This window comes from Roseateles cavernae (genome assembly GCF_040187885.1).
In the GTDB taxonomy this organism is placed as follows: domain Bacteria; phylum Pseudomonadota; class Gammaproteobacteria; order Burkholderiales; family Burkholderiaceae_C; genus Roseateles_E; species Roseateles_E cavernae.
Genome location: NZ_JBDPLH010000002.1, coordinates 56,627 through 279,840, shown reverse-complemented (window position 1 = coordinate 279,840; position 223,214 = coordinate 56,627). Strand labels below are relative to the sequence as shown.

The following is a 223,214-nucleotide window of genomic DNA, read 5'->3' as shown; positions in this document are numbered from 1 at the left end:
CGAAAGGCTGGCGCAGGCCTGGCTGGCCGCCGCGCCCGGCCACCGGGTCACGGTGCTGGCCACGGCGCTGGCTTTTGATGCGGAAATGAGCGCACGCATCGCGCGCCATCAACAAGACCGACCGGCGGGCTTCGACACCCTCGAGGCACCGCTGGCCATGGCTCAGGGACTCTCGAGCATCGCCGCCCCCGGGCGGCTGATCCTGGTCGACTGCCTGACCTTGTGGCTGACCAACTGGCTGATGCCTATGGACGACAAGCCCGATCTGACCGGCTGGGAGGCGGAGCGCCAGCGCCTGCTGGACCTGCTGCCGGCGCTGCCCTCGCCGGTGCTGTTCGTCTCCAACGAGGTCGGCTGGGGTGTGTCGCCGATGTCGAGTGCGGCGCGCTTTTATGTCGACGAGCTGGGGCGGCTGAACCAGGCCGTGGCCCGGCGCTGTCAAGACCTGACCCTGATGGTGGCCGGCCAGGCCTGGACCCGAGCGGTGGAGAAGGAAGAGCTATGAAACGTCTGTTGGCAAGCCTGCTGATGATGGCGCTGGCGGGGCTGGCCCAGGCCGCAGTCACCGTCAAGGACGACCGCGGCCACACCGTCACCCTGCCCGAGGTGCCCAGGCGCATCGTCAGCCTGCTGCCCTCGCTGACCGAGACGGTCTGCGAGCTGGGCGACTGCGCCCGCCTGGTCGGCACCGACCGCTTCTCCAACCACCCGGCCACCGCCCGCGCCCTGCCCAAGCTGGGCGGGCTGGACGACACCAGCATCGAGGCCCTGGTGGCGCTGAAGCCCGATGTCGTGCTCTTGGGCATGTCCTCGCGCCTGATGGACCGGCTGGAAGCGCTGGGCATCAAGGTCATCGCGCTGGAGACAAAGAGTCTGGGCGATGTGCGACGGGTGCTGGACAAGATCGCGCAGCTCTTGGGCAAGCCTGACGACGCGCGCCGCATCTGGAACCGCATCGACGGCGCCATCACCCACAGCGCGGCCAGCCTGCCGCCGGCCGCGCGCGGCCTGCGCATCTATTACGAGGTCGATGCCGCGCCCTATGCCGCCGGCACCGCCTCCTTCATGGGCGAGATCCTGAGCCGGCTGCACGGCCGCAACATCGTGCCGGCCGAGCTGGGGCCTTTCCCGAAACTGAATCCCGAGTTCGTCGTGCGCGCCGACCCGCAGGTCATCATGGTGGGCCAGCGCAGTGCGTCGGGCCTGCCACAACGTCCCGGCTGGGGCGCGATCCAGGCGGTCAGGAACAAGAAGATCTGCGTCTGGGTGCCGGCCGAATCGGATGTGCTGGTGCGCCCCGGCCCGCGCATGGACGAGGCCGCCGCGCTGATGGCCCGCTGCCTGCGCGAGGCCGCCGCCGGCCCGGTGGCCCTGCCCACCGTGCCCTTCAATGCGCCCCCAGGGGGGATGCGCTGATGAGTGCTCGCCATGGCCTGTGGCTCTTGATGCTGCTGCTCGGCAGCGCCGCGCTGCTGGCGCTGGGCCTGGCCATAGGCAGCACCGGCTGGAGCCCCTGGGTCGACAAGGACCCGGTGATGCAGCAAATCCTCTGGGACATCCGCGCGCCCCGCTCCTTGGGTGCCTGGCTGGCCGGCGCGCTGCTGGCGCTGGCCGGCGCGGTGGCCCAAGGCCTGTTCCGCAATCCGCTGGCCGACCCTTATCTGCTGGGCTGCTCGGCCGGCGCCTCGCTGGGCGTGGCTGTGCTGCTCTTCATGGTCGGCTTCTCGCCGGCCGCCACCGCGCTGGCGCTGCGGGTGGGCATGACGGGCGCGGCCTTTGTCGGCGCGGTGGGCGCGGTGCTGCTGACCCTGCTGCTGGCGCGCGGCGTCGAGCAGACGCTGAGGCTGCTGCTGGCCGGCGTTGTCGTCGGCGTGGTGCTGGGCTCGGGCTCGGCCCTCTTGACCCTGATGAACCCCGACATCATGCGGGCCATGCAGGCCTTCATGCTGGGCAGCACCGGCTTTGTCGGCTGGAACGCGGTGCTGATCATGGCCGCGACCCTGCTGGCCTGCCTGCTGGTCGCCCTGGGCTGCAGCCGCAGCCTGGACGCGCTGAGCCTGGGCGAGGCCACCGCCCATTCGCTGGGCGTGCGCCTGGCCCTGGTGCGGGTGCTGCTGATCGCGGTGCTGGCCCTGGCCACGGCGGCGGCCGTCGCGCAGTGCGGGCTGATCGCCTTTGTCGGCCTGGTCGCCCCCCATCTGGTGCGCAGCTGGGGGCCGGTCACGCATCGCAGCCTCTTGCTGCTGAGCCCGCTGGCCGGCGGCATGCTGCTGCTGGCGGCCGATATCGGCGCGCGCTGGGTGATCGCGCCGCAGGAGCTGCCGGTGGGCATCATCACCGCGCTGCTGGGCGGCAGCTACCTGCTGTACCTGATGCACCGGCGTTCCTCAGGCTTGGGGAGACGGTCATGAGCGCTGCGTCCTTGCTGAGCCTGGATCTGCGCTCGCTGAAGCTCGGCGGCAGCAGCATCTTGCAGCCTCTGCAGTTCGCGCCGCAGTCGCGCGCCTGGACCGCCGTGGTCGGCCCCAACGGCGCCGGCAAGTCGACCATGCTGCGCGCGCTGACCGGCCTGCTGCCCTTCGACGGCGCGCTGCAGCTGCAAGGCCAGCCCTGGCACAGCTGGCCGGCACGCGAACGCGCCCGCCAGGTCGCCTGGCTGGGCCAGAACGAGGCCAGCGCCGACGAGCTCAGCGCGCTGGACGTCGTGATGCTGGGCCGGTTGCCGCACCAGCCCTGGCTGGCGCCGGCCAGCAGCGCCGACCACGCGGCCGTCGAGCAGGCGATGCGCATGACCCAGAGCTGGGACTGGCGCGAGCGCCCGCTGGGCCAGCTCTCCGGCGGCGAGCGCCAGCGTGTGCTGCTGGCGCGTGCGCTGGCCGTGCGGGCGCAGGCCTTGCTGATGGACGAGCCGCTGGCCCATCTGGACCCGCCGCACCAGAGCGACTGGGTGCAGATCGTGCGCGGGCTCGTCGCCGAGGGCGTGACCGTGGTCTCGGTGCTGCATGAACTCAATATCGCCTTGCAGGCCGACAGCGTCGTCGTGATGGATGCCGGCCGCATCGTCCACCAGGGCCCGCCCGAGGCCGCCGCCACCCACGCCGCGCTGCAGCAGGTGTTCCACCAGCGCCTGCTGATACTGCAGGTGCAGGACCGCTGGCTGGCCTTGAACGCATGAAAAGAACGATGAACAGCTGCCCCGCCCTGATGATCAGTGCCCCGTCCTCCGGCTCGGGCAAGACCAGCGTCACCGCCGCGATCGCGCGCCATGCCCGCAATGCCGGCAAGCGAGTGCGCGTGTTCAAGACCGGCCCGGACTATCTGGACCCCATGGTGCTGGAGCGTGCCAGCGGCCACCCGGTCTATCAGCTGGACCTCTTCATGGGCGGGCTCGCGCACTGCCAGGGCCTGCTGGCCCAGGCCGCGGCGGAGTCCGACCTGATCCTGGTCGAGGGCGTGATGGGCCTGTTCGACGGCACGCCCAGCAGCGCCGACCTGGCCACGGCCTTCGGCCTGCCGGTGCTGGCGGTGATCGACGCCTCGGCGATGGCCCAGACCTTTGCGGCGCTGGCGGTCGGGCTGCAGACCTTCCGCCGCGATATCCGCCTGTGCGGCGTGGTCGCGAACCGGGTCGGCAGCCCGGCCCATGCCCGCATGGTGGCCGAAGGCCTGCCCGAGGACCTGCCCCTGGTCGCGGCGCTGCAGCGCAGGCAAGACCTGGCCCTGCCCGAGCGGCATCTGGGCCTGGTGCAGGCGCTGGAGCTGCCGGGGCTGGACGCGCAGCTGGACGACTGGGCGCGAGCCTGGGGCGAAGCCTCGAAGGGCTTCGAGTTCCAGCCGGTACGCTTCGATGTCGAGCCCGAGCCGGCCCTGCCGCCGCTGCTGAAGGGCCGGCGCATCGCGGTGGCCCAGGATGCCGCCTTCTCCTTCATCTACCCCGCCAATCTCGACTGCCTGCGCGCGCTGGGCGCCGAGGTCCTGATGTTCGCGCCGATCGAGGGTCAGGCCTTGCCGCCCTGCGACGCGCTGTGGCTGCCTGGCGGCTATCCCGAGCTGCATGCACCGGCGCTGCGCGCCCATGCGAGCTTTTTCGCCGATCTGGCCGCTCATCTTGCGGCCGGCAAACCGCTGCTGGCCGAGTGCGGCGGCATGCTGGCGCTGGCCGAGTGCCTGACGGACGCCGAGGGCGTGGACCATGCGATGGCCGGCTTGATGCCTGGCCGCGCCCGGATGCAACCACGCCTGGCCGCGCTGGGCATGCAGAAGATCGAGTGGCCCGAGGGTGAGCTGCGCGGCCACACCTTCCATTACTCCACCCTCAACACACCGCTGGTGCCGATCGCGCACGCCAGCAACCCGAATGCGGGCAAGGCCGCCGAAGCGCTCTACGCGCAAGGCTGCCTGCGCGCCAGCTACGTGCACCACTACTTCCCCTCCAACCCCGAGGCCATCGCCGCCTTCTTCTCCTCATGATGCTCGAACAAGGTTTTGCCCAGATCGCCCAGGCCCTGCTGTGGCCGGTTCTCGTGCTCGTCGGCCTCGGCTTCGTCTACGCGCTGTGGGTGGCCGGGGCCACGCTGATGGAGGCTGCGCAGCGCTGGCGCTCGCCGAACTACCGGACCCTGCACGCCCATGCCGGCAAGCCGCTGGAAGAGATCGAGCTGCAGGTGGTGCGCCAGCTGGAGCCGCTGCGCCTCTTGGGCCGCGTCAGCCCGCTCCTGGGCCTGATCGCGACGATGGTGCCGCTGGGCCCGGCGCTGCAGAGCGTGGCCGCCGGCCAGGGCCAGCAGGCGCTGGCGGTGTTCAGCGGTGCCTTCGCCGGCGTCGTGCTGGCGCTGGCGGCGGCAGCCGTCGGCCTGGTCGCGTACTCGGTGCGCCGTCGCTGGCTGATGAGTGAGCTGGTCGCCATCCGCACTTCGAGAGGCATGGCATGAAACACCTCTCCATCCTCGGCGAGGAAGACGATGACCCGATGCTGTCGGCCGTCAATCTGGTCGATGTGTTCCTGGTGCTGGTCGTTGCGCTGCTGACCGCGGTCGCGCTGCAGCAGCAGAAGGAAGCGAACGAGAACGTCACCATCATCAAGAAGCCCGGCGAGCCGGATATGGAGATCGTCGTGCGCGAGAACGGACGCGAGATCCGCTACAAGGGCAATGGCGGCAGCAGCGAGGGCCAGGGCGTGCGCGCCGGCGTGGCCTACAAGCTCAAGGACGGCAACATCATCTATGTGCCCGAGGGCGACAAGCCGTGATCCGAGCCTGCCTGGTCTTGATGCTGCTATCCCTGCTGCTGGCGCCCGCTTGGGGCCTCGGCGCCAAGCCGGGCCTGCTGCTGTGGATCACGCTGGACGTGACGCCCGCCGCGCGCAGCGCCCTGATCGAGCGGGAAGCGGCGGCCGCCGGCTTCACCGTCAAGGCGCTGGACTACCCGCTGCGCAGCACGGTGCTGGACGCCGCACAGGCGCGCGAGCTGGCGCAGGCGCTGAGCCAGGCCCAGCTGGTCTGGATCGATGCGCCCCATGCCAGTGTCGAGGCCAAGCTGCAAGCCATGCTGGGCGCGGCGCTGAAGCAGCAGGCCGCAGCAACCCCGGTCTGGATCACGGCCGGCGAGCCTGCGGCCGGCGAGCGCTCGCTGCGCGCCTATCTGCAGGCCGGCGGCGTCGCCAACACCCGTCACGCCTTCGCCCTGGTCAAGGCCCAGCTGGCCGGCCAGCCCGCCCCCGATATGCCGGCGCCGACCCTGCTGCCGCAGCGCGGCCTCTATCTGCCGGGCGCGCCTGGCCTGTTCGCGAGCGCCACCGACCTGGCACGCTGGGCCGAGGCCCAGGGCGACAAGCGTCCCGCCGTCGCGCTGCTGCTGCACCGCTACCATTTCGTGCAGGGCGCCACCGCCTGGGTCGACGACTGGCTGCGCCGCTTCGACCGCCAGGGCCTGCTGGCCTATGCCGTCTTCAGCTCGCATCTGGCGGGCGACTCTTTGGCCCCGTTGATGGAACTGCCGGGCGGCAAGCTGCACGCCTCGGTGATCGTCAACCACGCGCTGCTGCCCCAGGCCGGCGGCCTGCAGCCGCTGTTCGAGCGCTGGGGCGCGCCGCTGCTGCAGACCCTGCCCTACCGCGCCGGCGGCACGGCCGATTGGGAGGCCAGCGAGACCGGCCTCTCCATGAGCGATCTGCCCTTCTACTTCGCCCAGCCCGAGGGGGCCGGCGCGATCGACCCGCTGATGGTGGTCGCCCATGCGAACAAGGGCAGGGAACCGCAGCTGATCGCGCGCCAGGCCGAGGCCGTGATCGCCAAGGCCAAGCGCCTGATCGCGCTGCAGACCAAGCCCGCATCGGACAAGCGCCTGGTCGCCTTCGTCTACAACTACCCGCCGGGCGGCGACCATTTCGGCGCCAGTTTCCTGAACGTGCCGCGCAGCCTGGAGCGCGTCTCCATGGGCCTGCGCGAGGCCGGCTACGGCGTGCAGCCGCTGCCCGAGGCCGAGTGGATCACGCAGCTCAAGCCGCTGATCGCGGCCTACTATCCCAGCGCCGATCTGCAAGCCCTGCTGGCCCGCGACCAGGCCGCCGCGCTGCCGCTGGCCGACTACGAGGCCTGGTTCAAGACCTTGCCGGCGGCGCTGCAGCAGCGCATCAACGGACAGTGGGGCGAGCCGGCCCGCAGCCGCTATATCGTCAGCCATGAAGGCCGGCCGGTCTTCGTGATCCCGCGTCTGCAGCGCGGGGGCTTGAGCGTGCTGCCGCAGCCGCCGCGCGAGGAGACGCTGAAAAGGGGCCAGGACCCCTTCATGCACAAGAACAAGACCCCGATCTCGCACCACTACCTGGCCACTTATCTGTGGGCCCGCCAGGCCGATGCGCTGATCCACTTCGGCACCCACGGCACGCAGGAATGGGCGCCCGGCAAGCTGCGCGCGCTGGACATCCATGACGAGGCCCTGCTGCCGTTGGGCGATGTGCCGGTGATCTACCCCTATATCGTCGACAACCTCGGCGAGGGCCTGACGGCCAAGCGCCGCGGCCGCGCGCTGATGGTCAGCCACCGCACGCCCAGCTTCGCGCCGGCCGGCTTCAATGCCCGCATGGCCCATATGCACGAGCTGATGCACGAGTGGGAGACGGTGGACGCCGGGCCTACGCGGCAGGCGCTGGAACGCCAGATGGTCAGCGCCTTCGTCGAGCACCAGCTGCACCGCGACCTGGGCTGGAGCGCCCAGCAGATCGCCGCCGATTTCAGCGGCTTCCTGGAGCTGCTGCATCCCTGGCTGGACCGGCTGGCGCAAAGCTCCCAGCCCAAGGGCCTGGCGGTGTTCGGCCAGCTGCCGGACGAGAACGCCCGCCGCACGACGATTCTGCAGATGCTGCGCCAGCCGCTGATCGAGGCGCTGGGCGAGGACATCGACGAGGCCTTTCTGATCAATCACGAGGGCGTGGCGACATCGCGCCCGGCGCGCTGGCTCCATGTCGCGCTGAAGGACGCGCAGGCCGCCAGCATTCTTGATTTGAGACCGCCGGAACCCGAGGGCTATGTCCCGAACCGCGCCGCGCGCAAACCCATCGACACGCCGGCCTTGCTGCAGCTCGCCGAGCGTGCCCAGGAGCTGGAGCGCCGCCTGGCCACCGAGGGCGAGATGCCCGGCCTGCTGGCCGCGCTGCGGGGTCGCTTCCTGCCTGCGGCCTATGGCGGCGATCCGCTGCGCAATCCCGACAGCCTGCCCACCGGCCGCAACCTGACCGGACTGGACCCGAGCCGGCTGCCGACCAAGCAAGCCTACGAGGTGGCACGGCGCCTGTTCGAGAGCTGGTATGCCGAGCAGCTCAAGACCGGCAAGCCGCCGCAGCGGCTGGCGCTGAGTCTCTGGGCCGGCGAGACCTTGCGCCACCAGGGCCTGATGGAATCGCAGGCCTTGGCCGCTCTCGGCGTGCAGCCGATCTGGGACGACAGTGGCCGGCCCACCGGCGTCAGGCTGCTGCCGCTGGCCGAACTGAAGGGCAGACCACGGGTCGACGTGCTCTTGAGCATCACCGGCTCCTACCGCGACCAGTTCCCGGCGCTGATGCATCTGCTGGACCAGGCCGTCGCGGCCGCTGCCGCCGCCGAGCCCGGCAATATCGTCGCGCGCAACACCGCCAGCGTGGCCGCCGAGCTGCGCCGCCAGGGCCTGAGCAAGACCGAGGCCCAGGCCCTGGCCCAGGCGCGGGTGTTCGGCAACAACACCGGCGATTACGGCACCGGCATCTCGGAAGCGGCCCAGGACAATGGTCTGAAGGCCGACGACGCAAGGCTGGGCCAGCTCTTTCTGCAGCGCATGAGCCAGCCCTATGTCAACGGCGAGCCGCTGCGCCTGAGCCGGCCGGCCGTCGCAGCCCAGGCCCTGGGTGCACACCTGAAGCAGACCGATGCGGCCCTGATGTCGCGCAGCTCGCATCTGTACGCGATGCTCAGCTCGGACGACCCTTTTCAGTACCTCGGCGGCCTGTCCGCCGCCGCCAAGGCGGCCGGTCGCAAGCAAGGCTTGAGCCTGCATGTCAGCCAGCTGCAGGACGCCAACGAGCTGCATACCGAGAGTGCGGCCAGCAGCCTGGCGATGGAAATGCAGTCGCGCTATCTGCATCCCGGCTGGCTGAAGGCTCAGCAGGCCGAGGGCTGGGCCGGCACCTTGCAGGTGCTCAAGGCCGTGCAATACACCTTTGGCTGGCAGGCCATCGCACCGGGCACCGTGCGGCCCGACCATTGGCAAAGCCTGTACGACACCCTGGTGCGCGACAAGCAGCAGCTCGGCCTGCCCGAGTGGCTGAAGCAGAACAAGCAGGCTTATGCGCAGGCGCTGGAACGGATGATCCAGGCCCAGCGCCTGGGCTACTGGAAGCCCGATGCCGCGACCCGCGAGCAGCTGGCCGCCAGCTACCAGAGCCTGAGCCGCGAGGCCCCTCTGCACCAGGAGCTGGCGGCGGTGCGACAGTGGGCTGCCGACCAGCTGCACACGCCGGTTCTGCAGGCAGCAGCCCAGGTCGCCGCGCCGCCCGCTGCGCCGGCCGCAGCGGCAGCGCCGCCCCCCAGCACGCGCGGCCTGCTGCTGGAACAACAACAGCCGCAGCAAGACCTGGCCCCGCCCCGGCTGCAGAACCAGCTCTCGCAGGCGCTGGCCTGGATCGCGATGGCCCTGCTGATGAGTCTGGGCGCGGTCTGGCAGGCGCGCCGTCGCCCTACGGTCTTCTCGAGCAGCATCTGATGATGAATAGAACAGCAATCGCCCTTGTCTCGATGCTGGCCCCGGTGGCCTATGCCCAGCAAGCGACCCAGCAGCTCGACAGCGTCCAGGTCCACGGCCGCGCCGCGCTGGGCGCCGCCGACAGCGCTTCCGAGGGCGAGGTCAAGGCCGAGCGCCTGGCGCAGCGCCCGCTGCTGCGGCCGGCCGAGCTGCTGGAGGCCATGCCCGGCATGATCGTCACCCAGCACAGCGGCGACGGCAAGGCCAACCAGTACTTCCTGCGCGGCTTCAATCTGGACCATGGCAGCGACTTCGCGACCACGGTAATGGGCATGCCGGCCAATATGGCCAGCCATGCCCATGGCCAGGGCTATATGGATCTGAACTTTCTGATCCCCGAGCTGGTGTCCAGCCTGCAGTACCGCAAGGGCAGCTACGCGGCCGAGGACGGCGACTTCGTCACCACCGGCTCGGCCCGCATCGCCTACACACGCCAGATCGATGCGCCTTTCGTCGAGCTCACCGCCGGCCCGGACGACTATCGCCGCGGCCTGGTGGCCGGCAGCACCAAGCTGGGCGACAGCGGCTGGCAGCTGCTGGGTGCGCTGGAGAGCAGCCGCTACGACGGCCCCTGGGAACAGCCCGAGGCGCTGCGGCGCGGCAACGGCGTGCTGCGCCTCTCTAAGGGTGATGCCGACAACGGCATCGCGATCAGCGCACTGAGCTATAGCGCACGCTGGCACGCCAGCGAGCATGTGCCCGAGCGCGCGATCCGTAGCGGCGAGGTCGGTCGCTATGGCACTTTGCTGAGGAACGATGGCGGCATCACGCACCGCCACAGCCTCTCGGTCGAATGGGCGCGCAGCGAGCAAGCCCAGGACTGGCGCGCCAGCGCCTATGTGATAGATAACGCCTTGAACCTGTTCTCCGGCGCCTCGGGCTACATCAAGGGCCCCGACGGCGACCAGCACGAGCAGGCCGATCACCGCCGCATCTACGGCGGCCAGCTGCGCCACGGCTTCGCGATCCCGTCACTCGGCACCGACGCCAGCTGGGGCCTGCAATGGCGCCAGGACCGCATCTCCGAGCTGGGGCTTTACGACACGGTGGACCGCCAGCGCACGCACACGGTACGCGCCGACCAGGTCGAGCAAAACGCCGTCGGCCTGTTCGCCGAGGCGCGCACCCAGATCAACAGCTGGCTGCGCGGCAGCGCCGGCCTGCGCTGGGACCGGCTCTCGACCGAGAACCGCGCCATCGCCGGCGAGTTCAATCTCGACAACGGCGGCAGGGCCAGCAAGAAGCGCTGGAGCCCGAAGCTGGGCCTGGTGGCCCGCGTCGCGGCCGATACCGAGCTCTATGCCCAATGGGGCCGCGGTTTCCGCTCCAACGATGTACGCGGCGCCACCAGCGCGCTCAACCCCAACGACGGCAGCCCGCAGGACCTGCTGCCGCTGCTGGCGCGCACGCAAAGCCATGAGCTGGGCTTGCGCGTGCGCCCCGCCAAGGGCTGGAACAGCAGCCTGGTGCTGTGGCAGGCCAGGCTGGATTCGGAGCTGGTCTTTGTCGGCGACGAGGGTGTGACCGAGGCGCGCGGGGCCTCCAGGCGCAGCGGCCTGGAATGGTCCAATGATTTCGCGCCGACGAGCTGGCTGCTGATCGACGCCGATATGGCCTGGTCGCGGGCCCGTTTCGTGCACGCCGAGAACGGCGGCCGCCATGTGCCCAATGCGATCCCGGTGAATGCCTCGCTGTCGGCGACGGTGGTCCCGGCCGGCCCCTGGTTCGGCGGCCTGAAACTGCGCTATCTGGGCTCTTACGCGCTCGAGGAAACCGGCACCGAGAAATCGGCCACCAACTGGACCGCCAATCTGAAGCTGGGCTACCGCCTCAGCACCAGGACCCAGATCAGCCTCGATGTGCTGAACCTGTTCGACCGCCGCGCCAACGACATCGAATACTGGGGCGGCGCCTGCACCAGGGCCGAAGGCCCCGGCTGCGGCGGTGGCGAGGGCATCGATGGCCGACTGGTGCATCCGATGGAAGCGCGTACGCTGAGAGTCTCGCTGCGCAGCAGCTTCTGAGCACAGCCATGGACGCCCAGCACCGCTTCGACGAGGCCCAGCGCGACGCCATCTATCGCGTGATCGCGCTGCGCCGCGACACCCGGCATTTCAAGCCGGGCCAGCTGCTGCCGGAAGATCAGCTGCAGCGCCTGCTGCAGGCCATGCACCAGGCGCCCTCGGTCGGGCTGATGCAGCCCTGGCGGGTGCTGCGCATCCGCGATGCGGTGCTGCGCGCGCAGATCATCACCGTGGTCGAGGCCGAGCGCCAGGCCACGGCCGCGGCGCTGGGCGAGCGCAGCGACGAGTTTCTGAGACTCAAGGTCGAGGGCTTGCGCGAATGCGCCGAGCTGCTGGCCATCGTGCTGCCGCCGGATGACGGCACCGTCTTCGGCCGGCGCAGCATGCCACGCGAGATGGCGCTGTGCTCGGTCGGCGGCGCGGTGCAGAACCTCTGGCTGGCCGCCCGTGCCGAGAACCTGGGCCTGGGCTGGGTCTCGATGTTCGAGCCGCGCCAGCTGGCCGCGCTCCTGCGTCTGCCCGAGGGTGCGCAGCCGCTGGGCCTGCTGTGCCTGGGACCGGTCGACGGCTTCTACGAGGCACCGATGCTTGAGCTCGAGGGCTGGCGCCGGCGCCGGCCGCTGGACGAGTTGTTGATGAACGATTTTTGGAGTGCCCAAGATGGAAATTGAGAAGCCCCCGGTCGACCGCGAACGCATCATTCCCACGGCCGAGCGCCGCGGCCTGATCCTGGTCCACACCGGCCCCGGCAAGGGCAAGAGCACGGCCGCCTTCGGCCTGGCGCTGCGCGCCCATGGCCGCGGCAAGACGGTCAAGATCTACCAGTTCATGAAGGTGCCCAGCGCCCGCTTCGGCGAGCACCGGGTGTTCGAACAATTGGGCGTGCCCATCATCGGCCTGGGCGACGGCTTCTCGTGGAAGAGCAAGGACCTGGACCACAGCGCCGAGCTGGCCCGTCATGGCTGGGCGCAGGCCGAGGCGACGATACGCGCCGGCGAGACCTTTCTGGTCGTGCTCGACGAGATCATGTATCCGCTGCGCTATGGCTGGGTCGCGCTGGAGCCGGTGCTGCAGGCCTTGCGCGAGCGCCCCGCCCATGTGCATGTGGTGCTGACCGGGCGCGGCGCGCCGCAGGAGCTGATAGACCTGGCCGACACGGTCACCGAGATGGCCATGGTCAAGCATCACTTCAAGGCCGGCGTGCCGGCCCAGCGCGGTATCGAGGATTGATGACCGCGCTGCTGCTGCCGCTGGCCATGGGGGTCGCCTTGCTGGTGGACCGCCTGCTGGGCGAGCCACCGGCCTGGGCACATCCCGTGGTGGGCATCGGCCGCTATCTCAATGCCTTCGGCGCACGCTTGGCCGCGATGCCACCGGCCCGGGCCTTCACCGGCGGCGCGCTGGTCTGGCTGCTGGGCGCGCTGCTCGTCGCGGCGCTGGCGCTGGGGCTGGAGATCGCGCTGATGCAGGGGCTGCAGCCCTGGACCTCCTGGCCGGCCCTGCTGGGTGGCGCGCTGGTGCTGGGCCTGCTGCTGAAGCCGCTGCTGGCCTGGGCCATGCTGGTCGACGAGGTGCTGGCGGTGGAGCGCGCGCTGGGCGAATCGCTGCAGGCCGGGCGGGCCCAGCTGGCGCGCCTGGTCAGCCGCGACACCGCCGCGCTCGATGCGGCCGAGGTGCGCGAGGCCGCCATCGAGACCCTGGCCGAGAACCTCAACGACTCGGTCGTCGCGCCGCTGTTCTGGTTCGTGATCGCCGGCCTGCCCGGCGCTGCGGTCTACCGCTTTGCCAACACCGCCGATGCGATGTGGGGCTATCGCGATCATCGCGAATGGTCGGGCAAGTGGGCCGCGCGGGCCGACGATGTGCTGAGCTGGATACCGGCCCGCCTCACCGCCTGGGCCATCACCGGGATCAACCCGATGCTGCAGATGCGCTTGCTCACCGAGGCACGGCGCACGCCCTCGCCCAATAGCGGCTGGCCGATGGCGGCGATGGCGCTGCGCTTGAATCTGCGCCTGGCCAAGCCGGGCGTCTACAGCCTCAACGACGCTGGCGCCGCGCCGCAGGGCGCCGATCTGCGGCGCGCCGCCGGCCTGGCACGGCGCGCGATGCTGGGCTGTGCGCTCCTGCTTGCCTTCGCGGCCCTGAGCCTGAGGCTGCCGACATGACCCACGGTGGCAGTGACAGCGGCCCGACCCTGCTGCACGACTTCTCGACCAATGCGAACCCGCTGCCGGCACCGGCATCGCTGAGCGCGGCCTTGCAAGCTGCCGACCGGTGCCGCTACCCGGACCCGCACTACCTGGCGCTGCGCGAGCAGCTGGGGCTCGCCCATGGCGTACCGTCCGGGCGCATCCTGCCGGCCTCCGGCGGCGCCGAGGCGATACGCCGGCTGAGCCTGGCCGCGCTGCTGCAGGGGCTGCGCGAGGTCTGGGTGCCCTCGCCCGGCTTCGGCGACTATGCGGCGGCGGCCCAGGCACTGGGCCTGCGCGTGCGGCCCTATGCGGATGTCACGCAGTTGCTGAAAGATCTGGGTAGCGAGGCCATGGTCTGGATCTGCGAGCCCTGCAACCCGACAGGCGAGAGCCTGGCCAGCGCGCAGATCGCGGCCGTCGCCGCGCGCGCGGCGCTGACCGTGCTGGACCGCGCCTATGAACCGCTGCGCCTGGCCGGCATGGTGCCGGCGCTGCCATCGAACTGCTGGGCCTTGCACTGTCCCAACAAGGCCCTGGGCCACACCGGCGTGCGCGCCGCCTACCTGATTGCGCCCGACGAAGGCGCCCTGACGCAAAGCATGAGGCAGCTGGCGGCCAGCTGGGTGCTGTCGGCCGAGGGCCAGGTCTTGCTGATGCAGCTGCACCGGCCCGAGATCCAGGCCTGGCTGGCCGAATCGCGCGCCCAGCTGCGGCGCTGGAGCGTGCAGCAGCGCGAGATGCTGGCGCGCTTGAGCTGGCAGCAGCGCGAGAGCTGCACGCCCTTCTGGCTGGCCCGGCCGGCCGCGCCGCTGGACCACGAGGCCCTGCGCGCCCATGGCATCAAGCTGCGCGACGCCAGCTCCTTCGGCCTGCCGGGCTGGGTGCGCGTCGCGACCCTGCCGCCACAATCGCAGCTGGCATTGAAGAAAGTGATCACGCAATGACGGCCAAGGCTGTGATGGTTCTGGGCACGACCAGTGGCGCCGGCAAGAGCTGGCTGGCCACCGCGCTGTGCCGCTGGTATGCCCGCCAGGGGCTCAAGGTCGCGCCCTACAAGGCGCAGAACATGAGCAATAACGCCCGTGTGGTCCCCGGCTTGAATGGGGCCATGGGCGAGATCGGCAGCGCCCAGTACTTCCAGGCCCTGGCCGCGCGCCGCACGCCCGAGGTGCGGATGAACCCGGTGCTGCTGAAGCCCGAGGCCGATACCCGCAGCCAGGTGGTGCTGATGGGCGAGGTCAGCGCCGAGCTGGGCGCGATGCCCTGGCGCGGCCGCAGCGAGAAGATCTGGCCCACCGCACGAGCAGCGCTGCACGAATTGCTGGCCGAGAACGATGTGCTCGTGATCGAGGGCGCCGGCTCGCCGGCCGAGATCAATCTGCATGCCAGCGACTATGTGAATATGCGCACCGCGCTGGAGGCCAAGGCCGCCTGCCTGCTGGTCACCGACATCGACCGCGGCGGCGCCTTTGCCCATCTCTACGGCACCCACCAGCTGCTGCCCGCACACGAGCGCGCACTGATCAAGGGCTTTGTGCTGAACCGCTTCCGCGGCGACGCTACTCTGCTGGCGCCGGGGCCCGAGCAGCTGCAGGCGCTGACCGGCGTGCCCACCGTCGCGGTGCTGCCGATGTGGCGCGGCCATGGGCTGCCGGAAGAGGACGGCGTGTTCGACGACGCGCCCTCGGGCTCGGGTCTGAAGATTGCCGTCGTCGCCTATCCGCGCCTGTCCAACCTCGACGAGTTCCAGCCCCTGCGCAGCCTGCCCGGCGTGCGCCTGGTCTGGGCCCGAACGCCGGCCGAGCTGGACGGCGCCGACTGGATCATCCTGCCGGGATCGAAGGCCGTGGCCGCCGATCTGGCCTGGCTGCGCGCCCAGCAGCTCGATGCCCCCATCGCCCGCCATGCCGCAGCCGGCAAGCCGCTGCTGGGCATCTGCGGCGGCCTGCAGATGCTGGGCGAGGCCTTGATCGATCCGCACGGCCTGGACGGCAATGCGCCGGGCCTGGGCCTGCTGCCGCTGGTCACCCGCTTCGAGCGCGAGAAGCTGCTGCGCCCGGCCGAACTGCGCTTCGAGGCCGGCCTGGACGGCTGCTGGCAGGCCCTGGCCGGCATCCAGGCCAGCGGCTACGAGATCCACCACGGCCGCACGGCCCAGCATCCCTCGCTGCCCGCCGCACATGTGGCCGTCAGCAGCGACACCGGCGAGGCCATAGGCTGGCAGCAGGGCTCGGTGCTGGGCTGCTATGCCCACGGCCTGTTCGAGCAGCCGGCCGTGATGGCCGCGCTGTTCGGCCAGAACCTGCCGACCCTGGACAGCGTGTTCGAGGGCCTGGCCGACTACATCGATGAACATTTCCAGGCAGGCACCTTGATGGGCCTGATCAAGCCATGATTCCCCACATCCCCTCCCTGCAAGACCCCGAGCTGGCCCTGGCCCTGCAGCGCCGCATCGACGCCAAGACCAAGCCGCTGGGCGCCCTGGGCCGGCTGGAGACGCTGATGCTGCGCCTCGGCCTGATCCTGGGCAGCGAGACACCGCAATTGCGCGAGCCGCAGCTGATGGTGTTCGCCGGCGACCACGGCCTGGCGGCGCGCGGCGTGTCGGCCTACCCCAGCGATGTGAGCTGGCAGATGGTCGAGAACTTCCTGGCCGGCGGTGCGGCGGTCAGCGTGCTGGCGCGCCAGCACGGCCTGGCCCTGAGCGTGGTGGATGCCGGCGTGGCTCACGACTTCGCACCGCGCGAGGGCCTGATCATCGCCAAGATCGCGCCGGGCACGGCCGATGCGCTGCAGGGGCCGGCGATGAGCGCCGACCAGTGCGCCACCGCGATTGCCGCCGGCAAGAACCTGTTGCACAAGCAGCCGGGCAATGTGCTGCTGCTGGGCGAGATGGGCATAGGCAATACCTCGGCGGCGGCCCTGCTGCTGGCGCGGCTGCAAGGCCTGCCGATTGCCGACTGCACCGGCCGGGGGACAGGTCTTGACGATGCGCAGCTTCAGCACAAGACCGACATCCTGCGCCAGGTGCTGCAGCGCCATGGCGAGGCGGCCACGCCGCTGGCGGCGCTGGCGGCCTTCGGCGGTTTCGAGATCGCGATGATGGTGGGCGCGGTGCTGCAGGCGGCGCTGGAGCGGCGCGTGATCGTCGTCGACGGCTTCATCTGTGGCGCGGCGGTGCTGGTGGCGGCGAAACTGCAGCCGGCGGTGCTGGAGCGTTGCGTGTTCGCCCACGCCTCCCAGGAGGCCGGCCATCGGCTGATGCTCGAAGCGCTGGGCGCCGAGCCGCTGATCGATCTGGGCCTGCGCCTGGGCGAGGGCTCGGGCGCGGCGCTGGCCTGGCCGCTGCTGGAGTCCGCCTGCCGCATCCTGGCCGAGATGGCCAGCTTCGCATCGGCCGGCGTCAGCCAGAAGTCCTGAGCAGCAGGCGCTGCAGGTCGGCGCGGAAGCGCTGCAGCTGCAGCGGCTTGGTCCAGTAGTCCTCGGCTCCGGCCGCGAGCGCCCGCGCCACCTCCTCGGGCATCGCATTGGCCGACAGCGCGACCACGCGCAGCCCGGCACAGGCCGGGTCGGCACGCAGCCGGCGCAGCAGCTCGATGCCATCCATGTCCGGCAGGCGCATGTCCAGCAGCAGCAGGTCCGGTCGCAGCTCGGCCGCCAGCCGCAGGCCCTGGGCACCATCCTCGGCCATATGCAGGGACAGGCCCGGCCAGTCGGCCAGCATCTGCTGTACCAGCAGGCGGTTCACCGCCATGTCCTCGATATAGAGCAGCCGTCCCCTCGGCAGGGCGGCGGGCGCGGCCTCCGGGTTCGGGTCTTGCGGCAAGGCCGCCTGGCGAGCCAGCGGCAGGCGCAGATGGGCCACCGTCCCCTCGCCCTGCCGGCTCTCCAGCCTCAGCTGCGCCCCCATCAGGCCCAGCAGATAGCGGGTCAGCACCAGGCCGATGCCGGTGCCCTCGATCGCCTCGCGTTCCCGGCCCAGGCGGTTGAAGGGCTCGTAGAGATGAGCCAGCTGCTGCGCGCTCATGCCGATGCCGGTGTCGGCGATGTGCAGCGCCAGATGGTCGGCATGACGCTCGGCGGTGATGCTCAGCGTGCCACCCGGGCGGTTGTACTTGACCGCATTGCTGAGCAGGTTGACCAGGGCCTGGCGCAGCCGCACCGGATCGGCCTCCAGCAAGGGCAGCGCCGGGCCGGCGAGGTCCCGCTGCAACCGGATCCGCTGGGCGGCAATCTGCGGCGCCAGCAGTTCCAGCGACTCGTCGAGCAGCGGCTCGAGCGCCAGCGCCTGGGTCTGCAGCTGCAGCTGTCCGGCCTCGATGCGAGCCACATCCAGCACATCATTGATCAGGTCCAGCAGATGCCAGCCGGCCTGGGCGATGGCCTCGACCTGGGCGCGCTGGCGCTCGCGCAGCGCCGGCTCGGACGCGGTCAGCAGCAGCTGGGCGAAGCCCAGCACCGCGTTCAGCGGCGTGCGCAGCTCATGGCTCATGCGGGACAGGAATTCGGTCTTGGCCAGATTGGCCGCCGCCGCCGCCGCGGTTTCGGCGCGCGCGGCCTCGGCATCGCGCAGCAGACGTTGTCGCTCGGTAATGTCGCGGTAGATGAAAAGCATGCAGTCTTCGCCGTGCTGCCGGAGCAGACGCACCGACATCAGCCCGTCCAGCAGCCGGCCGTCGCGATGACGTACCTGCATTTCCATCGAGTCGACCAGCCCCTCGCGGCGAAAGGTCTCGATCAGCAAGGCTCGCTGCTGCGGCTCGGCCCAGACGCCCAGCTCGGTGCTGGTGCGTCCGAGCACCTCGTCGCGCGCATAGCCCGTCATCTGGACAAAGGCCTCGTTGACATCGAGATAGAGCCCGTCGGCGATGCGGGTGATGCCCATGGCATCGGGCGTGGTCTGGTAGATCTGCTGGAAGCGCTCATGCGACTCCAGCAGCGCGGCCTGCTGGCGCCGCAGCACATCGATGTCCAGATGACTGCCCACCATCAGCAGCGGCTCGCCCTGCTGTCCGCGCCGCACCACCCGGCCGCGCGACAGCAGCCAGCGCCATTCGCCGTCGGCGTCGCGCATCCGGTATTCGCTGACATAGGTGCCGGCCGGGCTGCGTGCGGCGGCCAGCGCGGTCGACACCGCGCGCTCGACGTCCTCGGGATGCAGCATCGCCCGCCATTGCGTGACCGTGGCCTCGAAGGCGCCGGGCTGATAACCCAGCTGGCGATAGAAGCGCTCGCTGAGCACCATCAGCTGTGCATCGATCTGCCACTCCCATTGCGCCGCGCCGCTGGCTTCCAAGGCCAGCTCCAGCTGGGCCTGGCTCAGCTCGCGCTCATGCAGGGCCTGGCGCAGCGCCAGCATCGTGCGCCGGTGGGCCAGCACCAGGTCCAGCAGCAGGCCCAGGCCCAGGCTGCCCAGCACAAAGGCCAGGCTCAGCGCCGGGCCGACGCTGCGCGCCAGCCGCGCCCCCAGATCGCCCGGCAACAGCTGTGCCATCGCCAGGCCCATCGCGGCCACGGCCAGGCCCAGGCTCATCAGCCACACAGGGCGCACCCAGCGCCGGCGATGGCCGGCCCACCAGGCGTTCCACCAGCGCGCCCACAGCCAGCCCAGCAGCACGGCCATGGCCATGCCGGCCGCACCCAGCCAGCCCAGCGGCTGTGTCATCAGCAGACGGAAGCCCGCGCTGAGAACCAGGGCCAGCAACGCGCTGGGCAGGGGCAGGTAGGCGCCGGCCAGAGCCAGCATCACCCCGCGGGCATCGGTCTTCAGCCCGCCCTCCAAGGTCAGCGGGGCCAGCTGGGCCAGCACGCCGGCCAGGCCGAAGGCCAGGCCCAGGGCCAGTTCCCGCCAGCCCCAGCGCCGCCCGTCCGGCTGCCGGGCCGGCGCCAGCAGTGCATAGGCCAGCACCAGCAGGCTCAGCAGGCCCAGATTGGTGCCGAGCTCGCGCAACAGATCGCCATGCTCATGAATCGCAGTCATCGCTGGATTGCCCTACTTTTCTGCTGCCCAAGCCACCCGGCCATGCTCATAATCTCCTGAACGCCGACTCTCAAAAGGCCATCCATGACGGACCTGGTATTTGCGGACGAAACGCCGGGCGCGCCCCAAGCCAGCCGCTCGCTGGACCCCTGGGTGGTGATGATTGTCGACGACGACCCCGCCGTCCATGAAGTCACCCAGCTGGTGATGGCCGATTTCGAGTTCGGCGGTCGACGCCTGCAGTTCCTCGATGCCTATAGCGGCGTCGAGGCGCGCGAGCTGCTGGCCCATCGCCAGGACATCGCGCTGATACTGCTCGACGTCGTGATGGAGAGCGAGCATGCCGGGCTGGATCTGGCCCGCCATATCCGCGAGGTGCAGCAGAACCACCATGTGCGCATCGTCTTGCGCACCGGCCAGCCGGGCCAGGCGCCCGAAGAGCATGTCATCAAGACTTATGACATCAATGACTACAAGGAAAAGACCGAGCTGACCAAGCGCAAGCTGATCACCGTCTTCTATTCGGCGCTGCGCAGCTACCGCGACATCATGATCATCGAGGCCTCGCGCCAGGCGCTGCGCCGCTCCATCGATGCGATCACCAAGGTCTACGACTCGCAGAACCTGCGCCGCTTCGCCTCGGCGGTGCTGGAGCAGGTCTCCCATCTGCTGGGCCTGGACGCCCAGGGCTTCAGCGCCAGCCGGGTGTCGGCCTATGCTGCCTCGCATGTCGAGGGCCGGCTCAAGGTGCTGGCGGCCACGGCCGAGTACTCACGCCTGCTGGTCGAGGAGGAGCTGGAAACCCTGCCCGCCGAGGTGCGCGAAGCGCTGAACCGGGCGCTGAGCTCGCAGCAAAGCCATTTCGACGACTACCACTTCGTCGGCTACTACCGCAGCAGCACCGGCAACGAGAGCCTGCTCTATATGGTGTTTTCCGAGCCGGTCGACGAGACGGCTCGCGAGCTGCTGGAGATCTTCTGCGCCAATGTCGCGATCACCTACGAGACCCTGCTGCTGCGCGAGGAGATCCAGGAAACCCAGCGCTCCACCGTCTTCATCCTGGGCGAGGCGGTCGAGAAGCGCTCCAAGGAAACCGGCTCGCATGTGCGCCGCGTCGCCGAGCTGTCGGCGCTGCTGGGCGATGCGGTGGGCCTGGCCGCTTCGGATGTGGAGTTTCTGCGCCAGGCCGCGCCGCTGCACGATGTCGGCAAGATCGGCATCCCGGACCGGGTGCTGAACAAGCCGGGCAAGCTCGACGAGGAGGAGTGGGAGGTCATGAAGACCCATGCCCGCATCGGCTACGAGCTGCTCAGCAAGAGCGACAAGCGCATCCTGCAGCTGGGCGCGACCATCGCCCACGAGCACCATGAGCGCTGGGACGGCCTGGGCTATCCACGCGGCCTGGCCGGCGAGCAGATCCATATCGTCGGCCGTATCGTCGCGCTGGCCGATGTGATGGACGCGCTGGTCAGCACCCGCTGCTACAAGCAGCGCTGGCCATTCGAGCAGGCCATCGACTATCTGCGCGCCGAGTCCGGCCGCCAGTTCGACCCCAAGCTGGTGAGCCTGCTGCTGGAGCGCCTGCCCGAGCTGCGCGACATCTACGAGCGTTACCCCGATGCCTGAAACGCCACTCTTCAACGAGATCGAGAAGCGCCGGCTGGCCGAGGCCGCGCTGCGCTCGATCACCTTGTCGACCTCGCGCGTGCAGGGCGAGGCCTTCTTCCGCGTGCTGGTCAAGGACCTGGCCGCCGCGCTGGACGTGGCCTATGTGATTGCCGGCCGGCTGATCCCCTTCGAGGGTGGCGAGGGCATCCAGACCCTGGCCGTCTGGGGCGGTGCCGACTGGCTGCCGAATATGAGCTACTCGCTGAAGGGCACGCCCTGCAGCAATGTGGCCGACCAGAGCATGTGCTTCTACCCCTGCGGGGTGCAGCAGGCCTATCCGGACGACCATCTGCTCGGCGAGATGGGCGCGCAAAGCTATGTGGGCATGCCCATGGTGGGCACGACGGGCGCCAGCCTGGGCATTCTGGTGGCGCTGGACAAACGTGAGATCGATGCCGACAAGCATCTGCTGGCCCTGTCCCTGCTGTCGATCTTTGCGGCCCGCGGCGCCGCCGAGCTGCAGCACCAGGACCGCGAAGCCGAGCTGGAAGGCCTGGTGCTGGCGCGCACCGAGGAGCTGCGCCATGCCACGGCCACGCTGGTGGAGCGCGAGAAGCTGGCCGCGCTGGGCGGCCTCGTGGCGGGGGTCGCGCACGAGGTCAACACGCCGATCGGCATCGCGGTGACGGCGGCCTCGGGCATGGAGGAGTTCGCGCGCGAGATGCTGGCCATGCTGGCCGGCGACAAGGTCAGCCGCAGCGAGCTGCAGGGCCTGGCGCGGCGCGTCGAAAGCGCGGCCGGCCTGGTGTGCAGCAATCTGGCCCGGGCCGCCACCCTGGTGGGCAATTTCAAGACCCTGGCGGTGGACCAGAGCAGCGAGCTGGCCCTGCCGCTGGACCTGGTCGACTATCTGCGCGCCATCATCCGCACCCATCAGCCGGTGCTGCGCAAGGCCCAGGTCGAGGTGCTGCTGGACGCGCCGGAACGGCTGCCGGTGCGCATGGCCGGCGGCATGCTGTCGCAAATCATCTCCAACCTACTGCTCAATGCCATCACCCATGCCTTCGAGGGCCGGTCCGAGCGCCGCATCGCGGTCGGGCTGCGCCAGCACGGCGAGGACTGGATTGAGCTGCGCCTGCGCGACAACGGCAACGGCGTGCCCGACGAGATCCGGCCGCGCCTGTTCGAGCCCTTCTTCAGCACCAAGCGCGGCGACGGCGGCTCGGGCCTGGGCCTGCACATCGTGCAGACCCTCAGCCAGCGCCTGGGCGGCTCGGTGCAGCTGGATACGGAACCCGGAGCGGGCCTGGGCTTTGTGATCAGGCTGCCGCGCAACAGCGTCTGAGCCCGGCCTCAGGCGTCCTTGGCCGGCACATTGCCCAGAATCATCGCCCGGCCGGCGAAGATGCCACCGACCGCCTCCAGCTCGAAGCGCTCGGTATCGCGCCGGCGCACCTCGGTCATCACCTCGTCGGCCTCGTCCGGCGTCGCGCCGCTGGCCAGCGCCGCCTCGCGGCCCAGCGCCATGGCCGACTCGAAGGTCTCGCGGATCTGGTAATCGACATCGGCCTTCAGCAGCTCGTGCGCATGCTCGCGGTCATAGGCCCGTACCAGCAGCTTGGCCTGGGCGCAGCTCATGCGCGCCTGCTCGACGATGCGGTTGACCGCGGCCTTGTCATTGATGCAGACCAGAATCACCCGCGCATGGTGGGCGCCGGCCGCATGCAGCACGTCGGCGCGGTCGCCGTCGCCGTAATAGACCTTGAAGCCGAACTCGGCGGCATCCCGTATCACCTCGGTGTCGTTGTCGATGATGGTGATCTGGGCACCGCGTGCCAGCACCGCCTGGCTGGCCACCTGGCCGAAGCGGCCGAAGCCGATGATCAGCACGCTGGCGGCCAGGTTCTCGGGCCGCTCGATGCCCTCCATCGAGGGCTTGATCTTGGGCGTCAGGCGGCGCAGCGCCAGCACGGTCAGCGGGGTCAGCGCCATCGACAGCACGACGATGGCCGTCATGTTCGCATTGACCTCGGCGTCGATGACACCGGCCGCCAGCGCCGCCGCATAGAGCACGAAGGCGAACTCGCCGCCCTGGGCCATCAGCACCGCGCGGTCGATCGCATCGGCGTGCGAGGCCCGCGCCAGGCGCGCCACCGCATAGATGCACAGGGTCTTGACCACCATCATCGCCAGCACGCCGGCGATGATCAGCTGCCAGTTCTGAGCCACCGCCGCCAGGTCCAGCGCCATGCCGACGCCGATGAAGAACAGCCCCAGCAGCAGACCGCGGAAGGGCTCGATATCGGCCTCCAGCTGATGGCGAAAGCTCGACTCCGACAGCAGCACCCCGGCCAGGAAGGCGCCCAGCGCCATCGACAGGCCGCCGAGCTGCATCAGCAGGGCCGCGCCCAGCACCACCAGCAGGGCCGCGGCCGTCATCACCTCGCGCGCCTTGGCGCGCGCCAGCACCCGGAACAGCGGGTTCAGCAGCCACAGGCCGACGGCCACCAGCGCCGCCAGCGCCCCCAGGCCCAGCAGCACCGCGCCCCAGCGCGAGCCGGCCGCCGCCGGCGCAGCGGCCGAGGCCGGTGCGATAAAGGCCACCAGGGCCAGCAGGGGCACGATCAGCAGGTCCTCGAACAGCAGGATGGCGACGATCTTCTGCCCGCGCGGCGCGGCGCTGTCACCGCGCTCGCCGAGCAGCTGCATCACGATGGCGGTCGAGGTCAGCACAAAGCCCATCGCGCTGACGAAGGACACGTCCAGCGGGAAACCAAAGGCCAGGCCGACCCCGGTCAGCAAGGCGCCGCAGACCACCACCTGCAGGCTGCCCAGGCCAAAGATGGCGCGGCGCAGGGCCCACAGATGCGAGGGCCGCATCTCCAGGCCGATGACGAACAGAAACATCACGACGCCCAGCTCGGCGATGTGCAGAATCGTCTGCGCATCGCTGAACAGGCCCAGGCCGAAGGGCCCGATGACCAGGCCGGCCGCCAGATAGCCCAGCACCGAACCCAGACCCAATCGCTTGAACAGCGGCACCGCCACCACCGCCGCCCCCAGCAGGGTCACGACCTTGATCAGGTCCCCTGCACTTCCCTCTGCCGCCATCTCTTCCCTTTCGCACGTCAAACCGTTCACGCCGGATCAGCGTGCGCATTCTCCCTGCAGTCGCGATGGCGGGATCTCAGTGCTTCGTCAGGCGCAAGCTCAGCAGCAAGGCCTGGATGTCGTCAAGCCGGGTCGCATCGCTGGTCTGAGCCAGCAGGGTCAGCCGGATCGGACCCATCGGCGTCACGCGCAGCTCCGGCAGGTGCAGGCCGATGAAATAGCGCTTCGAGTCTTGCTGCCGCCAGCGCACCAGCCGTGCCGGCCGGCCGTCCACCAGCACCGGCTTCTCCTCGTAGCCGCTGACGCCGTCGCGGTTCAGCAGGGGATCGCTGTACAGGCCAAGGTCGTAGTCGATCAGCAAGCCGTCGCCATGCAGCCGGCCTGCTTTCGAGTCGATGCCGCCCGCCTGCTGCGCCACGGTCGCCGGCAGCTGCAGCGAGAAACCGCCCAGATCGCGGCGCGGCAGCGGCTCAGCGGCGGCCAGGGTGACGCCCCACAGCAGCGACAGGCAACTCAGCCAGCGGGCCAGCCACATCAGGCCTGGCCCAGGCCGCGCCCGCGTGTCGCGCCGACCAGCAGCACACCGCCCAACAGCAGCATGGCCCAGCTGGCGGGCTCGGGCACCGGCGCGGTAGCCAGCACGGCGATCGGCTGGATCGTGATGAACTTGCCCTGCGCATCGCTTTGCACCAGGGCGCTGCCCAGGATGGTGGTGATCTGGGCGGCGGTCAGCGCAAAGCTGGTCGACAGCGTCGGGTTCATCAGATTGCTGCCATTGTTCGGCAGCACATGACCCAGCCCCAGGTTGTGGGCCAGTTCATGAGCGAGCAGATTGCCGCCGAGGCTCGCATGGGCCGCCCAGCTGGAGTCGAGCGCCATCAGGTTGCCGGGCGTGTCCGCGCAGCCCACGATATTGCTGCCCGGATCGCCGCACCAGCGCACCTTGTCGACAAAGAACATATTGACGACGGGCGCATCGAGGTTGACGGCCAGCCCGGCCATCTTGTTCCACTCGGCAAAGCTGTCGATCGAGGTCAGGCTGGCATCGATGATGCTTGTCTGGCTGTTGAAACGAATGTCTATCTTGTTGGCAGCCGCAAAACCGGCCTGCGAGAAGATCGCATCCAGCTTGGCCTCGTTGGTCGTCACATAACCGTCGGCGGCCCAGCTGGCGGCATGCGCCACAGCGAGTGCGGCGGCGGCCAGACGGAGGCTTGATTTGAGAATGGGCGGCTTCATAGGGTTCTCCGGCATGAGGATGCAGATGGACAGGGCTTGATCACGGCCGCCACCTTAGCCAAGAGCCCGGCCGGCATCAATCCCGAGAAACGAAGCCGCTGCGACTCGCCAGGCGCCCCGACGATAATCGGCCGGCCTCCCGCTCTCGCCCGCGCATGCGCCTCGTCCTCCACGAACTCCGTCTGTTCTTCATTGCCCTGCAATTCTTCACCCGGGTGCCGATTCCGCGCTGGGTGGGGTTCGAGCCGCTGTGGCTGCAGCATTGCGCGCGCCATTTCCCGCTGGTAGGCCTCCTGGTCGGTACTTTCAGCGCGCTGGTGCTGTGGGCCGCGCTATGGCTGTGGCCGGCCGGCGTGGCGGTGGGCCTGGCGATGGCGGCCGGCGTCTGGCTGACCGGCGGCTTCCACGAGGACGGCTGGGCCGATACCTGCGACGGCCTGGGCGGCGCGGTCAGCCGCGACAAGGCCTTGCTGATCATGAAGGACTCGCGCATCGGCAGCTATGGCGCGCTGGGGCTGATCCTGATGCTGGGGCTGAAGGCGGCCGTGCTGCTTGCTCTCGTGGAGCAGGACTGGCTGCTGGCGATGACGGCCCTGGTCTGGGCCCACTGTGCCTCGCGGGCCGCGCCGGTCTGGCTGATACGCGCCCTGCCCTATGCCGGCGATGAGGATCATGCCAAGGCCAAGCCGCTGGCCACCCAGGCCAGCATCGCGACGCTGCTCACCGCCTTGCTCTGGGTGCTGCTGCTGAGCCTGGGGATCGCCTGGCAACAGCCGCCGTGGCTGTCGCAGCTGGGCCTGGCCGTGCTGGCGGCCGCCGTCGCGACCCGGGCGATGCAGGCCTGGCTGAACCGACGCCTGGGCGGCTATACCGGCGACAACCTGGGCGCGACCCAGCAGGTGGTGGAGCTGGCCGCGCTGCTGGCCTGGCTGGCCCATGTCTGAAGACCAGAGCGTCTGGGCCTGGCGCCATCCGCGGCCCGAGGGGGCGGCCGGGCGCTGCATCGGCGCCGGCACCGATCTGCCAGTGCATTGGCGCCGCGCCAAGCGCCTGGCCCGCCGCATCCAGGCCACGGCCCGGCGCGAGCGCCTGCCGCATTGCATCCACAGCTCGCCGCTGCGGCGCTGCCGCGAGGTCGGCGCCTGGCTGCGGCGCTGGGGCTGGACCCATCGGATCGATGCAGCGCTGCTGGAACTGGACTTCGGCCGCTGGGAGGGCCAGCCCTGGCAGGCCATCGGCCGGGCCCAGGTCGATGCCTGGTGTGCGGACTTCGGCGCCCATGCGCCGGGCGGTGGCGAGGCGCTGAATGCACTGCTGGCCAGGGCCGGCGCGTGGCCGGCGCGGAAACCGGTGCTGGTGGTCAGCCACGGCGGCTGGATGCTGGCCAGGCGCTGGGTGTCGGAGGGCAGGCCGCCGCCGGCATCGGCCGCCGATTGGCCGGCCGCGCCGCGCTACGGCGAGCTCTGGCGGCTTGTCTGATCAGGCGGCCTGGGCCGTCAGCCGCAGATACTTCTGCATCAGGGTCTCGCGGCTTTCGACATGGGCCGGGTTGACCGGGATGCAGGCCACCGGGCACAGCGCCACGCACTGCGGCTCCTCATGATGGCCGACGCATTCGGTGCATTTGTCAGGGGCGATCTGGTAGAACTCCTCGCCCATCGAGATCGCCTGATTGGGGCACTCGGGCTCGCAGACATCGCAGTTGATGCATTCGTCCGTGATCATCAGCGCCATAAAACTACCACTCAACCTTTCTTGATGCGCTCTTCCAAACGCGCGCGCGCCGAGGGTGACACGAATTTGGAAACATCACCGCCCAAGGTGGCAATCTCGCGCACAAAGGTGCTGGAGATGAACTGGTAATGATCCGAGGGGGTCAGGAAGACGGTCTCGACATCGGGCATCAGCTGGCGGTTCATGCCGGCCATCTGGAATTCGTACTCGAAGTCGCTGACGGCGCGCAGGCCGCGCACCACCACCTTGCCGCCGTTCTCGATGACGAAGTCGCGCAGCAGGCCGCGGAAGGGGATCACCTCGATATTCGGGTACTTGGACGACAGCTCCTGGGCCATCGCCAGGCGCTCCTCGATCGTGAACATCGTGCGCTTGTGATGGCCGGCCGCCACCGCGATGATCAGCCGCTCGAACAAGCGGCTGGCACGGCGGATCAGATCCTCATGACCCAGCGTCATCGGATCGAAGGTGCCGGGATAGACGGCGGTGAGAACAGTCACAGAGGTCAAACGGCGCTCCTGGTTAGACGCCCGGATTATCCCCGCGCCGCAGCAACTGGTAGTGAACAGCCCCGGCCCGGCCCGATTTCCAGACTTCGAGCCCCAGTTCGGGTGGCGCCGCAATCGGTTCTGGCGCTTCCAGATAGATGAGGCCGCCGGACACCAGCAGCGGCGTGGCGGCGTGCAGGGCCGGTAGGAACAGTGCCTGGCCGAATGGCGGGTCGAGCAGCACCAGCTCGAAACGGGCCGGCGCAGAGCGGGCCATCCAGCCCAGGGCATCGGTGCACTCGACGCGCAGTTGCTCGGCCTTCAGCCGCAGGGCGCTGGCCTTCAGGCTGCGCGCCAGCTCGGCGTCGCGCTCCAGCAGCAGCACCTCGTCGGCACCGCGCGATGCCGCCTCGAAGCCCAGCGCGCCGCTGCCGGCAAAGGCATCGAGCACCCGCCAGCCGTCGAGATCCTGGCCCAGCCAGTTGAACAGGGTTTCGCGCACTCGGTCGGAGGTCGGGCGCAATCCCGGCTTGGTGGCCACTGGAAGCTTCGATCGCTTCCACTGGCCGCCAATGATGCGAACCTCACTCATTGACGAACAGGAATCCCACGCGCCGCCATCAAGGCCTTGGCCTCGCCGACCGTGTGCTGACCATAGTGAAAGATGCTGGCGGCCAGCACCGCATCGGCGCCGCCCTGCTGCACACCATCGGCCAGATCGTCGAGCGAGCCGACACCGCCGGAAGCGATCACCGGCACATTGATCGCGTCGCTGACGGCGCGGGTCAGCGCCAAGTCGAAGCCGCTCTTCGTGCCGTCACGGTCCATGCTGGTCAAGAGGATCTCGCCGGCGCCATGCTCGGCCATCTGCCTGGCCCAGCTCACGACATCCAGGCCGGTGTTCTTGCGGCCGCCGTGGCTGTAGACATCCCAGCCCTGGCCACGTGAATCACCATCAGCGCGACGCTTGGCATCGATCGCGACGACGATGCACTGGGCGCCGTACTTGTCGGACGCATCGCGGATGACTTGCGGGTTGGCGATCGCGGCCGAGTTGAAGCTGACCTTGTCGGCCCCGGCGTTCAGCAGGCGCCGCACATCGGCCACCTCGCGCACGCCGCCGCCCACGGTCAGCGGGATGAAGACCTGGCTGGCGACGGCCTCGATGATGTGCAGGATCAGGTCGCGGCCATCGCTGGTCGCGGTGATGTCCAGAAAGGTCAGCTCGTCGGCGCCCTGCTCGTTGTAGCGGGCGGCGATCTCGACCGGATCACCGGCGTCGCGCAGCTCCAGGAAGTTGATGCCCTTGACGACGCGACCGCCGGTCACGTCCAGGCAGGGGATGATGCGCTTGGCCAGCATCGCCCGCTCAGCCCCGGCTCAGCTCGTCGGCGCGCACCTGGGCGGCGGCCAGGTCGAGCGCGCCGGTGTAGATGGCGCGGCCGCAGATCACGCCCTCGACGCCCTCGTCCTCGACCGCGCACAGCGCCTCGATATCGGCCATATTCGACAGGCCGCCGGAAGCGATCACCGGGATGGTCAGCGCCCGCGCCAGCTTGACGGTGGCCTCGATATTGATGCCGGTCAGCATGCCGTCGCGGCCGATATCGGTGTAGATCACCCCCTCGATACCGTAGTCCTGGAACTTCTTGGCCAGATCGATCACCTCGTGGCCGGTCAGCTTGCTCCAGCCGTCGGTCGCGACCTTGCCGTCCTTGGCATCGAGGCCGACGATGATGTGGCCGCCGAAGGCGGTGGCCGCGTCCTGCAGAAAGCCGGGGTTCTTGACCGCGGCCGTGCCGATGATGATGTAGCTCAGGCCGTCGTCGAGATAGCGCTCGATGGTGTCGAGGTCGCGGATACCGCCCCCCAGCTGCACCGGGATCTCGCTGCCGACCTCGCGCAGGATGGCCTTGATGGCCGGTTCGTTGACCGGTTTGCCGGCGAAGGCGCCGTTGAGGTCCACCAGATGCAGGCGGCGCGCGCCGGCGTCCACCCATCTTCGGGCCATCGCGGCGGGGTCCTCGCCAAAGGTGGTGGAGACATTCATGTCGCCTTGTTCAAGGCGAACACACTTGCCGTCTTTCAGGTCAATCGCAGGGATCAGCAGCATGGCCGAGGCAGGGGTGGTGAGAAAGGGGAGAAGAGGGGTGAGACCAAGTGCAGGGGAAGAAGACGTGGATGTCCTCAAGGCTTCCAAAGCAGGAAGTTGCGGTACAGGGCAAGCCCGAGCGCGGCACTTTTCTCAGGGTGGAATTGGGTAGCAAAAATATTATCCCGGGCCACCGCACAGGTAAAGCGCAGGCCGTACTCGGTTTCCCCCGCGCTGTGGTGCGCATCTAACGGCTGCGCATAAAAACTGTGCACGAAATAAAACCAGGATTCGTCGGGCACGCCGGCCCAGATCGGGTGGGGCCGGCTCTGGCGCACACGGTTCCAGCCCATCTGCGGCACCTTGTAGCGGCTGCCATCGGGCTGGATCTGGCCTTCGAGCCGGAAACGCCTGACCTGGCCCGGGATCAGGCCCAGGCCCGGCGTGTCCTGTTCCTCGCTGTGGTCCAAGAGCATCTGCATGCCGACGCAGACACCCATCAGCGGCTTGTTCGCGGCGGCGTCGAGCACGGCCTCCTTCAGACCGGAGTCGGCCAGCTCGCGCATGCAGTCACGCATCGCGCCCTGGCCCGGCAGCACGACCCGCTCGGCGGCATAGACCTCCTCGGGTTTGGCGGTGATCACCACGTCCAGGCCCGAGTCCTGCGCCACATGCAGCACGGCCTGCGACACCGAGCGCAGATTGCCCATGCCGTAATCGACGACGGCGACGGTACGTCTCATGTCAGAGCGAGCCTTTGGTGGACGGGATGACGCCGGCGCTGCGCGGATCCAAGGTCATCGCCATCCGCAGCGCGCGGCCGAAGGCCTTGAACATGGTCTCGGCCTGGTGGTGGGCGTTATGGCCCTTCAGGTTGTCGACATGCAGGCTGACCAGCGCGTGATTGACGAAGCCCTGGAAGAACTCGAAGGTCAGCTGGGTGTCGAAAGCACCGATGCTGCCAGCGGTGAATTTGCAGTCCATCTGCAGGCCCGGGCGGCCGGAGAAATCGACCACCACGCGCGACAAGGCCTCGTCCAGCGGCACATAGCTGTGGCCGTAGCGGGTGATGCCCTTCTTGTCGCCGATGGCCTGGGCCACGGCCAGGCCCAAGGTGATGCCCACATCCTCGACCGTGTGGTGGCCATCGATGTGCAGGTCGCCCTTGGCCTCGATGTCCAGGTCGATCAGGCCGTGGCGGGCGATCTGGTCCAGCATATGGTCGAAGAAACCGATGCCGGTGTTGAGCTTGGCCTCGCCCGTGCCGTCCAGATTGACGCGTACCCTGATCTGGGTTTCCTTGGTGTTGCGGCTGACTTCGGCGATGCGCTCTGGCGTACTCATTGCAGACTCTCTGTGAGGGCGGCCAGCATGGCCGTGTTTTCATCCGGCGTGCCCACCGTGATGCGCAGGCAGTTGGCCAGCAGCGGGTGCATGGCCGAGACATTCTTGATCAGCACGCCACTGGCCTTCATCGCGTCGAAGCTGCGTGCCGCGTCGGCCACCCTGGCCAGAATCATATTGCCCTGGCTCGGAAAAGGCTGGATTCCGGGCATTTGCGCCAGCTCGGCCAGCAGGCGCTCGCGCTCGGCGCGCAGGATCTCGGCCTGCTGCGCATAGACCTCGGCATGCTCCAGCGCAAACAGCCCGGCCTCGGCATTGAGCACGCCGATATTGAAGGGCGGGCGGACCTTGTCAATTTCCTGGATCAGCGCCTGCTGGCCGATCAGATAGCCGATGCGCACGCCGGCCAGGCCGAACTTGCTCATCGTGCGCATCACCAGCACATGCGGATACCTGGCCAACAGGCCCATCGCATCGCGCTCGGCAAAGGGCTGGTAGGCCTCGTCCATCACCACCAGGCCTGGTGCCGCCTCGATGATGCGCTCGATAGCGCCGGCATCCCACAGATTGGCGGTCGGGTTGTTCGGATAGGCCAGATAGATCAGGGCCGGCTGCTGCTCCGCGATCGCGGCCAGCATCGCCGCCTCGTCGAGTTCGAAATCGGCCGTCAGCGGCACGCCGACAAAGCCCAGGCCCTGGTAGCGCGCCGAGATCTCGTACATCACGAAACTGGGCAGCGGCGACAGGATCTTCGCGCCGGGGCGGCTGATCGCCATCGCCAGCATCGTGATGATCTCGTCCGAGCCATTGCCCAGCGTGATGGCGCAGCCCGCCGGCATGCCGGCACGCGCGGCCAGCGCGGCGGCCAGCACGCCGGTGCGCGCCGCAGGGTAGCGGTTGATCGCGACCCGGCCCAGGCGCTCGCCCAGCTCGCGCTGCAGTGCCTCGGGCAGCCGGAACGGGTTCTCCATCGTGTCCAGCTTGATCAGGCCGGCGGCGCTTTGCACCGGATAGGCCTGGGTGGCGCGCACATCGTCGCGGATGCGGGCCAGGCTTTGTTGCGTCAGTCGGTCCATGCGGTCGGCTCGCTCTGCAAGGGATTGAGGATTCGCACGCTGTCGAGCTGCTGCTCGTGCGGCAGTTCCAGGCTCAAGAGCAGCTCGCAGCCCTGGGCCTTGGCGGCCGCGACGATCAGCGCGTCGGCATAGGCCAGGCCGAAGCGGCTCTCGATCGACCAGGCGCTCTCGACCGTCGCATGGTCGATCGCCCAGGGATTCCAGCGCTGGTAGCGCCGCACCTCGGCGCGCGCATCGCCATTGGGCATGGGCGGCTGGATGCGGGTCGTGACCAGGCGGTAGAAGTCGTTCAGCACCTGGGTCGAAACCCGGCCGGCGCGCTGCTGCCACAACAGCATCAGCCAGGCCAGAGCCTTGACCCGGGCCTCGGGATCGGCGCCGTCCTCGCTGAGGATCAGCACCGAGGTATCCACAAAGACCGGCTTCATGCCTCAGCGCTCCGCGCCGGATAGGCCGCGCCGTCCGAAACCCAGGAGCGCTCGCGGTGCAGCCAGTCCTGCAGCGCCCGCTGATAGGCGTCGTCATGCCGCATCTTCTCGGCCAGCATCTCGCCGACCAGGCGGGACACGCTGGTATTGCGCCGCGCGGCCTCCAGCCGGGCCCATTCGGCGACGCTGTCCTCCATGCTGACGGTCACGTTCTTCATGGCTCGAAATTTAACACGAAGTTCGTGCAACACGAAGTTCGTGTCAATTCGCCTCAGCTTTTCAAGCGCATCTCCGCCGCCCGCGCATGCCCTTGCAGGCCTTCGCCATAAGCCAGTTCGGCCGCAATCGGCCCCAGCTTCTGGGCGCCGGCCTCGCTGACCTCGATCAGGCTGCTGCGCTTCTGGAAGTCATACACCCCCAGCGGCGACGAGAAGCGCGCGGTGCCCGAGGTCGGCAGCACATGGTTGGGCCCGGCACAGTAGTCGCCCAACGATTCGCTGGTGTAGGCGCCCAGGAAGATCGCACCGGCGTGGCGCAGCAGCGGCTCCCAGCGATGCGGATCGGCGCTGGACACCTCCAGATGCTCCGGCGCGATGCGGTTGCTGATCTCGCAGGCTTCGTCCATCGAGCGGGTCTGTATCAGCGCGCCCCGCCCTTCAAGCGACGCTCGGATCACGTCCTGGCGCGGCATCGTCGGCAGCAGGCGCTCGATCGCCTCGCGGACCTTCTCGATATAGCCGGCATCGGGACAGAGCAGGATGCTCTGCGCCAGCTCGTCGTGCTCGGCCTGGCTGAACAGGTCCATCGCCACCCAGTCGGGCGGCGTCGTGCCATCGGCCAGCACCAGGATCTCGCTGGGGCCGGCAATCATGTCGATGCCGACCTGACCGAACACATGCTTCTTCGCACTGGCCACATAGGCATTGCCGGGGCCGGTGATCTTGTCGACGCGCGGCACCGTCGCCGTGCCATAGGCCAGCGCTGCGACGGCCTGGGCGCCGCCGACCGTGAAGGCCCGGTGCACGCCCGCCACATAGGCGGCGGCCAGCACCAGCGGGTTCTTGTCGCCCTTGGCGCCGTTTGAGGCGCCATCCCTGCGGGCTGGCGTGGGCACCACCATGATGATCTCGGGCACGCCGGCCACCTGGGCAGGAATCGCATTCATCAGCACGCTGCTCGGGTAGGCGGCCTTGCCACCGGGCACATAGATGCCGACACGGTCCAGCGGGGTCACTTTTTGCCCCAGCAGCGTGCCGTCCTCGTCGCGATAACTCCAGCTGAGGCCGCAGGCCTGCTTCTGGCGCTCGTGATAGCTGCGCACCCGCTCGGCAGCGGCCTGCAGCGCGCCGCGCTGGGCCGGGGTGATGGCCTCGAAGGCAGCCTTCAATTCCTCGCGCGTCAGTTCCAGCGAGGCCACCGTGTCGGCCTGCAGGCCGTCAAAGCGGGCCGTGTAATCCAGCACGGCCGCATCGCCGCGCGCGCGCACATCAGCCAGGATCTCGGCCACGCGGGTTTCGATGGCCGAATCTGTCTCGGCCGACCAGTGCAGCACACGCTGGAACTCGGCTTCGAAGTCGGGGCTGGCGGTATTCAGTTGGCGGAGCTTCAAGGACATCATGCGGCTCACTTCGGGATGGCGGAGGCGAAGGCGTCGATCAGGCGGCGCAGCGGTTCGCGCTTGAGCTTGAGCGCGGCCTGGTTGACGACCAGGCGGGCCGAGATGTCCATGATGAACTCGACCTCGCTCAGCTGATTGGCGCGCAGGGTGTTGCCGGTGGAGACCATATCGACGATGGCGTCGGCCAGACCCGTCAGCGGCGCCAGCTCCATCGAACCATAGAGCTTGATCAGGTCGACGTGCACGCCTTTCTCGGCGAAATGCTGGCGCGCGATCTCGGTGTACTTGGTGGCCACGCGAATGCGCGAGCCCTGCCTGACGGCGCCCGCGTAATCAAAGCCTTGGCGCACCGCCACGCTGACGCGGCACTTCGCGATGTTCAGGTCCAGCGGCTGGTAGAGGCCCGCGCCGCCATGCTCGATCAGGATGTCCTTGCCGGCCACGCCCAGATCGGCACCGCCATGCTGGACATAGGTGGGCACGTCGGAGGCACGCACCATCACGATGCGGACCTCGGGATTGCTGGTCGCCAGAATCAGCTTGCGCGAGGTCTCGGGGTCTTCCAGCACCTCGATGCCGGCGGCGCGCAGCAGCGGCAGGGTGTCGTCGAAGATGCGGCCTTTGGAGAGAGCCAGGGTGATCATGGTGCGTCTGTCGTCCTTGTGAATCGGGTTCAGCGGGACGGCAGCGGGTTCACCTAGCGGCGCCTCGCCGCCACCCGCTTGCAGAAAAGCGGATGGCGCTCAGGAATGATGGTGCTCGGCCGGGGAAGCAGCATGCTCGGCCGGCGTCAGTGTTTTCATGGAGAGCGCGTGGATCTGCTCGCGCATGCGGTCACCCAGGGCCTGGTACACGCGCTGATGGCGGCGCACACGGGACAGGCCTTCGAACTCGGTGGAGACGATGGTGGCGAAGAAATGCCGGCCGTCGCCCTCGACCTGCAGCGCTTGGCAGGGCAGGCCGTTGGCGATGAATTGCTGAACTTCTTGGGGAGTGGGATCGGCCATGGTGAGCAGGATTCTACTAAGAGCGGATCTTGTAGCCGCGGCGCAGCAGTTCCAGCGCCAGGGCGGCGAGCGCCAGGAAGCTCACGCCGACCAGGCCCAGGCTGATCCAGGGCGAGACATCGCTGACGCCAAAGAAGCCGCGCCGGAAGCCGTCGATCATGTAGAAGAAAGGGTTCAGATGGCTGACGCCCTGCCAGAACGGCGGCAGCGATTTGATCGAATAGAACACGCCGGACAGAAAGGTCATCGGCATGATGATGAAGTTCTGGAACGCAGCGATCTGGTCGAACTTCTCCGCCCACAGCCCCGCGATCAGGCCCAGGCTGCCCATGATGGCGGCGCCCAGCACGGCGAAGGTGACGATCCACAAGGGATTGGCCAGGCCCGGGGGCGCAAACCAGAAGGTCACGACGATCACGCCCAGCCCGACCACCAGGCCGCGCACGATGGACGCGCCGACATAGGCGACGAACCAGGCCCAGTGCGACAGCGGCGTCACCAGCAGGAAGACCAGATTGCCGGTGATCTTGCTCTGTATCAAGGACGAGGAGCTGTTGGCAAAGCTGTTCTGCAGCACGCTCATCATCACCAGGCCCGGGATCAGGAAGCTGGTGTAGCCGACCGAGTCGTAGACCTTCACATGATCCTCCAGCACATGGCCGAAGATCAGCAGATAGAGCACGGCGGTCAGCACCGGCGCGGCGACGGTCTGGAAGCTGACCTTCCAGAAGCGCAGCACTTCCTTGTAGAACAGCGTCCGAGCGCCTTGCAAACGGATGGCGCTCATTGATGGGCTCCTTGCATGATTTCCAGAAACACGTCTTCCAGATCGGCGCGGCCGATCTCCAGGTCTTCGACCGGGCAGCCCGCCGCGCGCAAGGTCGACAAAATGGTCTCGACCTCGGCCGCGTCATGGGCCTTGATCTGCACGATACGGCCGGTGACGCGCGACTGCTCGAGCAGCGCGGCCGGCAGCGCCGCATCGGTCTTGAAGCGCAGCATCGTCGAGGCCTTGCCCTTGAGCAGCTCGGAGGTGCTGTCCAGCGCGACGATGCGGCCCTGCTTGAGCATCGCGATGCGCTGGCACAGGGCCTCGGCTTCCTCCAGATAGTGCGTGGTCAGCAGCACCGTGTGGCCCTCGCGGTTCAGGCGCGCGATGAAGGCCCACAGCGTCTGGCGCAGCTCGACGTCGACGCCGGCGGTCGGCTCGTCCAGCACGATGACCGGCGGACGGTGCACCAGCGCCTGGGCCACCAGCACGCGGCGCTTCATACCGCCGCTGAGCTGGCGCATATTCGCATGGGCCTTGTCGGCCAGGCCGAGGTTCTCCAGCAGCTCGTCGATCCAGGCTTCGTTGCCCTTCACACCGAAATAGCCGCTCTGGATCTTCAGCGACTCCCGGACGCTGAAGAAGGGATCGAACACCAGCTCCTGCGGCACGATGCCCAGGGCCTTGCGCGCCGCCGCATAGTCGCTGACCACATCGTGGCCATGCACCTTGACCGCGCCGCCGCTGGCCTGCGACAGCCCGGCCAGGATGCTGATCAGGCTGGTCTTGCCGGCACCGTTGGGGCCCAGCAGACCGAAGAACTCGCCGGGCTGGATGTCGAAGGACACGCCATCAAGAGCCCGGACCTGCCCTCCCCGGTATGTTTTGCTGACGTTCTGGAAACTGATGGCGGGCTGGTCGGCCGGCAGGGGCTGGATAGGCATGGGCGGGCATTGTAGGGAGCGCCCACCAATCCCGCTCGGCAAAGGGTTTGCCCGGGGCAAGGCTGCGCAAAGCGCACAAGCCTTGATGCCAGAATCGGCGCCATGGTCACCAAGAAACCGCGCCGTACCGCGGAACGCATCCTCGAAGTCACGCTGGACTTGTTCAACCGCTTCGGCGAGCCCAATGTCTCGACCACGCTGATCTCGGCCGAGCTCAATATCAGCCCCGGCAATCTCTACTACCACTACCCGGCCAAGGACGAGCTGATCAACTCGCTGTTCGGCAACTACGAGCGCGAGCTCGGCGAGCTGCTGGGCGCGGCCGACAATGTGCGCCATGTCGAAGACGCCTGGCTGTTCTTCCATATGCTGATCGAGCTGATCTGGAAGCACCGCTTTCTTTATCGTGACCTGAACGATCTGCTGAGCAAGAATCGCAAGCTGGAGACGCATTTCCAGAGCGTGCTGGAGCGCAAGGCCCGGGCCATGCGCGCGGTGCTGGTGGGGCTGCAGTTCGGCGGCGCGCTGAAGATGGAGGCCCGCGAGGCCCCGCCGGTGGCCAACTCGATGGTGGTGCTGATGAGTTACTGGCTGAGCTACGAATATGTGCGCAACCCGCGCAACGCGCTGGAACCGGCCCAGGCCGGTGCGGCGCTGATGCGGGGCGCCTTCCATGTGCTGAGCCTGTTGCTGCCCTATCTGGAGAGCAACTCGCGCGAGCATCTGTTTGCCCTGGCGGGCAAGTATCAAGAGATGGATAGCTAGGAGCTGATGATGGCCAAGTGGACCGCCTTCCCCTATGACAACACCGCCTACCAGTACGACGCGGCGGCGCTGAAGAAGCACTGGGCCCGCCTGCATGCCGGCGACGCCGAGCCCTGGCCCAAGGAGGCGGCCGTGGTCCAGGCCTGGATCCACTTCCATGCCGGCGAATTCCAGAAGGCCTATGAAGCCGGGCTGGCCGCGGGCGCCGCCGGCACCACGGTCGCCAACAAGGCCCAGGCCATCTACGCCAACTACCTGGAGAAGAAGGAACAGACCAAGCTGGAGATGTTCCTGGAGGTGGCGGGCCGGGCCGAGGCCCAGCAGGCCGACGAACCCAAGAATCCCAACGCCTGGTACTGGCAGGCCTATGCGCTGGGTCGCTATGGCCAGGGCATCAGCGTCACCAAGGCCCTGGCCCAGGGCCTTGGCGGCAAGGTCAAGGGCGCGCTGGAGACCACCATCAAGCTCGCGCCCAAGCATGCCGATGCCCATATCGCCTTGGGCGCCTTCCATGCCGAGGTGATCGACAAGGTCGGCAAGCTGCTGGGCAAGACCCAGGGCGCCGATGCCGCGACCGGCCTGGCGATGTTCGCCCAGGCCGTCAAGCTCAATCCCAGCAGCGCGATCGCGATGATCGAGCGGGCCAACGGCCTGGTGATGCTGGAGGGCGACAAGCGCATGAAGGAGGCCGAGACGCTGTATGCCGACGCGGCGGCCTGCGAGCCGCTGGATGCGATGGAGTGTCTGGACGTGGAGCTGGCGCGGGAAGAGCTGGACGAGTGAAAACTCCGGGCTTTCCCGCCCCGCAAGCAGGGTGAGGCCGGCGCGAAAGCCTGACGCTAAGCTCCGCTCCGTCACCAACACCCCAACGCAAAATGAAGAACACCCTGCTCGCCCTGCTGCTGGCCCCGCTGGCCGTCACCGCATCCTGGGCCTCCTCCAGCCCAGAGATCCAGGCCTTGCGCGCCGACTGCGCCAGCAGCTATAGCGCCAAGCTCGGCACCCCGGCCGCCGACGAGCACCACTTCGTCTACGCCAAGGGCCAGTACAAGGGCGAGCACCGTGCCGGCCAGAGCCTGGCCTGCACCGAGTCGCAGTACGCCGCCTATCTGGACAAGGCCGACCCGGGCCGCGTGATGGCGGCCTACCCCAGCGCCGCCGGCCGACCCAAGGCCAAATAAGCCTCAGTCGCAGTCGCCCCAGGGCAGCATCAGCGCCAGCAGCAGCAGCTTGTTGAACTCGGGCGCAAAGCGCTCGACGATGGCCTCGGGATCGGGGCACAGGGTGCTGTCGGTGATCAGGCCGAACTGCACCTGGCCGGCATAGGTCAGGATGCTGACCCCCATGCCGACATCGCCGGACTGCGGCACCCAGAACATCACCCGCGTCACCGTGGAGCCGCAAAAGCTCAGAGCCTGGGCCGGCCCCGGCACATTGGTGACGACGGCCGTGGTCTTCTTCGCGAAGATGTTCAGCATCGCATGTTGGACCGGCTTGATCAGCAGCCCGGCGACCGACAGCAGGCCGAAGGCCAGCACCGGCTGGAAGCTGCCCTTGAGCTCCTGCATCCGCGCCTTCACCGCATACAGCCGCTCGACCGGATTGGCGATGCCGATCGGCAGCACCAGCGGCACCAGACCGAAGCGGTTGCCGAGCTGATAAGCCTTCTCCAGCGGCCGCAGATTGACCGGCACCATGGTGCGGATCTCCTTGCCCGCCGGATCCTCGCCGCGCTCGGCCAGATAGCTGCCGATTGCACCGGCCACGCAGGACAAGAGCACATCGTTGATCGAGGCATTCATCGCCTTGCCGACCGCCTTGACCGCGTCCAGCGGCAGGCCATCGGCCCAGGACACCCGCTTGGCACCGCCGGGCTTGCCCTTGAGCCGGGTCGGCGAATCGTCCGGCATCAGCGCAAAGGCCGCGATATCGCTGACGGCCTGATAGCCGATGCGCGCCATCTCCATCGAGCTGTCGACCGGGTGCGGCGGATCTATCCAGGCATCGACGCCCTTGGCCGCGCCGGCACCGGCCATGCGGATCGCCTTGATGCTCATATCGCTGAGCGGGCGCAGCAAGGTGTCGGTCAGCCAGTCCTGGTCGTCGCGCGGCTGCTGCTGGCGCTTGGGCGGCGCCTTGCCGCCATCGGTGATCGACAGCATCACCGCGATCAGCGCAATGCCATCGGCGATGCAGTGGTGGATGCGCGCCAGCAGCACGCTCTGCCCGTCCGCGAAATCCTCGATCAGCTGGAACTGCCACAGCGGCCGGACGGCGTCCAGGGGCGTGGCCGCCAGCTCGCCGACCCGGGCCTGCAGCGCGGCCTCGGCGCTCTGGCCGCGCAGCGGCAAGAGGATCTCGGCCTGCACATGGTTGGCGATGTCGAAGTCCTCATCCTCCACCCACTGGGCCCCGAGCGCGTCCTCGACCACCTTCTGGCGAAAGCGCGTGTACTGCAAGAGCCTGGCCTCGACCCGCTCGCGCAGCGCCGCCAGCGTGATGCCGGGCCGGATGTACCAGACGCCGACAATCATCATCAGATTGGCGTCGGTATCCATGCGCAGCCAGGCGGTGTCCACCCGCGACATGCGTTCATGCAGCTGTGCCAAGTCCGTCTCCTTGATGTTCTAGAGTTCTGTGCCCAGACAATGCTGGTTAACATCGCCAGCGTCCATCCCGATCAACACCAAGCAGGAGACATTCAAGATGAGCCTGAAAGACCAGTTCGAAGCCGCCGTGGCCGGATCCAAGAGCCTGCCCGAGCGCCCCGACAACATGACCCTGCTGAAGCTCTACGCGCTCTACAAGCAAGGCAGCAGCGGCGACGTCGAAGGCTCCCGCCCCGGCTTCACCGATATGGTCGGCCGCGCCAAGTGGGATGCCTGGAACGAGCTGAAGGGCACCGGCACCGACGAGGCTCAGCAGCAGTACATCGACCTGATCGAATCGCTGAAATAAGGCCCCGACCCGGGACCTCGATTGCCAAGCGACCGCTCAGGTCGCTTTTTTCTTTTTTGCTGCCGTCTTTGCCGCAGCGCCGGCGGCCAGCAGGCCGTCCAGCTCCTTCTGGATCTCACCCTCGATGGTGGACTTGAAGGCCCCCAGCAGCAGGCCCAGCTTGGCATGCAGATCGAAATGGTCGGCCGCGACAATCAACTCACCCTTGACGCCCGATCGCGTGAAGGTGACCGTGTCGCTGGTCTTGCCTTCCAGCACCGCGCACTCCATATCGAACTTGGCCTCGACCTGCTCGGCCCAGGCCCAGGCGATCTCGCGGGCCTTTTTCAGGCCCAGTTCATGATCGCGGTGGATGCGGATATCGGCCATCGGGGTCTCCTAGGGATTCATCAATAGTTGTTGGCGCCGCTGCGCCTTGGTCAAGTCTGCCAGACGTCGCACCTCGGCATGGAAAGCCGGCCAGTCGCGCCCCTGCCGTTCGAACAGCGCCTCGAAGGCCGGGCTCAGCTGGTGGTAGCTGGCCAGCAGGGCCAGGCTGGCGTTGTTGGCGCGCGCGAACCAAGCCTCGTAGCCGGGGGCTGGCGCGGCCCGCATCTGCTGCAGCAGCTCGGCCTTGGCGGCGCGCTTGGCCGCCTCGTCCAGCGGGCCGGCATACAGGGCCTCCAGCTTGCGCCGCCAGGCCATCGCTTCGGTCTGGAAGCGCCGGCGCCGCTCGTCGCCCTGCAGATACTGCTCGCGGGCCGCCGCCCGCCCGGGGCCGTCCAGCCAGGCCAGCACGCCCAGGCGCTCCACCGTGGTGGCGAAGGACTCGTTGAACTCGGTATCGTCGGCCGCATAAGCCACCTGATGCGCCAGCTCGTGAAAGATCATGCGTGCCAGCTCGCCCTCGGGATAGGCGATGAAGGTGCTCAGCAGCGGATCGCCGCCGAACAGCCGGCTCCAGCCCAGGGTCGAATAGGCCGGCACGCCATAGACCAGCACCTCCAGCCCTTCGTCGGCGCGCAGCCGCTGCGCATAGGCCTCGGCCTCGGCCCGGTCGAAAAAGCCGCGATAGCCGGCGCAGCCCATCACCGGGTAGCACCAGGTCTTCAGGCGCAGGCTCAGCTCCGGTGTCGCGACCACATTCCAGACCGCCGCGCCGCGCCGCAGATCGGCGTAGCGGCGGTAGCTCGCGTTATCGGGCAGGCCCAGCTCGCGGCTGGCGAAATCGCGGATGCGCTGGCTCAATGCCAGGCGCTCGCGCAGCGAAGCGTCGAGCGACGCGTCGGCCACCAGCTCGGCCACCGGCCTGGCGGCCCCGACCAGGCGCAGATGCCCGCCGACCGCCTGACCCAGATACCCGATCTGCGCGCAGCCGCTCAGCAGCGCCGCGGCCATCAAGCCCAGGCAGGCCGCCGCCCTCACCGCGCCGCTTCCACCTCGACCAGGCAGTCATAGAAGCTCGGCGCCCGGCCCAGATCGGTCAGGCGCTGGTGCGTGACTTCGTTGACATTGCTGCCGCGCAGGCCCAGCTTGCGCCACCAGACGCCCAGGCCATTGACGACACCGGGGCGTGCCCGCGTGCTGACGCGGGCGATGCAGTGGTAGCTGCCGCGCTCGTTGAACACTCGCACCTCGGCGCCGTCGGCCAGGCCGCGTGCGGCCGCATCGTCGGCATGGATCTCCAGCAGCGGCTCGCCCTCGATATCGCGCAGGCTCTTGACGTTGACGAAGCTGCTGTTGAGGAAGTTGCGCGCCGGCGGCGAGATCATCGCCAGCGGGAAGCGTGCAGCCAGCTCGGGTGTCGACGCCGCGCTCTCGTAATTGGGCAGGTAGTCGGCGCCGCCGGCCTGGGCGCGGCCGCTGGGGGTCAGGAACTGACCCTGCGCAAACGGCGCCTCGGCCACCGGCAGCGATTGCCAGCCCTGCGCGCGCAGGGCCTCGAAGTCGATCGCATCGGTGAAGGCCTGGCGGGCCAGGTCCTCGTCGCTGTCCCGGAAGCAGGCCTCGGTATAGCCCATCGCCGCCGCCAGCTCGCGGAAGATCTGCGTGTTCGGCTTGGCCTCGCCCAGCGGCGCGACGGCCGGCTCATTGATCAGCACATCGGTGTGGCCGTAACTGGTGTGCACATCCAGATGCTCGAGCTGGGTGGTGGCCGGCAAGACATAGTCGGCCAGATCGGCCGTGTCGGTCATGAAGTGCTCCAGCACCACGGTGAACAGATCGGCGCGCTGAAAACCCGCCACCACCTTGGGCGACTCGGGCGCCACCGCGACCGGATTGCTGTTGTAGACGATCAGGGCCCGGATCTTCGGGCCGAACTCGTCGGAGCCCTCGCGCAGCAGATCGTCGCCGATGGTGCTCATATTGATCAGCCGCGCCGGCGCGCTGCCGCGCAGCTCGGGGCATTCGAGCGCCGGGTTCTTGAAGGGCGCGAACCAGCCCGAGCTCGACAGCAGCAGGCCGCCGGCGCGGTGCCGCCAGGCCCCGGTCAGGCAGGGCAGCAAGGCGATCAGCCGCACCGCATTGCCACCGCCGCGCACCCGCTGCATGCCGTAGTTCAGCCGGATCGCGGCGGGCGCCTCGACCATATTCCGTTGCCCGTAGTCGCGTGCCAGGCCGCGCACCTCGTCGGCGCCGATGCCGCAGACCTCGGCCGTGCGCTCGGGCGGCCAGGCCAGGGCCTTGGCGCGCAACTCGTCCCAGCCCTCGACATGGGCACTCAGATAATCATGGTCCAGCCAGTCATGGGCGATCAGCTCATGCATCAGCCCCAGCGCCAGCGCACCGTCGGTGCCGGGCAGCAGCGCGATGTGCTGGTGGCATTTGTCGGCCGTCTCGGTCTTGCGCGGGTCGATGCAGATCAGCTTGGCGCCCTCGCGCTTGGCCTTCATCGCATAGGTCCAGAAATGCAGATTCGATGCGATCGAGTTGCTGCCCCAGATCAGGATCAGTCGGCTCTCGGCGAAATAGGGCAGGTGCATGCCCAGCTTGTGGCCATAGGTCGCGCTCAGCGCGGCCGCGCCGGCCGAGGCGCAGATGGTGCGGTCCAGACAGGAGGCGCCCAGCTTGTTGAAGAAGCGGCCCGCCATCGCCTCGCCCTGCAGCAGGCCCATGGTGCCGGCATAGCTATAGGGCAGCACGGCCTGCGGGGGCAGCGCTTGCAGCCGCGCGGCGATGTCGGTCAAGGCCTGACCCCACTCGACCGGCTCGAAGCGCGGCGCCTCGTGCTTGGCGCTGACCCGCTTCAGCGGCCGCAGCACGCGCTCGGCGTGGTAGGTGCGCTCCGGGTAGCGCGAGACCTTGGTGCACAGCGCGCCATGGGTGCTGGGATGGTCGGCCTGGCCCTGCACCTTGATGACGCGGCCGGCCTCGACCGTGATGCGCAGCGCGCAGGTGTCCGGGCAGTCGTGCGGACAGGCGCCCTTCACGGTAGTCGTATCTGATGGTGACAAGGCAGCGGCAATCGAGTTCATCCGCGAACTATTGCACAGAGCCGATAGCCCCATGGGCGCTACCCTTGAGCCCTGCCATTTTTGACCCCTTCATCCCCCTCAGGAGAGCCGATTTGCAACGACGTCACTGCCTCACCGGCCTGGCCGCACTGACCCTGCCGGCCTGGCTGCAAGCCCAGGAGCGCCGCCGCATCGTGCTCGGCCAGTCGGCCCCGCTGACCGGCCCCGCCGCCCAGCTGGGCCTGCAGATGCAGGCCGGCGCCAAGCTGCACTTCGACGCCGTCAATGCGGCCGGCGGCATCAACGGCCTGCCCATCGAGCTGCGCAGCCTGGACGACGGCTACGAGCCCGAGCGTTGCAAGGCCAATACCGAGAAATTCATCGCCGAGGACGTGTTCGCGCTGTTCGGCTATGTCGGCACGCCGACCTCGCTGGCGGCGCTGCCGCTGGTCAATCAGCACAAGATCCCCTTCTTCGCCCCCTTCACCGGTGCCGAGGCGCTGCGCGACCCGGCCAGCCGCTGGGTCTTCCATGTGCGCGCCTCCTATTTCGACGAGACCGCACTGATCGTCAAGCAGCTGACCCAGCTGAGCCTGAACAAGATCGCCGTGTTCCACCAGAACGATGCCTATGGCCGGGCCGGCCTGGAGGGCGTGCAGCGGGCGATGCAGTCGCGCTCGCTGAAGCCGCAGGCCGTCGGCACGGTGGAGCGCAACAGCGTCGATGTGGCCGCCGCCGTCAAGGCCCTGGTGCCGGGCGCGCCCGAGGCCATCGTGATGATCAGCGCCTACAAGAGCTGCGCCGCCTTCATCCGCGAGGCCCGCAAGGCCGGCTATGGCGGCGTGTTCTACAACGTCTCCTTCGTCGGCACCCAGTCGCTGTCCGACGAGCTGGGCAAGCAGGCGCTGGGCGTGGTCGTCAGCCAGGTCATGCCCTACCCCTTCGGCTCCGCCATCGGCATCGTCGAGGAATACCAGGAAGCGGTGCAACGCGCCGGGGGCGATCTGCGCCCCAACTACACCGGCATGGAGGGCTTTCTGGCCGCCAAGGTCTTCAGCGAAGGCCTGCGCCGCATGGGGCGGCCCAGCCGCGAGGGCCTGGTGGCCGCGCTGGAGGGCATGCAGAACTACAACGCCGGTGGCTTCACCGTGAAGTTCGGTCCCGGCAAGCATGTGGGATCCAGCTTTGTCGAGCTGTCGATGCTGACCGGGGACGGCAAGGTCAGGCGCTGAGCCCCCGCTGCAGACGGCGCCACCCCCGGGTAAACTGACCCGACACCGGCGCCGGCCTGCCGCCGCGCGCCTCCCATCCTACGGAGTGCCGCCATGAAGTTGATCGACTCAATCCTGGCCGATGCGCCAAGCATCGCGACCCTGCGACGAGATATTCACGCCCACCCAGAGCTCTGTTTCCAGGAAGAACGCACCGCCGATGTGATCGCGCGTGCGCTGACCGAATGGGGTATTCCCGTGCATCGCGGCCTGGGCAAGACCGGCGTCGTCGGCATCGTCAAGAACGGCACGAGCGACCGCGCGGTGGGCCTGCGCGCCGACATCGATGCGCTGCCGATGACCGAGCACAACCAGTTCGCCCATGCCAGCAAGCACCCCGGCAAGATGCACGCCTGCGGCCATGACGGCCACACCGCGATGCTGCTGGCCGCCGCCAAGCACCTGGCCAAGCACCGCAATTTCGATGGCACCGTCTACCTGGTCTTCCAGCCCGCCGAGGAAGGCGGCGGCGGCGCCCGCGAGATGATCAAGGACGGGCTGTTCGACAAGTTCCCGATGGAGGCCATGTTCGGCGCGCACAACTGGCCCGGCATGGCGGCCGGCCAGTTCGCCGTCAGGAGCGGCCCGGTGTTCGCGTCCAGCAATGAATTCAAGATCGTGATACGCGGCAAGGGCTCGCACGCCGCGCTGCCTCACAACGGCATCGACCCGGTGCCGGTGGCCTGCCAGATGGTGCAGGCCTTCCAGACCATCATCACCCGCAACAAGCGGCCGATCGATGCCGGCGTGATCTCGGTGACGATGATCCATACCGGCGAGGCCACCAATGTCGTGCCCGACAGCTGCGAGATCCAGGGCACGGTGCGCACCTTCACCCTGGAGGTGCTGGACCTGATCGAGCGCCGCATGAAGGCCATCGCCGAGGCGACCTGCCAGGCCTTCGAGGCGACTTGCGAATTCAGCTTCCACCGCAACTACCCGCCGACGATCAACCACGCAAAGGAAACCGACTTCGTGCGCGCGGTGCTGGGCGATGTGGTCGGCGCGCAGAACGTGCAGGAATTCGAGCCGACCATGGGCGCCGAGGACTTCAGCTTCTTCCTGCTCGAAAAACCCGGCTGCTATTTCCTGATCGGCAATGGCGACGGCACGCACCGCGAGGGCGGCCATGGCCTGGGCCCCTGCATGCTGCACAACCCCAGCTATGACTTCAATGACGAACTGATCCCGCTGGGCGGCTCGATGTGGGTGCGCATGGCCGAAACCTGGTTGAACTCGCCCAAGCCCTGATGAGCGCCGCCACTTTCTTTTCGCAGAGTTACGCCGAGGCGCGCGGCAAGTTCCTGGCTGCCGTCGAGGCCGCCGGGCTGGACAATGAGCCGCACTGGCATCCGCTGCTGGGTCGCGACGGTGAGCGCCTGGCGATGGATGTGGTGCGCCAGGGCCCGCGCGATGCGAAGCGGCTGCTGATCATCAGCAGCGCCTGCCACGGCGTCGAAGGCTTTTGCGGCTCGGGCGTGCAGACCGGCCTGCTGTCCGATCCGGACTGGCATGAAGCCGTCAAGACCAGCGGCGTGGCCGTGCTCTATGTCCACGCGCTGAACCCGCATGGCTTCTCCTGGTGGCGCCGCGTCACACAGGAGGGGGTGGACCTGAACCGCAACTTCCACGACTTCCACCAGCCGCTACCGCACAACGCCGGCTACGACGAGATCGCCGCCGCGCTGATCCCGGCGCACTGGCCGCCGACGCCGGCCGACGAGGCGCTGCTGTCCGACTATGCCGCCCGGCACGGCGAGCGCGGGCTGCAGACCGCCATCACCAGCGGCCAGTACGCCCACGAGCTGGGCCTGTTCTACGGTGGCCATGCGCCGACCTGGAGCAATGTCACCCTGCGCCATGTGCTCGAAGAACAGGGCCAGGCTGCCGAGGCGATCGCCTGGATTGATCTGCACACCGGCCTGGGCCCCAGCGGCCATGGCGAGCGCATCTTTGCCTGCAAGAACGATGCGGCGGCGCTGGCGCGCGCACGCGCCTGGTGGGGCTCCGAAGTGACCTCGATCTACGACGGCAGCTCCAGCTCGGCCCCGCTGGTGGGCCTGATGTGGACCGCCGTCGCCGATGCCTGCCCGGAGGCCGCCTACACCGGCATCGCGCTGGAATACGGCACTCTGCCGCTGGATCAGATGATTGGTGCGCTGCGCGCCGACCACTGGCTGGAAGCCCATCCCGAGGCGCCGGCCGAGCAGGCCGCCCAGATCAAGCGCCAGATCCGCGACGCCTTCTATATCGATAGCTACGAGTGGAAACAACAGATCCTGGACCAGGCCCAGCAAGCTGCCCGCCAGGCGATCCGGGGGCTGAGCGCATGACGACCGCCGCACAGATCGAAGCCGACACCCGCGCCTGGCTGGAGAAGGCCGTGATCGGCCTGAATCTCTGCCCCTTCGCCAAGAGCGTGCATGTCAACAATCGGCTGCGCTATGTGGTCAGCAGCGCGACGACGCCCGAGGAGTTGCTGAAGGAGCTCGCCAAGGAGCTGCTGCTGCTGCGCCGCAGCGACCCCGACGAGATCGAGACCACGCTGGTGATACACCCGCAGGTGCTGCAGGACTTCCTCGACTTCAACGACTTCATCGGCGCTGCCGATGCCCTGGTCGAGGACCTGGAGCTGGACGGCGAGCTGCAGATCGCCAGCTTCCATCCCCAGTACCAGTTTGAGGGCACCGCGCCGGACGACATCAGCAACTACAGCAACCGCGCGCCCTACCCCACCCTGCACATCCTGCGCGAGAGCAGCATCGAGCGTGCGGTGGACACCATGGCCGATACCGATGCGATCTACGAGGCCAATATGGCGACCTTGGAGAAGCTCGGCCTGGACGGCTGGAAGGCGCTTGGGCTGAAGCCCTGATCATGATGTCCTGATTTGACCGCAGGCGGTCCGGACCCGGCGCGACGCGGCCGGTCCGCGGCGGCAAGATCGAAGCACTCAAACCCATCGGAGTGCCCGTCATGAAAACCGCCCTGCTGCTGATCGACATCCAGGAATCCTTTCGCCACCGCCCCTATTGGAGCGGGGCCGATCTGCCCGACTTCCTGGCCGCCAACACCCGCCTGATAGCAGGCACGCAGGCCCTGGGCCTGCCCATCGTCCGCATCCTGCACAGCGACGGCCCGGAGCATGCCGACAATGCCTTCGCGCTGGCCTCGGGCCGGGTCATGCCGCTAGAGGAGCTGCCGCGCTACGAGGCCGCCGCCGAATTCATCAAGCACCGGCACAGCGCCCTGGTCGGCACCGGCCTGGCCATCTGGCTGCACCAGCAAGGCATCCAGCGCCTGATCATCACCGGCATCCGCAGCGAGCAATGCTGCGAGACCACCACCCGCCATGCCAGCGACGAGGGCTGGCAGGTCGACTATGTGAGCGAGGCGACGCTGACCTTCGCGATGACGCACGCCAGCGGCGCCACGCTCAGCGCGGCCGAGCTGAAGCTGCGCACCGAGACCGTGCTGCAGGACCGCTTCGCCCAGGTCTGCACGGCCGAGCAAGCGCTGCAACGGGCCCGGCAGGCGCTCGGGCGTTAAGCTGGCGGTCATGTCCGCAATTGATGTCTTGATGCTGGTGCAGCCGCGCGCGCTGCTGCTGGACCTGGCCGGGCCGGCCGAGGCCTTCCGGCTGGCCAACCAGGCCCTGGCCGGGCGCGGCCGGCCGCCGGCCTTTCGGCTGCGCTTCATCGCGGCACAGCCGCAATGCCTCAGCTCGGTAGGCCTCGCGGTCGCCGGGCTGGAGCCGCTGCCGGCTGCGCTGGCCAGCGACAGCTGGCTGGTGCTGGTCGGCTGCCGCAGCGAGCTGCCCGGCGAGCCGCCGCCCGACAGCGCCGCGCTGGCGGCCGAGCTCGCGGGCCTGCGCTGGCTCGCGCAGCAGGGTCAGGTCTTGCTGAGTGGCGGCGGGCGGCTGCTGACGGTCTGCTCCGGCGCGCTGCTGGCGGCCGAGGCCGGCCTGCTGGCCGGGCGGCGCTGCACCACCCATCACGAGCTGCTGGACGCGCTGCGCCAGGCCGAGCCACGCGCCCTGGTGGTGGACAACCGCGTCTTCGTGCTCGACGGTCCGCTGGCCAGCAGCGCCGGCATCACCGCCGGCATCGACCTGGCCCTGCACCTGATCGCCCAGCTGTGCGGCGCGGCGCTGGCCGCGACGGTGGCGCAGACCATGGTGGTCTATCTGCGCCGCGGTACGGCCGACCCCGAGTTGTCACCCATGCTGGCGCACCGCCACCATCTGCACCCGGCCCTGCACCGAGTGCAGGACGCGATCTGCACCGACCCGACCGAGGACTGGAGCCTGGCCCGCATGGCCGAGGCCGCCCATGTGACGCCGCGCCATCTGAGCCGGCTGTTCGCCGCCCATGCCGGCGTGACGCCGCTGCACTATCTGCAGGCGATACGGCTCGAACGTGCCCGCCAGGCGCAGGCCGGCGGCCTCGCGGCCAGCCAGGCGGCGCTGCAAGCCGGCTTCAGCTCGGACCAGCAGCTGCGCCGGGCCCGCCGCGCCGCCGCCCGCTGCTGAGCAGCCGGCAAAAGCCCTGAGCCCGACAAGGCGGTTGACGCGGCCGCTGCTTGCAGCCTAATATGACGGTCATCATATTTACCAGCAGAACCCCGTGACCGCCACCACGCCCAGCCGCAAGGAACTGACCCACGAGCGCATCCTCGAGACGGCGGCGCGCGAGATCCGGCGCGTCGGCTATGGCGGCATCGGCGTGGCCGATCTGATGAAGCAGGCCGGCCTGACCCATGGCGGCTTTTATGCCCACTTCTCCTCCCGCGACGCCATGCTGGCCGAGGCCATGGAATGGGCAGGCCGGGACAGTGAGCGCAGGCTCACTTCGCGTTTGGCCAAGGCCGAGCAGCACGGCAGCGACCCCTTCGTCGCGCTGGTCGAGGGCTATCTGTCGCCCGCCCATCTGGCCGGACCCGAGGCCGGCTGCCCGGTGGCGGCGCTGGCTTCGGAGATGCCGCGCCAGTCGGCCGAGGTGCTGGCGGCCGGGCGCAGCCGGGTGCAGGCCCTGATGACACGGGTGCAGCAGGTGCTGCCCACGGCCGATGCCGACCAGGCCCGCGTCATCGTCAGCAGCCTGGTCGGCGCGCTGCAACTGGCCCGCGCGCTGGGCGACAACGCCGACGGCCATGCGCTGCTGGCCGCCAATCGCGAAGCCTTGCTGGCCCGCCACGGGCAGAAGACCCGGTCCGCCCTCTCCCCTTAGGACCAGAGCAAGCCCCGGCATCAGAGACTTGCTTTTGCCTCAATTTATGACGATTGTCATATTTCTCCTCACCCCCTTGCCTGAAAGATCCACCATGAAGCTCGAAAACTCCGTCGTCCTGATCACCGGCGCCAATCGCGGCCTCGGTCTGGCCTTTGCCCGCGAAGCCCTGGCCCGCGGCGCGCGCAAGGTCTATGCAGCCGCCCGCGACCCGGACAGCATCAGCCTGCCCGGCGTCCTGCCGATACGGCTCGATGTCAGCAATGCCGAGAACATCGCGGCGGTCGCCGCGCAATGCGGCGATGTCAGCATCCTGATCAACAACGCCGGCATCGCCACGCTGGGCGGTTTCCTCGCGCCCGATGCGATCGAGGCCGCGCAGCGCCAGATGGACACCAACTACTTCGGCCCGCTGCGCATGGCCCGCGCCTTCGCGCCGGTGCTGGCCGCCAATGGCGGCGGCGCCTTGCTGAACGTGCTGTCGATCGCCAGCTGGATCAATGGCCCCCTGCTGGCCACCTATGGCGCGACCAAGTCGGCCGCCTGGGCGCTGACCAATGGCCTGCGCCAGGAACTCAGCGGCCAGGGCACGCTGGTGACCGGCCTGCATATGGGTTTTGTCGATACCGACCTGACCCAGGGCCTCGATGTACCCAAGACCACGCCCGAGGCCGTGGTGGCCCAGGCCTTCGACGGCCTGGCGGCCGGCGCCACCGAGGTACTGGCCGACGAGCTCACGCGCCAGGTCAAGCAGGGCCTGGCGGCCGGCGTCTATCTGCAGGCGCTGTCGCACTGAACGCGGCCCCACGCCATGAGCAGCCTCGCCGCCACCGCCACCCCGCCCGCTGACGCCGGCGGCACCCGCTCACCCTGGCCGGTGTTCTGGATTGCCAGCGTCGCCGTCTTCCTGGTCTCGCTGGACAGCACCTTGCTGTTCGCCGCTTTCGGCAGCCTGCGGGCCGCCTTTCCGGCGGCGACGGCGGCCGATATGTCCTGGGTGCTGAATGCCTACACGGTGGTCTATGCGGCGATGCTGATCCCGTCCGGCGGCCTGGCCGATGCGCACGGCCGCAAGCGCGTCTTCATGATCGGCGTCGTGCTGTTCCTGGCGGCCTCGGCCGCCTGCGGTCTGGCCGGCAGCGTCGGCTGGCTGATCGCGGCGCGGGTGCTGCAGGCCATCGGCGCGGCGCTGCTGACGCCCGCCTCGCTGTCGCTGGTGCTGGCGGCGTTCCCGGCCTCGCGGCGCGCGGTGGCGGTGAGCTTGTGGGGGGCGGTCGGCGCGCTGGCGGCGGCGGTCGGGCCCAGCCTCGGTTCGCTGGTGGTCGACAGCATCGGCTGGCCCTGGGCCTTCTATCTGAACCTGCCGCTGGGCGCGCTGTCGCTGTGGTTCGGCGCACGGCTGCTGGGCGAGGTGCGCCGGCCCGAGGCGCGGCGACCGCTGGACCTGGTGGGCATGAGCCTGCTGATCGTGGGGGTCGGCGCGGTCACGCTGGCCATCGTCCAGTCGGAATCGCCGAGCTGGCGGCGCGACGAGCTGCTGATGGCCGGCGCGCTGGGCCTGGTCGCGCTGATCGGTTTTGTGCTGTGGGCCCGCCATGCGCCGGCGCCGCTGCTGGACCTGGCGCTGTTCCGCAGCCGCACCTACCGCTATGTGAACCTGGCGACGCTGGCCTTCGGCACCGCGTTCGCGATGATGTTCTTCACCTTCTTCTTCTACATGGCGCAGATCTGGCACTACAGCCTGCCGCAGGCCGGCCTGGCCGTGACCCCGGGCCCGCTGCTGGTGATGCCCTCGGCCATCCTGACCGGCCGACTCGCGGCCCGGCATGGCCACCGGCCCTTCCTGGTCGGCGGTGCGCTGGTCTATGCCTGCAGCGGCCTGTGGTTTTTGCTGGTGCCGGGCGTCGAGCCGGCCTATCTGACGCAGTGGCTGCCGGGCCTGCTGCTCAGCGGCATCGGCGTCGGCATGGTGCTGCCCTCGCTGTCGGGTGCGGCGGTGATGGGGCTGCCGGCCCAGCACTACGCGGTCGGTAGCGCCGTCAACCAGGCCACCCGCCAGATCGGCGCGGTGCTGGGTGTGGCGCTGACCGTGCTGCTGCTCGGCCATGCGCAGCTGCAGCGTGCCGACTTCGACGCGGTCTACGCCCTGCATGTGGGCCTGGCCCTGCTGACCGGCCTGCTGTGCCTGGCGGTCAATACCAAACCGGCGGCGACGACCTGAGCAAGGCCTAGATCCGTCCCAGCAGCAGCAGGACGATCAGGATCACGACGACCAGACCCAGACCGCCGCTGGGGCCATAGCCCCAGTTGCGGCTGTGCGGCCAGGAGGGCAGCGCGCCGATCAGGAACAGGATGAGGACGATGAGCAGGATGGTGCTGAGTGCCATGAAGGTCTCCTTCTGAAGACCTCGACAGTAGGGCCGCCCCGGCCTACCGACGGTAGTCCGGACCCACCATCGGGCGTAGTCGGGCAACGGGTCGCGGCCGGGTTGGCGTCCTACACAGGCTGGAAACACCCTTCCCTGCCTCTTACGGCCGAGCCGGCGGCAGGCCACATGACGGATCCAAAGAAGGCGAAACTGGGGCATGGTCAGCCCACGGCAAACCAAGCTCGGCGCTGAACCTCATCGCCCCAAGGAGAACCCCATGTTCGGACTGACGACGCTCGGCTTCATCCACACCCTGATCAGCCTGGTGGCCCTGGCCGCTGCCCTGGTCGCCCTGCTGCGCGACAAGGCCATCCTGCCGGACCGGCCGGTCGGCAAGCTCTACATCTGGGCCACGGTGCTGACCTGCCTGACCGGCTTCGGCATCTTCGAGCACGGCGGCTTCGGCAAGCCCCATGTGCTGGGCATCGTGACCCTGCTGGTGCTAGGCCTGGCCACCGTGGCCGGCCGGAGCCGGCTGCTGGGCCACGCCGCGCCCTATGTGGAGACGGTCAGCTACTCGCTGACGGTGTTCTTCCACATGATCCCCGGCGTCACCGAGACCTTCACCCGCCTGCCCAGCGGCGCACCGCTGTTCAGCAGCCCGGAGGACCCGAAGCTCGAGAAGGTGGTCGGCGTGATCTTCCTGCTGTTCCTGATCGGCGCCACGCTGCAGGTGCGTCGGCTGCGAGCGGCGCGCCGCTCGGCCAGCCGGCCGATCAGCGTCTGAACGGTCGAAGCCGGCCGCCGGGCGCGAGCGCTCAGGTCCCAGTTGGGGGGACCGACGACCCGGCAAGCTTGAGCGCCGCCAGCGCCAGCGCATGCGCTTGCACCAATTCCGGCGCCGCATCGAAATGCCAGAGATAGCGCGTCGTGAAGAGCTCGCTGCTGTGCCGGTCCAGGCTCAGCAGCGCGCGGGCACGCTGGGCCACGGCCGCCGGGGCCGAGAGAGCGTCGCCGTCACCGTCCAGCGCTTCGTCCAGCATCACGATCAGACGGCTCAGCGGTTCAAGCCAACGCATCTCATCGGCATAGGCCATCACCTGCAGAAAGTCGCCGGACGATTGCCGGCCGTGCTGTTTCTCGTACTGGCGCCGCTCCAACTCAACCAGCACGCGATGCAGGTCGAGGAGCGCGATGCGCAGGGCTTGGCAAGGATCTTTTTGCATGGCTTGTGTCGGGAGGGTTTGCTCAATTTTCATATCCATCCATACTGGGCCTGTCGCGGAGCATGGATTTCCGAGGAGCTGGCATCATGAGTGGACGCAGACAGCAAGACTTTCCGCCCGGCCTGCAGGGCGGGCTCGAGCACGACAACGAAGACCATCGTCTCGGCGAGACGGGGCAGACTGGCCCAGAGGCGCCGGGCGACGTCAATCGCAGCCATCCGGAGCTGGGCAATACCGGGGCGGATGAGCCGGTCGCCAAGCCTGCCGCGCCGAAAAGCTAGCGGCACACGCCCCCGGCCCTCTGTTGTGGAGGCCGGGCGGGGCGCTATTTGATGTCAAGGATCTTCATCGCCTTGGCCAGTGTGTCGACCGACTCCTGGTGCTTGCCGGCCTTGTGCAAGGCTTCGCCGTCGGCGCGCAGCTTCTTCACATCACTCATCTGCTCGGCCGTGAGCTTGGGGCTCTTGGCCAAGGCCTCGTCGATCTTCTTCATGTCGGCGGGGCAGTGGAAGGCGAACGCCGCGCTCGACACCATCAAGGCCGCTGCAGCGAGGTAGGAAGGTAGCGTCATGCTGATCTCCAGTCGTTTGGGTGAGCGATGGAACAAGGGGCCAAGCCCACGACGAGTCTAGCCCCGGCGCCGGCCACTGTTTCGGCAGATTCATGCCCGCCCCTCTTGAAAGCCCTCGGCACAACCCTATAATCGGTCTGCTAGCACTCACCAAGATAGAGTGCTAACGATCCGAAACGGCTTCGCCACGACGGGTCTTCGCATGTGAATGGGTGCTCGATTCACAGTGCACCCATTGATCCAGCACCAATCTCAAGGAGATGAAATGAAACTGCGTCCTCTGCACGATCGTGTGATCGTCAAGCGTCTGGAACAAGAAACCAAGACCGCCTCTGGCATCGTCATCCCCGACAACGCCGCTGAGAAGCCCGACCAGGGCGAAGTCCTGGCCGTGGGCCCGGGCAAGCGCAATGAGAAGGGCGACTTCATCGCCCTGAACGTGGCCGTCGGCGACCGCGTTCTGTTCGGCAAGTACAGCGGCCAGACCGTCAAGGTCGACGGCGACGAACTGCTGGTGATGCGCGAAGAAGATCTGTTTGCAGTGGTCGCCAAGTAAGTCGGCGCCCCCAAGATCTGACACCTTAAAGAATTCGGAGAAATACAAATGGCAGCAAAAGACGTGATCTTTGGCGGCGAAGCTCGTGCTCGCATGGTTGAAGGCGTGAACATCCTGGCCAACGCGGTCAAGGTGACCCTGGGCCCCAAGGGCCGCAATGTGGTGCTCGAGCGCTCCTTCGGCGCCCCCACCGTGACCAAGGACGGTGTGTCCGTGGCCAAGGAAATCGAGCTGAAGGACAAGCTGCAGAACATGGGCGCCCAGATGGTCAAGGAAGTCGCTTCCAAGACTTCTGACAACGCCGGTGACGGCACCACCACCGCCACCGTGCTGGCCCAGGCCATCGTGCGCGAAGGCATGAAGTACGTGGCAGCCGGCATGAACCCGATGGACCTGAAGCGCGGTATCGACAAGGCCGTCACGGCCCTGGTCGCCCAGCTGAAGGCGGCCTCGAAGGCCACCACCACCTCCAAGGAAATCGCTCAGGTTGGCACGATCTCGGCCAATAGCGACGTGGAAGTGGGCCGCATCATCGCCGAAGCGATGGACAAGGTCGGCAAGGAAGGCGTCATCACCGTCGAAGACGGCAAGAGCCTGGACAGCGAGCTGGACGTCGTCGAAGGCATGCAGTTCGACCGCGGCTACCTGTCGCCCTACTTCATCAACAACCCCGAGAAGCAAGCCGCGCTGCTGGACAACCCGTTTGTCCTGCTGTTCGACAAGAAGATCTCGAACATCCGCGACCTGCTGCCCACGCTGGAGCAAGTGGCCAAGGCCGGCCGTCCGCTGCTGATCATCGCTGAAGAAGTCGAAGGCGAAGCGCTGGCGACCCTGGTGGTCAACACCATCCGCGGCATCCTGAAGGTTGTGGCCGTCAAGGCTCCGGGCTTCGGCGACCGTCGCAAGGCCATGCTGGAAGACATCGCCATCCTGACCGGCGGCAAGGTCATCGCCGAAGAAGTCGGCCTGACGCTGGAGAAGGTCACGCTGGCCGATCTGGGCCAGGCCAAGCGCGTCGAAGTGGGTAAGGAAAACACCACCATCATCGACGGTGCTGGCGCCGCTGCCGACATCGAGGCTCGTGTCAAGCAAGTGCGCATCCAGATCGAGGAAGCCACCAGCGACTACGACCGTGAGAAGCTGCAAGAGCGCGTGGCCAAGCTGGCCGGCGGTGTTGCCGTGATCAAGGTTGGCGCCGCCACCGAAGTCGAAATGAAGGAAAAGAAGGCCCGTGTCGAAGACGCGCTGCACGCGACCCGTGCCGCCGTTGAAGAAGGCATCGTGGCCGGTGGTGGCGTGGCCCTGCTGCGCGCCAAGCAAGCCGCTGGCGAGATCAAGGGCGACAACGCCGACCAAGACGCCGGCATCAAGCTGGTGCTGAAGGCCATCGAAGCCCCGCTGCGCGAGATCGTCTACAACGCCGGTGGCGAAGCCTCCGTCGTCGTGAACGCCGTGCTGGCCGGCAAGGGCAACTACGGCTTCAATGCCGCCAACGACACCTATGGCGACATGATCGAAATGGGCATCCTGGACCCAACCAAGGTGACGCGCACTGCCCTGCAGAACGCCGCATCGGTCGCTTCGCTGATGCTGACCACCGAAGCCATGGTGGCCGAGTCCCCGAAGGACGACGCTCCGGCCGGCGGCATGCCTGGCGGCATGGGCGGCATGGGCGGCATGGGCATGGACATGTAAGACCGCGCCGGGTGCCTGCGGCACCCGTGCAACAAGTCTGACCGTCTCGAAAGGGGCCGCGAATGCGGCCCCTTTTTTCGTCCGGGCCCAGCCGCATAATCCGGGCAAGAATCGGTCCGCCCTGTCCATGCCCGCACCCACCCTCGCCGCCCTCGTCCAAGACGCCCAAGCCCAGCTGGGCCTGCTCAGCCGCCATCTGCTGGACCGGATACCGGACGAGCTCGGTGGCCGCCCGCAACAGCATCTGCTGCTGGACGCCTGGCAGCGCCAGCGTCTGCGCTTCGCCGAGCGTTTCGAGCAGGCCCTGACCCCCTTGCTGGAGGCCGCCGCCCGAGGCGAAGACCCGCTGCACCGCAAGCCGGTCAGCCTCGACACGCTGAGCCTGGTGGACGAGCAGCAGGCGCTGCAGGACGTGGCCGTCGCCCATGTGATCCAGACGGTCGAAGACCACTGCCGCGCCGAGCTGCACCAGCTCGGCAATTTCTTTGCCGCGCTGCGCGGCACGGCCCGCCCGCGCAAAAACGACAATCCCCTGCGGCCCGCGCTGTTTGCCCAGGCTCTGCTGCAAGCCCTGCAGCCGGTGCCGCTCGATGCCGAAGGCCAGTACGCGCTGATGCGCGCGGCCGCCCAGCCGCTGGCCCAGGGCCTGGGCCGGCTGTACGGCCAGTTGTGCGCCCAGCTGCGCGCCGCCGAGCTGACTCCGCTGATCGCCGGCAGCACGGCGATGCAGCAAAGCGACCAGCAGCGCCTGCGCCACGCCGGCAGCATTTTTCAGGAGACCGTCGAGCCCGCAACGCTGGACAGCCTGGCGCGCCGCGTCGACGCCTACAACTCGCGACCGCAGCGCCTCGGCCCCGCCATGGCCGGCGCCGCCGGCAAGGACATGCTGTCGCGCCTGTACGACCAGATCCTGGCCGATCCGGAGCTGCTGCCCTCGGTCAAGGCCTTGCTGGCACGGCTGCAGGTCGCGGTGGCCCGGCTGGCGATGAGCGACATCAGCCTCCTGCGCCGCCAGGACCATCCGACCTGGCAGCTGCTGAACCGGGTCGCCGCCCATGGCGCGGCCTTCGAGCGCGCCGACGATGCCGGGCTGCAGCAGTTCCTGCAGTTCATGGATCAGCACATCACGCCGCTGCTGAACCAGGCCCAGCCCACGGCCGCGCAGTTTCTGCAGCTGCTCACCGAGGTGGACGCGCATATCGGCGCGCAGGCCCGTCGGCGCAGCGAGAGCAGCGCCAGCGCGCTGGCCTTGCTGGAACGCGAGCAGCAGCGCCAACCCTGGCTGGCCCTGCTGCGTGAGCAGGTCCAGGCCCAGCTCGACGAGGCACCGGACGCCCAGACCACGCCGCTGCTGCGCCAGTTCCTGCACAAGGTCTGGGCCCGCGTCATCGTCCAGGCCATGGTTGAGCATGGCCAGGACGCGCCTCAGGCCCATGCCCAGATCGCCTTGGTCGACCAGTTGCTGGACAGCCTGCGCCTGCCGGTCGACGAGGCCCAGCGCCTGCGCCGCCGCGCCGAGCTGCCGGCGCTGATCCAGAGCTTGCAGGCCGGCTGCGACAGCGTGGCGCTGCCGGCCCCACAGCGCCAGACCTTGTTCGACGAACTGATGCGCCTGCATGGCCGGCTGCTGCTGGGCCAGCAAGTGGCCGCGCCGCAGCCCGAGCAAGGACCGAAGCCCGACGCCGATCCCGAGGCGCGGCTGCGCCAGCTGCTCAGCGAGCGCGAATCGCAGATGCCTTCGCGCTGGGCCCATGAGGCGGTCGACCGCGGCCGCCTGCCCACCGTGCCGGTGACCTTGTACGACCAGCAGCTGGGTACCGATCCCAAGCTGGCCTTGCAGACCTGGATCGAGGGCCTGCGCATCGGCGCCTGGTACCACATGTTCGTGCAGAGCCAGTGGCTGACGGCCCAGCTGGCCTGGGTCAGCGACAGCCGCCAGTTCTTCCTCTTCGTCGGCCAGGACGCCGAGGACCGCCACTCGCTGACCCGCGGTGCGCTGGAGCAGCTGCTGGGTCATGGCCTGATCGCGGTGCTCGAAGAGGACGACCTGGTGCAGCGCGCCGTCGCCACCCTGATGCAAGACCTGGACGACAAGGCCTGATGAGAAGACCCGCCCTGACCCTGGCCCTGCTGCTGATCTGTGGCAGCAGCTGGGCGCAAGACCCGACCCCTGCAAGCCCCTCGACCACGGCCGCCCGCCCCAAGCTGGGCCTGGTGCTGTCGGGCGGCGGCGCCCGCGGCCTGGCCCATGTGGGCGTGCTCAAGGTGCTGGAGCGCGAGCGCATCCCGGTCGATCTGATCACCGGCACCTCGATGGGCGCCATCATCGGCGGGCTCTACGCCAGCGGCATGAGCGCCGCCGACCTGGAGCGCGAATTGTTGCCGCTGGCCTGGGACCGGGTGTTCGCCAGCCGGGTCGAGCGCCAGAACCTGTCGCAGCGCCGCAAGGAGGAGGATTTCGAGTTCTCCGCCGTGCTGGAGCTGGGCATGCGCGACGGCGAGTTCCGCGCGCCGCAGGGCACGCTGTCCAGCCGCGGCCTGGAGATCCTGCTGCGCCGCTACACCCAGCCGGTGCGCAATATCGAGCAGTTCGATGCGCTGCCGACCCCGTTCCGCGCCATCTCCACCGATATGGAAAGCGGCAGCCAGGTGGTGTCGGACCAGGGCGATCTGGCCCTGGCGATGCGCTCCAGCATGAGCGTGCCGGGCGTGTTCGCGCCGGTCGAAACCAAGGGTCGCATCCTCGGCGATGGCGGCCTGGTCAACAACCTGCCGGTCGACGTCGCGCGCCGCCAGGGCGCCGAGCGCCTGATCGCGGTCAATGTCGGCACGCCGCTGGCCGCGCGCGAGGCGCTGTCCTCGCTGGTCGGTGTGACCGCGCAGATGATCAACATCCTGACCGAGCAGAACGTGCAGCGCAGCATCGCCAGCCTGTGGGCCGAGGATGTGCTGATCACGCCCGAGCTGGGCAAGCTGGGCTCGGGCGACTTCGACCGCGCCCGCGATCTGATACAGCAGGGCGAGCGCGCCGCCGAAGCGATGCTGGCCCAGCTGCGGCCGCTGGCGGTCAGCCCCGAGGCTTATGCGCAATGGCGGCTGGCCCGCACGCCCGCGAGCACACCCAATGCGCGGCTCGCTGCCATCGAGTTCGAGGGCAGCGAGCGCAGCCATCCCGAGCGCTTTGCCGCCCAGCTGGCCAGCCAGCCCGGCCAGGCCTTCGACGCCGCGCGGGCCGAGCGCGATGCGCAGCTGCTCGCCTCCTCGGGCGACTACGAGCGGGTCGACTTCCATGTCGCGGCCCGCCCCGAGGGCGACGCGCTGGTGTTCGCGATGGAGGACAAATCCTGGGGGCCCAACTACTTCCGCATCGGCCTGGACCTCAGCACCGACTTCTCCGGCGAGAGCGCCTTCAATATCCGCATCAGCCACAACCGCCACTGGCTGACGCCCCAGGGCACCGAGTGGCGCAACCAGCTGACCCTGGGCCAGACGCCGCGCCTCTACAGCGAGCTCTACCACCCGCTGATCGCCAAGCTGGGCACCTCGAACGACTGGTTCGTCTCCGGCTGGGGTGAGCTGGAGCGGCGCTCGATCACCCTCTACGACGAGGACAGCGGCCAGGGGCGCGCCCGCCTGGGCCGGCGCAGCGCCACGCTGGGCCTGGACATCGGTCAGCCCTGGGGCCGGCTCGGCGAGCTGCGCCTGGGCCTGATGCAGCAGAACTGGCGCATCAGCCCCGACCTGTTGACGATCGATGTGCCCGACGGCATCCTGAACCAGACCTGGCGCGAACGCGGGCTGCGTGTGAAGGCGGTGGTCGACCAGCTGGACTTCGCCAACTTTCCGCAGAACGGCTACCGCCTGCTGGCCGAGCTGGCCGGCGGCCGTCAGTCGGGGCCGGATGTCAGGCGCGCCCACTTCCAGCGCCTGGAGCTGCAGGCCACCGGCGTCAAGAGCTGGGGCGCCCACACGCTGAACCTGCACACCCGCATCTTCGACGCCAAGCAGCGCGAAGACTCGACCCAGGGGCCTTATGCGCTGGGCGGTTTCCAGCAGCTCTCCGGCTACCAGCCCGATCAGCTGGTGGGCCAGAGTCTGGTGTTCGGCCGCGCTACCTACTACATGCGCCTGCGCGAGACCCCGCTGCTGACGCGGGGCTTCTTCGTCGGCGGCTCGCTGGAGCTAGGCAATGCCTGGGCCAGCCGCCACGAAGCCTCGCTGCGCGATCTGCGCAAGGCCATGAGCGTCTTCGTCGGTGCCGACACCGGCCTGGGCCCGCTCTACCTGGCCCTGGGCCATGCGCCGCGCGGCAGCACGGCCGTCTACCTCTTCATCGGCAGACCCTGAGGATGGCCTCGGCCAGCAACGCGGGCCGCTCGTGGACGATCCAGTGGCCGGCCCCGGCCACCCGCTGCAAGTCCAGCAGCGGCACGAACTGCGCCAGTCCGTCCAGCATGCCGGGCGGCAGCGCGCGGTCCTCCTCGCCCCAGATCACCAGGGTCGGCAGCCTGACGGTGACGAATTCGGGCGCAAAGCTCAGCGCCATCGCGCCGGGGTCCTCGGGCGTCGGCGGGCGCATCGGTGAGGCGCGGTAGTAGTTCAGCGGCCCGTTCAGGCCCTGGTCCCAGACCTCGCGGTAGCGCTGGCGCAGCGCATCGCTGAGCCAGGCCGCGCCGCCCATCTCGGTAAAAAACGGCCACATCCGCGCGTAGTCGTCCGCGGCCAGCAGCGCCTCGGCATCGGGCCGGCACAGCCAGTTCATATAGGCGCTGGCCTCGCGCTGCGCCGGATTGAGCTGCAGCTCGCGCAGAAAGGTGCCCGGATGCGGCGAATTGATGATGACCAGCTGGCGCATCAGCGCCGGCGCCTGCACCGCCAGATTCCAGGCCACCGCCCCGCCCCAGTCATGCGCGACCAGGGCCGCCAGCGGCTGCTCAGCGCCACCGGTGGCCGCGATCAAGGCCTTGATATCGGCCATCAGGTGCTTGGCCCGGTAGGCCTCGACCTCGGCCGGGCTGCTGGAGCGCTCGTAGCCGCGCAGATTCGGTGCGATGCAGCGAAAGCGCGGCGCGAGCATCTGCATCAGCTCGTCCCAGACAAAGGCCGCCTCGGGAAAGCCATGCAGGAACACCAGCCGCGGTGCGTCGATGGGCCCGCAGGCCCGGCACGACAGGGTGATGCCGTGCGGCAGCGGCAGCTCGAAGGTCTCGATCATCGGCGGGCGTCTCCTCAGCCGGTCAGTATCTGCCCGGCCGGCGACGCCGGCTTGTCATTCCGGCGACAGCGCCGCTTCGGGGTTTTCGCTGATCTTGGGCGCGGCCTGCACCCATTCGTAGAGGATGCGCGCCACATCGGCCACGCCCTGCTTCTTCAGCGCCGAGAACAGCGTCACCGCCACATCCGACTCCTCGGTGGCCAGCTCGCCCAGAAAGGCCTGGCAGGCGGCCAGTGCGGCGTTGGCTTCCTTGCGATTGAGCTTGTCGGACTTGGTCAGGAGCACCAGCAGCTTGACCTCGCCGTTGCCGACGCGCGGCGCAACGAACTCCAGCAGCTGCTTATCCAGATCGGTCAGGCCCAGGCGCGAGTCCACCATCAGCACGACGCCCGACAGGCTGCGCCGCACCTCCAGATAGTCGGCCATCACCTTCTGCCAGCGCAGCTTGGCCGAGCGGGCCACCGCCGCATAGCCATAGCCGGGCAGATCGGCGAACCAGGCATTGGCCGCGTCCTTGGGACCGAGCTCGAACAGATTGATGTGCTGTGTGCGCCCAGGCGTCTTGGACGCGAAAGCCAGCCGCTTCTGCTGGGCCAGCGTATTGATCGCGGTCGACTTGCCGGCATTGGAGCGGCCGACGAAGGCGATCTCCGGCAGCTCATTGGGCGGCAGGTGGACCAGCTCGCTGGCGGTGGTCAGAAAACGGGCGGTGTGGGTCCAGCCCAACACCATCTTGTCAGTGAGCAAACCCGCCTCGGCGGCGTCGGTTTGCGGTGGGTTCGGGGTGGTGTTGGTCATGAAGATACCGGGCTTGTTGGATTGCCATTGTAAAATCCCGCAGTTGCGCTTACCGAACCTCGATAAAACTCATGAAGACTGCCGCTATCCTGTTGTCTGGTTTGACGTTTGCTGCCGCAGCCTTTGCGAGCGGTGCCCCGGTGCAAGCCAAGCCTGATCTGGCCAAGGGTCAGGCCATCGCCACCCAGGTCTGTGCCGCCTGCCACACGGCCGACGGTTCGCGCGGCAGCCCCGCCAACCCCATCCTGCAGGGCCAGCACCCGGACTACCTGTCCAAGCAGCTGCTGGAGTTCAAGGAAGGCAAGCGCAATAACGCCATCATGAAGGGCTTCGCCGCCACCTTGAGCGACGCCGACATGAAGAATGTCGCCGCCTTCTACGCCAGCAAGCAGGCCAAGCCCGGCTTCGCGAAGAACAAGGAGCTGGTGAGCCTGGGCGAGAAGATCTATCGCGGCGGCATCGCCGACCGCCAGATCCCCGCCTGCGCCGGCTGTCACAGCCCCAACGGCGCCGGCATCCCGGCCCAATACCCGCGCCTCTCGGGCCAGCACAGCGACTACACCGAGCTGCAGCTGACCAACTTCCGCGTCAACACCCGCGCCAACAGCGCCCAGATGACGGCCATCGCGGCCAAGATGAACGACCGCGAGATCAAGGCCGTGTCCGACTACATCGCCGGCCTGCGCTGAACGCCCGGCGCCGCATCAGTTCCCCCGCTTCCTGAAAGCAAAGGCCGGCGCTCAGCTCCGGCCTTTTTTCATGGCGAGTCCCGCATCCGGGGTCAGCCGCCACAATGCCAGCCATGTCCGAGTCCACGCCTACCGCCCCCACGCCGAGTTCCCGCCTGGGTCGCGATCTCTTCGATCTGCTGTCCTCGATGCGTTTCGCGATCGCGCTGCTGACGGTGATCTGCATCGCCTCGGTGATAGGCACGGTGGTCAAGCAGCGCGAGCCGCTGACCAACTATGTCAACCAGTTCGGGCCCTTCTGGTCCGAGGTGTTTGCCAAGCTGGACATCTACACGGTCTACAGCGCCTGGTGGTTTCTGCTGATCCTGGCCTTTCTGGTGCTGTCGACCAGCCTGTGCATCGCCCGCAACACGCCCAAGATCATTGCCGACCTGCGCAGCTACAAGGAGCACATCCGCGAGCAGTCGCTGCAGGCCTTCCCGCACAAGGCCATCGGCAGCCTGCCGGTGCCGGCCGAGCAGGCCTATGCCCAGGTCTCGGCCCTGCTGGATGCCGAGGGCTGGAAGGCCCGCGCCCAGATCCGCGACAAGGGCACGATGGTGGCGGCGCGCAAGGGCGCGGCCAACAAGATCGGCTACCTCGCCGCGCACAGCGCCATCGTGCTGATCTGCCTGGGCGGCTTGTTCGACGGCGACCTGATCGTGCGGGCCATGATGTGGGCCCAGGGCAAGAGCATCTACCAGGGTGGCGGCCTGATCATGAATGTCGAGCCGCAGCACCGCCTGGCCAGCAGCAACCCGAGCTTTCGCGGCAATCTGATGGTGCCCGAGGGCGGCCGCGCCACCACGGCCATCCTGTCCATGCCCAATGGTGTGGTGCTGCAGGACCTGCCCTTCGACGTGGAGCTGAAGAAGTTCATCGTCGAGTACTACGCCACCGGCATGCCCAAGCTGTTCGCCAGCGAGATCACGATACGCGACCATGAGACCGGCGCCACTCACGAGGCCCTGGTCAAGGTCAACGAGCCGGCCTATCACCGTGGTGTGGCCATCTACCAGAGCAGCTTCGACGACGGGGGCTCGCACCTGACCCTGCGCGCCCAGCCGCTGAGCGGCGCGGCCGCCCCCTTCGAGATCGAAGGCACGGTGGGCAGCAGCACCTCGCTGAGCAATGGCGACGACAAGCTGGGGCTGGAGTTCAGCGGCCTGCGCGTCATCAATGTCGAGAACATGAGTGCGCCCAGCCAGGGCGGCACCGATGTGCGCAAGGTCGATCTGGTCAGCTCGGTCCAGGCCCATCTGGGCAGCGGCGCCAAGGTCAAGACCGAGAAGGCCCTGCAGAACGTCGGCCCCTCGTTCAGCTACAAGCTGCGCGACGCCGCCGGCCAGGCCCGCGAATACAACAACTACATGCTGCCGGTCGATCTGGACGGCCACAAGGTCTACCTGGCGGGCGTGCGCGACACGCCGGCCGAGGCCTTCCGCTATCTGCGCATCCCGGTCGACGAGCAGGGCGAGATGGCCGGCTGGCTGGCGCTGCGTCGCGGCCTGGCCGATGCGGGCCTGCGCGAGCGCGCCGCGCGCCGCTATGCCGAGGGCGCGACGCCCAATGACAAGCCGCAGATGACCCCGCAGCTGGAGGCCACCGCGCGGCGCGCGCTGGCGCTGTTTGCCGGCGCCGAGGGCATCAAGCCGGGCGCGGCGCCCGGCCCGGCGGTCGGCGGTCTGCCGGCGCTGTCGGCCTTCATCGACAGCGAGGTGCCCGAGGCCGAGCGCGGCCGCGTCTCCGAGGTGCTGCTGCGCATCCTCAACGGCAGCCTGTTCGAGCTCTACAAGATCGTCCGCAGCCAGGCCGGCCAGCCCACGCCCGAGGCCGGCGACAACACCCAGGCCTTCATGACGCAGGCGGTGCTGGCGCTGTCCGACAGCATGTTCTACCCGGCCCCGGTGCTGCTGCAGCTGGCCGACTTCAAGCAGGTGCAGGCCAGCGTGTTCCAGGTGGCGCGCGCGCCGGGCCAGAAGCTGGTCTATCTCGGCGCCATCCTGCTGATCATCGGTGTGTTTGCGATGCTCTACATCAAGGAACGCCGGCTTTGGATCTGGCTGGAGCCGGTTCAGAATGGCACGACGCGGGTGCGCATGGCCCTGTCCTGCACGCGCAACTCGCCCGATACCGATAGCGAATTTGAGGCCCTGAGACAGGCCTTGTTGAAGGAGCAAGCATGAATACCGCCAGCGCATCACTGTCCCTGGGACGACGCGGCCTGATCGCCAGGCGCGACTGGCAGGACTGGGTCTTCGCCCTGCTGGTACTGGCCGGCGGGGCCTTCGCCTTCCTGCGCTACGGCGCCTCGATGGATGGCTACGAGAAAGGCATCCTGGCCTTCGCGATCCCCTCGCTGATCGCGCTGGGCTGGTTCTGGAAGCCCTTGCGCCTGCTGTGCGTGCTGGTCGGCGCGGCCGCCCTGCTGGCGATCAGCCTCTACAACCGCACGCCCGACGGCTTCGGTGCCGACCTGGCCGCCGCCGAGCAGGTCTTCCTGCTGAAGTACATGCTGTCCAGCCAGAGCGCGATCCTGTGGATGAGCCTGCTGTTCTTCATGGCCACGCTGTTCTACTGGGGCGGCTTCTTCACGAAGAGCGGCCAGACCAGCGCCGCCGAGGCCATCGGCACCCGGCTGACCTGGGGCGCCGTCTTCATGGCCCTGGTCGGCACCATGGTGCGCTGGTTCGAGAGCCACCAGATCGCGCCGGACATCGGCCACATCCCGGTCAGCAATCTCTACGAAGTCTTCGTGCTGTTCTGCTGGATGACGGCGCTGTTCTATCTCTACTACGAGGCCCGCTTCAAGACCCGCGCGCTGGGCGCCTATGTGCTGCTGGTGATCAGCGCGGCGGTCAGCTTTCTGCTCTGGTACACGGTCAGCCGCGAGGCGCACGAGATCCAGCCGCTGGTGCCGGCGCTGCAGAGCTGGTGGATGAAGATCCATGTGCCGGCCAACTTCGTCGGCTACGGCACCTTCGCGCTGGCCGCGATGGTGGCCCTGGCCTATCTGCTGAAGACCGCCACCCAGCGCGCGCTGATCATCGGCCTGATCGGCGTGCCGGCCGCGCTGATCGCGCTGATACTGGCGGTGCGCTTCGGCGCCGCGCTGCCGGCCGAGACCATCAGCGGCCTGGACGGCTGGGCCCGCAAGATGGGCGGCGTGCTGGCCTTCTTCGTGGTCTGCGTGCTGCTGCGCGACAAGCTGACCGCCCGCCTGCCCTCGCTGACCCTGCTCGACGACCTGATGTACAAAGCCATCGCGCTGGGCTTTGCCTTCTTCACGATCGCCACCATTCTGGGCGCCTTCTGGGCCGCCGAGGCCTGGGGCGGCTACTGGAGCTGGGACCCGAAGGAGACCTGGGCCCTGATCGTCTGGCTCAACTACGCGGCCTGGCTGCATATGCGGCTGATGAAGGGCCTGCGCGGCGTGGTCGCCTCCTGGTGGGCGCTGGTGGGCCTGGTCGTCACGACCTTCGCCTTCCTGGGCGTCAATATGTTCCTGTCGGGCTTGCACTCCTACGGCGAGCTGTAATCCCCGGCGGCAGCGAAGAGATGGCGCACAGCGTAAGCTTTGCGCCATCTGTCCGACTGAAGGTGCATTCTCCGCACCGAAAGAGCCGCCATGCATTTCCATCCCAACCGCTTTGGGCGTATTGCGCCCGCCGAGATCACCCCGCAAGCCGTCTACGAGAGCCGGCGCGACTGGCTGCGCCTGATGGCCGGCGGCGCGGCCGGCGTGGCGCTGGCCGGCTGGGCCGGGCGTGAGGCATTGGCACAGAGCGCCGCCAAGCTGCCGGGCGCCAAGAGCGCCCTCCCCGGCGCGCTGACGATGGAGAAACCGACCAGCTTCAAGGACGCCAGCAGCTACAACAACTTCTACGAGTTCGGCACCGACAAGGCCGATCCGGCGCGCAGTGCCGGCACGCTGAAGACTCGGCCCTGGACAGTGGCGGTCGAGGGCGAGGTCGGCAAGCCCGGCCTGTTTGATCTCGACGCGCTGCTCAAGCTCAGCACCATGGAGGAGCGCATCTACCGGCTGCGCTGCGTCGAGGGCTGGTCCATGGTGATCCCCTGGGTCGGCTATTCGCTGGCCGAACTGATCAAGAAGGTCGAGCCCACCTCCAAGGCCAAGTACGTCGAGTTCGTCACCCTGGCCGACAAGGCCCAGATGCCGGGCCTGCGCTCGGGCGTGCTGGACTGGCCCTATACCGAGGGCCTGCGCATCGACGAGGCCATGCAGCCGCTGGCGATGCTGGCCTTCGGCATGTATGGCGAGGTCTTGCCGAACCAGAACGGCGCGCCGGTACGCCTGGTCGTGCCCTGGAAATACGGCTTCAAGTCGGCCAAGTCCATCGTCAAGATCCGCTTCGTCGAGAAGCAGCCGGTGTCCAGCTGGACCCGCGCGGCGGCCCAGGAGTACGGCTTTTTCTCGAACGTGAACCCCAAGGTCGACCACCCGCGCTGGAGCCAGGCCACCGAACGCCGCATCGGCGAGGACGGCCTGTTCGCGAAGAAGCGCCCGACGCTGATGTTCAACGGCTACGAGGCCCAGGTCGGCCAACTCTATGCGGGCATGGATCTGAAGAAGTTCTACTGACGTGGCGCGACGCTCCTGGTGGCTGCACCCTGCAGCCAAGCCCCTGCTGTTCCTGCTGTGCCTGCTGCCCTTCGCCGATTTGCTCTGGGGCGCCGTCGCCAACACCCTGGGCGCGAACCCGGCCGAGGCGGTGATACGCGGCCTGGGCGACTGGGCGCTGCGCTTCATCTGCATCACACTGGCGGTCACGCCGCTGCGGGTGATCAGCAACCAGCCGGCGCTGGCGCGCTTTCGGCGCCTGCTGGGCCTGTTCGCTTTCTTCTATGCCAGCCTGCATCTGCTGGCCTATGGCTGGCTGGACCAGGGCCTGGATCTCGGCGAGATCGCCCGCGACATCGCCAAGAGGCCTTTCATACTGCTGGGTTTCACGACCTGGCTGCTGATGCTGCCGCTGGCGCTGAGCTCGTTCAACCGCGCGATCAAGGCGCTGGGCGCCAAGCGCTGGCAGGCGCTGCACAAGGCCATCTACCTGCTGAGCCTGGTGGCGGTCGCGCACTTTCTGTGGCTGCGCGCCGGCAAGAACAATTTCACCGAACCGCTGATCTATCTGGCCGTGCTGAGCCTGCTGCTGGGCTGGCGGGCCTGGCGGCGCTGGCGCAGCTGAGATAATCGGCGGCTGGCCACTTTGGTCCGCTGTGTCTATGAGCACCTCCCCTGTCGTCCTGATCACCGGCGGCGCCCGCCGTCTCGGGCGCGCGATGGCCCTGGAACTGGCCGGCGCCGGCTATGGCGTGGCCGTGCACTACCGCAGCTCGGCCGAGGAGGCCATGGCCCTGGTGGGCGAGCTGCGCGGACGCGGCGTTCGGGCTCAGGCCTTTGCCGCCGACCTGGCCGTCGAGCCTGAATGCGAGGCCCTGCTGCCGGCCGTCGTCGCCCACTTCGGCCGGCTCGATGCCGTCGTCAACAACGCCTCGCTGTTCGAGTACGACGACGTCGAGAGCTTCGGCTATGCCCGCATGGACGCGCACTGGCGCGCCAATACCGCGCCGGCCATCGTGCTGGCGCGGGCCCTGCATCGTCAGGCCGGTCTGCAGCAAAGCCAGGCCTGCGTCGTCAATGTGCTGGACCAGAAGCTCTGGAACCCGAATCCGGACTATCTGTCCTACACCCTGTCCAAGGCCGCATTGGAGGCCTGCAACACCTTGCTGGCCCAGGCGCTGGCGCCGCGGCTGCGGGTCTGCGGCGTCGCGCCCGGCGTGACGCTGGCCTCGGGCCCGATGAACGAGGCCGAGTTCAGCGCCGCCCACCGGCTGACGCCGCTGCACTACTCCTCCACCCCCACCGACATCGCGCGCAGCGTGCGCTTTCTGCTGGAATCGCCGGCCATCACCGGCACCACCTTGCTGGTCGATGGCGGCCAGCATCTGGCGGCCCAGGCCCGCGACGTGATGTTCCTGACCCCCAAGACCGAACAAGGCCTTTGATATGCACAGCCCTCTTGCCCACCCGGCCCTGCTCGACTGCCGCCGCCTGTTCCTACGCGACTACGAGGTCTGGATCAATATCGGCGTGCACGACTTCGAGAAGAAGGGCGAACAGCGCGTGCTGATCAATGTCGACCTCTACATCCCGCTGGCCCAGTCGACACCGACCGCCGACGAGCTGCACGAGGTGGTCGACTATGACTTCATGCGCCGCACCATCGCCGAGCGCGTCGGCCGCGGCCATATCCATCTGCAGGAAACGCTGTGCGACGACATCCTGGCCCTGATGCTGGCGCATCCGCGCGTCAAGGCGGCCCGCGTGTCCACGGAAAAGCCGGATGTCTACCCCGACTGCGATGCGGTCGGCGTCGAGGTCTTCGGCCTCAAGCAATCGTAAGGAACAAGCCATGAGCGACACCCTGCTCGCCCCCGCCGAAGCATCGGCGGCCAACAGCGAGGCCGACAAGAAGGCCGCGCTGGAGATCAACAAGCTGTCCAAGCGACTGCACCGCCAGGTCGGCCAGGCCATCACCGACTTCAATATGATCGAAGACGGCGATAAGGTCATGGTCTGCGTATCGGGTGGCAAGGACAGCTATTCGCTGCTGGACATCCTGATCAACCTGAAACAGCGCGCGCCGATCAAGTTCGACATCGTCGCGGTCAACCTCGACCAGAAGCAGCCGGGCTTCCCGGAAGAGATCCTGCCGGCCTATCTGAAGAGCCGCGGCGTCGATTTCCACATCGAGGAGCAGGACACCTACTCCATCGTCAAGCGCCTGATCCCCGAGGGCAAGACCACCTGCAGCCTGTGCTCGCGGCTGCGCCGCGGCATCCTCTACCGCGTCGCCGAGGAGATCGGCGCGACCAAGATCGCGCTGGGCCACCACCGCGACGACATCGTCACGACCCTGTTCCTGAATATGTTCTTCGGCAGCCGCATGAAGGGCATGCCGCCCAAGCTGGTCAGCGATGACGGCAGGAACGTCGTGATACGCCCGCTGGCCTATGTGCGCGAGCCGGACCTGGTGCGCTGGGCCGAGCACCGCGAGTTCCCCATCATCCCGTGCAATCTCTGCGGCAGCCAGGAGAACCTGCAGCGCGTGCAGGTCAAGGCCATGCTCAACGACTGGGACCGCCGCTTCCCGGGCCGGGTCGAGAACATGTTCACCGCGATGAGCAATATCGTCCCCTCGCACATGATGGACCGCAAGCTCTTCCCCTTCGAAACCATCAAGGCCAGCGGCACACCCGAGCCCGACGGCGATATCGCCTTCGACGAGGACGAGGCCTGCGGCAGCCCGGCCACGCCGGCCTCGGTGATCAAGCTTCACCGCGACGAAGACTGAGCTTTACACGCAGCTAACAAGAGCGGTTCAGAATAGGCGCTTACCAAGGAGGCAAGAAATCATCATGCAAAGACGTCACCTCTTGTTGAGCGCTGTTGCGCTGGCGGCTCTGAGCGCCTGCAGCGGCCCCTACACGATACGCTCCGAGGTCACCAGCTTCGGCACCTGGCCGGCTGGCCGCGCGCCCGGCAGCTATGCCTTCGAGCGCCTGCCCTCGCAGCAGCAGGAAGGCTCGCGCCAGACCGAGCTTGAGGATGCCGCCCGCGTGGCGCTGGAGAAGGCCGGCTTCAGGCCCGCCGCCGATGCCAAGAGCGCCGATGTGCTGGTGGCACTGGGCGTGCGCGTCAGCACGCAGGAGCGCGCCCCCTGGGACGACCCGCTGTGGTGGCGCTGGCACGGCAATATCAATGCCTGGCGCTATGGTCGCATGGGTCGCTCCTACTACTACCCGCCGCACTATCCGGTGGACCGGCGCTATGACCGCGAGGTGGCCCTGCTGCTGCGCGACCGTGGCAGCAGCGAGCCGCTGTACGAGGCACGCGCCAGCAATGACGGCCTGACCCAGGGCGATGCCGATCTGATCAGCGCGATGTTCGAGGCCGCGCTGAGCGACTTCCCGAACACCCGCCCGGAGCCCCACGCGATCGCGGTGCAAAGAGTCCGGTAACAAGCGTCGTCGATAATCGCGGCTTCTCAAACCGCGCTGATCGCTATGACGTTGAACCTGGTCATCATGGCCGCGGGCAAGGGCACCCGCATGAAGTCCACCCTGCCCAAGGTCCTGCACAAGCTGGCGGGCCGCTCGCTGCTGCGGCATGTGCTGGACACCACGGCCGAGCTGGGCGCCGCCCAGCGCCTGGTGATCACCGGCCATGGCGCCGAGCAGGTCGAGGCGGCGGTGGCCGGCCCCGGCATCGCCTTTGTGCGCCAGATGCCCCAGCTCGGCACCGGCCATGCGATCCAGCAGGTCGTACCGCATCTGCCCGACAGCGGCAGCACCCTGATACTCAACGGCGACACGCCGCTGATCAGCGCCGCGACGACGCGCCAGCTGGTCGAGGCCTGCGGCGGCGAGAAGCTGGTGCTGCTGACCATCGAATACAGTGACCCGAGTGGCTATGGCCGTATCGTGCGCGAGGGAGAGCTCGTCAAAGCCATCGTCGAGCACAAGGACGCCACGCCCGAGCAACGCCAGATCCGCGAGTGCTACACCGGCATGATGGCCGCACCGACGGGGGCGCTGAAGCGCTGGGTCGCGGCCTTGAAAAACGACAACGTCCAGGGCGAGTACTACCTGACAGACATCGTCGCGATGGCCGTGGCCGAGGGCGTGCCGGTGGTCAGCGTCAAGACCGGCAGCGAGACCGAGGTGCTGGGCGTCAACAGCCCCTTGCAGCTGGCCGATCTGGAGCGCCGCTTCCAGCATCTGCAGGCCGGCGCGCTGCTGGAGGCCGGCGTGCGTCTGGCCGACCCGGCACGTTTCGATCTGCGCGGCACGCTGAGCTGTGGCCAGGATGTCGAGATCGACGTCAACTGCGTCTTCGAGGGTCAGGTCGTGCTGGGCGACGGCGTGCGCATCGGCGCCAACTGCGTGATCCGCAACGCCCGCATCGCGGCCGGCGCCCGCATCCATGAGTTCACCCATATCGACGGCGAGGCCCAGGGCGTCACGGTCGGCGAAGGCGCGCTGATCGGGCCGTTCGCGCGGCTGCGGCCCGGCGCCGAACTGGGCGCCGAGGTCCATATCGGCAACTTTGTCGAGGTCAAGAATTCGACCCTGGCCAAGGGCGCCAAGGCCAACCACCTGGCCTATCTGGGCGACGCCACGGTGGGTGAGCGGGTCAACTATGGCGCCGGCTCCATCACCGCCAATTACGACGGCGCCAACAAGCACCGCACCGTGATCGGCGCCGATGTGCATGTGGGCAGCAACTGCGTGCTGGTGGCCCCGGTCGAGATCGGCGCCGGCGCGACGATAGGCGGCGGCTCCACGATCACCAAGCCGGTGGCGGCCGGCGAGCTCGCTGTGGCACGCGGCAAACAGGCCGGCATCGCCGGCTGGACCCGCCCGAGCAAAAAGCGCTGAGCCGTGACAAATGCACGAGAATCCGGGGCCATGGCCGCCAATAACCCTCAACAACCATGAACAAGGGACAGCTGCGGAACAGCCCGATGCCTAGCATTGGCAGCAGTTTCTTCTTCAAGGCCTGCAGTCATGGCGATCCTTATCAAGCAGCGAGCTGGCGAATCCGTGCAGAGTGAACACGACTCCGCCTGGCAAGGCCTGGATGAGTGCCGGGCCGAGGTCGATGAGGAGGCGGCCGAGCGCAGCGCGGCGCTGCAGCAGCTGGCGCTGGAGCATGCCCGCTGCGACGACGCCGCCAGCGCCTGCTGGTATCTGTGCCGCAGCCTCGGCGCGGCGCGCCAGCTGGAGCCCGGCGGCGAGCCGGGCCTGGAACTGCTGTTCGAGCTGCTGGGCGCGCTGGCCGATCTGCCGGCGCTGGCCACCGTCGCGACGCCGGAAGCGGTGGCCGGCGAGGCCGATGGCCTGGGCGTGTTCGAGCTGTGTCAGCAGCTGCAGGCCGCCCGCGAGCAGACCCAGGAAGCCTGGCGCGAGCGCTCCGATCCGGACCGCCCCGCCTCACTGCTTCACTGAAGCATCCTCAGAAGCCCCGGACCGGCAGCTGCGGTCCGCGCTGCAGCCAGTTGCGTGGCGAATAGGCGCTGGCCGCATCGGTCACATGCAAGGTGTAGGCATGGCGTGAGTGCGCCGAGCGGTTCGGCGCGCTGTAATGAGGCAGCAGGCCATGGAAGATCACCAGCGCGCCGGCCTCAACCTCCAGCGGCTCGGCCAGCGCCTCGACCGAGGGCCAGGGCGTTTCGTCCAGCGTCTCCATCCAGGCCCGCCGGCCCTCGCGCACAAAGCGCTCGCGCAACACGCCACGAGGCCCGCGATGGCCCCCCGGCTCGGCCCACAGGCAGCCGTTGTCGCGCGTCGCATCCTCCAGCGCGAACCAGAAGGTCGTCACGGTGATGGGCTCGCTGTCGAAGAAGCTGGCGTCCTGGTGCCAGCGCACCTCGCCGCCTATGCCCGGCTGCTTGAAGATATACATGGACTGCCAGACCTGCGGCCGGCTCAGGCCCACATCGCGGGCCACGGCCGCCAGCTCGGGCCCGCTGGAGAACTCGCGGAATACCGGGTCCAGGTCATGCATCGCATGGCCGATCTTGTTGATCGACAAGGCCTTGGCCTGGCGCAGCCGGCCCTGGGCGTCGAAGGCCTCCTCCTCGAAGAAGCAGCGCATCTTGTCGTCGGAGTCGAGGAAGTAGTCGTCGACGTTGCGCTCCTGCTCCTGGGTCGTGAAGATGGCGCGCTGCTCGCCAGGATCGAAGGCCTCGACCAGGGCCTCGGCGCGCGCGCGCAGCGCGGCGATCTGGGCGGCGTTCTTGAAATGGGGCAGTATCAGGAAGCCCTGTTCGTCAAAGCTGGATTTCTGTTCTTGGCTCAGCATGCTTCACTCCTGGAGCGCGCAGTTTAGGGCCTGTCCCCATTGCGAGGGGCTGGGCACGGCGGCAAGCTGAGCGGCCTGGAGGTCACCATGAAATTGCTGAAGACACTTGCTGTGCTGCTGCTCGGTCTGGTCGCGGTGCTGCTGCTGGGCGGCCTGCTGCTGTCGTCCAAGTTCACCGTGACGCGCACGGCGCAGATCCAGGCCGCGCCCGACAAGGTCTATGCGCTGGTGGCCAACCCGCGCCACTGGAAGCAATGGTCGGTCTGGAACCAGCGCGACCCGGCGATGCAGATCGAGTACAGCGGCCCCGAGTCGGGCAGCGGCGCCGTCTGGGCCTGGAAGAGCAAGAGCGAGGGCGACGGCCGCATGACCTTCACCACCGCCGAGCCCGGCCAGCGCCTGGGCTACGAGCTGTTCTTCCCCGACTTCGGCACCACCTCGCAGGGCGAGCTGCGCCTGGAACCCAGCGGCCCGGGCACGAAGATCAGCTGGGTGATGAACGGCGATATGGGCGCGAACCCGCTGTTCCGCTGGCTGGCCCTGTTCGGCGACCGCATGGTCGGCCCCGACTTCGAGGCCGGCCTGGCCAATCTGAAGGCGCTGGCCGAGCAACCCTGACCTGCCTCATATTGCAGCAGGCCAAGCAATCCCCTTAGGAATCAATCACTTGGCGCCACTGTGGGCAGCTTGCCCACGAACTTGTCCACAGCGGGCGGGGACAGTTCAGTCAAGCTGCGTGCGCACATGGGCAGCCACCGCCGCCAGCGTCGCCGTCAGGCATTGCCGCAGCGGCTCGAAGCCGGCGTTGCGCTCGCGCGTGAGCTCGTCCATATAGAGCGGGCGGCGGATCTCGATCTGCAGGCTGTGGCGGCGCTCGGCCGGCCGGCCAATGCGGCCGATCAGGGCCACGCCCTTGTAGGGATCGTTGCGCGCGACGCTATAGCCATGGCCGCGCAGGCTGGCCTCGATCACGTCCAGCAGGGCCGGCTCGCAAGTCGTGCCGTCGCGGTCGCCCAGCACGAAATCGGCCAGCGCATCGCTGCGCGTCAGGCCCAGGCGCTCGAAGGCGTTGTTGGGCATCGAGTGCAGGTTCAGATGCCAGACCGCGCCGAAGCGGGCATGGGCGCGCTCGACCGCCGCGTCGAGCGCCGCGTGATAGGGCTTCCAGCAGTTGGCGATGCGGGCCTGCACCTCGGCCACCGAGAGTTTGCGCGCATAGATCGGCTGGTCCTTGGCCACCTGGCGCCAGATCAGGCCATAGCCCAGCCGGGTCTTCTCGCCGGGCGCCAGCGGCTCGGGCCAGGGCTCGGCCAGCAGTGCCGGATCGAGGTCGGCGAGCTCGCGGTTGGGGTCGATATAGCTGCGCGGGAAGCGCGCCGCCAGCAGCGTCGCACCCTGGGCCGGCGCGGCCTGCCAGAGCGCGTCCACATGGGTGTCCTCGCCGCGGCGCAGCGTCAGCGGCGGCAGGCAGCTGTCGAAGTCGTCCGGGTAGTCGACGCCGCTGTGCGGCGAGTCACAGACCAGGGGCAGGTCTTGCCCCCCAGGCAGCTGCAGGCGGAACGCGGTGTCGGGCGTGAAGCGCATCGTGATCAGTCCAGGCGGATCTTGGCCTTGGTGACGATACGCTGATACTTGTCCAGCGCGGCGCGGATCTGCAGGGCGAACTGCTCGGGGCTGTTGGCCATCGCGATGCCGGAGATGGACGCGGCCTTCTCCTTGAACTCCGGCGTCTGCATCGCCTTGTGGGCCGCCTCGTGCAGCTTCTTCAGCACCGCCGGCGGCGTGCCGGCCGGCGCGACCAGGCCGAACCAGCCGCCCTCGGCCATCTCGGCAAAGCCCAACTCCTTGTAGGTCGGCACCTCGGGCAGCACCGCCGCCCGCTGCGGCGCCAGCACGGCCAGCGCGCGCAGCTTGCCGGCCTTGATATGGGGCAGGGTCGAGGGCAGGTTGTCGGTCATCGCATTGACGACACCGGCCAGCGCATCGGTCGAGGCCTGGCCCGCGCCCTTGTAGGGGATGTGCAGCAACTCGATGCCGGCCAGGTCCATGAACTGCTCGATGTTCACATGACCCAGCGAGCCATTGCCCGGCGAGGCGAAGCTGTACTTGCCCGGCGCGGCCTTGGCCAGCGCAATGAATTCCTTCATGGTCTTGGCCGGCACGCTGGGGTGGACGACGAAGACGCTGGGCACGGCCAGCACATTGCTGATGGGCGCGAAGTCCTTCACCGCGTCATAGGGCAGCTTGGTGTAGACGGCCGGGTTGGCGCCATGGGTGCTTTGTGTCGCCATGCCTATGGTGTAGCCGTCCGGCGCGGCCTTGGCCACCGCATCGGTGCCCAGGGTGCCGCCGCCACCGCCGCGGTTCTCGACCACCACGGTCTTGCCCAGGAAGGGCCCCATCTTCTCGGCCAGCAGGCGCGCCACCATATCGGTGGAGCCACCCGCCGCGAAGGGCACGATCAGCTTGACCGGCTTGTCCGGATAGTCGGCCAGGGCCGATAACGGCAAGGCAAGCAGCAAGGCGGCGGCCAGCAGGGGGCGGCGGTGAAGGCGCATGGCAAGGGGCTCAGGTGTTGAACAGGATGGCGCGATTCTGTGACCTGCGCTCGGCGCATGAGTCGACAATTTCTCACGCAGGCATGCGCCGCGCTCATAGCAAAATCCGGCCATGCGCATCCGCTCTCCCTCTCTGCATGAACTGCATGCCTTTGCCGCGACCGCCCGGCTGGGCAGTTTCTCGAAGGCGGCCGAGCTGCTGTGCGTGACCCAGGGTGCGGTCAGCCGCGCCGTCGCCCGGCTCGAGGAGCATCTGGGGCAAAGCCTGCTGCTGCGCCAGCCGCGCGGCAACGAGCTGACCCCGGTGGGCCGCAGCTATCTGGAGCTGATCGAGCCGGCGCTGCAGACGCTGGAGTCGGCCGCAGTGGCGCAGCGCACGGCCGAGGGGCCGACGCGGCTGCGCATCTCGGTGGCCCCCACGCTGGCGACCAAATGGCTGATCCCGCGCCTGCCCGACTGGCAGGCCCTGCATCCGCAGATCGCCTTGAGCCTGGCGCCCTACCGGCGCGACGAGGACTTCGGCGACCCCGAGGTCGACGCCTGGCTGCGCCCCGGCGAGGACCTGTGGCCGGCCGGCATCACGGCCGACTACATCGTCGGCCGCGACATCGTGCCGATCTGCCGCCCGCAGGAGCTGCGCGGCCGCCAGGCGCTGCGCGAGCCGGCCGATCTGCTGAGCCGGCCCCTGCTCTATCACAGCCACTATCCGGACAACTGGCGGCAATGGCTGGAGGCGGTCGGCGTGCACGACGCTCAGCTCAAGCCCAGCGCCGATTTCGAGCAGGTCGCGATGCTGGTGCAGGCCGTCGTCTCCGGCCTGGGCGTGGCCGTCGTGCAGCGCTGCCTGATCGCCGACGAGCTGGCCGCCGGCCGCATCGTCATCCCGTTTGGGCAGCCGGTGCAGATCAGCCGCGGCTATATGCTGTGCACCCGCCGCGCCAGCCAGACGCAGCGGGCGCTGCGCAGCCTGCGCCAATGGCTGCTCGCGCAAGGCAGCTAGCCCAGGCTAATCCAGCCCGAACAGCGCCGCACCATTGCCCCAGGCGATCTTGCGCGCGGCCTCGCTCGGCAGCTCGCCCAGCCATTGGCGGGCCTCGCTCATCAGGGCTTCGTAATACTGCCAGCGCTGGTTGACCCAGGTGTCCGAGCCGATCAGGAAGCGCTCGGGCTGCTCGCTCAGCAGGGCCTGCCAGTCCGCGCTGAGGCGGCCGTTCTCGGTCAGGCCGGGCCGGTAGGACAGCTCGCCCAGCAGGCTCGGGTAATGCTTCAGCAGCTCGCGCACCCGCGTGATCGGCACGCCGCCGATGCCGGTATGAGCCCAGATCAGCCGCGCCTTCGGTGCGTGGGCCATCAGCTTGTCAATCGCCACATCGTCGACATGGGCCAGCACCACCAAACCCCGTTCGGCGGCCAGCTGCATCAGCTGGCGCGCCACCGGGCCATCGGCATTGGCGCTGTCGTAGAGATGGAACTCGCCCAGGCCGCGATAGGGGCCGGCCGGCGTGCCGCGCTTGAGCTCGTCCAGCACCATCTGATAGATGGTCGGGTCGGCGAACCAGCCGCTGTAGTCGGCGCGATTGCGGTACAGGCGCACAAAGGGCACGACCCGCAGGCCGGCCGCGCGCGTCGCCTCGCCAGCGCCGGCCAGGCTCAGCGTGCCGGCGTTGGGCCGGCTGTTCGCGACGATGGCGCGCACGCCGCTGCGCTGCATCCGGCCCAGCACATCGGGCAGCGGATGCGGGCCCTGGGCCTCGTCGTTGTAGTGCAGATGGGCATCGAACAGCGGGCCTTCGTAAGGCGCGGCCTGCACGGCCCAGGCCCCAAAGGCCAGCAGGACCAGCACCCAGGCGCGGTAGCGCGAAGACCTCAAGACAGGCTCACGCTGCACTGAGGCTGCGCTCGTGGCCGGCGATCAGCCGGCTGATGCGCGAGACCGACAGACCCAGCTCGCCGGCCAGCACCGTCATCGACAGGCCGCCCTCGGTATGGGCGCGGTACAGGGCCTGCTCGCGCGAGGCGCTGTCGCGCCGCCACTGGGCAAAGGCCTTGGGCGCCGCAGCCTTGCGCGGCGACCTGGCCACCCGGCCCGTGCCGCCGCCGGCCTGGGCCAGCATGCGCTGGGCAAAGGCCTCGTCGCCCAGAAATATCTGGTGGCGCAGATGGCCCCAGATGTCCAGCCCGGGCTCGGCCGCCAGCAGCTTGGCGTAGCGCTCGGCGGCCCGCTTGCGGTCGGCCGCGCCCCGGGCCTCGCGGCCCAGCACATGGCTGAACAGGCCTTGCACATCGAGCCAGTCCGGCGCCGGCTGCTGGCCCAGGTGCGCGCCCAGGCTGTGCCAGGGCCAGTCAGCCCCGCGCCGCGCCAGCCCCTGGCGCTCGGCGCTCAGATCGACATAGCGGCAGGCATCGAGCAGCAGCCGCTCCCGGTCCACCAGCACCGCCTTGAAGCGGCCCTGGAACAAGGGGCCGGTGCCGCCGTGGCGGCGGTTGAAGCTCTGCGTATAGACGCCGTTGAGATGGCGCATCAGGCGCGAGAGATTGGCCTGGCGGGTGTAGATCAGCAGCTGGTAGGCATCGTCCGCAAAGCTGTAGGCCAGCACCTGCGCGTCGAAGCGCTGGGCCGCCTGGGCGATCACGGCCAGCAAGGTGGCGCGGTCGGCGTCGTCGCGAAAGATCGCCGCGCCCTGCTCGCCATGCGAGCTCAGCAGGTAGACGGCGCCGGCGAATTCGATGCGTGGGGGTCTGGCCATGAGGGAACTTAGGCCATCGAATCCCAAAAGGCAAGGCCTGACCCCGCCGGCACGGCCCGCCGCCGGCCGGCGCGTCCGTTGTTTGAGGTACAAACTCGGCCTGACCACCACGACCGACCCTAGCTATGGCCTCCAGTCTGCTTGCCCTGCTCGATGACATCACCACGGTGCTCGACGATGTGGCCGTGCTCAGCAAGCTCGCCGCCAAGAAGACCAGCGGCGTGCTGGGCGACGATCTGGCGCTGAATGCCCAGCAGGTGACAGGTGTTGCCGCCGAGCGCGAGTTGCCGGTGGTCTGGGCCGTCGCCAAGGGCAGCTTTGTCAACAAGCTGATCCTGGTGCCGGCGGCGCTGGCCATCAGCGCCTGGGCGCCCTGGGCCGTGACGCCGCTCTTGATGCTGGGCGGCGCCTTTCTGTGCTTCGAAGGGGTCGAGAAACTGGCCCAAAAATTCCTGCACAGCGCCGAGGATGCCGCCCACGAGCAGGCACTCAGCGAGGCCGTCAAGAACCCGGCCATCGATCTGGTGGCGCTGGAGCGCGACAAGATCAAGGGGGCCGTGCGCACCGACTTCATCCTGTCGGCCGAAATCATCGCGATCACGCTGGGCACGGTCGCCGCCAGCGACTTCACGACCCGGCTGCTGGTGCTCAGCAGCATCGCGGTGATCATGACGGTGGGCGTCTACGGCCTGGTGGCCGGCATCGTCAAGCTCGATGACGCCGGGCTCTATCTGAGCCGCCAGGCCGGTGCCTTGCAGCAGCGCCTGGGCGCGCTGATCCTGGCGGCCGCCCCCTGGCTGATGAAGGCCTTGTCGGTGGCCGGCACGGCGGCGATGTTCCTGGTCGGCGGCGGCATCCTGACCCATGGCATTCCGGGCGCCCACGAGCTGATCCATCATGCGGTGCAGGGCATCAGCGGCAATGGCTTCGTCCAGGGCCTGCTGGGTCTGCTGGCCGATGCCGTGGTCGGCATCGTGGCCGGCCTGATCGCGCTGGGCCTGGTCAGCGGCGTTCAGAAGATCTGGCGCGGGGTCAAGTCTTGAGTTCGCTGCCGCCCGGCACATCGCGCTGGTAGGGCGGCAGCTCGGCGCCGCAATCGCGGCAAAAGCGCGCCTCGGGCAGATGGCCCTCGCTGAGGCAGTCATGGCAGCTGCGCGTCGTGGTCGGCCGGCCGTGGCGCTGGGCCGTCATCTCGGCGGTGACGATGCCGGTCGGCACCGCCAGCACGCCCCAGCCCAGCAGCATCATCAGCGAGGCGATCGCGCGGCCCAGATCGGTCTTGGGCGTGATGTCGCCGAAGCCCACCGTCGTGATGGTGGAGATGGCCCAGTAGAGGCTGGTCGGAATGCTGGTGAAGCCGTTGCCCGGGCCCTCGACCACATACATCACCGTGCCGAGTATCAGCACCACCATCAGCACCACCGACAGGAACACCAGGATCTTGCGCGCGCTGGCGCGCAGCGCATGGGCCAGCATCGCATACTCGGCCACATAGGCGCCCAGCTTGAAGATGCGGAACACCCGCAGCAGGCGCAGCACCCGCACATCGACCAGGAAGTACAGCTCCGGCGCGAACAGCGCCAGATAGGTGGGCAGCACGGCCAGCAGATCGACGATGCCGTAGAAGCTGCGCGCATAGCGCCAGGGATGGCGCACGCAGGCCAGGCGCAGCAGATACTCGATCGTGAACAGCGCGGTGAAGACGAACTCCAGCACACGGAACAACCCGCCCCAGCGTGCCTTGATCGGGGCGACGCTCTCCAGCATCACCACCGCGATGCTGGCCAGCACCAGCGCGATCAGCGCCATGTCGAAGGCGCGGCCGGCGCGCGTGTCGGCCTCGAAGATGATGGTGTAGACCTTCAGGCGCCAGCCGGACAGCGGCCGGCCCAGGCGGTCCGCCTGTAGTTGCTGAAGCGGTGGTCGCTGGCTGTTGTTCTCGGTTCGCATAGCTGTTGGAATGTAGCGGCAAGCGCTGAGGTCTAATACCGGTCCGCGTTTTTGCAGATTCACGAGGATGGCCGCATGAAAATCCACAATGTCGAGATCCAGAAGTTCAAAGCCGCCTCCAACGCCATCAACGGCCTGATGGTGTTCAAGGTCGATGCCCTGGTCACGCCCAAGACCCCGGTCGAGGGAATAGAGCCCAGCACCCTGATCAGCATGACCGAGGCCAATGCCCGGGTACTGATGGCCTTGCTGAAGGCCCAGCTGGCCGAATTCGACGGCAAGAAGGCCAAGAGCCGGTTCTGAACCGGACCGGCGACAATCGCGCGATGGAATATCCCCAATACAACCCCCAGTCCGACAACCTCCCGCTCTCCGACGAGGAGTTGTCGACGCTGGATGACATGCTGGCCCGGCTGCCCAGCGACGGCGCGATGAATATCGAGGCGCTGGACGGCTATCTGTCCGGCCTGCTCCTGAGCCCGCAGCCGCTGGCCGAGCTGCCCGGCTCGGACTGGCTGCCCCTGGTCTGGGGCGGCGACGGCGAGGAAGGCCAGCCCGACACCTGGCCCTTCGTCAGCGGCAAGCAGAAAAAGCGCGTGATGCTGCTGGTGCTGCGCCATCTGCGCGCCATCGCCCACCAATGGGAGCTGGCCGCCGCCCGGCCCGAGGCCTGGGAGCCGATCTTCAGCATCGCCGAAGTGGATGAGCAGGATCTGACCGACGCCGGCGACTGGTCGCTGGGCTTTCTCAGCGCGGTCGACCTGGCGCCTGGCGCCTGGAAGCCGCTGTTCGAGACGGCCGAGACCGCCGCGCTGCTGGAGCCCATCACGCTGCTGGGCAGCGATGAGTCGCAACTCAGCGAGCTTGACGCCGCCCGCCTGGCCGACCCGCTGCAGCGCGACGCGCTGAGCCGCGCGGTGCCGGACCAGCTCCTGCAGCTGCTGGCGCTGCGACAGGCCTCCTGAGCCCTGCTCAGGGCTGGGCGCGGCCCAGCTGCTGCAGCCAGAAGGCCTCGTACTTGCGGTGCCAGCCGACGGTCTTGACCGCGCCGCCCATGCTGTGATCACCGTCGGGATCGAGGAAGAGATCGACCAGGGGCTGCTTGCCGGCCTCCATCAGCGCGCGGTAGACATTGACCGTGTCCTGGTACAGCACATTCGGGTCCAGCATGCCGTGCACCAGCAGCAGCGGCTTCTTCAGGCCCTTGGCCAGCGGCAGCAGCGAATGCTTGCGCAGCACCGGCTTCTTGCGGTCCACCGGGCCTATGGTGCGGCCGCTGTACCAGCTGTTGTAGTTCTCCCATTCGGTCGGGCCGGCGCCGGCAATGCCGGCGGCAAACAGCTCCGGCTTCGTATACATCGTGTACTGGGTCTGGAAGCCGCCGAAGCTCCAGCCGTTCAGGCCCACCCGCGCCGGGTCGACGCCCAGGTTCGCGGCCATATGGCGGTGCAGGTCCTCCAGATCCTCGGTCTGCGGCTGGCCCGGCTGCTGCCAGTTGGCGCCGGCAAAGCGGCGGCCGTAGTTGGACTGGCCGCGCGGATCCACCGTCACCATCACATAGCCGTGGCGCACCGCCATATACATCGCGAACAGATAGCCGGTCGGCTGGAAACTGTCGGTCTCGACCGAATGGCGATCGTTCAGCGGGCCGCCATAGGTGTAGACCACGGCCGGGCGGCGGTCGCTGGCCTGCCAGCCGGCAGGCTTGAACACATAGGCCGGAATGCTGTCGCCATGACGGTTCCTGAAGCTGAAACGCTCGGGCCGCAGCCGGTCCACCCGGGCCCAGGCCGGGTCATGGCTCTGGGTCAGCACCCGCGCCGGCTGGCCGGGCACTGAGGAGATCAGCTTCAGCTCGGGTCGCTGGGCCCAGTGGCCGGCATTGGCGGCCAGCCAGCGGCCGTCCTCCGAAACCACGGCGTTGCGGTGGTAGTCGGGCGCGCTTCCCAGCGCCTGCATCGCGCCGTCGGCCAGTTCGACCTTGTAGAGATTCATCGCCGCCGCATCGTCGCGGTTGGCCGCGACAAACATCGCGCGGCTGTCCGGCGTGAAACCCAGCAGCTGGTGCGCCTCGAACTCGCCCTGGAGCAGGGGCTTGAGCTGGCGCGTGGCGATGTCCCAGGCCCAGGGCTGGCGGAAGTCGTTGTCGGACAGCAGCGCGATCAGCCGTTTGCCGTCCGGTGTGAAGCGAGGTGCGAACACATTGACCAGCTCATGGTGCACATCGCCGCGCCGCTCGATCACGACCTCCGGCTTGCCCGTTTCGTCGGCGCGGCCCAGGTAGACGCGCAGCAGCTCCTTCTCGCGCTCCCAGGTCGCGAAGGCGTAGTGGCTGCCGTCGCGGGCCCAGGCCACCGGGCTGATCTCGAACCAGCCGTCGCCGCCGGCCTGGGTGAAGACCGGCGCCGGCTGGCGGGCCGGCGCACTGTCAAGACCCGGCACCCGGCGGATATACAGGGCCAGCGGCTGCTGCATGCGCTTGTCGTCCGAGACCTCGCGATCGACCTTCTTGGCCGTCGCGAAGCGCTCGCCGTAATTCATGATCTCGACCTGGCGGCCGGGCTTGGGCGCCGGGCCGCTCGCGCCAACGGGTGGCACCAGCGGTGCGCGCGCCAGCAGAGACATCCAGCGGCCGTCCTCGCTGAGCACGGTGGACTCGATGCGGTATTTCTTCGCCGCCTCGTCCTCGTCGGCATGGATCAGCTCGCGGTTGATCACCTGCACCGCCATGCCGGCAAAGCGCGCGCGCAGCACCCGGCTCTCGTCCATATAGACAAAGCCCTGGTCGTCGGGCGTGTAGGCCACGATGCGCAGCTGGCGCTGCGTGCCGAGCAAGGGCGTGAGGCGGTTGCCATCGGCCTGCCAGCGGAACAGACCGCCGCGGTACTGGAAGATCAGCTCATCGCGCTGGCGCGCCCAGGCCAGCTGGCTGACGCCGGGATAGAGGTCGGTCGGCTTGAGCTGGTCCTTGGCCAGCTTCTTCTTCAGCTCGTCGCGCCATTCCCACAGCTCCTTGTCCTTGTCCGGCGCCGAGGCTGCCGCACTGGCCGGCGCGGCAGCGGCCGGCTTGCCGCCACGCCGCGCGACCAGGGCCTCGGCAGCGCGCTTCTCGGCGTCGGCCTCGGCCTTGTCGGCGGCCTTCTGCGCGTCCTCGCGTTTCTTCTTCTCGGCGAATTCCAGCTTCAGTGCCGCGATCTGCTCGGCTTCCCACTGCGCCAGATCGACCGTCTCGCCGCGCAGATAGGCGGCCTGGGCCTCCTCGCGGGCCTGGCGCTCGGTCTGCTCGCGCTCGCGCTGCAGGCGCTTTTTCTCGAAACGCTCCAGATCCTCCGGCGCGTCATGGGCCTGCATCAGCGCCGGCGATGTCAGGCGCAAGGTCTTGCCGCTGCGCGTGTCATGCACATAGAGATCGCTGCCGGGCTCGCCATGCGGGTTCCACAGATAGGCCAGATAGCGGCCGCTGCGGCTGAAGGCGGGTTCGCGGGCGGGTTCGCCCCGGTAGGGCTTGTCGCGAAACAGCGACTCCAAGGTCAGCGGCGACGGGTTCTGGGCCAGCACCGGCTGCGGGCCGGCGCCAAGGGACAGGGCGGCCAGCAGGGCGGCGGCCACAGAGAGGAATTTCCAGCGTGCCAAATCGATAACTCCGAGCAGCCCGTGCTTCGGGCGGGGGGATTCTAGGGTTGCGCGGCACGGCCGCCGCCGCAAGGCATCGCCAAATCGCACGCGGCCGCAGGTCTCTCAGTTAATATCCGCCCTACCCATCTTGGGTCCATCCGCCCGCCCCATGCTCGTCAAGATCTTTGCCAGCCTCGGCCTCGCGATCTGCCTCGTGCTGGCCCTGCATATGTGCTTGAGCCGGCGCCATCAGCTGCGCATGGAAGCCTGGTGGGCGACGGGCTGGCGCTGGATCTCCAAACGAGCCATCAGCCCTTTCGATGCCCGCGAGCGCCGCCGCGCCGCGCACGAAGCCGCGATGGAAGCCATCAACCGCGCCAAGCGCAGCGCCCCCGACACCGACCGCGGCCAGTGGGACGGCAACGTCTACCGCCCCAAGCAGTTCGACAAGCCGCGCAAACCGCATTAGCGCTTCAGGCGGCTTGCCCCCGCAGCAAGACCGGCGCCAGCGCGCGCCCCGAATGCGAGCCCGAGGCCACCACCTGCTCCGGCGTGCCGGCCACGACGATGCGCCCGCCGGCCGTGCCGCCCTCGGGGCCCAGATCGATGACCCAGTCGGCCTCGGCGATCACATCGAGGTCGTGCTCGATCACGACCACCGAATGCCCGCCGGCCACCAGGCGGTGCAGCACGCGTATCAGCTTCTCGACATCGGCCATATGCAGGCCCACGGTCGGTTCGTCCAGCACATAGAGCGTGTGCGGCGCCTTCTGGCCGCGGCGCGTGACGTCGTCGCGCACCTTGACCAGCTCGGACACCAGCTTGATGCGCTGCGCCTCGCCGCCCGACAGCGTCGGTGAGGGCTGGCCCAGGGTCAGATAGCCCAGGCCCACATCCTTCAGCAGTTGCAGCGGGTGGGCGATGTTCGGCATCGCCGCGAAGAACTCGACCGCCTCGTCGACCTCCATCGCCAGGACATCGCCGATGCTCTTGCCGCGCCAGCTGACGCCCAGGGTCTCGGGATTGAAACGCTGGCCATGGCACTGGTCGCACAGCACCTTCACATCGGGCAGAAAGCTCATCTCTATGGTGCGCATGCCCTGGCCCTCGCAGCCGGGGCAGCGGCCCTCACCTGTGTTGAAGGAGAAACGCGCCGGCGCATAGCCGCGCGCCTTGGCCTCCAGGGTCTCGGCGAAGAGCTTGCGGATCGCGTCCCAGAAACCGATATAGGTGGCCGGGCAGGAACGCGGCGTCTTGCCGATCGGTGTCTGGTCCACCTCCAGCACCCGGTCGACCTGGGCATGGCCCTCGATGCCCGCGCAACCGATCCAGGGATTGGGCGCGCGGCGCAGCGGCACAGCCTGGGCCATATTGGCCAGCAGCACATCGCGCGCCAGGGTGCTCTTGCCCGAGCCGGACACGCCGGTGATCGCCACCAGGCGGTGCAGCGGCACATCGATGCTGACCTGCTGCAGATTGTGCAGGGTCGCGTCGAGCACACGCAGCTTCGGCGCCCCGTCCAGCATCTCGCGGCGCGCCTGCAGCGGGTGCAGCAATGGATTGGCGAGGAAGCGGCCGGTGACCGAGTCCGGCTGCAGCGCCAGATCGGCCGCTGTGCCCTCGGCGACGACGCGGCCGCCACGCTTGCCGGCGCCGGGGCCGATGTCGATGATGTGGTCGGCCCGGCGTATCGTGTCCTCGTCGTGCTCGACGACGACCAGGGTGTTGCCCTTGTCGCCCAGCGTCCCGAGCGCCTTCAGCAGGATCTGGTTGTCGCGCGGATGCAGGCCTATGGTGGGCTCGTCGAGGATGTAGCAGACGCCCTGCAGATTGCTGCCCAGCTGGGCGGCCAGGCGGATGCGCTGGGCCTCGCCGCCGGAGAGGGTCGGCGCCGCGCGGTCCAGGGTCAGATAGCCCAGGCCCACCTCTTCGAGGAACTCCAGCCGGCCCTTGATCTCGACCACCACGTCGCGGGCGATGTCGGCGTCGCGGCCGGTCAACTCCAGCGCATCGACCCAGGCCCGGGCGTCCTTGACGCTCCAGCCGGCCACCGTACTGATGGCCTGGTCCTCGAAGGTCACGGCGCGGGCGGAGGGGTTCAGGCGCGAGCCGCAGCAGTCCGGGCAGGGCTGGTCGACCAGGCCCTCGACCTCGGCCTCTTCCGAAGGGAAGCTTTGTTCACGGCCTTTGTTGTCCTTGTCCTGGACCGAATCGTCCAGCGCCTTGCGCTGCTCGCGGGTCAAGGCAAGACCGGTCCCCACGCAGCTGGTGCACCAGCCATGCTTGCTGTTGTAGCTGAACATGCGCGGGTCCAGCTCGCCATAGCTGGTGCCGCAGGTCGGGCAGGCGCGCTTGGTCGAGAACACCTTGACGCTGCCGATCCGGGCCGTGCTCTGGCCGTCGGCAATCGCCGCGTGCAGGCCGTCCAGCGGGCTCAAGAGGTGCAGCACGCCCTTGCCCAGGTCCAGGGCCTTGGCCAGCAGCTCGCGCAGCTGGGCCTCGTTGTCGGGGCGTATCACCAGATCGCCGACCGGCAGTTCCAGGGTGTGCTCCTTGAAGCGATCCAGCCGCGGCCAGGGCGCGGTCGGCAGGAATTCGCCGTCGACCCGCAGATGCGTGTGGCCGCGCGCCTTGGCCCATTTGGCCAGGTCGGTATAGAGGCCCTTGCGATTCACGACCAGCGGCGCCAGCAAGCCCACATGCTGGCCCTTGTGGTCGCGCAAGAGCTGGGCGGCGATCGACTCGACGCTTTGCGGCTTGACCGGCGTGCCGTCGTGAATGCAGTGCTGCACGCCCAGCTTCACATAGAGCAGGCGCAGGAAATGCCAGACCTCGGTGGTGGTGGCCACCGTGCTCTTGCGGCCGCCGCGCGAGAGGCGCTGCTCGATGGCCACGGTCGGCGGAATGCCCCAGACCGCATCGACCTCGGGTCGGCCGGCCGGCTGCACGATCGACCGCGCATAGGCGTTCAGCGATTCCAGATAGCGGCGCTGGCCCTCGTTGAACAGGATGTCGAAGGCCAGGGTCGACTTGCCCGAGCCGGACACGCCGGTGATCACATTGAACTTGCCGCGCGGGATGGACACGTCCACCGACTTCAGATTGTGCTCGCGCGCATTGACGATGCGGATGGCCTCGTCCTGCGCCTTGCGGCGCGCCCGCACCAGGGTCTGCAGCGGCACGCCCTCTTCCACCGCCAGCGCCGGCCGGTCCATGTGGGCGGCGTATTCGCGCAGCGCCAGCGCGGTGTGCGAGCTCGGGTGCTCCTTGACCTCCTCCGGCGTGCCCTGGCAGACCAGTTCACCGCCCTGCTCACCGCCCTCGGGGCCAAGATCGATCAGCCAGTCGGCCGCGCGTATCACATCGAGGTTGTGCTCGATCAGAATCAGCGAATGACCGGCGCCCAGCAGCTTGCGCATCGCGCGCATCAGCTTGGCGATGTCGTCGAAATGCAGGCCGGTGGTCGGCTCGTCGAACAGGAACAGCGTGCCCTTCTTCGCGACGGCCTGGCGCGTCTTGCTCGCCGTGCTGGCGGCCTCGGCCAGGAAGCCAGCCAGTTTCAGGCGCTGGGCCTCGCCGCCCGACAGCGTGGGCACCGGCTGACCCAGCTTGATGTATTCCAGGCCTACATCGACGATGGGCTGCAGCTTGGCGACCACCTCGCGGTCGTCCTTGAACAGACTCACTGCCTCGCTGACGGTCAGGTCCAGCACATCGGCCACGCTGAGCTCGCGCGGGCCGCGCAAGAGCTTCACATCCAGCATCTCGCCACGGTAGCGGCGGCCATCGCAGTCCGGGCAGCGCAGATAGACGTCGGACAGGAACTGCATCTCGACATGCTCGAAGCCCGAGCCGCCGCAGGTCGGGCAGCGGCCGTCGCCGGCATTGAAGCTGAACATGCCGGCCGTGTAGCTGCGCTCGCGCGCCATCGGCGCATCGGCGAACAGCTTGCGCAGCTCGTCGAAGGCGCCGACATAGGAGGCCGGGTTCGAGCGCGCGGTCTTGCCGATCGGCGACTGGTCGACGAAGACCGCGCCGGACAGCCAGTCAGCACCCAGCAAGCGCTCGTGCGTGCCGGGCGTCTCGGTGGCCTGGCCGAAATGGCGGGCCAGCGCCGGGTACAGCACGTCCTGCATCAGGGTGCTCTTGCCCGAGCCCGACACGCCGGTGACCACCACCATGCGCTGCAGCGGGAACTCGACCGTGACATTGCGCAGATTGTGTTCGCGCGCGCCTTCGAGGATCAATCGTGGCGTGCTGGCCTCGACCAGGCGCTTGAGCCCCATGCCCACATGCTTGCGGCCGCCCAGATAGGCACCGGTCAAGGTGTCGGCGGCGCGTATCGATTCGGGCGTGCCGTCGAAGACGATCTCGCCGCCCTTCTCGCCGGGGCCGGGGCCCATATCGATCAGGCGGTCGGCCGCCAGCATCACGGCCGGATCGTGCTCGACCACCACCAGCGTATTGCCGGCATCGCGCAGCCGGTGCATGGCCTGCACGATGCGGTTCATATCGCGCGGGTGCAGGCCGATGCTGGGCTCGTCCAGCACGAACAAGGTGTTGACCAGGGAGGTGCCCAGCGCCGTCGTCAGGTTGATGCGCTGCACCTCGCCGCCGCTCAGGGTGCGGCTCTGGCGGTCCAGCGTCAGGTAGCCGATGCCGACATCGACCAGGTACTTGAGCCGGTTGCGGATCTCGTCGAGCAATAACTTCAGCGCATCGTCCAGCAGGGTGCTGGGCAGCTGCAGCTCATCCATGAAGGCGCGCAGCCGGTGGATCGGCAGCTGCATCAGATCGTGCAGGTTCAGGCCCGGCAGGGCTTCGAGCTGGTCGCGCTGCCAGGCCACGCCCATAGGCATCACGCGCTGCGCGGCCGGCAGCACCGCATCGGCCAGGGCCTTGGAGCCGACACGCCACAGCAGCGCCTCGGTCTTCAGCCGCGCGCCGCCGCAGGTGCCGCAGGGCGTGTAGCTGCGGTACTTGGACAAGAGCACACGGATGTGCATCTTGTAGGCCTTGCTCTCCAGATACTCGAAGAAGCGCTTGACCCCGTACCACTGCTTGTTCCAGTTGCCGCTCCAGTTCGGCGAGCCCTCGACGACCCAGTCGCGCTGGGCCGGGCTGAGCTGCATCCAGGCGGTGTCGCGCGGGATGCCGGCCTCGCCGGCGTACTTCATCAGGTCGGCCTGGCAGCTTTCCCAGGCCGGCGTCTGCATCGGCTTGATCGCGCCGCCGCGCAGCGTCTTCTTCTCGTCCGGGATCACCAGTCCCATATCGACACCGATCACGCGGCCGAAGCCGCGGCAGGTCTCGCAGGCGCCCATCGCCGAGTTGAAGGAGAACAGCGGCGGCTGCGGGTCCTGGTAGCGCAGATCGCTGTCGGGGCAGTGCAGGCCGGTCGAATAGCGCCACAGCTCGGGCTCACCCTCGCCCTCGGCCGGCATCGCATAGATGTTCATGCGGCCGCTGCCGCGCTTCAGGCTCAGCTCGATGGCCTCCATCGCGCGCTGCTTGTCGGCACCCTGGATGCGGAAGCGGTCGGCCACGACATCCAGCACCTTGCGCGGCCCGGTCGGCGTGCCGACCTCCCGTTCGGCCTGCACCCGGGTGAAACCGCTGGCCGACAGCCACTGCTCGATCTGCTCGGCGGTGGTGTTTCCGGGCAACTCGACCGGGAAGGTCAGTATCAGTCTGGGATCAGTTGCCGAGGTTCGCGCCAGCAGTTCGGCGTAAATCGTCTGCGCCGTGTCGTGCCGCACGCCCTGCGCGGTCTGCTTATCGAACAACTCGGCGGCGCGGGCATAGAGCAGCTTCAGATGGTCGTTCAGCTCGGTCATCGTGCCGACCGTCGAGCGCGAGGTGCGCACCGGGTTGGTCTGGTCGATCGCAATGGCCGGCGGCACGCCGTCCACCTTGTCCACCGCCGGCCGGTCCATCCGGTCCAGGAACTGGCGGGCATAGGCGCTGAAGGTCTCGACATAGCGGCGCTGGCCCTCGGCATAGAGGGTGTCGAACACCAGGCTGGACTTGCCCGAGCCGCTGGGGCCGGTGACCACCGTCAGCTCCGCCGTGCGAATGTCCAGATCCAGATTCTTCAGATTGTGTTGACGCGCGCCGCGTATGCGGATCAGACCTTCGGACATTGCTTGGCAGCCTTGGCAGGGAGGAGACCGGACATTCTAGGGAGCGAGCGGCACAATCCTGTCAGCAGGGCCGATGTCAAGGCCCGCAGTGCAGGGACCCTGGGCGTTGCGCTGGGGCGCTTCACAGGCAACAATTGACCCCACGCCCGGCCCTCCACCCAAAAACAAGGGAAAACCCTTGAATTGAACGAGACGCCGGGGGCCTGGTGGCGATAGGCTTGGGAGCCGCATCGCCGGCGGGATGCACCGCAGGTGCCGGGAGTTCAGCGACGGGATGGATGGGAAGCTTCGAGGCTTATCAATCAATGCAAACAACAACCCTCATCAATATCCACAGGCCGGGCCTGATGGCGCCGCTGCTGGCGCAGTCGGGTCAGGAGTCGGGACCGCTGAGCCCGGGCGAGCAGAGCGACGCCTCACGGCCGCAGCAAGCCACCACGCTGCCCACCGTGCTGCTGGTCGAGGACAACCATATCAACCAGGTCGTCGCGCTCGAGTTCCTGGCCTTGATGGGGGTGCAGAGCCGGCTCGCGAAGAACGGCCTGGAAGCCGTGTCGCTGTGCCTGGAATCGCCGCCCGATCTGGTGCTGATGGACATCCAGATGCCCGGCATGGACGGCCTCGAATGCGCCCGCCGCCTGCGCGAGCTGCAGCGCGAAGGCCAGCTGCCCGCCTTCCCCATCCTGGCCCTGACCGCCCACGCGCTGGAAGCCGATGTGCTGGCCAGCATGGACGCCGGCATGGACGAGCACCTGACCAAGCCGCTGGACTTCGTCGCGCTGCGCACACGGCTGCATCGCTGGCTCAAGCTGCCCGGGCTGAATTGAGCGGCCGGGCTTGCTCGCGCGGGACAGGCGCAGCCGGTGCGGATCCCCATGAGCTATCTTGAACGCAATCGCCAGAGCTGGAACGACGGCGTCATGTCCCGCAGCGTCTGGGCGCAGCCGGTCGGGCCGGACGCTGTTGCAGCGGCCCGCGCGGGCGACTTACGTCTGCTGCTGACACCGAGCACCCCGGTGCCGGCCGATTGGCTGTCCGACATCGCCGGCCGCGACCTGCTGTGCCTGGCCTCCGGCGGCGGCCAGCAAGTACCGCTGCTGGCCGCCGCCGGCGCGTCGGTGGTCAGCTTCGATCTGTCCGACGAGCAGTTGCGCAAGGATCAGTGGGTCGCCGATCGCGAGGGGCTCAGCATCCGCTGCCAGCAAGGGAACATGGCCGACTTGGCCTGCTTTGACGATGCCTCGTTCGATCTGATCTTCAATCCTGCCTCGACCGTCTTTGTCAAGGATTTGGCGCCGGTATGGCGCGAATGCCATCGCGTGCTGCGGCCCGGCGGCGTGCTGCTGACCGGCTTCATGAATCCCGCCGTGTTCATGTTTGACCATGAAGAGGTAGAGCAAGCGGGGGCGTTGGTGGTCAGGTATTCGCTGCCTTACTCGGACGAGGCCGACCTGGCCGCCGAACGCCTGGAAGCCAAGATCAAGGCCAAGGAACCGCTGGAATTCAGCCACTCGCTAACCTCCCAGATCGGCGGGCAGACCCAGGCCGGCTTCATGATCACAGGCCTGTACGAGGACCATTGGTACGACAACAGCTGGCCCTTCAGCAATCGCGCGCCGGTTTGTATTGCCACGCGCGCCCTCAAACCGCGTTGAATCCGGCGCCGCTCAGGCCCCGCCGAGAAAACGCTCCACCAGCGCAAACTGCTCCGGCACATTGAGCGCCGGCGCATGGCCGCAGCCGGCGATCGTCGCGACCACGGCGCGCGGGCCGCGGCTGCGCATCGCTTCGGCGGTCTCGGCCAGCAGCAGGTCGGAGTCTTCGCCGCGCAGGCACAGCACCGGCAGGTCCAGGCTGTCCCAGGCGTCCCAGAGCTGGTAGTCCTGCGGGTGGTGGATGAACTGCTGGACCATGGCCGGGTCGTAATGCGGGGTGACACGGCCGTCGGGCAGGCGCCGTACCGAGGTCTCGGTCAGATGGCGCCACTGCGCGTCGCTCAAGGCACCGTAGGGCTTGTAGACCTGGCGGAAATACTGCTCCAGCTCGCTCACCGTGTCGAAGGCCGCCGGGTTGCCGGCATAGCTGCGGATGCGTGCGATCGCCGCCTCGGCAAGCTGCGGGCCGTTGTCGTTGAGCACCAGGCGGCGGATGCGGCCGCGCAAGGGGCCGGCCGCGGCCAGGGTGCCGATCGCGCCGCCCATCGAGGTGCCGACCCAGTGGAAAGCGCCCATGCCCAGCTGGTCGACCAGGTCCACGGCCAGCTTCACATAGAAGTCCAGGCAGTACTCGCTGGCCGGAGCCGGGCTCCATTGCGACAGACCGCGGCCCAGCGTGTCGGGACAGATCACGCGGTAGCGGCCGCTGAGATGGCGGGCCAGCTCGTCCATATCGCGGCCGGTGCGTGCCAGCCCATGCCAGGCGATCACGACCTCGGGATTGCCGGCGCCCCATTCGGTGTAATGGATCTCGCGGCCGGCGCAGCGCAGGTAGTGGGAGCTGAAGGATGCACTCATGGCGAGTTCTCCTGGGCTCGGGCGCGCAGCCGCCCGACGACGCCGCTGGGGAAGTGATAGACCGCCAGCACGAACAGCAGACCCAGCCAGAGCAGCCAGCGATCCGGTGCGATCAGCTGCGACAGCAGCGGCACGCCCTCGACCGCCCCGGCGCCCAGCTTCATCAAGTCCTGCAGATAGTTCTGCGCCAGCACGAAGAGCACGCTGCCTATCACCGCGCCGTAGATCGTGCCCATGCCGCCGATCACGACGATCAGGAGGATGTCCAGCATGATCTCGAAGGACAGCGAGGTGTCGGGCCCGTTGTAGCGCAGCCAGAGCGCCAGCAGCGCGCCGGCCAGGGTCGCGAACAACGCGGCCAGCACGTTGGACCAGGTGCGATAGACCACGGTGCGGTAACCGATGGCCTCGGCGCGGAAGTCGTTCTCGCGGATCGCCTGCAGCACGCGGCCGAACGGGGAGTTGACGATGCGCAGCATCAGCAGCACCAGGGCCACGGTGGCGAAGAACAGCAGGTAGTAGGAGGCGAAGCGGCCGTCGATGGCCGCGCCGAGAAACGGCTGCTCCAGATACTCGGTGCCGGGCTGCAGGGCCTCGGGCACCTTGAAGCTGAGTCCGTCCTCACCGCCGGTGAAGTCCGACAGCTGCGAGGCCAGGGTCAGAAAGGCCGAGGCCACGGCCAAGGTGATCATCGCGAAGAAGATCGCCTTGACCCGCAGGCTGAACAGGCCGATCAGCAGGGACAGCAGGAGCGAGACCGCCAGCGCACCTGCAAGACCTGCCCCCACCGCGGCCCAGCCGGGGCCCATCCGCGAGCTGGCGATCGCGATGCCATAGGCGCCGATGCCGAAGAACATCGTGTGGGCAAAGCTGACGATGCCGGTATAGCCCAGCAGCAGGTCGTAGCTGGCCACCAGCACGATGAAGATCAGGATCTTGGCGGCGACGTTCAGCGCCCGGGTCGACGGGAAGATGAAGGGCGTCAGCGCCAGGCCCAGCACCGTGGCGATCAGCAGCAGCGACAGCAGCCTGCTGCGCGGCAGGTCGTGGGAAAGAAGGGCTTTGAGCATCATCGATTCGTGACCGGATAAAGCCCTTGCGGGCGCCACAACAGGATGGCCACCATCAAGCCGATGTTGGAGAACAGCGCCACCTTGGGCGCCAGAAAGCCGGTGTAGTTGGCCATCAGGCCCACCAGCAGCGCGCCGACGAAGCAGCCCAGGGTCGAGCCCAGGCCGCCGATGATGATGACGATGAAGATCAGGGTGTTGACCTGGGCGCCGATCTGCGGCGTCACGCTCTGCTGGTACAGGCCCCACATCACGCCGCCCAGGCCGGCCAGGGCCGAGCCGCCGACGAAGACGCCGACGAAGAGCCGGCGGATCCGGTAGCCCAGGCTCTCGACCATCTCGCGGTCCTGCACGCCCGCGCGTATCAGCAGGCCGAGCTTGGTGCGATTCAAGAGCCACAACAGGCCGGCGAACACGGCCAGCCCCAGCAGCACGGCCAGCACACGGAACTTCTCGACCGCCACATCGCCGAACAGCAGCGCGCCGCGCAGGCCCTCGGGCAGCGGCAGCGCGATCATCTGCGCGCCCCAGATCATCTTGATCAGCTCCTCGCCGATGATCATGCCGCCCATCGTGATCAGGATCTGTTTCAGATGCATGCCGTAGACCGGCCGCACCAGCACCCGCTCGAAGGCCAGGCCGACCGCCGCGGCCACCGCCATGCCCACCGCGCAAGCCACGGCCACCGCGATCAGATTGCTCAGCAGCGAGGGGCTGGCGGTGAATCCACTCATCGCCCCCAGCACCGTGGTCGCCATGAAAGCGCCCAGGGCGATGAAGACGCCATGGCCGAAGTTCAAGACGTCCATCAGCCCGAACACCAGGGTCAGGCCCGAGGCGATGATGAAGATGATCAAGCCCATCGCCAGGCCGGCCAGGGTCAGCGTGGCCCAGGTGCTGGGGCTGCCGATCAGCGGCAGCGCGATCAGGGCCAGGCCCAGCAACAGGAGCAGCGGCAACAGGTTCTTGCGTTCGGCGCTGATGATCATTGGTAGACTCCCAGCGACAGACCCAGGAGACGCTGCTGCAGTGCCTCGTCGCCGGCCAGCTCGGCCATCGCGCCGCTGTGCACGACACGGCCGTCGTCCATCACCGCGACCCGGTCGCCCAAGGCCTTGGCCACCATGAAGTTCTGCTCGACCAGCAGCACCGTGCTGCGGCTGCGTTTCAACTCGCGCAAGGCTTCGATCATGTTCAGGATGATGGCGGGCGCCAGGCCCTTGGAGGGTTCATCGATCAGCAGCAGGCGGCGCGGCTCTATCATCGCGCGGGCGATGGCCAGCATCTGCTTCTGGCCGCCGCTGAGCTTGCCGGCGGGATGCAGCCAGAAGGTCTTCAGCGCCGGAAAGAGGCCGAACAGCCAGTCCAGGCGCTGCGTGTCCAGCTCGTCGATGGAGCGGGCCCGGCGCGCGGCCAGCAGCAGGTTCTCGCGTACCGTCAGGTCGCCGAAGATGCCCATGTTCTCGGGCACATAGGCGACGTCGCGCTGCGCGATCTCGGGCGTGGTCGCGGCGGTGATGGGCCGGCCGTCGAACAAGACCTGACCCTGGCTGGCCTTCCACAGGCCCATGATGGTTCGCAGCGTCGTGGTCTTGCCGGCGCCGTTGCGACCCAGGAGCATCGTGACCTGGCCCTCGGGCACGGCCAGGTCGACGCCGTGCAGGATGTGATAGGCGCCGATATGGGTATGCACCCCCTCAAGGCTCAGCAAGGGCTTGCTCATGCCGCCACCCCGAGATAGGCGTTCTGCACCACGGGCGAGGCGATCACGGCGGCCGGCTCGCCATCGGCCACCAGCTGGCCGTTGTGCAGCACGATGATGCGGTCGGCCAGCTCGCGCACCACATCCATCTTGTGCTCGACCAGCAGGATGGTGTGGCGCCCTTCCGCCTTCAGTGCGCGTATCAGGTCCAGGATCACCGGCACCTCGTCGACGCTCATGCCGGCGGTCGGCTCGTCGAACATATAGACCTCGGGCTGCAGCGCGATCAGCAGCGCCACCTCCAGCTTGCGCTGGTCGCCATGCGGCAGGCTGGCCGCCGGGGCCTCGGCCCGGGCGCCCAGGCGCACCCGCTCGACGATGGCTTGCGCCTCGTCCAGCAGCTCGCGGTGGCTCAGCCACACGCTCAAGAAGTTCAGCCCCATGCCGCGCCGCGCCTGCACCGCCAGCCGCACGTTCTCCAGCACCGACAGATTCGGAAACAGCTGGGTCAGCTGAAAAGCCCGCCCGAGGCCACGGCGCGTGCGCTGCGGCGCCGACAGCGGGGTCAGGTCATGCCCGTCGAGCGACACCGAGCCCTCGCTGGCCCGCAGCTGGCCCGAGATCAGATTGAAATAGGTCGTCTTGCCGGCCCCGTTGGGCCCGACGATGGCCGTCAGCGTGCCGGGTCGGAAGGCGCAGGACACATGGTCGACCGCCACATGGCCGCCGAAGCGAATCGTCAGGTCACGGGTTTCAAGCATCGACGACTCAACGCTTGTTGCGAACCGGTACCTGCATTTCCTCGGGCTTGATCTCGCGGATCAGCTCGGGCACGCCCCAGGGGAAGGCCGGATCCACCTTGATCTTGAAGTGATACATGGACTGCATCGCCTGGTGATCCTCGGCACGGAAGCTCATCTTGCCCTTGGGCGTCTCGAAGCTCATGCCCTCCATGGTCTTGATCAGCTTGTTGGTGTTGGTGTCGCCGGCGGTCTTCTTCAGCGCCTCGACCACCGCGATCGCCGCGCTCATGCCGCCGGCGGTGAAAAAGTCCGGCGGCGTCTTCAGCTGCTTGTAGTGATTGGCCACCAGCCACTCGTTGGCCGGGTTCTTCGGGATGCCGAAGTAGTAGTAGGTCGCGCCCTCCATGCCGGGGAAGGCCTTGTAATTGACCATCGCCGGCATGATGTTGCCGCCGGTCGCGACCTCGATGCCATGGCGCTTCAGGTCCAGATCGGCGATCTTGAAGGGGTTGCCGGCACCGGCCCAGATGATGAAGATCACCTTGCGGCCCGGCTGGTCCTTCAGCTTGTCGATCAGGCGCTGGGCGCCGGCGGTGAAGTCGGTGGTCGTCGTTGGCAGGTACTCTTCGTGAACAATCTTGGCCTTCTTGACCGCGTCCTTGAAGGCCTTCACGCCGTCGCGGCCAAAGGCATAGTCCTGCGCCAGGGTCGCGATCGTCACGCCGGCCTTGTCCAGCGCCACCGCGTTGGAGATCGCATCCTGGCTGGAGTTGCGGCCGGTGCGGAAGATGTATTTGTTCCACTTGTCGCCGGTGATCGAGTCGGCCACGGCGGGCTCCACCAGCAGGATCTTCTTGTACTCCTCGGCCACCGGCAGCAGGGCCAGGGCCACGCCGGACGAGGTCGGGCCCACGGCCAGATCGGCCTTGTCGTCGCCATAGGCCGCTGCCAGGAGGTTCTTGCCCACATCGGGCTTGCCCTGATCGTCCTTCTCGATCACCACCAGCTTGCGCCCCGCCACGGCAAAAGTGCCGCCGGTCGCATAGTCCAGGCCCATCATGAAGCCGGTCTGGGTCTGCTTGCCATAGGCTTCCAGCGGCCCGGTCTTGCTGTAGATATGGGCGATGCGGATGTCCTTGCCCGCCTGGGCCAGCGCGGGCGCCGGCGCATACGCGGCGGCCAAGGCTGCGATCAGAGCGGTGAGGACAAGGCGCTTGCTGGAAAGGGATGGGGTGGTCATCGGGTCGTCTCCTTGTTGTGGCTCGCTGAGCTTGCCCCATCAAGATGCACATCCCATGCCCGAACGCACCAAACTGGTGTAAACCCCGAGAAACAGCCGGCCTAGCGCCCCGATGGGCGGCGCTAGGCCGGGCAGCCGCATCGAACGCGCGTCCGGAAAGCAGTCGCTGCCTGAAATTCAGACAGTCAATCGACGGTCTATGCCTAGATCTTGAACACCGCCACCGTCGCGCTCAGCTGCTGGGCCTGCTGCTTCAGCGACTCGGCCGCCGCCGCGGTCTGCTCGACCAGGGCGGCGTTCTGCTGCGTCATGTCGTCGAGCTGGGCCACCGCCTGGTTGATCTGTGCAATGCCCTCGGACTGGCCGCTGCTGGCCTGGCTGATCTCGCTGACCGTGGTCGTGACCCGCTGCACCGCGCCGAGGATGTCGCCCATGGTGTCGCCGGCGCGGCTGACCTGCCGGCTGCCGGCCGAGACCCGCTCGGTCGAATCGGTGATCAAGGCCTTGATCTCCTTGGCCGCCTGGGCCGAGCGCTGCGCCAGGCTGCGCACCTCGGCCGCGACCACCGCGAAGCCCCGCCCCTGCTCTCCGGCCCGGGCCGCCTCGACCGCAGCGTTCAGCGCCAGGATATTGGTCTGGAAGGCCACGCCGTCGATCACGCTGATGATGTCGGTGATCTTGCGGCTGGCGTCCGAGATGCCGTCCATCGTGCGCACCACTTCCTGCATCGCCGCCGCGCCGGCGCGGGCCTGGCCGGCGGCCGTGTCGGCCAGGGCATTGGTCTGGTCGGCCGCCTGGGCCGAGTGGCGCACCTGCTGGGTCAACTCCTGCATCGAGGCCGCCGTCTGCTGCAGATTCGAGGCGGCCTGCTCGGTGCGCGAGGACAGATCCTGGCTGCCCAGCGCCACCTCGCTGGAGGCATGGCCGATCGACTCGGTGGCCTCGCGGATCGCCCGCACCAGCTCGGTCAGGCGCTTTTGCATCGCCACCACCTCGCGCAGCACCAGGCCCAGCTCATCGGGCCGGCCGGGCTGGATGTCGGCGCGCAGATCGCCGCCGGCCACCGCATGCATCAAGGCCTGCATGCTGGCCAGGCGCTTGCGCAGGCCGCGCACGAACAGCTCCACCCCGCCCAGCGCCAGGCCGCCGGCCAGCAGCACCAGTACCAGCGTGAACACCGCGTCCTGGCGCGCCACCGCCTTGACATCGTCCACGTAGACGCCCGAGCCGATCACCCAGCCCCAGGGCGCGAAACCCAGCACATAGCTGCGCTTGGGCTCGGGATCCTTGGCGCCGGGCTTGGGCCACAGATAGTCGACATAGCCGGCCCCGCTGGCCTTGACCACCTCGACGAACTCGATGAACAGGCGCTTGCCGTTCGGGTCCTTGTTCTGGCTCAGGTCCTGGCCATCGAGCTTGGTATTGATCGGGTGCATCACCATGCGCGGGCTCATATCGTTGATCCACAGGTACTCGCTGCCCGAGTAGCGGATCTTGCCGATGGCCGCCGCGGCGGCGGCCTTGGCCTCGGCCTCGGGCATCGCGCCGGACCTGGCCTTCTCGTAATGCTCGCGGGCGATCTTCTCGCCCAGCTTGACCTGGTCCACCGTGGTCAGCATCTTCACGCCCAGCAGGCTGCTGGAGGCCCGGTAGGTCAGCAGCAGCACCAGGGCCACAAAGCCCAGCACCACCACCAGCACCGCCAGGCGCAAACGGGTGGCCAACATCAGATTGCCCATGACTGTCTCCTTCTTATCGTCGCGATCACCGCGCGGCCACTATGCGGGCAAGCGTCGGCAAGGCGCAAGGGCGAGACGCGCACAAACAACTGCTATCAGCTCAGGCCGCCCCGGGCTGGCGGCTATTTGTCACGCCGCGCCGAGATCGGGCCAGCGCGTCAGGCGCTCGTAAAGAGAGGCCCGCGAGATCTGCAGCAGCCGGGCGGCCGCCATGCGATTGCCCTCGGTCAGCGCCAGGGCCTCGGCAATGGCCTCGCGCTCCAGCGCCTCGATGCGCTCGGGCAGCGGTCGGATGTGGCGCGGCGCCTGCGCAGGGGCCGGCGGCGCCTCGGCCGGCGCGGGCAGGCAGGCCAGCGCGGCCGGATCGAAGCTGTGCACGCCCAGCTGGATTTCGTCGCTCATCAGGCTGGCCTGCTCCAGCACATTGCGCAGCTGGCGGATATTGCCGGGCCAGGGCTGCCGGGCCAGCCAGTCCAGCGCCTCGGGGCTGAGCTGGCGCTGCGGCATGCCGCTGCGCCGCGCGATGTCCTCGCCCAGCGTCTCGGCCAGGGCCTCGATGTCCTCCAGGCGCTCGCGCAGCGGCGGCAGCTTCAGCGGCAGCACATTGAGCCGGTAGAAGAGGTCGGCGCGGAACTCGCCGGCCGCCACCATCGCGGCCAGGTCGCGGCTGGTGGCGGCGATCACCCGCACATCGACCCGCCGCACCGTGTTGCTGCCCAGCGGCTCGAACTCCTGCTCCTGCAGCACCCGCAGCAGCTTGCTCTGCAGCGCCAGCGGCATGTCACCGATCTCGTCGAGAAAGAGCGTGCCGCCATCGGCCAGCGCGAACTTGCCGTCGCGGCCCTTGCGGTCGGCACCGGTATAGGCGCCCGGCGCGACGCCGAAGAACTCGGCCTCCAGCAAGGTGTCCGGCACGGCCGCGATATTGATGCTGACCAGCGGCCCGCCGGCACGCCGCGAGGCCGCATGGATGCCGTGCGCCAGCAGCTCCTTGCCGGTGCCGGTCTCGCCCAGCAGCAGCACCGGCGCATCGGTCTGCGCTACACGGCGGGCCTGGCGCTTGAGCTCCAGCGCGGCCGGGCCTGCACCGATGAAGCTGGCGATGGTGTGCTTGGGGCGGCGGTTCCTGACCTGCTCGGCCGCCAGCCGGCGGTGCGCCTCGTCGAGCTCCTGCTGCAGCCGGCCGAATTTGGCGATCAGCGGCTGCATCGTGGTCTCCGGGTGGTCGAGCAGGACCACGCCCAGCGCACCGATCACCTCGCCGGCGTCGCTGCGCAGCGGCAGGCGGCTGACCAGAAAGGTGCCGGCCTTGTTGCTCAGCAGGTCCACCAGAATGGGCTGGCCGCTGTCGATCACCTGGGCCATCAAGGTGTTGGGCACCACCTCCTCGACGCGGCGGCCGACGAAGTCGGACTCGTGCTCGAAACCCAGGCCGGGCAGGAAGCGCTTGTAGCCCTCGCTGATCCAGACGATGCGGTGCTCGCGGTCCAGCACCATCATGCCCTGGGCACTGGACTCGAGCAGCTCGAACATCGTGCGCGCCGCCAGGCGCAGCACGCCTGGGGCATCGAGCGGGAGTTGGGAGCTGTTGATCACGGGTGTCTGCGCAGCGGGAAACGGCGGCCGGCCGGCCACAGCCTGCGCAATGTAGCAGCGCGCCAAGGCCGTCGGCGCGGCTGCGGGTCTACCCCGATGCGGGCTCCGCACAGGGCTGTAATTATGTAATCACCAACTCGCCACAGCCCATGAACAGCCCCGACCTCCCCCTGCGCGGCAGCTCGATGCACGATGCGGTGGCGGCGCGCCTGCGGGCGATGATTTTCGAGCGCGAGCTGGCACCCGGCGCGCTGGTCGACGAGAAGGCGCTGGCCGAGCAATGGGCGATCAGCCGCACGCCGCTGCGCGAGGCGCTGAAGGTGCTGGTGGCCGAAGGTCTGCTGGAGCTGCTGCCCCGCCAGGGCTGCCGCGTCATCGAGATGCACGACGCCGACGCCAACGATCTGTTCCCGGTGATGGCGATGCTGGAGGGGCGCTGCGCCTTCGAGGCCGCGCGCAAGGCCACGCCGGCCCAGCTGCTGCAGCTGCAGCAGCTGCACGAGCAGCTGGAGCTGGCTGCGGCGGCCGGCGACATCGACAGCTATTACCGCGTCAACCATGTCTTCCACAGCCTGCTGCAGACCTTGGCGGCGAACCGCTGGCTGGAGCGCGCCACCGGCGATCTGCGCAAGTTCCTGCGCCTGCTGCGCGGCCGCCAGCTGAAGTCGCCGGGCCGGCTGCAGGCCTCGCTGAGCGAGCACCGCCGCCTGCTGGCCGCGCTGCTGGCCGGCGACGCGGCCGGCGCCGAGGCCGAGATGCAAGCACATCTGCTGGCCCAGCTGGGCGCCTTGCAAGCGATGCGCCACAACGCCGAGGTGAACCATGTTGGATGAGCTCAAGAAGGCCTCGCTGCTGCGGGGGCTGCAGCGCCAGCAGCGCCAGGTGCTGATCGCCGCGCGCCGCCTGCTGTCCGAGCGCGGCGAGGCCAACAGCCTGGGCCAGGCGCGCGAGCTGCTCGACCAGATCGCCCAGCTGCCGCCCGAAGGGCTGGACGAGCTGTTCGAGCGCCTGAGCCTGGACTTCAACCCCGATCCGCAGGCCGTGCTGCTGGCCGCCCAGGCCTATGCCGCCGAGCCCAATGCCGCCCATCTGCTGGCATTGAGCCGGGTCAGCGAGCCGCCGCGCCAGGAGCTGTTCCGCCGCCTGAACCGCGCGCCCGGCGCCACCGGCGTGCTGGTGCGGCTGCGCCGCAGTCTGCTCGGCGGCCTGGCCAGGCATCCGGAATGGCGCAGTGTCGAGGCCGACCTGCTGCATCTGTTCGGCTCCTGGTTCAACCCCGGCTTTCTGCAGATGCGCCAGGTCGACTGGAACTCGCCGGCCCAGCTGCTGGAGCAGATCATCCGCCACGAGGCAGTGCACGAGATCGACGGCTGGGACGATCTGCGCCGCCGCCTGCAGCCGGACCGCCGCCTGTTCGCCTTCTTCCATCCGCAGCTGCCGGACGAGCCGCTGATCTTTGTCGAGGTGGCGCTGCTGCCGGAGATGCCGGCCGCGATCGCGCCGCTGATCGACAAGAAGGCCGAGACCATGGCGCCGGACAAGTTCAAGGTCGCGGTGTTCTATTCGATCAGCAATTGCGAGCCCGGGCTCAAAGGCGTGTCGCTGGGCAATTTCCTGATCAAACGGGTGGCCGAGCATCTGCAGCACGAGCATCCGAAGCTGAAGACCTTCTGCACGCTGTCGCCGATCCCCGGCTTTGCCGCCTGGCTGCAGCGCAGCAGCGATTTCAGCGCGCTGAACCCGCTGAAGAAGCCGCAGATCGAGCGTGCCCGCGAGGCCCGCGAACTGCTGCTGAAGGCCTGCGGCGGCGAACTCGCCAAGCTCAGCCAGGCCGACACCCTGGCCAAGCTGGACAGCGCCGCCCAGCAGGCCCTGCTGCGCCTGGCTGCGGTCTATCTGGTCGGCCAGACCACCGGCGCGCAGGGCGATCCGGTGGCGCGCTTCCATCTGGACAACGGTGCCCGCCTGGAGCGGCTCAACCCGATGGGCAATCGCGCCGCCAAGGGGCTGAAGCAAAGCTGCGGCATGATGGTCAACTATCTGTACGACCTCAGCAAGATCGAGGCCTACCACGAGGCCTTCACCCAGGGTGAGATTGCCTACTCGCGCGGCGTCGCCGCGCTGCTTTGATCCCTATACACAAGCCGCCGCGCGCGGCAATCACAGGAGACCGACCGATGAAGCCCACCATGACACGCCGCTGCTTGCTGGCCGCCGCCGCACTGCTGGCCGCCACCGGCGCCCAGGCCCAGAGCTGGCCCAGCAAGCCCGTCACCTGGGTCGTGCCCTTCCCGGCCGGCGGCGGCACCGATGCCTTCGCGCGGCCGCTGACCGCCGTGCTCAGCAAGCAGACCGGCAAGCAGTTCATCATCGACAACAAGGGCGGCGCCGGCGGCACCGTCGGCGCCGGCATCGCCTCCAAGGCCGCGCCCGATGGCTACACCTTCTTCATGGGCGCGGTGCATCACGCGATCGCACCGGCCATGTATCCCAAGCTCGAGTACAGGCTGGAGGAGGACTTCGTGCCGGTGGCCCTGATCTCCAGCGTGCCCCAGGTCATCGTCGTCAACCCGGCCAAGGTGCCGGCCACCGATCTGAAGGGCCTGCTGGAATTCATCCGCAAGAATCCGGGCAAGCTGAACTACGGCTCGGCCGGCAACGGCACCTCGCACCATCTGGCCGGCGAGCTGTTCAAGCTGCAGACCAAGACCTTCATCACCCACATCCCCTACCGCGGCGCCGGCCCGGCCCTGCAGGACCTGATCGCCGGCCAGGTGGACATGATGTTCGACGGCCTCGGCTCCTCCGCCACCCACATCAAGAGCGGCCGCATCAAGGCCCTGGCCGTCGCCGCCAACAAGCGTGCGCCGGGCTTCCCCGATGTGCCGACCAGTGTCGAGGGCGGCGTGCCGACCTACCAGGTCGCGACCTGGTACGGCCTGTGGGCGCCCAAGGGCACGCCCAAGGACGTGATCACCGCGATGCAGGGCGAGCTGCGCAAGGCCTTTGCCGACGAGGCCATCAAGTCGGCCTGGAACGGTCTGGGCACCGAGGTGCCCAGCATGTACGGCGATGCCTTCGGCAGCTTCGTCAGCAGCGAGGTCAAGCGCTGGGCCGAGGTCGTGAAAAGCTCTGGAGCGAAGCTGGACTGAGTCAGATGAAGAATGCCAATGTCTTCGCCGCGCTGCGCGCGGCCTTCCCGGCCGATCTGGATGCCGTGGCGATCGAATGCGCCGACGGCCACGGCCTGAGCTACAGCTGGCGCGATATCGAGCGCGCCACCGCGATGATGGCCAATCTGCTGGCCTCGCTGGACCTGCCGCCGGACAGCCGGGTCGCGGTGCAGACGGAGAAGAGCGTCGAAGCGCTGATGCTGTATCTGGCGGTCTTGCGCGCCGGCTATGTCTTCCTGCCGCTCAACACCGCCTACCAGGCCGCCGAGATCGAGTACTTCATCGCCAATGCCGAGCCGGCGGTGGTGGTCTGTGCCGGCAAGAACTTCGGCTGGGTGTCCAAGATCGCCTTCCAGGCCGGCACCCAGAACGTCTTCACGCTCAATGAGGACCGCACGGGCACCCTCTTGGACCGCGCCGCCGCGCAGAGCGATCAGCACCAGCCCGCATCCAAGCGCGCCGACGAGCTGGCCGCCATCCTCTACACCAGCGGCACGACCGGCCGCTCCAAGGGGGCGATGCTGAGCCACGGCAATCTGCTCAGCAATGCGCAGACGCTGAAGGACTACTGGGGTTGGCGGCCGGGCGATGTGCTGATCCACGCGCTGCCGATCTTCCATGTGCACGGCCTGTTTGTCGCCTCGCATGGCGCGCTGCTCAATGGCAGCAAGATGATCTGGTTCAGCAAGTTCGAGCCCAGGGCGGTGATCGCGCGCTTGGCCGAGGCCACGGTCTTCATGGGCGTGCCGACGCTGTACGTGCGCATGCTGGGCGAGGCCGCGCTGACGAAGGCGGCCTGCAAGACCATGCGGCTCTTCATCGCCGGCTCGGCACCGCTGCTGCTGGAGACCTTCAAGGACTGGCAGAGCCGCACGGGCCACACCATCCTGGAGCGCTACGGCATGAGCGAGACGGTGATGCTGACGTCCAACCCCTACCGCGCCGAGGATGGCGATCGCCTGGGCGGCACGGTCGGCTTCGCGCTGCCCGGCGTCGGCGTGCGCGTGCGTGACGATCAGGGCCGCGACTGCGGGCCTGAGGAGATCGGCAATATCGAGGTCAGCGGCCCCAATGTCTTCTCGGGCTACTGGCGCATGCCTGAAAAAACCAAGGAAGAGTTCACCGCCGATGGCTGGTTCAAGACCGGCGATGTCGGCAAGCGCGACGCACGCGGCTATTTCACCATCGTCGGCCGCAGCAAGGATCTGATCATCTCGGGCGGCTACAACGTCTACCCGGCCGAGATCGAGGGCTATATCAACGAGATGGCCGGCGTCGCCGAATCGGCGGTGATCGGCCTGCCCCACCCTGACTTCGGCGAGGGCGCGGTGGCCGTGGTCGTGGCCAAGCCCGGGGCGGCGCTGGACGGCGAGGCCATCATCGCGGCGCTGAAAAGCAAGATCGCCAACTTCAAGATCCCGAAAAAGGTCTTCGTCGTTGCCGAGTTGCCGCGCAACACCATGGGCAAGGTGCTGAAGAACCAGCTGCGCGAGCAGCACAAGACGCTGTTCGCCTGATGGACCCGACGCCGTCACCCGCCGCCCTCAACGAAACCTGCCCGCGCTGCGGCGGGCCTTTCCACTGCGGCGTCGGCGAGGCGGTGTGCGACTGCTTCGATCTGCGCCTCTCGCCGGAACTGATGAGCACGCTGCGCGAGAACTACCAGCGCTGCCTGTGCATTGCCTGCCTGAAGGCCTTGCAGGACGGCGCGCCGGTGCTGCATCCCTCCTGAGGGTGTGGCGCCAAAGCGCCAGACTGTCTTGCCGGAATTCCTAGGGTTTACGAGAATGCCGCACGCCTCCCGCAAGGGGGGCGTTTTTTTGCACAAGCAGTCCAAAACAATCCCTCGGAGGAACCCTCTCATGAAGAACATCATCGCCCTGGCCCTGGTGGCCACCCTGTCGACCGCTGCCCAAGCCGAAGGCTTTTATATTGGCGCTGACGTGGGTCAGACCCGCATCAGCGAACAAGGCGCAAAGTTCAAGGACACCGGCCTCAATCTGTACGGTGGCTACCAGTTCAGCGAGAACATCGCTGCCGAAGCTGGCTATCGCACCCTGGGCAAGGACACGGTCTCCGTCTTCAATGTGCCCGTGACTGTCAAGGGCTCCGCCTTGCAGCTGTCGGCAGTGCTGTCGGCACCGCTGGGTACGGACTTCAGCGTGTTCGGCCGCGTCGGCGTGAACCGTATCGAGGTCAAGGCCTCGGCCCAAGGCCAGCGTGACAAGGACAGCGAGACCAAGGCCCTGTTCGGCTTCGGCGCCCGCTATGCCGTGAGCAAGCAAGTCGGCCTGCGCGCCGAGTTCCAGAAGCCCGCCAGCGATGTCAAGGTCTTCTCGGCCGGTATCGACTTCCGCTTCTGATCGTTGGCGTCCTGCCCGGCGAGGTCCGGGCAAGACCTGACACCGGGCCCGCAGCTGTAACAGGCTGCGGGCCTTTTGCCATGCTTGGCACAATGGGCGCACGATGAGCTCAACCCTCGATACAGCAGGCCGCGCGGCACCCCGGCCCGCGCCGAGCCGCTGGCTCGATTCGCGGGCCGGCCAGCGCCTGCTGGCGGCCGGGCCTTTTGTCGCGCTGGGCCTGGTGCTGCTGATGCTGTGGGGCGTGGTGGCCTGGTTCTCCATCGTCTACCCGCAGCGGCTGATGGACGAGTACAAGCGCGAGCTGGCCAGCCAGACCGCCGCCGCATCCGCCCAGACCGAGGCGGTGCTGCGCGATGCCGAGGGCAATCTGCGCACCCTCGATCTGTGGCTGCTGACCCGCAGCCGCGGCGACCCGCTCAACGATGCCTCGCTGGTGCAGCTGGCCGAGGCCCTGCGCGGTACCTCGCGCGAGCTGGTCGATGTGATGCTGGCCAGCGCCGACGGCCGCCTCTTCCGCCTGCCGGCCCAGCCCGGCCAGCCCTTCGCCACCTTGCCCAAGGCCGACTTCATCACCCTGCTGGCCTCGCCCGAGGCCGAGGGGGTGATGCTGGGCGCGCCGCTGCAGCTGCGCGCCGGCGGCCCGATCTATCTGCCGCTGGCGATGCGCATGAGTGCGCCGGTCGGCGAGCTGCAAAGCCTGGTGGCCATGGTCGACACCCGGCGCCTGGCCGAGCTGCTGCGCCCCTACTCGCGCGGTGACGAGAGTGCGGTGGCCCTGCTGCGCAGCGACGGACTGGGCCTGCTGCGCGTGCCCGAGCTGGCCGGTTTCGTCGGCCGCGATCTATTTGCCGATGAGCCCAGGCGCCGCCAGTTGCTGGCCGGCGCCAGCGGCAGCTTCGTCAGCAGCGGTGCCGCCACCGACGGCCTGGCCCGGCTGGTCAGCTTCGAGACCCTGAACGACTTCGGTGTCCAGGTGCTGCTGGCCCAGGGCCTCAGCGCGACCCTGGGCAACCATGCCGAGCAGCGCGATCTGCTGCTGACGCTGAGCGCGGTCATCTCGGTCGCGGCCCTACTGATCACGCTGATGCTGGCCCGCATGCAGCGGGCCGCGCGCGAGCGCGATGCCGCGCTGCTGGCCACCAGCGATGCCTCGCCGCTGGGCCTGTTCCGCTGCGACGCCCAGGGCCGCATCATCTACGCCAACGAGACCTATCTGCGCCTGCATGGCTTCGGCGCCGAGCGGCAGGAATGGGGCTGGCTGGCGATGGTGCCCGAAGCCGAGCGGGCCCAGGTGCGCGAGCGCTGGCGCGAGCGTGTCGGCCAGGGCGAGGCCATCAATGCGATGCGCCAGCTGCTGCGACCCGACGGCCAGCAACGCCTGTTCTCGGTGCGCACCGCGCCGCTGCGGGTCAACGGCCGGGTGGTCGGTGCGGCCGGCACGGTCGACGATGTCACCGAACGGGTCGCGCAACGCCAGGCCGAGCTGACCCTGGGCGCGATCTTCGACCGCACGCCCGACTATGTCTGTCAGTTCGACGCCGAGGGCCGGCTGCGCTATCTGAACCCGGCCGGCCGGCAGCGCCTGGGCCTGGCGCCCGATGCGGCGCTGGACGCACTGGACTTTCGGCGCTTCATGCGCAGCATCGAGCCACACAGCTTTCTCGACACCATACCGGCCGAGGCCTTGCAGCAAGGCCATTGGCAGGGCCGCAGCGCGGTGCTGGACCTGCAGGGCCGGGCCGTGCCGGTGGCCAGCACGGTGCTGGTGCATCGCAACGAACGCCAGCAGATAGCGACCGTCTCGGTGCTGCTGCGCGATATCTCGAACCAGGTGCAGGCCCAGCACGAACGCGAGCGCAGCGAGGCCATGCTGAAGGCGGTGGCCGAGGCGGCGGCGACGATGATTGCTGTGCTGGACCGCGAGCAGCGCCTGCTGTTCTTCAACCGCGCCTTCGCCCAGCGCTTCCAGATCGAGCGCGAGCCCTGGCTGGGCCGCCCCCTGAGCGAGCTGCTGGGCGCGACCGACTATGCGCTGAGCCGGCCGCTGATCGAGACCGCGCTGGCCGGCCGCAGCGCCCATCTGGAGAAGCGCTATACCGACCCGCCGCTGGTCATCGAGCTGCACTATGCGCCGCTGCAGCTGGAGAGTGGCGAGATCGAGGGCGTGATCAGCATTGCCCGCGACATCACCGAGGTCCGCACCGAAGAAGCGCGGCTGCGCGACGCCTCGCAGACCGACCCGCTGACCCAGCTGCTCAACCGCAGCGGCTTCGCGCTGCGCGCCGATGAGCAGCTGGCCCACGCCCGCCAGCACAACAGCCTGCTGACCCTGCTCTATCTGGACCTGGACCGCTTCAAGCCGGTCAATGACCAGCATGGCCATCCGGTCGGCGATGCCTTGCTGCGTGCGGTGGCCGGCCGGCTGCGCCATGCGCTGCGGCCCCAGGATCTGGTGGCGCGGCTGGGCGGCGACGAGTTCGCGGTGCTGCTGCCGGCCCTGCCCTCGGCGGCGGATGCCGAGGCGGTGGCGGCCAAGCTGCTGCGGGTGATCTCCCAGCCCTTCAGCATCGAGGCGCTGGAGCTCGGCATCGGCGTCAGCATCGGTTTTTGCGTGGCCGCCGGCGGCTCGGCCGATCTGGACACCATGGTGGCCGAGGCCGACGCCCGGCTCTACGAGGCCAAGCGAGCCGGGCGCGGCTGCTACCGCGGCGGCCCCGCTACAGCAGCGCCGCCACCCGCTTGACTCTTTGCAGCGCCAACTGCAGCACCCGCGCGTCGCTGCTGGCGCGATGGCGCCGCAGGTTCTGCTCGGCGCGCACCTGCAGCATGGTCTCGTGCCAGCGCGCCGCCTCGGCCTCGCTCAGCAGCATGCGCAGGTCCTGCAGCTTGAAGCCTGGCACCTGGCCGGTGCTCTCGAACAGCCGCGCCAGCCAGGGATAGTCGTGGCCCCAGCCGTCGCAATAGACGGTCTGGCCATGCAGGCGCCGGTTGATCTGCTGGGCCACCCAGTCGGCCGGCTTGCCGCGGCTGTGCAGCACATCGCGGCTGATGCCGTGCAAGGCCTCGGCCTGCTCGTCCCAGTGCTGCCAGTCGGGCAGGGGCTGGATCAGGCTGCAGAACAGCGCCCCCTCAGGCTCGACGAAACCGACCTCGATCGGATAGCTGCCACGGCCGAATCCGGAGGCTTCAACATCGAGAACGGTGGGCGGCAGCATGGTGGGGGTGGGGGACCTCGGCCCGAGCATGCTATGCCCCGCCGCAAGAATCAAGCCTTGTTTTCCGGGGGGCTGGCCCGGGCCTCAGGAGGCCAGCAGCTGGCCCATGCGCAGGCGCTGGCCGCTGGCCACCCGCAGCGTCAGGCCCGGCGGCAGAAAGACGAGGATGGTCGAGCCATGCTGGAACCAGCCCATCTCCTGGCCCTTCTGATAGCGGGCATTGCAGGGCAGCTCATGCGGGCCGGCGTAGCCGGTGTGCAGCAGCAGGTCCAGCGCATGCAGGCGCAGGCTGGACACCAGGATGGCTGCCACCGGCACCAGCGCGATGGGCCGGCCATCGGCCAGGCGGGCATGCAGCGCGGCGCGCTCGTTGCGGCAGAACAATCGCTCGACGCGCTTGAGCGCAATCGGGTTGACGTTCCAGGTGTCACCGGCGAGATGGGTCACATGCTCGACGCGCAGATCGGCCGGCGCATGGAAGCGGTGGTACATCGCCGATGTCAGCCGCAGCGTGACGAAGCTGCCCTCGCGATAGGGCGCGGCGCGCGCGGCATCGCCGAACAGATCCTCGATGCGGTACGGAAAGCCTTTGGCCTGGTAGAGCCGGCCGGCCTCGACCCGGCCGCAGGCGCCGACGATGGCGTCACAGGGGCTCACCAGCGCGCCGGGCTCGGGGGCGAGCGGCCGCGCGCCGGGCTTGAGCTCGCGGATGAAGCAATCGTGCAGGCTGCGAAAGCGGCTGTGCTTGGCGTCACTGAGGTCCAGCTCGGTGAACAGCCGCCACACGGCAATCGACAAGCGCGCCAGCAGCGGGCTCTCGATACGGCTGAAGCGGCCCATCCAGCGGCTCACCGCGATGCGCGGAATCCGGTTGGTCAGCAGGAAGTTCAGATCCTCCTGCAGCAGCAGGCGGTCGCGCCAGCGGGTGGCGGCGGCTTGGATGGCTTTCATCAAGGAGTCAAGAGCCTGGGTTACAGATGCAGTCTGCCCGTCCTCTGTGACATCTCGATGGTGAGCCGCGATGATTGAAACCCTGCCCGTTTTTCAGCTGACCCTGGTGGCCGCCGCCGCGCTGGCCTTAGTGGCGGCGCTGCCGCGCGCGCGCCAGCGCCTGCAGCTCTCGCGCGCCAAGCACCGCTCGCTGGCCGGCCATTCGCGCATGGCCAAGCGGGTGGCCGGCCTGCTGCCCGGCTATGCCTATGACGAGGCACGCTTCTTCGGCGCCGACGCGGCGCCCGCCGAGGTGCAGGCGCAGCGCCGCGCCGGCTTCGCCGCGCTGGCCGCCGAACTCAACAGCCGCCATGCCCGGAGCATCGCCCTGACAGCCCAGGCCCGCGAGGCGATCTCCGATCTGCAGTTCACCGGCGCCTACCGCGTGCCCTTCCAGTTCAGCCCTTACTTGCGCGAGCACCTGAAGCTGGGCAGCTTCATGCAGGCCAGCGCGGGCAACCGCCTCATCGATCTGGACGGCCAGCGCTATTGGGACCTGAGCGGCAGCTACGGCGTCAATCTGTTCGGCCATGAGTTCTACAAGCGCAGCATCGCCGAGGGCAGCGCGCGGGTGGCCGAGCTCGGGCCGCTGCTGGGCGCCTACCACCCGGTGGTGGCCGAGAACGTCGCGCGGCTGCGCGAGATCTCGGGCCTGGACGAGGTGAGCTTTCATATGTCGGGCACCGAGGCGGTGATGCAGGCGGTGCGCCTGGCCCGCTATCACACGCGGCGCAGCCATCTGGTGCGCTTTTGCGGCGCCTATCACGGCTGGTGGGAGGACGTGCAGCCCGGCCCCGGCAACCCGCAGCCGCCGCGCGACACCTACACGCTGAAGGACATGGACGAGAAAAGCCTGCAGGTGCTGCGCACGCGGCGCGACATCGCCTGCGTGCTGGTCAACCCGCTGCAGGCCCTGCACCCGAATCGCGGCGCGCCGGGCGACTCGACCCTGGTGGATAGCTCGCGCAGCGCCGGCTTTGACCGCACCGCCTACACCGCCTGGCTGCAGCAGCTGCGCCAGGTCTGCAGCGAGCGCGGCATCGTGCTGATCTTCGACGAGGTCTTCGTCGGCTTCCGGCTCGCGCGCGGCGGCGCGCAAGAGTACTTCGGCGTCAAGGCCGATATGGTCACCTACGGCAAGAGCCTGGGCGGCGGCCTGCCGGTGGGCGTGGTCTGCGGCAAGGCCGCGCTGATGAAGCGCTGGCGCGAGGAGCGGCCGGCCGACATCTGCTTCGCGCGCGGCACCTTCAACGCCCACCCCTATGTGATGGGGGCGATGTCAGTCTTTCTCGAGCATCTGCAGCGGCCCGAGGTGCAGGCCCTCTACCGCGATCTGGAGGCGCAGCAGGACGCGCGCGCCGCGCGCTTCAACCGCCTGATGAGCGAGGCCGGACTGCCGCTGCGCGCCGCCCACCTGTCCTCGATCTGGACCCTGACCTTCGAGCTGCCCTCGCGCTACAACTGGATGCTGCAGTTATATCTGCGCGAGCAGGGGCTGTGGCTGTCCTGGGTCGGCAGCGGCCGGCTGATCTTCAGCCTGGACTACAGCGAGGCCGATTTCGACGAGGTCTGCCGCCGCTGCCTGGCCGCCGCCCGCCGCATGCAGCAGGACGGCTGGTGGTGGCAGGGCGAAGGACTCAGCAACAAGACCATCAAGCGGCAGATCCTGAGGGAGATGCTGGCCGAGCGGTTTTGATCAGTGGTGACGATGCAGGGCGGCGGGGTGCCCCAGCAGCTCCATGTCCCCCGCCCGCTGCGCGGGCTCCTCCTTGACTTGCGCTGCCGGGGCACCCCACCACCCTGCTTGATCGCGAAACAAACGGTGGGAGTTCGCCCCGGGCTGCGGGCGGGAGCGGCCACGCAAGTAAAAGGGGGAGGCCGCGCAGCGGCCGGAGGACATGGAGTGGACGCTTCCGCCCGCAGCCCGGGGCCCCGCCCGACCACGACTCAGAGCCAGGACCAGATTTCTGCCTAAGCTCAGCCGCGCTCGGCGGCATGCCCCATCGGATCGATCAGCTCGCCGCGCAGCAGGTGCAGCGGCGCCTTGCGGTACAGCATGATGTCGTGGAAGGGGTCGGTCAGGATCTTGCTCATCCACACCAGGCCGGTCTGCACATCCTTGATGATGAACAGATGCAGGGTGCGGAACAGCAGGCCTGCCACACCCAGCCACAACCACATCATTCCGACCTGGCGCACAAACTCCAGCGGCGTCTCGGCCGGCTCGAAGGCCCCCAGCAGGGTCGGGTCGATATAGAGCAGCAGCGGCGAGGCGGCCCACAGCGCCATCAGCACCACCTTGCGCTGCAAGTTGTAGCCGACCTTGATCTCTTCCTTGTGCTCGTGGGTGGCCTGGTTCACATGGTCATAGCCCTTGGGCTCGAAGAAGAAATGACCGGCCTGGCGGCTGGTCATCGACACCAGCCAGCCGATCAGCGCGGCCACGGCCGGGTCCTTGAACAGCATCAGATAGGCCAGCACAAAGCTCAGCGCGCTGAGCAGGTGCAGCGACTGGTTGATACGGCTGTGGTGGTAGTAGCGGTGGTCATCCCAGCGCTGGATCTCGAGTGCCTTCAGAAAGTCTTTCACCGTCGCTCCTGTTGACCCCGCGCGCCAAGCGCGGGCGTGGCGGGATGGTGACGGTGGTTTGTGAAATGTGGGTGACGGTCGGGGCGGCGCGCCGCGCGCCGGCGGCACTTTCCCAGGCCTGCAGTTCAGGGCATCATCCGGCCAGCATTCCAAGCACCCACCATGCCCCTGCTCTTCTCCTACGGCACGCTGCAGCAAGAGAACGTCCAGCTGTCCACCTTCGGTCGGCGGCTGGGTGGGCGGCCGGATGATCTGGTCGAGTTCGAGATGGCGATGCTGCGCATCGAGGATCCGGAGGTCATCGCGACCAGCGGCAAGACCCATCACCCCATCGTCAAGTTCAACGGCGATGCGGCCAGCCGCGTGCCGGGCACGGTGTTCGAGATCAGCGAGGCCGAGCTGGCCAGCGCCGACCGTTACGAGGTCGCGGCCTACAAGCGGGTGCTGGCCAAGCTCTCCTCGGGGCGGCAGGCCTGGGTCTACGTCGATGCACGCTTCGCGCCGCCGGACTGAATGAACCGCCACACCACCCTGCGCCCCGCCACGCCGGCCGACGCCGCCGAGATCGCTCGGCTCTATCTGTGCTCGCGCCGGCACTTCCTGCCCTATGCGCCGCTGGCGCACAGCGACGCGGAGGTGCACACCTGGATCCGCGAGCATTTGCTGCCTTCGGCCCAGGTCACGGTGGCGCAGGATGGTGGCGAGCTGCTTGGCTTTATCGCAAGCACCGAGGGCGATGCCTGCCGGTGGGTTGACCATCTCTATCTGCGCCCCGCCTCGGTCGGCCTGGGCATAGGCTCGGCCCTGCTGCGGCCACTGATCGCCGGCCAGGCCCGGGATCTGCGGCTCTACACCTTCCAGCAAAACCTCGGCGCGCGGCGCTTCTACGAGCGCTTCGGCTTCATGGCCATCGCGTTCACGGATGGCAGCGGCAACGAGGAGCGCAGCCCGGACGTGCTGTACGAACGCACGCCACAGGCAAGACCGCAGGCCGACTGAGATGCGCTGCGCCTGCTGCAAGACCGTCAACGCCCTCTGCTTCTGGGGGCCGCGGCCCGAGAAGGGATGGAAGCGCCCCTGGCTGCTGACGCTCGCCCTGGTCTTGATGGGGGTGTCCGGCTTGCTGCTCTGGGCCTTGCGTGGCCATCAGCATGAACTCGGCCTTGCCGTGCTGGCTCTTTTCCTCGTATCGCTGTCCGGTCTCGGCATCGTGGTCGCGATCAAGGGCTGCGACGCCTGCGTCGCCAGGGTTTTCGGCGATTTTTAAGGTCTCGGACCGGGCGCCCGCCCGCCCCCGTCACCCCGTCATCACAGGGCCGTCATCGAAACGCCGCAATCGCAGCCCATGATGCGCAGCATGAGGCTGCCCGCGCACACCGACATCGAGGTCGACGAGGCCCCGCCGCTGCAGCGTTTTCTGCGCGTGGCCATCGTCACCGAAACCTACCCGCCCGAGGTCAACGGCGTGGCGCGCACCATCGCCTGCCTGGTCGAGGGCCTGCGGGCGCGCAACCACGCGGTGCAGCTGGTGCGGCCGCGCCAGTTGAAGGGCGAGCAGTCGGACGGCGACGACGAGCGCTTCCACGAGGTGCTGATGCGCGGCCTGCCGATCCCGCGCTACCCGCATCTGCGCATGGGCGTGGCCTCGAAGAAAAGCCTGGTCAATCTGTGGACGCTGCGCCGCCCCGACATCGTCCACATCGCCACCGAGGGACCGATGGGCTGGTCGGCGCTGCAGGCCGCCAGCTATCTGAAGCTGCCGATCTGCTCGGACTTCCGCACCAATTTCCACGCCTACAGCAAGCATTACGGCGTCGGCTGGCTGCACAAGCCCATCATGGTCTATCTGCGCAAATTCCATAACAAGACGCAGTGCACCATGGTGCCCGATGCCGGCCTGCGCCAGCAGCTCGACGAGCTGGGCTTCAAGGGCGTCAGCGTGGTCGCGCGCGGCGTCGACACCGCGCTGTTCAACCCGCTGCGGCGCTGCGCCGCGCTGCGCGAGAGCTGGGGCGCCGGTGCCGACGATCCGGTGGTCCTGCATGTGGGCCGGCTGGCGGCCGAGAAGAACCTGGCCACGCTGGCCGACGCCTTCGAGGCCTTCCGCCAGGTGCAGCCGCGCGCGCGCCTGGTGCTGGTCGGCGACGGGCCGGCGCGCAAGCAGCTGCAGGAGCGCCTGCCCGAAGCGATCTTTGCCGGCATGCGCCATGGCGAGGATCTGGCCGCCCACTACGCCAGCGCCGACGCCTTCATCTTCCCCAGCATCACCGAGACCTTCGGCAACGTCACGCCCGAGGCCATGGCCAGCGGCCTGGCGGTGCTGGCCTACGACTACGCGGCCGCTTCCCAGCTGATCAAGCCCGGCCACAACGGCCTGCTGGCACCCTTCGGCAACGGCCCCGAATTCCTGAACCAGGCCGCCGAGCTGGCGCGCGAGCCGGCGGCCCTGCGGGCGATGGGCCAGGCCGCCCGGTTGACCGCCGAGGCGCAGAGCTGGGCCGGCATCGTCACCAATGTCGAGAACATCTACGCGGCGGTGATCGACGGCCGGGCCCTGCCCACCGTTGCGGTGCGCAGCGACATCGCGGCCGCTCAACCCGGTTGCTGAAGCCCGATTGAGGCCCGGCGCCAGCGCATCAGCGCCAGCATCACCAGCGCGATCAGGCTGCCGAACACCGTCATCAGCGGCAGCAGTGGCGCGTCCAGCGCCAGCGCGCCGGCATAGAGGGCCAGCATGCCGAGGATGCTCAGGTTCTCATTGAAACCCTGCACGGCGATCGAGCGCCCGGCCGTCAGCAGCTGGTAGCCGCGATGCTGCAGCAGCGCATTCATCGGTACCACCAGCAGGCCGCCTACCGCGCCGACCAGGGCCAGCAGCGGCAGGGCCAGCGCAAAGGCATCGACCCAGGCCAGCCCCGCCATCAGCAGGCCCAGCAGCACGCCCAGCGGCAGCACCCGCAGCGCCCGCGTCAGCGGCACCCAGCGCCCGGCAGCAGCAGCACCGACCACCACGCCGACGGCCACCACCGCCTGCAGATAGGCGCTGCGGTCCAGCCCCAGCTGCAGCACCTGCTGCGCCCAGCGCAGCACCGCGAACTGCAGCGTCGCGCCGACCCCCCAGAACAGGGTCGTCACCGCCAGCGACACGCCGCCCTCGGCATCGCGCCACAGCGCGCGGTTGGCACGGACGAAGTCGCGCAGCAGCGCCCCGGGCCGCAGGCTGGCGCTGCGGGCATAGCGGGCGCCGCTGTCGGGCACGCCCAGCTGCGCCACGGCGGCCAGGCCGTAGAGCAGCAGCAGCAAAGCCAGCGAGGCGCTCAGCGAGGACGCCAGCCCGGGCAGCGACACCAGCGAAGCCAGCATCGCACGCAGCCCCTCGCTGACCAGCAGACCGCCCAGCACCGTGCCCAGCAACGCCGCGCCGACGATGGACACCTCCAGCCAGCTGTTGGCCGCCACCAGCTGGCGCGGTGCCACCAGCTCGGTCACCAGCCCGTACTTGGCCGGCGCATAGCAGGCCGCGCCCAGGCCGACCACCGCATAGGCCGCCACCGGATGCAGGCCGGCCAGCAGCGCCACCAGGCCCAGCATCTTGACCCCGTTCATCCAGGCCATCAGCCGCGCCTTCGGCAGCGCGTCGGCCAGCGGCCCGACCCAGGGCGCCAGCAGCACATAGGAGATCGTGAACGAGAACTTCAAAAGCGGTGCCCACCAGGCGGGCAGGCCCTGCTCGTGCAGCAGCGCGATCGTGACGATCAGCAGCGCGTTGTCGGCCAGCGCCGAGGCGAACTGCGCGGCGATCAGCAGATGGAAACCCGGCGGCATGCGCATGGCCGCCATTGGCGCCGACACAGATGCCAGGGCGATGACGCGGGCGTGACGCTTTGACGACGGCGGTCTGCCAGACCGATCGGCAAGACCTGTCACTATGATGCGTCGACACCCTGCACCGCCACCGACGATGACCACGACGCCCACCGCCACGCTCGCCAGCCCGGCCGACGACCACGGCCTGATCTGCGGCTATCTGTTCCAGGCCGGCCAGCCGGCCCGGCCCGTGGACACGCAGGCGGCCCAGCAATGGCTGCATCGCGGCGCGAGCGCCAGCGACGCCGACTTCATCTGGCTGCATTTCAACCTGACCCATACCAGCGCCCATGGCTGGCTGCGCGCCCACACCAGCCTGCCGCAGGACTTCCACCAGTCGCTGCGCGAGGGCTCGCGCTCGACCCGCATCACGCGCTTGGGCGAACGGCTGATGGCGGTGATCAACGATGTGACCTTCGACTTCTCCTTCGACCCCGAGAACGTCGCGACCCTGTGGCTGAGCCTGGAGCCGGGCCTGGTGGTCAGCGCCCGGGTGCAGCCGCTGCGCTCGGTGGACCGGCTGCGCCGCGCGGTCGGTGCCGGCGACGCGATCGCCAGCCCGGTGGCCCTGCTGGAGCATCTGCTCAGCGACCAGGCCGACGAGCTGCAGCACATCGTGCGCAGCGCCAGCGACAAGGTCGACGATATCGAGGACGCGATGCTGGCGCGCCGCAACAAGCTGCAGGGCAGCGACGAGCTGGCGCGGCTGCGCCGCCTCTCGGTGCGGCTGCAGCGCCTGCTGGCGCCCGAGCCGGGCGCGCTGCTGCGCCTGCTGGCCAACCCGCCGGCCTGGCTCAATGCCGAGGAGCGCGACCGGCTGCGCCGCGTCAACGACGAGTTCGCGGTGGCGCTGCGCGACATCGTCTCGCTGCACGAGCGGGTCAAGCTGCTGCAGGACGAGTCGGCCTCCCAGGTGGCCGAGCAGAACAACCGCAGCCTGTTCACGCTGACCATGGTCACCGTGCTGGCCCTGCCCATCAATCTGTTCGCCGGCCTGATGGGCATGAATGTCGGCGGCATCCCGCTGGCCGATCATGCGCACGGCTTCTGGCTGATGCTGCTGCTGATCGCGTCCTTCACCGCACTGGCGGCCTGGTTGGCGCTGCGCCGGCTGACGAATCGGCAGCGCTGATTCACCCATGGACCCGACCCGCGAGATCTTTGAGCTCGGCGACTGGCGGGTCGATGCCGCCGGCAACCGCCTGCAGCGCGGCGCCGAGGTCCGAGCGCTGCGCCACAAGGCCATGGCCCTGCTGGTGCTGCTGGCCAGCCGGCCCGGCGAGACCGTCGGCCGCGAGGAGATCATCGACACGATCTGGCAGGGCAACCGTTTTGTCGCCCCCAAGGCCATCAACACCGCCGTCTGGACCATACGCCAGGCCCTGGGCGACGACCCCGAGGCGCCGCGCTATCTGGAGACCATCGCAAAGAAAGGCTACCGGCTGATCGCGCCGGTGCGTGCGCTGGCGCCGCCGCCGCAGATCATGGCGATGCCGATCACAGCGCCCGCGCCGCACTGGCCGCTGCTGGCCGGCCTGCTGGTGCTGGCCGGCCTCATCGCCGTCTGGTGGCTGCGGCCGGGCGACATCGCGCCCGCGGCCTTGCCCGAGCCCCGGCCGCTGACGCACACCCCCGGTCATGAATACCTGGGCCAGCTCTCGCCCGATGGCCGGCTGCTGGCCTTCGCCTGGTGGCAGGGCCAGGGCGCGGGCCGGCTCTATCTGCGCCCGGCCGCCGAGCTGGATGCTGCGCCGCAGGCCCTCAGCCCCGAGGGCCTGGATGTGCAGGGCCTGAGCTGGTCGCCCGACGGCCGCGCGATCGCCTATATCGCCGCGAGCCCCGACGGGCAGTGCCAGCTGCGGGTCTACCGCCTGAGCGAGCGACCGCAGCAGCAGGCGCTAGCGCGCTGCAGCGCGCTGTTCACGCCCAGCGTCGCCTGGTCGCCCGACGGCCGCAGCATCGCCTTCAGCGCCGAGGCCGAGGGGGTCGGCGGCCTGTTCCTGGTGGCCCCCGATGGCAGCGGCCTGCGGCGCCTGAGCAGCGCCCCGCCGGCCGCGATGCCGGACCACCAGCCGAGCTGGTCGCCCGATGGCCGGCACCTGGTGTTCGCCCGCCAGGATCCGGCCGACGGCAGCCGCGATTTCTACGAGGCCGGCCTGGACGGCCGGGTGCAGCGCCTGAGCCAGCTGCGCCTGTACCCGCTGCACGGCCTGACCCATGCCGAGAACGGTCGCGACCTGATCTTCTCGACCACCCGGCAGGACAGCCGGGTGCTGATGCGCTGGCAGCGCGAGACCGGGCAGGCCTTGCCGCTGGGCCTGGAGGGCAGCGCGCCGCTGCGCAACGCCGGCGGCCCGCTGGTCTATGCGCTGATGCGCTCGCACATCGGCATCGCGCGGCTCGATTGGAGCGCCGGCGCGCAGCCGCTGCGCCTGCCCGGCGCGGTGGTCAATGACCGCGCCCCGACCGCCGATCCGGCAGGCGGCGGCCTGTTCTTTGTCTCGGCGCGCTCCGGCCGGCCCGAGCTGTGGCGCTCCGATGCCCAGGGGGACCAAAACGGCCGGACTCGGGCGCTGACCCAGCTGGACCTCCAGCCCGCCGCGCCGGCCGCCTCGCCCGATGGCCGGCAGCTGGCCTTTCTCGGCAATTGCGGGCCCGGCAAACGCCCCGGCCTGTGCCTGCTCGATCTGGCCAGCGGGCAGCTTAGGCCGCTGGCGGCCGATGCGACGCAGTACGGCCGGCCCAGCTGGCACCCGAGCGGCCGCGAGGTCTGGGTGGCCAGCGACCGCGGCGGGCGCTGGCAGCTCTGGCGCTTCGATCTGTCCGGCAGCCCGGCCGCCACGCCGCTGGACACCGAGCGGCCGCCCGGCCCGGCGCTGCAGTGGGCGGCCGACGGCAGCGCCCTGTTCTACCAGGCCCGCGCCAGCCAAGAGCTGCGCCGGCGCCCGCTGGCGGGCGGGCGCGAGCAGCCGATGGCGGCCGCCGTGCCGGAGGGCGAAGCCCTGCTGGACTGGCGGCTGGGGCCGCAAGGGCTGGTGCTGCTGACCCGCGGCAGCCAGGCCGAGTATTTCCGCCGCCTCGATCTGGCCGGCGAGCGCCCGGCCCAGCTGCTCAGCAGCCATGCGCTGGGCAGCTTTCCGGAGCGGGCCAGCTTCGCGCTGGCCGCCGATGGCAGCGCCTGGGTGGAGCTGGCCCACACCGCCGTGGCCGATCTGATGCAGGCGCGCTGAGCCGGGCGGCGCACGCAAGTGCTTGTCAGACCGCAGGAAATATTTTTTGGACAGGGTTTGGAGCGGGCCGGGCTTGTCGCTCCGGCCCGGCTCGCGGCCTACTGCGGGCTGGCTGCCGGGACGGGCTCGGCGGCCGCTGGCAGGAGGCCGGGATGCTGGACGATAACGATGGCGGTTCACGCAGCGGGTGCCTGCGGCTGAGCCTGATGGCCGCGACGCTGGGCGCGCTGGCCTGCGGTGGCGGCGGCGGCGGCGGCCCGGCGCCGGTCGACCCGGAGCAGCAGCCGACGGCACCGGCCCCCGCCGACGCCGACATCTCGCTGCTGATGATGGGCAACAGCCACACCTCGCTGAACGCCCTGCCCCGGCAACTGGAGGCCTTGCTGCGCGCCGGCCTGCCCGGCAAAAGCGTGGCCGCCACCGAGGCGCCGGGCTGGATGTTCCTCGACGAGCGGCTGGCCGATGCCGGCTCGATAGCCTTGCTGCGCGGCCGGCGCTGGACGGTGCTGGTGCTGCAGGCGCAGAAGTACAGCACCACCGGCCAGAACAGCTACTCGACCAGCGAGGCCCAGAGCCTGATCCGCGTGGCCCGCGAGCTCGGCGCGATGCCGGTGATGTTCCCGGAATGGCCGCGCCTGGGTGTGGCCGAGACCGAGCGCATCTACGCGCTGCACGCCGGCATCGCGCGCCAGCAGCCGGCCTGCGTCGCCCCGATCGGCCAGGCCTGGGAGCTGGCCCTGCAGCGCCACCCAGCCCTGGTCCTGCATGCCGGCGACGGCAACCACGCCGCCCCGGCCGGCGCCTATCTGACCGCGCTGATGCTCTACACCACCCTCACCGGCGCCTCGCCGCTGGCCCTGCCCACGCTGGCCAATAACGGCGTGCCCGCCGAGCAGCAGGCCCTGCTGCGCCAGGTCGCGGCCGACGCGGCGGCGGCCACCGCGCCGCGCCAGCACTGCCCGGGCGACGCGCCGCTGGGGCAGCGACCATGAGTCGGCGGCTGCGCGCCCTGGCGCTGCTGACGGCCGCCCTGCTGCTGGCGCCGCTGCCGGGCCTTACCGAGGTGCAAGTGATGGTGCTGGGCAGCTACCACTTCGCCAACCCGGGGCTGGATCTGCACAACGCCCAGGTCGACGATGTGCTGTCAACTCGGCGCCAGGCCGAGCTGGCCGAGCTGATCGAGCGCCTGGCTTCGTTCCGACCCAGCATGGTGGCGGTCGAGTCCCGCGCTGATGCCTTGCCGGGCCGGGCCCTGCCGGGCTATCGGCGCTATCTGAGCGGCGAGGGCCCGCCCGATCGCAACGAGATCGAGCAGATCGGCTACCGGTTGGCGCGCCGCATGGGGCTGGACCAGGTGCTGGGCGTGGACGCACCGGGCGAGTTCCCCTTCGCGGCGCTGCAGGCTTTTGCCGCCAGGACCGGCCGCGCCGCCGAGTTGCAGCGCTCGGTGGACGAGATCGGCGCGCGCACCCGGGCCTTCGAGCAGCGCGCGCGCAGCGCCAGCGTGGCCACGCTGCTGCGCGAGATCAACCGCCCCGAGGCGATCCGGGCCGACCATGCCTGGTATGTCGACGCGCTCGGCTATGGCGCCGGGTCCGAACAGCCCGGCGCCGAGCTGCTCGGCCGCTGGCAGGCCCGCAACACCGCGATCTGCGCCCGGCTGCGCCAGTCGGTGCGACCCGGCGACCGGGTGCTGCTGCTGTTCGGCGCCGGCCACAGCCATCTGCTGCGCCAATGCGTGCTGGAGCAGTCGGGCTGGACCCTGATCGAGGCCGAGCCTTATCTGCGTTGATGGAGGAAACCGCGATGAGCAAGAAGAAAGCCCTGATGCTGGCCCTGAGCCTGTCCAGCCTGCTGGCGGCCGCGCAAGCCCCGGCGGGCGGCGCCAAGCCGGCGCAATGCCGCCAGGCCGTGGACACGGGTCTGGAGATGGCGCGGCAGTTGCCGGCACCGAATCCGCGCGAGCTTGAGCGCAAGAACGCGCTGCTCGGCCGGCTGCAGACCCTGGTCAGCGAGAACCGCAAGAAGCAGGTCGATGAGTGTCAGACCTGGGCCGAGTTCAACCGCATCGCGGCTCACCAGTAACTCAGGCCGGGTTCTCGATCACCGATTCGCTCTCGAACAGCTCCTGCGCCGCCTGCGCCACTTTCAGCGTGTCGTAGTAGGCATAGGCGCTGACCCCGGCCGCGCCCAGCAGCGGCACCCAGCGCCCGACCGACTTGGCCACCGCGCGCTGGCTCAGTTGCAAGCCCAGCGCGGCCGCGACCCGGCCCAGGCTCGCCGCCGCCAGCGGCCGCACCAGCAGGCGCTCGCCGACCCGAACCGCCAGATCGCGCAGCGCCTGCGCCGCCGTGTGGCGGAACAGGCAATAAAGCATCTGCGCCTGCCCCAGCTCGGCGCTGCGCCCGTACAGCGCAGCCACATCGGCCACCAGCTGGGCCTGGATGCGCCACACCGCCATCATCTCCGGCAGCACCGTCAGCCAGCCCAGCGGCCCCGGCGGCAGCGCCAGCGCGCCGGCCGCCAGCGCCGCCTTGGACGCCGCCTGCCGCGCCAGACCGCGCGCCGCCTCGGCCGGCCGCGCGCTCAGGCGCTGGGTCGAGCCGGGCGTCTGCGCAACCAGGGCCAGTACCGCGCCGGCCATGCGGTCGGCGACGTCAGGATCCTTGCTGCTATCGCTGCGGCGGCTGATGTTCATGATGGGGCGTTGAGTAGGCGGGACAGGGACGATTGTCCATGCGAGACCTTCACTTCAAGATACATCCTCGTTTTGGCAACGAAAGGGCCACCGCAACGGTGGCCCTTTTGCCGTCCAAGCCCGATGTTTGTCAGGCGCCGGGTTCACGGCGCCGGCGGCTGCACAGTGCGGCACAAGCAGCGGCGAGCGAGAGGATCCAGACCGTGCTCGGCTCGGGCACAGTCGTCGTGAAGTAGGAATGACCGTCAAATGTCACTACCGAATTCGAGGGCGGCCGAAGCGCAAATGGGTGAACGTCCTGCGGCCTGAACTCGCCTCGCCGGTCGATGACGTCGAAGATTCCGAAGGGCACCGGCCCATGATCCGGGGGGGCAAGATGCGGGTAACTGAACTCGAACAAATCCTGCGCAAAGGTCCAGTAATCGCCTACCGCCATCTGATTGCCGTTGAGCGGTGGATCGTTGCTGCTGCCGTCGCCCTCCATCGTGATGTTGAGTGTTTCCCCGGGCTGCACAGGTGTACTCGGGAAGTAAAAGCAGATCTGATGTGCCGCAACCGTACTGTCGGCAGCGCCACCTTGGCGGGCGCTGTAGATGTCAACCGGCGAACCGCCCAATGGCCCGGTAAATGCCAGGTCCAGATTGACAGTCTGATTGATGTTGACGCTGAGCGGTATACCAATAAAGAAGCAAATATCAGTTGCGGCGGGATCTCCAGGGTCAGCGTCATAAAGGACGCTCACCGTAAATGGGTTCTGCAGCACGACGGTCGCGAGCGTCGGCAAAGGCGCAAGGGTAGCGACAAGCGCCGCGATGAACGCTTGGGGCCAGCGCAGTTTCGCTCTTGCCCCTACCTCGAGCACATGCTTCGAACAACGTGTTGCCAGTGGCTGCACGATCAAGTGCAGAAGGCCTACTGATCTTTCCATGGTGTCTGCTCCAGTTGGTCTCGACGCAGCCCCTGATCGAGAGTCCTGCCTGCTACTTGCTGGGGCCGACTTAATGATCCTGCGCTCATGGAGTCAGCAGGTCAAGAGCACGGCGATCAAACGCCGATGAGGCGATTGAGGCCTCTTGTGCTGCGGCCCCTTCCGAGCCGTCGCAGGTTTTGCGAAGGGCTGTAGGAGCCTCCTGCACTCCTACTTGACCCGCTGCTTCTCCAGCTTCCTCGCCAGCGTACGCCGGTGCATGCCCAGGCGCCGCGCGGTCTCGGAGATGTTGAAGCCGGTGGCGGCCAGGGTTTCGTGGATGTGTTCCCACTCCAGGGTCTTGATCGAGGTGGTGCGCTCGGTCAGTTCGACCTCGGCGTCGCCCTGGGCACGGGCGAAGGCGGCTTCGATGTCGTCGGTGTTGGCGGGCTTGGCCAGGTAGTGGCGGGCGCCGAGCTTGATGGCTTCGACGGCGGTGGCGATGCTGGCGTAGCCGGTCAGCACGACGATCAGCATCTGCTCGTCGTGGGCGTGCAGGGTCTGCACGCAGGCCAGGCCCGAGTCGCCGCCGGCGAGCTTCAGGTCGACCACCGCATAGCCGGGGTTGTGCGTGCCCAGCAAGGCCTGGACCTCGCCGAGCTGGGTGGCGCGCAGCACGCGGTAGCCGCGCCGCTCGAAGGAGCGCAGCAGGGTGCGGGCGAAGGCGTCGTCGTCCTCGACGATCAGCAGCAGGCGTTCGTCGTCGTGGCTCATTCGTCGTGCTCTTCCTTCTGATGCGGGCTCAGTGCGGCCAGCGGCAGCCGCATGCTGACCTCGGCGCCGCCGTCGGGGCGGTTGCGCGCCTCGATGCGCCCGCCCAGCGTGCGGGCCACATTGACCGACAGGAACAAGCCCAGCCCGCCACCGGGCTTGCCCTTGCTGGACTGGTAGGGCTTGCCGAAACGCTCCAGCATCGCCGGGGCAAAACCCGGCCCCCGGTCCAGCACGCGCAGCACCAGGGTCTCGTCCTCGCAGAAGGCCAGCAGGCGCAGCGGCGCCTGCGGCGCGGCCTCCAGCGCGTTGTCCAGCACATTGCCGACCATCTGCTTGAGCGCGAAGTCGGAGATGATGGGCAGGTCGGGCAGGCCCTCGCGCTCGTAGCGCAGCTGCTGGCCAGGCCGGGTGCTGCGCCATTCGGCGACCAGCTCGTCGAGGAAATCGTGCAGGCCGCGCTCGATCGGCGCCTCGCCGCGCGCCTCGCCGGCCGACAGCAGGATGCCGCTGACGATGGTCTTGCAGCGCTTGAGCTGCACCTGCATCTCCTCGATCTCCTCGCGCAGCTCGGGATCGCCGGCGAATGGCGCCATGCGCGACCAGTCGCCCAGGATCACCGACAAGGTGGCCAGCGGCGTGCCCAGCTCATGGGCCGCGCCCGAGGCCAGCAGGCCCATGCGCACGATGTGCTCCTCCTCGGCCGCGCGCTGGCGCAGATCGGCCAGCCGGGCATCGCGCTGGCGCAGATTGCGGCCGATGCGGGTGATGAAGATCACCAGCAGGGCCGCGTTCAGCGCGAAGCACAGCAAGAGGCCGCCGACGTAGTGGGTCGACAGCGCCGGGATGCTCAGATCGGGCAGGCGCAGCGGCCGGTGCCACTGGGTCAGCAGGATGAAGCACAGGCTGGTCAGCGCCACCATGGCCCAGATATAGCGCGGCCGCAGCAGCACCGCGCCGACGGCCACCTGCAGCAGGAACAGGAAGATGAAGGGGTTGGTGATGCCGCCGCTGTAGAACAGCTGGCCGCTGAGCACGCCCACATCGACCAGCAGGCCGGCGAACAGCTCGCCATTCAGCACCCGGCTGCCGACGCCGGTCGCGACCCGGCTGCGCAGCCAGCTCGCGACATTGAACAGCGCCAGCGCCGCCAGCAGGCTCAGCATCTCCAGCAGCGGCAGCTGCACATCCAGCGCGAAATGCACGCAGAGAATGGTGGCCAGCTGCCCGGCCACGGCCAGCCAGCGCAGCTGCACCAGCTGCAGCAGATTGTTGCGGCCGGCCTGGTGCTCGGGGGCCTGGCCGGCCTCGGCGGGCGGCGCGGGCCTGGCTTCAGTCTCGGTGGGGGACAAGCGTCGGTTCTCCAGCGGCATGGTGGCGCCACAGCAAGACGGCCGCGCCGGCCACCATGGCCGCCAGCGCGAACCAGGTCAGCGCGTAGACGAAGTGATTGTTGCTGAACTGCAGCACGGTCAGGCCGGGCCGGGGCCAGGCCATGGCGGCGGCGGGGTCGTCGGCACCGACATCGATGAAATAGGGCGCGACCGGGCCGTTCAGGCCCTGGGCGGCGGCAATGGCCGCCACATCGCGCGAGTACCAGCGGCCCGCGGCCGCGTCGTTGCGGCGCAGCAGGCTGCCGCCGGGCTCGCTCAGGCGCAGCAGGCCGGTGATCTGCTGCGGGCCGGGCGGCTGCGCGCGTCCGGCCGGATCGCGCTGCTCGGGCGGCACAAAGCCGCGATTGACCAGCAGCCAGAAGCCCGCTCCGGTGGCCTGCTCTGCATCGACCCACAGCGGCGTCAGCACCCAGTAGCCGCTGCCCAGCGCGGTGCTGGCCCAGACCTGGACCTCGCGGCCATGGTCGAAGCGGCCCTGCACCCGCAGGCGGCGGTATTCATGCTCGGCGCGGCTCAGCGAGGGCCAGGTCTTGCCATCGGGCGAGGGTGCGGCCACCGGCGCGGCGCTCAGGCGCTGCTCGACGCGCGCGATCAGGTCCTGCTTCCAGGCCAGGCGCTGCAGCTGCCAGACGCCCAGGGCCAGCAGGCCGGAAAACAACAAGGCCGCGAGCAGCAGCAGCGCCACGAGGGCGCCGCGCCGGCGCGGCCGAGAAGCGGATGCCGTCACGGATCAGGGCATGTTGCGCATATCGTGCATGGGCATCATGTTCTCGTTCAGGTGGAACATCACCCAGATCGAACCGGCCAGCATGATGACGACCAGCACGATGGTGAAGATCAGCGCCAGCATGGACCAGCCGCCCTCGACCTTGGCGTTCATGTGCAGGAAGTAGACCATGTGGACAACGATCTGCACGGCCGCGAAGCCCAGGATCACGAAGGCCGTCAGGCTCGAAGACGGCAGCACCTTGGCCATCACCAGCCAGAAGGGGATGGCCGTCAGCACCACCGACAGCAGGAAGCCAATCACATAGCCTTTGACGGTAGCGTGATAGGCGGCGCCGTCGTCGTGATGATCGTCGTGGTGGTGGTCGCCGTGTTGCTGACTCATGGCAGCACTCCCATCAGATAGACAAAGGTGAAGACGCCGATCCAGACCACGTCCAGGAAGTGCCAGAACATCGACAGGCACATCAGGCGGCGCTTGTTCTCGACCGTCAGGCCCAGCTTGTTGACCTGCACCATCAGCACGAGCAGCCAGATGATGCCGAAGGTGACGTGCAGGCCGTGGGTGCCGACCAGCGTGAAGAAGGCCGACAGGAAGGCGCTGCGCTGCGGCGTGGCACCCTGGGCGATCAGGTGATGGAACTCATAGAGCTCCAGGCCCAGAAAAGCCAGGCCGAACAGGCCGGTGATCGCCAGCCAGGTCAGCACGCCCCGCTTGCGGCCGTGCTGCATCGCGATCATCGCCAGGCCGTAGGTGATGGACGAGAACAGCAGCATCGCGGTATTGACCGCGACCAGCTGCAGATCGAACAGATCGGCGCCCGAGGGGCCGGCCGCATAGCTGCGACCCAGCACCGCGTAGACCGCGAACAGCACCGCGAAGATCAGGCAGTCGCTCATCAGATAGAGCCAGAAGCCCAGGAGCGTGCCTTGCTGCGGGTGGTGGTCGCCGCTGTCGTAGAACACCGGCGCGCTGCCGGCGGTGAGCGTGGGAGAGGTGTGCATGGTCAGGATCGCTCTCAGGCCAGGGCCGCCAGGGCCTTTGTGCGGGCGTCTTCGCTGCGCGTCACCGCATCGGCGGGGATGTAGAAGTCGCGCTTGTAGTTGAAGGTGTGGACGATGGAGGCGATCACGGTCAGCGCGAAACTGAGGCCGGCCACCAGCCACATATGCCAGACCATCGCGAAGCCGAACAGCGTGCACAGCGCCGCGATGACAAAGCCCGCCGCCGTGTTCTTGGGCATGTGGATGGACTTGAAGCCGGCGACGGGGCGCTGCGCGCCGCGCTGCTTCATATCGTGCCAGGCGTCGAGCTCATGCACGACCGGCGTGAAGGCGAAGTTGTAGTCCGGCGGCGGCGAGGCGGTCGACCACTCCAGCGTGCGGCCACCCCAGGGGTCGCCGGTGTGGTCGCGCAGCTGTTCGCGGCGCATATAGCTGACCACCAGCTGGATCAGGAAGGCCGCAATGCCCAGTGCGATCAGCACCGCACCGAAGGCCGCCACCTGGAACCAGATCTGCAGCGAGGGGTCGTCGAAATGGCTCATGCGGCGGGTCACACCCATCAGGCCCAGCACATACAGCGGCATGAAAGCCATCCAGAAGCCGATCAGCCAGAACCAGAACGAGGTCTTGCCCCAGAACGGGTCGAGCTTGTAGCCAAAGGCCTTGGGGAACCAGAAGCTGATGCCGGCGAACAGGCCGAACAGCACGCCGCCGATGATGACGTTGTGGAAGTGGGCGATCAGGAACAGACTGTTGTGCAGCACGAAGTCGGCCGGCGGCACCGCCAGCAGCACACCCGTCATGCCACCGATCACGAAGGTGATCATGAAGCCTATGGTCCACAGCATCGGCACCTCGAACTCGATGCGCCCGCGGTACATCGTGAACAGCCAGTTGAAGATCTTGGCCCCGGTCGGGATCGAGATGATCATCGTCGTGATGCCGAAGAAGCTGTTGACGCTGGCGCCCGAACCCATCGTGAAGAAGTGGTGCAGCCAGACCAGGTAGGACAGGATGGTGATCACCACCGTCGCATAGACCATCGAGGCATAGCCGAACAGCTTCTTGCGGCTGAAGGTCGAGACGATCTCCGAGAAGATGCCGAAGCAGGGCAGGATCAGGATGTAGACCTCGGGGTGACCCCAGATCCAGATCAGGTTCACATACATCATGGCGTTGCCGCCAAGATCGTTGGTGAAGAAGTTGGTGCCGACGTAGCGGTCCAGGCTCAAGAGCACCAGCACGGCCGTCAGCACCGGGAAGGCGGCGACGATCAGCACATTGGTGCACAGCGAGGTCCAGGTGAACACCGGCATCTTCATCATCGTCATGCCCGGCGCCCGCATCTTGATGATGGTGGCGATCAGGTTGATGCCCGACAGCGAGGTGCCGACCCCGGCGATCTGCAGGGCCCAGATGTAGTAGTCGACCCCGACGCCCGGGCTCTGCAGAATGCCCGACAGCGGCGGGTAGGCCAGCCAGCCGGTGCGCGCGAACTCGCCGATGAACAGCGAGATCATCATCAGCACCGCGCCGGCCGTGGTCATCCAGAAGCTGAAGTTGTTCAGGAAGGGGAAGGCCACATCGCGCGCACCGATCTGCAGCGGCACGAGGTAGTTCATGAAGCCGGTCACCAGCGGCATCGCGACGAAGAAGATCATGATCACGCCGTGCGCCGTGAAGATCTGGTCGTAGTGGTGCGGCGGCAGGAAGCCGGCGTTGTCGCCGAAGGCCATGGCCTGGTGCATGCGCATCAGCAGCGCGTCGGCGAAGCCGCGCAACAGCATCACGATGCCCAGCACCATATACATGATGCCTATCTTCTTGTGGTCGATGCTGGTGATCCAGTCGCGCCACAGCGGGCCCCAGACCCGGTACTTGGTCATCACGGCCAGCAGCGCCGTGCCGCCCAGCAGCACCATCGCGAAGGTGGCCCAGATGATGGGGTCATGGGGAATCGCATCCGGGCCGAGGCGGCCGAACAGGAGCGTGTTGAAATCTTGCATGGAGAGGGTCTCGCTCTGTATCCGGTTCGCGTCAGGGCTGGCTGCGCGCGAGGCTGAAGTCGCCGGCGTTCTCGGGCGTGCACAGCGCGGCCACATAGCGGCGCTCGGCAAGCTCGTCACCATTGCGCCAGGGCTTGCTCGACAGGCCGGCAATGCTGCCCTTGCCCAGGCCGCCGGCGGCGTCGATCGCCATCATCTGGGCCATGCACATCTTGCTGCCGTCGACGCAGCGGTTCAGGATCGCGTCATACAGGCCCGGAGCCACCGTCGCATAGCGGCGCACCGGCTCGCGCGCGCTGGGCTGCTCCAGCTGCAGATAGTCGGCGCGGGTCAAGGCCTGGCCCTCGGCCTTGTTCTTCTGCACCCACTGCTCGAAGCCAGCCTCGGACAGGCCGTGGAACTTGAAGCGCATGTGCGAGAAGCCATCGCCGCTGAAATTGGCCGAGAAGCCGTCGAACGCGCCGGGCTTGTTGATCACCGCATGCAGCATGGTCTGCATGCCGGGCATCGCATAGATCTGGCCGGCCAGCGCCGGGATGTAGAAGGAGTTCATCACCGTGGACGCGGTGATCTTGAACTGGATCGGCCGGTCCACCGGCGCGGCCAGCTCGTTGACCGTCGCGATGCCCTGCTCGGGGTAGAGGAACAGCCACTTCCAGTCCAGCGCCACGACCTCGACCACCAGCGGCGCCTGGCCCTGCGGCAGCGGCCGGCCTTCGGCGATGCGGTCCAGCGGCCGGTAGGGGTCGAGCTTGTGGGTGCTGATCCAGGTGATCGCGCCCAGCGCGATGATGATCAAGAGCGGCGCGCCCCAGATCACCAGCTCGAGCCGGGTCGAGTGGTCCCAGTCGGGGCTGTAGGTGGCGGACTTGTTGTTCTGGCGGTAGCGCCAGGCGAACAGCAGGGTCAGCGCGATCACCGGCACGATGATGATCAGCATCAGGATCGTCGAGGTGACGATCAGCTGCGCCTGCTGCTGGGCGATATCGCCCGAGGGTTTCATCACCACCATATTGCAGGCGCCCAGCGGCAGGGCCAGGGCCAGCAGGCCCAGTCGTGCTAAGGTGGTATCGACTAAAGGTTTTGGGGACATCGGGAATACCAGGCCGGCGGGAAAACGCTAGTTGCGCATCGGTCGGAAATGTATCTTGATTGACCCAAATCAACGATAGGACATTTTGTCCAAGGCAAGCGAGACATGGCCAGCAGTAACACCCTCACCCATCCCGGCATCCAGGGCACCCAGCCCGAGCACAGCCTGGCGCCCGGCGACATCGCCGTCGGCGTCGTGATCGGCCGGGCCTCCGAGTATTTCGACTTCTTTGTCTACGGCATCGCCTCGGTGCTGGTCTTCCCGGCGGTGTTCTTCCCCTTCGCCGACCGGCTGGAGGGCACGCTGTACGCCTTCGCGCTGTTCGCCTTTGCCTTCGTCGTGCGGCCGGTAGGCACGGTGGCCGGCATGGCCATCCAGCGCCGCTGGGGCCGCAGCGCCAAGCTGGCCTCGGCGCTGTTCCTGCTGGGCTGCTCGACCGCCGGCATGGCCCTGCTGCCCAGCTATCACAGCCTGGGCCTGGGCGCGATCGCGCTGCTGGCGCTGTTCCGCATCGGCCAGGGCCTGGCCCTGGGCGGCTCCTGGGACGGCCTGCCCTCGCTGCTGGCGCTGAACGCACCGGAAAACCGCCGCGGCTGGTATGCGATGCTGGGCCAGCTCGGCGCGCCGCTGGGCTTTCTGATCGCCTGCGGACTGTTTGCCTATCTCTGGGGCAGCATGTCCGAGCACGACTTCCTCGACTGGGGTTGGCGCTTCCCCTTCTTCGCCGCCTTCGCGATCAATGTGGTGGCGCTGTTCGCGCGGCTGCGCCTGGTGGTCACCCATGAGTACGAGCGCGAGCTCGATGCCAAGGAACTGGAGCCCTGCGATGTCGGCGAGTTGCTGCGCAGCCAGGGCAGCAATGTGCTGATCGGCGCCTTTGCCGCGCTGGCCAGCTATGCGCTGTTCCACATCGTCACGGTGTTCCCGCTGTCCTGGATCATGCTGTTCTCGGAGCGCCCGGTCGGCGAGGTGCTGGTCGTGCAGGTGGTCGGCGCCCTGCTGGCGGCTGGCGCGATGCCGCTGTCGGGCCTGCTGGCCGACCGCATCGGCCGGCGCCGCACCCTGGGCATGCTGGCGACGGCCATCGGCGTGTTCAGCCTGTTCGCGCCGCTGCTGCTGGACGGCGGCCAGGTGGGCCAGGACGCCTTCATCCTGCTCGGCTTCGTGCTGCTGGGCCTGAGCTACGGCCAGGCGGCCGGCGCGGTGACGGCCAACTTCCTGCCGCGCATGCGCTACACCGGCGCCGCGCTGACAGCCGATCTGGCCTGGCTGATCGGCGCCGCCTTCGCGCCGCTGGTGGCACTGGGCCTGTCGGCCCGCTTCGGCCTTGCTGCCGTCACGCTCTATCTGCTGTCGGGCGTGGCCTGCACGCTGCTGGCGCTGCGCGCCAACCGGCTGCGCAACGCCCGCGACTGACTCAGCCCCCGGCCGACGACGACTGGCGCGCCCGGCGCCAGCCCAGCAGGGTGAGGCCCAGGGCCAGCAGGGCCCAGCTCTGCGGCTCGGGCACCGGGGCCGTGTTGCCGAAGCCCTCGCCATAGTCAAAGCCGCTGCCCGAGCGCAGGTAGTAGGTGGCCGGGTCGAGCAGCGCGCCGCTGACACCGTCGTAGAGGCTCAGGCCCATGAAGCTGGCGGTATTGCCGTAGTCGGCACTGTAGCTGCAGCCGCCCGACGGCGCCGGCAGATGCGGGGGCAGCGCCGACAGCGTGAACAGGCATTGCGACCGCAGCGCCAGACGCCATTCCACATCGAACTGATAATTCCCGAACTGCGGCTTCGGGCCCAACCTCATGCTGAAACCGGTGGCGCTGACATCGAAGATGCCGCTGCTGGCCAGCGTGCTGCGCGTCTGGCCGCCGGCCAGCACGTCCTGGGTTGCCCAGGTACGCTCGGTGACCAGCAAGCCGTGAGGGCCGACAACCATCGCCAGCTCGGCCAGGATGTCCAGCCGGTTGCCATACTCTGTATTGGTCTCGATGCGCCCGCCGGCCCGGCCCCCGAAGTGATAGTCGATGCGCATCACCGTGTTCGCATTGAGCCCCGCGCCATCCAGGCTCAGCGTGTCCTCGAAGGAGGCCTGGCGCAGATTGCCGCCGATGCCGAACTGGCTGCCATCCGTCGCATAGGCCCGGCCCGCGCCGAACTCGGCCACGCGCAGACGGCCCAGCTCGGCCGAGACCAGGCCGGTGGTATTGGTCGCATCCTTCAGCCAGCTCATCTGCAGCACCTTGCCGGGCTGAGGGTTGTAGCGGGTGCTGCTGTCATAGGCCAGCCCACCGTAGGTATAGGTATAGCCCGGCGTTCCCGGTGCCTGGCCGACCGACAGCACTTGCTGCTGAGCAGCAGCCTGGCCGGCCAGGACGGCGAGCCCCAGCGACAGCAGCGGGCTTGACAGTGATGGCTTCATGATTTTCTCCCATGGGTAACGACAAGCAAAAAGGCTTGTCACGGGGCATACGCAAATCGCGGCCCGACCCGGACAGGTCGCTCACCCACAAGCTAGGGGGTCGGGCGGGTCAGGGAGTGCGCCGGGCCCAGCTGGGCCAGCAGGCCGGCCCGGCCCTCGCTCAGCAGTGCGGCGGCCTCCCCGACGCCGGGGCCGCCACTGCGCTGCAGCGCCTGGCCCAGGCGCAGCCGGGCCAGGGCCAGCTCCCAGGACTGCGCCCACAGCAGCTGCTCGCGCAGCCGCAGCGCCGCGCGCAGCGGCGCCACCGCCTCCGGCGCCCGGTCCTGGGCCAGCAAGGCCTCGCCCAGACCCAGCCGGGCCTCGGCCAGCGCCGTCAGCGCCGGCGCGCCCAGAGCCTCCAGCGGCGCCAGCAGGGCCTCGTACTGCCGCCGGGCGCCGGCGTGGTCGCCGCGCTGCGCCGCCAGCCGGGCACGCAGCAGGCCCAGGCGCCGGGCCAGCAGATGGCCAGTCCCCAAACGCTCGGCCAGCCGGGCCTGGGCCGCCTCGAGGCCGGCAGCGGCCCCGGCCAGATCGCCCGAGCCCAGCTGGGCCTCGACCAGGAACAGCCGGCCGCGCAGCGCCAGCGGGCTGGCCGGGCCGGCAAAGCGCTCGGCAAGGCCCAGGGCTTCGCGCAGCACCGGCAAGGCCTCGCCCCAGCGCTCGCGCTGGCTCAGCACCGCGCCATACATGCCCATCGCGGCCGCCACCGCCGCCGAATCGCCGCCGCGCCGGCGCTGCGCCTCGAAGGCGCTCTTCAGCACCGGTTCGGCCTCGGCCAGCCGCCCCAGGCGCAGCGCCAGCGTGCCGGTATTGCCGCGTATCACCAGCGCGTCCAGGTCCTCGGCGCGGCCCAGCTGCTCGAAGATGGCCAGCGTGCGGCGGTAGGCGGCCAGCGCCTCGTCCTGCCGGTTGGCCGCCGTCAGCGTGATGGCCATCGAGTTGTAGAGCAGGGCCGTCTCGCGGTGGCGCTCGCCCGAGAGCGCCTGGCGCTGGGCGATGGCGCTGCGAAAAGTCGCCAGCGAGCCCGCCAGATCGCCCTGGGCCCGCTGCAGGCTGCCCCGTATCAGCAGGCCCTCCAGCAGTGGCTCGCGATGTGCAGCCGGCGCGGTCGCCCAGAAGGCCTCGGCCTGGCCCAGCAGCGCCGCAGCCTCCGCCACGCGGCCACGCAGCAGCTCGATATTGGCCAGCTTCTGCCGCACCAGGGCCAGGTCTTGCGCATCGGCCTGCGGCCCGGCCGCCGCCAGAAAGCCTTCGAGCAGCGGCAGCTGGCCCTCGACATCGCCCAGCGCTCCATACAGATCGGCCAGCGTGATGGTCAGCTTGCCGGCACGTTGCGGGTCGTCGCGATACTCGGCAATCACCCGGGCGGCGCTGCGGTCCAGCATGGCCTTGGCGGTCAGCGGGCCGGCCGCCGACGCCGCGGCGGGATCGGCAATCGCGCTGCGGAACAGGCCGATCAGCTGGTAGCGCAGCGCCTCCTCGCGCGCCGCCGCCCGCTCGGCCACCGCGCGCTGCAGCTCGGCCCGCTGCATCTGCCACAGGCTCAGCCCCAGCCCGCCGGCCAGCGACGCGAACACCAGACCGCCGCCGGCCACCCACCAGCGGTAGCGGCTCAGAAAACGGCCCAGCAGATAGGTCGCCGAGCGACCGCGCACCGCCAGCGGCGCGCGGACCAGATGGCGCGCTATGTCCTTGGCCAGGGCCTCGACGCTGGCATAGCGGCCGGCCGGATCCTGGCTCAGGCAGCACATCACCAGCGCGTCCAGATCCCCGGCCAGCACGCGGCGCCAGGTGCTCGGCGGCCTGATGCTCAAGCCCGCCAACGCAGCCGCCATCGCCTCGGCCGAGCCGGCCGGCAGCCGGTAGGGCCGCCGGCCGCTCAGCAGCTCGTAGAGCACGACGCCCAGCGAATAAATATCCGAGGCGGTGCCGAGGCTGCGCCCGGCCAGTTGCTCGGGCGCGGCCGCGTCGGGCGTGAACGAGTGCCCATCCAGCGGCAGCGCCGCGCCCAGCAGATGGGCGATGCCGAAGTCCAGCAGCTTGACCTGGCCATCGGGCGTCACCAGGATGTTGGAGGGCTTCAGGTCGCGGTGGATGACCAGGGCCGCATGGGCATGGCCGACCGCGCTGAGCACCTGCAGAAACAGCCGCAGCCGCGCCGCCAGATCGAGGCGCTGCTGATCGGCATAGCGCGTGATCGTCTGCCCCGGCACCCATTCCATCGCCAGATAGGGCTGGCCGTCGGCGGCAAAGCCGGCGTCATACAGGCGCGCGATATGCGGGTGCTCCAGCCCGGCCAGCAGATCGCGCTCCTGGATGAAGCGTCGGGCCGCCGTCTCGTCGGTCTCCAGACCCAGGCCGCGATGCGGCAGCTTCAGCGCGACACGGCGCAGCACATGCTCGGTCTGCTCGGCCAGCCAGACACTGGCCATGCCGCCCTGGCCCAGCGGCTCGATCAGCCGGTAGCAGCCGACCATCGCGCCCGGCAGCAGGGCCGCGCCGGCCCGCTGGACCAGGGCCTGGGCCACCAGGCCCGAGGGCGCGGCCGCCAGCCGGCCGTCATCGGCCTGCTCGTGGGCGGCGAGCAGGCGGCGCAGCGCGGCGCCGATCTCGGGCTCGCTGGCCTCCAGCGCCGCCAGCCAGGCCGCGCGCTGCGCCGGTGCCAGGTCCAGCGCCTCGTCGAAGCCTTGCGAGATCCGGGCCCAGGCGGCGGCGTCGACCGGCGCGCGCATCAGGCATCGCCCTGCAGCCGCAGCCGCATGAAGGCGCGCGCCTTGTCCCAGTAGCGGCGCACGCTGCGGTCGCTGATGTCCATGGCCAGCGCGATCTCGGCATCGGTGCAGCCACCGAAATAGCGCATCTCGACCACCTGGGCCAGCTTGGCGTCGAGCAGCTCCAGCTCGTTCAGCGCGCGCTCGACATCGAGCACGGCGGCGGCATCGGCGCCCTGCCCCGCGCCCAGATCGGCCGCGCGCTGGGTATCGAGGGTCAGGTCTTGCCCAGCGCCGCCGCGCCGGGCCGCATTGCGGTGGCGTGCAAAGTCGATGACGATGTGGCGCATGGTCTTGGCGGCGTAGGCGAAGAAATGCTTGCGGTCGGCTATCGTCAGCCGGGCGCCCTGGACGAAATGCAGAAAGCTCTCGTGCACCAGGGCCTGGGTGTCGAGCAGGGTGTCGGGCCGGTGGCTGCTGCGCAGGCGCGCGCGGGCGATGCGCAGCAGGTCCGGATAGAGCTCGGCAAAAGCCCGGTCGGCGGCGCCCCGGTCGCCACCATGGGCGGCGCGCAGGAGGGCGGTCAGCGACTCGGGGGGCGGCGGGCGGTCCATGCTGGGCGCAGTATCACATCAAGGTGGGGGCGGCTGATGCAGGCCGAAGCGCACACCTTGGGGATCGACACCCAGGCAGAAAACACCGAAGCCCGGCTCGGCGGCACCGGGTTCATCAGCCCGCCCTCCCAGCGCCCGCAGCCGGGCCAGCGCCGCCGGCATGTCGGGCACCTGGAAGAAGACCAGCATCTGCGGCGTCGGGTCGTCGCCATGCAGGCCCAGCGTCAGGCCGGGCCCCTGGAACCACCCCTCTCCGGGCCGCTCGGTGGGAGTGAACGGCCAGTCGAACAACTGGCGGAAGAAGGCTTGCGAGCTGCGCGCGTCCGGCGCGCCGATTTCCAGGTAAGAGACGGTTCCGATCATGGCTGACTCCTTTGCACGACGGTTGAACGATCGGCCAGTGTCGGCAGGACCGTGCGCCTTGTCTTGAAGAAAACCGCAAACCCGCCCGGCAGGCTCAGGCGTCGAGCAGCTCGGCAGGCTTGCCCAGCGCGCCGGCGATGCCGGCCCGCATATAGGCGGCCGGCGCGCAGCCGGCGAACTCGCGGAACTCGCGCGTCAGATGGCTCTGATCGCTATAGCCGCAAACCGCGGCGAGGTCGGCGATCGCGCTATCCGGCTCATCGGTCATCAACCGGCAGACCTGGCCGAACCGCAGACGCCGCGCGGCCGCCTTCGGGCCCAGGCCGACGGCGGCCGCGAAACTGGTCGTGAAATGCCGCTCGCTCCAGCCCAGCCGCTGCTGCAGCGCGCGGACCGGCAGCCGGCCCTGCTGCTGCGCCAGCTGCTCCCAGGCCCAGCGCAGCTCGGGCCGCAGCGGCGCACCGCGGCCTTCGAGCCGCCGGGCCAGAAAACGCCGGATGATCGCGAAACGCTGCGGCCATGCAGGCTGTTCGTGCAGCGCTTCGACCAGCAGGTCGGCCTCGCGGCCCCAGATGTCAGCCAGATCGACCACACCCGCCTCCAGCGGCTGGCGGTCGCCGCCGAACAGGCGGTGGGCAGCCCAGGGCGGCAGTTCCAGCTCGATGCAGGATTGCGCGGCGCCGTGCGCCGCCGTCATCGGCCCGCCCGCCATGCCGATCGCAAAGGCCCGGTGGCGGCCGGCAGGGGCGCGCGAGCCCACCGGTGTCAGCTCATAGACGGTCCCGAAGCCGATCACCAGCTTGAGCTGCGGGCAGGCGACCTCGAGCCGCCGCAGCGGCCGGCCGAGATCCTCGCTGAAGCCGCCCAAGGTGCCGCCCCAGTCACCCGGCAATGCCGGCCCGGGCACATAAGTCCAGCGAGACGTCACGTCATCGACCATGGGGTTCATCGCTCCTTATGAAACGGCACGGGCTGCGGTCGACGGGGGTCGGGCCACGCGGCCTCAGCGCCGCTGCACCAGCACGCCGCGCCCGGCCTCGAAGCTGACGGTGGCCAGCGCGCCGTTGATCAGCGTGAACTGCGGCATCCTGTGGCCGATGTCCAGCTCGATCAGCACCGGGCAGGCCAGCTCGCCCAGCACCCCGTCCAGCGCATCCCGGTACGAGAGGCCGTCGGCTTGCGGCGCCTCGGGCCCGCTGTTGCGGCCGATCAGCAGCCCGGCCAGATCGTCGAACCAGCCCTGGCGGCGCAGGCTCCACAGTGCGCGCGCCAGCGTCGGCGGGCTCAGCTCGCAGTTCTCCAGATACAGCAGCGGAAAGCAGTGTGACCTTCATTTATGACGGCGCTGCCCTCCACTGCGCGAACTACGAAGAACCCGCCCAGCTACTCAAGGGCCTGCATCGGGAGTCGCGTTTGCTCCACGCCATCACCGGCGCCATCCTCTCCGAGGATGAGCACTGCGGTAGACGTTGGACCCGCTTGTTCAGTGGTTGTTAAAGTCGTTGTACGGCGTCGACAGCGAAATTGCCACATACATCTCCAGCAACGCTTGCCGACTGGAGTCAGTTTCCTCGACCGCCCGAATGTTCATCGACCTCATGCGCTCCTTCTGTGCCACGAAGCACTTCGCAAAAGCATCCTGCGTCAGAAGCTGCTTGCGTGAGCCTTCCGGCTTGTAGGTCGCCTTCGGCACGCCGCACACCTCCCGAGTCAACAGGAAGGCGAACGAAGCCTGGTTATCGGTAGACCCCGGGCGGCAGTGGAGTCGAATGCGCGCGCGAATGTCATTGCTTCGCCCGACATACAGATGGCGTTCGCCCTCCGAAAACAAGTAGACGCCTCGACTCGGCAGCACCTGTTGCGCAAGCTGTCCGAAAGTGAACGGCGTCGCGGCAACAAGCCGCTCGTAGGAGGGGTGCAGCGCCTCGACGTGACGCGCAAAGGTCTCGTTCATCTCAAACCCGCAGTGTCTTGTAAGCCACGCGCCCGAGATCCACGCCCATCGGGCCGAGGAAGTGTTCCGAGTACACGTTGCCGTCAAATCCCTTCGGTTTCATCGCACTCGTTTCGAGCCACTTGCAGACTCGGTGCATCGCCGAGATGAAGATGGGCATCAGATTGATGTAAACCTGCGAAACCGGATAGCGCCTTGCTTTCGCATAAGCGGAGATTTCCGCAAAGCGAAGCTCGCTCTCCCATAGTGCCTGGAGATGCGTAGCGTTCTTGACATTCGGGTTGGCAAGGCGGGTGTAGAAGTCATCCAGCAGCACGTAGCGCTCGCTGGACCAAGCATCGTCAACGTTGGCGTAGCTGGCCATCAAGAACTCAGCACCGGCCAACTTTGGAAGGGCTCCCTCTAGGCCGAGCCGCGCGTTCATGCTTTCGAACAAGTCGTGGTCCCAGTGGTGGATGGCATTCCGCAGCACTATCAGGAGCGACGTGTCGCCATGGTCAAAGTACTTGAACCCGGGCAAGCCTTTCGACACGTCGTACAGGGTGTGAAACGTCTCGAGCTTCGCCTCGAATGCGAGGTCCAGATTGTTGATTGCCTCCTCGCGGTCGACCTGCACAAGACTCGAGAACCGCATGGCCGCCTCGCTATAGAGCCGCATGGCATTCGACAAACGCTCCCAGGCCCGTTGCACCGCCTTCACGGCGCGCCCGCCATCAACTGCTCGAAGCCCAATTCGAACACCGACTTGAGGTCGTACACCTCACCCACACTGCCCCACATACCCACAAGCCGTGCAGAAATCGCAGCCGTCCTTGTGGATCATGGTCGCATTGCCGCATTCCGGGCAGGGCTTGCCGGCCTGGGGCTGGACGCTCAGCCCGACCGCCGTCTTGGCGACCGGCGCCTGCAGCAGGCCCATCTCGACCAGGGGCTGGCCCTGCTCGTCGAGCACACCCAGCATCGCGTAGCGGTGGATGATCAGCCGGGCCACATAGGCCACCGTCGAGGGCCAGATCTGCTGGCGACGCTCGCCAGAGAGCGTGGGCACCGGCGCCATGAAATGGCCCAGCGGCTCGCCGACATTCAGCAGCTTGCGCAGCTTCATGCCTATCCAGGCTGGGTCCATCACCCGCATGTCCAGCGACAGCAGCCGCGCCATGCCGTCCAGCGCCTTCGGGTAGTTGCCCGAGAAGCCCATCGCGCAGGGCCGGGTGATGTGACCGCCCTCGGGGGTCGGCAGGCTGACCTCCTTGAGCGTCAGCGTGAACTGCTCGCCGGTGGCGGGGTTGTCGACGTCGACCGCCCAGGCCAAGGTGCCCATGGTGCTGGTGCGCGGCTCCTCGCGGCTGAACATCGCATCGATCACCGGGGTCGGCCCGCCCTCCTGCAGCGCGCCGAGCTGCTCGCAGCGCCAGCGGATCACGGCTGCGGTGGCGGCCACGACGCCAGGGAACAGGCGCTTGTCGCCGCCCGGTGGCATCGGCATCTCGAAGGCGCGCTCCTCGGCCACCGTCGCCAGCGCGTCGAGCTTCAGACGCAGCCAGGCGGCGTCATTGGTGCGCAGGTCCATCGACAGGGTCTTGGCCAGCGCGGCCAGGCCGCGCGGCTGCTCGGCGCCGTTGATCCAGACCTCGAAGGGCAGGGTCTTGCCGAACAGGCCGGCATCCGGCCCCTCGGCCGGCAGTTCGCCGACGAAGAGCGCAAAGTCGCCGTGCGGGTGGCGGATCATATAGCTCCAGGCCGGGTTGCCACCGGGCAGCTCGGGCCGGCTGGGCCAGCGCAGCGAGGCCAGCACCTGCTTGGGCAGGCGCTCGACGCGCAGGCGCTGGTTGCTGCCGTCCTCGGCCACCACCGGTTTCAGCGGCTCGGGCGCGGTCACCGTGGGCTCGACGCTCAGCACCGAACCGAGGATGCTGTTGGGCCGGTAGGTGGCCAGGCCCTTGAGCCCGCTCTTCCAGGCCTGGGTGTAGAGGTCCTGGAAGTCGATATAGGGGTAGTCGGCCGGCACATTGACCGTCTTCGAGATCGAGGTGTCGATATAGGGCGCGACCGCCGCCACCATCGCCGCATGGTCGGCCGCGCTGAGCTCCAGCGCGGTGACAAAGGCCGGCGACAGCGCCGCCTCGGTGCCGAACAGATGGCGGTAGAGCCGCCAGGCATGGTCCTCGACCTGGTATTCCTTGAAGCCGCCGCCCTCGGCCTGGCCCAGGCGCTTCTTGCGCGTGTAGGCCCAGCTGAAGGCCGGCTCGATGCCGTTGCTCGCGTTGTCGGCAAAGGCCAGGCTGATGGTGCCGGTCGGCGCGATCGACAGCAGGTGCGAGTTGCGCAGGCCCTGGGCGCGGATCTTGTCCTTCAGCACCTGCGGCAGCCGCGTCGCGAAGCTGCCGCCGGACAGATAGAGATCGGCATTGAAGAGCTTGAACGGGCCCTTCTCGGCCGCCAGATCGGCCGACGCGCCATAGGCCGCGTCACGCATCAGCTCGCTGATGCGGCGCGCCTGCTCGCGCGCGGCCTCGCTGTCATAGCGCAGGTTCAGCATCACCAGTGCATCGCCGAGGCCGGTGAAGCCCAGGCCGATGCGGCGCTTGTTGGCGGCCTCCTGGGCCTGGGCCGGCAGCGGCCAGGGCGTCACGTCGAGCACGTTGTCCAGCATCCGGGTCGCCAGCGCGCAGACCTCGGCAAAGCCGGCCTCGTCGAAGGCCGCCTTGGCGCCGAAGGGCTCGCGCACGAAGCGGGTCAGGTCGATCGAGCCCAGGCAGCAGCAACCGTAGGGCGGCAGCGGCTGTTCGGCACAGGGATTGGTCGCCGCGATCGACTCGCAGTAGTGCAGATTGTTGTCGGCGTTGATGCGGTCCAGGAACAGCACGCCGGGCTCGGCGTGGTCGTAGGTCGAGCGCATCACCTGGTCCCACAGCTCGGCGGCGGCCAGCTTGCGATAGACCCACAGGCCGTCGTCGCGCTGGTAGGCGCCCTCCTCCTTTTGCGCCGGGCCGGGCTCGGCTCTATGCACCAGCTCCACCAGGCCGCGCGCCAGCACCGCCTCCATGAAGGCATCGGTGACGCCGATCGAGATATTGAAGTTCTTCAGGTCGCCCTGGTCCTTGGCGCGGATGAAGTCGACGATGTCCGGATGGTCACAGCGCAGCACACCCATCTGCGCGCCGCGCCGGCTGCCGGCGCTCTCGACCGTCTCGCAGCTGCGGTCAAACACCCGCATATAGCTGACCGGGCCCGAGGCGTGGCTTTGCGTCGAGCCGACCCAGGCGCCCTTGGGGCGGATGCGCGAGAAGTCATAGCCGACCCCGCCGCCACGGCGCATGGTCTCGGCGGCCTCGGTCAGCGCGGTGTAGATGCCGGGATGACCATCCTCCACCGAGGCGATCGAGTCGCCAACCGGCTGCACAAAACAGTTGATCAGCGTGGCCGAGAGCTCGGTGCCGGCGGCCGAGAGGATGCGGCCGGCCGGAATGAAACCGCGCTTCTGGGCCTCGAAAAAGCGCGCCGTCCAGGCCCCCCGCTGGGCCGGATCCTCGGCCTCGGCCAGCGCACGGGCGACCCGCTGGCGCAGCTCGTCCAGCGTGCGCTCCTCGCCCTTGGCATATTTCTCCTGCAGCACCTCGGCGCTGATGTCCTGGGCCGGCAGCGAGGCCACCGGCGCCAGCGGCGTCGGGGCGAGAAAGATGTCGGATTGGGTGGGACTGTGCTGGGCCATGCTGATCTCCGGAACCTCGGGCCATCTTAGCGAAGTGAGATGGCGCTCCTCTTGATCCAGACGAAGCCGGGGCCGGGGACAGGAAATATTTGAAACAAAGCCCCTGGTGCTGGAAATCCGGCTGATACCGGCCCCGCCGACAGTCCTGCCATCCACTCCCGGGAGCACCGCCATGCCGCAAGCCCTCAGCAATCCCATCTGGCCCGCCTGTGAACGCCTGCTGGCAGGCCAGATCACCGCCCGCATCGAAAAGCATGCCGCGCTGCAGCGCGCCGAGGAGCGCACCCGCGAGCGGCTCAAGAGCCTGAGCTTCGTCGACACCCGCCCGGCCCTGACCCGCAGCGAGGCCTTTGCCGAAGACCTGCTGGAGCTGACGGCGCCGATCCAGGAATCGGGCGTCGGGCGGGCGCTGATGCGGGGTTTGGCCGGTGTTGCGCTGGGCCGCCGGCTGGCATGATCGCCCGGTCGCCACGTCCTCTGCCCCGCCCATGAGCCCTCCGACCTCCTTGCTGCTGGTTGATGACGAAGCCGAGCTGCGCGAGCTGCTGGCCGAATATTTCACGCGCCAGGGTTTTGCGGTGCGCTGCGCCGCCGACGCGGCCGAGGCCCGCCGCCTGCTGGCCGAGGGCCGGCCCGAGCTGGCCCTGCTGGACCTGAACATGCCCGGCGAGAACGGCCTGTCGCTGGCACGCTGGCTGCGCGAGGCCCACCCGCAGGTGGCCATCCTGATGCTGACCACGGCCAGCGACGCGGTGGACCGCGTGGTCGGCCTGGAGCTGGGCGCCGACGACTATGTGGCCAAGCCCTTCGATCTGCGCGAGCTGCTGGCGCGGGTGCGCGCGGTGCTGCGCCGCACCCAGGCCGCGGCCACTCCGGCAACTCCGGCCACGGCGCCCGCCAGCAGCGGCCGCCGCGTCGCCTTCGGCGCCTGCGCGCTGGACCTGGACGAGCGCAAGCTCTGGGATGCGCAGGGCCAGGAGGTCACGATCACCGCCGCCGAATTCGATCTGCTGGCGCTGTTCGCGCGCCACCCGAACCGGCCGCTGAACCGCGACCAGATCATGGAACAGGCCCACAACCGCGGCTGGGATGTGTTCGACCGCTCCATCGATCTGCGCATCATGCGGCTGCGCCGCAAGGTCGAGCGCAACCCCGACAAGCCCGAAGTCCTGAAAACCGTCCGTAACGTCGGCTACGTCTTCGTCAGCACTTGATGCCCGCGGCGCAAGACCCGGCCCTGCAGCAGCTGGCGGCCACGCGCCGCCTGATGGCCTGGTTCGTCGCGCCGATGGCGCTGCTGCTCGTGGTGCTCAGCGCGCTGCAATACCAGCAGCGCATGGCCGAGGCCGAGGCCGCGCTGGAGCGCGCCGCGCAGCAGCGTGCGCAGGACCTGCAGCTGCTGGCGCGCCCGGCGATGGACCATGTGCAGGACCTGCGCCGGCTGATGGAGGCCGTCTGGGAACAACCACCCGACCCCGGGCCGGCACTGGCCCAGGCGCTGCAGCCGCAGCAGCGGGCCGGCCAGCCCGACGGCGTCGCGATCACCGGCCACGGCGCCGGCCTGCAATGGGGTCAGGTCTGGTGGTCGGCGCCCGACGGCCGGCCCATCGAGCCGCTGTGGCTGCGCCGCGCTGCCGCTTTCGTGAGCCAGGCCCGCATCGCCCACGCCCGCGCCCCGGGTTTCGAGGCCACCTGGTTTGCCGGCATCGATGTCAACACCTCCTTCGGCTACCCCTGGATCTCGACCGACAGCATTCTGCAAAGCCTGGGATTGAGCAGCATGCGCGAGCTGGCCAGCTTGCGCGCGCTGGCGGCGCAGCGCACCCGCGCGCGGCTGGCGCGCCAGCCGGCCGATTCACACTGGGGCCCGCCCTATGCCAGCCAGCTGGCCGGCCATCTGGTGGTCTCGCACACCGCGCCGGTGCATGCCGGCGGCGAACTGGTCGGCGAGGTCTCGCTGGACTTCCGGCTCGACGCGCTGCAGGCCGGCGTGCGGCAATGGGCCCAGCCGCAGGAGCGCGCCTGGATCGTCGACAGGGCCGGCCATGTGCTGGCCGATTCGCAGCAGCCCCTGCTCGGGCCTAGCGGCCCGGGCCAGGGCGACCAGCATGTCAAGACCGCCTGGGCCGAGCGTGCACCGGCCGGGCTGGGCGAGGCCCAGCTGCAGGCCGCGCTGGCGGCGGCCGGCGGGCGCGTGCGGGCCGGCGACTGGGCGCTGGTGGCGGCCGGCCGGCCGGACTCGCCCTGGCTCTATGTCTCGGCCACGCCGCTGGCCGAGCTGCGCCAGCGCATCCTGCCCAGCCTGCTGCCCCATGCCGCGCTGGCGCTGGCCCTGCTGGCCAGCCTGCTGATCGGCCAGTGGCTGCTGGCACGCCACTTTGTGCGCCGCCAGCATGAGCTGATGCGCCGCGAGCGCGGCAGCGAGGCCCGCAAGTCCGCCATCCTCGACCATGCGCTGGAGGCCATGGTGTCGACCGACGAGCGGGGCCGCATCCTCGAGTTCAACCCGGCCGCCGAGGCCATGTTCGGCCGCAGCCTGGCCGAGGTGCGCGGCGCCGATGTGGCCGACATCATCATCCCCGAGCGCCATCGCGAGCGCCACCGCACCGGCATGGCGCGGCTGCGCGCCGGCGGCAGCCCGGCCCTGCTGGGCCGGCGCCTGGACATGCAGGCGCTGCGCCGCGACGGCAGCGAGTTCGCGGTCGAGATGGTGCTGTGGCGCAGCGAGCTGGAGGGCCAGGAGCACTACACCGCCTCGCTGGTCGATGTGTCGGAGCGGCTGCAGGCGCGCCAGGAGATCGAACGCCAGCGCGAGTCGCTGCGCCAGACCGAGAAGCTCGGCGCGATGGGCAGCCTGCTGGCCGGCGTCGCCCACGAGCTGAACAACCCGCTGGCCATCGTGATGGGCCGCGCCAATCTGCTGGAGGACAAGCTGGCCGGCAGCCCGCTGCAGGACGATGCCCAGCGCATCCGCGAGGCCGCCGAGCGCTGCGGCCGCATCGTGCGCACCTTTCTGAACATGGCGCGCGCCAAGCCGGCGCGGCGCGCGCCGGTGGCGCTCAACGACATCGTCCACGCCGCCGCCGACATGCTGGGCTACACCTTGCGCAGCCATGGCATCGCGCTGGAGCTGCGGCTCGACCCGCAGCTGCCCCAGCTGATGGGCGACGCCGACCAGCTGGGGCAGGCCTTGCTGAACCTGCTGATCAATGCGCAGCATGCGCTGGCCGACCGGGACGAGGCGCGCCGCATCACGGTCAGCACCGGCGTCGAGGCACGCCGCGAGGGCCGCGAGCCGCGCATCTGGCTGCGTGTGCAGGACAACGGCCCTGGCGTGCCGCCGCAGGTGCGCGAACGCCTGTTCCAGCCCTTCTTCACGACCAAGGCCGAGGGCCTGGGCACCGGCCTGGGGCTGTCGGTCTCGCGCTCGCTGCTGCGCGAGCATGGCGGCGACCTGCTGCTGGAGCACAACGGCCAGCCGGGCGCCAGCTTCCGCCTGAGCCTGCCGATCAGCGGCGCACCCGAGCCGGACGGCGAGACGGCCGAGGCGCCGGCCGGCGCGGACGGCCAGGCCCTGCGCCTGCTGGTGGTCGACGACGAGCCCGAGCTGGCCGCGCTGATGCGCGAAACCCTGGAGGGCGCCGGCTACGAGGTCGCCACCGCCGAGGACGGCGCGGTCGCGCTGGCCCTGCTGATGGAGGCGCGCTTCGACGCCATCGTCAGCGATCTGCGCATGCCCGAGGTCGACGGCGCCGAGCTGTGGCGCGCGGTCCAGGCCCTGCAGCCCGCGCTGGCGGCACGCATGCTCTTCGTCACCGGCGACATCCTCTCGCCGGCCGCCGCCGAGTTCCTGAAGGAATGCGGCTGCCCCGCCCTGGAGAAGCCCTTCCAGCCCGATGACCTGCTGGCCGCCGTGCGCCGCCTGGAGCCACTGCCATGACCCCGCCCACCGATCTGCATGCCAGCAGCGCCGCACGGCTGGTGCAGCGCTACCACCGCCTGCTGTGGCTGGTCAGCCTGCCGCTGCTGCTGCTGGTGCTGCTGCTGGGCCTCGGCCAGGGCCTAGCCGCCCACCGCAATGCGGTCGGCGAGCTGGAGCGCGGCGCGGCGCGCCAGCGCGCGGCGCTGCAGGCGCTGGCGCGCGCCGCCGAGGACCATGTGCAGGACCTGCGGCGCTTCGCCGAGCGCGAGCTGATCACGCCGGCGCGCGCGCCCGACGCGCTGCTGGCCGAGGCGCTGCGCGCGCGCGACGGCGGCTACACCCTGGACGAACTGCCGCAGCTGCTGCAGCCGGGCCTGGCCCAGCTGCTGTGGCCCGGCGCCGAGCGACCCGATATGGCGGCGCTGTGGCGGCTGCAGGCCTTTGCGGCGCTGGCCGAAGCCGCCCACAACCGCCATGCCGACCTGGCCCGCTCCTACTGGCTGGCCTGGCCACAGCGCCATGCCCTGCTCTACCCCTGGCTGCCCAGCGGCAATGTGCTGCTGGGCCTGGGCCGGCCCGAGCTGGGCGACGCGCTGGACGCCTGGTATGCGCAGGCCGAGTTCGGCGCCGCCACGCCGGATCGCAACAACGCGCAGCGCAGCTTCTGGCTGAGCCGCGCGGCCGAGGGCCGGCTGGTGCATGGCGCGCCGGTCTATGCCGGCGAGGAATTCCGCGGCCTGGTGGCCACCGAGCTGCGCCTGAGCGATCTGAGCCGTGCCGCCAAGCTGATGGACGGCGGCTGGCGCTGGTGGCTGCTGGGCGAGGACGGCCGGCCGATTCTGCAAGACCGGCCCGGCGCGCTGCTCCACGGTCCCGAGGTGCTGGAGCGGGCCCTGGGGCTGGAGGGCGGCGCACTGGCCGACCAGGGCCAGCGCCTGCTGGCGCTGCCGCTGCGCAGCGCGCCCTGGACCCTGGTGGCCACGCAGTCGGAGGCCGCCCTGCTGACCCGCATCGCGCCCGAGCTGCTGCCCTTCGGCCTGATCGCCTGCGGCCTGCTGGCCCTGATCCTGCTGGGCCAGTGGCTGCTGCGCCGGCGCGTGATCGAGCCGGCGCTGGCGGTGATGCGCTATCTGTTCGAGCGCTCGCGCGACGCGACCGCGCCCGCGCCGCGGCTGAACGCGCGCTGGCAGCCCTGGGTCGACGTGGTCAGCGCCACCTTCGCCGCGCAGCAGGAGGCGCGCGAGCGCGAGCGCCGCAGCGAGGCCTACAAGTCCGCCATCGTCGACCATGCGCTAGCCGCCATCATCAGCACCGACGAGAGCGGCCGGGTGGTCGAGTGGAACCCGGCGGCGGCCGCGATGTTCGGCCACCCGCGCAGCGCGGTGCTGGGCCGCTCGGTCGGCGAGCTGATCATTCCCGAACGCCTGCGCGCGGCACACGAGGCCGGCATGGCCCGGGTGCGTGGCAGCGGCGCGATGCAGCTGGCCGGCAAGCGCCTGGAGATGAGCGGGCGGCGCGCCGACGGCAGCGAGTTCCCGATCGAGATGGTGCTGGCCCGCACCGATGTGGCCGGCAGCCACCACTACACCGCCTTCATCAACGATGTCAGCGAGCGCCAGCAGGCCCAGCAGGAGATCGAGCGCCAGCGCGAGGCGCTGCGCCAGAGCGAGAAGCTGACCGCGATGGGCAGCCTGCTGGCCGGCGTCGCCCATGAGCTGAACAACCCGCTGTCCATCGTGCTGGGCCGGGCCGCGCTGCTCGAAGGCAAGGCCGCCGGCGGCGCCTTGGGCGACGACGCGCGCCGCATCCGCGAGGCCGCCGAGCGCTGCGGCCGCATCGTGCGAACTTTTTTGAACATGGCGCGCGCCAAGCCCGAGACCCGCGCCGCCGTGCCGCTCAACGAGCTGGTGCGCGCCGCCGTCGAGCTGCTCGGCTACAGCCTGCGCTCCGGCGGCATCACGCTGGAGCTGGCGCTGGCCGCCGACCTGCCCGAGCTGCCGGCCGACCCCGACCGGCTGGGCCAGCTGGTGATGAATCTGATCGTCAATGCCCAGCAGGCGCTGAGCAGCCAGGACGGCGAGCGCCGCATCCGCATCGCCAGCGGCCTGGCTGAGGACGGCCAGCGCGTCTGGCTGCGCGTGGCCGACAACGGCCCCGGCATCGCGCCGGGCCTGCGCGAGCGCATCTTCACACCCTTCTTCACGACCAAGGGCGCCGGCGAGCTGCAGGGCACCGGCCTCGGGCTGGCGGTGGCGCGCGGCGTCGCGCGCGAGCATGGCGGCGAGCTGCTGCTGGAGGACACGGCCGATGGCGCCAGCTTTCTGCTGCGCCTGCCGCTGGCCGGCGGCACCCAGCCGGCCGCGGCCGCGCCGGCGCCGATCGCCGACGCGCCCCAGCAGCTGCGCATCCTGGTGGTGGACGACGAGACCGAGCTGGCCGCGCTGATGCGCGAGGCGCTGGAGGGCGCCGGCTACGAGGTGATGACGGCCGAGTCCGGTCTGGTGGCGCTGGAGCTGCTGGAGGAAGCGCGCTTCGAGGCCATCGTCAGCGATCTGCGCATGCCCGGCATGGACGGCGCGGCGCTGTGGCGCGCGGTGCGCGAGCGCCAGCCGCAGCTGGCCACCCGCATGCTCTTCGTCACCGGCGACACCCTGAGCCCGGGCGCGGCCGAGTTCCTGCGCGAGGCCGGCTGCGCGGTGCTGGAAAAACCGTTCGCGCCGGCCGAGATGGTGGCGCGGGTGGCGGCGCTGACCAGCGCCACGGCGCCCTAAGATGCCGGCACAAGACGCCGGCATAAGACGCTGGATCAAGGCGGCGCCAGGCCGAGGAACTCCGCCATGCGGGCCAGCTCGGCCTGCAGCGCCTGGGCATGGCCGGCCTCGCGCGGCGGCCTGCCGGCGACATAGGCGATCTGGGCCTGCAGCCGCCCGTCCAGCGCCGCCAGATTGCCCCAGCCCAGCACCTGGCCGCGCCACAGCAGCGGCAGCGCGTAATAGCCGAGCTTGCGCTTGGGCGCCGGTGTGTAGGCTTCGAAACGGTAGGCCCAGCCCCAGAAGCGCTCGAAGCGCAGCCGGTCCCAGACGATGGGGTCGAAGGGGGCCAGCAGGCGCAGCTCCTCGTCAAACTGCCAGCGCCGCGAGCGCGGATCCTCGCCCTCGGGCCAGAGCCAGGCCTGGCCGTCCAGCTCGACACTGGGCAGCCGCTCGCGGGCGCTCGCCAGGGCCTGCCTGATCTCGGCGTGCAGATGCGGGGCGCCATAGCCCAGATGGCTGCACAGCTGGCCCAGGCTGCGCGAGGGCAGCGGCGCGTACTTGGCCAGCACCAGATCGACCAGCGCCCGGGCCTTCTCGGCCGGCTCGCGCGGATCCGGCGGATGCGCCGCCGCGGCATAGACGCGCAGGCCCTGCTCGCGCCGCACCACCCGCAGCAGGCCGCGGTAATGCATGCCGTCCAGCAGCTGGGTCACCGCGTTCGAGCTGCCGCCCCAGGCGTTGCGGGTGCTGCCATGGTCGAACTCGGCCTGCACCTGGCGCGGGTGGGCCTCGCCGCAGGCGCGCACAAAGTCCAGCACCGCGCTAGCGCGGCGTTCGGTCTCCTGATCCCAGCGGCGCTCGGCCTGGCGCGGGTGCATCAGGCGCAGGTGCTCGCGCGGCAGAAAGCCGTAGTTGACCAGGCAATCCTCCTCGACCTGGAGCCGCGCATAGCGCCGCTCCAGGTCGCCGACCCGGTAGTCGCGCACCCGCAGCCGCAGGGTCAGGTCTTGCGCACGGGCCGGCGCGCGGATCGGGTCGGCCTGCACAAAGCCCAGGCGCCGGATCGCCTGCGGCAGGCTGGTCGGCTTGAACAGGCTGCGGGCCACCGCGTGGCGGCGCAGATCGTCCAGCGTGATCACTTTCCTGGCCATGGCGGGCAACTCCTGAAACTGTTTATTTGTCCAGTAGTCTAATTTGCGTAGCATCCGGGCCATGACACTGGAAACCCTAGAACTGCAAACCCCCGCCGAACCGAGCGCCAGCCTGATCGTGCTGCACGGCCTGGGCGCCGATGGCAGCGACTTCGTGCCGGTCTGCGAGGCCCTGGACCTGGGCCCGCTGCTGGCGCAGGGCGGCGGCCTGCGCTGCGTGCTGCCGAACGCGCCGGTGATGCCGGTGACCATCAACGGCGGCTACCGCATGCCGGCCTGGTACGACATCCGCGGCACCGCGCTGGACCGCCAGGAGGACGAGGCCGGTCTGCGCGCCTCGCAGCAGGCCATCGAAGCCTTGATCGCGCGCGAGATCGCGCGCGGCATCCCGGCCTCGCGCATCGTGCTGATGGGCTTCTCGCAGGGCTGCGCGATGGCCTTGATGACGGGGCTGCGCCACCCCCAGCGCCTGGCCGGCATCATCGGCCTGTCCGGCTATCTGCCGCTGCTGCCCAGCACGGCGGCCGAGCGCCACCCGGCCAATGCCGATCTGCCGATCTTCCTGGCCCACGGCCTGCAGGACCCGGTCGTGCCGCTGGAGCGCGCCCACGCGGCCCGCGCCGAGCTGGAGCGCCTGGGCTACGCGCCCGAGTGGCACGACTATCCGATGGAGCACTCGCTGTGCAACGAGGAGGTCGCGGACCTGAACGCCTGGCTGCTGCGGGTGCTGCTCGCCTGATCAGGCCTGCTTCTGCGCCGCTTCCGCCAGCAGCGCTTCGCAGCGCTCCTCATGCTGGCTGATCTCGGCCAAGGTGACCTCGATATCGTCGAGCTGCTGCTCCAGCTGGCGACGGTGCTGGCGCAGCACTTCGAGAAAGGCGGTCAGCTGCGGCGCAGCGTCGGACTCGGAGTCATACATGTCCACCAGCTGCTTGACCTCCTGCAGGCTCAGGCCCAGACGCTTGCCGCGCAGGGTCAGCTTCAGGCGGGTGCGGTCGCGGTGGGTGTAGACGCGGTTGCGCCCGTCGCGGCTGGGTTCGAGCAGGCCCATGTCCTCGTAGAAACGGATCGCGCGCGGCGTGATGTCGAACTCGGCGGCCAGCTCGGTGATGGTGAACAGGCGGCCGGAGCTCTCGGCGGAGGGGGTCGAGCGGGAGGCTGGGCTCATGGCTACACTGGCGCTGAAGGATGACGTTAACGTAAACGGAAGTCTAAGGCACGAGCACACCATGGCGAACCGACGCGAATCCGAACTTTCCTACCCCCTGGGCGACGCCCTGCCCGAGCCCGGCGCGGTGCTGGAGATCGCGCCCGGCGTGCGCTGGCTGCGCATGGGCCTGCCGTTCGCGCTGGACCATATCAATCTCTGGCTGTTGCGCGACGAGATCGACGGTCAGGCCGGCTGGAGCATCATCGACTGCGGCATCAGCAGCGACGCTACCAAGGCAAACTGGGAACAGGTGTTTGCCAAGCATCTGGACGGCCTGCCGGTGCTGCGGGTGATCGTCACGCACTTCCATCCCGACCATATGGGCCTGGCCTATTGGCTGACCGAGACATGGCAATGCCGGCTGTGGATCAGCGCCACCGACTTCCATCTGGCCCGCCTGGCCAGCGGCTCGACGGTGGGCATGGGCGGCGAGGCGGCCGCCGCCTTCTTCGCCAGCCACGGCCTGAGCGACCCGGAGGCCCTGGCCAAGATCCGCGGCCGCGCCAGCTACTACCCCAGCATGGTGCCGGCCGTGCCGAGCAGCTTCCGCCGCCTGATGGGCGGCGCACGGCTGCGCATCGGCGGCCATGACTGGAGCTGCATCGCCGGCTTCGGCCATGCGCCCGAGCACATCAGCCTGCACTGCGAGACGCTGGGCTTGCTGATCTCCGGCGATATGGTGCTACCGCGCATCTCGACCAATGTCTCGGTGGTCGATGTCGAGCCCGAGGCCGACCCGCTGAGCCTCTACCTGGCCTCGCTGCAGCACATGCTGGACCTGCCCGGCGACACCCTGGTGCTGCCCTCGCATGGCAAGCCCTTCCGCGGCCTGCATGCGCGGGTCGACCAGCTGCGCGAACACCATGACGAACGCCTGGCCGAGGTGGCCGAGGCCTGCGCGGCCAAGCCCTGCCATGCGGCCGAGCTGCTCGATGTGCTGTTCAAGCGCAAGCTGGACCTGCACCAGACCACCTTCGCGATGGGCGAGTCGGTCGCGCATCTGAACGCGCTGTGGCTGGCCGGCCTGCTGCTGCGGCGACTCGATGATGATGGGGTGTACCGCTTCTCGGCGGTGTGAGGCCTGGGGAGAGTCAGTGGCCGCCGCCGACCGCGTGAGCGGGCGGCGGCGGTCTGATCTTTGACGACGCATCCACTTTTCGGTGCAGCTGCCAGGGTCTACCCAGGAAACCTGGGGGCCGTGGTGCCACCGGGAGAACGGCAAAGACTGACGCCGGACTCAGATGCTTCGTGATGACAGCTTGTGGGTCGCAGTGTGCTTGCCGTCACGCCCGGTAACAAGCCCCCCTAAAGAGGGAGAGGCCGCTAGCTGTCCAGCTGAGGCACGGCCTCGTCGCGCAGCCGCTCGCGGGCCTGCTCGTAGTCGGGCACGACCGAGCGCACCACCTCCCAGAAGCGCGCGCTGTGGTTCATCTCGCGCAGATGGGCCAGCTCGTGGGCGACCACATAGTCGATGATGGCCGGCGCGAAATGGATCAGCCGCCAGTTCAGGCGGATCGCGCCGCTGGCGCTGGCGCTGCCCCAGCGGGTCTGGGCCGAGCTCAGCGAGAGCCGGATATAGCGCACGCCCAGCGCGGTCGCGAAGTGGGCGCAGCGTCGCTCGAACAGTGCCCGCGCCTGGCGCTGCAGCCAGGCCTGGACCGCGTCGCGCATCTGCTCGGGCGTCGCGCTCAGCGGCAGGCCCAGATGCAAGACCCGACCCTCGGCGTCGTAGTGCGCCAGGCCGCCCAGCCGCAGCCGCAGCGGCGCGCCCAGATAGGGCAGGCTGGCGCCATCGGCCCAGACCACGCGCGCCGCCTGCAGCCTCTGGGTGCGTTCGCGCTGCTCGACCAGCTTGCGCAGGATCCAGCCCTGCTTGTCGCGCAGCGCCTGCTCGATGTCGGCCACGCTGACCCAGCGCGGTGCGCTGACCTTCAGCCCCTCGGCGCTGACGGTGAAACCAATGCTGCGCCGGCGTGCGCGCCTGAGTTCGTAGCCAACGCTGTGGCCGTCCAGCAGCAAGGCCCGTTGCGAGCGCGCCTGGGGCAGCGTGGCGGCAGGCGCCGCGATGACGGGCGGCGGCGACGACTCGGCCTCGAACAGCGAGAGCTGATCCACATGAAGCAGGCTGGCCAGACGCTTCAGCATCGACATCGCGCTCAGTCGCTCAAGCCAGCGCTCCGGGGCTGGTGTCGGGCGTCATCTGCTCGCCGCGCGCATCCGCCTTGGCGCGACGATCGCGCTGGATCAGGTATTCGGCGAACGCCCCCAGATTCGCATGCACCGTGGTGCCGGGCACCTGGGCCACCAGGGCCGCCAGCTGCGCCTCGTCGAGCGCGCCGAGCCGGTCGCTGCGCAGCAGATGCGGGATGCAACCGGCCGCCTGCGCGGTCTGCAGATCGCGCAGCGAGGCGCCCACCATATGGACCAGGGACAGATCGGCGCCGAAGCGCTCGCCGATCTGCTGGATCAGGCCCGGCAGCGGCTTGCGGCAGGCACAGCCTTCCTCGGGCGTGTGCGGGCAGAAGAAGGCCGCGTCGAGCCGCCCGCCCTTCTCGGCCAGCAGCTGGTTGAGCCGCATATGGATGGTGTTGAGCGAGGCCATGTCCAGCAGACCGCGGCCGATGCCGGGCTGGTTGGTGGCCATCACCGTGTGCCAGCCGGCGTGATTGAGCCGGGCCACGGCCTCCAGCGCGCCGGGCAGGGGCTGCAGCTCGTCGACCGACTTCACATGGTCGTCGCGGTAATGGTTGATGGTCCCGTCTCGCCCCAGGATGACGAGCTTCATGCTGTGGCTGTGGTCGGGTCGCATCGGCATACCTCGTGTGCTCGTATCAGCTGGCCAGTCGGGACAGGTCGGCGACCCGGTTCATCGCTTCATGCAAGGTCTTCAGCAGGCCCAGGCGATTGGCACGCAGCGCCGGGTCTTCGGCATTGACCATCACGCCGTCGAAGAAGGCATCGACCGGCGCCTTCAGCGCCGCCAGCTCGCGCAGCGAGGCGGCGTACTCGCCCTGCTGGAACAGCGCATCGGCCTTGGGCGCGACGCCGTCCAGCGCGGCCGCCAGCTGCTGTTCGGCGGCCTCCTGCAGCAGCGCCGCATCAATCCTGGCGTCGACCGCCGTCTCGCTCTTCTTCAGGATATTGCCGATGCGCTTGTTGGCGGCGGCCAGCGAGGCGGCCTCGGGCAGCGCCGCGAAGGCGCGGACGGCTTCGAGGCGCTTCGTCACCTCGGCCAGACGCAGCGGGCGCAGGGCCAGCACGGCATCGACTTCCTGGGCCGTGTAGACATCGCGCCAGCTCACCGCGACACGATCAAAGACGAAGTCGACGAGCTTGGCACTGGGATCCTCGATCAAGCGACCGAAGGCCGGCACGGCGGCAGCGATGACCTCGTCCAGACGGAGTTGTCGCGTCAGCGGCGACTCCGACAGCATGCGCACCACGCCCAGCGCATGACGGCGCAGCGCGAACGGATCCTTGTCGCCGGTGGGCAGCTGGCCGATGCCGAACAGGCCGACCAGGGTCTCCAGCTTGTCGGCCAGCGCGACGACCAGGCCGGCCTCGTTGCGCGGCAGCGTGTCGCCGGCGAAACGCGGCTTGTAATGGTCTTCGACGGCGAAGGCTACGGCCTCGCTGAGGCCGTCATGGCGGGCGTAGTAGCCGCCCATGATGCCTTGCAGCTCGGGGAATTCACCGACCATATCGGTCAGCAGATCGGCCTTGGCCAGCAGCGCGGCCTGGTCGGCATCGGCCGCCAGCGCGGCGCCACCCAGCATGCCGGCAATCGCCTTGGCGATCGCGCGCACGCGCTCGACGCGCTCACCCTGCGTGCCCAGCTTGCCGTGATAGACCACCTTGGCAAGACCTGGCACCCGCTCGGCCAGGCTCTTCTTGCGGTCCTGGTCGAAGAAGAACTTGGCATCGGCCAGGCGCGGGCGCACGACACGCTCATTGCCCTGAACCACCGCGCTGGCGTCGGCCGGGCTGATGGCACTGACGACGAGGAAATGGTTCGTCAGCTTGCCGGCGGCGTCGAGCAGCGGGAAGTATTTCTGATTGGCCTTCATGGTCAGGATCAGGCACTCCTGCGGCACGGCCAGGAACTCGGGCTCGAACTGGCAGGCCAGCACATTGGGCCGCTCGACCAGGGCCGTGACCTCGTCCAGCAGGTCTTCGTCGTCGATCGGCGTCAGGCCACCGGCGGCGGCCTGCAGCTGGCGCGCGATCTCGGCGCGGCGCTCGGCAAAGCCGGCGATCACGGCGCCCTGCTCGCGCATCTGCGCGGCATAGCTGTCGGCGCTTTCAATCGTCAACTCGGGCGTGCTGGCCTCGAAACGATGGCCGCGTGTCGTGCGGCCCGATTGCAGGCCGAGGGCCGAGACAGCCACCAGATCGGCGCCATGCAGGGCGACGATGCCATGGGCCGGGCGCACGAACTTCACATCGGTCCAGCCATCTTTCAGCTGGTAGGTCATGGTCTTGGGGATGGGCAGCTTGGCCAGGCTTTCATCCAGGGCCTTCTGCAGGCCCTCGGCCAGGGTGGCGCCGGGCACCAGCTGGTCCAGGAACAGGGCTTCGGCCTTGCCATCGGGCAAGCGCTTGAGCTGGGGCAGCACCGAGGCGTCGGCGCCGACGCTGGCCAGCTTCTTCAACAGGGCCGGCGTGGCCTGACCCTCGGCCGTCAGCGCCACCGCCACCGGCATCAGCTTTTGCTGCACGGCGCGGTCGGCGGCCTTGGGCGCCACATTCGTCAGGTGCAGGCCGAGGCGGCGCGGCGTGGCGATGGCGCTCGCTTGCGCGCCCTCGCCCATCAGGCCCTGGGTCTTGAGGCTGTCCACCAGCACAGCGGCGAAGGCCTCGCCCAGCTTCTTCAGCGCCTTGGGCGGCAGCTCTTCGACAAACAGTTCGATCAGCAGATTCTTCACAGCAGTCGTCATGGCTCAGGCCGCCTTCTTCTTTTCAATCTGGGCGATGACTTGATCGGCCCATTCCTTCGGTGCCATGGGGAAGCCCAGGCGGGCGCGGCTCTCCAGATAGCTCTGCGCGACGGCGCGGGCCAGATTGCGGATGCGGCCGATATAGGCGGCACGCTCGGTGACGCTGATGGCGCCGCGCGCGTCCAGCAGATTGAAGCTGTGGCCGGCCTTGAGCAGCTGCTCGTAGGCGGGCAGCGCCAGCTGCTGCTCCATCAGATGCTTGGACTGCTTCTCGTGCGCGGCGAAGGCGGTCAGCAGGAACTCGACGTCACTGTGCTCGAAGTTGTAGGTCGATTGCTCGACCTCGTTCTGGTGGAAGACATCGCCGTACTTGATGTCCGGCGCGCCGTCCTTGCCTTCGACATAGACCAGGTCATAGACCGACTCCACGCCCTGCAGATACATGGCCAGGCGCTCCAGGCCGTAGGTGATCTCGCCGGTGATGGGCTTGCAGTCGATGCCGCCGACCTGCTGGAAGTAGGTGAACTGGGTCACTTCCATGCCGTTGAGCCAGACCTCCCAGCCCAGGCCCCAGCAGCCCAGCGTCGGGTTTTCCCAATCGTCCTCGACGAACCGCACATCATTCTTCTTCAGATCGAAGCCCAGTGCCTCCAGCGAGCCCAGATAGAGCTCCAGGATATTGGCCGGCGCGGGCTTGAGCACGACCTGGTACTGGTAGTAGTGCTGCAGGCGGTTCGGGTTCTCGCCATAGCGGCCGTCCTTGGGGCGGCGGCTGGGCTGCACATAGGCGGCCTTCCAGGGCTCGGGACCGAGGGCGCGCAAAAAGGTGGCGGTGTGGCTGGTGCCCGCACCCACCTCCATGTCATAGGGTTGCAGCAGGGCGCAGCCCTGCTTGGACCAGTAGTCTTGCAGGGTCAGGATGATTTGCTGGAAGCTCAGCATGGAGATGTCGGTGTCTGAAGTGAGGGAGGGGCAAACAAGCGATCGCCCCGGATTCTACGAGGCGCGGCGGCGCAGCCAGGCCAGCCCCAGGCCGGCGAAGGCCAGAAAAACCAGGGGCCAGAGCCCGCAGGCAGCCAGCCAGCGGGCATAAGGCGTGCTGCCGCTGCGGCCCTCGACCGAAGCCTCCAGCACCACGCTGCGCGCCGGCGGCGCGGCGGCGATGATGCGACCGCGATGGTCCAGCACGGCGGTGGCGCCGGTATTGGTCGAGCGGATGAAGGGGCGCTGGAACTCCAGCGCGCGCATCTGCGAGAATTGCAGATGCTGGTCCTGCACCATCAGGGTGCCGAACCAGGCCAGATTGCTGACATTGACCAGCACGGTGGCCGCCTCGGGGCCGACGACGCTGCCGACAAAGTCTTCGCCGAACAGGTCTTCGTAGCAGATCAGCGGGCGCAGGCGCTGGCCGGCCACCGCGAAGGCCCGCTGGTGCTGGCCGCGCGCCTGGTCGTCCATCGGGATGCCCATCGCACGCACAAACCAGTGAAAGCCCGGCGGGATGAACTCGCCGAAGGGCAGCAGATGGCGCTTGCCGTAGCTGTAGTTCGCATGCACGCCGATCGCGATCAGCGAGTTGACATAGCCCTCCCGCTCATCGCCCAGAAAAGTGCCCAGCAGCAGCGGCCGGCGCATCGCGCTGCGCTGCAGGCGCTGCAGATAGTCGGGGTCCAGATAGGCCAGCGGCAGCGGCACGACCGACTCCGGCGTCACGACGATCTGGCCTTGCGAGGCCTCGATCTGCTGCGCCAGGCGGTCCAGATTGGCCTCCATCAGCGCGCGGTCGAACTTCTGATCCTGCGGCACATTGGGCTGCAGCAGCGAGACGCGCAGGCGGCCTGTGCTTTGGGTGAAGTCATGCGGCAAGACCTGCCCCAGGGCCAGCAGACCCAGCACCACGGCGGCCGGCTGCCAGCTGTGCCGGCCCAGCGCGGCAAACGCGGCCGCGCCGCCGGCCGCCAGCAGCGTGATGCCGTAGACGCCGATCCACGGCGCCCAGTCGGCCAGCAGGCCGACGCTGTGCGCATAGCCGCTGGCGATCCAGGGAAAGCCGGTGAACAGCGTGGCCCGGCCCAGCTCGGCCAGCAGCCAGCAAAGCGCCCAGGTCAGCGCATGCCAGCCGGGGCTGCCGCCCTTGCGCAGCCAGGCCGCCAGCGCCAGCGCGCCGGCGTAGTAGAGACTCAGAAAGGCCGCCAGCAGCAGCACCGCCAGCGCCGCCAGCAGCCAGGGAATATGGCCGAACTGGTGCATGCTGATGTGCAGCCACCACAGGCCGGAGGCCAGCCAGCTTATGCCGAAGGCCGCACCCAGCGCCGCCGCGCGGCGCGGGCTGGCGCTCCAGGACAGATGGGCCAGCCAGGCCAGCGCCAGGATCTGCAGCCACCAGGCTTCCAGCGGGGCGAACGAGGCGGTGTGCAGCACACCGGCCGCCGCAGCGGCCAGCATCGCGTAGCGGCCCCGCATCAGCCGTCCAGGCTCTCGACGGGCGCGCGCGTGACCTTGAACCAGCGCACCGAGCCGCCGCGCGTCAGCATCACGGCAAAGCGCAGACCGCCGATATCGACCGCCTCGCCGCGCCGCGGCACACGGCCGTGCTCATGGGCGACCAGGCCGCCTATGGTGTCGAACTCGGCCTCGGGCAGGGTCACGGTGAAGGCCTCGTTGACGGCCGCGATCTCGGCGTCGCCGGCGACGCGCTGGCTGCCGTCGGCCAGGGTGTAGATGCTGGACTCGCCGTCCTTGTCGTCGAACTCGTCCTCGATCTCGCCGACGATCTCCTCCAGCACATCCTCGATCGTGATCAGGCCGGCGGTGTTGCCGAACTCGTCGATCACGATGGCCAGATGGTTGCGGTTGGAGCGGAAGTCGCGCAGCAGCTCGTTGAGGCCCTTGCTCTCGGGCACGAACACGGTCGGTCGCAGCAGCGCGCGCAGATTCAGTTCGGGCGAGCGCTGCATCTTCAGCAGGTCCTTGGCCAGCAGGATGCCGATGATGTTGTCGCGCTGGCCCTCGAAAACCGGGAAGCGCGAATGCCCGCCGCGTATCACCAGGCCCAGCAGTTCGTCATAGGGCGCCTCGATGTCCAGCAGGTCCATGCGCGGCGCGGCCACCATCACATCACCGGCGCTGAGCTCGGCCATGCGCAGCACGCCTTCCAGCATCTGGCGCGATTCGGGCTCGATCAGCTCGCGCTGCTCGGCATCGGCCAGCGTCTCTATCAGTTCGCTCTTGGAGTCGGGCCCGGGATGGAGGAACTCCAGCAGGCGTATCAGCAGGCCGCGCGGCTCGGCTGCGGCAGTGGATTTGTGGCCCCCTCGATGAGAGGGCCGACTAGGCTGAGGCTCGGACACAGGTGCGTCGGGCAGTTGCAAGGCCCACAGAATAACCCATTGACATTGCACCCCTCTTGCACCACAGTCAGCCGCCCCCATATCCGGGGCTGCTTACTCACTGCCCTCAGCGCGCCATCACCATGTCCCAAGGTCTCATCCCCGCCACCATACTGACCGGTTTTCTGGGCTCTGGAAAAACCACCCTGCTCAAGCGCATCCTGTCCGAGGCGCATGGCCAGAAGATCGCCGTGATCGAGAACGAGTTCGGCGAGGAGAACATCGACACCGACATCCTGGTGGCCGAGACGACCGAGCAGATCATCCAGATGAGCAATGGCTGCGTCTGCTGCACGATCCGCGAGGATCTGCGCACCACGCTGAGCGATCTGGCCGAGAAGCGCCGCAAGGGCGAGCTGGATTTCGAGCGCGTGGTCATCGAGACCACCGGTCTGGCCGACCCGGGGCCCGTGGCCCAGACCTTCTTCATGGATGACGAGATCGCCGAGAGCTATCTGCTCGACTCGATCCTGACCCTGGTCGACGCCAAGCATGCCGAGGAGCAGCTGAACAGCCGCCAGGAGGCGCGCCGCCAGATCGGCTTCGCCGACCAGATCTTCATCAGCAAGTCCGACCTGGTCGAGCCGGCCGCGGTCGAGGCGCTGACGCACCGCATCAAGCACATGAACCCGCGCGCGCCGGTGCAGACCGCCCATTTCGGCGAGGTGGCGCTGGCCCAGGTCTTTGATCTGCGTGGCTTCAACCTGAACGCCAAGCTGGAGATCGACCCGGGCTTCCTGACGGTCGACGAGCACGACCACGATCACCACCATCATGACCACGAGCACGACAAGCATTGCGATCACCCGCACCACCATGCGCATGACGACGATGTGAAGTCTTTTGTGTTCCGCTCCGACAAGCCCTTCAACCCCGCCAAGCTGGAAGATTTCCTGGGCGCCATCGTGCAGGTCTACGGCCCCAAGATGCTGCGCTACAAGGGCGTGCTGAATATGAAGGGCACCGACAAGAAGGTGATCTTCCAGGGCGTGCACCAGCTGATGGGATCGGACCTGGGCCCGAAATGGCTGCCGGGCGAGAAAAAGACGAGCAAAATGGTTTTCATCGGCATCGACCTGCCCAAGGACATCCTGATGCAAGGGCTGGAAGGTTGCCTGGCCTGAGCTCCCGAGGAGGTGTCAGCATGCTGGGGATTCATCGTGGCTACAATGCGCCCCGCCCGACCCCGGCGACATCGCCCCAGGAAAGCTGGTCAGCTTTGCCATCTAGCCCTTCAGAGCAGGTATAAAGCCCAGCAGTGAGGAGATTCAACGTGAGCAAGACCCCGGCCCCGAAACCCACCCCGACCCCTGCCCCGGCAGACGAAGGGCGGCCGGCCGTCAAGGCTGGCAAAAGCAGCCACAGCGGCAGCAGCGCGAAGGCCAAGGCCGCCGCACTGGATTCCTCCTCCTCCGCCTCGGTAGCCACACTCGAGGCGGCAGCACCACCCCTCGGCAGCAGCCGGTTTGCAGATCGTTTTGCGCCCCCGAAGCCGCCGACGCGACAAATGAGTACGCCCGTGATTGAAAGCCCCAAGAGCGCCGCCAAGGCCGACCCCAAACTCGTCAACGCCTGGAAGACCAAGGCCGGTCATGAACTGACCGACGCCGAAGTCATGGCCATGCCCGAAGCCGAGTACATGAACGACAAGCAGATCGAGTTCTTCCGCGCCAAGCTGACGGCGCTGAAGGACGGCGTGCTGTCGAACGCCGGCGAGACCACCGAGCATCTGCGCGAAGACACCTCCATCGTCCCCGATCCGGCCGACCGCGCCACCATCGAGGAAGAGCACGCGCTGGAGTTGCGCACCCGTGACCGCGAGCGCAAGCTGCTGAAGAAGATCATGCAGTCGCTGGCACGCCTGGATACCGGCGAGTACGGCTATTGCGACGAGACCGGCGAGCCCATCGGCCTGGGCCGGCTGATCGCCCGCCCGACCGCCAATCTGTCCCTGGAAGCCCAGCAGCGGCGTGAGCTGAAGCAGAAGATGTTCGGGGACTGAACCCCGCCCTGTCCTCTCACCACCCAGCCAAGGTCCGGCGCGCATGACAGAACCGAAAGACGGCGAGAGTTTCTTCCGCAAGGTCGCGCGCTTTGTGGCCAACCCGACGACCGACTGGGCGGAGATCAATTCGCGCCAGGACGACCCCGAGGGCGATCTCGCCAAGGCCGAGTTGCGCGCGATGGTGGAGCGCAAGCGCCGCAATGATTTCGTGCGCAAGCGCGAGCTCGACATGCTGCGCCGCGTGCGCCGCGAGGGACTCAGCCCCGAGCAGCTCGCCGCCCTGGGCAGCAGCAGCTCGCGCATCGACGAGATCGAGCGCAGCAGCGACCTGAACTCCAAGATCGATCTGGGCGTCAAGGCCAAGATCGACGAGATCGAGCAGCAGATGGTCGGCGAGAGCTTCGCGCCGACGCAGATCGCCGGCAACCATCCGCCGGGCTTTTTCGAGACCAGCACCCGGCCGGTGCATTTCTCGGCCACCACGACCACCGCGCCGCCGCCGGCGCGCGTCAGCCAGTTCGCCACACCCGAGGAGGTCGAGCGACTGGAATCGGTGCCGCCACCGGCCGCTGCCGTGATGGGCGCGGGCCTGCCGCCACTGTCCGATGCCAAGCCCAGCGTGCTGCCCTCGCTGCAACCGCTGAGCTTCAGCAAGGACAGCCGCTCCTTCGCACTGCCCCCCAGCGCGGCGCCCGCCGCGCCGCTGAGCTTCCGCGCGGTCGAGCCGGCCGCCGTGGCGGTCAACGAGATGGTGCACGACCCCGAGCTCGACGAGATGGTGATCGCCTTCGCGAACGCCGACTACGCGAGCTGCGAGCAGGGCCTGACGGCCCTGATCAAGCCCGGGGGATCGCGCCACCAGCATGCCGAAACCTGGCTGGTCGCCTTCGATCTCTACCGGGCCACCGCCCAGCAGGCCAAGTTCGAGTCGCTGGCGCTGGACTATGTGCATCTGTTCGGCCTGTCGCCGCCGCAGTGGTTCTCGCTGCCCAAGCTGGTGGCCGAAGGGCTCAGCAAGGAGCGTGCGCCGATGGGCTCGGCCGGCGGTGTCTGCTGGGCCGCCCCCGAGTATCTGGACGCCGAGTCGGTGGCCCAGCTGCAAAAGCGCTGCGAGAACCTGCCGATGCCCTGGGTGCTGGACTGGGCCGCACTGCGCCGCCTCGACACCGAGGGTTGCGCCAGGCTGCGCGAGCTGTTCAGGCGCTGGGCCGGCCAGCAGGTCGATATGCGCTGGCTGGCCGGCGATCAGTTCCTGCTGCAGCTGCGCGAGCTGGCGCCGGTCGGCGCCCGCGATGTCGACCCCGCCATCTGGATGCTGCGCCTGGAAACGCTGCGCCTGGTCAACCGGCCCGACCAGTTCGACGAGGCCGCGATCGACTACTGCGTGACCTACGAGGTCTCGCCACCGTCCTGGGAGCGTGCGGTCTGCCGCGTGCGGGTCAGCGGCCTGACCCTGTCCACCAGCAGCCCGCCCAGCAGCAATGCCCATCCCGATTCGGTCACGCTGACCACCAGCTTCCTCGAATCGACCATCACCGAACAGACGCGCATGCCCTCGGCCGTGCAGCTGGAGCTGTCCGGCCAGCTCAGCGGCGACATCAGCGAGACCCTGCAGCTGATGACGGCCGAGCTGGGCGCGGCCAGCCTGGTGACGATTGCCTGCCCCAAGCTGATCAGGCTGGACTTCATGGCCGCCGGCGATCTGCTGAACTGGGTGCTGAGCCGGCGCAGCGAGAACCGCGCCGTGGTGTTCAGCGAGGCGCACCGCCTGGTGGCGCTGTTCTTCGGCGCGATGGGGATCAACGAGCACGCCAAGGTCAAGGTCCGCCAGGCCTGATCTCGCCCTTTGCCCGGGCCTGGTGTTGAACCCGGCCCCGGCGCCCCTATCTGGAGTCCTTATGGACCAACAACAACATCCCGTTTATCACGGCACGACCATCGTCAGCGTGCGCCGCGGCAATCAGGTCGCCATCGGCGGCGACGGCCAGGTGACCCTGGGCCACATCATCGTCAAGGCCAGCGCCCGCAAGGTGCGCAAGCTGCATCACGACAAGGTGCTGGCCGGTTTTGCCGGCGCCACCGCCGATGCCTTCACGCTGTTCGAGCGCTTCGAGGCCAAGCTGGAGAAGCACCAGGGCCATCTGGTGCGCGCCGCCGTCGAGCTGACGCGCGACTGGCGCACCGACCGCGTGCTGCGCCGGCTGGAGGCCATGCTGGCCGTGGCCGACCGCACGGCCTCGCTGATCATCACCGGCAACGGCGATGTGCTGGAGCCCGAGCAGGGCATCGTCGCGATCGGCTCGGGCGGCGCCTATGCCCAGGCCGCCGCCAAGGCGCTGCTGAACCACAGCGAGCTGAGCGCCGCCGACATCGTCAAGCAGTCGCTGGTAATCGCCGGCGAGATCTGCATCTACACCAATCTGAATCACACGATAGAGATCCTGGAATGAGCAGCATGACCCCCCAGGAGATCGTCTCCGAACTGGACCACCACATCGTCGGTCAGAACGCCGCCAAGCGCGCCGTCGCGATCGCGATGCGCAACCGCTGGCGCCGCCAGCAGGTCGACGAGAAGCTGCGTGGCGAGATCACGCCCAAGAACATCCTGATGATCGGCCCCACCGGCGTCGGCAAGACCGAGATCGCGCGCCGCCTGGCCAGGCTGGCCGACGCGCCCTTCATCAAGGTCGAGGCGACCAAGTTCACCGAGGTGGGCTATGTCGGCAAGGATGTGGACTCCATCATCCGCGACCTGGTCGACATGGCGATCAAGCAGGAACGCGAGCTGCAGATGCGGCGCCAGCGCACCCGCGCCGAGGACGCCGCCGAGGAGCGCGTGCTGGACATCCTGGTGCCTGGCAGTGAGCCCGACAACAGCACCCGCCAGGTGATGCGCAAGCGCCTGCGCGAAGGGCTGATGGACGACAAGGACATCGAGGTCGATCTGCTCGACGCCAAGCCGACGATGGAGATCCTCGGGCCTATGGGCGGCCAGGGCATGGAAGAGATGGCCGAGCAGCTCAAGGGCATGTTCTCGCAGCTGGGGGCCGGCAAGCGCAAGACCCGCAAGCTCAAGATCGCCGAGGCGATCAAGCTGCTGGTCGAGGAAGAGGCGGCCAAGCTGCTCAACGAGGACGAGATCAAGGCCGCCGCCCTCAGCAAGGCGCAGGAGAACGGCATCGTCTTCATCGACGAGATCGACAAGGTGGCCAGCCGCGCCGAACATGGCGGCGCCGATGTCTCGCGCCAGGGCGTGCAGCGCGACCTGCTGCCCCTGGTCGAGGGCACGACGGTCAACACCAAGTACGGCATGGTCAAGACCGACCACATCCTCTTCATCGCCTCCGGCGCCTTCCACCTGAGCAAGCCCAGCGACCTGATTCCCGAGCTGCAGGGCCGCTTCCCGATCCGGGTCGAACTGGGTTCGCTGTCGGTGGAGGATTTCGAGGCCATCCTGAAGAGCACCCATGCCAGCCTGGTCAAGCAGTACCAGGCGCTGCTGGCCACCGAAGGGCTGACGCTGGAGCTCAGCGACGACGGCATCCGCCGCCTCGCGCAGATCGCCTACGAGGTCAACGAGCGCACCGAGAACATCGGTGCGCGCCGCCTGGCCACCGTGATGGAGCGCCTGCTCGACGAGATCAGCTTCGACGCCCACAAGCTCGCCGGCCAGACCGTCACGCTGGACGGCGCGGCGGTGGACGCCAAGCTGGGCGAGCTGGCGCGCAACGAGGACCTGAGCCGCTTCATTCTCTAAAGCGCCAGCCGGTGCGCCTGCAGCGTCAGAATCCCGTCGAAGATCAGGCTTTCGATCAGCTCATGCTCGATGTCCAGCGCCGGTGAGACCTTCCAGCCGGCACCGCCGGTCATCAGGGTCAGCGGCTCGTGGCCGGCGCGTTGCTTCAGGTGGCGGTGCATGCGCTCGATGGCGCCGGTGATCGCGTAGTTGCCGCCGCTGGTCAGCGCGTCCGAGGTATTGGTCGGGAACTCGCGCACCTCGCCGGTCGGCACGCGCAGGCCGGCCGTGCCACCCTCCAGCGCGCGCAGCATGATGCCGTGGCCCGGCAGGATCAGGCCGCCGAGAAAGTGGCCCTCGGCGTCGATCGCATCCACCGTGACGGCCGTGCCCACCATCACGACCAGCGCCGCCCGGGCCGGGCCGCGCGCCAGCACATGGTGACGGCCGCCGATCAGCGCGACGAAACGGTCGGTGCCGAGGCGGCCGGGGTGGTCATAGCCGTTCGTGACGCCGCCCGCATGGGCCGATGACACGACCCAGCGCGGTTCGATATCCCACAGCTCCAGCTGCTCCTCGACGCGGCGGCGCACCGCGTCGCCGGCCACATTGCAGCCCAGCACGCTGTGCGGCTGCGGCAGCTCGCGCCACTCGGCCTCGGCCAGGCGGTCGATGTTCTCCAGGAACACCGCGCCATGGGCCAGCAGCACCGCGCCGGGCTGGGGCGAGGCGTAGAGCGCCCACTTGAGACGGGTGTTGCCGATGTCGATGGCCAGAAAGCTCATGGCGGAATGGGAGGGGTTGGTCCGGTGCAGGCGCCAGCCTAACAGAGCGCATCGCGCTCAAGATCTGAACTGAGGCGCCGATAAGCATCGATAGGGCACGGCCTTGCCGTGGCCCCGGACAACAACAAGGAGACCGTGCCGCATGAAGTCCCTCTCGATCGCCACCAAGCTGTGGCTGCCCGTCATCGCGCTGGCTGCCACGGTGGTGCTGATGACGGTGGCCTCGGCCACCCGCACCGCCAAGCTGCAGGCCCAGGCCCAGCAGACCCAGCAGGCCCAGCAACGCAAGTTCGAGCTGTCGCTGCGCTGGCGCGGCCTGACCGAGGCCAATGCCGCCCGCGCTGCGGCGGGGCTGCTGAGCAGCGACGGCGCCGTGGCCACCACCTTCAAGCCCCAGATCGATGCCACCACGGCCACGATCTCCGAGATGCAGAAGGAGCTGGACGCCCTGGCCACCTCGGATGAGGAGAAAGCCGCGATGGCCCGCATTGCCGACACCCGCAAGGCCTATATCGCGAGCCGCAACGAGGCCGGCAAGCTCAAGACCGAGGGCCAGGCCGAGGCCTCGGTGGCGGCGCTGCAGGGCAGGATGCTGCCGGCCATCGCCAGCTATCTGGACGCCCAGGCCGACTTCGTCAAGCTGCAGCAGCAGCGCTCCGATGCGCTGCGCGAGCAGGCCGGTGCCGAGCGCATGCGCACGGTCTGGATCGTCGCGCTGGTGATGGGCCTGATCGTGCTGGGCCTGGCGGTCGCGACCTTCTATCTGGTGCGCTCGATCTCGACGCCGCTGCGCGAGCTGGTGGGCCAGGCCGAACGCATCGGCCAGGGAGACCTGAGCCAGCGCATCGCCGCACAGCCACGGGCCGACGAGATCGGCGATCTGCAACGTGCGCTGGGTGCGATGCGCGAGGCGCTGAACCGCGTCGTCGGCGAGGTGCGCCACAGCGCCGACAGCATCCAGACCGCCAGCCGCGAGATCGCCACCGGCAACACCGACCTGAGCCAGCGCACCGAGCAGACCGCGTCGAATCTGCAGCAGGCCGCCAGCTCGATGAGCCAGCTGACCGGCACCGTGCGCCAGAGCGCCGACGCCGCCAGCACCGCCAACCAGCTGGCCCACAGCGCCGCCCAGGTGGCGCAGCGCGGCGGCACCGTGGTCGGCCAGGTGGTGTCCACGATGGACGAGATCAACAGCAGCTCGAAAAAGATCGCCGACATCATCGGCGTGATCGACGGCATCGCGTTTCAGACCAATATCCTGGCCTTGAACGCGGCCGTTGAAGCGGCCCGGGCCGGCGAGCAGGGCCGCGGTTTCGCGGTGGTGGCCAGCGAGGTGCGTTCGCTCGCGCAGCGCAGCGCCGAGGCCGCGCGCGAGATCAAGGGCCTGATCGGCACCAGCGTCGGCAAGGTCGAGACCGGCGCCCGCCTGGTGCAGGACGCCGGCAGCACGATGGACGAGATCGTCGCCAGCGTCGGTCGCGTCACCGACATCATTGCCGAGATCAGCGCCAGCACCGTCGAGCAGAGCCAGGGCCTTGGCACGGTCAATGCTTCGGTCGCTCAGCTCGATCAGATGACGCAGCAGAACGCCGCGCTGGTGGAAGAAAGCGCGGCAGCGGCCGAGTCGCTGAGCGAGCAGGCGCTGAAGCTGGCCGAGCTGGTCAGCAGTTTCAAGCTCTGAACACCCCCCTGCTTTCAAAGGTCCCCATCGATGTTGCGCAATTTCAAGATCCGTCCCCGGCTGCTGCTGGGTTTCGGCCTGCTGGTGCTGATGACCGCCCTGCTGGTAGCCATCGGCGGTTTCGGCATGCATGTGGCCCAGCAAGGGCTGGCCGGCATCACCCAGCAGCTGATCCCGGTCAACAATGCCACCGTGGCGGCGCGCAGCAAGCTGCTGGAAAGCCAGGCGGCCACCGCGACCATGGTGGCGTCGATCTTCCAGGACGCCGAGACCAAGGCCGCCAAGGCCGCCTGGGACAAGGCCCAGCAGGGGCTGGATCAGGCGATGGAGGACTTCGGCAAGCTCGCCGCCACGCAGCAGTCCCAGGACAATCTGCAGCGCTTTCGCGGCCATATCGCGATCTACCGCCAGGCGGTCGCGCCGGTGGCCGCCCAGCTGCTGGCCAGCGGCTATGCCGACGCCCAGGAAGCCCAGGCCGCGATGAAGGCCGCCGATGCCGGCTATCAGCCGGCCGCCGCGATGCTGGCCGATATCGAAGCCAGCTTGAACAAGACCGCCGAGGCGGTGTTCAGCAAGGTCGACGGCATGGTGCAAAGCATCTTTGTCGGCTTTCTGCTGGCCTTTGCGGTCTTTGTCGCGGTGGCCCTGCTGCTGGCCTGGCGCATCGCGCTGTCCATCGTCGCGCCGCTGACCGAGGCGCAGCAGGTGGCCAGCCGCATCGCCGCCGGCGACCTCGGGCGCGCACCGGCCGCCCAGGGCCGCGATGAAGCCAGCGCGATGATGGCCGCGCTGGGCCAGATGCAGCAGTCGCTGGCCGATATCGTCGGCCAGGTGCGCCAGGCCTCGGAGAGCATCCAGGTGGCCAGCAGCGAGGTGGCCAGCGGCAATCTCGACCTGTCGACCCGCACCGAGCACACCGCCTCGAATCTGCAGCAAAGCGCCAGCGCGATGAGCGAGCTCAGCGGCACCATCAGCCACAGCGCCAGCGCCGCCGCCACCGCCAAGCAGCTGGCCGGCACCGCCGCCGAGGTCGCGCAGCGCGGCGGCGCCGTGGTCGGCCAGGTGGTGGCCACGATGGACGAGATCAACAGCAGCTCGAAGAAGATTTCCGACATCATCGGCGTGATCGACGGCATCGCCTTCCAGACCAATATCCTCGCTTTGAATGCCGCCGTCGAAGCGGCCCGGGCCGGCGAGCAGGGCCGCGGTTTCGCGGTGGTGGCCGCCGAGGTGCGCAGCCAGGCGCAGCGCAGCGCCCCGGCCGCGCGCGAGATCAAGGGCCTGATCGGGGCCAGCGTCGACAAGGTCGAGACCGGCGCCCGCCTGGTGCAGGACGCCGGCAGCACGATGGACGAGATCACCAGCAGCTCGAAGAAGATTTCCGACCTCATCGGCGTGATCGACGGCATCGCCTTCCTTACCTATCTCCTCGCTTTGAATGCGGCCGTCGAAGCGGCCCGGGCCGGCGAGCAGGGCCGCGGTTTCGCGGTGGTGGCCGCCGAGGTGCGCAGCCTGGCGCAGCGCAGCGCCCAGGCCGCGCGCGAGATCAAGGGCCTGATCGGGGCCAGCGTCGACAAGGTCGAGACCGGCGCCCGCCTGGTGCAGGACGCCGGCAGCACGATGGACGAGATCGTCTCCAGCGTCGGCCGGGTCAGCGACATCATCAGCGAGATCAGCAGCGCCGCCAGCGAGCAAAGCGGCGGCATCACCCGCATCAGCGGCGCGGTCGGCGAGCTCGACCAGATGACGCAGCAAAACGCAGCCCTGGTCGAAGAAAGCGCGGCCGCCGCCGCCTCGCTGCAAGATCAGGCGGTGAAGCTGGCGGGCTTGATGAGCCGGTTCAGGCTGGGATAAGGCTGGGACAAACCATCTCCCGCCGCCTTTGCGGATAGGCAAAGCACTGACATCAGGGCAAATCCCGAGCGCAAAGCTCGCGACTAACGCCCACCCCTTGCGGCACGACGGCTATGCTCGCACGTCGACATAGACAGGGAGCTACAAAATGAAGTTGATCTACTCGTCCGCAGCCTTGCTGCTCTTGTCCGCCTGCGCGGGCACTTCGCCACCGCCGGCACAGACGGAGACTGCGGCGGTCGTCGCCGAGGCCAAGCCAGTGTGCTTCGAGGACGCCCCCACCGGAACACGCTTCACCCGCACCAAGTGCGTGTCCGCAGCGCAGGACAAGGCGCGCCAAGACGCGGGACGGCAGGCGGCAGACGAGCTGAGCCAGATTCGTCGGATGCCCACGGACATGAAGTAGCGCTGTCGCTGGGGCAGCGCTGCGGCCGCTAGGCGCAGACCTGCGCAGCCAGGCCCTGCGGATCCACCGTGCGGGCCTTTGCCTGCGCTGCCACCTCACCGATGACCAGCACCGCCGGGCTGCCGAGACTCGGGTCTTGCCCGAGCGTCGCGGCAAGACCGTCCAGCGTGGTCAGCGCCTCGCGCTGCCGCTCGGTATGCGCCGCGGAGATCACCGCCGCCGGCATGTCGCCACGCATGCCGGCGGCGCGCAGCTGGGCCACGATGTCGGCGCAGCGGGCCACGCCCATATAGATCACCAGGGTCAGGCCGCTCCTGGCCAGCGCCGCCCAGTCGGGCGCGCGGCCGCCGTCGCCGTTATGGCCGGTCACCAGAGCCACGCCCGGCGTGCAGCGCCGGTCGGTCACCGGGATGCCGATGCTGGCCGGCCCGGCCAGGCCGGCGGTCAGGCCGTTGACGATCTCGACCTCCAGGCCAGCAGCGCGCAAAGCGTCGACCTCTTCGCCGCCACGGCCGAAGACGAAGGGATCGCCGCCCTTCAGTCGAACCACGCGCGCGCCGCTGCGCGCCTCGCGGATCATCAGTTCGTGGATGAAGCGCTGCTCGGTCGACACGCAGCCCCCCCGCTTGCCGACCTTCAGCACCCGGGTGTGGGGCGCCAGCAGCGCCAGCACGCGGGCATCGACCAGATCGTCGACCAGCACGACATCGGCCGCCTGCAGGCGCTTGAGCGCCTTGACGGTCAGCAGCTCGGGGTCGCCGGGGCCGGCACCGACAAGGGCGATGGGAAAGCTCGGGGTGGTGTTCATGCTGTCAGCTCGCAGGGAGTGGCATCGACCAGCCGGCGCAAGGCCGGCAGGCAGGAACCGCATTGGGTGCCGCAGCGCAGCGCGCCCTGCAGGGCGCGCAGACGCTCGGCCGGATCGGCACCGGCGCATTGCGCCAGCTGGCCCCGGATGCGGGCTTCGGAGACATCGAAACAGTTGCAGACCTGCGGGCTGCGTGGGGCCAGGTCTTGCGCCGGGCCGGCCTCGGGGGCCAGCAGACGGCGGCCATGCGGCGCCACGGCACCGGCCTCGCGCCACAGCGCCTGCAGCCAGGCGCCCTCGCCCGCCTCGCCGACGCGCAGCAGCCCATGCAGGGTCTGGCCGCCGTCATCGAGCTTGAGCAGCCGGGCACGGCCGCGTCGCGTGTCGGCATAGCGCAGCACCGACGCCCCCCGCAGGCCCAGCGCGGCGGCAAAGTGCTCGATCAGCGCCGGCACCAGCGGTGCGGCGCTGGCGCCCTCGAAACTCCAGCCCTGGCGCCCCTCGGGGCCGGCGACCGGCACGCAGTGCCCGTAGTCCAGCTCGCCCAGCAGCGCGCGCAGCGCCGCGCCGGCCTGTTCGTCCCAGACCGCGCCCGAGAGCCGCCAGGGCAGCTCCAGGCGCTGGATGTCGACGGCTGCGAACTTCAGCTCGGGCTGGCGCGAGTCGGGGCAGAAGGCCGGCTGGGTGATGGCATTGACGCCCAGCAAGACCTGGCCCTCGCTACTGCCCTCGCTGCCTTCGCTGTCGCGACCGGAGACGAACTCCTGCCCCCAGTGCATCGCCACATAGGCCTGGGCCGGCGCGATCGCGGCATCACCCAGCAGCGGCAGGGTCAGCGCGCCACGGGCCGAGCGCACGCGCACCAGATCGCCGTCCTTGAGGCCGCGTCGCGGCATGTCCTGCGGGTTCATGCGCACCAGCGGTGCGCCCTCGTGCCCGAACAGCCGGGGCACGACGCCGCTGCGGCTCATGCCGTGCCACTGGTCGCGCAGGCGGCCGGTGCTCAGCACGAAAGGGTGTTTCGCATCGGCCCGATCGCGCGCCGGCTTGAAGGGCTGGCTGATGAAGCGGGCACGGCCGTCGGGTGTCGCGAATCGGAGGTCCTGGTAGAGCCGAGCCCGGCCGGCGCCAGCGCCCTCGGGGAAGGGCCATTGCTGCGGGCCGGCGCTATCCAGCAGGCCGTAGCTGAGGCCGGTGATGTCGAGGTCGCGGCCGCGCGTGGCCTCGCGGTGCTCCAGCCACAGCTGCTCGGGCCGCTCGTAGCCAAAGCGGCGCGGTGCGCCCAGGCGTTTTTCCAGCAGCTGCGCAACGTCGCGGACGATCTCCCAGTCGGCGCGCGCGCTGCCGGGCGGTGGCACGGCGGCGCGCACCCGGCTGATGCGGCGCTCGCTGTTCGTCACCGTGCCCTCCTTCTCGCCCCAGGTGGCGGCCGGCAACAGCACATCGGCATAGGCGGCGGTGGCGGTATCGGCAAAAGCCTCCTGCAGTATCACCAGCTCGCAGCGCTCCAGCGCCCGGCGCACCAGGGCCTGCTCCGGCAATGACTGGGCCGGATTGGTGCAGGCGATCCACAAGGCCTTGATCTCGCCGCGCGCGGCGGCCTCGAACAGCTCGATGGCGGTCTTGCCGGGCGTCTCGGGCAGCGTGTCGACCTGCCAGAGCCTGGCGATCTCGGCCCGGTGGGCCGCGTTGGCGGGGTCGCGGTGGCCGGGCAGCAAGGTGGCCATGCCGCCGGTCTCGCGTCCGCCCATCGCATTGGGCTGGCCGGTCAGCGAGAAGGGGCCGGCGCCGGGCCGGCCGATCTGGCCGGTGGCCAGATGCAGATTGATCAGCGCGGTGTTCTTGGCCGTGCCGCTGCTGCTCTGGTTCAGGCCCATGCAATAGAGCGACAGGCTGGCCGGCGACTGGGCGAACCACTGCGCGGCCTGCAGCAGATCGGCCTCCTGGATGCCGCAGATTCTGGCGGCGGCGGCGGGCGTCATCGCCCGCACCAGGGCCTTGAGTTCGGCAAAGCCTTCGGTATGGGCGGCGATGAAGCCCTGGTCTATCCAGCCCTCCCAGATGCAGACGTGCAGCAGGCCCTGGAACAGCGCGACATCGCTGCCCGGCTGGATCTGCAGATGCAGGTCGGCGAACTCGGCGCTCTCGGTGCGACGCGGGTCGACGACGATGATCTTCATCTGCGGCCGCTTCAGCCGCGCGTCCTCGATGCGGCGAAACAGGATGGGGTGGGCCCAGGCCGGGTTGGCGCCGGCGATGAAGAGGCAGTCGCTCTGCTCCAGGTCTTCGTAGCAGGCCGGCGGCGCGTCGGCGCCCAGACTTTGCTTGTAGCCGACCACGGCCGAACTCATGCACAGGCGCGAGTTGCTGTCGATATTGTTGGTGCCGATCAGCGCGCGGGCCAACTTGTTGAAGGCGTGATAGTCCTCGGTCAGCAACTGGCCGGAGATGTAGAAGCCGATCGCATCGGGGCCATGTTCGGCGCGGATCGCGGCGAGCCGCTCGGCGATATGCGTGTTGGCCTGAGCCCAGCCGACGGCCTCGGCCGCAGCCCCTCGCACGGCGCGCAGGGCCGGCTGCAAGAGGCGCCGGGTCTGCAGCACCATGGGCGTGGCGGTCAGGTGCAGGGTCGAGCCCTTGCTGCACAGGCGGCCGAAGTTGGCCGGGTGATCGGGATCGCCGCGCACGCCGGTGATCTGCGTGCCCTCGCTCGCTATGAGCACGCCGCAGCCGACGCCGCAGTAGGGGCAGGTGCTGCGGGTCTCTTGCCTCATGATCTCAGCAGGCCCGTGTGCAGGGGCCGGCCTTGACCGGCGCCAGCTCGATGGCCAGCGTGTCCAGCTCGGTCCGGTTCAGCAAGACCTGGCCCCCTTCGATGCGGACGCTGAAGCGGGGCGTGCTGCCCTCGTCGGGCTCGCGCGCGCAACCGGTGTCCAGCGCAATGGTCCAGTTGTGCAGCGGGCAGGCCACGGCCTTGCCGAACACGATGCCCTGGCTCAGCGGCCCGGCCTTGTGCGGGCAGCGGTCCAGGAGGGCATAGACCTGATCGTCGGCGGTGCGGAACAGCGCCACTTGCGGCCCCTGGGCGCGCTGCACGCGGCGCGAGCCCAACACCGGGATGTCGGTCACGGCACAGATTTCTTTCCAGATGTCGTTCATTGCTCAAGCTCCTTGCAGCGCGTCGAACTGACGCAGATCGACCTTGGCCTTGTCGAAATCGAACCAGGGGTCGGGCTCGCCGTCGAGCGCGTGCTGCAGCTCGGCCCACAGCGTGCGGCGCAGCTCGTGGTCGTCGAGGATCTTGGCCTTCACATAGTCCAGGCCCACGCGGCTGACGTAGTGCACGGTGCGCTCCAGATACCAGCCCTCCTTGCGGTAGAGCTGCATGAAGGCGCCGGTGTACTCCAGCACCTCGGCGGCGGTCTTGAGCTTGGTGAAGAAGTGCGCCACCTCGGTCTTGATGCCGCCATTGCCGGCCACATACATCTCCCAGCCGCTGTCCACGCCGATGATGCCGACGTCCTTGATGCCCGCCTCCGCACAGTTGCGCGGGCAGCCCGACACGGCGAACTTGACCTTGTGCGGCGCATACATGCGCCACATCGCGCGCTCCAGATCCTTGCCCATCTGCGTCGAGTCCTGCGTGCCCATGCGGCACCACTCGGAGCCCACGCAGGTCTTCACGGTGCGCAGCGCCTTCGCATAGGCGTGGCCCGAGGGCATGCCGATGTCCTTCCAGACATTGACCAGGTCTTCCTTCTTCACGCCCAGCAGGTCGATGCGCTGGCCGCCGGTGACCTTGACGGTGGGGATCTGGTACTTGTCCACCGCGTCGGCGATGCGGCGCAGCTCCGAGCTCGTCGTCTCGCCGCCCCACATGCGCGGGATCACCGAGTAGGTGCCATCCTTCTGGATATTGGCGTGGGCGCGCTCGTTGATGAAGCGGCTTTGCGGATCGTCCTGCGCTTGCTTGGGCCAGGACGAGATCAGGTAGTAGTTCAGCGCCGGGCGGCAGCTCGAACAGCCGTTCGGGGTCTTCCAGGCCAGCGCCTTGTAGACGGCGTCGAGACTGGTCAGCTGCTGCGCGAAGATCGCGTCGCGCACGTCCTGGTGGCTCAGCTCGGTGCAGCCGCAGATGGCCTTCTTCTTCGGCGTGGCCGAGTAGTCGCCGCCGGCGGTGAACATCAGCAGCTGCTCGACCAGGCCGGTGCAGGAGCCGCAGGAGGCGCTGGCTTTCGTGTGCTTGCGCACCTCCTCCAGTGTGAACAGGCCCTTGTCCTTGATGGCCTTGCAGATCGTTCCCTTGGTGATGCCGTTGCAGCCGCAGACCTCGTCGCTGTCGGCCATCGCGGCCGCCTTGTTGTGGCCCTGGTGGCCCACATCGCCGATATTGCTCTCGCCGAACATCAGCTTGTCGCGGATGTCGTGGATCTTGCGGCCCTCGCGCAGCAGCTTGAAATACCAGCTGCCGTCGACCGTGTCGCCGTAGAGGCAGGCGCCGACCAGCTTGTCGTCCTTGATCACCAGCTTCTTGTAGACGCCGGCGAAGGGGTCGCTCATCACGACCTCCTCGAAGCCCTCGCCCCCCATGAAGTCGCCGGCCGAGAACAGGTCGATGCCGGTGACCTTGAGCTTGGTCGATGTCTGGCTGCCCAGATAGCGGCCGATGCCGAACTGGGCCAGATGCGTGGCGCAGACCTTGCCCTGCTCGAACAGCGGCGCGACCAGGCCGTAGGCGATGCCGCGATGCGCCGCGCATTCGCCAACCGAGTAGATGCGCGGGTCGGTCACCGTCTGCATCGTGTCGCTGACGACGATGCCACGGCTGCAGTGGATGCCGGCGGATTCGGCCAGCGCGGTATTGGGCCGGATGCCGGCGGCCATCACGACCAGGTCGGCCGGGATCTCCTGGCCGTCCTTGAACTGCACGGCCATCACCCGGCCGTCCTTGCCACCGATCAGCGCTTTCGTCTGCGCACCCAGCATGAACCTCAGGCCGCGCGCCTGCAGCGACTTGCGCAGCAGTTCGCCGGCCTGATCGTCGAGCTGGCGCTCCATCAGCCAGTCGCCGATGTGCACGACGGTGACCTGCATGCCGCGCAGCATCAGGCCGTTGGCCGCCTCCAGGCCCAAGAGGCCGCCGCCGATCACGACCGCATGCTGGTACTTGGTCGCCGCGTCAATCATCTCGTTGGTGTCGGCGATATCGCGGTAGGCGATCACGCCGTCCAGCTCCTTGCCGGGCACCGGCAGGATGAAGGGGCTGGAGCCGGTGGCGATCAGCAGGCGGTCGTACTCGGCTTCGGTGCCGTCCTCGGCGATCACCTTGCGGCGGATGCGATCGATCTGCGTGACGGTCTTGCCCAGGTGCAGGGTGATGCCCTGCTCGGCATACCAAGACAGCGGATTCAGGATGATCTCGGCTATCGTCTGTTCGCCGGCCAGCACCGGGCTCAAGAGGATGCGGTTGTAGTTGGGGTGCGGCTCGGCACCGAACACCGTGATGTCATAGAGATCGGGGGCGATCTTCAGGAGCTCTTCCAGGGTGCGCACGCCGGCCATGCCGTTGCCCACCATCACCAGCTTCATCTTCTTCATGCCATGAGCTCCTTGCAAGGGAAAGCGGCGGCAGAATCGCCGCCATGAGTTTTGACATCGCCATCGGTTTGGCCAGCGCGCGCGGTCCGCGCGAGGGCAATGAGGATTTCGCGGCCGTGCAGCGCCCCGGTCCCGGCGACGAGGCGATGGGCTGGATCGCGGCGCTGGCCGACGGGGTCTCGGCCGGCGGCGGTGGCCGCATGGCCGCCCAGACCACCGTGATGAGCCTGGTGCGCGACTACCACGCCACGCCCGCCAACTGGGACACCACGGCGGCGCTGGACCGGCTGATCGCCGCACAGAACACCTGGCTGGCCCAGCACAACCGGCGCGATGCCCGGCACTCGGCGCTGACCACGCTCAGCGCCGCCGTGCTGCGCGGCCACAGCTACACGGTCGCCCATGTCGGCGACAGCCGCATCTACCTGCTGCGCGATGGCCACTGCCTGCCGCTGACCCAGGACCATGTGCTGGACCAGCGCACCGACGCCCTGTTCGCGCGCCTGAGCCGCGCCATCGGGCTGGACGATGCGGTGCGGGTCGACTACGCCCAGGGCGAGCTGCGTGCCGGCGACCGTCTGCTCTTGTGCAGCGATGGCGTGCACGGCGTGCTGCGTCCGAAGCGCCTGGCCGCGCTGGCCGCCGAGGGCGAGGCCCAGGCCGCCGCCGATGCGCTGGTGCAGGCCGCGCTGGCGGCCGGCGGCCAGGACAACGCCACCGCGCTGATCCTGCAGCTGCGGGGCCTGGCGCCGGGCCAGTACGACGATGTGCTGGGCGCCGCGCAGCGCCTGCCGGTGCCGCCCCGGCTCAAGCTCGGCGAGCAGCTCGACGGGCTGACCATCACCGCGCTGGTGGCCGACAACGGCGTGCACCGGCTCTACCAGGCGCGCCGCGAAGACGGCAGCCTGGTCGCGATCAAGACCCTGCACGAAGCGCGAGCCAAGGACCCGCAGGAGCGCGCGATGCTGGCGCACGAGGGCTGGCTGGGCCAGCGCCTGGCGGCGGCCGGCGGCCTGGTGCGCGCCCATGAGGCGCCCGATGCCAGCGCCTTCTACCTGCTGTTCGACTGGCATGGCGGCCGCACGCTGGAGCAGCTGCTCGGCGAACGCCCCAGCCTGCCCGACTTCCTGGCGGCCGCCACCGCCCTGACCCAGGCGCTGGGCCGGTTGCACCGGGCCGGCGTCGTGCATCGCGACATCAAGCCCGCCAATATCCATCTCGGCCACGACGGCCAGTGGCGCATCCTCGATCTCGGCGTGGCCCTGTCCGGCCGCGAACCCGAGGCCTTGCGCGAGCTGCATGCCGGCACGCCCAGCTATATCAACCCCGAGCAGTGGGCCGAGCCGCCGGCCCAGGCCGATGCCGGCAGCGATCTGTTCGCGCTGGGCGTGAGCCTGTATCAATGGCTGACCGGCCACCTGCCCTATGGCGAGATCGAGCCCTACCAGCGCGCGCGCTACCGGCGCGACCCGCTGGCGCCCTCGCGCAATGTGCCCCAGGTGCCGATCTGGCTCGACCATGTCTTGCTGAAGGCGATCAACCGCGAGGCCCATCTGCGCTTCGAGACCGCCGAGGAGCTGCTGCTGGCGCTGGAGCGCGGCGCCGCGCGCCCGCTGCCCGCACCCGGCAGCACGCCGCTGGCGCGCCGCAACCCGCTGGCGCTGTGGCAGATCGCACTGGCCGTCTCGCTGCTGTTCAATCTGCTGCTGAGCTACTGGCTCTTGTTCCTGCCGCGCTAGGCCGCAGGCCGCTTTGTCACTCATGCTGGAGCCCCCTCTTGGAGGGGGCGCGGGGGAGCCCCATCTCCGGCCCACCGGGCCGAGCGCGCCCGCCGCGCTCGGCCCAAGTCCGGGTCCAGCGGATCTGCACGATGCGCAACATGGCCAACATCGCCAGCGCCAGCAGCGCAAAGCTGACAAAGCCCCACAGATAGCTTCCGCTGTGCTGCATAGCCAGCCCCATCGCATTGGGCAGGAAGCCGCCGCCCAAGGCGCCGATCTCGCCGATCATCGAGCCGGCCACCGCCGTGGTCAGCGGCCAGCGCAGCGGCACCAGCTGGAACAGCGCGCCGTTGCCGGCGCCCAGCGCCGCGAAACACAGCATGAAGAGCAGGGTCGTCAGCGCCAGCGACTGGCCGGCAAGACCGCACAGCACCAGGCAGCCGGCCACCAGCAGCAGCACCACGGTCAGCGTGTTGACGCCGCCGATGCGGTCGGAGATGTAGCCGCCGGCCACGCGCACCGCCGAGCCCATCAAGGTGGCCAGCATGGTCAGCTGGCCCGCCTCGATCTTGCTGACCTTGAACTGGTCGTAGAAATAGGTCGGCAAGAAGCTGGCCAGGCCGATGAAGCCGCCGAAGGTGATGATGTAGATCAGGCTGAAGGCCCAGCCGTCCTTTTCCCACAGGCAGGCGGTGTGCTCGCGCAGGCTCTGGTGCTCGCGGTCCGGCGGTTCCTTGGCGGCAAACCACATCACCAGCATCGGCACCAGCATCGTGAAGGCGGCCAGGCCGTAGACGGTTTGCCAGCCATAGGCCTGGGCCAGCGGCGGCGCGAACAGCACGGCCAGCACCGTGCCCGAGTTGCCGGCGCCGGCGATGCCCATCGCCAGGCCCTTGTAGCGCGGCGGATACCAGCCGCTACCCAGCGACAGCGCCACGCCGAAGCTGGCGCCGGCGATGCCCAACAGCACGCCCATGGCCAGCACGCTGTGGTAGCTGTCGACGAAGAAGAAGCCTCCGGCCAGCGCCGCAATGATCAGCCCCATCTCCACCATCGCCGCGTTCTTGCGCCCGATGTACTGCGACAGCACCCCCAGCGGAAAGCGCATCAGCGCGCCGGCCAGGATGGGCACCGAGATCATGAAGCCCTTCTGCGCCGCGTCCAACCCGAAGCTCTCGCTGATGAAGGGCGCCATCGCGCCGTTCAGCACCCAGATCGCAAAGCAGAAATCGAAGTACAGGAACGAGGCCAGCAAGGTGGGCCAGTGACCGGAGCGCAGGAAAATCTTGAAGCTGGACATGGCGGCTAATCGCTAAGCAAGAGTGCAAACGCAAAAAGGCCGCGACGAGCACCGGGCTCGTCGAGGCCTGACATGGGGGGATGTGGACGCCGCGCGCTGGCGTGGCGTGAAGATTGCAAACCCGGGAGCCTGCGGGGCGCGGCGCGCCATTGCGCCACGCCCTCCCTCATGCAAGCGCCGTGCCAGCCATCGCCCGCACCGTCCTGCCTTATGCTGCGCCGACCGGTGTCGCCCGCCCTGCTCTCCTCTGAAAAAACGATGTCCGCCTGCGCCGATCTGCCCACCCGCGTGCTGCTGCTGAGCGCGCCCGAACTGCCGCCCCCGGCCTGGGACCGCACCGTCGTGGCCCGCGCCGAGCGCCACAGCTTGGTGCGGGATGCACAGCAACTGGACGCGCAGGCCCTGTTGCTGTGGCCCGACCCGGCGGGCGGCGCGGCCGAGCTCGACGCCTGGCTGGACGCGCTGGCGGCGCTGCGCCCGGCCCTGCCCGGCGTCTGCATCGCCGCCGGCGCGACGCTGGCGCAGCAGCAGCGCGGGCTGGCGCTGGGCCTGCAGCTCTGGCTGGCGCAGGCGCCACCGCCCGAGGAGCTGCTGCGCCAGCTGCGCTGGGCCTGCTGGCTGGCGCAGCGCCTCGAGGGCCTGCAGCGCCAGCTCGACGAGCGCAAATGGACCGAGCGCGCCAAGGGCCTGCTGATGGCCGCCCGCGAGATCGACGAGGACAGCGCCTTCAAGCTGCTGCGCGAGACCGCGATGCATGCGCATCTGCGTCTGGGCGAGGTGGCGCGCTCGGTGCTGCAGTCGGCCCAGCTGGCCGAGGCCGTCAATCTGGCGGGCCAGCAGCGCATGCTGAGCCAGCGCCTGGTCAAGCTGATGGCGCAGCGCGCCGCCGGCATCGAGGCCAAGCGCGCCAAGACCTTGCAGGACGAGAGCGGCGCCCGCATCGAGGCCAATCTGGCCCGCCTGCCGGCCCTGCTGCCGGCCGAGCTGGACACCGGGGCGCTGAACGACGCCTGGCAGGCCCTGCGGCCGCTGCTGAGCGGCAAACCGACGGCGGCGGTGCTGGCCCAGGCCGATGGCGCGGCCGAGCGCCTGCTGGCGCTGTCCGAAGCCTTGACCGAAGCCATCACGGCGGCCGGCGCGCGGCCACCGCTGCGCCTGGTCAATCTCTGCGGGCGCCAGCGCATGCTGAGCCAGCGCCTGGCCAAGGAGGCGCTGCTGGCCGATCTGCTGCCGGCGCGCGACCCGGCCGGCCTGGGCGAGGGCCTGGCGGCCTTCGAGGCCGGGCTGCTGGAGCTGGAGGCCGCCCCGCTGTCCAGCCGCGAGATCCGCGACTCGCTGGCCGGCGTGCGCGAGGAATGGCTGCGCCTGGTGCGCAGCCTGCGCGACAGCCGCGGCTCGGAGGCGGCGGCCGGACTGGCCCGCAGCAGCGAGCATTTGCTGAGCCAGTTGGACATGCTGACCGGCCAGTATCAGCAAAGCCTACAGGTGATTCTCGGCTGAGCGACCTCAGGCCGCCACCTTCTCCAGATGTGCATGCCGCGTGTAGAGGAAATCGATCACCGCCTTGCGCGCATGGACGTAAACCGGGTCCTCGACCAGCTCGACCCGGTTGCGCGGGCGCGGGATGTCGACGGCATAGATCTCGCCGATGGTGGCGGCCGGTCCGTTGGTCATCATCACGATGCGATCGGAGAGCAGCACGGCCTCGTCGACGTCGTGGGTCACCATCACCACGGTGCTGTGCGTGCGTGCGACGATCTTCAGGAGCTCGTCCTGCAGGTGGGCGCGGGTCAGCGCGTCGAGCGCGCCGAAGGGCTCGTCCATCAACAGCACCTTGGGCTCCATCGCCAGAGCCCGGGCGATGCCGACGCGCTGCTTCATGCCGCCCGAGATCTCGTGCGGGCGCTTGAACATCGCATGGCTCATGCCCACCAGCTCCAGCGCCGCATCGGTGCGCTCGGCCAGCTGACGCTTCAGCTCGCGGCCGCCGAACACCGACTCGACGCCCAGGTAGACGTTCTCGAAGCAGGTCAGCCAGGGCAAGAGCGAGTGGTTCTGGAACACCACCGCGCGCTCCGGGCCGGGTTCGGTGATCTCGCGGTTGTCGCACAGCAGCACACCGGACGAGGGTCGCAGCAGACCGGCGATCAGGTTCAGCAAGGTGCTCTTGCCGCAGCCGGAGTGGCCGATCAGCGTGATGAACTCGCCCTTCTGAACCTGCAGATGGATGTCGCGCAGCGCGTGGAACTGGCCCTTGCGGGTGTTGAACACCATCTCGGCCGACTGCACTTCGATAAAGGCTTTGCTTGCGCTCATGATGTCGGCTCCATCAGTCGTTGTAGGAGAAGTGCTTGGCCACCGCCATCAGCAGCCATTCGAGGGCCAGGCCGACGATGCCTATCACGAAGATCGCGATGATGATGTGCTGGACATTGAGGTTGTTCCATTCGTCCCAGACCCAGAAGCCGATGCCGACGCCGCCGGTCAGCATCTCGGCCGCGACGATCACCAGCCAGGCCGTGCCGACCGAGAGGCGCACGCCGGTGAGCATGTAGGGCAGCACGGCGGGGAACAGGATCTTGCTGATGATCTTCCACTCGCTGAGCTTGAGCACCCGCGCGACGTTCAGATAGTCCTCGGGCACCCGCTGAACGCCCACCGCGGTGTTGACCACCATCGGCCAGATCGAGCAGATGAAGATGGTCCAGATCGCGGCCGGGTTGGCGCTCTTGAAGACCAGGAGGCCGATCGGCAGCCAGGCCAGCGGCGAGACCGGCTTGAGCAGGCTGATCAGCGGCGAGCACATGCGGTTGGCGAACTCGAAGCGGCCGATGATGAAACCCAGCGGGATGCCGACCGCCGCAGCCAGGCCGAAGCCCACCGCCACGCGCTGCAGCGAGAACAGGATGTTCCAGCCTATGCCCTGGTCGTTCGGCCCATTGCTGTAGAAGGGGTCGGCGAACAGCTTGACGGCGGCAGCGAAGGTGGCGCCGGGCGTCGGGAAGCTGCCGCCTTTTTGCGTCAGCAGCCCCCAGATGCCTATCAACAGCGCCAGGCCCAGCACCGGCGGCAGCACGCGCATCCACACACTGTTCATGTCGAGGCGGCGGCGCGGCCTGGGAGCGGGCGCAACAACCGTCGCAGCCGGCACCGGCGGTGCGTCGGGCGTCGGCAGCGACACCGAGATCGGGCCGCTGCTGCTGGTCTCGCTCGGCGAATGAAAAACGGCACTGACCATGGGGCGCTCCTTAGGCTTTGACGCGGAATCCATCGGCATACTTGGCGGGGTCCTTGCCGTCCCACACCACACCGTCGATCAGCTTGGAGCTGCGCATCAACTCCTTGGGCACGCTGATCTTCAGCTGGCTGGCGGCCTGCTTGTAGAGCTCCACCTGGTTGATCTGCTTGGCCACGCCCAGATAGTCCGGGTGCTCCTTGATCAGGCCCCAGCGCTTGTGCTGGGTCAGGAACCACATGCCGTCCGACAACCACGGGAAGGTCACCGCGCCGTCGTTGAAGAACTTCATGTGGTTGGGGTCGTCCCAGGTCTTGCCCAGCCCGTTCTGGTAGCGACCCAGGATGCGCTGGTTGATCGCGTCGACGCCGGTATTGACGTAGCTCTTCTCGGCTATCGTCTCGGCCATCTTCAGCTTGTTCTGCAGGCCGGCATCGATCCAACGGCTGGCCTCCAGCACGGCCATGATGACGGCACGCGCGGTGTTCGGGTACTTCTTGACGAAGTCACCGGTGGTGCCCAGCACCTTCTCGGGATGGTCCTTCCAGACGTCCTGGGTCGTCACCGCGGTGATGCCGATGTTGTCGACGATGGCGCGATGGTTCCAGGGCTCGCCGACGCAGAAGCCGTCCATATTGCCGACGCGCATATTCGCCACCATCTGCGGCGGCGGCACGGTGATGACTTTCGCATCCTTCATCGGGTTGACGCCGACGCTGGCCAGCCAGTAATACAGCCACATCGCATGCGTGCCGGTCGGGAAGGTCTGCGCGAAGGTGTACTCGCGCTTTTCCTTGCCCATCAGCGAGGCCAGGCTGGCGCCATCGACCGCGCCCTTGTCGGCCAGCTTCTTCGACAGAGTGATCGCCTGGCCGTTGTTGTTGAGCGTCATCAGCACGGCCATGTCCTTCTTCGGGCCGCTGACGCCCAGGTGCACGCCGTAGACCAGGCCGTAAAGCACATGGGCCATGTCGAGCTCGCCGTTGACCAGCTTGTCGCGCACGCCGGCCCAGGAGGCCTCCTTGGTCGGGATGATCTTGATGCCGTATTTCTTGTCGAAGCCCAGCACCGAAGCCATCACCACCGAGGCGCAGTCGGTCAGCGGGATGAAGCCGATGCGCACCTCCTCCTTCTCAGGCTTGTCGGAGCCGGCGGCCCAGACTGTCGGGCTCAGGCCGCCGACGGCCGCCGTCATCGTGGCGCTGGCACCGCCCACCAGCAGCTTGCGTCGCTCTTCACTCATGAGCCCACCACCCTTTGCCAAATCACTGAAACGCATTGAGAAGACCTCCGAGACAGACCAGACATGAAAAAAGGCGCCACGATCGACCGCCACCCATGCCATGGGCTGCGGAGATCGGACGCCTTTGTCCTAGAACCTTGTTGAGAGCGGGGCCTACGCCGTTGCAGGTCCCAGGGTCTATCTAGCAGGAGCCGTGCCAGCGGCCTTGCCCGGGCTCGCCGGCAGGGGGTGCGCGGAAAGCGCACCGATTGCCGGCGCGATGCGCCAGCCTGGTGCGACCGGGTCTCATGGCAAGCCTCATATGGGGCGTAGAAGGTTCTGGGCATCGATGACACGCTCCGCGACTTCGGCCAGCGGCACGCCGCGATCCATCGCCAGGCGGCGCAGGCGCTTGTAGGCGGCATCCTCGTCCAGGCCCATCTCGCTCATCAGAATGCCCTTGGCCCGCTCGATCAGCTTGCGCGCGCTGAGCTGGGCATGGGCCTTGTCCAGCTGCTGGCGCAGCGCCAGGTCCTGCTCGAAGCGGGCGATCGCCACCTGCAGCACCGGCGCCAGGCGGTCGGGACGCAAGCCCGCCACCACATAGGCGCTGACCCCCGCGCGCAGCGCCCGGCGCATCGGGTCATCGCTGCCGTCCTCCGAGAACACCACCACCGGCCGCGGCATCTGCGCATTCAAGGTGGCCAGGTTCTCCATCGTGTCGCGCGTCGGCGACTCGCTGTCGACGATCACCACATCGGGCCGCAGCCGCAGCACGCAGTCATGGATCAAGGTCGCCGAATCGATCACGCCGACGACGTCACAACCCTGCCGCGCCAGCTCCTGCTGGATCAGGTCGACCCGATGCGCGCCGTCATCGATCAACAGCACGCGCAGGCCTGGGGTGGGGGTGTCGGGCGGGGGGCTCATGGCGGATGGGGTGGATATTGCTGCGCTGCAATATCTGTGCCGGAGCCCTCTCCCGCGTCAATGCCACAGCGCCGGCTTGGCCACCATCAGATAGAACACCCCCAGCATCGCGACAAAGGCCGGATAGCCCAGCGCCTCCCAGCAGCGCGCATAGCGCCAGTACAGTGGCGGCAGCGGCGTCGCATCGCGTGCGGCAGCAGTGGCCATCTCGGTCATGCGCAGCTGCAGCCAGACCACCGGCAGCCAGCAGGCTCCGGCCAGCAGATACAGGCCCAGGGCCAGCGCCAGCCAGGGTGTGGACCAGGGCCAGCCGGCCAGATGGGCCAGCCACAGGCCGCTGAGCGGCTGAAAGATCGCGGCCGGCGTCGTGAACCACCAGTCGGCCCGCACCACCAGCCGTGTCACCACGGCCTGGGCCTCGACCGAGCCGCTGCGATTGGCAAAGAACATATAGAAGGCCGAGCCAAAGCCGGTGCCAACCAGCACCACGCTGGACAGCACGTGCAGCCATTTCAGCAGCAGGTATTCGTTCACCGCGGGGCCTTCCTGCACAAGAGCCACAGCGCCGCCGCGATCGGCAGATTCTTCAGCAAGGGCCCCAGCGGATGCAGCCACAGGCTCGGAAGCAAGAGAGTGGCCAGCGCTGTCATCGCCAGCATCGCCGCCAAGGCCGCCGCATAGACCCGGCGGCCCGGCCGCAGCCACAGCGCCAGGCCCAGCAACGCATCCAGTGCCGCGCCGCCGACGATCAGGCCCTGCATCAGGGTCAAGTCGTGCATGCCGGCTTGGGTCAGCAAGTCCAGGCTCTGGCCGCGCAGCTCCAGCAGACTGACCACCGCCGTGCCCAGCCAGACGGCGACCAGGCTCAGGCGCAGCAGACGCTCGTCGGCCGGGGCGCTGGCGGAGCCGCTCATGGCCGCGCCCCATCGTCGACCAGATCGCAAACCATGCCCCAGCGCTCGAACTCGGGCGCGAACTCGTCCAGGCTCAGCAGCCCCATGCAGGGCTGGGCGCCGGCGGCGACGGACTTGTCACCGCGCGCCAGGCGTCGCGCCAGCAGGATGGCCGCCATGCAGGGGATCTCGGGACCGTGGTCATCGTCGGCGGCAATATGCCAGCTGCGCGCCACGGGGCGGCCCTCGGCGTCGCGACCGCTCAGCGCCACCACCATGCCGCCCAGGGCCGAGCCCAGCGGGTCGAGCCAGCCGGCGGTCTTCAGCATCAGCGCTGCCAGACGCTCGGGCCGGGGCAACAAGTCGGCACGCCGCAGCCGGGCCAGCAGGGCCATGCCGCGCTGCGTGAAGCCCAACTCCAGCGCGGCACCGAACATCACGGTCCGCACACCGGCGTAGCGGGCCGGCAGCAGTTCCAGATCCGGGATGTCGCACAGCGCCGCCAACCGGGGCCGCAGGCGCCGGAAGTCCACCCGCTGCGGCGCGGCCCAGCCGGGCTGCTCGGTCCAGGCCCCGTCCTGCCAGACCCTGATCGGCGCGCCGCAATAGCTGAGCACGGCCGCCATCGTCGCCAGGCCGCGCGGGGCGGTTTGGGCCGGCGCGATGCAGATGTCGATGGTGTGCAGCGCCTGCCAACCGGCGCTTAGCGCATCGACCACCGCAGAGGACAGGGCCGGCACGGTGCTGGCGCCGCTGATGCCGACCCGGCCTGCGGACTTGAACAGCGCATCCATCTGGGCGGAGAAGTCGCAGACAAAGCGCCGGCCATCGGCCAGGTCGATGTAGTGCGCGCCGGCCTCGGCGGCGGCACGGGCCACGCGATAGTGCTGCTGAGACTGGAAAGGGCCGGCCGTGTGGATCAGCAATTCGACGCGGGCCTGTTGCAGGCGCGGAACCAGGTCGGGCCCGTCCATATCGAGGGCCAAGCCCTCGGCGCCGCCGCCCAGCTCGGCCGCAAAGGCTGTGGCACGGAAGCCGTCGCGCCCGCCAATCAGCAACTCGATGGCGGCATCGCCGGCCAGCGCCCGCGCGATCCGCGCGCCGAAATTGCCATATCCCCCCAGCACCAGGACTCTCAAGCGCCCTCTCCTACCCTGTCTTTCTGATGGCGCCCATTATCAGCAGTCCGATCCGGCGGCTCCGTGGCAAGCGAATGGCAACTTAACGTTTACGTAAACGTCAATCAAGCCCTAGAATCCGCCCACCCATGCTGCTAAAACGCGGGGAAGAAGCCCGGCCCGGCCGAGCCAGCACCGCGCAGGAGACATCCAGATGACCGATCTGTCCGCCGAGTACAAGGCCCTGGCCGAGTACCGCCCCACGCACAAGGTGCGCTTCGTCACCGCCGCCAGCCTGTTCGACGGCCATGACGCCGCGATCAACATCATGCGACGCATCCTGCAGAGCATGGGCGCCGAGGTAATACACCTGGGCCACAACCGCTCGGTCGACGAGGTCGTCAACGCGGCGCTGCAGGAAGACGCGCAAGGCATCGCGATCAGCTCCTACCAGGGCGGCCATGTCGAGTATTTCAAGTACATGGTCGAGCTCTTGAAGGCGCGCGGCGGCGAGCATATTCAGGTGTTTGGCGGCGGCGGCGGCGTCATCGTGCCGGCCGAGATCCGCGATCTGGCCGCCCACGGCGTGCGCATCTTCAGCCCCGAAGACGGCCAGCGCATGGGCCTGGCCGGCATGATCGGCGAGATGGTGATGAAGAGCGATCAGGACTTCACGGTCCATGCGCCGAAGTCACTCGACGCGATTCAGGGCCATGGCGAAGGCGCCTGGCGCGCGCTGGCGCAATTGATCACGGCGCTGGAAAACGGCAAGGCCGATGCGGCCATCGTGAGCGCCTTGCAAGCGGCGGCGAAAGACATCAAAACCCCCGTGCTGGGCATCACCGGCACCGGCGGCGCCGGCAAGAGCAGCCTGACCGACGAACTGATACGCCGCCTGCGCCTGGACCAGGGCGATGCGCTGCGCGTCGCCGTGATCTCGATCGACCCCTCGCGCCGCAAGAGCGGCGGCGCACTCTTGGGCGACCGCATCCGCATGAACGCGATCTCGCCCTGGAGCCAAGGCCCGCGCGTCTTCATGCGCAGCCTGGCCACGCGCGACTTCGGCTCCGAAATCTCCAAGGCCCTGCCCGATGTCGTTGCCGCGGCCAAGCTGGCCGGCTTCGATCTGGTCATCGTCGAGACCTCGGGCATCGGCCAGGGCGACGCCGCCATCGTGCCCCATGTCGATGTGCCGATGTATGTGATGACGCCGGAGTTCGGTGCGGCCAGCCAGCTCGAGAAGATCGACATGCTGGACTTCGCCGAGTTCGTCGCGATCAACAAGTTCGACCGCAAGGGTTCGCTCGATGCGCTGCGCGATGTCGCCAAGCAGGTGCAGCGCAACAAAGAGGCCTGGGGCAAGAAGCCCGACGAGATGCCGGTCTTCGGCACCATGGCCAGCCGCTTCAACGACGACGGCGTGACCGCGCTGTACCAGGCGCTCAAGGGCCGGCTGGCCGAGCTGGGCCTGCAGTTCGGCGAGGCCAGATTGCCCATCGTCGACACCCGCCACAGCACCCACCAGACCCCCATCGTGCCGGCCGCCCGCTCGCGCTATCTGGCCGAGATCGCCGACACGGTGCGCGGCTACAAAAAGCAGGCTCGCGAACAGGCCCGCATCGCCCGCGAGGCCCAGCAGCTGCGCGCCTCGATGGCGATGCTGAAGGCCGCCAATCCGGACAAGCACCGCGCGATGGATGCCTTGAACGAGCTGGCCGAGAAGCGCGAGACCGCGCAGGACAAGGCGGCCGCCCAGCTGATCGCCCAATGGCCGGACATGCAGAAGGCCTATGCCGGCGACGAGTACGTCGTCAAGATCCGCGACAAGGAGATCCGCACCGCCCTGGTCTCGACCAGCCTGTCCGGCACCAAGATCCGCAAGGTCGTGCTGCCGACTTATGAAGACCATGGCGAGCTCTTGAAGTGGCTGCTGCTGGAGAACGTGCCCGGCAGCTTCCCCTACACCGCCGGTGTGTTCGCCTTCAAGCGCGAGGGCGAGGACCCGACGCGCATGTTCGCCGGCGAGGGCGATGCCTTCCGCACCAATCGCCGCTTCAAGCTGGTCAGCGAGGGCATGCCCGCCAAGCGCCTGTCGACCGCCTTCGACTCGGTCACGCTGTACGGCGCCGACCCCGATCCGCGCCCCGACATCTATGGCAAGGTCGGCAACTCCGGCGTCAGCATCGCGACCCTGGACGATATGAAGGTGCTGTACGACGGCTTCGACCTCTGCAGCCCGACGACCTCGGTCTCAATGACGATCAATGGGCCTGCGCCGTCTATCCTGGCGATGTTCATGAACACCGCGATCGACCAGAACCTCGCCAAGTTCAGGAGCGACAACGGCCGCGAGCCGACCGCCGACGAGGCCGCCAAGATCAAGGACTGGGTGCTGGCCAATGTGCGCGGCACCGTGCAGGCCGACATCCTGAAGGAGGACCAGGGCCAGAACACCTGCATCTTCTCGACCGAGTTCTCATTAAAGGTGATGGGCGATATCGCCGAGTACTTCGTCCACCACAACGTGCGCAATTTCTACTCGGTCTCGATCAGCGGTTATCACATCGCCGAGGCCGGCGCCAACCCGATCAGCCAGCTGGCGCTGACGCTGTCGAACGGCCTGACCTTTGTCGAGGCCTATCTGGCGCGCGGCATGCACATCGACGACTTCGCGCCGAACCTGAGCTTCTTCTTCAGCAACGGCATGGACCCCGAGTACACGGTGCTGGGCCGGGTCGCGCGCCGCATCTGGGCGGTCGCGATGCGCGACAAGTACGGCGCCAACGAGCGCAGCCAGAAGCTGAAGTACCACATCCAGACGAGCGGCCGCTCGCTGCATGCGCAGGAGATCGCCTTCAACGATATCCGCACCACCTTGCAGGCGCTGATCGCGATCTACGACAACTGCAACAGCCTGCATACCAATGCCTACGACGAGGCGATCACGACGCCCACCGAGGAAAGCGTGCGCCGCGCGATGGCCATCCAGCTGGTGATCAACCGCGAATGGGGCCTGGCCAAGAACGAGAACCCCAGCCAGGGCGCCTTCATCATCGAGGAACTGACCGAGCTGGTCGAGGAAGCGGTGCTGGCCGAGTTCGAGAAGATCGCCGAGCGCGGCGGTGTCCTGGGCGCGATGGAGACCGGCTACCAGCGCAGCAAGATCCAGGAAGAGAGCATGCACTACGAGATGCTCAAGCACACCGGCGAGTACCCCATCATCGGCGTCAACACCTTCCGCAACCCGCATGGCGAGACCGTGCCCGAGACCATCGAGCTGGCCCGTTCGACCGACGAAGAAAAGCAGTCGCAGCTGGCACGGCTGGCCGACTTCCACGCCAGCAACGCTGGCACGGCGCCGGCCATGCTGGCCCGGCTGCAGCAGGCCGTGATCGAGAACCGCAATGTCTTCGAGGTGCTGATGGAGGCCGTGCGCGTCTGCTCGCTGGGCCAGATCACCAGCGCGCTGTTCGAGGTGGGTGGGCAGTATCGGCGCAGCATGTGATCGCTTCCTCCATGCTCCAGAGGCCTCCTTCGGGAGGCCTTTTTCTTGATGCCCTCGCCGAAGACTTCCAGATCACGGGTCGACGCACAGCCGGCCCATAGCACGGCGGAAGGCTCGCCGGGCGATGCTGCATTCATCGCCTCTTCATGCCGCATTTTCTACCATCCGCTCCCTGCAGACGAGCCGCTGGGGCGGCCCTGCACTCAAAAGCAATCAAGAAAGAAACTCAGGGAGAATCATGCCCCCCATCGCTGCGCAAAGAACCCCATGGGGGCCCCGCCTGTGCCTGCTTGGCGCGCTTCTGATGCAAGCCTGTGGGGGTGGGGGCGGCGGAGACACCACCGCTCCTACGCCCACGCCGCCTATCGCCACGGCTCGACTGCAGCTTGATGGCGGCGCGCTGCGCAGCGAGACCGAGCGCGGCGATCCCGGCGCGCTGCTCGAGAAAGCGCTGAGCCTGCAGGTTTCCGGACAAGCGGCCCAGGACGCGATCTACTTCAGCGCGCAAGCCGATGGCGAGGCGGTAGAAACCATCGCGCCGATCGACTGGAATCCCCAGACCGGCCGCGCCGATGTCAGGCTCCGACTGCGCAGCGACCTCCCTCCCGCTCGATACGCCGGGCGGCTGACGCTGAACGCCTGCCACGACCGGGCCTGCCAGCGCCACCTGAGCGGCTCACCCAGCACGGTCGAGTACGAACACCGCATTCATCCGGCCTTCCAGCTCAGCACCCACGAGATCGAATTCAACGGCAGCGTCGGCGAGCGCCCGGCCCCCTCTGTGGTGACGATCAGCCTGCCCGCGCAGGCCAGCGGCTGGACCTACCAGATCCTGAACTCCTCGGCCAGCGCCGCCTGGCTGGAGCACCGCATGAACGGTGCACAGCTCGAGCTGCAGCCGGTCGCCGGGCTGAAGGCTGGCGTGCACAAGGCGGAGATCCAGTTCCAGCCGCAAGGCGTGGATCGCCCGCCCCGCACGCTCCAGGTCAAGGCCACGATCGAAGACCTGGTCCGCGTGCTCTACGTCCCCAGTTTCGCGGTGCACACGCTCGGCACACAGGCCGCCACCAGCATCCGCGTCCTCCGCACCTCGCTCACGCCCGCGGACCTGACATGGAGCGCCCACAGCGACACGCCCTGGCTGCGCCTGGTCAACAGCCAGGGCGGCCTCGGCAACCCCGTGGTCTGGGCTCCGGTGCCCGAGGCGTTCGAGAAGCTCGCCAACCAGGCCACGCATGAAGCCGCGATCGAGTTGAAGTTCAGCCATGGGCTGCCTGCCCGCCGCATCGCCTTCCGCCTGATCAAACGCCTGGCCCAGCTGGACTCGGTCGATGACAGCGCGCTGCAGGCCGGGCGACCCGGGCGCCTCATCCTGCACGGCACCGGCCTGGACGCCCTGCGCAACAATCTCGCGCAACTGCTCAGCTTCGAGGGTGGCGCCAGCCCGGTCGCGCTCCAGTGGCTCGACAACGGCCGCATCCAGGTCGAGCTGCCCGCACAAGCCGCGGGGCGCTACGAAATCAGACTGGGCACGATGTCCGGCCTGCCCGGCCAGCGCATCGCCTACTCGGTGCATCAGGCTCCTTGAGCCTTGCCGGCGCCTAGGCAAGCGACATCGCAAAGCGCTTCTTGTCCCGCAGCGTCGCACCGGCGCGCAGATAGAAGCGCACGGCCGCCTCGTTCCAGTCCGGCGTCTGCCATTGCAGCTCCGCGCAGCCCAGCGCCACAGCGCACTGTTTCACCTCGTGCAGCAGACAGGCACCCAGTCCTTGCCCACGCGCCGCCGGCCGCAGATAGAGACAGTCGAGATGGGCAAAAGGCCGAGCGCTCAGGGTCGCGAAATCCAGCGTCAAGCTGGCATAGCCCAGCGCCTCCTCGCGCCGCCCGGCCAGCCAAGCCTGCAGCCGTCCAGCGGCGAGTGCCGCGGCCAGACGCGCCTCGAAGCCGTCATCGTTGCAGGGAGCCAGCCGCTCATAGCAGGCATGCTCGCGGCACAGCGCGGCCAGCACGGCCGCATCGCCGGGCATGGCGGCGCGTACCTCAGCCCTCAGCATTCGCAGCCGATCAGGTCCTCCGGCCGCAGGCTGCCCGGCGCCGCGCCGGTCGCGACCGGATGGCCGTCGCGCTTCCAGAAGTCCAGCCCGCCCAGCATCTCCTTGACCGAGAAGCCCAGCGCGGCCAGCTTGTAGGCGCCCTTGGTCGAACCATTGCAGCCGATGCCGTCGCAGTAGCACACATAGGTCTTGCTGCGATCCAGCCGCGCGGTGCTGGCCGCATCCATCGTGCGATGCGGGAAGGAAATGGCGCCGGGCACATGGCCGGCCGAATAGGCTTCGGCCGAGCGGGTGTCGATGACGACCAGGGTTCGAACGCCGGCGCGCAGGTCCTCGGCCACATCCCAGGCGTCGGCGTGGTAGTGCAGCTTGGCCAGCATGAAGTCGCGGCTTTGCTCGGGCGTCGGTGCGGGATAGGACAGGACGATGGACTCGAAGGCTTGCTGTGACATGGTGGATTCCGTCTGAACAGGTGGTGGGGAGCAGCGCCAGTGTCGAGCGGTTTGGACTTAGCATTGATGCCAATTTCATTCGCAAGATAAGACCAATGCCACCACCCCGCCTATGGCTGCAGTTGTTCGAGCGCCAGTCCGACCGGGGCCTGGGTCGGCGCGAGCAGCTCTGCGCCAGCCTGCGGCAGGCCATGCTGGGCGGCGAGCTGGTTCATCAGGAGCGGCTGCCGTCCAGCCGGGTGCTGGCGGCCGATCTGGGTCTGTCGCGGGTCACGGTGGAGGCGGCCTATGCCCAGCTGGAGGCCGAGGGCTATCTGCGGCGCCAGACCGGGCGCGGCAGCTTTGTCGCCATCGAGGCCCAGGCCCGCCCGGCGGCGCGGCGCGCGCTGGCGCCGCAGGCTGTCGGGCCGACGCTGTCACAGCGCGGCCAGGCGATTGCGGCGACGGGGGGCTGCGAGGACCCGCGCCACCCGCGCGCCTTCGAGGCCGGCAGCCCAGATCTGCGCGCCTTCCCGCTGGAAACCTGGCGCCGGCTGATCAACCAGCGACTGCGCCGCGAACCGGGGCTGCTGGGCTATGGCGACCCGCAAGGTCATGAGGATCTGCGCGCCGCCATCGCCGGCTATCTGCGCCAGTCGCGCGGCCTGCGCTGCAGCGCCGAACAGGTGCTGGTGCTGACCAGTTCGCAGCAGGGCCTGCAACTCGCAGCGTCGATGCTGCTGGATGCCGGCGACACCGTCTGGATGGAGGAGCCCGGCTATCGCGGCGCCAGCACGGCCTTTGCCGCCGCTGGCGCCCGCCTGCAGCCGGTGCGGCTGGATCCGCAGGGTCTGAACCCCGAGGGCACAGCCCTGCCCGCGCCGCGCCTGATCTATCTGACCCCGTCGCACCAATACCCCTGCGGCATGGCTCTGAGCCTGGAGCGCCGCCTGGCCCTGCTGGCGCTGGCGCGGCGGGAGCAGGCCTGGATCGTCGAGGACGACTACGACAGCGAGTTCCACTACGAAGGCCGGCCGATGCCGGCGCTGCAAGGCCTGGAGGAAGCGGGCGGGGCCGGCCGGGTGATCTATCTGGGCACCTTCTCCAAGGTGCTGTTTCCGTCGCTGCGCCTGGCCTATATGGTGCTGCCGCCGGCCCTGGTCGCGCCGCTGACGGCGGCACGCAGCGTCCAGGACGGCCATAGCGCCCAGCTGGCCCAGGCGGTCACCGCCGACTTCATCGGCCAAGGTCATTTCGCCGCCCATCTGCGCCTGATGCGCAGCCTCTACCGGCAGCGTCGCGAAGTCCTGCTGGAGGCGCTGCGTCCGCTGCAGGCCTGGCTGCTGCCCCAGCCCAGCGCCGGCGGCCTGCAACTGGCGGCGCTGCTGCCCGAGGGCGGCGAGGCGGCGCTCAGCCGCGCCGCCGCGTCGCGGGGCTTGGCCACGCCTTCGCTGAGCCGGCTCTACCTCTCGGCGCCGCGCCAGGATGGCTGGCTGCTGGGCTATGCGGCCTTGACGCCGGCCGAAATCCGCAGCGCCGCCCGGCAACTGGCCCTGCTGGGCGCCCCTTGACGGTGATAGTCTTGGCGCTGAATCAGCCACGCGAGGAGACACCATGGGCCAAGGCTTCGGAATGGAAACACCCGCCAAACACCATCCCGGCGCGCTGCGCCAGGCGGCCCGCTATCTGGTGGTGATCGAGTCCGGCGGCGTGATGCTGGCGCGCTTGTTTCTGGAGACGCGCGAGCAGATCGCCGAGTTCGATGCCAGCACCGAGGAAATGGCCTCGATGATCAGCAGTGCCGCCGCGACCCAGGGCGCCGGCGGCGCGGAATGGGACCGCGCGCTGGCCGGCCACAGCGCCGACGAGCGCGCGGCCGCCAAGGTCTACCGACTCGCCATCTAGAGACTCCGGCCCTTGCTGACCCTCTACCACTGCCTCAGCGCCCGCTCCTTCCGTCCGCTGTGGGCGCTCGAAGAGCTGGGCCTGAACTACCAGCTGATCGTCCTGCCCTTCCCGCCCCGCGTGCACGACAAGGCTTATCTGGCCCTGAACCCGCTGGGCACCGTGCCGCTGCTGCTGGACGGCGAGACGCGCATGACGGAGTCCGCCGCGATCTGCCAGTACCTGGCCGCAAGACATGACCCCGGCGGTCTTGATGTGGGCATGGCCGAGGCCGACTACGGGGCCTATCTGAACTGGCTGCATTTCGGCGAAGCCACCCTGACCTTCCCGCAGACCCTGCTGCTGCGCTACCGCTTCTTCGAGCCGGCCGAGCGCCGCCAGCCCCAGGTGGCCGAGGACTACGCCAGATGGTTTCTGGCCCGGCTGCGCACGCTGGAGCCGCGCCTGGCCGCGCAGGACTGGCTCTGCGCCGGCCGCTTCACGGCGGCCGACATCTCGGTGGGCTATGCGCTGCTGCTGGCCAGCCATCTGGGGCTGGATGCGCAGTTCACGCCGGCCGTGGCCGCCTACTGGGCGCGGCTGCAGCAGCGCGACGGCTGGCGCCGAGCGCTGGCCGTGCAGACCGAGGCCGCCCAGGCCCAGGGCATTTCGCCCGTCGCCGCGCCCGATATCCGCCCCTAGGACAGGTCAAGCCAGAAGCGTCCAGAATCCGCCCCCATGGATTCACTCTCGCAAATCGCGCTGGGCGCCGCCGTCGGCGTCGCGGTGATGGGCCGGCGCACGGCCTTGTGGAAGTCGGCGCTATGGGGCGCCGTCTGCGGCACGCTGCCCGATCTCGATGCCTTCATCGACCACGGCGATGCGCTTAGCAATATGGTGCTGCACCGGGGCAACAGCCATGCGCTGTTCTGGCTGAGCCTGGCCGCCGCGCCGATCGCGGCCGCCATTGCCGCGCTGCAGCGCGAGCGCGCGCTGTTCGGGCGCTGGCTGCTGGCGGTCTGGCTGGCCCTGATCACGCATCCGCTGCTGGACTACATGACGATTTACGGCACCCAGCTGCTGCGTCCCTTCAGCAGCGAGCCGCTGGGCCTGGGCAGCATCTTCATCATCGACCCGCTCTACACGCTGCCGCTGCTGATCGGCACCGGCGCGGCCCTGGCCGGCGGCGTGCGGGCGCTGCGCTGGAACGCGGCCGGCCTGCTGCTGTCGACCGCCTATCTGGGCTGGAGCGCGCTGGCCCAGCAGCATGTCGAGCAACTGGCGCGCCAGAGCCTGGCCGGCCAGCCGGTGCAGCGCCTGCTGGTCACGCCCAGCCCCTTCAACACGGTGCTGTGGCGCATCGTCGCGGTCACGCCAGAGGGCTATCGCGAAGGTTTCTACTCGCTGCTGGATGCCGGCACGACGATACGCTTCGAGCGCTTTGATCGCGGCGAGGCGCTCTACGAGGCCTTGAAGACCCACCCGCCGGTCGCGACCCTGGCCGCGTTCAGCGACGGCTTCTTCAAGCTGGAGCGCAAGGCCGACCAGGTGCTGATCACCGATCTGCGCATGGGCCAGGAACCTCACTACATCTTCAGCTTCGCCATCGCCGAGCAGCACTCGCCGCTGCGGCCGCTGGACCGTCCGCAGCAGCTGGGCTCGCGCGGCGATCTGCGGGCCGGGCTGGCCTGGCTATGGCGGCGCCTGCGCGGCGAGGACATCGCGCCGCCGCGCTGAAATTTCCCCCTGGCATGCATCCTGCTGATGCAGAATCAGCGCGACAAAGCGCCAGGGAGCATCCAATGGAACTGCTGCGGAATCTGCGTATCGGCCGGCGTCTGGGCCTGGCTTTCGGACTGGTCCTGCTCTTGCTGGCCGTCGTCAGCTGGGTCGGCGTGCAAGGCAGCACGCGCGTCTTTGCGGACCTGAAAACCATCTACGAGGACCGCACGATCCCCCTCAAGCAGATCGGCGAGGTCGACGGGCTGATGCTGCGCAACCGCATCCTGGTGATGGAGATGCTGCGCGACCCGGCCGCGCTGCCGGCGCTGGACAGCCAGCTGCAGGCCAATATCGCCCAGGTCAGCAAGACCTGGAAAGCCTATATGGACAGCTATCTGACGCCGCAGGAAAAACAGCTGGCCGAGGCCTTCACCCAGGTGCGCGGCAGCTATGTGCGCGAAGGCCTGCTGGCCGCCCGCGACGCGCTGAAGGCCGGCGAGGTCGCGCGCGCCCAGGCCCTGTACGGCGAGCGCATCGTGCCGCTGGGCCAGCAGGCCAAGGACGGCATCGACGCGCTGATCAAGCTGCAGATCGAGGTGGCCGCCGCCAGCTACAGCCAGGCTCAGGCCACCCGCGACAGCGTGCGCGCCTGGAGCCTCGGCGTCAGCCTGGTCGCGGCGCTGATCGCGGTTGTGGCCGGCCTGATGAGCACCCGCTCGATCACCGGCCCGATGCAGGAGGCGGTCAGCTTCGCGCAGACCGTGGCCAGCGGTGATCTGCGGGCCGCTGCCGCCGTCCAGGGCCGCGACGAGGCGGCTCAGCTGATGACGGCGCTGAACCAGATGAACGGCTCGCTGGTGCAGATCGTCTCCCAGGTGCGCGACAGCAGCGAGAGCATCGCCACCGGCTCGCGCGAGATCGCCAGCGGCAGCATCGACCTGTCCCAGCGCACCGAGGAGCAGGCCAGCAATCTGCAGCAGACCGCCGCCTCGATGGAGGAACTCTCCAGCACGGTGCGCAACAACGCCGACACCGCCGCCCAGGCCAATGCGCTGGCCTCGGCCGCCGCTGCGGCGGCCGGCCAGGGCGGCACGGTGGTGGCCCAGGTCGTCAACACCATGCAAGGCATTGCCGAGGCCTCCAAGCGCATTGCCGACATCATCGGCACCATCGACGGCATCGCCTTCCAGACCAATATCCTGGCCTTGAACGCGGCGGTCGAGGCGGCGCGGGCCGGCGAGCAGGGCCGCGGCTTCGCGGTCGTCGCCGCCGAGGTGCGCGCGCTGGCCCAGCGCTCGGCCCAGGCGGCCCGCGAGATCAAGGTGCTGATCAATGACAGCGTCAGCCAGGTCGAGTCGGGCTCGCGCCTGGCCGACGACGCCGGCAGCGCGATGGGCGGCATCGTCGACCAGGTGCGCCAGGTCAGCCAGCTGATCGCCGAGATCGCCGGCGCCAGCAGCGAGCAGAGCAAGGGCATCGGCCAGATCGGCGACGCCGTCAACCAGCTCGACCAGGTCACGCAGCAGAACGCCGCCCTGGTCGAGGAAAGCACCGCCGCCGCCGAAAGCCTGCAGCATCAGGCCGCCGAGCTGGCGCGGCTGGTGGGGGTGTTCCAGCTGGCGCGCTGATTTCATCGGCCGATCTTCCCGGCACGGTCGACTGTCTGCACAATGAGGGCAAACAAAACAGTCTGGACCGAGGGAGGAAAACCATGGACGACGCTCGTTTCGAGCAGATGGTGGCGCGCCTGGAGCGCGAGAGCCTTGCTACACCGCGCAGCTATCAGCTGAAGGTCGCCCTGCTGGCGCTGCTGGGCCTGGGGGTGCTGGCCCTGATCGTCGGCATCGCGGGGCTAGGGCTTTTGATACTGGCAGGCCTCGCCGTCGCCGTGCTGCTGAGCGGCGGCAAGGCGCTGCTGCTGCTCATCAAGTTCGGCAAATTGCTGATCTTGCTGGCGGTGCCGCTATGGCTGCTGGTTCGCAGCGCCATCAAAGCCTTGTTTGTGCGCCTGCCGGCGCCCGAGGGCCTGAGCCTGCAGCGCCACGAAGCCCCGGCCCTGTTTGCAGCCATGGACCAGATGCGCCAGCGCATGAAAGGGCCTCGCTTCCATCAGGTGCTGATCACCGACGAGGTCAACGCCGCCGTCGTCCAGCGGCCGCTGCTGGGGTTGATCGGATTCCCGCGCAACTATCTGATCCTGGGTCTGCCGCTGCTGGAGAGTCTGTCCCCCGAGGAGGCGTTGGCGGTCGTGGCCCATGAGTACGGGCATCTGGCGGGCTCGCACAGTCGCTTCAGCGCCTTCATCTACCGGCTGCGGCTCAGCTGGGCCAATATCCAGCACCTCGGGCAGCAATGGCAGGGATGGAGCGGGCACCTGCTGCAGCGCATCGTCGGCTGGTATGCACCCTACTTCAATGCCTACACCTTTGTGCTTGCTCGTGCCAACGAGTACCAGGCCGACCGGGCCAGCGCAGAGCTGGTGGGGGCCGATGTCGCGGCCCGGGCGCTCAAACGGGTCAACCTCGCCGGACCACAGTACGACACCTTCATTCAGGGCACGCTGGCGCGAATCCGCCAGGAAGCCATGCCTCCCGATGACCTCGCCGGCCGCTGGGCTACCGCAGCGCGGCTGGCACCGCCCGAGCCCACCGCCCGCCAATGGCTGCAGGAGGCCTTGCAGCGCCAGGCCAGCGTTCACGACACCCATCCCGTGCTGAATCTGCGTCTGCAAGCCCTGCCAGGCGAGGCTCAGCGCATCGACGAACTCCCCCAGCCGGCAGAGCATTCGGCCGCCGAAGTCTGGCTCGGCGTGGCCCTTGCAACGCTGCGTCAGCGGCTCGGCCGACAATGGCGCGACCGCGTGCAGCCGGCCTGGTCAGCTCGCCACGAGGAGCTGGCACAGCAAGCCCAACGCCTCGCCGAACTGAGTGCGCTACCCGCGCCGGACCGGGAACAGCAGCTGACGCTGCTGCATCTGCGGCGCGAGCTGGAGCCCGAGTTCGACGCCGCGGCGGGCTATGCCGCGTTCAACGGGCAGTACCCGGAAGACAGTGTCGGCTTGTTTTTTGAAGGCATCGCCCGGTTGAGCCGGGATGACGAACAGGGCATTGCCTTGCTGGAGCAAGCCATCAGGGTCGATATCGACGCCACCTTGCCCGCCTGCGAAAGCGCGAGCGCCTATTTCAGGCGACACAACGACGAAGCACGCGCCAAGGCCTGGGCTCAACGCTGGCATGAGCGTCACGAATTCGAGCAGCGCCGCGAGCGCGAGCGCAATGAACTCGACCCTCAACATCAGCTGCGTGCCGCTGACCTTGGGACCGACGCGGTCGAGCAGGTACGCGCCCTGCTGCAGCGCCATGGCAAGGGCGTGGTGCGCGCCTACCTGGCCCGTCGCGTGCTGCCATCTGACAGCAGCATGCCGACCTATGTCTTGGGGCTGCAGCTGAGTGCATGGGCCCGGTTGCGCAAGCAACAGCATGCCGTCGTCAATGCACTGGCTGGCCAGGACTGGCCCGCCCACACCATCATCTGCGTGCTGGAGGGCCGTCTCAAGCCCTTGCGCAAGAAGCTGGGAGCCATTGCCGGCAGCCGCCTGCGCTGAAGCCGGCGGCCGCCCTCAGCCCGGCTTCTGGAACTCCGCCGCGATCCAGGCGCTGGCGCTGGCGCGGCTGAGCTTGAAGCTGGGCCGCACCTTGACCTCGGCCAGCTGCGTGCCCATCTCGTCATGCGCACTCAGCAGTGCATAGGGCTCGTCCTCGTCGGGCACGATGTCCAGCCGCACCTCGATCTGGGCGCTGTCGGTCGTGATGCGCAGGCTCTGGTGCAGCTGGGCATGCAGCTGCTGCTCGTGGCGGCGCAAGACCTCGGAGGCGGTCTTCACCAGGGTGTTGAAGGCGTTGACGTCCAGCGGCTTGGGGTTCTTCTTGTCACGCCCCATGGTCCAGGGGCCGACCAGGGCCGGCTCGCTCTGGCCCGCCAATATCATCGCGACGGCCCAGCCCTCGTCGTCCTCGTTCTTGATCACGCGGGCGGTCCAGCGGGCGTCCTGCCACAGGCGCGGCTCCTGGATATCGGGGCGTTCGGTGTTGTCGGCGTCGGACATGGGGGCTTCATTCAGGGCGGGCGCGCAGCATACCTCGCCGCCGGGCCGCCAAGGGTGTAAAACAGAGGTCCCGACGCCGGATCACGGAGGCTGCCCATGAGTTCTCTCTCGCCCACCCTGCCGTCCCTCGCACCGCTGCCCGAGCAGGCGCTGCTGATCGATGTGCGCTCCTACAGCGAGTACATGTCCGGCCACGTGCCGGGCGCGCGCTGCATCCCGCTGCCGCAGCTGGCCGAGCAGATTGCCCATCTGGCGCCGGACCTGGCCGCGCCCATCATCCTGTACTGCGCCTCCGGTGCACGCTCCGAGCAGGCCCTGGGCCTGCTGCAGCAGCAGGGCTATACCGAGGCCTACAACGGCGGTGCCGCCGTGCAGCTGGCCGAGCGCCTGCGACGCCCGCTGGAGCGGGGCCTGTGAGCACGCTGGCGCAGTACCGCCGACGAGCCCCCTTCTACGATCTGGAGCTGGCGCCCTTCGAGCCCTTGCGCCGCAGCGCGATCGCCAGCCTTCAGCTGCGGCCCGGCCAGCGCGTGCTGGACCTGGGCTGCGGTACCGGCCTGAGCCTGGCGGGCCTGCTGCAGCAGGTCGGGCCGCGCGGCCATGTGATCGCCATCGAACAATGCCCGGAGATGCTGGAGCGGGCGCGCCAGCGCGTCGCCGCCCAGGGCTGGCGCAATGTCTCGCTGCTGGCCGCCAGCGTAGCCGAGGCGCCGCTGAGCGGCCGCTGCGACGCCGCACTCTTCCATTTCACCCACGACATCCTGCAGCAGCCGCAGGCGCTGCGGCATGTGGCCGCGCACCTGAAGCCCGGCGCGGCGCTCGCCGCCACCGGCCTGGTGTGGGCGCCGCCCTGGGCGGTGCTCAGCAATCTCTTCGTGCTCGGCGCGGCCCTGCATTCGATGGCCTCGCTGGCCGGCCTGGAGCGCCCCTGGGCCGGGCTGCTGCAGATGACCGGCGAGCTGGACCTTGGCTACCACTGGATGGGCGCGGTCTACCAGGCCACCGGCCGCATGCCCTGACCCTGTCCGCTCAGGGCACGACCGCCAGGAACAGGAACACCGCGAACAGCACCAGGTGCACCGCGCCCTGCAGCACCGTTGCGCGGCCGGCGCCCAGGGTCAGCGTGCCGACGACAAAGGTCAGCAGCAACAGCACCATGCTGACCGGCTCCAGCCCCAGCACCAGGGCATGGGGGAAGAACAGCGAGAGCACGGCCACCGCCGGAATCGTCAGCCCGATGCTGGCAAGGCCCGAGCCCAGCGCCAGGTTCAGGCTGGTCTGCAGCCGGTTGTGCATCGCCGCGCGCACCGCCGCCAGCGTCTCCGGAGCCAGCACCAGCAGGGCCACGATCACGCCCACCAGCGCGCTCGGCGCGCCGATGCTGCGCACCGCGTTCTCGATGCTGGGCGCCAGCAGCTTGGCCAGACCGACGACGCCGACCAGGCAGACCATCAGCAGCGCCAGGCTGGCCAGCGCGATCTTGTTGCCGGGCGGCGCGGCATGGGCGTGGTGATCGTCCACCCCCTCGGCCGGCAGGAAGTAGTCGCGGTGCCGCACCGCCTGCACGAACACAAAGGCCGCGTACAGCACCAGCGAGACGACGCCGGCAAACATCAGCTGGCTCTGCGAGAAGGTGGGGCCGCGCGTGCTGGTCGTGAAGGCCGGGAGCACCAGGGTCAGGGTCGACAGCGCGGCCAGCACCGCCAGCGTCGGGCTGGTGCCCTCGATGCGGAAGGCCAGCACCCGGTGGCGCATGCCGCCGACCAGGATGCACAGGCCGACCACGCCGTTGCAGACAATCATGATGGCCGAGAACACCGTGTCGCGCGCCAGCGCATTGGCGCTCTCGCCGCCGGCCAGCATCAGCGAGACGATCAGCGCCACCTCGATGATGGTGACCGCCACCGCCAGCACCAGCGAGCCATAGGGCTCGCCGACGCGGTGGGCCACCACTTCGGCATGGTGGACGGCCGCCAGCACCGCCGCGATCAGGCACAGCGACACCAGCGCGATCAGCAGCCCCGACAAGGCCGCGCCACCCAGCAGCAGCAGCAAGACCACGGCCACCAGCGGCGACAGCAGGCTCCACAGGGGCAGGACGAAGGGGAGTTTCTTCAGTGGATTTGGCATGGGTCAAGCATAAAGGCAAGACCGCGCCCCCTCGGCGCCACTCAGAAGCTGTGACGCATGCCGAGCTCCACGCCGCTGGATTTGCCGCCGCCGGCCAGGCCGCTGGCACCGCCCGGTATCGCATAGCTGGAGGCCCCCTGGTTGTCGATGCGCGCCAGCGTGCCGTAGAGCGCGCTGCGCTTGGAGAGCTCGTGCACATAGCCCAGGCCCAGCTGGCGGGCCCCGTTCGCGCCGATGGCGCTGCTGCCGACCCGGCCGGCCAGGTCGACCTGATGCCAGCTCAGCTTCAGCTGCCCGGCCGCGCCGACGGGCAGCCAGGCGCCCAGCAGCCAATGGGTCTGGCGTGCCGCGCCCAGCTCGAAGCGGCGCCAGGCGGCGGACAGCTTGAGCGGGCCGAAGTCATAGCTGCCGCCCAGGGCCAGATCGTCGAGCCGGTCCGTGCCGGTCAGGTTGTTCTCGCTGCGGGTCAGCGCGGCGGCGATATTGAAGGTTTTGCTCGCGTAGCCGAAGCGCGCGCCGAGCAGCTTGTGCTGACCGTTGGCCGCCGTACCGCCCTCGCCGGCTGCGGCCATCAGCCCACCTTCCCAGCCGCCCAGTCCACCCGGCAGCAGATACTGGATGGCATTGCTGGAGCGCACCGTGGTGTTGGCGCCCGAGCCGAAGGCCGCGCGCAGCGGTCCCACCGGCGTCGCCGAGATGAAGTTGTTGGCGCCGGCGACGCCGACATAGCTGAAGGGGTCGTAGCGGCTCCAGTTGCTGTAGCTGGGCACGAAGTCGCGGCCGGCACGCAGCTCGCCCCATTGCTTGCTGCTCAGGCTGACGGTGGCGCGGCGGTCCCAGAACATCGTGCTGTTGGCGGGCGTGCCGCTGTCCAGCAGGATGCCGTGCTCCAGATGGAAGCCGGCCGCGAGGCCGCTACCCAGGTCTTCGCTGCCGCGGATGATGATGCGGCTGGTCGAGTTGCTGCCGCTGACCAGGGAGCTGACCCCGCCCCGGCCCTGGTTGCTGACATGGCGCACTGCCGCGTCGGCGATGCCACCCAGGGTCACGTTCTGCGCGCCGGCCGCCAGCGCGGCGCAGGCGCCGAGCCCGGCCACCATAGTTGCCTTGATATTGTGTTGCATGCCTATCTGTCTCCTGTTGTTATCGGGGCTTGATCGGGGCTCAGTCGGCGCTCAGCTTGGCCTGCACAACGACGCGCTTCCACTTGGCCAGCTCGCTCTTGACCAGGGCGCCGAACTGCTCGGGCGTGCTGGTCTCGACATCGGCGCCGTGGTCCTCGATGCGCTTGATCGTGTCCTTATCGGCCAGCACCTGGTTGAGTGCCTTGTTGAGCTGCTCGACGATGGGCCTGGGCGTCTTGGCCGGCGCGAAGAAGCCATACCACTGCTGCACCTCGACCCCGTCGATGCCGGCCTCCTTCAACGTCGGCACCTCGGGCAAGGCGGCCAGGCGCTTAGGGCCGGCGACAGCCAGCGCGCGCAGCTTGCCGGACTTGACATGGGGGTAGGCGGTGAAGACGCTGGGGAACATGAACTGGGTCTGGCCGGCCACCGTGTCGGTGACCGCCGGGGCCGAGCCCTTGTAGGGCACGCCGGCCATAGCCACGCCGGCATTGAGCTTGAACAGTTCGGCGGCGAAATGCGGCGCCGTGCCATTGCCGGCCGAGGCATAGAAATAGGCCTCGGGCTTGGCCTTCAGCTGGGCCAGCATGTCCTTGACGTCCTTGATCGGCAGCTTGGGATTGGCCACCAGCAGGGTCGGCGAGTAGCCGACCAGGCCTATCGGTTCGAAGTCGGCCACCGGGTCGTAGCGCAGCTTCTGCAGCACCGGGTTCATGCCGTGGGTGGCGATATAGCCGAAGAACAGGGTGTAGCCGTCCGGCGTCGCGCGGGCCACATACTCGCTGGCAATCGAGCCGGTAGCGCCGGCGCGGTTGTCGATGATGATGGTCTGGCCCAGCAGCGTGCCGAGCTTTTGCGCGATGCTGCGCGCCATCGCATCATTGCCGCCGCCGGCCGCGGTCGGCACGACGATGGTGATGGTCTTGTCCGGATAGGCCTGGGCGGCGGGCGCCGCCGTCACCAGGGCGCTGGCCAGGGTCGCCGCCACGATAGGGGCCCTCAGGACCGGGGCGATTGCTTGCTTGAACATCGGGTCGTCTCCTTGTGTAGGTCTTGAAAAAACATAGTCCGGGATGTGCAGCTGGCCCTGCAGGATCTTGCGGGCCGTGCGCAGCAGGGCCGCGCGCCGGATCTGGGCCTGCTCGCCGCTGCCGGCCAGCTCGACCTCGACCTCGATGCGGCCCTGCGGATGCAGCACCGCGATGCCGCGGCTGCCGCTGCGCTGCAGCGCGCCGCTGGCCACCGTGCCGGGCAGCGCGAAGGCGGCGGCCACACCGATGGCGCCGGTCACCGCATGCGAGGCATGGCAGCGGCGCGGCGTGAAGTAGCGCGAGCGGATGCTGTGCTCGTCGTCGCCGGGGCTGACGATCACCGGCTTAGGAATCACGCTGGCCGATACATCGCCCAGCCCCATCAGCTCGCCGGCAGCGCGGCGCAGCGCCTCCAGGCGCTCCAGCAGCGGCAGGTCGGCGTCCAGCTCGGCGGGCGACTCGCGCCCGCTCAGGCCCAGGTCGGCGGCGCGCACCAGCATCAGCGGCATCGCCGCGTCGATGCAGGTCATCTCGATACCGCCGATCCGGTCGATGCGGCGGCCGCTCGGGAACACCGCGCCGGTCACCGCACCCCAGGCGTCCAGGAACTCCAGCTTGATCGGCGCTGCCGTGCCGGCCACGCCGTCGATGCTGGTCAGGCCCTCGTAGCGGATGCGGCGCTGCGGCGTCTGCACCGTGACATCGATGCGCGAGCGGGTGTTGACATTGAAGACCCGCACCGTGGTCTCGCCCTCGTCGGCCTCGATCAGGCCCTGCTCCAGCGCGAAGGGCACGACGCCGGCCAGCATGTTTCCGCAGTTGGGCCGGGTGTCGACCGAGCGCTGGCCGACGCCGACCTGGGCGAACAGATAGTCGAGCGCGCAGCCCGGCTCGCGGGAGCGCGAGACGATGGCCACCTTGCTGGTCAGCGAGCTGCCGCCGCCGACGCCGTCGACCTGCAGCAGATCGGAGGCGCCGATCGCGCCGATCAGGGCCTGGTCGCGCAGGTGCTCGTCCTCGGGCAGCCATTCGCGCAGGAAGAAGGGGCCGCGCGAGGTGCCGGCTCGCATCAGGACGCAGGGAAGGGTCAGGGCTTGCATGGGACGGATCTTGGGCGATCCACTCATGCATGTGAATTGCATAGTTATGATCGATTGATCCACTCAACGCATAAGTCCATATGGCGATCAATTTCGATCTGAACGATCTGCTGGCCTTTCGCGCGGTGGCCGAGCTGGGCAACTTCCGGCGCGCGGCCGAGGCCGTGCACATCTCGCAACCGGCCTTCAGCCGCCGCATCGACAAGCTGGAGCAGGCGCTGGGCGTCAAGCTGCTGGACCGCACGACGCGCCGTGTCAGCCTGACCGCGGTGGGCCGCGATTTCGCCCGCAAGGTGCAGCAGCTGCTCGACGAGCTGGACAACACCTTGCTGGGCATACGCGGGGTCTCGGCCACCCGCATGGGCGAGGTCAGCATCGCCTGCGTGCCGTCCACCGTCTACTACTACCTGTCGCGCGTGATCGGCCGCTACCGCGAGCGCTATCCGAAGATACGGCTCAAGGTCTTCGACGCCGGCGCCGGTGCGGTGCTCGACGCGGTGGCACGCGGCGAGGTCGATTTCGGCCTGAACTTCATCGGCAGCCAGGAGCCCGATATCGAGTTCCATGCGCTGCTGGAGGAGCGCTTCGTCGCCGCCTGCCGGCGCGACCATCCGCTGGCCCGCAAACGCCAGGTGGCCTGGCACGAGCTGGCCGCCTACGACTACATCGCGGTGGCCAAGAACTCGGGCAACCGGCTGCTGCTGGACCAGGCGCTGGCCGGTGTGGCCGGCCTGCCGGAGGCCGTCTACGAGACCCAGCATGTGACCACCACGCTGGGCCTGGTCGAGGCCGGGCTGGGCGTGGCGGCGGTGCCCTCGCTGGCGATGCCGGACAAAAGCCATCCGCTGCTGGTCAGCGTGCCGCTGATCGAGCCGGCGGTGAGCCGCCATGTCGGGCTGATACGGCGCAAGGGCCGCAGCCTGTCACCGGCGGCCCAGCAGCTCTACGACTTCTTCGTCGAGATGAAGCTCAAGCCGGCGCCGCGCAAGAAGACCGGCTGAGGGCTCAGCCGGGTGCGCGGCGCGAGCCCAGCACCGGCGAGGGCGCGGTCACGCTCGGGTCGAAGGGGTGGCTGCGCTGGCCGCCGATCGCGGCCAGGATGCGCCGCACATACATCCGCGTCTCGGCATAAGGCGGCACGCCGCGGTAGCGATCCACCGCGCCCTCGCCGGCGTTGTAGGCCGCCAGCACCAGGGACAGATCGCCCTCGAAATAGGCCAGCAGCCAGCGCAGATAGGCCATGCCGCCGCGGATGTTCTGCACCGGGTCGGTGATCTTCCTGACCTTGAAGCGGGCCGCCGTGTCGGGGATCAGCTGCATCAGGCCCTGGGCCTTCTTCGGTGATTCGGCCAGCGGGTCGAAGTTCGATTCGGTGGCCATCACGGCCAGCACCAGGTGCGGGGCCAGCTGGTAGTCAGGCGCCACCAGCGTGACGAAGCGCACGATAGGTTCGGGCGCATTGGCCGGCGGCGGCGGCGGGGGTGGCGGCGGCAGGCGGGTGCCGGGCTTCAGCGGCGCCGGGTCGGTGTCGGGCGGGCGCAGGCAGGCCGGCGGCGCGCCGCGCGGCGTGCCCATGGCCTTGAGCATGTTCTCCGCCTGCTGCAGGCCCTGCTCGGCCGCGGCGGCGAACAGATGGGCGGCCTGGGCATCGTCGCGCTCGATGCCGCGCGCATTGGTCAGCATCCAGGCCAGGTTGTACTGTGCGGCGGCGTCGCCATAGCGGGCGGCGCGGCAATAGAGCTGGGCCGCCATCACCGGGTCGCGCGGCACGCCGTCGCCATGCTCGTAGGCCTCGCCCTCGCGGCGCCAGCGCTGCACCTGGGGCGGCACCACCGGCCCGATCTCGGGCGGCGGCGTCGTGGGCCGGGGCAGGCCGTCCAGGGTCGGCAGGGCCGAGGGCGGCAGCTGGGCCCGGGCCGGCCCGACCAGCGCGAGCAGGCCACAGACCAGCGTCAGGGCGGCAAGGCGGCGGGGAGAGGGGCACATGGCAGGCAGGCTGGCGATGACAAGCCCCCAGTTTAGGGTTTGCCGGGCGGCAGCCAGCGCAGCAGGCTTTCGTACAAGTCCTCCGGCGCGACCGGCTTGGCGATATGGTCGTTCATGCCGGCCGCCAGGCAGGCCGCGCGGTCCTCGGCAAAGACATTGCCCGTCATCGCCAGGACGGGCGTGTCGGCATGGCCGGGCAGGCGCCGGATGGCTTGGCAGGCGGCCATGCCGTCGAGCTCGGGCATGTGCAGGTCGAGCAGTATCAAGGCGTAGGGCCGTTCGCCCGCCGCCCGCAGCGCCGCCGCACCGTCGTCGACCAGGTCCACCTCCAGGCCGGCGGCCTGCAGCAGCGACCAGGCCACCATCTGGTTGACCGCGTCGTCCTCGGCCAGCAAGACGCGCTGGCCGGCATGCTCGGTGCGCAGCCGCAGCTCGGCCGGGTGCAGCGGCTCCAGCGCCAGCACCGGCGCGCGCGTCGCGGCGCGCTCCATCCAGGCGCTGAACCAGAACCGGCTGCCCCGCCCGGGCACGCTGTCGGCGCCGGCATCGCCGCCCATGCGGCGCGCCAGCTGTCGGGTGATGGCCAGGCCCAGGCCGGTGCCGCCATAGCGCCGCGCAGTCGAGGCATCGGCCTGCTCGAAGGCCTCGAACAGGCGCGCCAGCGCGGCCGGCTCGATGCCGATGCCACTGTCCAGCACATCGACACCCAGCTTCACCCGCGGCCCGTCCTCGCTGAGCAGCTGCAGCCGCAGCATGACCTGACCCCGCTCGGTGTACTTGACCGCGTTGCTGAGCAGGTTCAGCAGCATCTGGGTCAGGCGCGTCGCATCGCCGCGCAGCAGCGGCGGCAGCCCCTCGGTCCGCATCTGCAGGTCCAGGCCCTTGGCATAGGCGGCCTCGGCCAGCTGGGCGACGGCGCGCTGCGCCAGCTCGGCGGGGTCGAAGTCCTCGGCCTCCAGCACCAGCTTGCCGGCCTCGATCTTGGACATGTCCAGCACGTCATTGATGATGTGCAGCAGATGCTGGGCGGCCGCATCGATCTCACCCAGATAGCGTTGGTTCTGATCGTGCAGCTGGTTCTGCGGCATGCGCTGCAGCAGATGGCTCAGGCCCATGATGGCATTCATCGGCGTGCGGATCTCATGGCTCATATGGGCCAGGAAGGCACTCTTGGCGCGGCTGGCGGCCTCGGCCCGGTCGCGCGCCTGCGCGAGCTCGGCATGGCTGGCCTGCAAGGCCTGCTCGGCCTGCTTGCGCGCCGTGATGTCCAGCGCCAGCACGACGAAGCCGGCGACCCGGTCCTGCTGCAGATCGGGCACATATTGCACCCAGTGCCAGATCGCCGTGCCGTCGCCGGTGATGGTCTCGCGCTCGAAGCTCTGGACCCGGCCGCTCAGCGCCGCCCGCACATAGTGCTCGTTGGCCCGCCAGTAGCGATGATCCAGCACCTCGGGCATGCGCCGGCCGATGACCTGCTCGGGCGCCAGGCCGAACCACTCGAAATAGGCCTGGTTGGCAAACAGACAGCGCAGCTCGCGGTCCCAGTAGACGACGCGGCCGGGCATATTGTCGGCAATCAGGCGGGTCACCAGCTCGGCCTGGGCGCGCGAGCGCGCAGCGGCGGCCAGCTCCTGGCTGAAATGCTCGCGCTGGCTCAGCAGCGCGGCGGCATGGCGCTCGGTCCGGCGGCTGCCGAGCCGGCGCGTGCCCGCGCTGCGGGCGGGGCCTCGTTGCATCATGGTCGGCTCTCCCTGTCTGCGGTCGGCCTCGGGGCCGCCGCCATTTGTCTGCCGCATGCTGCACGGGAACGCCCGCATCCGCAAGCCCGGCGGCTCAGGGGCCCGAGCGCCAGACCGCCGCGAAGGCGCGCAGCTTGGCCATGCCGGGCAGGCGCTCGTCGGACAGCACATCGAGAAAGTCCGACAGGCGCTTGGACTTGACCATGGTGTAGACCGTCAGCGCCACCGTCGCGCCCAGGGTCAGGCCGAACATCAGCAGCCGCTGCCACAGCGGCGCCTCCGATTCGGCCAGCAGATTCATGCCCAGAAAGCCGGTGGTGATGGTGCCGATCAGGCCGAAGATGGTCACGACGGTCAGGCGCACCACGGTATTGGCCTGGCGGCGCAGATTGTCGGTTTCCAGATAGTCGCTCATATCGCCGATGCGGGACTTGACCTCGGCATAGAGCGGGTCGAGCTCCAGATGCTGGGCGCTCATGCGGTAGAGCGCGCGCGTCTGCGCCTGCTCGGCCACCGCATGGAACCAGTAGCGATGCGAGAAGCGCAGAAAGCCCTCGAAGCTGGCACGGATCGCCCGCTTGAAGCGCCGCACATTGTCGGCATCGTTGATATTGAGCCGGCGCAGCGCCTCGACCAGGCGGTCCGAGAACATCAGCAGCGCGGCCTTCTGAAAATGCGCGATCAGGAAGACCAGGAAATGCTGGTGGCGGAACTGCGCCAGCACGCCGCGGTCGCGACAGCAGAAGAACTCGGCATCGGCACGGCCCACGACGATCAGCGCATGGCCGCTGCACAGATAACGGGTCTGCGGCGCCGCGCCGGCCGCGCTCCAGAAGCGGTCGTAGCAGTAGCGCTGCTCGAAGTCCTGCAGATAAGGCTCGCTGAAGGGCAGGCCGCCCTCATCGGCCGCCGCGCCGGTCACCAGGCCCAGGCGCACAAAGTCGCTGCGCGACAGTGCGCCGGGATCGTCCAGCGCCAGATAGGCCATCATCGGCATCCGGTAGTACTCGATCTGGCGAAAGCGCAGCACGCCGGCGGCCTCCGACTGGTCGCTGACCAGGGGCCGCAGCAGCCAGTCCCAATGCGCCGACAGGCGCGGCGCGCGGTGCTCGGCCACATGGGCGATGAAGCGCTCGCGCTGGCCCGCGTCCGAGGCCGACAAGACCTGACCCTCGTGCCCCAGCCACTCGGCCTCGGCCAGCGTGTGCAGCGGCAGGCCCTGGGCGTCCCAGCCCGAGGGGTAGGCGCGGCCCAGCCGGTACAGCAGGTCCTGGGCCTGGCGCAGGGCCAGATCGCTGGCCGCCAGTTCCACATTCAGCAGCACCACATCGACATCGAAGAAGAAATACAGGTCGATATGGACCACGTCCAGGCACAGCTGCGGCTCGCCCGGCCGGCTGCGCAGCCGCAGGCTCGCCACATCGTCGCGGCGCAGCACCTTCATGCCCGATTCGCCCAGCGCATCGCCCGGCCGCGAACGCCCCTCGCCGTAGAGAAAGCGCTGCACATAGGGCAGGAAGGTGACGAACTCCTGGTAGTGGCGCTCGTGAAAGCGCGCCGCGTCGCCGGTGTACTCGTCCACCACCTCGCGCCAGGGCTGCTCGCCCTGGGCCAGCAGCAGCTCCCAGGGACGGCGCGGGGCGCCCGGCGCAGCGCCGATGGGCATCAGGCGCAGCGGCCACAGCAGGATCTGGTGCAGGCGCCGGACCTGCTTGGCGGTCATCGCGACAGGCTCACTCATGCAGGGCTCCCGAATCGCTGTGCGGGCCCGGCATCAGCCCAGGCGCCCGATCAGGGCCTGGGCCGCCGCCGGCGCGCGTTCCTTGGCTCCGCTGATGAAGAACATGAACACATCGCGCGGCGCGGCCGGTGGCGCGAAGGCCGGCTCGACCAGCGGCAGCCCGCTCGGCTGCCCGCCCTCGCGCCAGAGCCGGGCGCAGGCCGCCAGCTGGTCCAGCGTGGCCGGCGGGCAGCCCTCGGGCAGGGCCGACTCGGTGCGCATGATGCGGCAGTAGACGAAGCCGCCGGTCAGGTCGGCGATGGCCGGGTAGTCGTCGGACTCGGTCAGCACGGTGGCCGCACCGTAGCGGCGCGCCAGCGCCAGGTACTCCGGCGTGCGGAAGCTCTCGTGCCGCACATCGAGCGCATGGCGCAGGCCCAGACCGCCGACCTGGGCCGGCAGCAGTTGCAGAAAGGCCTCGAAGTCGACCGGATCGAAGCGCTTGCTCGGTGCGAATTGCCAGACGATAGGCCCCAGCTTGGGGCCCAGTTCGGCGATGCCGCTGTCGACGAAGCGCCGCACCGACTCGCCGGCCTCGGCCAGCACACGGCGGTTGGTCGCGAAGCGCGAGGCCTTCAGCGAGAACAGGAAATCATCGGGCACCGTGTCGCGCCATCTGGCGAAGGTGGCCGGAGCCTGCGAGCTGTAATAGGTGCTGTTGATCTCGATGGCCGTCAGCCGGCGGCTGGCGTACTCGAGCTCGCGGCTGTGCGGCCAGCCGGCCGGATAGAAGTTGTTGCGCCAGGGCTCGAAATTCCAGCCACCAATACCCACGCGAATGCGCGCCGTCATACAGGCTCCCCCAAGAGTTCGGCCAGCCGCTGCGCGCCGCGCCGGGTTGGCCGCAGGGCCCGGCTGTCCAGCTCCGGGCGCAGCCAGCCCTGGGCCAGCAAGGCCTGCAGCCAGACGGCACCCAGCGCGCCGCCCAGATGCGGGCGGCGCTCGCTCCAATCCATGCAGGCGCAGGCCAGGCGGCGGCGCCGCGCGCTGCGCGCCGCCGCGACATCGACCCCCAGGTCCGCCAGCGCGGCAGCCCCCGCCTCGGTCAGCGCATAGCCGCGTGCCTCGCTAGGCACGGCGCTGATCCAATCGCGGCGCAGCGCATGGTCATGCAGGCGCACGCCCCACTCGCCGGCCAGATGGTCGTAGCAGCGCCGCGCCGCGCGCAGATCGGTGGGCGTGCTGGGCTCGAAGCGGGCGCGCGGCCCACCGGCCAGCACCAGCAAGGCCTCCAGCGCCTGGCCCACCTCGGCGCTGGCCAGGCGGTAATAGCGGTGCTTGCCCTGGGCCAGGCATTCGATCAGGCCCTGGCCGCTCAGCCGCGCCAGATGGGCGCTGGCGGTCGAGGCCGAGACCTCGCCAACGGCCGCCAGCTCGGTGGCCGTGCGGGCATGGCCGTCCATCAGACAACAGAGCATACGGGCCCGCACCGGCTCGGCCATGCTGGCGGCAATCGGCGCAAGCGCCTGGTCGGCGGTGATGACATCCATGCTTCGATGCTAAGCGAAGCGTGCCGCGCGGCCAAAAGGCACAGTCAAGGCTTGTGAACCACCCGAGAAAGATCAAGCGATGCCCTGCCCCCATACCGCCTTGCAACAGCGCCCCGAGCTGGGCCTGTGGCAGGCCGAACATCCGGCGCTGAGCGCCGCGCTGCTGCAGCGCCCCGAGCTGGGGGTGCGCCCGCCCGGCCAGCCGCTGCCGGCCCCTCTGGAGGGCAGCCGGCTGGGCCGGCTGTTCGGGCTGTGGCTGCGCCAGCGCGACGACGCCGCGAGGAGCGCGCCCAAGCAGGCCCTGGCCCGGGCGCTGCAGGCCCTGCCCGCCGCCGAGCTGCGGGCCCAGGCGCGACGCCAGGCCGCACTGGCCTTGAGCGGGGGCTGGAACCACTGGGTCTGGGCCACACCGTCGGCCAGCATCGCCGCTCTGCTCGGGCTGCGGCTCGACAGCCTGGCCGAGCAGCGCTGGCTGCACGAGCAGCTGCGGGCGATGGCCGGCGCCCTGCAGGGCGGACCGGCGGCCGCCGCCGAGCCGGCCTGCGCGGCCCTGCTACAGGCCCTGGCCGCCCCCGCTGCTGCGGCGGCGCCGCTGCAGGCCTGCCTGAACCGGCTGGCGCCGGCGCAGCAATGGCCGGGCGGCGGCGCTGAATTCGAGGCTAATCGCCTGGCCCTGCTGTGGCAGAGCCATGAGGCCGGCGCCGCCCTGCTGGGCAACGCACTGGCGCGGCTGGCCGCCGAGCCGGCGCTGCGCCGGCCCGGCCAGATGCGGGCCTGGCTGCCGACCCTGCTGCGCGAGGGCGGTGGCGTGCGCAACACCCGGCGCTTCGCCCTGCAGGCGCTGGAGATCGGCGGGGTACAGCTGCAGCCGGGCGACGCCCTGCTGCTGAATCTGGCCGGCAATAGCGCCGAAGCCGACGATCTGGGCTTCGGCGCCGGCGCTCACCGCTGCCCTGGGCAAGACCTGGCCCTGGAGACCGCCGCCGCCGCGCTGGAGCTGCTGCTGGAGCACCAGGACGGCAGGTGCTGGCCGACACCCGCGCAAGGCCTGACCCTGGCCAATGCCCACGTCCCCGCCTTCACCGACCCACAGGACCCCGCCACGCCATGATCGCCATCATTTTCGAAGTCCAACCCCGGCCCGAGGGCCGTCAGCGCTATCTGGACCTGGCCGCCGAGCTGAAGCCCCTGCTGGAGCAGATGGACGGCTTCATCAGCATCGAGCGTTTCCAGAGCCTCAGCGATCCGGGCAAGCTGCTGTCGCTGTCGTTCTGGCGCGACGAGGAAGCCGTGCAAGGCTGGCGCCGGCTGGAGGCGCACCGGGCGGCCCAGAGCGAGGGCCGCGCCGGGGTGTTTGCCGACTACCGGCTGCGCGTGGCGGCGGTGCTGCGCGACTATGGCCTGCACCCGCGCGAGCAGGCGCCGGCCGACAGCCGCAGCCGCCATGGCTGAGGAGCGCCCAGGCGCGACTTGAACTTCGGCCCATCACCCCATAGATGAGGGCAGTCAGAAGCCCTGACGGTAGCTGAACTTGGGGCCCGGCCTTATGCTGGCCCACCCAAGCTCCGCTTCATCCTCTCACTGGAGTGACATCATGTCCCGCAAGACCCCCATCGAGCGCTATCGCAATATCGGCATCTCCGCCCATATCGACGCCGGCAAGACCACCACCACCGAGCGCATCCTGTTCTATACCGGTGTGAATCACAAGATCGGTGAGGTGCACGATGGCGCGGCCACGATGGACTGGATGGAGCAGGAGCAGGAGCGCGGCATCACCATCACCTCGGCCGCCACCACCTGCTTCTGGAAGGGCATGGACCTCTCGCTGCCCGAGCACCGCATCAACATCATCGACACCCCCGGCCACGTCGACTTCACGATCGAGGTCGAGCGCTCGATGCGGGTGCTGGACGGCGCGGTGATGGTGTACGACTCGGTCGGCGGCGTGCAGCCGCAGAGCGAGACCGTCTGGCGCCAGGCCAATAAGTACAAGGTGCCACGTCTTGCCTTTGTCAACAAGATGGACCGCGTCGGGGCGGACTTCTTCCGCGTGCGCCAGATGATGGTGGACCGGCTGAAGGCCAATCCGGTGCCCATCGTCGTGCCCATCGGCGCCGAGGATCATTTCCGTGGCGTCGTCGACCTGCTGAAGATGAAGGCCATCCTCTGGGACGAGGCCTCGCAGGGCATGAAGTTCACATACGAGGAGATCCCGGCCGAGCTGCTCGCGACCTGCCAGACCTGGCGCGAGAAGATGGTCGAGTCAGCGGCCGAGGCCGACGAGGCGCTGATGAACAAATACCTGGAGGCCGGCGAGCTCAGCGAGGACGACATCAAGCTGGGCCTGCGCAAGCGCACCATCGCCGGCGAGATCCAGCCCATGCTGTGCGGCTCGGCCTTCAAGAACAAGGGCGTGCAGCGCATGCTGGATGCCGTCATCGAGCTGATGCCCTCGCCGATCGATGTGCCGCCGGTGCCGGGCACCGATGAGGACGACAAGCCGACGACGCGCGATGCCTCCGACGATGCCAAGTTCTCGGCCCTGGCCTTCAAGCTGATGACCGATCCCTATGTCGGTCAGCTGACCTTTGTGCGCGTCTATTCGGGCGTGCTGAAGTCGGGCGACTCGGTGTTCAACCCGATTCGCGGCAAGAAGGAGCGTATCGGCCGCATCCTGCAGATGCACGCCAACCAGCGCGAGGAGATCTCGGAGATCCTGGCCGGCGACATCGCCGCCTGCGTGGGCCTGAAGGACGTGACCACCGGCGAGACGCTGTGCGACCCCGAGGCCATCATCACGCTGGAGAAGATGGTGTTCCCGGAACCGGTGATCTCGCAGGCCGTCGAGCCCAAGACCAAGGCTGACCAGGAAAAGATGGGCATCGCCCTGGGCCGTCTGGCCAAGGAAGATCCGTCCTTCCGTCTGCGCACCGATGAGGAGTCAGGCCAGACCATCATCTCGGGCATGGGCGAGCTGCACCTGGAAATCATCGTCGACCGCATGAAGCGCGAGTTCGGCGTGGAAGCCAATGTCGGCAAGCCGCAGGTGGCCTACCGCGAGACGATCCGCAAATCGGTCAGCGATGTCGAGGGCAAGTTCGTGCGCCAGTCGGGCGGCAAGGGCCAGTACGGCCATGTCGTGCTGAGCGTCGAGCCGCAGGAACCGGGCAAGGGCTTCGAGTTCGTCGATGCGATCAAGGGCGGCGTCGTGCCGCGCGAGTTCATCCCGGCGGTCGAGAAGGGCGTGCGCGACACCTTGCCCAACGGCGTGCTGGCCGGCTATCCGGTGGTGGATGTCAAGGTCACGCTGACCTTCGGCTCCTACCATGAGGTCGACTCGAACGAGAACGCCTTCAAGATGGCCGCCAGCATGGGCTTCAAGGAAGCCTGCCGCAAGGCCAGCCCGGTGATCCTGGAGCCGATGATGGCGGTCGAGGTCGAGACGCCCGAGGACTATGCCGGCACGGTGATGGGCGATCTGTCCAGTCGCCGCGGCATGGTGCAGGGCATGGACGATATGGTCGGCGGCGGCAAGCTCATCAAGGCCGAGGTGCCGCTGTCCGAGATGTTCGGCTACTCGACCACCTTGCGCTCCGCCACCCAGGGCCGTGCCACCTACACGATGGAGTTCAAGCACTACAGCGAGGCGCCGAAGAACGTCGCCGACGCCATCATCACGGCGCGGGGCAAGTAAGTTGGGTGAGGCGCCTCACGGCGTCGTGCTCCGTCCGATGATGGAGCACGACGTCCCGCTGATCCATCGCTGGCTGCAAGCCCCGCATCTGGCCCCATGGTGGGGCGACGCGGGGCTGACGCTGGCCGAGACCCAGGCCAGCTATTCGCCTGCGGTGATGGCCGCAGACCAGGTCATGCCCTATATCGCGATGCGGGGTGGACGCGCCATCGGCTTCGCCCAGTCCTATCTCGCGATGGGCAACGGCGATGGCTGGTGGGACTTCGTGACGGACCCCGGCATGCGCGGCATCGACCAGTTCCTCGCGCACAGCGAGGATCTCGGCCAGGGACTCGGCACGCAGCTGGTCTCGGCCCTGGTCGAGCAGCTGTTCCGCGACCCGGCGGTGACCCTGATCCAGACCGATCCCGACCCGGGCAATCATCGCGCGATCCGCTGCTACGAAAAGGCCGGATTTCGGGCGGTCGAGCTTGTCACGACGCCAGACGGTCCGGCGCTGTACATGGTTAGGGAGCGGAAGGCCAATCCACTGTGAAGACGGCCCAGTCCGCCTGATCTGCCACGCCGGGCGTCGAAGCGGGCTTCGAAGCAGGCGCCGCAGCTTGTGCCGAGTGTGGTGGGTGAGGGGCGAAGCGAAGTAAAGGGGGAGGCCGCAGGCCGGAGGACATGAGCGTAGCCCCTCACCCGCCGCGCTCGGCGCTCCGCCCTGCTTGCCCGGTAAACCGGATTGCAAAACACATAAAGAGTTTTTCTCAAGAAACGGAGGTCTCCATGTCCGAACCCCAAGCACCCTTCGGCGCCGTGATATTCGCCAAAGACCTGCAGCGTCTGACACGGTTCTACGAACAGGTGATCGGGCTGAGCCGGCAGCAGGAGGCGGCCGACCATGTGCTGCTCGCAGGGCCTGGCTTCGAGCTGGTGATGCACGCCATTCCGGCCCGCATCGCGGCCGGCATCGTGATCACGACACCGCCCGAGCGGCGCAGCGAGACGCCGATCAAGCTGTTCTTCAATGTCGAGAGCCTGCAGGCCGCCCGAGAAACGGCCCAGCGCCTGGGTGGCGACATCGTCGCGGATGAGCGGGGCTGGCTGATTCGTGGCACCCGCGTCTGCGACGGACTCGATCCCGAGGGCAATGTGCTGCAGCTGCGCCAGCACCTGCCCTGAGTCCGGTTCCGATGGCCAGCGCTGTCACCTGGGCGCCAGGCGCTCGCAGCAGCGGCTGCTAGCCTCGGCGCTGGCCGGTCTCGACAAGCCGGTCAAGACATAACAGCGAGGACTGCACCGATGGTCAAGATCAGCGGCAACTACCGATGGTTCGAGGGCGCACGTTTCGATCACGCCTACTACCAGACCGAACATATGCGACTCACCCGCGAACTGCTGCGGCCGCTGGGCTTGCAGCGGCTGGAGAGCGACCTGACCCGGTCCGCCCACCCGCTGGCACCGGGCCAGATCATCGCCACCTCCAACGCCTGCTTCGCCACGCTGGCCGCCGCCCAGGCCGCGCTGCAACAGGCCGGCGCCGCCCTGCTGGCCGATCTGCCGAACTACACCGACATCCGGCCCGAGTTGCACCTCAGCGAGGTCGACAGCCATCCGATGGATTGAGGCCGAGACACGCAGATCCTTGAATCCGGCGATAAGAGCGATTAGCTCGCCGGCTCGGCCAGGAAGATCTCGACGCGGCGGTTCTGCGCGCGACCGGTATCGTTGGCATTGCTGGCGACCGGCTCGCGGGCACCCCGGCCTTCGACCGCCATGCGGCTGCGGCTGACGCCACGGTTGGCCAGGTAGTCGCGCACCGATTCGGCACGGTCCATGGCCAGCGGTTCGTTGATCGCGTCGCTGCCGGTGCTGTCGGTATGGCCGACCACGGTCACCCGCACCTTGGGGTCGAGGTTGCGGCCGATCTCATCGAGCACCGGGCGCATCTGTGGCTTGATGTCGGCGCGGCCGACATCGAAGGAGAAGTCGCTGGGCACATTGAGCTTGAGCTGGTTGTCGGCGGTGCGGTCGACCTCGATGCCGGTGCCGGCGCTGGCCGTGGCCAGGGCCTTGCGCTTGTCTTCCAGATGCTTGGACCAGAGGTTGCCGGCCACCGCGCCGATGGCGCCGCCGATCACCGCGCTCTGCCCGGCCTTGCCACCGGTGGCCGAGCCCAGGATGGCGCCGGCCACGGCACCGACCGCCGCCCCCTTAGCCGTGCCCTGCTCACGCTCGCTCATCGAGGCGCAGCCGGCGGCCAGCAAGGCAAGGGACAGCGTGGCCGTCATCAAGGCGGGGCGGCGGAACGAGGGACGGAGGATGGACTTCATGGGCAATGGCTCCAGGCTTTGGATTGGCGGGTGTCAGGCGGCGGCAGGTGGGCGCAGGGCCGCTGCGCCAGGGCCTGCTCGGTGGCCTGCAGTTCGTCGGCGATGCGGTCGATCCGGCTGCTCTGCCATGGCAGGTCGCGGTAGGCGCGTGCCAGGTCTTGCTGCAGCCGTCGGTATCGCTCCATCAAGCTCTCGTCAATCTCCATCACAGAACTCCATTTGATGGCCGCCAGTATGGCGCTCGCCCCTGGGGTCGGCTGTAGGACAAGAACCCATTTTCAGATTCATACAAAGCCCTGCGAGCTCGTCCACAATGCCGCATCGACAAACCACGAGGGAGCCGCCGTGCCGCCGTTTTCAGTGCAACGCATCGACCATATCGTGCTGCGTGTCCAGGACCTGGAACGCTCGATCCGCTTCTATGCCGAGCTGCTGGCCTGCGAGGTGCTCAGGCGGAGGGATGATCTGGGCCTGGTGCATCTGCGTGCCGGCAGCTCGCTGATCGATCTGATCTCGGTCGACGGCCCGCTCGGTCGCAAGGGCGGCGCCGCCGCGGCCGAGCAAGGCCGCAATATGGACCATGTCTGCCTGCGCATCGAGCCCTTCGACGAGGCGGCCATCATCGAGCACCTGCTCGCCCACGGCTTGCCGCGCAGCGCCGCGGCCCAGATCAACTTCGGCGCCGAGGGCGACGGCCCCTCGCTCTATCTGGCCGACCCGGATGGCAACCAGATCGAACTCAAGGGGCCGGGTCTTGCCCACTGAAGAACGTCTTGACAACAAGGAGCTTCCGAGATGAAGAAGGTATGGCTGTCCCTGCTGGGACTGGCGGCGCTGGCCGCCTGCGTGCGGGCCGAGCCGGTGGGCGAGGTGGACACGGTGTTCAAGTTCCTCGGGCCGGATCACAAGATCGTCGTCGATGCCTATGACGATCCCAAGGTGTCAGGTGTGGCCTGCTATGTCTCGCGCGCCAAGACCGGCGGCATCAAGGGCGCGCTGGGCCTGGCCGAGGACAAGGCCGAGGCCTCGATCGCCTGCCGCCAGGTCGGCCCGATCAGCATCGCCAAGCCGCTGGCGCAGCAGGAGGAGGTGTTCAACGAGCGCATCTCGCTGGTGTTCAAGAAGCTGCGCATCGTCCGCATGGTTGACGCCAAGCGCAACACCCTGGTCTATCTGACCTACTCGGACCGGGTCATCGAGGGCTCGCCGCAGAACAGCGTCACCGCCGTGCCGGTGGACCGGGCCACGCCGATACCGATGCGCTGACACCCCCAAGAGTGGGGGGCTGCAATCGGAGCGGGGCCGGACAGAATGCCGGGGGTCAAATCTTGCCCCCATCCAATGAAAACCTCGTTCCTGAAGACGGCCGTGCTCGGCCTGAGCGTCTGCGGCGGCGCCGCGCTGGCCAACCCGGCCGAACTCTTCCCCACCCCCGGCCCCTACACCCAGGACTACGCCACCGCCTGGTTCACCGAAGACCTGAGCGCCAGCACCAAGCTGTTCCAGTACGCGGTGATCAATCTGGGCACCGAGGCCTTCCAGGAGCAATGGAGCCAGACTGGCCCCAATAGCTGGAAGCGCGACTGGCGCAGCGACATGCCGATGCTGCGCACCTATGAAGCGCCCATCCTGACCCCGTTCGCACTGAGCGCAATCAAGCAGGACACCATCTTCCAGCCGGACGGCTGGTCTTACCGCTTCATCGATCCCAGCCAGCAGCCCGGCGCCTGGGTCAACACCACCGGCGACGCCAGCTTCGATTCGCCCTACCGCATCCTGCAGTGGTATGTGAACACCGACGGCGTGGCTGACCCGGCCGAGCACATGGCCAATAGCGCGATCGCGCCGACCACCTGGCTGAACCGCGACTCGCTGATCGAGAACATGGCCAACCCCGACGCCAGCGCCAAGTTCGGCGGCACCCAGTGCGGGCTGCTGCTGTGGAACGAGGGCTGCGCCGGCATGGGCTTCGGCTTCGAGGCCGAGGCCGGCAAGATGCTGGGCCCGGACCAGGCGGCCTGGACCCTGGTGACACGCATGGGCACAGACAACATCATCATCAACCCGCTGCCGCCGCAGATCGGCGACCCCGACCTGCCGGTGGGCCGCAACGGCCTGAGCTTCGGCGGCGGCATCGCGATGGTCGCGCCGACCGCCGCCGTGCCCGAGCCCGGCACTTACGCGCTGATGCTGAGCGGCCTGGCGCTGCTGGCCGGGCTGGCGCGGCGTCGCCACCGCGCCTGAGCACCGATCAGAACTGCGCCCGCACGCCGAAGTAGAACTGCCGGCCGCTGTTGTACAGCGAACGCAGCTGGTTCTTGTTGTTGCCGTAGTACTTCAGCGTCGGGTTGTTCAGATTGAGGGCGTCAAACGTGAAGCTCAGCTGATC

212 protein-coding genes (2 of these 212 running past the window's edge) are annotated in these 223,214 nt (G+C 68.8%); 111 read left to right on the top strand and 101 right to left on the bottom strand.

The features are described from left to right. The 15 genes in view from cobU to cobT are tightly spaced (at most 20 nt apart) and all read left to right on the top strand, a layout consistent with a single transcriptional unit that may run on beyond the window. Positions 1–505, top strand: partial view of a bifunctional adenosylcobinamide kinase/adenosylcobinamide-phosphate guanylyltransferase gene (cobU, locus tag ABGI63_RS08160; protein WP_349741974.1) — the 3' portion only. It extends 62 nt beyond the left edge of the window; only the last 505 of its 567 coding nucleotides appear in the window; its start codon lies off the left edge, out of view; it ends in the stop codon at positions 503–505. Further along, positions 502–1,416, top strand: coding sequence for an ABC transporter substrate-binding protein (locus tag ABGI63_RS08155; RefSeq protein ID WP_349741973.1), 915 nt, complete (start codon positions 502–504; stop codon positions 1,414–1,416). Before cobU ends, ABGI63_RS08155 begins: the two co-directional genes overlap by 4 nt. After that, positions 1,416–2,411, top strand: a complete 996-nt coding sequence (locus ABGI63_RS08150) for a FecCD family ABC transporter permease (RefSeq protein WP_137943741.1) — start codon at positions 1,416–1,418, stop codon at positions 2,409–2,411. The genes ABGI63_RS08155 and ABGI63_RS08150 overlap by 1 nt, the downstream gene beginning before the upstream one ends. Continuing rightward, the gene (locus ABGI63_RS08145; RefSeq protein ID WP_349741972.1) at positions 2,408–3,175 is read left to right on the top strand and encodes an ABC transporter ATP-binding protein; all 768 of its coding nucleotides are present in this window, start codon (positions 2,408–2,410) and stop codon (positions 3,173–3,175) included. Before ABGI63_RS08150 ends, ABGI63_RS08145 begins: the two co-directional genes overlap by 4 nt. An 8-nt stretch (positions 3,176–3,183) precedes the next feature. Then, on the top strand, positions 3,184–4,470 hold the full coding sequence (locus tag ABGI63_RS08140; protein WP_349741971.1) for a cobyrinic acid a,c-diamide synthase CobB: 1,287 nt from the start codon (positions 3,184–3,186) through the stop codon (positions 4,468–4,470). Next, the gene (locus ABGI63_RS08135) at positions 4,467–4,931 is read left to right on the top strand and encodes a hypothetical protein (protein ID WP_349741970.1); all 465 of its coding nucleotides are present in this window, start codon (positions 4,467–4,469) and stop codon (positions 4,929–4,931) included. The genes ABGI63_RS08140 and ABGI63_RS08135 overlap by 4 nt, the downstream gene beginning before the upstream one ends. Beyond that, a complete protein-coding gene (locus ABGI63_RS08130; RefSeq protein WP_137943737.1) occupies positions 4,928–5,248 on the top strand; it encodes a DUF2149 domain-containing protein in 321 nt (106 codons plus the stop codon). Before ABGI63_RS08135 ends, ABGI63_RS08130 begins: the two co-directional genes overlap by 4 nt. A gap of 20 nt (positions 5,249–5,268) precedes the next feature. Beyond that, a complete protein-coding gene (gene cobN / locus ABGI63_RS08125; RefSeq protein ID WP_349741969.1) occupies positions 5,269–9,231 on the top strand; it encodes a cobaltochelatase subunit CobN in 3,963 nt (1,320 codons plus the stop codon). A 2-nt stretch (positions 9,232–9,233) separates the two neighbouring features. After that, positions 9,234–11,294: a TonB-dependent receptor gene (locus ABGI63_RS08120; RefSeq protein ID WP_349741968.1), complete on the top strand. Its 2,061-nt coding sequence runs from the start codon at positions 9,234–9,236 to the stop codon at positions 11,292–11,294. An 8-nt stretch (positions 11,295–11,302) separates the two neighbouring features. Continuing rightward, positions 11,303–11,965: a 5,6-dimethylbenzimidazole synthase gene (gene bluB / locus ABGI63_RS08115; RefSeq protein ID WP_349741967.1), complete on the top strand. Its 663-nt coding sequence runs from the start codon at positions 11,303–11,305 to the stop codon at positions 11,963–11,965. Continuing rightward, positions 11,955–12,524, top strand: a complete 570-nt coding sequence (gene cobO, locus ABGI63_RS08110) for a cob(I)yrinic acid a,c-diamide adenosyltransferase (RefSeq protein ID WP_349741966.1) — start codon at positions 11,955–11,957, stop codon at positions 12,522–12,524. Before bluB ends, cobO begins: the two co-directional genes overlap by 11 nt. Beyond that, positions 12,524–13,462 carry an adenosylcobinamide-phosphate synthase CbiB gene (gene cbiB, locus ABGI63_RS08105; RefSeq protein ID WP_349741965.1) on the top strand — a complete coding sequence of 313 codons (939 nt, stop codon included), beginning with the start codon at positions 12,524–12,526 and terminating at the stop codon, positions 13,460–13,462. Before cobO ends, cbiB begins: the two co-directional genes overlap by 1 nt. Beyond that, positions 13,459–14,433, top strand: coding sequence for an aminotransferase class I/II-fold pyridoxal phosphate-dependent enzyme (locus ABGI63_RS08100; RefSeq protein WP_349741964.1), 975 nt, complete (start codon positions 13,459–13,461; stop codon positions 14,431–14,433). Before cbiB ends, ABGI63_RS08100 begins: the two co-directional genes overlap by 4 nt. Then, on the top strand, positions 14,430–15,884 hold the full coding sequence (locus ABGI63_RS08095; protein ID WP_349741963.1) for a cobyric acid synthase: 1,455 nt from the start codon (positions 14,430–14,432) through the stop codon (positions 15,882–15,884). The genes ABGI63_RS08100 and ABGI63_RS08095 overlap by 4 nt, the downstream gene beginning before the upstream one ends. Beyond that, on the top strand, positions 15,881–16,909 hold the full coding sequence (gene cobT, locus ABGI63_RS08090) for a nicotinate-nucleotide--dimethylbenzimidazole phosphoribosyltransferase (RefSeq protein ID WP_349741962.1): 1,029 nt from the start codon (positions 15,881–15,883) through the stop codon (positions 16,907–16,909). Before ABGI63_RS08095 ends, cobT begins: the two co-directional genes overlap by 4 nt. On the opposite strand, the gene ABGI63_RS08085 is transcribed toward cobT, so the two are convergent. Further along, positions 16,893–19,469 (bottom strand): hybrid sensor histidine kinase/response regulator, encoded by a 2,577-nt coding sequence (locus ABGI63_RS08085; RefSeq protein ID WP_349741961.1) that lies wholly within the window; start codon positions 19,467–19,469, stop codon positions 16,893–16,895. The genes cobT and ABGI63_RS08085 overlap by 17 nt on opposite strands. A gap of 84 nt (positions 19,470–19,553) precedes the next feature. Between ABGI63_RS08085 and ABGI63_RS08080 the strand changes: the two genes are divergently transcribed. Beyond that, the gene (locus ABGI63_RS08080; protein WP_349741960.1) at positions 19,554–21,095 is read left to right on the top strand and encodes a DUF3369 domain-containing protein; all 1,542 of its coding nucleotides are present in this window, start codon (positions 19,554–19,556) and stop codon (positions 21,093–21,095) included. Continuing rightward, positions 21,088–22,422, top strand: a complete 1,335-nt coding sequence (locus ABGI63_RS08075; RefSeq protein WP_349741959.1) for a sensor histidine kinase — start codon at positions 21,088–21,090, stop codon at positions 22,420–22,422. Before ABGI63_RS08080 ends, ABGI63_RS08075 begins: the two co-directional genes overlap by 8 nt. Positions 22,423–22,430: 8 nt before the next feature. On the opposite strand, the gene ABGI63_RS08070 is transcribed toward ABGI63_RS08075, so the two are convergent. The 3 genes from ABGI63_RS08070 to ABGI63_RS08060 all read right to left on the bottom strand — a co-directional run bounded on the left by ABGI63_RS08070 (position 22,431) and on the right by ABGI63_RS08060 (position 25,427). Then, positions 22,431–24,188 (bottom strand): monovalent cation:proton antiporter-2 (CPA2) family protein, encoded by a 1,758-nt coding sequence (locus ABGI63_RS08070; RefSeq protein WP_349741958.1) that lies wholly within the window; start codon positions 24,186–24,188, stop codon positions 22,431–22,433. A 76-nt stretch (positions 24,189–24,264) separates the two neighbouring features. Then, entirely contained in the window at positions 24,265–24,723 is a 459-nt protein-coding gene (locus tag ABGI63_RS08065) for a hypothetical protein (RefSeq protein ID WP_349741957.1), read from the bottom strand. Further along, positions 24,723–25,427, bottom strand: a complete 705-nt coding sequence (locus tag ABGI63_RS08060; protein ID WP_349741956.1) for a PEP-CTERM sorting domain-containing protein — start codon at positions 25,425–25,427, stop codon at positions 24,723–24,725. The genes ABGI63_RS08065 and ABGI63_RS08060 overlap by 1 nt, the downstream gene beginning before the upstream one ends. Before the next feature lie 155 nt (positions 25,428–25,582). On the opposite strand from ABGI63_RS08060, the gene ABGI63_RS08055 reads away from it, so the two are divergent. After that, positions 25,583–26,371 carry an adenosylcobinamide-GDP ribazoletransferase gene (locus ABGI63_RS08055; RefSeq protein ID WP_349741955.1) on the top strand — a complete coding sequence of 263 codons (789 nt, stop codon included), beginning with the start codon at positions 25,583–25,585 and terminating at the stop codon, positions 26,369–26,371. Beyond that, positions 26,364–26,906: a histidine phosphatase family protein gene (locus tag ABGI63_RS08050; RefSeq protein WP_349741954.1), complete on the top strand. Its 543-nt coding sequence runs from the start codon at positions 26,364–26,366 to the stop codon at positions 26,904–26,906. The genes ABGI63_RS08055 and ABGI63_RS08050 overlap by 8 nt, the downstream gene beginning before the upstream one ends. Here the strand turns inward: ABGI63_RS08050 and ABGI63_RS08045 are convergent, their stop codons facing one another. The 15 genes from ABGI63_RS08045 to ABGI63_RS07975 all read right to left on the bottom strand — a co-directional run bounded on the left by ABGI63_RS08045 (position 26,907) and on the right by ABGI63_RS07975 (position 36,927). Next, positions 26,907–27,161 carry a YfhL family 4Fe-4S dicluster ferredoxin gene (locus tag ABGI63_RS08045; RefSeq protein WP_349741953.1) on the bottom strand — a complete coding sequence of 85 codons (255 nt, stop codon included), beginning with the start codon at positions 27,159–27,161 and terminating at the stop codon, positions 26,907–26,909. 11 nt (positions 27,162–27,172) lie between these two features. After that, positions 27,173–27,670 (bottom strand): pantetheine-phosphate adenylyltransferase, encoded by a 498-nt coding sequence (gene coaD, locus ABGI63_RS08040; RefSeq protein WP_349741952.1) that lies wholly within the window; start codon positions 27,668–27,670, stop codon positions 27,173–27,175. Between the two features lie 13 nt (positions 27,671–27,683). Continuing rightward, entirely contained in the window at positions 27,684–28,241 is a 558-nt protein-coding gene (rsmD, locus tag ABGI63_RS08035) for a 16S rRNA (guanine(966)-N(2))-methyltransferase RsmD (protein ID WP_349741951.1), read from the bottom strand. After that, complete coding sequence (gene hisF, locus ABGI63_RS08030) at positions 28,238–29,011, bottom strand: imidazole glycerol phosphate synthase subunit HisF (RefSeq protein WP_262970151.1); 774 nt, start codon at positions 29,009–29,011, stop codon at positions 28,238–28,240. Before hisF ends, rsmD begins: the two co-directional genes overlap by 4 nt. A 7-nt stretch (positions 29,012–29,018) precedes the next feature. Beyond that, positions 29,019–29,762: a 1-(5-phosphoribosyl)-5-[(5-phosphoribosylamino)methylideneamino]imidazole-4-carboxamide isomerase gene (gene hisA, locus ABGI63_RS08025; RefSeq protein WP_137943716.1), complete on the bottom strand. Its 744-nt coding sequence runs from the start codon at positions 29,760–29,762 to the stop codon at positions 29,019–29,021. Between the two features lie 74 nt (positions 29,763–29,836). Further along, positions 29,837–30,484 carry an imidazole glycerol phosphate synthase subunit HisH gene (gene hisH / locus ABGI63_RS08020; protein WP_349741950.1) on the bottom strand — a complete coding sequence of 216 codons (648 nt, stop codon included), beginning with the start codon at positions 30,482–30,484 and terminating at the stop codon, positions 29,837–29,839. Position 30,485: 1 nt separating this feature from the next. Beyond that, positions 30,486–31,085: an imidazoleglycerol-phosphate dehydratase HisB gene (gene hisB, locus ABGI63_RS08015; RefSeq protein WP_349741949.1), complete on the bottom strand. Its 600-nt coding sequence runs from the start codon at positions 31,083–31,085 to the stop codon at positions 30,486–30,488. Continuing rightward, a complete protein-coding gene (hisC, locus tag ABGI63_RS08010; RefSeq protein ID WP_349741948.1) occupies positions 31,082–32,161 on the bottom strand; it encodes a histidinol-phosphate transaminase in 1,080 nt (359 codons plus the stop codon). The genes hisB and hisC overlap by 4 nt, the downstream gene beginning before the upstream one ends. After that, on the bottom strand, positions 32,149–32,589 hold the full coding sequence (locus ABGI63_RS08005) for a PIN domain-containing protein (RefSeq protein WP_349741947.1): 441 nt from the start codon (positions 32,587–32,589) through the stop codon (positions 32,149–32,151). Before ABGI63_RS08005 ends, hisC begins: the two co-directional genes overlap by 13 nt. Then, positions 32,586–32,807, bottom strand: a complete 222-nt coding sequence (locus ABGI63_RS08000; protein WP_262970156.1) for a CopG family transcriptional regulator — start codon at positions 32,805–32,807, stop codon at positions 32,586–32,588. Before ABGI63_RS08000 ends, ABGI63_RS08005 begins: the two co-directional genes overlap by 4 nt. 53 nt (positions 32,808–32,860) lie before the next feature. Continuing rightward, positions 32,861–34,204: a histidinol dehydrogenase gene (gene hisD, locus ABGI63_RS07995; RefSeq protein WP_432767389.1), complete on the bottom strand. Its 1,344-nt coding sequence runs from the start codon at positions 34,202–34,204 to the stop codon at positions 32,861–32,863. 8 nt (positions 34,205–34,212) lie between these two features. Beyond that, on the bottom strand, positions 34,213–34,851 hold the full coding sequence (gene hisG / locus ABGI63_RS07990) for an ATP phosphoribosyltransferase (RefSeq protein ID WP_272645895.1): 639 nt from the start codon (positions 34,849–34,851) through the stop codon (positions 34,213–34,215). 99 nt (positions 34,852–34,950) lie between these two features. Then, positions 34,951–35,214 carry a BolA family protein gene (locus ABGI63_RS07985; RefSeq protein WP_137943710.1) on the bottom strand — a complete coding sequence of 88 codons (264 nt, stop codon included), beginning with the start codon at positions 35,212–35,214 and terminating at the stop codon, positions 34,951–34,953. A 16-nt stretch (positions 35,215–35,230) separates the two neighbouring features. Then, the gene (locus tag ABGI63_RS07980; RefSeq protein WP_137943770.1) at positions 35,231–35,986 is read right to left on the bottom strand and encodes an ABC transporter permease; all 756 of its coding nucleotides are present in this window, start codon (positions 35,984–35,986) and stop codon (positions 35,231–35,233) included. 11 nt (positions 35,987–35,997) lie between these two features. Beyond that, positions 35,998–36,927: an ABC transporter ATP-binding protein gene (locus tag ABGI63_RS07975; RefSeq protein ID WP_349741945.1), complete on the bottom strand. Its 930-nt coding sequence runs from the start codon at positions 36,925–36,927 to the stop codon at positions 35,998–36,000. A gap of 102 nt (positions 36,928–37,029) precedes the next feature. Here ABGI63_RS07975 and ABGI63_RS07970 point away from each other — a divergent pair, with 102 nt between their 5' ends. From ABGI63_RS07970 to ABGI63_RS07960, 3 genes are all read left to right on the top strand, one after another. Continuing rightward, positions 37,030–37,692 carry a TetR/AcrR family transcriptional regulator gene (locus tag ABGI63_RS07970; RefSeq protein WP_349741944.1) on the top strand — a complete coding sequence of 221 codons (663 nt, stop codon included), beginning with the start codon at positions 37,030–37,032 and terminating at the stop codon, positions 37,690–37,692. A gap of 9 nt (positions 37,693–37,701) precedes the next feature. Continuing rightward, positions 37,702–38,475 carry a hypothetical protein gene (locus ABGI63_RS07965; protein WP_137943707.1) on the top strand — a complete coding sequence of 258 codons (774 nt, stop codon included), beginning with the start codon at positions 37,702–37,704 and terminating at the stop codon, positions 38,473–38,475. Positions 38,476–38,567: 92 nt separating this feature from the next. Next, on the top strand, positions 38,568–38,873 hold the full coding sequence (locus tag ABGI63_RS07960; RefSeq protein WP_137943706.1) for a hypothetical protein: 306 nt from the start codon (positions 38,568–38,570) through the stop codon (positions 38,871–38,873). A gap of 3 nt (positions 38,874–38,876) precedes the next feature. Here ABGI63_RS07960 and ABGI63_RS07955 read toward each other — a convergent pair whose 3' ends face one another. Further along, the gene (locus ABGI63_RS07955; protein WP_349742388.1) at positions 38,877–40,280 is read right to left on the bottom strand and encodes a wax ester/triacylglycerol synthase family O-acyltransferase; all 1,404 of its coding nucleotides are present in this window, start codon (positions 40,278–40,280) and stop codon (positions 38,877–38,879) included. A 118-nt stretch (positions 40,281–40,398) separates the two neighbouring features. On the opposite strand from ABGI63_RS07955, the gene ABGI63_RS07950 reads away from it, so the two are divergent. Then, a complete protein-coding gene (locus tag ABGI63_RS07950; RefSeq protein WP_349741943.1) occupies positions 40,399–40,650 on the top strand; it encodes an acyl-CoA-binding protein in 252 nt (83 codons plus the stop codon). Positions 40,651–40,686: 36 nt separating this feature from the next. Here ABGI63_RS07950 and ABGI63_RS07945 read toward each other — a convergent pair whose 3' ends face one another. The 3 genes from ABGI63_RS07945 to ABGI63_RS07935 are packed head-to-tail and all read right to left on the bottom strand — an operon-like array spanning position 40,687 to position 44,105. Further along, on the bottom strand, positions 40,687–41,019 hold the full coding sequence (locus ABGI63_RS07945) for a polyhydroxyalkanoic acid system family protein (protein WP_137943704.1): 333 nt from the start codon (positions 41,017–41,019) through the stop codon (positions 40,687–40,689). Positions 41,020–41,028: 9 nt separating this feature from the next. Then, entirely contained in the window at positions 41,029–42,054 is a 1,026-nt protein-coding gene (locus ABGI63_RS07940; RefSeq protein ID WP_349741942.1) for an aminopeptidase, read from the bottom strand. Continuing rightward, the gene (locus ABGI63_RS07935; protein ID WP_349741941.1) at positions 42,051–44,105 is read right to left on the bottom strand and encodes a molybdopterin-containing oxidoreductase family protein; all 2,055 of its coding nucleotides are present in this window, start codon (positions 44,103–44,105) and stop codon (positions 42,051–42,053) included. The genes ABGI63_RS07940 and ABGI63_RS07935 overlap by 4 nt, the downstream gene beginning before the upstream one ends. A gap of 92 nt (positions 44,106–44,197) precedes the next feature. Here ABGI63_RS07935 and ABGI63_RS07930 point away from each other — a divergent pair, with 92 nt between their 5' ends. From ABGI63_RS07930 to ABGI63_RS07890, 9 genes are all read left to right on the top strand, one after another. Further along, positions 44,198–45,316 carry an ABC transporter substrate-binding protein gene (locus tag ABGI63_RS07930; RefSeq protein WP_349741940.1) on the top strand — a complete coding sequence of 373 codons (1,119 nt, stop codon included), beginning with the start codon at positions 44,198–44,200 and terminating at the stop codon, positions 45,314–45,316. Positions 45,317–45,409: 93 nt separating this feature from the next. Continuing rightward, positions 45,410–46,606 carry a M20 aminoacylase family protein gene (locus tag ABGI63_RS07925; RefSeq protein WP_262970164.1) on the top strand — a complete coding sequence of 399 codons (1,197 nt, stop codon included), beginning with the start codon at positions 45,410–45,412 and terminating at the stop codon, positions 46,604–46,606. Further along, positions 46,603–47,688, top strand: a complete 1,086-nt coding sequence (locus ABGI63_RS07920) for a M14 family metallopeptidase (protein WP_432767399.1) — start codon at positions 46,603–46,605, stop codon at positions 47,686–47,688. Before ABGI63_RS07925 ends, ABGI63_RS07920 begins: the two co-directional genes overlap by 4 nt. Then, a complete protein-coding gene (locus tag ABGI63_RS07915) occupies positions 47,685–48,230 on the top strand; it encodes a DUF1415 domain-containing protein (RefSeq protein ID WP_349741938.1) in 546 nt (181 codons plus the stop codon). The genes ABGI63_RS07920 and ABGI63_RS07915 overlap by 4 nt, the downstream gene beginning before the upstream one ends. Before the next feature lie 101 nt (positions 48,231–48,331). After that, complete coding sequence (locus tag ABGI63_RS07910; RefSeq protein ID WP_349741937.1) at positions 48,332–48,904, top strand: cysteine hydrolase family protein; 573 nt, start codon at positions 48,332–48,334, stop codon at positions 48,902–48,904. Positions 48,905–48,914: 10 nt separating this feature from the next. Beyond that, positions 48,915–49,886 carry a GlxA family transcriptional regulator gene (locus tag ABGI63_RS07905; RefSeq protein WP_349741936.1) on the top strand — a complete coding sequence of 324 codons (972 nt, stop codon included), beginning with the start codon at positions 48,915–48,917 and terminating at the stop codon, positions 49,884–49,886. A 94-nt stretch (positions 49,887–49,980) separates the two neighbouring features. Continuing rightward, positions 49,981–50,583, top strand: coding sequence for a TetR/AcrR family transcriptional regulator (locus tag ABGI63_RS07900; RefSeq protein WP_349741935.1), 603 nt, complete (start codon positions 49,981–49,983; stop codon positions 50,581–50,583). A gap of 94 nt (positions 50,584–50,677) precedes the next feature. Beyond that, positions 50,678–51,379: an SDR family oxidoreductase gene (locus ABGI63_RS07895; RefSeq protein ID WP_349741934.1), complete on the top strand. Its 702-nt coding sequence runs from the start codon at positions 50,678–50,680 to the stop codon at positions 51,377–51,379. A gap of 15 nt (positions 51,380–51,394) precedes the next feature. Continuing rightward, a complete protein-coding gene (locus ABGI63_RS07890; RefSeq protein ID WP_349741933.1) occupies positions 51,395–52,804 on the top strand; it encodes a DHA2 family efflux MFS transporter permease subunit in 1,410 nt (469 codons plus the stop codon). Between the two features lie 7 nt (positions 52,805–52,811). Here ABGI63_RS07890 and ABGI63_RS07885 read toward each other — a convergent pair whose 3' ends face one another. After that, complete coding sequence (locus tag ABGI63_RS07885) at positions 52,812–52,970, bottom strand: DUF3309 family protein (RefSeq protein ID WP_349741932.1); 159 nt, start codon at positions 52,968–52,970, stop codon at positions 52,812–52,814. A gap of 259 nt (positions 52,971–53,229) precedes the next feature. Here ABGI63_RS07885 and ABGI63_RS07880 point away from each other — a divergent pair, with 259 nt between their 5' ends. Beyond that, positions 53,230–53,739, top strand: a complete 510-nt coding sequence (locus ABGI63_RS07880) for a hypothetical protein (RefSeq protein WP_349741931.1) — start codon at positions 53,230–53,232, stop codon at positions 53,737–53,739. A 31-nt stretch (positions 53,740–53,770) separates the two neighbouring features. Here ABGI63_RS07880 and ABGI63_RS07875 read toward each other — a convergent pair whose 3' ends face one another. Further along, a complete protein-coding gene (locus ABGI63_RS07875; RefSeq protein ID WP_349741930.1) occupies positions 53,771–54,211 on the bottom strand; it encodes a hypothetical protein in 441 nt (146 codons plus the stop codon). Positions 54,212–54,264: 53 nt separating this feature from the next. On the opposite strand from ABGI63_RS07875, the gene ABGI63_RS07870 reads away from it, so the two are divergent. Then, complete coding sequence (locus tag ABGI63_RS07870) at positions 54,265–54,459, top strand: hypothetical protein (protein WP_349741929.1); 195 nt, start codon at positions 54,265–54,267, stop codon at positions 54,457–54,459. 44 nt (positions 54,460–54,503) lie between these two features. Here the strand turns inward: ABGI63_RS07870 and ABGI63_RS07865 are convergent, their stop codons facing one another. Then, positions 54,504–54,749: a PA2433 domain-containing protein gene (locus ABGI63_RS07865; protein ID WP_349741928.1), complete on the bottom strand. Its 246-nt coding sequence runs from the start codon at positions 54,747–54,749 to the stop codon at positions 54,504–54,506. A 265-nt stretch (positions 54,750–55,014) separates the two neighbouring features. On the opposite strand from ABGI63_RS07865, the gene groES reads away from it, so the two are divergent. The 4 genes from groES (at position 55,015) to ABGI63_RS07845 (ending at position 61,347) form a co-directional block, all read left to right on the top strand. Further along, on the top strand, positions 55,015–55,305 hold the full coding sequence (groES, locus tag ABGI63_RS07860; RefSeq protein ID WP_137943681.1) for a co-chaperone GroES: 291 nt from the start codon (positions 55,015–55,017) through the stop codon (positions 55,303–55,305). 48 nt (positions 55,306–55,353) lie between these two features. Further along, positions 55,354–57,000: a chaperonin GroEL gene (gene groL, locus ABGI63_RS07855; protein WP_137943680.1), complete on the top strand. Its 1,647-nt coding sequence runs from the start codon at positions 55,354–55,356 to the stop codon at positions 56,998–57,000. A gap of 127 nt (positions 57,001–57,127) precedes the next feature. Then, positions 57,128–59,101, top strand: a complete 1,974-nt coding sequence (locus tag ABGI63_RS07850; RefSeq protein ID WP_349741927.1) for a DUF1631 family protein — start codon at positions 57,128–57,130, stop codon at positions 59,099–59,101. Beyond that, positions 59,101–61,347 (top strand): patatin-like phospholipase family protein, encoded by a 2,247-nt coding sequence (locus ABGI63_RS07845; RefSeq protein ID WP_349741926.1) that lies wholly within the window; start codon positions 59,101–59,103, stop codon positions 61,345–61,347. Before ABGI63_RS07850 ends, ABGI63_RS07845 begins: the two co-directional genes overlap by 1 nt. Here ABGI63_RS07845 and ABGI63_RS07840 read toward each other — a convergent pair. Together ABGI63_RS07840 and yihA are read right to left on the bottom strand one after the other, a co-directional pair. Next, positions 61,331–62,215, bottom strand: a complete 885-nt coding sequence (locus tag ABGI63_RS07840; RefSeq protein ID WP_349741925.1) for an alpha/beta fold hydrolase — start codon at positions 62,213–62,215, stop codon at positions 61,331–61,333. The two genes, ABGI63_RS07845 and ABGI63_RS07840, sit on opposite strands and share 17 nt — an antisense overlap. Positions 62,216–62,269: 54 nt before the next feature. After that, positions 62,270–63,013 carry a ribosome biogenesis GTP-binding protein YihA/YsxC gene (gene yihA, locus ABGI63_RS07835; protein WP_432767388.1) on the bottom strand — a complete coding sequence of 248 codons (744 nt, stop codon included), beginning with the start codon at positions 63,011–63,013 and terminating at the stop codon, positions 62,270–62,272. A 71-nt stretch (positions 63,014–63,084) separates the two neighbouring features. Here yihA and ABGI63_RS07830 point away from each other — a divergent pair, with 71 nt between their 5' ends. From ABGI63_RS07830 to ABGI63_RS07780, 11 genes are all read left to right on the top strand, one after another. After that, positions 63,085–63,702, top strand: a complete 618-nt coding sequence (locus ABGI63_RS07830) for a c-type cytochrome (RefSeq protein WP_137943675.1) — start codon at positions 63,085–63,087, stop codon at positions 63,700–63,702. A gap of 113 nt (positions 63,703–63,815) precedes the next feature. Further along, positions 63,816–65,927, top strand: coding sequence for a cytochrome c biogenesis protein ResB (locus ABGI63_RS07825; protein ID WP_349741924.1), 2,112 nt, complete (start codon positions 63,816–63,818; stop codon positions 65,925–65,927). After that, positions 65,924–67,279, top strand: coding sequence for a c-type cytochrome biogenesis protein CcsB (gene ccsB / locus ABGI63_RS07820; protein WP_349741923.1), 1,356 nt, complete (start codon positions 65,924–65,926; stop codon positions 67,277–67,279). The genes ABGI63_RS07825 and ccsB overlap by 4 nt, the downstream gene beginning before the upstream one ends. A 90-nt stretch (positions 67,280–67,369) precedes the next feature. Further along, positions 67,370–68,344: a protein-methionine-sulfoxide reductase catalytic subunit MsrP gene (gene msrP, locus ABGI63_RS07815; protein WP_349741922.1), complete on the top strand. Its 975-nt coding sequence runs from the start codon at positions 67,370–67,372 to the stop codon at positions 68,342–68,344. Position 68,345: 1 nt separating this feature from the next. Then, entirely contained in the window at positions 68,346–68,948 is a 603-nt protein-coding gene (msrQ, locus tag ABGI63_RS07810; protein WP_349741921.1) for a protein-methionine-sulfoxide reductase heme-binding subunit MsrQ, read from the top strand. A 37-nt stretch (positions 68,949–68,985) separates the two neighbouring features. Further along, entirely contained in the window at positions 68,986–69,768 is a 783-nt protein-coding gene (locus tag ABGI63_RS07805) for an SDR family oxidoreductase (RefSeq protein ID WP_349741920.1), read from the top strand. Position 69,769: 1 nt separating this feature from the next. Beyond that, positions 69,770–70,165, top strand: a complete 396-nt coding sequence (locus ABGI63_RS07800) for a dihydroneopterin aldolase (protein WP_137943669.1) — start codon at positions 69,770–69,772, stop codon at positions 70,163–70,165. Positions 70,166–70,175: 10 nt separating this feature from the next. After that, positions 70,176–71,117: a tRNA 2-thiocytidine(32) synthetase TtcA gene (gene ttcA / locus ABGI63_RS07795; protein WP_349741919.1), complete on the top strand. Its 942-nt coding sequence runs from the start codon at positions 70,176–70,178 to the stop codon at positions 71,115–71,117. Between the two features lie 64 nt (positions 71,118–71,181). Beyond that, positions 71,182–71,784, top strand: a complete 603-nt coding sequence (locus tag ABGI63_RS07790; RefSeq protein ID WP_349741918.1) for a DUF4136 domain-containing protein — start codon at positions 71,182–71,184, stop codon at positions 71,782–71,784. A gap of 45 nt (positions 71,785–71,829) precedes the next feature. Further along, on the top strand, positions 71,830–73,203 hold the full coding sequence (gene glmU / locus ABGI63_RS07785) for a bifunctional UDP-N-acetylglucosamine diphosphorylase/glucosamine-1-phosphate N-acetyltransferase GlmU (protein WP_349741917.1): 1,374 nt from the start codon (positions 71,830–71,832) through the stop codon (positions 73,201–73,203). Positions 73,204–73,368: 165 nt separating this feature from the next. After that, positions 73,369–73,773: a hypothetical protein gene (locus ABGI63_RS07780; protein ID WP_349741916.1), complete on the top strand. Its 405-nt coding sequence runs from the start codon at positions 73,369–73,371 to the stop codon at positions 73,771–73,773. 7 nt (positions 73,774–73,780) lie between these two features. Here ABGI63_RS07780 and ABGI63_RS07775 read toward each other — a convergent pair whose 3' ends face one another. After that, on the bottom strand, positions 73,781–74,629 hold the full coding sequence (locus tag ABGI63_RS07775; protein WP_349741915.1) for a phytanoyl-CoA dioxygenase family protein: 849 nt from the start codon (positions 74,627–74,629) through the stop codon (positions 73,781–73,783). An 87-nt stretch (positions 74,630–74,716) separates the two neighbouring features. On the opposite strand from ABGI63_RS07775, the gene ABGI63_RS07770 reads away from it, so the two are divergent. Further along, entirely contained in the window at positions 74,717–75,247 is a 531-nt protein-coding gene (locus tag ABGI63_RS07770; RefSeq protein ID WP_349741914.1) for an SRPBCC family protein, read from the top strand. Between the two features lie 105 nt (positions 75,248–75,352). Here the strand turns inward: ABGI63_RS07770 and ABGI63_RS07765 are convergent, their stop codons facing one another. Next, the gene (locus ABGI63_RS07765) at positions 75,353–76,213 is read right to left on the bottom strand and encodes an N-formylglutamate amidohydrolase (RefSeq protein ID WP_349741913.1); all 861 of its coding nucleotides are present in this window, start codon (positions 76,211–76,213) and stop codon (positions 75,353–75,355) included. Between the two features lie 5 nt (positions 76,214–76,218). Continuing rightward, positions 76,219–77,187: a tripartite tricarboxylate transporter substrate binding protein BugE gene (locus tag ABGI63_RS07760; RefSeq protein ID WP_349741912.1), complete on the bottom strand. Its 969-nt coding sequence runs from the start codon at positions 77,185–77,187 to the stop codon at positions 76,219–76,221. Positions 77,188–77,299: 112 nt separating this feature from the next. Between ABGI63_RS07760 and ABGI63_RS07755 the strand changes: the two genes are divergently transcribed. Beyond that, positions 77,300–78,187, top strand: a complete 888-nt coding sequence (locus tag ABGI63_RS07755; protein WP_349741911.1) for a LysR substrate-binding domain-containing protein — start codon at positions 77,300–77,302, stop codon at positions 78,185–78,187. Positions 78,188–78,193: 6 nt separating this feature from the next. Here the strand turns inward: ABGI63_RS07755 and ABGI63_RS07750 are convergent, their stop codons facing one another. Both ABGI63_RS07750 and ABGI63_RS07745 read right to left on the bottom strand, forming a co-directional pair. After that, positions 78,194–79,057 carry an amidohydrolase family protein gene (locus ABGI63_RS07750; protein WP_432767387.1) on the bottom strand — a complete coding sequence of 288 codons (864 nt, stop codon included), beginning with the start codon at positions 79,055–79,057 and terminating at the stop codon, positions 78,194–78,196. A gap of 7 nt (positions 79,058–79,064) precedes the next feature. After that, a complete protein-coding gene (locus ABGI63_RS07745) occupies positions 79,065–79,934 on the bottom strand; it encodes a transposase (RefSeq protein ID WP_349741910.1) in 870 nt (289 codons plus the stop codon). A 125-nt stretch (positions 79,935–80,059) separates the two neighbouring features. Here ABGI63_RS07745 and ABGI63_RS07740 point away from each other — a divergent pair, with 125 nt between their 5' ends. Beyond that, positions 80,060–80,977 carry a DUF808 domain-containing protein gene (locus ABGI63_RS07740; protein ID WP_349741909.1) on the top strand — a complete coding sequence of 306 codons (918 nt, stop codon included), beginning with the start codon at positions 80,060–80,062 and terminating at the stop codon, positions 80,975–80,977. Here the strand turns inward: ABGI63_RS07740 and ABGI63_RS07735 are convergent. Then, positions 80,967–81,884: an ion transporter gene (locus tag ABGI63_RS07735; RefSeq protein ID WP_349741908.1), complete on the bottom strand. Its 918-nt coding sequence runs from the start codon at positions 81,882–81,884 to the stop codon at positions 80,967–80,969. The two genes, ABGI63_RS07740 and ABGI63_RS07735, sit on opposite strands and share 11 nt — an antisense overlap. A 75-nt stretch (positions 81,885–81,959) precedes the next feature. On the opposite strand from ABGI63_RS07735, the gene ABGI63_RS07730 reads away from it, so the two are divergent. Then, the gene (locus tag ABGI63_RS07730; RefSeq protein WP_349741907.1) at positions 81,960–82,187 is read left to right on the top strand and encodes a hypothetical protein; all 228 of its coding nucleotides are present in this window, start codon (positions 81,960–81,962) and stop codon (positions 82,185–82,187) included. A 23-nt stretch (positions 82,188–82,210) separates the two neighbouring features. Further along, positions 82,211–82,849, top strand: a complete 639-nt coding sequence (locus ABGI63_RS07725) for a UPF0149 family protein (RefSeq protein ID WP_349741906.1) — start codon at positions 82,211–82,213, stop codon at positions 82,847–82,849. A gap of 7 nt (positions 82,850–82,856) precedes the next feature. On the opposite strand, the gene ABGI63_RS07720 is transcribed toward ABGI63_RS07725, so the two are convergent. Next, positions 82,857–85,517, bottom strand: coding sequence for a prolyl oligopeptidase family serine peptidase (locus tag ABGI63_RS07720; RefSeq protein ID WP_349741905.1), 2,661 nt, complete (start codon positions 85,515–85,517; stop codon positions 82,857–82,859). A gap of 151 nt (positions 85,518–85,668) precedes the next feature. Between ABGI63_RS07720 and ABGI63_RS07715 the strand changes: the two genes are divergently transcribed. Then, entirely contained in the window at positions 85,669–85,968 is a 300-nt protein-coding gene (locus ABGI63_RS07715; protein ID WP_137943653.1) for a hypothetical protein, read from the top strand. Between the two features lie 4 nt (positions 85,969–85,972). Here ABGI63_RS07715 and uvrA read toward each other — a convergent pair whose 3' ends face one another. Next, positions 85,973–91,642 (bottom strand): excinuclease ABC subunit UvrA, encoded by a 5,670-nt coding sequence (gene uvrA / locus ABGI63_RS07710; protein WP_349741904.1) that lies wholly within the window; start codon positions 91,640–91,642, stop codon positions 85,973–85,975. 305 nt (positions 91,643–91,947) lie between these two features. Between uvrA and ABGI63_RS07705 the strand changes: the two genes are divergently transcribed. Both ABGI63_RS07705 and ABGI63_RS07700 read left to right on the top strand, forming a co-directional pair. Further along, positions 91,948–92,469, top strand: coding sequence for a response regulator (locus ABGI63_RS07705; RefSeq protein WP_349741903.1), 522 nt, complete (start codon positions 91,948–91,950; stop codon positions 92,467–92,469). Between the two features lie 48 nt (positions 92,470–92,517). After that, positions 92,518–93,297, top strand: coding sequence for a class I SAM-dependent methyltransferase (locus ABGI63_RS07700; protein ID WP_349741902.1), 780 nt, complete (start codon positions 92,518–92,520; stop codon positions 93,295–93,297). A gap of 12 nt (positions 93,298–93,309) precedes the next feature. Here the strand turns inward: ABGI63_RS07700 and ABGI63_RS07695 are convergent, their stop codons facing one another. The 8 genes from ABGI63_RS07695 to ABGI63_RS07660 all read right to left on the bottom strand — a co-directional run bounded on the left by ABGI63_RS07695 (position 93,310) and on the right by ABGI63_RS07660 (position 102,245). Further along, positions 93,310–94,155, bottom strand: a complete 846-nt coding sequence (locus ABGI63_RS07695) for an alpha/beta fold hydrolase (RefSeq protein WP_349741901.1) — start codon at positions 94,153–94,155, stop codon at positions 93,310–93,312. Then, complete coding sequence (locus ABGI63_RS07690; RefSeq protein ID WP_349741900.1) at positions 94,152–95,225, bottom strand: branched-chain amino acid ABC transporter permease; 1,074 nt, start codon at positions 95,223–95,225, stop codon at positions 94,152–94,154. The genes ABGI63_RS07695 and ABGI63_RS07690 overlap by 4 nt, the downstream gene beginning before the upstream one ends. Next, positions 95,225–96,214 (bottom strand): branched-chain amino acid ABC transporter permease, encoded by a 990-nt coding sequence (locus ABGI63_RS07685; RefSeq protein ID WP_349741899.1) that lies wholly within the window; start codon positions 96,212–96,214, stop codon positions 95,225–95,227. The genes ABGI63_RS07690 and ABGI63_RS07685 overlap by 1 nt, the downstream gene beginning before the upstream one ends. Next, positions 96,211–96,948 carry an ABC transporter ATP-binding protein gene (locus ABGI63_RS07680; RefSeq protein ID WP_349741898.1) on the bottom strand — a complete coding sequence of 246 codons (738 nt, stop codon included), beginning with the start codon at positions 96,946–96,948 and terminating at the stop codon, positions 96,211–96,213. The genes ABGI63_RS07685 and ABGI63_RS07680 overlap by 4 nt, the downstream gene beginning before the upstream one ends. After that, positions 96,945–97,688, bottom strand: coding sequence for an ABC transporter ATP-binding protein (locus ABGI63_RS07675; protein WP_349741897.1), 744 nt, complete (start codon positions 97,686–97,688; stop codon positions 96,945–96,947). The genes ABGI63_RS07680 and ABGI63_RS07675 overlap by 4 nt, the downstream gene beginning before the upstream one ends. A 7-nt stretch (positions 97,689–97,695) precedes the next feature. Continuing rightward, positions 97,696–98,910: a substrate-binding domain-containing protein gene (locus tag ABGI63_RS07670; RefSeq protein ID WP_349741896.1), complete on the bottom strand. Its 1,215-nt coding sequence runs from the start codon at positions 98,908–98,910 to the stop codon at positions 97,696–97,698. A gap of 203 nt (positions 98,911–99,113) precedes the next feature. Continuing rightward, positions 99,114–100,649, bottom strand: coding sequence for a methyl-accepting chemotaxis protein (locus ABGI63_RS07665; protein WP_349741895.1), 1,536 nt, complete (start codon positions 100,647–100,649; stop codon positions 99,114–99,116). A gap of 129 nt (positions 100,650–100,778) precedes the next feature. Then, positions 100,779–102,245 (bottom strand): sigma-54 interaction domain-containing protein, encoded by a 1,467-nt coding sequence (locus tag ABGI63_RS07660; protein WP_349741894.1) that lies wholly within the window; start codon positions 102,243–102,245, stop codon positions 100,779–100,781. A 149-nt stretch (positions 102,246–102,394) separates the two neighbouring features. Between ABGI63_RS07660 and ABGI63_RS07655 the strand changes: the two genes are divergently transcribed. From ABGI63_RS07655 to ABGI63_RS07625, 7 genes are all read left to right on the top strand, one after another. Beyond that, positions 102,395–103,078: a GntR family transcriptional regulator gene (locus ABGI63_RS07655; RefSeq protein WP_349741893.1), complete on the top strand. Its 684-nt coding sequence runs from the start codon at positions 102,395–102,397 to the stop codon at positions 103,076–103,078. After that, positions 103,068–104,375: a malonyl-CoA decarboxylase gene (locus ABGI63_RS07650; RefSeq protein ID WP_349741892.1), complete on the top strand. Its 1,308-nt coding sequence runs from the start codon at positions 103,068–103,070 to the stop codon at positions 104,373–104,375. The genes ABGI63_RS07655 and ABGI63_RS07650 overlap by 11 nt, the downstream gene beginning before the upstream one ends. 59 nt (positions 104,376–104,434) lie before the next feature. Beyond that, entirely contained in the window at positions 104,435–105,397 is a 963-nt protein-coding gene (locus tag ABGI63_RS07645) for a Bug family tripartite tricarboxylate transporter substrate binding protein (RefSeq protein WP_349741891.1), read from the top strand. A 5-nt stretch (positions 105,398–105,402) separates the two neighbouring features. Beyond that, positions 105,403–106,935, top strand: a complete 1,533-nt coding sequence (locus ABGI63_RS07640) for a malonate--CoA ligase (RefSeq protein WP_349741890.1) — start codon at positions 105,403–105,405, stop codon at positions 106,933–106,935. Then, entirely contained in the window at positions 106,935–107,150 is a 216-nt protein-coding gene (locus tag ABGI63_RS07635) for a cysteine-rich CWC family protein (protein ID WP_349741889.1), read from the top strand. Before ABGI63_RS07640 ends, ABGI63_RS07635 begins: the two co-directional genes overlap by 1 nt. A gap of 130 nt (positions 107,151–107,280) precedes the next feature. After that, positions 107,281–107,781, top strand: coding sequence for an outer membrane beta-barrel protein (locus ABGI63_RS07630; protein ID WP_349741888.1), 501 nt, complete (start codon positions 107,281–107,283; stop codon positions 107,779–107,781). 103 nt (positions 107,782–107,884) lie between these two features. After that, positions 107,885–110,527, top strand: coding sequence for a diguanylate cyclase domain-containing protein (locus tag ABGI63_RS07625; protein ID WP_349741887.1), 2,643 nt, complete (start codon positions 107,885–107,887; stop codon positions 110,525–110,527). On the opposite strand, the gene ABGI63_RS07620 is transcribed toward ABGI63_RS07625, so the two are convergent. Both ABGI63_RS07620 and asd read right to left on the bottom strand, forming a co-directional pair. Continuing rightward, positions 110,502–110,999: a 3'-5' exonuclease gene (locus tag ABGI63_RS07620; protein WP_349741886.1), complete on the bottom strand. Its 498-nt coding sequence runs from the start codon at positions 110,997–110,999 to the stop codon at positions 110,502–110,504. The genes ABGI63_RS07625 and ABGI63_RS07620 overlap by 26 nt on opposite strands. 84 nt (positions 111,000–111,083) lie before the next feature. Beyond that, positions 111,084–111,950 carry an archaetidylserine decarboxylase gene (gene asd, locus ABGI63_RS07615; protein ID WP_349741885.1) on the bottom strand — a complete coding sequence of 289 codons (867 nt, stop codon included), beginning with the start codon at positions 111,948–111,950 and terminating at the stop codon, positions 111,084–111,086. A gap of 70 nt (positions 111,951–112,020) precedes the next feature. Here asd and ABGI63_RS07610 point away from each other — a divergent pair, with 70 nt between their 5' ends. Next, positions 112,021–113,685, top strand: a complete 1,665-nt coding sequence (locus ABGI63_RS07610) for an aminotransferase class III-fold pyridoxal phosphate-dependent enzyme (protein ID WP_349741884.1) — start codon at positions 112,021–112,023, stop codon at positions 113,683–113,685. Between the two features lie 281 nt (positions 113,686–113,966). On the opposite strand, the gene ABGI63_RS07605 is transcribed toward ABGI63_RS07610, so the two are convergent. Next, positions 113,967–114,578: a hypothetical protein gene (locus tag ABGI63_RS07605; RefSeq protein WP_349741883.1), complete on the bottom strand. Its 612-nt coding sequence runs from the start codon at positions 114,576–114,578 to the stop codon at positions 113,967–113,969. 162 nt (positions 114,579–114,740) lie between these two features. Here ABGI63_RS07605 and ABGI63_RS07600 point away from each other — a divergent pair, with 162 nt between their 5' ends. The 4 genes from ABGI63_RS07600 to ABGI63_RS07585 all read left to right on the top strand — a co-directional run bounded on the left by ABGI63_RS07600 (position 114,741) and on the right by ABGI63_RS07585 (position 117,186). Further along, complete coding sequence (locus ABGI63_RS07600) at positions 114,741–115,091, top strand: gamma-glutamylcyclotransferase family protein (protein WP_269841227.1); 351 nt, start codon at positions 114,741–114,743, stop codon at positions 115,089–115,091. Continuing rightward, positions 115,092–115,577, top strand: a complete 486-nt coding sequence (locus ABGI63_RS07595; RefSeq protein ID WP_349741882.1) for a GNAT family N-acetyltransferase — start codon at positions 115,092–115,094, stop codon at positions 115,575–115,577. Between the two features lies 1 nt (position 115,578). After that, positions 115,579–115,845 (top strand): hypothetical protein, encoded by a 267-nt coding sequence (locus tag ABGI63_RS07590; protein WP_349741881.1) that lies wholly within the window; start codon positions 115,579–115,581, stop codon positions 115,843–115,845. Positions 115,846–115,935: 90 nt separating this feature from the next. Next, entirely contained in the window at positions 115,936–117,186 is a 1,251-nt protein-coding gene (locus ABGI63_RS07585) for a glycosyltransferase family 4 protein (RefSeq protein ID WP_349741880.1), read from the top strand. Here the strand turns inward: ABGI63_RS07585 and lplT are convergent. Continuing rightward, positions 117,171–118,409 carry a lysophospholipid transporter LplT gene (gene lplT / locus ABGI63_RS07580; protein ID WP_349741879.1) on the bottom strand — a complete coding sequence of 413 codons (1,239 nt, stop codon included), beginning with the start codon at positions 118,407–118,409 and terminating at the stop codon, positions 117,171–117,173. The genes ABGI63_RS07585 and lplT overlap by 16 nt on opposite strands. Before the next feature lie 130 nt (positions 118,410–118,539). Here lplT and ABGI63_RS07575 point away from each other — a divergent pair, with 130 nt between their 5' ends. The 5 genes from ABGI63_RS07575 (at position 118,540) to ABGI63_RS07555 (ending at position 123,760) form a co-directional block, all read left to right on the top strand. Next, positions 118,540–119,577: a transporter gene (locus ABGI63_RS07575; protein ID WP_349741878.1), complete on the top strand. Its 1,038-nt coding sequence runs from the start codon at positions 118,540–118,542 to the stop codon at positions 119,575–119,577. Positions 119,578–119,584: 7 nt separating this feature from the next. Continuing rightward, the gene (locus ABGI63_RS07570; RefSeq protein ID WP_349741877.1) at positions 119,585–121,675 is read left to right on the top strand and encodes an LpqB family beta-propeller domain-containing protein; all 2,091 of its coding nucleotides are present in this window, start codon (positions 119,585–119,587) and stop codon (positions 121,673–121,675) included. A gap of 152 nt (positions 121,676–121,827) precedes the next feature. Then, entirely contained in the window at positions 121,828–122,667 is an 840-nt protein-coding gene (locus ABGI63_RS07565; protein ID WP_349741876.1) for a hypothetical protein, read from the top strand. Further along, positions 122,664–123,467, top strand: coding sequence for a DUF5694 domain-containing protein (locus tag ABGI63_RS07560; RefSeq protein WP_349741875.1), 804 nt, complete (start codon positions 122,664–122,666; stop codon positions 123,465–123,467). The genes ABGI63_RS07565 and ABGI63_RS07560 overlap by 4 nt, the downstream gene beginning before the upstream one ends. A 14-nt stretch (positions 123,468–123,481) precedes the next feature. Further along, positions 123,482–123,760, top strand: a complete 279-nt coding sequence (locus ABGI63_RS07555; protein ID WP_349741874.1) for a hypothetical protein — start codon at positions 123,482–123,484, stop codon at positions 123,758–123,760. A gap of 1 nt (position 123,761) precedes the next feature. Here ABGI63_RS07555 and ABGI63_RS07550 read toward each other — a convergent pair whose 3' ends face one another. The 9 genes from ABGI63_RS07550 to cyoA form a co-directional block, all read right to left on the bottom strand. Beyond that, positions 123,762–124,373: a hypothetical protein gene (locus ABGI63_RS07550; RefSeq protein WP_349741873.1), complete on the bottom strand. Its 612-nt coding sequence runs from the start codon at positions 124,371–124,373 to the stop codon at positions 123,762–123,764. A 130-nt stretch (positions 124,374–124,503) separates the two neighbouring features. After that, positions 124,504–125,301 (bottom strand): PEP-CTERM sorting domain-containing protein, encoded by a 798-nt coding sequence (locus tag ABGI63_RS07545; protein ID WP_349741872.1) that lies wholly within the window; start codon positions 125,299–125,301, stop codon positions 124,504–124,506. 210 nt (positions 125,302–125,511) lie between these two features. Then, complete coding sequence (locus ABGI63_RS07540) at positions 125,512–126,054, bottom strand: response regulator transcription factor (RefSeq protein ID WP_137943620.1); 543 nt, start codon at positions 126,052–126,054, stop codon at positions 125,512–125,514. Beyond that, on the bottom strand, positions 126,051–127,424 hold the full coding sequence (locus ABGI63_RS07535; protein ID WP_432767386.1) for an ATP-binding protein: 1,374 nt from the start codon (positions 127,422–127,424) through the stop codon (positions 126,051–126,053). The genes ABGI63_RS07540 and ABGI63_RS07535 overlap by 4 nt, the downstream gene beginning before the upstream one ends. Further along, positions 127,384–128,172 (bottom strand): SURF1 family protein, encoded by a 789-nt coding sequence (locus ABGI63_RS07530; RefSeq protein ID WP_349741870.1) that lies wholly within the window; start codon positions 128,170–128,172, stop codon positions 127,384–127,386. Before ABGI63_RS07530 ends, ABGI63_RS07535 begins: the two co-directional genes overlap by 41 nt. Before the next feature lie 3 nt (positions 128,173–128,175). Beyond that, positions 128,176–128,556, bottom strand: a complete 381-nt coding sequence (gene cyoD, locus ABGI63_RS07525) for a cytochrome o ubiquinol oxidase subunit IV (protein WP_349741869.1) — start codon at positions 128,554–128,556, stop codon at positions 128,176–128,178. After that, a complete protein-coding gene (gene cyoC / locus ABGI63_RS07520; protein ID WP_349741868.1) occupies positions 128,553–129,176 on the bottom strand; it encodes a cytochrome o ubiquinol oxidase subunit III in 624 nt (207 codons plus the stop codon). Before cyoC ends, cyoD begins: the two co-directional genes overlap by 4 nt. A 14-nt stretch (positions 129,177–129,190) precedes the next feature. After that, on the bottom strand, positions 129,191–131,182 hold the full coding sequence (gene cyoB / locus ABGI63_RS07515) for a cytochrome o ubiquinol oxidase subunit I (protein ID WP_349741867.1): 1,992 nt from the start codon (positions 131,180–131,182) through the stop codon (positions 129,191–129,193). 31 nt (positions 131,183–131,213) lie between these two features. Then, a complete protein-coding gene (gene cyoA, locus ABGI63_RS07510; protein WP_349741866.1) occupies positions 131,214–132,275 on the bottom strand; it encodes a ubiquinol oxidase subunit II in 1,062 nt (353 codons plus the stop codon). Between the two features lie 105 nt (positions 132,276–132,380). On the opposite strand from cyoA, the gene ABGI63_RS07505 reads away from it, so the two are divergent. After that, a complete protein-coding gene (locus ABGI63_RS07505; RefSeq protein WP_349741865.1) occupies positions 132,381–133,691 on the top strand; it encodes an MFS transporter in 1,311 nt (436 codons plus the stop codon). Position 133,692: 1 nt separating this feature from the next. Here ABGI63_RS07505 and ABGI63_RS07500 read toward each other — a convergent pair whose 3' ends face one another. The 9 genes from ABGI63_RS07500 to ABGI63_RS07460 form a co-directional block, all read right to left on the bottom strand. Next, the gene (locus ABGI63_RS07500; RefSeq protein ID WP_349741864.1) at positions 133,693–134,682 is read right to left on the bottom strand and encodes a PEP-CTERM sorting domain-containing protein; all 990 of its coding nucleotides are present in this window, start codon (positions 134,680–134,682) and stop codon (positions 133,693–133,695) included. A gap of 92 nt (positions 134,683–134,774) precedes the next feature. Then, positions 134,775–137,453, bottom strand: a complete 2,679-nt coding sequence (locus tag ABGI63_RS07495) for a serine/threonine-protein kinase (RefSeq protein WP_349741863.1) — start codon at positions 137,451–137,453, stop codon at positions 134,775–134,777. Beyond that, positions 137,453–138,046, bottom strand: coding sequence for an ECF-type sigma factor (locus ABGI63_RS07490; protein ID WP_349741862.1), 594 nt, complete (start codon positions 138,044–138,046; stop codon positions 137,453–137,455). Before ABGI63_RS07490 ends, ABGI63_RS07495 begins: the two co-directional genes overlap by 1 nt. 18 nt (positions 138,047–138,064) lie before the next feature. Beyond that, complete coding sequence (locus ABGI63_RS07485; protein WP_349741861.1) at positions 138,065–138,409, bottom strand: VOC family protein; 345 nt, start codon at positions 138,407–138,409, stop codon at positions 138,065–138,067. A 94-nt stretch (positions 138,410–138,503) separates the two neighbouring features. Beyond that, positions 138,504–139,358, bottom strand: coding sequence for an AraC family transcriptional regulator (locus tag ABGI63_RS07480; protein WP_349741860.1), 855 nt, complete (start codon positions 139,356–139,358; stop codon positions 138,504–138,506). A gap of 54 nt (positions 139,359–139,412) precedes the next feature. Further along, a complete protein-coding gene (locus tag ABGI63_RS07475) occupies positions 139,413–139,712 on the bottom strand; it encodes a S66 peptidase family protein (RefSeq protein ID WP_349742386.1) in 300 nt (99 codons plus the stop codon). Positions 139,713–139,892: 180 nt separating this feature from the next. Further along, positions 139,893–140,363, bottom strand: a complete 471-nt coding sequence (locus ABGI63_RS07470) for a hypothetical protein (RefSeq protein ID WP_349741859.1) — start codon at positions 140,361–140,363, stop codon at positions 139,893–139,895. 1 nt (position 140,364) lies between these two features. Continuing rightward, positions 140,365–141,063 carry a hypothetical protein gene (locus ABGI63_RS07465; protein ID WP_349741858.1) on the bottom strand — a complete coding sequence of 233 codons (699 nt, stop codon included), beginning with the start codon at positions 141,061–141,063 and terminating at the stop codon, positions 140,365–140,367. Positions 141,064–141,123: 60 nt separating this feature from the next. Further along, entirely contained in the window at positions 141,124–144,075 is a 2,952-nt protein-coding gene (locus ABGI63_RS07460; RefSeq protein ID WP_349741857.1) for an adenosylcobalamin-dependent ribonucleoside-diphosphate reductase, read from the bottom strand. Positions 144,076–144,247: 172 nt separating this feature from the next. On the opposite strand from ABGI63_RS07460, the gene ABGI63_RS07455 reads away from it, so the two are divergent. From ABGI63_RS07455 to ABGI63_RS07440, 4 genes are read left to right on the top strand one after another with little or no spacing between them, the layout of a single operon-like run. Further along, positions 144,248–144,532, top strand: a complete 285-nt coding sequence (locus ABGI63_RS07455; protein WP_262970245.1) for a hypothetical protein — start codon at positions 144,248–144,250, stop codon at positions 144,530–144,532. Between the two features lie 31 nt (positions 144,533–144,563). After that, complete coding sequence (locus ABGI63_RS07450) at positions 144,564–145,289, top strand: response regulator (RefSeq protein WP_349741856.1); 726 nt, start codon at positions 144,564–144,566, stop codon at positions 145,287–145,289. Next, entirely contained in the window at positions 145,289–148,015 is a 2,727-nt protein-coding gene (locus ABGI63_RS07445; protein ID WP_349741855.1) for a hybrid sensor histidine kinase/response regulator, read from the top strand. Before ABGI63_RS07450 ends, ABGI63_RS07445 begins: the two co-directional genes overlap by 1 nt. Then, complete coding sequence (locus tag ABGI63_RS07440; RefSeq protein WP_349741854.1) at positions 148,012–150,768, top strand: PAS domain S-box protein; 2,757 nt, start codon at positions 148,012–148,014, stop codon at positions 150,766–150,768. The genes ABGI63_RS07445 and ABGI63_RS07440 overlap by 4 nt, the downstream gene beginning before the upstream one ends. 35 nt (positions 150,769–150,803) lie before the next feature. Here ABGI63_RS07440 and ABGI63_RS07435 read toward each other — a convergent pair whose 3' ends face one another. Beyond that, positions 150,804–151,901 (bottom strand): DNA glycosylase AlkZ-like family protein, encoded by a 1,098-nt coding sequence (locus tag ABGI63_RS07435; protein ID WP_349741853.1) that lies wholly within the window; start codon positions 151,899–151,901, stop codon positions 150,804–150,806. Between the two features lie 61 nt (positions 151,902–151,962). Here ABGI63_RS07435 and ABGI63_RS07430 point away from each other — a divergent pair, with 61 nt between their 5' ends. Beyond that, positions 151,963–152,640, top strand: a complete 678-nt coding sequence (locus tag ABGI63_RS07430) for an alpha/beta hydrolase (RefSeq protein WP_349741852.1) — start codon at positions 151,963–151,965, stop codon at positions 152,638–152,640. Here ABGI63_RS07430 and ABGI63_RS07425 read toward each other — a convergent pair whose 3' ends face one another. After that, the gene (locus tag ABGI63_RS07425) at positions 152,641–153,069 is read right to left on the bottom strand and encodes a MerR family transcriptional regulator (protein WP_349741851.1); all 429 of its coding nucleotides are present in this window, start codon (positions 153,067–153,069) and stop codon (positions 152,641–152,643) included. A gap of 61 nt (positions 153,070–153,130) precedes the next feature. Between ABGI63_RS07425 and ABGI63_RS07420 the strand changes: the two genes are divergently transcribed. Further along, entirely contained in the window at positions 153,131–154,189 is a 1,059-nt protein-coding gene (locus ABGI63_RS07420) for an MBL fold metallo-hydrolase (protein ID WP_349741850.1), read from the top strand. A gap of 245 nt (positions 154,190–154,434) precedes the next feature. On the opposite strand, the gene ABGI63_RS07415 is transcribed toward ABGI63_RS07420, so the two are convergent. From ABGI63_RS07415 to ABGI63_RS07390, 6 genes are read right to left on the bottom strand one after another with little or no spacing between them, the layout of a single operon-like run. Further along, on the bottom strand, positions 154,435–155,262 hold the full coding sequence (locus tag ABGI63_RS07415; RefSeq protein WP_349741849.1) for a M48 family metallopeptidase: 828 nt from the start codon (positions 155,260–155,262) through the stop codon (positions 154,435–154,437). Positions 155,263–155,275: 13 nt separating this feature from the next. Continuing rightward, positions 155,276–155,896 (bottom strand): D-glycero-beta-D-manno-heptose 1,7-bisphosphate 7-phosphatase, encoded by a 621-nt coding sequence (gmhB, locus tag ABGI63_RS07410; RefSeq protein ID WP_349741848.1) that lies wholly within the window; start codon positions 155,894–155,896, stop codon positions 155,276–155,278. Positions 155,897–155,942: 46 nt separating this feature from the next. Beyond that, entirely contained in the window at positions 155,943–158,048 is a 2,106-nt protein-coding gene (glyS, locus tag ABGI63_RS07405) for a glycine--tRNA ligase subunit beta (RefSeq protein ID WP_349741847.1), read from the bottom strand. Between the two features lie 3 nt (positions 158,049–158,051). Further along, on the bottom strand, positions 158,052–158,990 hold the full coding sequence (glyQ, locus tag ABGI63_RS07400) for a glycine--tRNA ligase subunit alpha (protein ID WP_269841272.1): 939 nt from the start codon (positions 158,988–158,990) through the stop codon (positions 158,052–158,054). A 54-nt stretch (positions 158,991–159,044) separates the two neighbouring features. Continuing rightward, positions 159,045–160,511, bottom strand: a complete 1,467-nt coding sequence (gene lnt, locus ABGI63_RS07395; RefSeq protein WP_349741846.1) for an apolipoprotein N-acyltransferase — start codon at positions 160,509–160,511, stop codon at positions 159,045–159,047. After that, positions 160,511–161,398, bottom strand: a complete 888-nt coding sequence (locus tag ABGI63_RS07390) for a CorC family transporter (protein WP_262970257.1) — start codon at positions 161,396–161,398, stop codon at positions 160,511–160,513. Before ABGI63_RS07390 ends, lnt begins: the two co-directional genes overlap by 1 nt. A gap of 122 nt (positions 161,399–161,520) precedes the next feature. Here ABGI63_RS07390 and ABGI63_RS07385 point away from each other — a divergent pair, with 122 nt between their 5' ends. From ABGI63_RS07385 to hslU, 5 genes are all read left to right on the top strand, one after another. Continuing rightward, on the top strand, positions 161,521–162,561 hold the full coding sequence (locus ABGI63_RS07385) for a CobW family GTP-binding protein (RefSeq protein ID WP_349741845.1): 1,041 nt from the start codon (positions 161,521–161,523) through the stop codon (positions 162,559–162,561). A gap of 134 nt (positions 162,562–162,695) precedes the next feature. After that, entirely contained in the window at positions 162,696–163,439 is a 744-nt protein-coding gene (gene dksA, locus ABGI63_RS07380; protein ID WP_349741844.1) for an RNA polymerase-binding protein DksA, read from the top strand. A gap of 43 nt (positions 163,440–163,482) precedes the next feature. Beyond that, positions 163,483–165,279: a hypothetical protein gene (locus ABGI63_RS07375; protein ID WP_349741843.1), complete on the top strand. Its 1,797-nt coding sequence runs from the start codon at positions 163,483–163,485 to the stop codon at positions 165,277–165,279. Positions 165,280–165,340: 61 nt separating this feature from the next. Beyond that, positions 165,341–165,892 carry an ATP-dependent protease subunit HslV gene (gene hslV, locus ABGI63_RS07370; protein ID WP_262970260.1) on the top strand — a complete coding sequence of 184 codons (552 nt, stop codon included), beginning with the start codon at positions 165,341–165,343 and terminating at the stop codon, positions 165,890–165,892. Beyond that, positions 165,889–167,199, top strand: coding sequence for an ATP-dependent protease ATPase subunit HslU (gene hslU / locus ABGI63_RS07365; RefSeq protein ID WP_349741842.1), 1,311 nt, complete (start codon positions 165,889–165,891; stop codon positions 167,197–167,199). The genes hslV and hslU overlap by 4 nt, the downstream gene beginning before the upstream one ends. Here the strand turns inward: hslU and ABGI63_RS07360 are convergent. After that, positions 167,196–167,963 (bottom strand): type III pantothenate kinase, encoded by a 768-nt coding sequence (locus ABGI63_RS07360; RefSeq protein ID WP_137944839.1) that lies wholly within the window; start codon positions 167,961–167,963, stop codon positions 167,196–167,198. The genes hslU and ABGI63_RS07360 overlap by 4 nt on opposite strands. Before the next feature lie 142 nt (positions 167,964–168,105). On the opposite strand from ABGI63_RS07360, the gene ABGI63_RS07355 reads away from it, so the two are divergent. The 3 genes from ABGI63_RS07355 (at position 168,106) to ABGI63_RS07345 (ending at position 171,904) form a co-directional block, all read left to right on the top strand. Beyond that, complete coding sequence (locus tag ABGI63_RS07355) at positions 168,106–169,644, top strand: methyl-accepting chemotaxis protein (protein WP_349741841.1); 1,539 nt, start codon at positions 168,106–168,108, stop codon at positions 169,642–169,644. 30 nt (positions 169,645–169,674) lie between these two features. Further along, on the top strand, positions 169,675–171,498 hold the full coding sequence (locus tag ABGI63_RS07350; RefSeq protein WP_349741840.1) for a methyl-accepting chemotaxis protein: 1,824 nt from the start codon (positions 169,675–169,677) through the stop codon (positions 171,496–171,498). 148 nt (positions 171,499–171,646) lie between these two features. Then, complete coding sequence (locus tag ABGI63_RS07345) at positions 171,647–171,904, top strand: hypothetical protein (RefSeq protein WP_349741839.1); 258 nt, start codon at positions 171,647–171,649, stop codon at positions 171,902–171,904. Between the two features lie 28 nt (positions 171,905–171,932). Here the strand turns inward: ABGI63_RS07345 and cobA are convergent, their stop codons facing one another. The 4 genes from cobA to nirB are packed head-to-tail and all read right to left on the bottom strand — an operon-like array spanning position 171,933 to position 178,310. Beyond that, positions 171,933–172,712 carry a uroporphyrinogen-III C-methyltransferase gene (gene cobA / locus ABGI63_RS07340; RefSeq protein WP_349741838.1) on the bottom strand — a complete coding sequence of 260 codons (780 nt, stop codon included), beginning with the start codon at positions 172,710–172,712 and terminating at the stop codon, positions 171,933–171,935. Continuing rightward, entirely contained in the window at positions 172,709–175,486 is a 2,778-nt protein-coding gene (locus ABGI63_RS07335) for a nitrate reductase (RefSeq protein ID WP_349741837.1), read from the bottom strand. The genes cobA and ABGI63_RS07335 overlap by 4 nt, the downstream gene beginning before the upstream one ends. Before the next feature lie 4 nt (positions 175,487–175,490). Next, positions 175,491–175,871, bottom strand: coding sequence for a nitrite reductase small subunit NirD (gene nirD, locus ABGI63_RS07330; protein ID WP_349741836.1), 381 nt, complete (start codon positions 175,869–175,871; stop codon positions 175,491–175,493). Between the two features lie 3 nt (positions 175,872–175,874). Then, positions 175,875–178,310 (bottom strand): nitrite reductase large subunit NirB, encoded by a 2,436-nt coding sequence (gene nirB / locus ABGI63_RS07325; RefSeq protein WP_349741835.1) that lies wholly within the window; start codon positions 178,308–178,310, stop codon positions 175,875–175,877. Between the two features lie 44 nt (positions 178,311–178,354). Here nirB and ABGI63_RS07320 point away from each other — a divergent pair, with 44 nt between their 5' ends. Next, a complete protein-coding gene (locus tag ABGI63_RS07320; protein ID WP_349741834.1) occupies positions 178,355–180,049 on the top strand; it encodes a bifunctional protein-serine/threonine kinase/phosphatase in 1,695 nt (564 codons plus the stop codon). 16 nt (positions 180,050–180,065) lie between these two features. On the opposite strand, the gene ABGI63_RS07315 is transcribed toward ABGI63_RS07320, so the two are convergent. Next, the gene (locus ABGI63_RS07315) at positions 180,066–181,331 is read right to left on the bottom strand and encodes an MFS transporter (protein WP_349741833.1); all 1,266 of its coding nucleotides are present in this window, start codon (positions 181,329–181,331) and stop codon (positions 180,066–180,068) included. A gap of 258 nt (positions 181,332–181,589) precedes the next feature. Here ABGI63_RS07315 and ABGI63_RS07310 point away from each other — a divergent pair, with 258 nt between their 5' ends. Next, the gene (locus ABGI63_RS07310) at positions 181,590–182,831 is read left to right on the top strand and encodes a type IV pili methyl-accepting chemotaxis transducer N-terminal domain-containing protein (RefSeq protein ID WP_349741832.1); all 1,242 of its coding nucleotides are present in this window, start codon (positions 181,590–181,592) and stop codon (positions 182,829–182,831) included. Between the two features lie 6 nt (positions 182,832–182,837). Here the strand turns inward: ABGI63_RS07310 and ABGI63_RS07305 are convergent, their stop codons facing one another. The 7 genes from ABGI63_RS07305 to ABGI63_RS07275 all read right to left on the bottom strand — a co-directional run bounded on the left by ABGI63_RS07305 (position 182,838) and on the right by ABGI63_RS07275 (position 188,750). After that, positions 182,838–183,647, bottom strand: a complete 810-nt coding sequence (locus ABGI63_RS07305; RefSeq protein WP_349741831.1) for an ABC transporter ATP-binding protein — start codon at positions 183,645–183,647, stop codon at positions 182,838–182,840. Positions 183,648–183,660: 13 nt separating this feature from the next. Continuing rightward, positions 183,661–184,569, bottom strand: coding sequence for a nitrate ABC transporter permease (gene ntrB / locus ABGI63_RS07300; protein ID WP_349741830.1), 909 nt, complete (start codon positions 184,567–184,569; stop codon positions 183,661–183,663). 10 nt (positions 184,570–184,579) lie between these two features. Then, the gene (locus ABGI63_RS07295) at positions 184,580–185,761 is read right to left on the bottom strand and encodes a CmpA/NrtA family ABC transporter substrate-binding protein (RefSeq protein WP_349742385.1); all 1,182 of its coding nucleotides are present in this window, start codon (positions 185,759–185,761) and stop codon (positions 184,580–184,582) included. 345 nt (positions 185,762–186,106) lie between these two features. Beyond that, entirely contained in the window at positions 186,107–186,718 is a 612-nt protein-coding gene (locus ABGI63_RS07290) for an ANTAR domain-containing response regulator (RefSeq protein WP_349741829.1), read from the bottom strand. A gap of 57 nt (positions 186,719–186,775) precedes the next feature. After that, positions 186,776–187,252, bottom strand: a complete 477-nt coding sequence (locus ABGI63_RS07285) for a DUF2269 family protein (RefSeq protein WP_349741828.1) — start codon at positions 187,250–187,252, stop codon at positions 186,776–186,778. Continuing rightward, complete coding sequence (locus tag ABGI63_RS07280; RefSeq protein ID WP_349741827.1) at positions 187,249–187,632, bottom strand: DoxX-like family protein; 384 nt, start codon at positions 187,630–187,632, stop codon at positions 187,249–187,251. Before ABGI63_RS07280 ends, ABGI63_RS07285 begins: the two co-directional genes overlap by 4 nt. Continuing rightward, positions 187,629–188,750, bottom strand: a complete 1,122-nt coding sequence (locus tag ABGI63_RS07275) for a saccharopine dehydrogenase family protein (RefSeq protein ID WP_349741826.1) — start codon at positions 188,748–188,750, stop codon at positions 187,629–187,631. Before ABGI63_RS07275 ends, ABGI63_RS07280 begins: the two co-directional genes overlap by 4 nt. 193 nt (positions 188,751–188,943) lie before the next feature. Between ABGI63_RS07275 and icmF the strand changes: the two genes are divergently transcribed. Together icmF and ABGI63_RS07265 are read left to right on the top strand one after the other, a co-directional pair. Continuing rightward, positions 188,944–192,234, top strand: a complete 3,291-nt coding sequence (icmF, locus tag ABGI63_RS07270; RefSeq protein WP_349741824.1) for a fused isobutyryl-CoA mutase/GTPase IcmF — start codon at positions 188,944–188,946, stop codon at positions 192,232–192,234. Between the two features lie 238 nt (positions 192,235–192,472). Beyond that, entirely contained in the window at positions 192,473–193,822 is a 1,350-nt protein-coding gene (locus ABGI63_RS07265) for a hypothetical protein (protein WP_349741823.1), read from the top strand. Positions 193,823–193,835: 13 nt separating this feature from the next. Here the strand turns inward: ABGI63_RS07265 and ABGI63_RS07260 are convergent, their stop codons facing one another. Both ABGI63_RS07260 and ABGI63_RS07255 read right to left on the bottom strand, forming a co-directional pair. Further along, positions 193,836–194,261 carry a GNAT family N-acetyltransferase gene (locus ABGI63_RS07260; protein WP_262970277.1) on the bottom strand — a complete coding sequence of 142 codons (426 nt, stop codon included), beginning with the start codon at positions 194,259–194,261 and terminating at the stop codon, positions 193,836–193,838. 20 nt (positions 194,262–194,281) lie between these two features. Then, positions 194,282–194,740, bottom strand: coding sequence for a rhodanese-like domain-containing protein (locus ABGI63_RS07255; protein ID WP_349741821.1), 459 nt, complete (start codon positions 194,738–194,740; stop codon positions 194,282–194,284). Between the two features lie 95 nt (positions 194,741–194,835). Between ABGI63_RS07255 and pdxR the strand changes: the two genes are divergently transcribed. The 6 genes from pdxR (at position 194,836) to ABGI63_RS07225 (ending at position 201,929) form a co-directional block, all read left to right on the top strand. After that, positions 194,836–196,290 (top strand): MocR-like pyridoxine biosynthesis transcription factor PdxR, encoded by a 1,455-nt coding sequence (pdxR, locus tag ABGI63_RS07250; protein WP_349741819.1) that lies wholly within the window; start codon positions 194,836–194,838, stop codon positions 196,288–196,290. A gap of 61 nt (positions 196,291–196,351) precedes the next feature. Continuing rightward, a complete protein-coding gene (locus ABGI63_RS07245; RefSeq protein ID WP_349741818.1) occupies positions 196,352–196,624 on the top strand; it encodes a hypothetical protein in 273 nt (90 codons plus the stop codon). A gap of 12 nt (positions 196,625–196,636) precedes the next feature. Continuing rightward, entirely contained in the window at positions 196,637–197,305 is a 669-nt protein-coding gene (locus ABGI63_RS07240; RefSeq protein ID WP_349741816.1) for a glutathione S-transferase family protein, read from the top strand. Between the two features lie 36 nt (positions 197,306–197,341). Beyond that, positions 197,342–198,340 (top strand): metal-dependent hydrolase, encoded by a 999-nt coding sequence (locus ABGI63_RS07235; RefSeq protein ID WP_349741815.1) that lies wholly within the window; start codon positions 197,342–197,344, stop codon positions 198,338–198,340. Positions 198,341–198,405: 65 nt separating this feature from the next. Continuing rightward, positions 198,406–199,953 carry a methyl-accepting chemotaxis protein gene (locus tag ABGI63_RS07230; RefSeq protein WP_349741813.1) on the top strand — a complete coding sequence of 516 codons (1,548 nt, stop codon included), beginning with the start codon at positions 198,406–198,408 and terminating at the stop codon, positions 199,951–199,953. 83 nt (positions 199,954–200,036) lie between these two features. Further along, entirely contained in the window at positions 200,037–201,929 is a 1,893-nt protein-coding gene (locus ABGI63_RS07225; RefSeq protein ID WP_349741812.1) for a M48 family metallopeptidase, read from the top strand. Positions 201,930–201,944: 15 nt separating this feature from the next. On the opposite strand, the gene ABGI63_RS07220 is transcribed toward ABGI63_RS07225, so the two are convergent. Further along, entirely contained in the window at positions 201,945–202,430 is a 486-nt protein-coding gene (locus ABGI63_RS07220; RefSeq protein ID WP_137944820.1) for a hypothetical protein, read from the bottom strand. A gap of 96 nt (positions 202,431–202,526) precedes the next feature. Between ABGI63_RS07220 and ABGI63_RS07215 the strand changes: the two genes are divergently transcribed. Together ABGI63_RS07215 and ABGI63_RS07210 are read left to right on the top strand one after the other, a co-directional pair. Next, complete coding sequence (locus ABGI63_RS07215) at positions 202,527–202,847, top strand: rhodanese-like domain-containing protein (protein ID WP_349741810.1); 321 nt, start codon at positions 202,527–202,529, stop codon at positions 202,845–202,847. Next, on the top strand, positions 202,844–203,449 hold the full coding sequence (locus ABGI63_RS07210) for a class I SAM-dependent methyltransferase (protein WP_349741808.1): 606 nt from the start codon (positions 202,844–202,846) through the stop codon (positions 203,447–203,449). The genes ABGI63_RS07215 and ABGI63_RS07210 overlap by 4 nt, the downstream gene beginning before the upstream one ends. A gap of 10 nt (positions 203,450–203,459) precedes the next feature. Here ABGI63_RS07210 and ABGI63_RS07205 read toward each other — a convergent pair whose 3' ends face one another. From ABGI63_RS07205 to ABGI63_RS07195, 3 genes are read right to left on the bottom strand one after another with little or no spacing between them, the layout of a single operon-like run. Continuing rightward, complete coding sequence (locus tag ABGI63_RS07205; RefSeq protein WP_349741806.1) at positions 203,460–204,560, bottom strand: calcium:cation antiporter; 1,101 nt, start codon at positions 204,558–204,560, stop codon at positions 203,460–203,462. A 41-nt stretch (positions 204,561–204,601) separates the two neighbouring features. Then, positions 204,602–205,684, bottom strand: coding sequence for a porin (locus ABGI63_RS07200; protein ID WP_349741805.1), 1,083 nt, complete (start codon positions 205,682–205,684; stop codon positions 204,602–204,604). Positions 205,685–205,724: 40 nt separating this feature from the next. After that, positions 205,725–207,815 carry a 4-oxalomesaconate tautomerase gene (locus ABGI63_RS07195; protein WP_349741804.1) on the bottom strand — a complete coding sequence of 697 codons (2,091 nt, stop codon included), beginning with the start codon at positions 207,813–207,815 and terminating at the stop codon, positions 205,725–205,727. Between the two features lie 80 nt (positions 207,816–207,895). Between ABGI63_RS07195 and ABGI63_RS07190 the strand changes: the two genes are divergently transcribed. After that, positions 207,896–208,816, top strand: a complete 921-nt coding sequence (locus ABGI63_RS07190) for a LysR family transcriptional regulator (protein ID WP_269841297.1) — start codon at positions 207,896–207,898, stop codon at positions 208,814–208,816. 4 nt (positions 208,817–208,820) lie between these two features. Here the strand turns inward: ABGI63_RS07190 and ABGI63_RS07185 are convergent, their stop codons facing one another. The 5 genes from ABGI63_RS07185 to ABGI63_RS07165 all read right to left on the bottom strand — a co-directional run bounded on the left by ABGI63_RS07185 (position 208,821) and on the right by ABGI63_RS07165 (position 214,810). Continuing rightward, on the bottom strand, positions 208,821–209,801 hold the full coding sequence (locus ABGI63_RS07185; RefSeq protein WP_349741802.1) for a transglycosylase SLT domain-containing protein: 981 nt from the start codon (positions 209,799–209,801) through the stop codon (positions 208,821–208,823). A 32-nt stretch (positions 209,802–209,833) separates the two neighbouring features. After that, positions 209,834–211,540, bottom strand: a complete 1,707-nt coding sequence (locus ABGI63_RS07180) for a PAS domain-containing hybrid sensor histidine kinase/response regulator (RefSeq protein ID WP_349741801.1) — start codon at positions 211,538–211,540, stop codon at positions 209,834–209,836. A gap of 94 nt (positions 211,541–211,634) precedes the next feature. Then, complete coding sequence (locus tag ABGI63_RS07175) at positions 211,635–213,281, bottom strand: hypothetical protein (RefSeq protein ID WP_349741800.1); 1,647 nt, start codon at positions 213,279–213,281, stop codon at positions 211,635–211,637. Between the two features lie 33 nt (positions 213,282–213,314). Then, positions 213,315–214,112: a DUF72 domain-containing protein gene (locus tag ABGI63_RS07170; protein ID WP_349741798.1), complete on the bottom strand. Its 798-nt coding sequence runs from the start codon at positions 214,110–214,112 to the stop codon at positions 213,315–213,317. Beyond that, positions 214,109–214,810, bottom strand: coding sequence for an ArsR/SmtB family transcription factor (locus tag ABGI63_RS07165; protein ID WP_349741797.1), 702 nt, complete (start codon positions 214,808–214,810; stop codon positions 214,109–214,111). The genes ABGI63_RS07170 and ABGI63_RS07165 overlap by 4 nt, the downstream gene beginning before the upstream one ends. Positions 214,811–214,889: 79 nt before the next feature. Here ABGI63_RS07165 and ABGI63_RS07160 point away from each other — a divergent pair, with 79 nt between their 5' ends. The 6 genes from ABGI63_RS07160 to ABGI63_RS07135 all read left to right on the top strand — a co-directional run bounded on the left by ABGI63_RS07160 (position 214,890) and on the right by ABGI63_RS07135 (position 220,118). Beyond that, positions 214,890–215,921: a cytochrome P450 family protein gene (locus ABGI63_RS07160; RefSeq protein WP_349741795.1), complete on the top strand. Its 1,032-nt coding sequence runs from the start codon at positions 214,890–214,892 to the stop codon at positions 215,919–215,921. Further along, positions 215,918–216,262, top strand: a complete 345-nt coding sequence (locus ABGI63_RS07155) for an antibiotic biosynthesis monooxygenase family protein (protein WP_349741793.1) — start codon at positions 215,918–215,920, stop codon at positions 216,260–216,262. The genes ABGI63_RS07160 and ABGI63_RS07155 overlap by 4 nt, the downstream gene beginning before the upstream one ends. Before the next feature lie 142 nt (positions 216,263–216,404). Continuing rightward, positions 216,405–218,507 (top strand): elongation factor G, encoded by a 2,103-nt coding sequence (gene fusA / locus ABGI63_RS07150; protein ID WP_349741792.1) that lies wholly within the window; start codon positions 216,405–216,407, stop codon positions 218,505–218,507. Positions 218,508–218,544: 37 nt separating this feature from the next. Continuing rightward, entirely contained in the window at positions 218,545–219,042 is a 498-nt protein-coding gene (locus ABGI63_RS07145) for a GNAT family N-acetyltransferase (RefSeq protein WP_349741790.1), read from the top strand. Positions 219,043–219,278: 236 nt separating this feature from the next. After that, positions 219,279–219,674 (top strand): VOC family protein, encoded by a 396-nt coding sequence (locus ABGI63_RS07140; RefSeq protein ID WP_349741789.1) that lies wholly within the window; start codon positions 219,279–219,281, stop codon positions 219,672–219,674. A gap of 120 nt (positions 219,675–219,794) precedes the next feature. Continuing rightward, complete coding sequence (locus ABGI63_RS07135; RefSeq protein ID WP_349741787.1) at positions 219,795–220,118, top strand: EthD family reductase; 324 nt, start codon at positions 219,795–219,797, stop codon at positions 220,116–220,118. Between the two features lie 41 nt (positions 220,119–220,159). Here the strand turns inward: ABGI63_RS07135 and ABGI63_RS07130 are convergent, their stop codons facing one another. Together ABGI63_RS07130 and ABGI63_RS07125 are read right to left on the bottom strand one after the other, a co-directional pair. Beyond that, the gene (locus tag ABGI63_RS07130) at positions 220,160–220,783 is read right to left on the bottom strand and encodes a YiaD family glycine zipper/OmpA-like lipoprotein (RefSeq protein ID WP_490424227.1); all 624 of its coding nucleotides are present in this window, start codon (positions 220,781–220,783) and stop codon (positions 220,160–220,162) included. A 38-nt stretch (positions 220,784–220,821) separates the two neighbouring features. Further along, positions 220,822–221,031 carry a hypothetical protein gene (locus tag ABGI63_RS07125; protein ID WP_349741784.1) on the bottom strand — a complete coding sequence of 70 codons (210 nt, stop codon included), beginning with the start codon at positions 221,029–221,031 and terminating at the stop codon, positions 220,822–220,824. A gap of 139 nt (positions 221,032–221,170) precedes the next feature. Between ABGI63_RS07125 and ABGI63_RS07120 the strand changes: the two genes are divergently transcribed. The 3 genes from ABGI63_RS07120 to ABGI63_RS07110 all read left to right on the top strand — a co-directional run bounded on the left by ABGI63_RS07120 (position 221,171) and on the right by ABGI63_RS07110 (position 223,069). Further along, positions 221,171–221,590, top strand: coding sequence for a VOC family protein (locus ABGI63_RS07120; RefSeq protein ID WP_269841313.1), 420 nt, complete (start codon positions 221,171–221,173; stop codon positions 221,588–221,590). A gap of 30 nt (positions 221,591–221,620) precedes the next feature. Further along, entirely contained in the window at positions 221,621–222,091 is a 471-nt protein-coding gene (locus ABGI63_RS07115) for a CreA family protein (protein WP_349741783.1), read from the top strand. A 75-nt stretch (positions 222,092–222,166) separates the two neighbouring features. After that, positions 222,167–223,069, top strand: coding sequence for a PEP-CTERM sorting domain-containing protein (locus ABGI63_RS07110; protein WP_349741782.1), 903 nt, complete (start codon positions 222,167–222,169; stop codon positions 223,067–223,069). 7 nt (positions 223,070–223,076) lie between these two features. Here the strand turns inward: ABGI63_RS07110 and ABGI63_RS07105 are convergent, their stop codons facing one another. Continuing rightward, on the bottom strand, positions 223,077–223,214 hold the end of the coding sequence (locus tag ABGI63_RS07105) for a TonB-dependent receptor (RefSeq protein ID WP_349741780.1). The gene runs 2,586 nt beyond the window's last position; the window shows 138 of its 2,724 coding nt (coding positions 2,587–2,724); its start codon lies beyond the right edge, outside the window; its stop codon occupies positions 223,077–223,079.

Bases quoted from the DNA above. Each gene is read 5' to 3' on its own strand.
- ABGI63_RS08155 (WP_349741973.1), top strand. From the start codon at position 502: ATGAAACGTCTGTTGGCAAGCCTGCTGATGATGGCGCTGGCGGGGCTG.
- ABGI63_RS08150 (WP_137943741.1), top strand. From the start codon at position 1,416: ATGAGTGCTCGCCATGGCCTGTGGCTCTTGATGCTGCTGCTCGGCAGC.
- ABGI63_RS08145 (WP_349741972.1), top strand. From the start codon at position 2,408: ATGAGCGCTGCGTCCTTGCTGAGCCTGGATCTGCGCTCGCTGAAGCTC.
- ABGI63_RS08140 (WP_349741971.1), top strand. From the start codon at position 3,184: ATGAACAGCTGCCCCGCCCTGATGATCAGTGCCCCGTCCTCCGGCTCG.
- ABGI63_RS08135 (WP_349741970.1), top strand. From the start codon at position 4,467: ATGATGCTCGAACAAGGTTTTGCCCAGATCGCCCAGGCCCTGCTGTGG.
- ABGI63_RS08130 (WP_137943737.1), top strand. From the start codon at position 4,928: ATGAAACACCTCTCCATCCTCGGCGAGGAAGACGATGACCCGATGCTG.
- cobN (WP_349741969.1), top strand. From the start codon at position 5,269: ATGCTGCTATCCCTGCTGCTGGCGCCCGCTTGGGGCCTCGGCGCCAAG.
- ABGI63_RS08120 (WP_349741968.1), top strand. From the start codon at position 9,234: ATGAATAGAACAGCAATCGCCCTTGTCTCGATGCTGGCCCCGGTGGCC.
- bluB (WP_349741967.1), top strand. From the start codon at position 11,303: ATGGACGCCCAGCACCGCTTCGACGAGGCCCAGCGCGACGCCATCTAT.
- cobO (WP_349741966.1), top strand. From the start codon at position 11,955: ATGGAAATTGAGAAGCCCCCGGTCGACCGCGAACGCATCATTCCCACG.
- cbiB (WP_349741965.1), top strand. From the start codon at position 12,524: ATGACCGCGCTGCTGCTGCCGCTGGCCATGGGGGTCGCCTTGCTGGTG.
- ABGI63_RS08100 (WP_349741964.1), top strand. From the start codon at position 13,459: ATGACCCACGGTGGCAGTGACAGCGGCCCGACCCTGCTGCACGACTTC.
- ABGI63_RS08095 (WP_349741963.1), top strand. From the start codon at position 14,430: ATGACGGCCAAGGCTGTGATGGTTCTGGGCACGACCAGTGGCGCCGGC.
- cobT (WP_349741962.1), top strand. From the start codon at position 15,881: ATGATTCCCCACATCCCCTCCCTGCAAGACCCCGAGCTGGCCCTGGCC.
- ABGI63_RS08085 (WP_349741961.1), bottom strand. From the start codon at position 19,469: ATGACTGCGATTCATGAGCATGGCGATCTGTTGCGCGAGCTCGGCACC.
- ABGI63_RS08080 (WP_349741960.1), top strand. From the start codon at position 19,554: ATGACGGACCTGGTATTTGCGGACGAAACGCCGGGCGCGCCCCAAGCC.
- ABGI63_RS08075 (WP_349741959.1), top strand. From the start codon at position 21,088: ATGCCTGAAACGCCACTCTTCAACGAGATCGAGAAGCGCCGGCTGGCC.
- ABGI63_RS08070 (WP_349741958.1), bottom strand. From the start codon at position 24,188: ATGGCGGCAGAGGGAAGTGCAGGGGACCTGATCAAGGTCGTGACCCTG.
- ABGI63_RS08065 (WP_349741957.1), bottom strand. From the start codon at position 24,723: ATGTGGCTGGCCCGCTGGCTGAGTTGCCTGTCGCTGCTGTGGGGCGTC.
- ABGI63_RS08060 (WP_349741956.1), bottom strand. From the start codon at position 25,427: ATGAAGCCGCCCATTCTCAAATCAAGCCTCCGTCTGGCCGCCGCCGCA.
- ABGI63_RS08055 (WP_349741955.1), top strand. From the start codon at position 25,583: ATGCGCCTCGTCCTCCACGAACTCCGTCTGTTCTTCATTGCCCTGCAA.
- ABGI63_RS08050 (WP_349741954.1), top strand. From the start codon at position 26,364: ATGTCTGAAGACCAGAGCGTCTGGGCCTGGCGCCATCCGCGGCCCGAG.
- ABGI63_RS08045 (WP_349741953.1), bottom strand. From the start codon at position 27,161: ATGGCGCTGATGATCACGGACGAATGCATCAACTGCGATGTCTGCGAG.
- rsmD (WP_349741951.1), bottom strand. From the start codon at position 28,241: ATGAGTGAGGTTCGCATCATTGGCGGCCAGTGGAAGCGATCGAAGCTT.
- hisF (WP_262970151.1), bottom strand. From the start codon at position 29,011: ATGCTGGCCAAGCGCATCATCCCCTGCCTGGACGTGACCGGCGGTCGC.
- hisA (WP_137943716.1), bottom strand. From the start codon at position 29,762: ATGCTGCTGATCCCTGCGATTGACCTGAAAGACGGCAAGTGTGTTCGC.
- hisH (WP_349741950.1), bottom strand. From the start codon at position 30,484: ATGAGACGTACCGTCGCCGTCGTCGATTACGGCATGGGCAATCTGCGC.
- hisB (WP_349741949.1), bottom strand. From the start codon at position 31,085: ATGAGTACGCCAGAGCGCATCGCCGAAGTCAGCCGCAACACCAAGGAA.
- hisC (WP_349741948.1), bottom strand. From the start codon at position 32,161: ATGGACCGACTGACGCAACAAAGCCTGGCCCGCATCCGCGACGATGTG.
- ABGI63_RS08005 (WP_349741947.1), bottom strand. From the start codon at position 32,589: ATGAAGCCGGTCTTTGTGGATACCTCGGTGCTGATCCTCAGCGAGGAC.
- ABGI63_RS08000 (WP_262970156.1), bottom strand. From the start codon at position 32,807: ATGAAGAACGTGACCGTCAGCATGGAGGACAGCGTCGCCGAATGGGCC.
- hisD (WP_432767389.1), bottom strand. From the start codon at position 34,204: ATGTCCTTGAAGCTCCGCCAACTGAATACCGCCAGCCCCGACTTCGAA.
- hisG (WP_272645895.1), bottom strand. From the start codon at position 34,851: ATGATCACCCTGGCTCTCTCCAAAGGCCGCATCTTCGACGACACCCTG.
- ABGI63_RS07985 (WP_137943710.1), bottom strand. From the start codon at position 35,214: ATGGCCGATCCCACTCCCCAAGAAGTTCAGCAATTCATCGCCAACGGC.
- ABGI63_RS07975 (WP_349741945.1), bottom strand. From the start codon at position 36,927: ATGCCTATCCAGCCCCTGCCGGCCGACCAGCCCGCCATCAGTTTCCAG.
- ABGI63_RS07970 (WP_349741944.1), top strand. From the start codon at position 37,030: ATGGTCACCAAGAAACCGCGCCGTACCGCGGAACGCATCCTCGAAGTC.
- ABGI63_RS07965 (WP_137943707.1), top strand. From the start codon at position 37,702: ATGGCCAAGTGGACCGCCTTCCCCTATGACAACACCGCCTACCAGTAC.
- ABGI63_RS07960 (WP_137943706.1), top strand. From the start codon at position 38,568: ATGAAGAACACCCTGCTCGCCCTGCTGCTGGCCCCGCTGGCCGTCACC.
- ABGI63_RS07955 (WP_349742388.1), bottom strand. From the start codon at position 40,280: ATGTCGCGGGTGGACACCGCCTGGCTGCGCATGGATACCGACGCCAAT.
- ABGI63_RS07950 (WP_349741943.1), top strand. From the start codon at position 40,399: ATGAGCCTGAAAGACCAGTTCGAAGCCGCCGTGGCCGGATCCAAGAGC.
- ABGI63_RS07945 (WP_137943704.1), bottom strand. From the start codon at position 41,019: ATGGCCGATATCCGCATCCACCGCGATCATGAACTGGGCCTGAAAAAG.
- ABGI63_RS07935 (WP_349741941.1), bottom strand. From the start codon at position 44,105: ATGAACTCGATTGCCGCTGCCTTGTCACCATCAGATACGACTACCGTG.
- ABGI63_RS07925 (WP_262970164.1), top strand. From the start codon at position 45,410: ATGAAGTTGATCGACTCAATCCTGGCCGATGCGCCAAGCATCGCGACC.
- ABGI63_RS07915 (WP_349741938.1), top strand. From the start codon at position 47,685: ATGACGACCGCCGCACAGATCGAAGCCGACACCCGCGCCTGGCTGGAG.
- ABGI63_RS07910 (WP_349741937.1), top strand. From the start codon at position 48,332: ATGAAAACCGCCCTGCTGCTGATCGACATCCAGGAATCCTTTCGCCAC.
- ABGI63_RS07905 (WP_349741936.1), top strand. From the start codon at position 48,915: ATGTCCGCAATTGATGTCTTGATGCTGGTGCAGCCGCGCGCGCTGCTG.
- ABGI63_RS07895 (WP_349741934.1), top strand. From the start codon at position 50,678: ATGAAGCTCGAAAACTCCGTCGTCCTGATCACCGGCGCCAATCGCGGC.
- ABGI63_RS07890 (WP_349741933.1), top strand. From the start codon at position 51,395: ATGAGCAGCCTCGCCGCCACCGCCACCCCGCCCGCTGACGCCGGCGGC.
- ABGI63_RS07885 (WP_349741932.1), bottom strand. From the start codon at position 52,970: ATGGCACTCAGCACCATCCTGCTCATCGTCCTCATCCTGTTCCTGATC.
- ABGI63_RS07880 (WP_349741931.1), top strand. From the start codon at position 53,230: ATGTTCGGACTGACGACGCTCGGCTTCATCCACACCCTGATCAGCCTG.
- ABGI63_RS07875 (WP_349741930.1), bottom strand. From the start codon at position 54,211: ATGAAAATTGAGCAAACCCTCCCGACACAAGCCATGCAAAAAGATCCT.
- ABGI63_RS07870 (WP_349741929.1), top strand. From the start codon at position 54,265: ATGAGTGGACGCAGACAGCAAGACTTTCCGCCCGGCCTGCAGGGCGGG.
- ABGI63_RS07865 (WP_349741928.1), bottom strand. From the start codon at position 54,749: ATGACGCTACCTTCCTACCTCGCTGCAGCGGCCTTGATGGTGTCGAGC.
- groES (WP_137943681.1), top strand. From the start codon at position 55,015: ATGAAACTGCGTCCTCTGCACGATCGTGTGATCGTCAAGCGTCTGGAA.
- groL (WP_137943680.1), top strand. From the start codon at position 55,354: ATGGCAGCAAAAGACGTGATCTTTGGCGGCGAAGCTCGTGCTCGCATG.
- ABGI63_RS07850 (WP_349741927.1), top strand. From the start codon at position 57,128: ATGCCCGCACCCACCCTCGCCGCCCTCGTCCAAGACGCCCAAGCCCAG.
- ABGI63_RS07845 (WP_349741926.1), top strand. From the start codon at position 59,101: ATGAGAAGACCCGCCCTGACCCTGGCCCTGCTGCTGATCTGTGGCAGC.
- ABGI63_RS07840 (WP_349741925.1), bottom strand. From the start codon at position 62,215: ATGATCGAGACCTTCGAGCTGCCGCTGCCGCACGGCATCACCCTGTCG.
- yihA (WP_432767388.1), bottom strand. From the start codon at position 63,013: ATGACCAACACCACCCCGAACCCACCGCAAACCGACGCCGCCGAGGCG.
- ABGI63_RS07830 (WP_137943675.1), top strand. From the start codon at position 63,085: ATGAAGACTGCCGCTATCCTGTTGTCTGGTTTGACGTTTGCTGCCGCA.
- ABGI63_RS07825 (WP_349741924.1), top strand. From the start codon at position 63,816: ATGTCCGAGTCCACGCCTACCGCCCCCACGCCGAGTTCCCGCCTGGGT.
- ccsB (WP_349741923.1), top strand. From the start codon at position 65,924: ATGAATACCGCCAGCGCATCACTGTCCCTGGGACGACGCGGCCTGATC.
- msrP (WP_349741922.1), top strand. From the start codon at position 67,370: ATGCATTTCCATCCCAACCGCTTTGGGCGTATTGCGCCCGCCGAGATC.
- ABGI63_RS07805 (WP_349741920.1), top strand. From the start codon at position 68,986: ATGAGCACCTCCCCTGTCGTCCTGATCACCGGCGGCGCCCGCCGTCTC.
- ABGI63_RS07800 (WP_137943669.1), top strand. From the start codon at position 69,770: ATGCACAGCCCTCTTGCCCACCCGGCCCTGCTCGACTGCCGCCGCCTG.
- ttcA (WP_349741919.1), top strand. From the start codon at position 70,176: ATGAGCGACACCCTGCTCGCCCCCGCCGAAGCATCGGCGGCCAACAGC.
- ABGI63_RS07790 (WP_349741918.1), top strand. From the start codon at position 71,182: ATGCAAAGACGTCACCTCTTGTTGAGCGCTGTTGCGCTGGCGGCTCTG.
- glmU (WP_349741917.1), top strand. From the start codon at position 71,830: ATGACGTTGAACCTGGTCATCATGGCCGCGGGCAAGGGCACCCGCATG.
- ABGI63_RS07775 (WP_349741915.1), bottom strand. From the start codon at position 74,629: ATGCTGAGCCAAGAACAGAAATCCAGCTTTGACGAACAGGGCTTCCTG.
- ABGI63_RS07770 (WP_349741914.1), top strand. From the start codon at position 74,717: ATGAAATTGCTGAAGACACTTGCTGTGCTGCTGCTCGGTCTGGTCGCG.
- ABGI63_RS07765 (WP_349741913.1), bottom strand. From the start codon at position 76,213: ATGCGCTTCACGCCCGACACCGCGTTCCGCCTGCAGCTGCCTGGGGGG.
- ABGI63_RS07760 (WP_349741912.1), bottom strand. From the start codon at position 77,187: ATGCGCCTTCACCGCCGCCCCCTGCTGGCCGCCGCCTTGCTGCTTGCC.
- ABGI63_RS07755 (WP_349741911.1), top strand. From the start codon at position 77,300: ATGCGCATCCGCTCTCCCTCTCTGCATGAACTGCATGCCTTTGCCGCG.
- ABGI63_RS07745 (WP_349741910.1), bottom strand. From the start codon at position 79,934: ATGGCCAGACCCCCACGCATCGAATTCGCCGGCGCCGTCTACCTGCTG.
- ABGI63_RS07740 (WP_349741909.1), top strand. From the start codon at position 80,060: ATGGCCTCCAGTCTGCTTGCCCTGCTCGATGACATCACCACGGTGCTC.
- ABGI63_RS07735 (WP_349741908.1), bottom strand. From the start codon at position 81,884: ATGCGAACCGAGAACAACAGCCAGCGACCACCGCTTCAGCAACTACAG.
- ABGI63_RS07730 (WP_349741907.1), top strand. From the start codon at position 81,960: ATGAAAATCCACAATGTCGAGATCCAGAAGTTCAAAGCCGCCTCCAAC.
- ABGI63_RS07725 (WP_349741906.1), top strand. From the start codon at position 82,211: ATGGAATATCCCCAATACAACCCCCAGTCCGACAACCTCCCGCTCTCC.
- ABGI63_RS07715 (WP_137943653.1), top strand. From the start codon at position 85,669: ATGCTCGTCAAGATCTTTGCCAGCCTCGGCCTCGCGATCTGCCTCGTG.
- uvrA (WP_349741904.1), bottom strand. From the start codon at position 91,642: ATGTCCGAAGGTCTGATCCGCATACGCGGCGCGCGTCAACACAATCTG.
- ABGI63_RS07705 (WP_349741903.1), top strand. From the start codon at position 91,948: ATGCAAACAACAACCCTCATCAATATCCACAGGCCGGGCCTGATGGCG.
- ABGI63_RS07700 (WP_349741902.1), top strand. From the start codon at position 92,518: ATGAGCTATCTTGAACGCAATCGCCAGAGCTGGAACGACGGCGTCATG.
- ABGI63_RS07695 (WP_349741901.1), bottom strand. From the start codon at position 94,155: ATGAGTGCATCCTTCAGCTCCCACTACCTGCGCTGCGCCGGCCGCGAG.
- ABGI63_RS07690 (WP_349741900.1), bottom strand. From the start codon at position 95,225: ATGCTCAAAGCCCTTCTTTCCCACGACCTGCCGCGCAGCAGGCTGCTG.
- ABGI63_RS07685 (WP_349741899.1), bottom strand. From the start codon at position 96,214: ATGATCATCAGCGCCGAACGCAAGAACCTGTTGCCGCTGCTCCTGTTG.
- ABGI63_RS07680 (WP_349741898.1), bottom strand. From the start codon at position 96,948: ATGAGCAAGCCCTTGCTGAGCCTTGAGGGGGTGCATACCCATATCGGC.
- ABGI63_RS07675 (WP_349741897.1), bottom strand. From the start codon at position 97,688: ATGCTTGAAACCCGTGACCTGACGATTCGCTTCGGCGGCCATGTGGCG.
- ABGI63_RS07670 (WP_349741896.1), bottom strand. From the start codon at position 98,910: ATGACCACCCCATCCCTTTCCAGCAAGCGCCTTGTCCTCACCGCTCTG.
- ABGI63_RS07665 (WP_349741895.1), bottom strand. From the start codon at position 100,649: ATGGGCAATCTGATGTTGGCCACCCGTTTGCGCCTGGCGGTGCTGGTG.
- ABGI63_RS07655 (WP_349741893.1), top strand. From the start codon at position 102,395: ATGAACAGCCCCGACCTCCCCCTGCGCGGCAGCTCGATGCACGATGCG.
- ABGI63_RS07650 (WP_349741892.1), top strand. From the start codon at position 103,068: ATGTTGGATGAGCTCAAGAAGGCCTCGCTGCTGCGGGGGCTGCAGCGC.
- ABGI63_RS07645 (WP_349741891.1), top strand. From the start codon at position 104,435: ATGACACGCCGCTGCTTGCTGGCCGCCGCCGCACTGCTGGCCGCCACC.
- ABGI63_RS07640 (WP_349741890.1), top strand. From the start codon at position 105,403: ATGAAGAATGCCAATGTCTTCGCCGCGCTGCGCGCGGCCTTCCCGGCC.
- ABGI63_RS07635 (WP_349741889.1), top strand. From the start codon at position 106,935: ATGGACCCGACGCCGTCACCCGCCGCCCTCAACGAAACCTGCCCGCGC.
- ABGI63_RS07630 (WP_349741888.1), top strand. From the start codon at position 107,281: ATGAAGAACATCATCGCCCTGGCCCTGGTGGCCACCCTGTCGACCGCT.
- ABGI63_RS07625 (WP_349741887.1), top strand. From the start codon at position 107,885: ATGAGCTCAACCCTCGATACAGCAGGCCGCGCGGCACCCCGGCCCGCG.
- ABGI63_RS07620 (WP_349741886.1), bottom strand. From the start codon at position 110,999: ATGCTGCCGCCCACCGTTCTCGATGTTGAAGCCTCCGGATTCGGCCGT.
- asd (WP_349741885.1), bottom strand. From the start codon at position 111,950: ATGAAAGCCATCCAAGCCGCCGCCACCCGCTGGCGCGACCGCCTGCTG.
- ABGI63_RS07610 (WP_349741884.1), top strand. From the start codon at position 112,021: ATGATTGAAACCCTGCCCGTTTTTCAGCTGACCCTGGTGGCCGCCGCC.
- ABGI63_RS07600 (WP_269841227.1), top strand. From the start codon at position 114,741: ATGCCCCTGCTCTTCTCCTACGGCACGCTGCAGCAAGAGAACGTCCAG.
- ABGI63_RS07595 (WP_349741882.1), top strand. From the start codon at position 115,092: ATGAACCGCCACACCACCCTGCGCCCCGCCACGCCGGCCGACGCCGCC.
- ABGI63_RS07590 (WP_349741881.1), top strand. From the start codon at position 115,579: ATGCGCTGCGCCTGCTGCAAGACCGTCAACGCCCTCTGCTTCTGGGGG.
- ABGI63_RS07585 (WP_349741880.1), top strand. From the start codon at position 115,936: ATGAGGCTGCCCGCGCACACCGACATCGAGGTCGACGAGGCCCCGCCG.
- lplT (WP_349741879.1), bottom strand. From the start codon at position 118,409: ATGCGCATGCCGCCGGGTTTCCATCTGCTGATCGCCGCGCAGTTCGCC.
- ABGI63_RS07575 (WP_349741878.1), top strand. From the start codon at position 118,540: ATGACCACGACGCCCACCGCCACGCTCGCCAGCCCGGCCGACGACCAC.
- ABGI63_RS07570 (WP_349741877.1), top strand. From the start codon at position 119,585: ATGGACCCGACCCGCGAGATCTTTGAGCTCGGCGACTGGCGGGTCGAT.
- ABGI63_RS07565 (WP_349741876.1), top strand. From the start codon at position 121,828: ATGCTGGACGATAACGATGGCGGTTCACGCAGCGGGTGCCTGCGGCTG.
- ABGI63_RS07560 (WP_349741875.1), top strand. From the start codon at position 122,664: ATGAGTCGGCGGCTGCGCGCCCTGGCGCTGCTGACGGCCGCCCTGCTG.
- ABGI63_RS07555 (WP_349741874.1), top strand. From the start codon at position 123,482: ATGAGCAAGAAGAAAGCCCTGATGCTGGCCCTGAGCCTGTCCAGCCTG.
- ABGI63_RS07550 (WP_349741873.1), bottom strand. From the start codon at position 124,373: ATGAACATCAGCCGCCGCAGCGATAGCAGCAAGGATCCTGACGTCGCC.
- ABGI63_RS07545 (WP_349741872.1), bottom strand. From the start codon at position 125,301: ATGGAAAGATCAGTAGGCCTTCTGCACTTGATCGTGCAGCCACTGGCA.
- ABGI63_RS07540 (WP_137943620.1), bottom strand. From the start codon at position 126,054: ATGAGCCACGACGACGAACGCCTGCTGCTGATCGTCGAGGACGACGAC.
- ABGI63_RS07535 (WP_432767386.1), bottom strand. From the start codon at position 127,424: ATGCCGCTGGAGAACCGACGCTTGTCCCCCACCGAGACTGAAGCCAGG.
- cyoD (WP_349741869.1), bottom strand. From the start codon at position 128,556: ATGAGTCAGCAACACGGCGACCACCACCACGACGATCATCACGACGAC.
- cyoC (WP_349741868.1), bottom strand. From the start codon at position 129,176: ATGCACACCTCTCCCACGCTCACCGCCGGCAGCGCGCCGGTGTTCTAC.
- cyoB (WP_349741867.1), bottom strand. From the start codon at position 131,182: ATGCAAGATTTCAACACGCTCCTGTTCGGCCGCCTCGGCCCGGATGCG.
- cyoA (WP_349741866.1), bottom strand. From the start codon at position 132,275: ATGTCCCCAAAACCTTTAGTCGATACCACCTTAGCACGACTGGGCCTG.
- ABGI63_RS07505 (WP_349741865.1), top strand. From the start codon at position 132,381: ATGGCCAGCAGTAACACCCTCACCCATCCCGGCATCCAGGGCACCCAG.
- ABGI63_RS07500 (WP_349741864.1), bottom strand. From the start codon at position 134,682: ATGAAGCCATCACTGTCAAGCCCGCTGCTGTCGCTGGGGCTCGCCGTC.
- ABGI63_RS07495 (WP_349741863.1), bottom strand. From the start codon at position 137,453: ATGCGCGCGCCGGTCGACGCCGCCGCCTGGGCCCGGATCTCGCAAGGC.
- ABGI63_RS07490 (WP_349741862.1), bottom strand. From the start codon at position 138,046: ATGGACCGCCCGCCGCCCCCCGAGTCGCTGACCGCCCTCCTGCGCGCC.
- ABGI63_RS07485 (WP_349741861.1), bottom strand. From the start codon at position 138,409: ATGATCGGAACCGTCTCTTACCTGGAAATCGGCGCGCCGGACGCGCGC.
- ABGI63_RS07480 (WP_349741860.1), bottom strand. From the start codon at position 139,358: ATGAACCCCATGGTCGATGACGTGACGTCTCGCTGGACTTATGTGCCC.
- ABGI63_RS07470 (WP_349741859.1), bottom strand. From the start codon at position 140,363: ATGAACGAGACCTTTGCGCGTCACGTCGAGGCGCTGCACCCCTCCTAC.
- ABGI63_RS07460 (WP_349741857.1), bottom strand. From the start codon at position 144,075: ATGGCCCAGCACAGTCCCACCCAATCCGACATCTTTCTCGCCCCGACG.
- ABGI63_RS07455 (WP_262970245.1), top strand. From the start codon at position 144,248: ATGCCGCAAGCCCTCAGCAATCCCATCTGGCCCGCCTGTGAACGCCTG.
- ABGI63_RS07450 (WP_349741856.1), top strand. From the start codon at position 144,564: ATGAGCCCTCCGACCTCCTTGCTGCTGGTTGATGACGAAGCCGAGCTG.
- ABGI63_RS07445 (WP_349741855.1), top strand. From the start codon at position 145,289: ATGCCCGCGGCGCAAGACCCGGCCCTGCAGCAGCTGGCGGCCACGCGC.
- ABGI63_RS07440 (WP_349741854.1), top strand. From the start codon at position 148,012: ATGACCCCGCCCACCGATCTGCATGCCAGCAGCGCCGCACGGCTGGTG.
- ABGI63_RS07435 (WP_349741853.1), bottom strand. From the start codon at position 151,901: ATGGCCAGGAAAGTGATCACGCTGGACGATCTGCGCCGCCACGCGGTG.
- ABGI63_RS07430 (WP_349741852.1), top strand. From the start codon at position 151,963: ATGACACTGGAAACCCTAGAACTGCAAACCCCCGCCGAACCGAGCGCC.
- ABGI63_RS07425 (WP_349741851.1), bottom strand. From the start codon at position 153,069: ATGAGCCCAGCCTCCCGCTCGACCCCCTCCGCCGAGAGCTCCGGCCGC.
- ABGI63_RS07420 (WP_349741850.1), top strand. From the start codon at position 153,131: ATGGCGAACCGACGCGAATCCGAACTTTCCTACCCCCTGGGCGACGCC.
- ABGI63_RS07415 (WP_349741849.1), bottom strand. From the start codon at position 155,262: ATGTCGATGCTGAAGCGTCTGGCCAGCCTGCTTCATGTGGATCAGCTC.
- gmhB (WP_349741848.1), bottom strand. From the start codon at position 155,896: ATGAAGCTCGTCATCCTGGGGCGAGACGGGACCATCAACCATTACCGC.
- glyS (WP_349741847.1), bottom strand. From the start codon at position 158,048: ATGACGACTGCTGTGAAGAATCTGCTGATCGAACTGTTTGTCGAAGAG.
- glyQ (WP_269841272.1), bottom strand. From the start codon at position 158,990: ATGCTGAGCTTCCAGCAAATCATCCTGACCCTGCAAGACTACTGGTCC.
- lnt (WP_349741846.1), bottom strand. From the start codon at position 160,511: ATGCGGGGCCGCTACGCGATGCTGGCCGCTGCGGCGGCCGGTGTGCTG.
- ABGI63_RS07385 (WP_349741845.1), top strand. From the start codon at position 161,521: ATGTCCCAAGGTCTCATCCCCGCCACCATACTGACCGGTTTTCTGGGC.
- ABGI63_RS07375 (WP_349741843.1), top strand. From the start codon at position 163,483: ATGACAGAACCGAAAGACGGCGAGAGTTTCTTCCGCAAGGTCGCGCGC.
- hslV (WP_262970260.1), top strand. From the start codon at position 165,341: ATGGACCAACAACAACATCCCGTTTATCACGGCACGACCATCGTCAGC.
- hslU (WP_349741842.1), top strand. From the start codon at position 165,889: ATGAGCAGCATGACCCCCCAGGAGATCGTCTCCGAACTGGACCACCAC.
- ABGI63_RS07360 (WP_137944839.1), bottom strand. From the start codon at position 167,963: ATGAGCTTTCTGGCCATCGACATCGGCAACACCCGTCTCAAGTGGGCG.
- ABGI63_RS07355 (WP_349741841.1), top strand. From the start codon at position 168,106: ATGAAGTCCCTCTCGATCGCCACCAAGCTGTGGCTGCCCGTCATCGCG.
- ABGI63_RS07350 (WP_349741840.1), top strand. From the start codon at position 169,675: ATGTTGCGCAATTTCAAGATCCGTCCCCGGCTGCTGCTGGGTTTCGGC.
- ABGI63_RS07345 (WP_349741839.1), top strand. From the start codon at position 171,647: ATGAAGTTGATCTACTCGTCCGCAGCCTTGCTGCTCTTGTCCGCCTGC.
- cobA (WP_349741838.1), bottom strand. From the start codon at position 172,712: ATGAACACCACCCCGAGCTTTCCCATCGCCCTTGTCGGTGCCGGCCCC.
- ABGI63_RS07335 (WP_349741837.1), bottom strand. From the start codon at position 175,486: ATGAGGCAAGAGACCCGCAGCACCTGCCCCTACTGCGGCGTCGGCTGC.
- nirD (WP_349741836.1), bottom strand. From the start codon at position 175,871: ATGAACGACATCTGGAAAGAAATCTGTGCCGTGACCGACATCCCGGTG.
- nirB (WP_349741835.1), bottom strand. From the start codon at position 178,310: ATGAAGAAGATGAAGCTGGTGATGGTGGGCAACGGCATGGCCGGCGTG.
- ABGI63_RS07320 (WP_349741834.1), top strand. From the start codon at position 178,355: ATGAGTTTTGACATCGCCATCGGTTTGGCCAGCGCGCGCGGTCCGCGC.
- ABGI63_RS07315 (WP_349741833.1), bottom strand. From the start codon at position 181,331: ATGTCCAGCTTCAAGATTTTCCTGCGCTCCGGTCACTGGCCCACCTTG.
- ABGI63_RS07310 (WP_349741832.1), top strand. From the start codon at position 181,590: ATGTCCGCCTGCGCCGATCTGCCCACCCGCGTGCTGCTGCTGAGCGCG.
- ABGI63_RS07305 (WP_349741831.1), bottom strand. From the start codon at position 183,647: ATGAGCGCAAGCAAAGCCTTTATCGAAGTGCAGTCGGCCGAGATGGTG.
- ntrB (WP_349741830.1), bottom strand. From the start codon at position 184,569: ATGGTCAGTGCCGTTTTTCATTCGCCGAGCGAGACCAGCAGCAGCGGC.
- ABGI63_RS07295 (WP_349742385.1), bottom strand. From the start codon at position 185,761: ATGACGGCGGCCGTCGGCGGCCTGAGCCCGACAGTCTGGGCCGCCGGC.
- ABGI63_RS07290 (WP_349741829.1), bottom strand. From the start codon at position 186,718: ATGAGCCCCCCGCCCGACACCCCCACCCCAGGCCTGCGCGTGCTGTTG.
- ABGI63_RS07280 (WP_349741827.1), bottom strand. From the start codon at position 187,632: ATGAGCGGCTCCGCCAGCGCCCCGGCCGACGAGCGTCTGCTGCGCCTG.
- icmF (WP_349741824.1), top strand. From the start codon at position 188,944: ATGACCGATCTGTCCGCCGAGTACAAGGCCCTGGCCGAGTACCGCCCC.
- ABGI63_RS07265 (WP_349741823.1), top strand. From the start codon at position 192,473: ATGCCCCCCATCGCTGCGCAAAGAACCCCATGGGGGCCCCGCCTGTGC.
- ABGI63_RS07260 (WP_262970277.1), bottom strand. From the start codon at position 194,261: ATGCCCGGCGATGCGGCCGTGCTGGCCGCGCTGTGCCGCGAGCATGCC.
- ABGI63_RS07255 (WP_349741821.1), bottom strand. From the start codon at position 194,740: ATGTCACAGCAAGCCTTCGAGTCCATCGTCCTGTCCTATCCCGCACCG.
- pdxR (WP_349741819.1), top strand. From the start codon at position 194,836: ATGCCACCACCCCGCCTATGGCTGCAGTTGTTCGAGCGCCAGTCCGAC.
- ABGI63_RS07245 (WP_349741818.1), top strand. From the start codon at position 196,352: ATGGAAACACCCGCCAAACACCATCCCGGCGCGCTGCGCCAGGCGGCC.
- ABGI63_RS07235 (WP_349741815.1), top strand. From the start codon at position 197,342: ATGGATTCACTCTCGCAAATCGCGCTGGGCGCCGCCGTCGGCGTCGCG.
- ABGI63_RS07230 (WP_349741813.1), top strand. From the start codon at position 198,406: ATGGAACTGCTGCGGAATCTGCGTATCGGCCGGCGTCTGGGCCTGGCT.
- ABGI63_RS07225 (WP_349741812.1), top strand. From the start codon at position 200,037: ATGGACGACGCTCGTTTCGAGCAGATGGTGGCGCGCCTGGAGCGCGAG.
- ABGI63_RS07220 (WP_137944820.1), bottom strand. From the start codon at position 202,430: ATGTCCGACGCCGACAACACCGAACGCCCCGATATCCAGGAGCCGCGC.
- ABGI63_RS07215 (WP_349741810.1), top strand. From the start codon at position 202,527: ATGAGTTCTCTCTCGCCCACCCTGCCGTCCCTCGCACCGCTGCCCGAG.
- ABGI63_RS07205 (WP_349741806.1), bottom strand. From the start codon at position 204,560: ATGCCAAATCCACTGAAGAAACTCCCCTTCGTCCTGCCCCTGTGGAGC.
- ABGI63_RS07200 (WP_349741805.1), bottom strand. From the start codon at position 205,684: ATGCAACACAATATCAAGGCAACTATGGTGGCCGGGCTCGGCGCCTGC.
- ABGI63_RS07195 (WP_349741804.1), bottom strand. From the start codon at position 207,815: ATGCAAGCCCTGACCCTTCCCTGCGTCCTGATGCGAGCCGGCACCTCG.
- ABGI63_RS07190 (WP_269841297.1), top strand. From the start codon at position 207,896: ATGGCGATCAATTTCGATCTGAACGATCTGCTGGCCTTTCGCGCGGTG.
- ABGI63_RS07185 (WP_349741802.1), bottom strand. From the start codon at position 209,801: ATGTGCCCCTCTCCCCGCCGCCTTGCCGCCCTGACGCTGGTCTGTGGC.
- ABGI63_RS07180 (WP_349741801.1), bottom strand. From the start codon at position 211,540: ATGATGCAACGAGGCCCCGCCCGCAGCGCGGGCACGCGCCGGCTCGGC.
- ABGI63_RS07175 (WP_349741800.1), bottom strand. From the start codon at position 213,281: ATGAGTGAGCCTGTCGCGATGACCGCCAAGCAGGTCCGGCGCCTGCAC.
- ABGI63_RS07170 (WP_349741798.1), bottom strand. From the start codon at position 214,112: ATGACGGCGCGCATTCGCGTGGGTATTGGTGGCTGGAATTTCGAGCCC.
- ABGI63_RS07165 (WP_349741797.1), bottom strand. From the start codon at position 214,810: ATGGATGTCATCACCGCCGACCAGGCGCTTGCGCCGATTGCCGCCAGC.
- ABGI63_RS07160 (WP_349741795.1), top strand. From the start codon at position 214,890: ATGCCCTGCCCCCATACCGCCTTGCAACAGCGCCCCGAGCTGGGCCTG.
- ABGI63_RS07155 (WP_349741793.1), top strand. From the start codon at position 215,918: ATGATCGCCATCATTTTCGAAGTCCAACCCCGGCCCGAGGGCCGTCAG.
- fusA (WP_349741792.1), top strand. From the start codon at position 216,405: ATGTCCCGCAAGACCCCCATCGAGCGCTATCGCAATATCGGCATCTCC.
- ABGI63_RS07145 (WP_349741790.1), top strand. From the start codon at position 218,545: ATGATGGAGCACGACGTCCCGCTGATCCATCGCTGGCTGCAAGCCCCG.
- ABGI63_RS07140 (WP_349741789.1), top strand. From the start codon at position 219,279: ATGTCCGAACCCCAAGCACCCTTCGGCGCCGTGATATTCGCCAAAGAC.
- ABGI63_RS07135 (WP_349741787.1), top strand. From the start codon at position 219,795: ATGGTCAAGATCAGCGGCAACTACCGATGGTTCGAGGGCGCACGTTTC.
- ABGI63_RS07130 (WP_490424227.1), bottom strand. From the start codon at position 220,783: ATGACGGCCACGCTGTCCCTTGCCTTGCTGGCCGCCGGCTGCGCCTCG.
- ABGI63_RS07125 (WP_349741784.1), bottom strand. From the start codon at position 221,031: ATGGAGATTGACGAGAGCTTGATGGAGCGATACCGACGGCTGCAGCAA.
- ABGI63_RS07115 (WP_349741783.1), top strand. From the start codon at position 221,621: ATGAAGAAGGTATGGCTGTCCCTGCTGGGACTGGCGGCGCTGGCCGCC.
- ABGI63_RS07110 (WP_349741782.1), top strand. From the start codon at position 222,167: ATGAAAACCTCGTTCCTGAAGACGGCCGTGCTCGGCCTGAGCGTCTGC.